Source organism: Sulfitobacter sp. BSw21498 (genome assembly GCF_006064855.1).
GTDB lineage: Bacteria > Pseudomonadota > Alphaproteobacteria > Rhodobacterales > Rhodobacteraceae > Sulfitobacter.
In genome coordinates this window covers 109734-332446 of sequence record NZ_CP040753.1, presented here as the reverse complement: position 1 = coordinate 332446, position 222713 = coordinate 109734, and the positions used below count along the sequence as shown (strand labels likewise).

Annotated in this window: 227 protein-coding genes, 3 tRNA genes, 1 other RNA gene and 1 riboswitch (2 of these 232 cut by a window edge); of the genes, 103 read left to right on the top strand and 128 right to left on the bottom strand. The window is 59.6% G+C overall.

The window, feature by feature from the left end:
- Positions 1-576, top strand: partial view of a cation:proton antiporter domain-containing protein gene (locus tag E5180_RS01780; protein WP_138922885.1) — the end only. 1359 nt of this gene lie to the left of the window's left edge; only the last 576 of its 1935 coding nucleotides appear in the window; its start codon lies beyond the left edge, outside the window; it ends in the stop codon at positions 574-576.
- Between the two features lie 85 nt (positions 577-661).
- Here E5180_RS01780 and E5180_RS01775 read toward each other — a convergent pair whose 3' ends face one another.
- The 5 genes from E5180_RS01775 to E5180_RS01755 form a co-directional block, all read right to left on the bottom strand.
- Complete coding sequence (locus E5180_RS01775) at positions 662-1177, bottom strand: CarD family transcriptional regulator (RefSeq protein WP_138922884.1); 516 nt, start codon at positions 1175-1177, stop codon at positions 662-664.
- A gap of 303 nt (positions 1178-1480) precedes the next feature.
- A complete protein-coding gene (gene fdxA / locus E5180_RS01770; RefSeq protein ID WP_093732442.1) occupies positions 1481-1819 on the bottom strand; it encodes a ferredoxin FdxA in 339 nt (112 codons plus the stop codon).
- A gap of 52 nt (positions 1820-1871) precedes the next feature.
- Entirely contained in the window at positions 1872-2258 is a 387-nt protein-coding gene (locus tag E5180_RS01765) for an RNA-binding S4 domain-containing protein (protein ID WP_138922883.1), read from the bottom strand.
- Positions 2259-5186 carry a helicase-related protein gene (locus E5180_RS01760; RefSeq protein ID WP_171048882.1) on the bottom strand — a complete coding sequence of 976 codons (2928 nt, stop codon included), beginning with the start codon at positions 5184-5186 and terminating at the stop codon, positions 2259-2261.
- Between the two features lie 18 nt (positions 5187-5204).
- The gene (locus E5180_RS01755) at positions 5205-5771 is read right to left on the bottom strand and encodes a tetratricopeptide repeat protein (protein WP_138925084.1); all 567 of its coding nucleotides are present in this window, start codon (positions 5769-5771) and stop codon (positions 5205-5207) included.
- A gap of 75 nt (positions 5772-5846) precedes the next feature.
- Here E5180_RS01755 and E5180_RS01750 point away from each other — a divergent pair, with 75 nt between their 5' ends.
- From E5180_RS01750 to E5180_RS01730, 5 genes are all read left to right on the top strand, one after another.
- Positions 5847-6137, top strand: a complete 291-nt coding sequence (locus E5180_RS01750) for an SCP2 sterol-binding domain-containing protein (RefSeq protein WP_138925083.1) — start codon at positions 5847-5849, stop codon at positions 6135-6137.
- Position 6138: 1 nt separating this feature from the next.
- Complete coding sequence (locus E5180_RS01745) at positions 6139-7083, top strand: alpha/beta fold hydrolase (RefSeq protein WP_138922882.1); 945 nt, start codon at positions 6139-6141, stop codon at positions 7081-7083.
- 115 nt (positions 7084-7198) lie between these two features.
- Complete coding sequence (locus E5180_RS01740; protein ID WP_138922881.1) at positions 7199-8218, top strand: ligase-associated DNA damage response exonuclease; 1020 nt, start codon at positions 7199-7201, stop codon at positions 8216-8218.
- Entirely contained in the window at positions 8215-9813 is a 1599-nt protein-coding gene (locus E5180_RS01735) for an ATP-dependent DNA ligase (RefSeq protein ID WP_138922880.1), read from the top strand. Before E5180_RS01740 ends, E5180_RS01735 begins: the two co-directional genes overlap by 4 nt.
- A 72-nt stretch (positions 9814-9885) precedes the next feature.
- Positions 9886-11706 carry a M3 family oligoendopeptidase gene (locus tag E5180_RS01730; RefSeq protein ID WP_138922879.1) on the top strand — a complete coding sequence of 607 codons (1821 nt, stop codon included), beginning with the start codon at positions 9886-9888 and terminating at the stop codon, positions 11704-11706.
- 98 nt (positions 11707-11804) lie between these two features.
- Here E5180_RS01730 and E5180_RS01725 read toward each other — a convergent pair whose 3' ends face one another.
- The 3 genes from E5180_RS01725 to E5180_RS01715 form a co-directional block, all read right to left on the bottom strand.
- Complete coding sequence (locus E5180_RS01725; RefSeq protein ID WP_138922878.1) at positions 11805-12074, bottom strand: DksA/TraR family C4-type zinc finger protein; 270 nt, start codon at positions 12072-12074, stop codon at positions 11805-11807.
- 176 nt (positions 12075-12250) lie between these two features.
- Positions 12251-13147: an RNA polymerase sigma factor RpoH gene (rpoH, locus tag E5180_RS01720; protein ID WP_138922877.1), complete on the bottom strand. Its 897-nt coding sequence runs from the start codon at positions 13145-13147 to the stop codon at positions 12251-12253.
- A 166-nt stretch (positions 13148-13313) separates the two neighbouring features.
- Complete coding sequence (locus E5180_RS01715) at positions 13314-14348, bottom strand: RluA family pseudouridine synthase (RefSeq protein ID WP_138922876.1); 1035 nt, start codon at positions 14346-14348, stop codon at positions 13314-13316.
- Here E5180_RS01715 and E5180_RS01710 point away from each other — a divergent pair.
- Positions 14347-14631 (top strand): DUF6476 family protein, encoded by a 285-nt coding sequence (locus tag E5180_RS01710; RefSeq protein ID WP_138922875.1) that lies wholly within the window; start codon positions 14347-14349, stop codon positions 14629-14631. The two genes, E5180_RS01715 and E5180_RS01710, sit on opposite strands and share 2 nt — an antisense overlap.
- A 107-nt stretch (positions 14632-14738) precedes the next feature.
- Here E5180_RS01710 and E5180_RS01705 read toward each other — a convergent pair.
- Positions 14739-14815: transfer RNA gene (locus E5180_RS01705), tRNA-His, on the bottom strand.
- Positions 14816-14963: 148 nt separating this feature from the next.
- Here E5180_RS01705 and E5180_RS01700 point away from each other — a divergent pair.
- Positions 14964-15164, top strand: a complete 201-nt coding sequence (locus E5180_RS01700) for a DUF6324 family protein (protein WP_138922874.1) — start codon at positions 14964-14966, stop codon at positions 15162-15164.
- 90 nt (positions 15165-15254) lie between these two features.
- Here the strand turns inward: E5180_RS01700 and E5180_RS01695 are convergent, their stop codons facing one another.
- A complete protein-coding gene (locus E5180_RS01695) occupies positions 15255-15722 on the bottom strand; it encodes an MmcB family DNA repair protein (protein WP_138922873.1) in 468 nt (155 codons plus the stop codon).
- 93 nt (positions 15723-15815) lie between these two features.
- Here E5180_RS01695 and E5180_RS01690 point away from each other — a divergent pair, with 93 nt between their 5' ends.
- The 3 genes from E5180_RS01690 to ssrS all read left to right on the top strand — a co-directional run bounded on the left by E5180_RS01690 (position 15816) and on the right by ssrS (position 18118).
- On the top strand, positions 15816-17153 hold the full coding sequence (locus tag E5180_RS01690) for a hypothetical protein (protein WP_254700506.1): 1338 nt from the start codon (positions 15816-15818) through the stop codon (positions 17151-17153).
- Positions 17150-17917, top strand: a complete 768-nt coding sequence (locus tag E5180_RS01685; RefSeq protein ID WP_138922872.1) for a hypothetical protein — start codon at positions 17150-17152, stop codon at positions 17915-17917. Before E5180_RS01690 ends, E5180_RS01685 begins: the two co-directional genes overlap by 4 nt.
- A 47-nt stretch (positions 17918-17964) precedes the next feature.
- A non-coding RNA gene (gene ssrS / locus E5180_RS16080) (6S RNA) lies at positions 17965-18118 on the top strand.
- A 63-nt stretch (positions 18119-18181) separates the two neighbouring features.
- Here ssrS and nusB read toward each other — a convergent pair.
- From nusB to E5180_RS01665, 4 genes are all read right to left on the bottom strand, one after another.
- Complete coding sequence (gene nusB, locus E5180_RS01680) at positions 18182-18661, bottom strand: transcription antitermination factor NusB (RefSeq protein WP_093732428.1); 480 nt, start codon at positions 18659-18661, stop codon at positions 18182-18184.
- The gene (locus E5180_RS01675; protein WP_138922871.1) at positions 18658-19206 is read right to left on the bottom strand and encodes a 6,7-dimethyl-8-ribityllumazine synthase; all 549 of its coding nucleotides are present in this window, start codon (positions 19204-19206) and stop codon (positions 18658-18660) included. Before E5180_RS01675 ends, nusB begins: the two co-directional genes overlap by 4 nt.
- A 5-nt stretch (positions 19207-19211) precedes the next feature.
- The gene (gene ribB / locus E5180_RS01670) at positions 19212-20336 is read right to left on the bottom strand and encodes a 3,4-dihydroxy-2-butanone-4-phosphate synthase (protein WP_138922870.1); all 1125 of its coding nucleotides are present in this window, start codon (positions 20334-20336) and stop codon (positions 19212-19214) included.
- 276 nt (positions 20337-20612) lie between these two features.
- On the bottom strand, positions 20613-21200 hold the full coding sequence (locus E5180_RS01665; protein ID WP_138922869.1) for a riboflavin synthase: 588 nt from the start codon (positions 21198-21200) through the stop codon (positions 20613-20615).
- A 135-nt stretch (positions 21201-21335) separates the two neighbouring features.
- Here E5180_RS01665 and E5180_RS01660 point away from each other — a divergent pair, with 135 nt between their 5' ends.
- From E5180_RS01660 to E5180_RS01650, 3 genes are all read left to right on the top strand, one after another.
- Positions 21336-22628, top strand: a complete 1293-nt coding sequence (locus E5180_RS01660) for a capsule biosynthesis protein (protein ID WP_138922868.1) — start codon at positions 21336-21338, stop codon at positions 22626-22628.
- A gap of 167 nt (positions 22629-22795) precedes the next feature.
- On the top strand, positions 22796-23881 hold the full coding sequence (locus E5180_RS01655; RefSeq protein ID WP_138925082.1) for a polysaccharide biosynthesis/export family protein: 1086 nt from the start codon (positions 22796-22798) through the stop codon (positions 23879-23881).
- Positions 23882-23890: 9 nt separating this feature from the next.
- Positions 23891-25927, top strand: coding sequence for a capsular polysaccharide biosynthesis protein (locus tag E5180_RS01650; protein ID WP_138922867.1), 2037 nt, complete (start codon positions 23891-23893; stop codon positions 25925-25927).
- 54 nt (positions 25928-25981) lie between these two features.
- On the opposite strand, the gene ribD is transcribed toward E5180_RS01650, so the two are convergent.
- Both ribD and nrdR read right to left on the bottom strand, forming a co-directional pair.
- A complete protein-coding gene (ribD, locus tag E5180_RS01645; protein ID WP_138922866.1) occupies positions 25982-27085 on the bottom strand; it encodes a bifunctional diaminohydroxyphosphoribosylaminopyrimidine deaminase/5-amino-6-(5-phosphoribosylamino)uracil reductase RibD in 1104 nt (367 codons plus the stop codon).
- Between the two features lie 2 nt (positions 27086-27087).
- Positions 27088-27555 (bottom strand): transcriptional regulator NrdR, encoded by a 468-nt coding sequence (nrdR, locus tag E5180_RS01640; RefSeq protein ID WP_005849229.1) that lies wholly within the window; start codon positions 27553-27555, stop codon positions 27088-27090.
- Positions 27556-27749: 194 nt separating this feature from the next.
- On the opposite strand from nrdR, the gene E5180_RS01635 reads away from it, so the two are divergent.
- Positions 27750-28421 carry an SDR family oxidoreductase gene (locus E5180_RS01635; protein ID WP_138922865.1) on the top strand — a complete coding sequence of 224 codons (672 nt, stop codon included), beginning with the start codon at positions 27750-27752 and terminating at the stop codon, positions 28419-28421.
- A gap of 2 nt (positions 28422-28423) precedes the next feature.
- Here the strand turns inward: E5180_RS01635 and E5180_RS01630 are convergent, their stop codons facing one another.
- The 7 genes from E5180_RS01630 to E5180_RS01600 form a co-directional block, all read right to left on the bottom strand.
- On the bottom strand, positions 28424-28837 hold the full coding sequence (locus tag E5180_RS01630) for a secondary thiamine-phosphate synthase enzyme YjbQ (RefSeq protein WP_138922864.1): 414 nt from the start codon (positions 28835-28837) through the stop codon (positions 28424-28426).
- Between the two features lie 46 nt (positions 28838-28883).
- Positions 28884-29282, bottom strand: a complete 399-nt coding sequence (locus tag E5180_RS01625; RefSeq protein WP_138922863.1) for a hypothetical protein — start codon at positions 29280-29282, stop codon at positions 28884-28886.
- 16 nt (positions 29283-29298) lie between these two features.
- Positions 29299-29709 (bottom strand): hypothetical protein, encoded by a 411-nt coding sequence (locus E5180_RS01620; protein WP_138922862.1) that lies wholly within the window; start codon positions 29707-29709, stop codon positions 29299-29301.
- 142 nt (positions 29710-29851) lie between these two features.
- Complete coding sequence (rpoD, locus tag E5180_RS01615; protein WP_138922861.1) at positions 29852-31834, bottom strand: RNA polymerase sigma factor RpoD; 1983 nt, start codon at positions 31832-31834, stop codon at positions 29852-29854.
- A 134-nt stretch (positions 31835-31968) separates the two neighbouring features.
- Entirely contained in the window at positions 31969-33942 is a 1974-nt protein-coding gene (gene dnaG / locus E5180_RS01610) for a DNA primase (protein WP_138922860.1), read from the bottom strand.
- A gap of 170 nt (positions 33943-34112) precedes the next feature.
- A complete protein-coding gene (locus tag E5180_RS01605; RefSeq protein ID WP_138925081.1) occupies positions 34113-34421 on the bottom strand; it encodes a hypothetical protein in 309 nt (102 codons plus the stop codon).
- A 250-nt stretch (positions 34422-34671) separates the two neighbouring features.
- Positions 34672-36102 carry a Glu/Leu/Phe/Val family dehydrogenase gene (locus E5180_RS01600; RefSeq protein ID WP_138922859.1) on the bottom strand — a complete coding sequence of 477 codons (1431 nt, stop codon included), beginning with the start codon at positions 36100-36102 and terminating at the stop codon, positions 34672-34674.
- A 374-nt stretch (positions 36103-36476) separates the two neighbouring features.
- On the opposite strand from E5180_RS01600, the gene E5180_RS01595 reads away from it, so the two are divergent.
- Genes E5180_RS01595 through E5180_RS01585 form a run of 3 tightly spaced genes read left to right on the top strand, consistent with a single transcriptional unit; the run spans position 36477 to position 38988 of the window.
- Complete coding sequence (locus tag E5180_RS01595) at positions 36477-37892, top strand: TadE/TadG family type IV pilus assembly protein (RefSeq protein WP_138922858.1); 1416 nt, start codon at positions 36477-36479, stop codon at positions 37890-37892.
- Positions 37889-38428, top strand: a complete 540-nt coding sequence (locus E5180_RS01590) for a TadE/TadG family type IV pilus assembly protein (RefSeq protein ID WP_138922857.1) — start codon at positions 37889-37891, stop codon at positions 38426-38428. The genes E5180_RS01595 and E5180_RS01590 overlap by 4 nt, the downstream gene beginning before the upstream one ends.
- On the top strand, positions 38428-38988 hold the full coding sequence (locus tag E5180_RS01585; protein WP_138922856.1) for a TadE/TadG family type IV pilus assembly protein: 561 nt from the start codon (positions 38428-38430) through the stop codon (positions 38986-38988). The genes E5180_RS01590 and E5180_RS01585 overlap by 1 nt, the downstream gene beginning before the upstream one ends.
- 61 nt (positions 38989-39049) lie before the next feature.
- Here the strand turns inward: E5180_RS01585 and E5180_RS01580 are convergent, their stop codons facing one another.
- The 5 genes from E5180_RS01580 to E5180_RS01560 form a co-directional block, all read right to left on the bottom strand.
- On the bottom strand, positions 39050-39544 hold the full coding sequence (locus tag E5180_RS01580) for a hypothetical protein (protein WP_138922855.1): 495 nt from the start codon (positions 39542-39544) through the stop codon (positions 39050-39052).
- A 113-nt stretch (positions 39545-39657) separates the two neighbouring features.
- Entirely contained in the window at positions 39658-40167 is a 510-nt protein-coding gene (locus E5180_RS01575) for a periplasmic heavy metal sensor (RefSeq protein WP_138922854.1), read from the bottom strand.
- 3 nt (positions 40168-40170) lie between these two features.
- Complete coding sequence (locus E5180_RS01570) at positions 40171-40518, bottom strand: hypothetical protein (protein ID WP_254700505.1); 348 nt, start codon at positions 40516-40518, stop codon at positions 40171-40173.
- A gap of 1 nt (position 40519) precedes the next feature.
- A complete protein-coding gene (locus E5180_RS01565; RefSeq protein WP_254700504.1) occupies positions 40520-41122 on the bottom strand; it encodes an RNA polymerase sigma factor in 603 nt (200 codons plus the stop codon).
- A 55-nt stretch (positions 41123-41177) separates the two neighbouring features.
- Positions 41178-41834 (bottom strand): EF-hand domain-containing protein, encoded by a 657-nt coding sequence (locus E5180_RS01560; RefSeq protein WP_138922851.1) that lies wholly within the window; start codon positions 41832-41834, stop codon positions 41178-41180.
- A gap of 217 nt (positions 41835-42051) precedes the next feature.
- Here E5180_RS01560 and E5180_RS01555 point away from each other — a divergent pair, with 217 nt between their 5' ends.
- On the top strand, positions 42052-42456 hold the full coding sequence (locus tag E5180_RS01555) for a DUF983 domain-containing protein (RefSeq protein WP_138922850.1): 405 nt from the start codon (positions 42052-42054) through the stop codon (positions 42454-42456).
- A gap of 48 nt (positions 42457-42504) precedes the next feature.
- The gene (locus E5180_RS01550; RefSeq protein ID WP_138922849.1) at positions 42505-43200 is read left to right on the top strand and encodes an NUDIX hydrolase; all 696 of its coding nucleotides are present in this window, start codon (positions 42505-42507) and stop codon (positions 43198-43200) included.
- Between the two features lie 21 nt (positions 43201-43221).
- Here E5180_RS01550 and E5180_RS01545 read toward each other — a convergent pair whose 3' ends face one another.
- The 3 genes from E5180_RS01545 to E5180_RS01535 all read right to left on the bottom strand — a co-directional run bounded on the left by E5180_RS01545 (position 43222) and on the right by E5180_RS01535 (position 45902).
- The gene (locus E5180_RS01545; protein ID WP_138922848.1) at positions 43222-44139 is read right to left on the bottom strand and encodes a DMT family transporter; all 918 of its coding nucleotides are present in this window, start codon (positions 44137-44139) and stop codon (positions 43222-43224) included.
- Between the two features lie 78 nt (positions 44140-44217).
- Positions 44218-44715: a lipocalin family protein gene (locus E5180_RS01540; RefSeq protein WP_138922847.1), complete on the bottom strand. Its 498-nt coding sequence runs from the start codon at positions 44713-44715 to the stop codon at positions 44218-44220.
- Positions 44716-44864: 149 nt separating this feature from the next.
- A complete protein-coding gene (locus E5180_RS01535; protein WP_138922846.1) occupies positions 44865-45902 on the bottom strand; it encodes an aldo/keto reductase in 1038 nt (345 codons plus the stop codon).
- Positions 45903-46068: 166 nt separating this feature from the next.
- Between E5180_RS01535 and E5180_RS01530 the strand changes: the two genes are divergently transcribed.
- A complete protein-coding gene (locus E5180_RS01530; protein WP_138922845.1) occupies positions 46069-47298 on the top strand; it encodes an MFS transporter in 1230 nt (409 codons plus the stop codon).
- 55 nt (positions 47299-47353) lie between these two features.
- Positions 47354-49066, top strand: coding sequence for a methionine--tRNA ligase (gene metG, locus E5180_RS01525; protein WP_138922844.1), 1713 nt, complete (start codon positions 47354-47356; stop codon positions 49064-49066).
- A gap of 92 nt (positions 49067-49158) precedes the next feature.
- On the opposite strand, the gene E5180_RS01520 is transcribed toward metG, so the two are convergent.
- The 3 genes from E5180_RS01520 to E5180_RS01510 form a co-directional block, all read right to left on the bottom strand.
- Positions 49159-50394 (bottom strand): GAF domain-containing sensor histidine kinase, encoded by a 1236-nt coding sequence (locus E5180_RS01520; RefSeq protein WP_138922843.1) that lies wholly within the window; start codon positions 50392-50394, stop codon positions 49159-49161.
- A gap of 148 nt (positions 50395-50542) precedes the next feature.
- Positions 50543-50629 (bottom strand) — tRNA-Leu (locus tag E5180_RS01515).
- 95 nt (positions 50630-50724) lie between these two features.
- The gene (locus tag E5180_RS01510) at positions 50725-51180 is read right to left on the bottom strand and encodes an Lrp/AsnC family transcriptional regulator (RefSeq protein WP_138925080.1); all 456 of its coding nucleotides are present in this window, start codon (positions 51178-51180) and stop codon (positions 50725-50727) included.
- 128 nt (positions 51181-51308) lie between these two features.
- Here E5180_RS01510 and putA point away from each other — a divergent pair, with 128 nt between their 5' ends.
- From putA to E5180_RS01495, 3 genes are all read left to right on the top strand, one after another.
- Entirely contained in the window at positions 51309-54728 is a 3420-nt protein-coding gene (gene putA, locus E5180_RS01505; protein WP_138922842.1) for a bifunctional proline dehydrogenase/L-glutamate gamma-semialdehyde dehydrogenase PutA, read from the top strand.
- A gap of 68 nt (positions 54729-54796) precedes the next feature.
- Complete coding sequence (locus tag E5180_RS01500) at positions 54797-55540, top strand: rhomboid family intramembrane serine protease (RefSeq protein ID WP_138922841.1); 744 nt, start codon at positions 54797-54799, stop codon at positions 55538-55540.
- The gene (locus E5180_RS01495) at positions 55537-55908 is read left to right on the top strand and encodes a GFA family protein (RefSeq protein ID WP_138922840.1); all 372 of its coding nucleotides are present in this window, start codon (positions 55537-55539) and stop codon (positions 55906-55908) included. Before E5180_RS01500 ends, E5180_RS01495 begins: the two co-directional genes overlap by 4 nt.
- 62 nt (positions 55909-55970) lie before the next feature.
- On the opposite strand, the gene E5180_RS01490 is transcribed toward E5180_RS01495, so the two are convergent.
- Positions 55971-56756: an inositol monophosphatase family protein gene (locus E5180_RS01490; protein WP_138922839.1), complete on the bottom strand. Its 786-nt coding sequence runs from the start codon at positions 56754-56756 to the stop codon at positions 55971-55973.
- A 160-nt stretch (positions 56757-56916) separates the two neighbouring features.
- Between E5180_RS01490 and E5180_RS01485 the strand changes: the two genes are divergently transcribed.
- The 3 genes from E5180_RS01485 (at position 56917) to E5180_RS01475 (ending at position 59087) form a co-directional block, all read left to right on the top strand.
- The gene (locus E5180_RS01485; protein WP_138922838.1) at positions 56917-57957 is read left to right on the top strand and encodes an NADP-dependent oxidoreductase; all 1041 of its coding nucleotides are present in this window, start codon (positions 56917-56919) and stop codon (positions 57955-57957) included.
- Positions 57958-58086: 129 nt separating this feature from the next.
- Positions 58087-58593 (top strand): type II RES/Xre toxin-antitoxin system antitoxin, encoded by a 507-nt coding sequence (gene parS / locus E5180_RS01480; RefSeq protein WP_138922837.1) that lies wholly within the window; start codon positions 58087-58089, stop codon positions 58591-58593.
- Complete coding sequence (locus E5180_RS01475) at positions 58590-59087, top strand: RES family NAD+ phosphorylase (protein WP_138922836.1); 498 nt, start codon at positions 58590-58592, stop codon at positions 59085-59087. The genes parS and E5180_RS01475 overlap by 4 nt, the downstream gene beginning before the upstream one ends.
- Before the next feature lie 18 nt (positions 59088-59105).
- Here E5180_RS01475 and E5180_RS01470 read toward each other — a convergent pair whose 3' ends face one another.
- Positions 59106-60011 (bottom strand): LysR family transcriptional regulator, encoded by a 906-nt coding sequence (locus tag E5180_RS01470; RefSeq protein ID WP_138922835.1) that lies wholly within the window; start codon positions 60009-60011, stop codon positions 59106-59108.
- A gap of 96 nt (positions 60012-60107) precedes the next feature.
- Here E5180_RS01470 and metF point away from each other — a divergent pair, with 96 nt between their 5' ends.
- On the top strand, positions 60108-60974 hold the full coding sequence (gene metF, locus E5180_RS01465; protein WP_138922834.1) for a methylenetetrahydrofolate reductase [NAD(P)H]: 867 nt from the start codon (positions 60108-60110) through the stop codon (positions 60972-60974).
- A 75-nt stretch (positions 60975-61049) separates the two neighbouring features.
- Positions 61050-61535, top strand: coding sequence for a PaaI family thioesterase (locus E5180_RS01460; RefSeq protein WP_093732389.1), 486 nt, complete (start codon positions 61050-61052; stop codon positions 61533-61535).
- 44 nt (positions 61536-61579) lie between these two features.
- On the opposite strand, the gene E5180_RS01455 is transcribed toward E5180_RS01460, so the two are convergent.
- A complete protein-coding gene (locus E5180_RS01455; RefSeq protein ID WP_171048963.1) occupies positions 61580-63877 on the bottom strand; it encodes a xanthine dehydrogenase family protein molybdopterin-binding subunit in 2298 nt (765 codons plus the stop codon).
- 194 nt (positions 63878-64071) lie between these two features.
- On the opposite strand from E5180_RS01455, the gene E5180_RS01450 reads away from it, so the two are divergent.
- Positions 64072-67008, top strand: a complete 2937-nt coding sequence (locus E5180_RS01450) for a valine--tRNA ligase (RefSeq protein ID WP_138922832.1) — start codon at positions 64072-64074, stop codon at positions 67006-67008.
- A 205-nt stretch (positions 67009-67213) separates the two neighbouring features.
- Here E5180_RS01450 and E5180_RS01445 read toward each other — a convergent pair whose 3' ends face one another.
- Positions 67214-68005, bottom strand: coding sequence for a crotonase/enoyl-CoA hydratase family protein (locus tag E5180_RS01445; protein ID WP_138922831.1), 792 nt, complete (start codon positions 68003-68005; stop codon positions 67214-67216).
- Positions 68006-68142: 137 nt separating this feature from the next.
- On the opposite strand from E5180_RS01445, the gene E5180_RS01440 reads away from it, so the two are divergent.
- Complete coding sequence (locus tag E5180_RS01440; RefSeq protein WP_138922830.1) at positions 68143-69246, top strand: pyridoxal phosphate-dependent aminotransferase; 1104 nt, start codon at positions 68143-68145, stop codon at positions 69244-69246.
- 16 nt (positions 69247-69262) lie between these two features.
- Here E5180_RS01440 and E5180_RS01435 read toward each other — a convergent pair whose 3' ends face one another.
- The gene (locus E5180_RS01435; protein WP_138922829.1) at positions 69263-70471 is read right to left on the bottom strand and encodes a pyridoxal-phosphate-dependent aminotransferase family protein; all 1209 of its coding nucleotides are present in this window, start codon (positions 70469-70471) and stop codon (positions 69263-69265) included.
- Between the two features lie 151 nt (positions 70472-70622).
- Here E5180_RS01435 and E5180_RS01430 point away from each other — a divergent pair, with 151 nt between their 5' ends.
- Complete coding sequence (locus tag E5180_RS01430; RefSeq protein WP_138922828.1) at positions 70623-72482, top strand: ABC transporter ATP-binding protein; 1860 nt, start codon at positions 70623-70625, stop codon at positions 72480-72482.
- An 18-nt stretch (positions 72483-72500) separates the two neighbouring features.
- Here E5180_RS01430 and E5180_RS01425 read toward each other — a convergent pair whose 3' ends face one another.
- Positions 72501-73175, bottom strand: a complete 675-nt coding sequence (locus E5180_RS01425) for a TIGR04283 family arsenosugar biosynthesis glycosyltransferase (RefSeq protein ID WP_138922827.1) — start codon at positions 73173-73175, stop codon at positions 72501-72503.
- A gap of 66 nt (positions 73176-73241) precedes the next feature.
- On the opposite strand from E5180_RS01425, the gene ygfZ reads away from it, so the two are divergent.
- On the top strand, positions 73242-73985 hold the full coding sequence (ygfZ, locus tag E5180_RS01420; RefSeq protein ID WP_138922826.1) for a CAF17-like 4Fe-4S cluster assembly/insertion protein YgfZ: 744 nt from the start codon (positions 73242-73244) through the stop codon (positions 73983-73985).
- A gap of 228 nt (positions 73986-74213) precedes the next feature.
- Here ygfZ and efp read toward each other — a convergent pair whose 3' ends face one another.
- Positions 74214-74777 carry an elongation factor P gene (efp, locus tag E5180_RS01415; RefSeq protein WP_093732381.1) on the bottom strand — a complete coding sequence of 188 codons (564 nt, stop codon included), beginning with the start codon at positions 74775-74777 and terminating at the stop codon, positions 74214-74216.
- Positions 74778-74998: 221 nt separating this feature from the next.
- On the opposite strand from efp, the gene E5180_RS01410 reads away from it, so the two are divergent.
- Positions 74999-75319: a DUF6280 family protein gene (locus E5180_RS01410; RefSeq protein WP_093732380.1), complete on the top strand. Its 321-nt coding sequence runs from the start codon at positions 74999-75001 to the stop codon at positions 75317-75319.
- Positions 75320-75500: 181 nt separating this feature from the next.
- On the opposite strand, the gene E5180_RS01405 is transcribed toward E5180_RS01410, so the two are convergent.
- The 5 genes from E5180_RS01405 to hppD form a co-directional block, all read right to left on the bottom strand.
- Positions 75501-76532, bottom strand: coding sequence for a hypothetical protein (locus E5180_RS01405; RefSeq protein ID WP_138922825.1), 1032 nt, complete (start codon positions 76530-76532; stop codon positions 75501-75503).
- Positions 76533-76606: 74 nt separating this feature from the next.
- On the bottom strand, positions 76607-78046 hold the full coding sequence (locus tag E5180_RS01400; protein WP_138922824.1) for a TolC family outer membrane protein: 1440 nt from the start codon (positions 78044-78046) through the stop codon (positions 76607-76609).
- Between the two features lie 57 nt (positions 78047-78103).
- On the bottom strand, positions 78104-78757 hold the full coding sequence (locus tag E5180_RS01395; protein WP_138922823.1) for a protein-L-isoaspartate O-methyltransferase family protein: 654 nt from the start codon (positions 78755-78757) through the stop codon (positions 78104-78106).
- A 229-nt stretch (positions 78758-78986) separates the two neighbouring features.
- Positions 78987-79343, bottom strand: a complete 357-nt coding sequence (locus E5180_RS01390) for a Rieske (2Fe-2S) protein (RefSeq protein WP_138922822.1) — start codon at positions 79341-79343, stop codon at positions 78987-78989.
- Positions 79340-80452: a 4-hydroxyphenylpyruvate dioxygenase gene (gene hppD, locus E5180_RS01385; RefSeq protein WP_138922821.1), complete on the bottom strand. Its 1113-nt coding sequence runs from the start codon at positions 80450-80452 to the stop codon at positions 79340-79342. The genes E5180_RS01390 and hppD overlap by 4 nt, the downstream gene beginning before the upstream one ends.
- A gap of 183 nt (positions 80453-80635) precedes the next feature.
- Between hppD and E5180_RS01380 the strand changes: the two genes are divergently transcribed.
- Entirely contained in the window at positions 80636-81118 is a 483-nt protein-coding gene (locus tag E5180_RS01380; RefSeq protein WP_138922820.1) for an Lrp/AsnC family transcriptional regulator, read from the top strand.
- A gap of 116 nt (positions 81119-81234) precedes the next feature.
- On the opposite strand, the gene E5180_RS01375 is transcribed toward E5180_RS01380, so the two are convergent.
- The 8 genes from E5180_RS01375 to E5180_RS01340 form a co-directional block, all read right to left on the bottom strand.
- Positions 81235-81308 (bottom strand) — tRNA-Cys (locus E5180_RS01375).
- A 138-nt stretch (positions 81309-81446) separates the two neighbouring features.
- Positions 81447-82607 (bottom strand): glutamate 5-kinase, encoded by a 1161-nt coding sequence (gene proB, locus E5180_RS01370; RefSeq protein WP_138922819.1) that lies wholly within the window; start codon positions 82605-82607, stop codon positions 81447-81449.
- A 157-nt stretch (positions 82608-82764) separates the two neighbouring features.
- The gene (locus tag E5180_RS01365; RefSeq protein WP_138922818.1) at positions 82765-83208 is read right to left on the bottom strand and encodes an acyl-CoA thioesterase; all 444 of its coding nucleotides are present in this window, start codon (positions 83206-83208) and stop codon (positions 82765-82767) included.
- Positions 83208-84368 (bottom strand): iron-containing alcohol dehydrogenase, encoded by a 1161-nt coding sequence (locus E5180_RS01360; protein ID WP_138922817.1) that lies wholly within the window; start codon positions 84366-84368, stop codon positions 83208-83210. The genes E5180_RS01365 and E5180_RS01360 overlap by 1 nt, the downstream gene beginning before the upstream one ends.
- 259 nt (positions 84369-84627) lie before the next feature.
- Positions 84628-86889, bottom strand: coding sequence for a phosphoenolpyruvate--protein phosphotransferase (gene ptsP, locus E5180_RS01355; protein ID WP_138922816.1), 2262 nt, complete (start codon positions 86887-86889; stop codon positions 84628-84630).
- Positions 86890-87050: 161 nt separating this feature from the next.
- On the bottom strand, positions 87051-88289 hold the full coding sequence (locus E5180_RS01350) for an aspartate kinase (protein WP_138922815.1): 1239 nt from the start codon (positions 88287-88289) through the stop codon (positions 87051-87053).
- Positions 88290-88407: 118 nt separating this feature from the next.
- Positions 88408-88866, bottom strand: a complete 459-nt coding sequence (locus tag E5180_RS01345) for a DUF1178 family protein (protein ID WP_171048881.1) — start codon at positions 88864-88866, stop codon at positions 88408-88410.
- 70 nt (positions 88867-88936) lie between these two features.
- Complete coding sequence (locus E5180_RS01340) at positions 88937-89395, bottom strand: NUDIX hydrolase (protein WP_254700503.1); 459 nt, start codon at positions 89393-89395, stop codon at positions 88937-88939.
- 109 nt (positions 89396-89504) lie between these two features.
- Between E5180_RS01340 and modA the strand changes: the two genes are divergently transcribed.
- From modA to modC, 3 genes are read left to right on the top strand one after another with little or no spacing between them, the layout of a single operon-like run.
- On the top strand, positions 89505-90233 hold the full coding sequence (gene modA, locus E5180_RS01335) for a molybdate ABC transporter substrate-binding protein (RefSeq protein ID WP_138922812.1): 729 nt from the start codon (positions 89505-89507) through the stop codon (positions 90231-90233).
- Positions 90230-90919, top strand: coding sequence for a molybdate ABC transporter permease subunit (gene modB, locus E5180_RS01330; protein WP_138922811.1), 690 nt, complete (start codon positions 90230-90232; stop codon positions 90917-90919). The genes modA and modB overlap by 4 nt, the downstream gene beginning before the upstream one ends.
- Positions 90916-92004, top strand: a complete 1089-nt coding sequence (gene modC, locus E5180_RS01325) for a molybdenum ABC transporter ATP-binding protein (protein ID WP_138922810.1) — start codon at positions 90916-90918, stop codon at positions 92002-92004. Before modB ends, modC begins: the two co-directional genes overlap by 4 nt.
- On the opposite strand, the gene E5180_RS01320 is transcribed toward modC, so the two are convergent.
- Positions 92001-92765, bottom strand: coding sequence for an EcsC family protein (locus E5180_RS01320; RefSeq protein ID WP_138922809.1), 765 nt, complete (start codon positions 92763-92765; stop codon positions 92001-92003). The genes modC and E5180_RS01320 overlap by 4 nt on opposite strands.
- A gap of 53 nt (positions 92766-92818) precedes the next feature.
- Positions 92819-93307: a GNAT family N-acetyltransferase gene (locus E5180_RS01315; RefSeq protein WP_138922808.1), complete on the bottom strand. Its 489-nt coding sequence runs from the start codon at positions 93305-93307 to the stop codon at positions 92819-92821.
- An 81-nt stretch (positions 93308-93388) separates the two neighbouring features.
- Here E5180_RS01315 and E5180_RS01310 point away from each other — a divergent pair, with 81 nt between their 5' ends.
- Complete coding sequence (locus tag E5180_RS01310) at positions 93389-93994, top strand: flavin reductase family protein (protein WP_138922807.1); 606 nt, start codon at positions 93389-93391, stop codon at positions 93992-93994.
- Between the two features lie 80 nt (positions 93995-94074).
- Here the strand turns inward: E5180_RS01310 and E5180_RS01305 are convergent, their stop codons facing one another.
- Positions 94075-95736 (bottom strand): SulP family inorganic anion transporter, encoded by a 1662-nt coding sequence (locus tag E5180_RS01305; RefSeq protein ID WP_138922806.1) that lies wholly within the window; start codon positions 95734-95736, stop codon positions 94075-94077.
- A gap of 169 nt (positions 95737-95905) precedes the next feature.
- On the opposite strand from E5180_RS01305, the gene E5180_RS01300 reads away from it, so the two are divergent.
- Positions 95906-96778: an S-methyl-5'-thioadenosine phosphorylase gene (locus E5180_RS01300; RefSeq protein ID WP_138922805.1), complete on the top strand. Its 873-nt coding sequence runs from the start codon at positions 95906-95908 to the stop codon at positions 96776-96778.
- 215 nt (positions 96779-96993) lie between these two features.
- Positions 96994-97524 (top strand): adenine phosphoribosyltransferase, encoded by a 531-nt coding sequence (locus E5180_RS01295; protein WP_138922804.1) that lies wholly within the window; start codon positions 96994-96996, stop codon positions 97522-97524.
- An 18-nt stretch (positions 97525-97542) separates the two neighbouring features.
- On the opposite strand, the gene E5180_RS01290 is transcribed toward E5180_RS01295, so the two are convergent.
- Genes E5180_RS01290 through E5180_RS01280 form a run of 3 tightly spaced genes read right to left on the bottom strand, consistent with a single transcriptional unit; the run spans position 97543 to position 100385 of the window.
- Complete coding sequence (locus E5180_RS01290; protein ID WP_138922803.1) at positions 97543-98964, bottom strand: FAD-binding oxidoreductase; 1422 nt, start codon at positions 98962-98964, stop codon at positions 97543-97545.
- Between the two features lie 55 nt (positions 98965-99019).
- The gene (locus E5180_RS01285; protein ID WP_138922802.1) at positions 99020-99805 is read right to left on the bottom strand and encodes an SseB family protein; all 786 of its coding nucleotides are present in this window, start codon (positions 99803-99805) and stop codon (positions 99020-99022) included.
- Positions 99798-100385, bottom strand: a complete 588-nt coding sequence (locus E5180_RS01280; protein WP_138922801.1) for a uracil-DNA glycosylase family protein — start codon at positions 100383-100385, stop codon at positions 99798-99800. The genes E5180_RS01285 and E5180_RS01280 overlap by 8 nt, the downstream gene beginning before the upstream one ends.
- A 251-nt stretch (positions 100386-100636) precedes the next feature.
- On the opposite strand from E5180_RS01280, the gene E5180_RS01275 reads away from it, so the two are divergent.
- The 3 genes from E5180_RS01275 to kdsA are packed head-to-tail and all read left to right on the top strand — an operon-like array spanning position 100637 to position 103804.
- On the top strand, positions 100637-101296 hold the full coding sequence (locus E5180_RS01275) for an ABC transporter ATP-binding protein (RefSeq protein WP_093733574.1): 660 nt from the start codon (positions 100637-100639) through the stop codon (positions 101294-101296).
- Positions 101274-102974: a capsule biosynthesis protein gene (locus tag E5180_RS01270; protein ID WP_138922800.1), complete on the top strand. Its 1701-nt coding sequence runs from the start codon at positions 101274-101276 to the stop codon at positions 102972-102974. The genes E5180_RS01275 and E5180_RS01270 overlap by 23 nt, the downstream gene beginning before the upstream one ends.
- Complete coding sequence (kdsA, locus tag E5180_RS01265) at positions 102971-103804, top strand: 3-deoxy-8-phosphooctulonate synthase (protein WP_138922799.1); 834 nt, start codon at positions 102971-102973, stop codon at positions 103802-103804. Before E5180_RS01270 ends, kdsA begins: the two co-directional genes overlap by 4 nt.
- A 19-nt stretch (positions 103805-103823) precedes the next feature.
- Here the strand turns inward: kdsA and E5180_RS01260 are convergent, their stop codons facing one another.
- The 16 genes from E5180_RS01260 to miaB all read right to left on the bottom strand — a co-directional run bounded on the left by E5180_RS01260 (position 103824) and on the right by miaB (position 118741).
- A complete protein-coding gene (locus E5180_RS01260; RefSeq protein WP_138922798.1) occupies positions 103824-104468 on the bottom strand; it encodes a phosphoribosylanthranilate isomerase in 645 nt (214 codons plus the stop codon).
- Between the two features lie 34 nt (positions 104469-104502).
- Positions 104503-104853 (bottom strand): LapA family protein, encoded by a 351-nt coding sequence (locus tag E5180_RS01255; RefSeq protein WP_093733570.1) that lies wholly within the window; start codon positions 104851-104853, stop codon positions 104503-104505.
- Positions 104853-105137 carry an integration host factor subunit beta gene (gene ihfB, locus E5180_RS01250; RefSeq protein ID WP_093733569.1) on the bottom strand — a complete coding sequence of 95 codons (285 nt, stop codon included), beginning with the start codon at positions 105135-105137 and terminating at the stop codon, positions 104853-104855. The genes E5180_RS01255 and ihfB overlap by 1 nt, the downstream gene beginning before the upstream one ends.
- 277 nt (positions 105138-105414) lie before the next feature.
- On the bottom strand, positions 105415-107091 hold the full coding sequence (rpsA, locus tag E5180_RS01245) for a 30S ribosomal protein S1 (RefSeq protein ID WP_237271345.1): 1677 nt from the start codon (positions 107089-107091) through the stop codon (positions 105415-105417).
- A gap of 304 nt (positions 107092-107395) precedes the next feature.
- On the bottom strand, positions 107396-107773 hold the full coding sequence (locus tag E5180_RS01240; RefSeq protein WP_138922797.1) for a rhodanese-like domain-containing protein: 378 nt from the start codon (positions 107771-107773) through the stop codon (positions 107396-107398).
- 92 nt (positions 107774-107865) lie between these two features.
- Positions 107866-108480, bottom strand: coding sequence for a (d)CMP kinase (locus tag E5180_RS01235; RefSeq protein ID WP_138922796.1), 615 nt, complete (start codon positions 108478-108480; stop codon positions 107866-107868).
- Positions 108480-109832, bottom strand: coding sequence for a 3-phosphoshikimate 1-carboxyvinyltransferase (gene aroA / locus E5180_RS01230; protein WP_138922795.1), 1353 nt, complete (start codon positions 109830-109832; stop codon positions 108480-108482). The genes E5180_RS01235 and aroA overlap by 1 nt, the downstream gene beginning before the upstream one ends.
- A gap of 90 nt (positions 109833-109922) precedes the next feature.
- Positions 109923-110624, bottom strand: a complete 702-nt coding sequence (gene trmB / locus E5180_RS01225) for a tRNA (guanosine(46)-N7)-methyltransferase TrmB (protein WP_138922794.1) — start codon at positions 110622-110624, stop codon at positions 109923-109925.
- Between the two features lie 248 nt (positions 110625-110872).
- The gene (metK, locus tag E5180_RS01220; protein ID WP_138922793.1) at positions 110873-112057 is read right to left on the bottom strand and encodes a methionine adenosyltransferase; all 1185 of its coding nucleotides are present in this window, start codon (positions 112055-112057) and stop codon (positions 110873-110875) included.
- Positions 112058-112061: 4 nt separating this feature from the next.
- Positions 112062-112109, bottom strand: a riboswitch (SAM-SAH riboswitch).
- Positions 112110-112117: 8 nt separating this feature from the next.
- On the bottom strand, positions 112118-113635 hold the full coding sequence (gene lnt, locus E5180_RS01215) for an apolipoprotein N-acyltransferase (protein ID WP_138922792.1): 1518 nt from the start codon (positions 113633-113635) through the stop codon (positions 112118-112120).
- Positions 113635-114543 (bottom strand): hemolysin family protein, encoded by a 909-nt coding sequence (locus tag E5180_RS01210; RefSeq protein WP_138922791.1) that lies wholly within the window; start codon positions 114541-114543, stop codon positions 113635-113637. Before E5180_RS01210 ends, lnt begins: the two co-directional genes overlap by 1 nt.
- Positions 114544-114563: 20 nt before the next feature.
- Positions 114564-115088, bottom strand: a complete 525-nt coding sequence (gene ybeY / locus E5180_RS01205; RefSeq protein WP_138922790.1) for an rRNA maturation RNase YbeY — start codon at positions 115086-115088, stop codon at positions 114564-114566.
- Positions 115089-115155: 67 nt separating this feature from the next.
- Positions 115156-116145 carry a PhoH family protein gene (locus tag E5180_RS01200; RefSeq protein ID WP_138922789.1) on the bottom strand — a complete coding sequence of 330 codons (990 nt, stop codon included), beginning with the start codon at positions 116143-116145 and terminating at the stop codon, positions 115156-115158.
- A gap of 154 nt (positions 116146-116299) precedes the next feature.
- Positions 116300-116611, bottom strand: a complete 312-nt coding sequence (locus E5180_RS01195) for a hypothetical protein (protein WP_093733558.1) — start codon at positions 116609-116611, stop codon at positions 116300-116302.
- Between the two features lie 15 nt (positions 116612-116626).
- Complete coding sequence (locus E5180_RS01190) at positions 116627-117157, bottom strand: OmpA family protein (protein WP_441351454.1); 531 nt, start codon at positions 117155-117157, stop codon at positions 116627-116629.
- Positions 117158-117421: 264 nt separating this feature from the next.
- On the bottom strand, positions 117422-118741 hold the full coding sequence (gene miaB / locus E5180_RS01185) for a tRNA (N6-isopentenyl adenosine(37)-C2)-methylthiotransferase MiaB (protein WP_138922787.1): 1320 nt from the start codon (positions 118739-118741) through the stop codon (positions 117422-117424).
- Between the two features lie 114 nt (positions 118742-118855).
- On the opposite strand from miaB, the gene E5180_RS01180 reads away from it, so the two are divergent.
- Complete coding sequence (locus E5180_RS01180; RefSeq protein ID WP_138922786.1) at positions 118856-119728, top strand: glycosyltransferase family 2 protein; 873 nt, start codon at positions 118856-118858, stop codon at positions 119726-119728.
- A 48-nt stretch (positions 119729-119776) separates the two neighbouring features.
- Here E5180_RS01180 and irrA read toward each other — a convergent pair whose 3' ends face one another.
- Positions 119777-120196, bottom strand: coding sequence for an iron response transcriptional regulator IrrA (gene irrA, locus E5180_RS01175; protein WP_093733554.1), 420 nt, complete (start codon positions 120194-120196; stop codon positions 119777-119779).
- Between the two features lie 193 nt (positions 120197-120389).
- Between irrA and fabA the strand changes: the two genes are divergently transcribed.
- From fabA to E5180_RS01160, 3 genes are all read left to right on the top strand, one after another.
- Positions 120390-120899, top strand: a complete 510-nt coding sequence (fabA, locus tag E5180_RS01170) for a bifunctional 3-hydroxydecanoyl-ACP dehydratase/trans-2-decenoyl-ACP isomerase (RefSeq protein ID WP_093733553.1) — start codon at positions 120390-120392, stop codon at positions 120897-120899.
- Positions 120900-121060: 161 nt separating this feature from the next.
- Positions 121061-122290 carry a beta-ketoacyl-ACP synthase I gene (gene fabB, locus E5180_RS01165; RefSeq protein WP_138922785.1) on the top strand — a complete coding sequence of 410 codons (1230 nt, stop codon included), beginning with the start codon at positions 121061-121063 and terminating at the stop codon, positions 122288-122290.
- A 9-nt stretch (positions 122291-122299) separates the two neighbouring features.
- Positions 122300-123091 (top strand): enoyl-ACP reductase FabI, encoded by a 792-nt coding sequence (locus E5180_RS01160; RefSeq protein ID WP_138922784.1) that lies wholly within the window; start codon positions 122300-122302, stop codon positions 123089-123091.
- A 112-nt stretch (positions 123092-123203) separates the two neighbouring features.
- Here the strand turns inward: E5180_RS01160 and E5180_RS01155 are convergent, their stop codons facing one another.
- Positions 123204-124316, bottom strand: a complete 1113-nt coding sequence (locus tag E5180_RS01155; RefSeq protein ID WP_138922783.1) for a THUMP domain-containing class I SAM-dependent RNA methyltransferase — start codon at positions 124314-124316, stop codon at positions 123204-123206.
- A gap of 95 nt (positions 124317-124411) precedes the next feature.
- The gene (locus E5180_RS01150; protein WP_138922782.1) at positions 124412-124840 is read right to left on the bottom strand and encodes an FKBP-type peptidyl-prolyl cis-trans isomerase; all 429 of its coding nucleotides are present in this window, start codon (positions 124838-124840) and stop codon (positions 124412-124414) included.
- Between the two features lie 183 nt (positions 124841-125023).
- Between E5180_RS01150 and E5180_RS01145 the strand changes: the two genes are divergently transcribed.
- The 6 genes from E5180_RS01145 to E5180_RS01120 are packed head-to-tail and all read left to right on the top strand — an operon-like array spanning position 125024 to position 130345.
- Entirely contained in the window at positions 125024-125710 is a 687-nt protein-coding gene (locus E5180_RS01145) for a haloacid dehalogenase type II (protein ID WP_138922781.1), read from the top strand.
- Positions 125710-126534 carry an alpha/beta fold hydrolase gene (locus E5180_RS01140; RefSeq protein WP_138922780.1) on the top strand — a complete coding sequence of 275 codons (825 nt, stop codon included), beginning with the start codon at positions 125710-125712 and terminating at the stop codon, positions 126532-126534. The genes E5180_RS01145 and E5180_RS01140 overlap by 1 nt, the downstream gene beginning before the upstream one ends.
- Positions 126531-127502 carry a threonine ammonia-lyase gene (locus E5180_RS01135; RefSeq protein ID WP_138925079.1) on the top strand — a complete coding sequence of 324 codons (972 nt, stop codon included), beginning with the start codon at positions 126531-126533 and terminating at the stop codon, positions 127500-127502. Before E5180_RS01140 ends, E5180_RS01135 begins: the two co-directional genes overlap by 4 nt.
- Positions 127503-127524: 22 nt before the next feature.
- Positions 127525-128313: a 3-oxoadipate enol-lactonase gene (pcaD, locus tag E5180_RS01130; RefSeq protein WP_138922779.1), complete on the top strand. Its 789-nt coding sequence runs from the start codon at positions 127525-127527 to the stop codon at positions 128311-128313.
- On the top strand, positions 128306-129016 hold the full coding sequence (locus E5180_RS01125; RefSeq protein ID WP_138922778.1) for an alpha/beta fold hydrolase: 711 nt from the start codon (positions 128306-128308) through the stop codon (positions 129014-129016). The genes pcaD and E5180_RS01125 overlap by 8 nt, the downstream gene beginning before the upstream one ends.
- A 3-nt stretch (positions 129017-129019) precedes the next feature.
- The gene (locus tag E5180_RS01120; protein ID WP_138922777.1) at positions 129020-130345 is read left to right on the top strand and encodes a lyase family protein; all 1326 of its coding nucleotides are present in this window, start codon (positions 129020-129022) and stop codon (positions 130343-130345) included.
- A 163-nt stretch (positions 130346-130508) separates the two neighbouring features.
- Here E5180_RS01120 and E5180_RS01115 read toward each other — a convergent pair whose 3' ends face one another.
- Entirely contained in the window at positions 130509-131732 is a 1224-nt protein-coding gene (locus tag E5180_RS01115) for an acyl-CoA dehydrogenase (RefSeq protein ID WP_138922776.1), read from the bottom strand.
- 98 nt (positions 131733-131830) lie between these two features.
- Between E5180_RS01115 and E5180_RS01110 the strand changes: the two genes are divergently transcribed.
- Both E5180_RS01110 and E5180_RS01105 read left to right on the top strand, forming a co-directional pair.
- The gene (locus E5180_RS01110; protein ID WP_138922775.1) at positions 131831-132724 is read left to right on the top strand and encodes a LysR substrate-binding domain-containing protein; all 894 of its coding nucleotides are present in this window, start codon (positions 131831-131833) and stop codon (positions 132722-132724) included.
- A 105-nt stretch (positions 132725-132829) separates the two neighbouring features.
- Positions 132830-133186 carry a hypothetical protein gene (locus tag E5180_RS01105; protein WP_138922774.1) on the top strand — a complete coding sequence of 119 codons (357 nt, stop codon included), beginning with the start codon at positions 132830-132832 and terminating at the stop codon, positions 133184-133186.
- A 96-nt stretch (positions 133187-133282) separates the two neighbouring features.
- On the opposite strand, the gene E5180_RS01100 is transcribed toward E5180_RS01105, so the two are convergent.
- The gene (locus E5180_RS01100; RefSeq protein WP_138922773.1) at positions 133283-134839 is read right to left on the bottom strand and encodes a bifunctional metallophosphatase/5'-nucleotidase; all 1557 of its coding nucleotides are present in this window, start codon (positions 134837-134839) and stop codon (positions 133283-133285) included.
- Between the two features lie 166 nt (positions 134840-135005).
- On the opposite strand from E5180_RS01100, the gene E5180_RS01095 reads away from it, so the two are divergent.
- The 3 genes from E5180_RS01095 to E5180_RS01085 are packed head-to-tail and all read left to right on the top strand — an operon-like array spanning position 135006 to position 136824.
- On the top strand, positions 135006-135353 hold the full coding sequence (locus E5180_RS01095) for a DUF952 domain-containing protein (RefSeq protein ID WP_138922772.1): 348 nt from the start codon (positions 135006-135008) through the stop codon (positions 135351-135353).
- Complete coding sequence (locus E5180_RS01090; RefSeq protein ID WP_138922771.1) at positions 135353-135784, top strand: DUF1330 domain-containing protein; 432 nt, start codon at positions 135353-135355, stop codon at positions 135782-135784. Before E5180_RS01095 ends, E5180_RS01090 begins: the two co-directional genes overlap by 1 nt.
- Positions 135781-136824 (top strand): quinone-dependent dihydroorotate dehydrogenase, encoded by a 1044-nt coding sequence (locus E5180_RS01085; protein WP_138922770.1) that lies wholly within the window; start codon positions 135781-135783, stop codon positions 136822-136824. The genes E5180_RS01090 and E5180_RS01085 overlap by 4 nt, the downstream gene beginning before the upstream one ends.
- Positions 136825-136891: 67 nt before the next feature.
- Here E5180_RS01085 and E5180_RS01080 read toward each other — a convergent pair whose 3' ends face one another.
- The 3 genes from E5180_RS01080 to E5180_RS01070 are packed head-to-tail and all read right to left on the bottom strand — an operon-like array spanning position 136892 to position 139180.
- The gene (locus E5180_RS01080) at positions 136892-138256 is read right to left on the bottom strand and encodes an MATE family efflux transporter (RefSeq protein ID WP_138922769.1); all 1365 of its coding nucleotides are present in this window, start codon (positions 138254-138256) and stop codon (positions 136892-136894) included.
- Positions 138249-138761 (bottom strand): PaaI family thioesterase, encoded by a 513-nt coding sequence (locus E5180_RS01075; RefSeq protein WP_138922768.1) that lies wholly within the window; start codon positions 138759-138761, stop codon positions 138249-138251. Before E5180_RS01075 ends, E5180_RS01080 begins: the two co-directional genes overlap by 8 nt.
- Complete coding sequence (locus E5180_RS01070; protein ID WP_093733534.1) at positions 138758-139180, bottom strand: PaaI family thioesterase; 423 nt, start codon at positions 139178-139180, stop codon at positions 138758-138760. The genes E5180_RS01075 and E5180_RS01070 overlap by 4 nt, the downstream gene beginning before the upstream one ends.
- 113 nt (positions 139181-139293) lie before the next feature.
- Here E5180_RS01070 and E5180_RS01065 point away from each other — a divergent pair, with 113 nt between their 5' ends.
- The gene (locus E5180_RS01065) at positions 139294-139692 is read left to right on the top strand and encodes a MerR family transcriptional regulator (RefSeq protein ID WP_138922767.1); all 399 of its coding nucleotides are present in this window, start codon (positions 139294-139296) and stop codon (positions 139690-139692) included.
- A gap of 17 nt (positions 139693-139709) precedes the next feature.
- On the opposite strand, the gene E5180_RS01060 is transcribed toward E5180_RS01065, so the two are convergent.
- Positions 139710-139955, bottom strand: a complete 246-nt coding sequence (locus E5180_RS01060; RefSeq protein ID WP_138922766.1) for a hypothetical protein — start codon at positions 139953-139955, stop codon at positions 139710-139712.
- Positions 139956-140048: 93 nt separating this feature from the next.
- Positions 140049-140795: a helix-turn-helix transcriptional regulator gene (locus tag E5180_RS01055; protein WP_138922765.1), complete on the bottom strand. Its 747-nt coding sequence runs from the start codon at positions 140793-140795 to the stop codon at positions 140049-140051.
- Between the two features lie 233 nt (positions 140796-141028).
- Here E5180_RS01055 and E5180_RS01050 point away from each other — a divergent pair, with 233 nt between their 5' ends.
- The 7 genes from E5180_RS01050 to E5180_RS01020 all read left to right on the top strand — a co-directional run bounded on the left by E5180_RS01050 (position 141029) and on the right by E5180_RS01020 (position 148265).
- A complete protein-coding gene (locus tag E5180_RS01050; RefSeq protein WP_093733530.1) occupies positions 141029-141430 on the top strand; it encodes a MerR family transcriptional regulator in 402 nt (133 codons plus the stop codon).
- An 87-nt stretch (positions 141431-141517) separates the two neighbouring features.
- Complete coding sequence (locus E5180_RS01045) at positions 141518-143299, top strand: acyl-CoA dehydrogenase C-terminal domain-containing protein (RefSeq protein WP_138922764.1); 1782 nt, start codon at positions 141518-141520, stop codon at positions 143297-143299.
- Positions 143300-143353: 54 nt separating this feature from the next.
- Entirely contained in the window at positions 143354-143566 is a 213-nt protein-coding gene (locus E5180_RS01040; RefSeq protein ID WP_005849464.1) for a hypothetical protein, read from the top strand.
- Between the two features lie 302 nt (positions 143567-143868).
- Positions 143869-144507, top strand: coding sequence for a glutathione S-transferase family protein (locus tag E5180_RS01035; RefSeq protein ID WP_138922763.1), 639 nt, complete (start codon positions 143869-143871; stop codon positions 144505-144507).
- Positions 144508-144525: 18 nt separating this feature from the next.
- A complete protein-coding gene (locus E5180_RS01030; protein WP_093733528.1) occupies positions 144526-145737 on the top strand; it encodes an acetyl-CoA C-acetyltransferase in 1212 nt (403 codons plus the stop codon).
- Positions 145737-146036 (top strand): acetyl-CoA acetyltransferase, encoded by a 300-nt coding sequence (locus E5180_RS01025; RefSeq protein WP_138922762.1) that lies wholly within the window; start codon positions 145737-145739, stop codon positions 146034-146036. Before E5180_RS01030 ends, E5180_RS01025 begins: the two co-directional genes overlap by 1 nt.
- A gap of 27 nt (positions 146037-146063) precedes the next feature.
- Positions 146064-148265, top strand: a complete 2202-nt coding sequence (locus tag E5180_RS01020) for a 3-hydroxyacyl-CoA dehydrogenase NAD-binding domain-containing protein (protein WP_138922761.1) — start codon at positions 146064-146066, stop codon at positions 148263-148265.
- An 86-nt stretch (positions 148266-148351) separates the two neighbouring features.
- Here the strand turns inward: E5180_RS01020 and E5180_RS01015 are convergent, their stop codons facing one another.
- On the bottom strand, positions 148352-149002 hold the full coding sequence (locus E5180_RS01015; protein WP_138922760.1) for a sulfotransferase family 2 domain-containing protein: 651 nt from the start codon (positions 149000-149002) through the stop codon (positions 148352-148354).
- A 140-nt stretch (positions 149003-149142) separates the two neighbouring features.
- Here E5180_RS01015 and E5180_RS01010 point away from each other — a divergent pair, with 140 nt between their 5' ends.
- On the top strand, positions 149143-150762 hold the full coding sequence (locus E5180_RS01010) for an AMP-binding protein (protein WP_138922759.1): 1620 nt from the start codon (positions 149143-149145) through the stop codon (positions 150760-150762).
- Between the two features lie 6 nt (positions 150763-150768).
- Here the strand turns inward: E5180_RS01010 and E5180_RS01005 are convergent, their stop codons facing one another.
- A complete protein-coding gene (locus tag E5180_RS01005) occupies positions 150769-151293 on the bottom strand; it encodes a GNAT family N-acetyltransferase (protein WP_138922758.1) in 525 nt (174 codons plus the stop codon).
- Between the two features lie 106 nt (positions 151294-151399).
- Between E5180_RS01005 and E5180_RS01000 the strand changes: the two genes are divergently transcribed.
- A complete protein-coding gene (locus E5180_RS01000) occupies positions 151400-152413 on the top strand; it encodes a hypothetical protein (RefSeq protein ID WP_138922757.1) in 1014 nt (337 codons plus the stop codon).
- 85 nt (positions 152414-152498) lie between these two features.
- On the opposite strand, the gene E5180_RS00995 is transcribed toward E5180_RS01000, so the two are convergent.
- The 5 genes from E5180_RS00995 to E5180_RS00975 form a co-directional block, all read right to left on the bottom strand.
- Positions 152499-153824, bottom strand: coding sequence for an SPOR domain-containing protein (locus tag E5180_RS00995; protein WP_254700502.1), 1326 nt, complete (start codon positions 153822-153824; stop codon positions 152499-152501).
- Between the two features lie 89 nt (positions 153825-153913).
- A complete protein-coding gene (upp, locus tag E5180_RS00990; protein ID WP_093733593.1) occupies positions 153914-154546 on the bottom strand; it encodes a uracil phosphoribosyltransferase in 633 nt (210 codons plus the stop codon).
- 180 nt (positions 154547-154726) lie between these two features.
- A complete protein-coding gene (locus E5180_RS00985; RefSeq protein ID WP_138922756.1) occupies positions 154727-155920 on the bottom strand; it encodes a phosphopentomutase in 1194 nt (397 codons plus the stop codon).
- Positions 155920-157224, bottom strand: a complete 1305-nt coding sequence (locus tag E5180_RS00980; RefSeq protein ID WP_138922755.1) for a thymidine phosphorylase — start codon at positions 157222-157224, stop codon at positions 155920-155922. The genes E5180_RS00985 and E5180_RS00980 overlap by 1 nt, the downstream gene beginning before the upstream one ends.
- 3 nt (positions 157225-157227) lie before the next feature.
- Positions 157228-157623, bottom strand: a complete 396-nt coding sequence (locus E5180_RS00975) for a cytidine deaminase (protein WP_138922754.1) — start codon at positions 157621-157623, stop codon at positions 157228-157230.
- 254 nt (positions 157624-157877) lie between these two features.
- On the opposite strand from E5180_RS00975, the gene E5180_RS00970 reads away from it, so the two are divergent.
- Positions 157878-160151, top strand: coding sequence for an NADP-dependent malic enzyme (locus E5180_RS00970; RefSeq protein WP_138922753.1), 2274 nt, complete (start codon positions 157878-157880; stop codon positions 160149-160151).
- A gap of 60 nt (positions 160152-160211) precedes the next feature.
- Here the strand turns inward: E5180_RS00970 and E5180_RS00965 are convergent, their stop codons facing one another.
- Positions 160212-160340 carry a malic enzyme gene (locus tag E5180_RS00965; protein ID WP_093733516.1) on the bottom strand — a complete coding sequence of 43 codons (129 nt, stop codon included), beginning with the start codon at positions 160338-160340 and terminating at the stop codon, positions 160212-160214.
- 307 nt (positions 160341-160647) lie between these two features.
- Here E5180_RS00965 and E5180_RS00960 point away from each other — a divergent pair, with 307 nt between their 5' ends.
- Positions 160648-162543 (top strand): propionyl-CoA synthetase, encoded by a 1896-nt coding sequence (locus E5180_RS00960; protein ID WP_138922752.1) that lies wholly within the window; start codon positions 160648-160650, stop codon positions 162541-162543.
- A 71-nt stretch (positions 162544-162614) separates the two neighbouring features.
- On the opposite strand, the gene E5180_RS00955 is transcribed toward E5180_RS00960, so the two are convergent.
- The gene (locus E5180_RS00955; protein WP_093733514.1) at positions 162615-162812 is read right to left on the bottom strand and encodes a CsbD family protein; all 198 of its coding nucleotides are present in this window, start codon (positions 162810-162812) and stop codon (positions 162615-162617) included.
- A gap of 111 nt (positions 162813-162923) precedes the next feature.
- Positions 162924-163679, bottom strand: a complete 756-nt coding sequence (locus E5180_RS00950) for an NAD kinase (protein ID WP_138922751.1) — start codon at positions 163677-163679, stop codon at positions 162924-162926.
- Between the two features lie 171 nt (positions 163680-163850).
- Here E5180_RS00950 and glyA point away from each other — a divergent pair, with 171 nt between their 5' ends.
- Positions 163851-165128 (top strand): serine hydroxymethyltransferase, encoded by a 1278-nt coding sequence (glyA, locus tag E5180_RS00945; RefSeq protein WP_093733512.1) that lies wholly within the window; start codon positions 163851-163853, stop codon positions 165126-165128.
- A gap of 149 nt (positions 165129-165277) precedes the next feature.
- Here glyA and E5180_RS00940 read toward each other — a convergent pair whose 3' ends face one another.
- Positions 165278-165652: a hypothetical protein gene (locus E5180_RS00940; RefSeq protein WP_138922750.1), complete on the bottom strand. Its 375-nt coding sequence runs from the start codon at positions 165650-165652 to the stop codon at positions 165278-165280.
- Between the two features lie 55 nt (positions 165653-165707).
- On the opposite strand from E5180_RS00940, the gene E5180_RS00935 reads away from it, so the two are divergent.
- The 4 genes from E5180_RS00935 (at position 165708) to E5180_RS00920 (ending at position 171972) form a co-directional block, all read left to right on the top strand.
- A complete protein-coding gene (locus tag E5180_RS00935; RefSeq protein WP_138922749.1) occupies positions 165708-166472 on the top strand; it encodes an alpha/beta fold hydrolase in 765 nt (254 codons plus the stop codon).
- A 148-nt stretch (positions 166473-166620) separates the two neighbouring features.
- Positions 166621-169980 (top strand): carbamoyl-phosphate synthase large subunit, encoded by a 3360-nt coding sequence (gene carB, locus E5180_RS00930; protein ID WP_138922748.1) that lies wholly within the window; start codon positions 166621-166623, stop codon positions 169978-169980.
- A 155-nt stretch (positions 169981-170135) separates the two neighbouring features.
- Positions 170136-171260 (top strand): beta-ketoacyl-ACP synthase III, encoded by a 1125-nt coding sequence (locus tag E5180_RS00925; RefSeq protein ID WP_138922747.1) that lies wholly within the window; start codon positions 170136-170138, stop codon positions 171258-171260.
- Positions 171261-171393: 133 nt separating this feature from the next.
- Positions 171394-171972, top strand: a complete 579-nt coding sequence (locus E5180_RS00920; RefSeq protein ID WP_138922746.1) for a thymidine kinase — start codon at positions 171394-171396, stop codon at positions 171970-171972.
- Here E5180_RS00920 and E5180_RS00915 read toward each other — a convergent pair.
- From E5180_RS00915 to E5180_RS00895, 5 genes are all read right to left on the bottom strand, one after another.
- A complete protein-coding gene (locus E5180_RS00915) occupies positions 171969-172919 on the bottom strand; it encodes a 2-hydroxyacid dehydrogenase (RefSeq protein ID WP_138922745.1) in 951 nt (316 codons plus the stop codon). The genes E5180_RS00920 and E5180_RS00915 overlap by 4 nt on opposite strands.
- On the bottom strand, positions 172916-173254 hold the full coding sequence (locus E5180_RS00910) for a tRNA-binding protein (protein ID WP_138922744.1): 339 nt from the start codon (positions 173252-173254) through the stop codon (positions 172916-172918). Before E5180_RS00910 ends, E5180_RS00915 begins: the two co-directional genes overlap by 4 nt.
- Positions 173247-174062, bottom strand: a complete 816-nt coding sequence (proC, locus tag E5180_RS00905) for a pyrroline-5-carboxylate reductase (protein WP_138922743.1) — start codon at positions 174060-174062, stop codon at positions 173247-173249. Before proC ends, E5180_RS00910 begins: the two co-directional genes overlap by 8 nt.
- Before the next feature lie 35 nt (positions 174063-174097).
- Positions 174098-174598, bottom strand: a complete 501-nt coding sequence (locus E5180_RS00900; RefSeq protein WP_093731921.1) for a YbjN domain-containing protein — start codon at positions 174596-174598, stop codon at positions 174098-174100.
- 333 nt (positions 174599-174931) lie between these two features.
- A complete protein-coding gene (locus E5180_RS00895) occupies positions 174932-175174 on the bottom strand; it encodes an accessory factor UbiK family protein (protein ID WP_093731947.1) in 243 nt (80 codons plus the stop codon).
- Between the two features lie 96 nt (positions 175175-175270).
- Here E5180_RS00895 and lgt point away from each other — a divergent pair, with 96 nt between their 5' ends.
- The 5 genes from lgt to E5180_RS00875 all read left to right on the top strand — a co-directional run bounded on the left by lgt (position 175271) and on the right by E5180_RS00875 (position 179327).
- Entirely contained in the window at positions 175271-176155 is an 885-nt protein-coding gene (lgt, locus tag E5180_RS00890) for a prolipoprotein diacylglyceryl transferase (protein ID WP_138922742.1), read from the top strand.
- Complete coding sequence (locus E5180_RS00885) at positions 176152-177216, top strand: class I SAM-dependent methyltransferase (RefSeq protein WP_138922741.1); 1065 nt, start codon at positions 176152-176154, stop codon at positions 177214-177216. Before lgt ends, E5180_RS00885 begins: the two co-directional genes overlap by 4 nt.
- Entirely contained in the window at positions 177213-177968 is a 756-nt protein-coding gene (gene pgeF, locus E5180_RS00880; RefSeq protein WP_138922740.1) for a peptidoglycan editing factor PgeF, read from the top strand. The genes E5180_RS00885 and pgeF overlap by 4 nt, the downstream gene beginning before the upstream one ends.
- 265 nt (positions 177969-178233) lie before the next feature.
- Positions 178234-178377: a hypothetical protein gene (locus tag E5180_RS15660; RefSeq protein ID WP_171048880.1), complete on the top strand. Its 144-nt coding sequence runs from the start codon at positions 178234-178236 to the stop codon at positions 178375-178377.
- A gap of 197 nt (positions 178378-178574) precedes the next feature.
- The gene (locus E5180_RS00875; protein WP_138922739.1) at positions 178575-179327 is read left to right on the top strand and encodes a Hint domain-containing protein; all 753 of its coding nucleotides are present in this window, start codon (positions 178575-178577) and stop codon (positions 179325-179327) included.
- A 36-nt stretch (positions 179328-179363) separates the two neighbouring features.
- Here E5180_RS00875 and E5180_RS00870 read toward each other — a convergent pair whose 3' ends face one another.
- Positions 179364-179864, bottom strand: a complete 501-nt coding sequence (locus E5180_RS00870; protein ID WP_138922738.1) for an Lrp/AsnC family transcriptional regulator — start codon at positions 179862-179864, stop codon at positions 179364-179366.
- Positions 179865-180083: 219 nt separating this feature from the next.
- On the opposite strand from E5180_RS00870, the gene trxB reads away from it, so the two are divergent.
- Entirely contained in the window at positions 180084-181088 is a 1005-nt protein-coding gene (gene trxB / locus E5180_RS00865) for a thioredoxin-disulfide reductase (RefSeq protein ID WP_093731915.1), read from the top strand.
- 167 nt (positions 181089-181255) lie between these two features.
- On the top strand, positions 181256-182968 hold the full coding sequence (locus E5180_RS00860) for a bifunctional sulfate adenylyltransferase/adenylylsulfate kinase (RefSeq protein ID WP_138922737.1): 1713 nt from the start codon (positions 181256-181258) through the stop codon (positions 182966-182968).
- 130 nt (positions 182969-183098) lie between these two features.
- On the opposite strand, the gene E5180_RS00855 is transcribed toward E5180_RS00860, so the two are convergent.
- A complete protein-coding gene (locus tag E5180_RS00855; protein ID WP_009825186.1) occupies positions 183099-183317 on the bottom strand; it encodes a DUF1150 family protein in 219 nt (72 codons plus the stop codon).
- 1 nt (position 183318) lies between these two features.
- Complete coding sequence (locus E5180_RS00850) at positions 183319-183735, bottom strand: Hsp20 family protein (RefSeq protein ID WP_093731913.1); 417 nt, start codon at positions 183733-183735, stop codon at positions 183319-183321.
- Between the two features lie 161 nt (positions 183736-183896).
- On the opposite strand from E5180_RS00850, the gene E5180_RS00845 reads away from it, so the two are divergent.
- The 3 genes from E5180_RS00845 (at position 183897) to E5180_RS00835 (ending at position 185757) form a co-directional block, all read left to right on the top strand.
- On the top strand, positions 183897-184121 hold the full coding sequence (locus tag E5180_RS00845; protein ID WP_138922736.1) for a YdcH family protein: 225 nt from the start codon (positions 183897-183899) through the stop codon (positions 184119-184121).
- Between the two features lie 81 nt (positions 184122-184202).
- Entirely contained in the window at positions 184203-184691 is a 489-nt protein-coding gene (gene purE / locus E5180_RS00840; RefSeq protein WP_171048879.1) for a 5-(carboxyamino)imidazole ribonucleotide mutase, read from the top strand.
- Positions 184684-185757, top strand: coding sequence for a 5-(carboxyamino)imidazole ribonucleotide synthase (locus tag E5180_RS00835; protein ID WP_138922735.1), 1074 nt, complete (start codon positions 184684-184686; stop codon positions 185755-185757). The genes purE and E5180_RS00835 overlap by 8 nt, the downstream gene beginning before the upstream one ends.
- A gap of 8 nt (positions 185758-185765) precedes the next feature.
- Here E5180_RS00835 and E5180_RS00830 read toward each other — a convergent pair whose 3' ends face one another.
- On the bottom strand, positions 185766-186908 hold the full coding sequence (locus tag E5180_RS00830) for an alpha-D-ribose 1-methylphosphonate 5-triphosphate diphosphatase (RefSeq protein ID WP_138922734.1): 1143 nt from the start codon (positions 186906-186908) through the stop codon (positions 185766-185768).
- A complete protein-coding gene (locus E5180_RS00825; protein WP_138922733.1) occupies positions 186895-187704 on the bottom strand; it encodes an esterase/lipase family protein in 810 nt (269 codons plus the stop codon). Before E5180_RS00825 ends, E5180_RS00830 begins: the two co-directional genes overlap by 14 nt.
- Before the next feature lie 49 nt (positions 187705-187753).
- Between E5180_RS00825 and E5180_RS00820 the strand changes: the two genes are divergently transcribed.
- Positions 187754-188230 carry an NUDIX domain-containing protein gene (locus E5180_RS00820; RefSeq protein WP_138922732.1) on the top strand — a complete coding sequence of 159 codons (477 nt, stop codon included), beginning with the start codon at positions 187754-187756 and terminating at the stop codon, positions 188228-188230.
- On the opposite strand, the gene E5180_RS00815 is transcribed toward E5180_RS00820, so the two are convergent.
- The 4 genes from E5180_RS00815 to E5180_RS00800 all read right to left on the bottom strand — a co-directional run bounded on the left by E5180_RS00815 (position 188196) and on the right by E5180_RS00800 (position 192021).
- A complete protein-coding gene (locus E5180_RS00815; protein WP_138922731.1) occupies positions 188196-189044 on the bottom strand; it encodes a DMT family transporter in 849 nt (282 codons plus the stop codon). The two genes, E5180_RS00820 and E5180_RS00815, sit on opposite strands and share 35 nt — an antisense overlap.
- A 110-nt stretch (positions 189045-189154) precedes the next feature.
- On the bottom strand, positions 189155-190801 hold the full coding sequence (groL, locus tag E5180_RS00810) for a chaperonin GroEL (RefSeq protein ID WP_138922730.1): 1647 nt from the start codon (positions 190799-190801) through the stop codon (positions 189155-189157).
- Between the two features lie 74 nt (positions 190802-190875).
- Complete coding sequence (locus tag E5180_RS00805) at positions 190876-191163, bottom strand: co-chaperone GroES (protein WP_138922729.1); 288 nt, start codon at positions 191161-191163, stop codon at positions 190876-190878.
- A gap of 177 nt (positions 191164-191340) precedes the next feature.
- On the bottom strand, positions 191341-192021 hold the full coding sequence (locus E5180_RS00800; RefSeq protein WP_138922728.1) for a DUF2161 domain-containing phosphodiesterase: 681 nt from the start codon (positions 192019-192021) through the stop codon (positions 191341-191343).
- Positions 192022-192154: 133 nt separating this feature from the next.
- Here E5180_RS00800 and E5180_RS00795 point away from each other — a divergent pair, with 133 nt between their 5' ends.
- Positions 192155-193075 (top strand): manganese-dependent inorganic pyrophosphatase, encoded by a 921-nt coding sequence (locus E5180_RS00795; RefSeq protein WP_138922727.1) that lies wholly within the window; start codon positions 192155-192157, stop codon positions 193073-193075.
- Positions 193076-193182: 107 nt separating this feature from the next.
- On the opposite strand, the gene E5180_RS00790 is transcribed toward E5180_RS00795, so the two are convergent.
- On the bottom strand, positions 193183-193749 hold the full coding sequence (locus E5180_RS00790; RefSeq protein WP_009825196.1) for a carboxymuconolactone decarboxylase family protein: 567 nt from the start codon (positions 193747-193749) through the stop codon (positions 193183-193185).
- 99 nt (positions 193750-193848) lie between these two features.
- Between E5180_RS00790 and E5180_RS00785 the strand changes: the two genes are divergently transcribed.
- From E5180_RS00785 to E5180_RS00760, 6 genes are all read left to right on the top strand, one after another.
- Positions 193849-194421 (top strand): TetR/AcrR family transcriptional regulator, encoded by a 573-nt coding sequence (locus tag E5180_RS00785; RefSeq protein WP_138922726.1) that lies wholly within the window; start codon positions 193849-193851, stop codon positions 194419-194421.
- 101 nt (positions 194422-194522) lie between these two features.
- Positions 194523-195395: a TIGR01459 family HAD-type hydrolase gene (locus tag E5180_RS00780; protein ID WP_138922725.1), complete on the top strand. Its 873-nt coding sequence runs from the start codon at positions 194523-194525 to the stop codon at positions 195393-195395.
- A gap of 90 nt (positions 195396-195485) precedes the next feature.
- Entirely contained in the window at positions 195486-195929 is a 444-nt protein-coding gene (locus tag E5180_RS00775) for a MaoC family dehydratase (protein ID WP_093731901.1), read from the top strand.
- 105 nt (positions 195930-196034) lie between these two features.
- Positions 196035-196967, top strand: a complete 933-nt coding sequence (locus tag E5180_RS00770; RefSeq protein ID WP_138922724.1) for a bifunctional riboflavin kinase/FAD synthetase — start codon at positions 196035-196037, stop codon at positions 196965-196967.
- The gene (locus tag E5180_RS00765; protein WP_138922723.1) at positions 196964-197434 is read left to right on the top strand and encodes a YcgN family cysteine cluster protein; all 471 of its coding nucleotides are present in this window, start codon (positions 196964-196966) and stop codon (positions 197432-197434) included. The genes E5180_RS00770 and E5180_RS00765 overlap by 4 nt, the downstream gene beginning before the upstream one ends.
- Positions 197434-198471 (top strand): threonine aldolase family protein, encoded by a 1038-nt coding sequence (locus tag E5180_RS00760; RefSeq protein WP_138922722.1) that lies wholly within the window; start codon positions 197434-197436, stop codon positions 198469-198471. Before E5180_RS00765 ends, E5180_RS00760 begins: the two co-directional genes overlap by 1 nt.
- A 3-nt stretch (positions 198472-198474) precedes the next feature.
- On the opposite strand, the gene E5180_RS00755 is transcribed toward E5180_RS00760, so the two are convergent.
- Entirely contained in the window at positions 198475-199263 is a 789-nt protein-coding gene (locus E5180_RS00755; RefSeq protein ID WP_138922721.1) for an alpha/beta fold hydrolase, read from the bottom strand.
- The gene (locus E5180_RS00750; RefSeq protein WP_138922720.1) at positions 199260-199856 is read right to left on the bottom strand and encodes a 2-hydroxychromene-2-carboxylate isomerase; all 597 of its coding nucleotides are present in this window, start codon (positions 199854-199856) and stop codon (positions 199260-199262) included. The genes E5180_RS00755 and E5180_RS00750 overlap by 4 nt, the downstream gene beginning before the upstream one ends.
- Positions 199857-199965: 109 nt before the next feature.
- Between E5180_RS00750 and E5180_RS00745 the strand changes: the two genes are divergently transcribed.
- The gene (locus E5180_RS00745; protein WP_138922719.1) at positions 199966-200985 is read left to right on the top strand and encodes a ribose-phosphate pyrophosphokinase; all 1020 of its coding nucleotides are present in this window, start codon (positions 199966-199968) and stop codon (positions 200983-200985) included.
- A gap of 31 nt (positions 200986-201016) precedes the next feature.
- Here E5180_RS00745 and E5180_RS00740 read toward each other — a convergent pair whose 3' ends face one another.
- The 7 genes from E5180_RS00740 to E5180_RS00710 all read right to left on the bottom strand — a co-directional run bounded on the left by E5180_RS00740 (position 201017) and on the right by E5180_RS00710 (position 207418).
- Entirely contained in the window at positions 201017-201355 is a 339-nt protein-coding gene (locus E5180_RS00740) for an H-type lectin domain-containing protein (RefSeq protein WP_138922718.1), read from the bottom strand.
- A 127-nt stretch (positions 201356-201482) separates the two neighbouring features.
- On the bottom strand, positions 201483-201920 hold the full coding sequence (locus E5180_RS00735; protein ID WP_138922717.1) for a F0F1 ATP synthase subunit epsilon: 438 nt from the start codon (positions 201918-201920) through the stop codon (positions 201483-201485).
- Between the two features lie 12 nt (positions 201921-201932).
- Positions 201933-203357 carry a F0F1 ATP synthase subunit beta gene (atpD, locus tag E5180_RS00730; RefSeq protein ID WP_138922716.1) on the bottom strand — a complete coding sequence of 475 codons (1425 nt, stop codon included), beginning with the start codon at positions 203355-203357 and terminating at the stop codon, positions 201933-201935.
- 19 nt (positions 203358-203376) lie between these two features.
- Positions 203377-204255 carry a F0F1 ATP synthase subunit gamma gene (locus tag E5180_RS00725; protein ID WP_138922715.1) on the bottom strand — a complete coding sequence of 293 codons (879 nt, stop codon included), beginning with the start codon at positions 204253-204255 and terminating at the stop codon, positions 203377-203379.
- A gap of 14 nt (positions 204256-204269) precedes the next feature.
- On the bottom strand, positions 204270-205808 hold the full coding sequence (gene atpA / locus E5180_RS00720) for a F0F1 ATP synthase subunit alpha (RefSeq protein WP_138922714.1): 1539 nt from the start codon (positions 205806-205808) through the stop codon (positions 204270-204272).
- Positions 205809-206369, bottom strand: a complete 561-nt coding sequence (locus tag E5180_RS00715; RefSeq protein ID WP_171048962.1) for a F0F1 ATP synthase subunit delta — start codon at positions 206367-206369, stop codon at positions 205809-205811.
- A 302-nt stretch (positions 206370-206671) separates the two neighbouring features.
- A complete protein-coding gene (locus E5180_RS00710) occupies positions 206672-207418 on the bottom strand; it encodes a methyltransferase domain-containing protein (RefSeq protein ID WP_138922712.1) in 747 nt (248 codons plus the stop codon).
- Between the two features lie 152 nt (positions 207419-207570).
- Here E5180_RS00710 and gloB point away from each other — a divergent pair, with 152 nt between their 5' ends.
- The 3 genes from gloB to E5180_RS00695 all read left to right on the top strand — a co-directional run bounded on the left by gloB (position 207571) and on the right by E5180_RS00695 (position 211800).
- Positions 207571-208338 carry a hydroxyacylglutathione hydrolase gene (gene gloB / locus E5180_RS00705; RefSeq protein WP_138922711.1) on the top strand — a complete coding sequence of 256 codons (768 nt, stop codon included), beginning with the start codon at positions 207571-207573 and terminating at the stop codon, positions 208336-208338.
- A 175-nt stretch (positions 208339-208513) separates the two neighbouring features.
- Entirely contained in the window at positions 208514-210835 is a 2322-nt protein-coding gene (clpA, locus tag E5180_RS00700) for an ATP-dependent Clp protease ATP-binding subunit ClpA (protein WP_138922710.1), read from the top strand.
- Positions 210832-211800: a M23 family metallopeptidase gene (locus E5180_RS00695; protein ID WP_138922709.1), complete on the top strand. Its 969-nt coding sequence runs from the start codon at positions 210832-210834 to the stop codon at positions 211798-211800. The genes clpA and E5180_RS00695 overlap by 4 nt, the downstream gene beginning before the upstream one ends.
- Positions 211801-211802: 2 nt before the next feature.
- Here E5180_RS00695 and E5180_RS00690 read toward each other — a convergent pair whose 3' ends face one another.
- From E5180_RS00690 to E5180_RS00680, 3 genes are all read right to left on the bottom strand, one after another.
- Positions 211803-213551, bottom strand: a complete 1749-nt coding sequence (locus E5180_RS00690; RefSeq protein WP_138922708.1) for a peptidoglycan -binding protein — start codon at positions 213549-213551, stop codon at positions 211803-211805.
- A 2-nt stretch (positions 213552-213553) separates the two neighbouring features.
- Positions 213554-214756, bottom strand: coding sequence for a biopolymer transporter ExbB (locus tag E5180_RS00685; RefSeq protein ID WP_138922707.1), 1203 nt, complete (start codon positions 214754-214756; stop codon positions 213554-213556).
- Positions 214757-214830: 74 nt separating this feature from the next.
- A complete protein-coding gene (locus tag E5180_RS00680) occupies positions 214831-215361 on the bottom strand; it encodes a gamma-glutamylcyclotransferase (protein WP_093731883.1) in 531 nt (176 codons plus the stop codon).
- A gap of 70 nt (positions 215362-215431) precedes the next feature.
- Between E5180_RS00680 and E5180_RS00675 the strand changes: the two genes are divergently transcribed.
- Positions 215432-216454: a DUF2125 domain-containing protein gene (locus E5180_RS00675; protein ID WP_138922706.1), complete on the top strand. Its 1023-nt coding sequence runs from the start codon at positions 215432-215434 to the stop codon at positions 216452-216454.
- A gap of 33 nt (positions 216455-216487) precedes the next feature.
- Here E5180_RS00675 and E5180_RS00670 read toward each other — a convergent pair whose 3' ends face one another.
- From E5180_RS00670 to rpsD, 3 genes are all read right to left on the bottom strand, one after another.
- Entirely contained in the window at positions 216488-217408 is a 921-nt protein-coding gene (locus tag E5180_RS00670; protein ID WP_093731881.1) for a prephenate/arogenate dehydrogenase family protein, read from the bottom strand.
- A gap of 1 nt (position 217409) precedes the next feature.
- Complete coding sequence (gene hisC / locus E5180_RS00665; RefSeq protein ID WP_138922705.1) at positions 217410-218492, bottom strand: histidinol-phosphate transaminase; 1083 nt, start codon at positions 218490-218492, stop codon at positions 217410-217412.
- A 167-nt stretch (positions 218493-218659) separates the two neighbouring features.
- The gene (rpsD, locus tag E5180_RS00660) at positions 218660-219280 is read right to left on the bottom strand and encodes a 30S ribosomal protein S4 (RefSeq protein ID WP_093731879.1); all 621 of its coding nucleotides are present in this window, start codon (positions 219278-219280) and stop codon (positions 218660-218662) included.
- Positions 219281-219758: 478 nt separating this feature from the next.
- Here rpsD and E5180_RS00655 point away from each other — a divergent pair, with 478 nt between their 5' ends.
- A complete protein-coding gene (locus tag E5180_RS00655; protein ID WP_138922704.1) occupies positions 219759-220682 on the top strand; it encodes a response regulator in 924 nt (307 codons plus the stop codon).
- A gap of 30 nt (positions 220683-220712) precedes the next feature.
- Here E5180_RS00655 and E5180_RS00650 read toward each other — a convergent pair whose 3' ends face one another.
- A complete protein-coding gene (locus E5180_RS00650; protein WP_138922703.1) occupies positions 220713-221300 on the bottom strand; it encodes a DNA-3-methyladenine glycosylase I in 588 nt (195 codons plus the stop codon).
- Positions 221301-221433: 133 nt separating this feature from the next.
- Here E5180_RS00650 and E5180_RS00645 point away from each other — a divergent pair, with 133 nt between their 5' ends.
- Complete coding sequence (locus E5180_RS00645; RefSeq protein ID WP_441351431.1) at positions 221434-222267, top strand: EAL domain-containing protein; 834 nt, start codon at positions 221434-221436, stop codon at positions 222265-222267.
- Between the two features lie 120 nt (positions 222268-222387).
- Positions 222388-222713 carry the beginning of an acetyl-CoA C-acetyltransferase gene (locus tag E5180_RS00640; protein ID WP_093731875.1) on the top strand. The gene runs 850 nt beyond the window's last position, so 326 of the gene's 1176 nt are visible here — the first part of the coding sequence; its start codon is at positions 222388-222390; its stop codon lies off the right edge, out of view.

Sequence of the window (222713 nt, the reverse complement as noted above, 5' to 3'; positions counted from 1 at the left end):
GGCCAGATCGTGAACCGGCTCGTGCAGGCCAGCGGATTTCGCACCGTCGTCTTGGACCATAACCCTGAAACCATCGCCGTTATGCGACGCTTTGGCTTCAAGGCGTTTCTGGGCGACCCCACCCGTGCGGATATCCTGCGCAAGGCCGGCTTGCGCGACGCCAAGGTTCTTGTCGTCGCATTGGACGACCCCAAATCGGCGCTCCAACTGATCGCGTATGCCCGTAAGGAATGCCCCGACTTGCACATTGTGACCCGTGCCCATGACCGGACGGACGTCTACCAACAGTACCAGGCCGGCGCGAATGACATCGTCCGCGAGATGTTCGACAGCTCGCTGCGTGCGGGGCGCTATGTGCTCGAAAATCTCGGCCTGTCCGACTACGAGGCTGCTGAAGCGCAGCGGATGTTCTATTCGCACGACCGTGCCTCTGTGCGCGAGCTCGCCGCGCTATGGCGCCCTGACGTCCCGCCAAGCGAGAACAAGGCCTACGTCGCGCGCGCTAAAGAGCTGCAAAAGGATCTGGAAACCGCATTCCTGAAGCGCATCGATCAAGAGGATAAGCGCAACTCGTAACACCCGCCTACCGCCTGTTCATGACATAAAAAAACCGCGCCCGATATCGCATCAGGCGCGGCTAAATTGATACTAGTGTCGTAGATCAAGCCGCGGCGACACGGCTTTCCAGAACGTCACCAACCTGCTTGGACGCGGCCAGCTCATCGCCACCGGCAACAGCAGCAACTTCGCGGGTCAGACGCTCTAGCGCTGCTTCATACAGCTGGCGCTCGGAATAGCTTTGCTCGCGTTGATCATCGGTGCGGTGCAGGTCGCGCACCACCTCGGCAATCGCGATCAGATCGCCAGAGTTGATTTTTTGCTCATATTCCTGAGCACGCCGCGACCACATGGCCCGCTTGACCTTTGCCTTACCCTTAAGCGTTTTCATCGCGTGGCTGATCACATCGGGGCTGCTAAGGGCGCGCATACCGATTTCAGTCGCTTTGTGCGTAGGCACCCGCAGCGTCATCTTGTCTTTCTCGAAGACGATCACAAACAGCTCCAGCGAGATGCCTGCAACTTCCTGCTCTTCGACCGAAACGATCTGGCCAACGCCATGTGCCGGATACACAACGAATTCATTCGGACGGAAATCTAGCTTCTTCGACTTGCTCATAAAGTGGCTCCTTGGGCGCGGGGACGGCCCGCATGGGTAAATATACAGTCACGACGACAAAAACCGACCGGCCCAAAGAGCCGTCAGCCTCATTTCATAACTTCAGATGTCCTGATTCAACCTGTGCAAAACGGTTGGTAATTGGCGCGCGGGTATCATCATTTGAGATAACGTATATCACAAATTTCGACGCCCCGAAAGCGGTGGCGAAGCGTATTCGATCAAATACACGTTAATCCAGCGTTTATTGGGGGCTGCCTACAGATTTCACCGCCCGCAGCCAGTGGCCAAAGGCCGAATCGCTTAGCCGCCTTCTCCGGGTGCCTCAGAGAAGTATTTCTCCAGCTTGCCCTCTTCACCGTCGCGTTCCTCTGCCTCGGGCAGCGGGTCTTTCTTGGTGATGATTACTGGCCAAAGTTCGGAGTATTTGCGGTTGAATTCAACCCACTTTTCCATGTCCGGCTCTGTGTCGGGGCGGATCGCATCCGCAGGGCATTCAGGCTCGCAAACGCCGCAATCGATACATTCATCGGGATGAATGACCAGCATGTTCTCGCCTTCATAAAAGCAATCCACCGGACATACTTCAACGCAGTCAGTGTATTTGCAGGAGATACAGGCATCGTTAACGATATAGGTCATAACATCATCTTTTATGGCAGCTTTAGCCCACGAGATACGTCAGCATAGCGTATCATTCAAGGTGGCGCGCCCGAGAAAGATCAAGCACACGGCGATCGCGCTTACTGGGGCGTCCTTTTCCCTCAAATGCCGGATTTTCAGGTTGTTTTTTCTCGGAGCGGGGAACCGGCGGGGACAGATCTGTGTAAAGCGTCTGCGCCTCGGGGGCTGGACCGCGCCGAATACCGATCGCGTCGATCTGGATGACCCGCACGTCGTCGCCGATGGGAAAGGTCAGCACGTCTCCGACGACGATCAGCGTCGCGCGTTTCTGCGCAATGCTGCCGTTGACCCTGACGGCCCCCGCTTGAACGCGAGAGGCCGCCAGAGAGCGCGTTTTATAGAACCGCGCATGCCACAGCCATTTATCAAGCCGCAGCTTTGTCGCCGCCTGCGACAATTACTTGTTGTCTTTCAGTCCCATCAGCGCAGCGGCGAATGGGTTGTCAGGATCAATCGGCTTTTCGGCGCGTGCGGGCTTGCTGCTGAACTTTTGCGGCTTCCCGCCCTTGTCACCGCGCGGCGCACCCTTTTTGCCACGGGGTCCGGGTTTCCCCTTGCCCTGCGGACGATCACCGCCACCGCGTCGCTGCCCCTGCGCATTCCCACGCGGAGCACGGCCCCAGGTGAAGACATAGAATGTCTCGAGCTCGGCACCGGCGATCTCCGCATCAGGCGCAGTGCCTTGTGGGGTCTCTTCGGCAGGTACATCGGGGATGTGGTCGTCGACTTCGGGCGTCTCGGCCAGCTCTTCGACCAACGGGGCGATGCCGTCGTCGGGCATGTCTGCAGTCGCGGGTACGATATCATCCGCTTGCGCCACGGCAGGGTCTTCGATGATCCCACCGGCGGGCTGTTCGGCAGCCACATCCATCACAGGCGTATCTGCATCGGCACCTTTGTCGGCGGCCATTGGCGCGCCGTCATGCGGCACGACTGTGTCGACGGCCTTGACCTTTGTCCGTTCGGATTTCTCGGCCTTGTATCCAAGCCCTTCCATCAGCGTGGCGAACTGTTCGAGCGTCATGCCGGTGATCGACAGCATATCGGCCTTGGCCTCAAACCCGCCACGCGAATCTTCCGACCGCAACATGTCAGCAAGTCGTTCCAGCATATCGATACGGATCGCGCGTTCACCGGCGTTGCGGTACCCTGCCATCGTCGCGGCCCCTTCGGGCGTACTGGTGTCAACAGGGATCGTCACCAGACCGGGAGGAGGCGATTCCGGGAATTCGTTCAACCCTTTAGTGATCGACCAAAGCACCAGACGCAGGCGCGTCGGAGCAGGCTTGAGCAGCAAAGGCATAAAGATGGTGAACTGACCGAAACGAAGGCCATGCTTGCGCAATGCGCCACGTGCATCTTGATCCAGCGCTTTAACCTCGTCGCCCACATCAGCGCGCGGCAGAATGCCAAAGTTCTCGACCATACGGAAGGCAAAGCCCCGCGCCAAACCGGTCAACGCCTCGTCCTTGGAGATGGCGATCAGCGGCTCGAACAACGCTGCGACTTTGCGGTCTATGAAGTGCTGCAAACGGCGCTGCACTTTTTGCGCGACCTCGGGGCCCGCGACGTCGTCGACGAACACCTCGACACCGGGCTTTAGCGGATCAGAGCCCGAAACTAGCTTGCCCACCGCGGAACTGCCCCACATAAGGCCGCCCTGCTCTGTGAAATCAATTTCTGTGTCGGGGGCGTTATAGAAACGATCCGCCCGCAAATGGAACTGAGGAGCCAGCGCCTGCAACGATGCAGTTTTGATCGTTTTATCTTCGGCAACGCCTGCGCCTTTGTCTTGGCGAAAGCGGAACCCGTCCAACTTGCCAACAAATTCGCCTTCAACGGTTACTTCACCGGTCTCGTTTACTTCGGCCACCATGGCTTCCTTCTGTCCTAGCCGGCGCAAAAGCACGGATGTGCGCCGATCTACAAATCTTTGGGTCAGACGCTCGTGCAGCGCGTCCGACAGTCTGTCTTCTACGACACGTGCTTCGTGTCGCCAATGACTTTCGTCACCTGTCCAACCTTTGCGCTGTGTTACGTAGGTCCACGTTCGAATAAACGCCAATCGTTTGGATAACGCATCAATGTCCCCATCGGTTCGATCAATGCGTTTAATTTGTCGCGCAAGCCAGTCGTCGGGGATGGTGTCACGCTGATGCAGGTAGTTGAAAATCTGCTCAAGTAGGTTGGCGTGCTCTGCATGGCCTATACCACGAAAATCGGGAACCCGGCAAACATCCCACAGCAATCGGACCGAAGGGCCGTCGGTGCAGCGCGCCGCGATTTCGGCATCAACGGCCATGTTCTTCAGCGCTTGCAGGTCGTCGGCCTCGCGTGCCTTGAACAGCCGTTCATTGTCAGGCGACACCTCGAGCGTCTGGATCAAGCGGTCAATCGACCCAAATTGCAGCGCCGGGTTTCGCCAGTTCAGCTTTTTCTGGGGCGTAAAGCTGTGGTCCATAATCGCACGTGCAACACCATCGTCCAATGGGGGCGCATCGCCGGTCACGCCAAAGGTCCCGCTTTTGAATCCGCGCCCCGCACGCCCTGCGATCTGCGCGAGCTCGTTAGGGGCTAATGGACGCATACGCCGCCCGTCAAACTTGCTCAGCGCAGAAAAAGCAACGTGGTCCACATCAAGGTTCAGCCCCATCCCGATGGCATCTGTGGCCACCAGATAGTCGACTTCGCCGTTTTGATACATCGCGACCTGAGCATTGCGCGTACGGGGGCTGAGCGCCCCCATCACCACCGCTGCACCGCCTTTTTGACGGCGGATCAGCTCTGCGATGGCATATACATTCTCAACCGAAAACCCGACAATCGCACTGCGTGGACGCATTCGACTTATCTTTTTCTGACCAGAATAGATTAATTCCGACATTCTCTCGCGCCGAATGAATTGCGCCTCTGGCACCAGGGCAGCAATGGACCCGCGCATGGTATCGGACCCCATAAACAACGTCTCGTGCAGACCTCGTGCACGCAAAAGCCGGTCGGTAAAAACATGCCCCCGTTCAGGATCGGCACACAGTTGGATTTCATCGATCGCCACCAAATCAGCGCCCAAGCCTTCGGGCATCGCCTCGACCGTACAGACCCAATACTGGGTGCGCGGCGGCACGATCCGTTCTTCGCCCGTGACCAGCGCCACGACGGACGGCCCCCTTAGGGCGACGATGCGGTCATAGACTTCGCGCGCGAGCAGCCGCAGGGGAAGTCCGATGACCCCTGTGCGATGCGCCAACATCCGTTCGATTGCATAGGTCGTCTTGCCTGTATTGGTCGGGCCTAAAACGGCCACGACCCTGCTGTCACCTGCCACCAGAAATTCCTTAGATCGTTAAAGCCTGCGCCCAATGCCGTCGCGCCGCAGCCCGTCCAGCGCCCTTTGCGCGTTATCATGGTGAGGGTTAATGCTTAACACTCGGCGATAGAGATCGGCAGCCGCACGTAGGTCGCCAAACTCCTGCAGGATCGCTCCCAGACCGAAAATGGCGTTATACTGCTGCGGATTCAAGGCAAGCGTGGTTTCTAGGTCATCAATGGCCGGACCATATAGGCCCGCGGCGAAATACGCCTGTGCACGGGCATGAAAGCCTTCGGCAAATTCGGGCGCGTGATCCGTCAACGCCGTCAGATGCGCGATGGCAAGCGTCGTATCCCCCTGAAACATCGCGTCCTTACCCCGAGAATACAGCAGATCCATTGCAGGCGATCCCGACTGCGCCCAGACCGTCAGCACGTCACGTTCGATTCGTGCGGCCTCGGATGCGGGGGCATTGCGCAAATCCTGCAACAATTCAGCCGCCATTGGGGGCGACACTTGTGCGAAACTTATACCCCCGAGCAACACCCAAAGACCAAGTGCCGCGACGGTATGTTTGAGGTTGACGATGCAGTTGCCCATAACAACAGTGAATGTAACAGGCTGCCGCCACAATTCCAGACGTGTCGGCACCATTTGCCAAGAAAAGGGCCTATGATGAGCGATATCGTGAACCAAGCTGTAACAGTACTGAATGAAAAACTGGCAGGCGCTGACTTTGACGGGACCGCCAAGTTCGACATTGAAGGCGAAGGCGCTGTCATGATGGATTCAACCGGCGCACGCAAAGGAGATGAGGAAGCCGACGTAACCCTCTCTGCAGACGCTGAAACTTTCGAGGCAATCCTGTCCGGCGACACCAACCCGACCGGTGCCTTCATGAGCGGCAAGCTCAAGATTGACGGCGACATGGGTATGGCAATGAAGCTGGCGGCTGTTCTGTCCTAATATGTTGGAAACCGCGCCCTTTTTCACCGACATCGCGCCCCTCCCCGAAACGGGTCAGGCGCATTGGGCCGAGACATCGGACGGTAAGAAGCTGCGCGTCGCGCATTGGCCGCTGGACGGGGCAAAGGGCACAGTGCTGCTTTTCCCCGGCCGCACAGAATACGTGGAAAAATATGCGATGACCGCAAGCGCTCTTGCCGAAAAAGGGCTGGCGGTCATTGCGATTGATTGGCGAGGGCAAGGTCTGTCGGATCGACTGATCCCCGACCGTAATATCGGCCACGTCGATGTTTTCTCTGATTATCAAAAAGATGTGGCAGCGATGATGCGGACCGCCCGCGCTTTGCAGCTGCCGCGCCCGTTTTTCCTGCTGGCGCATTCCATGGGTGGGGCCATCGGTCTGCGCGCCTGTATGGAGGGGCTGTCGGTGCAAGCCGCAGCCTTTACCGCGCCGATGTGGGGCATTCATATTGCACCGCATATGCGTCTTGTCGCCGCGGGACTAAGCCAGCTGATGCCGCGTATTGGTCAGGGGTATCGTTTGCCGATGGGAACGCAGGCGGCGCCCTACGTCTCGACCGCGCCGTTTGAAGGCAACATGCTGACGACCGACCCCGAGATGTACGAAATGATGCGCACTCAGATCAACGCGCACCCCGAGCTATCGCTGGGCGGACCCAGCTTTATCTGGCTGCGCGAAGCTTTGACCGAAACCAAACATCTGTCGCTGCGCGCTGCCCCTAGCCTGCCTTGCGCCACGTTCCTCGGGTCGAACGAGCGTATCGTCCATAAGGATCGCATCCATGCGCGGATGGAGACTTGGAAAGGCGGCAACCTGCATATCATTGACGGCGCAGAGCACGAAGTCTTGATGGAAACCGCCGCCACCCGCAACAACGCAATAGAGGAAATGGCAGCGCTATTCTTCGGCACCGCCAAGAAATAGCGTTGCGCCTGACTTTAACCTCCCTCGGTAAATATTTACAAACAAACGACATATATCGAAAATCTGTCGAGATTTCTGTATTCCCCCTGTTCAAACCGCTTCGCTCCGCTAGCTTATGCGCATGGCCAAGCAACCTGTCCTCACGTTCAACGAAAACGGCATCTACTGCCCCTCGGGTGATTTCTATATCGACCCGTGGCGCCCCGTTGACCGCGCGTTAATTACCCACGGACATTCAGATCACGCCCGCTGGGGCATGAGCCGCTACCTTGCCACTGACATCGCCCTGCCCGTCATGCGGCACCGCTTGGGCGACATTACCGCCGACGCAATCGCGTATGGCGAAGTGCGGCAGATTGGCGGTGCGCAGGTGTCGTTTCATCCAGCGGGCCACGTCCCCGGTTCCGCCCAGATCCGCGTCGAAGTAGACGGCGAGGTCTGGGTTGCCTCGGGCGACTACAAGGTTGTAGACGACGGGCTGTCTGATCCGTTCGAGCCGATCAAGTGTCATCATTTTATCACCGAAAGCACCTTTGGCCTGCCGGTGTTTCGCTGGGCCGATCAATCCACCATCGCGGCAGAGATCAACGCCTGGTGGGCGGGATGCGCGGCGCAGGGCAAGACGGCGTTTCTGGGGGCCTACGCCTTGGGCAAAGCGCAACGTCTGTTGTCGATGCTCGACCCCGAAATCGGCCCTATCCTGACCCATACCGCAACCGAAAACACCAACCGCGTGCTGCGCGATCAAGGGATCACCCTGCCCGACACGATCCTCGCGGATGCGGATTTGAACCCCAAGGACCACCCCGGCGCAATTGTGCTGGCCCCACCCGGTGCTTTGGGCAGTGCATGGTCCAAGAAGTTCGGCCTGCAGGAGACCGCTTTCGCCAGCGGATGGATGGCCGTGCGGGGTGTACGTCGACGCCGTGCGGGCGATCGCGGCTTTATCATCTCGGACCATGCGGACTGGGATGGACTGCTGTCGGCGATCAAGGCGACCGAAGCAGAAAATATATATGTCACACACGGTTATACGGATGTCTTCAGCCGCTATCTGGCGGACAGTGGCTGGCAGGCGCAGGTGGTGCCTACCCAGTTCGAAGGCGAGTCCCTTGATAAGGACGCGTACGAATGAAACGTTTTGCTGCCCTGTTCAACGCCATCGACCAAAGCACCAAGACGACGGTCAAAGTGGCCGCTCTTGCCGATTACTTTAGCGCCGCGCCGGATGATGACCGCCTATGGACCATTGCGCTGTTTTCCGGCCGCCGCCCCAAACGCGCCGTCACTACAACCAAGCTGCGCGAATGGGCCGCTGAACGTGCGGGGATTCCACTGTGGTTGTTCGAGGAAAGCTATAGCATCGTCGGCGATCTGGCCGAGACGATCGCGCTGGTGCTGCCCCCCAACCCGACGCAAGACGACCAATCGCTGTCTACCTGGATCGCGGCCCTGCGCGAAATTTACACGCAGGACGAAGAGGCGCGCAAAGCCTTTGTGCTGGACGCATGGACAATCCTGGGCGGAACCGAACGCTTTATCTTTAACAAGCTCATCACCGGTGGTTTTCGTGTGGGCGTCAGCCAAAAGCTGATGACCCGCGCCCTTGCCCGCGCCACAGACAAACCCGAACCCGAGCTGGCGCATCGGCTCATGGGGAACTGGCATCCCGACGACACAACCTGGCACACGCTGGTCGAGGCCGAAGATGCCTCTGCAGACGCGTCACGGCCCTATCCCTTCTATCTGGCCTACGGGCTGGAAGCCGAGCCGCAAGAGCTGGGTAATCCGCAAGACTGGCGCGCAGAATGGAAGTGGGACGGTATCCGCGGCCAATTGATCCTGCGCGACGGCGAATATTTCGTGTGGTCGCGCGGCGAAGAGCTGATGACTGACCGTTTTCCGGAACTTGCCCGCGCGGTGGATTTCATGCCCGATTGCACGGTTCTAGATGGCGAATTGCTCGTCTGGCCCAATGGTCAGCCTGCACCGTCATCCTTCAACGCACTGCAAGCCCGTATTGGGCGCAAGACCGTGCCGAAGAAGCTACTGGCCGAAGCCCCCGTCGTGCTGCACGCCTATGATCTGCTGGAATGGCAAGGCGAGGATATCCGAGACCGCCCCTTTGCCGAACGTCGTGCGCTGCTTGAACAAGCCTGCGCCGCCTTGCCCGACGACGCACCGATCCGCCTGTCGCCGCAGCTGAGCTTTGCCACATGGGATGCGCTGGCCGATCAACGCGGCACTGCACGCGATGCCCAAGCCGAAGGGGTCATGCTGAAGCGTGCCGATAGCCCCTATCTGGCGGGGCGCAAGAAGGGCGATTGGTGGAAATGGAAGCTGGACCCGCTGACCATCGACGCAGTGATGATCTATGCCCAGTCGGGGTCAGGCCGACGCGCCAACCTGTTCACTGACTTCACCTTTGCGGTCTGGAACGGCAATGATCTGGTGCCCTTTACCAAAGCCTATAGCGGCCTGACGGATGCCGAGTTTCGCAAGATCACGGCTTGGGTCCGCAAGAATACCCTCGAGCGGTTTGGCCCTGTGCGCAAAGTCACCCCGCACCACGTGTTCGAAATCGCGTTCGAGGGTATCCAGCGCAGCACACGGCATAAATCCGGCGTCGCCCTGCGCTTTCCACGGATGCTGCGGTGGCGGCAGGATAAGCCGCTTCAAGAGGCCAACACCTTGGCCGATCTTGAAGAAATGCTGCGGATTTACGGTTGATCCACCCTGCCATCGCCTTGCTTTGCCGCGGACCCGTGCTTAGGTAGAATTAACGTCAAAAAGAGGTTTCTCATGTTTCAACTGCCCGTCCCCGTCCTTGATGCTAACGCCGGTTCCGGGGCCTCTGCCTTCGGCAAGCTGCCCGAATGGAATCTTGACGATCTTTACACCGGTGAAGACGCCCCCGAGCTCAAGCGTGATCTGGACTGGCTGGAAGAAGCCTGCCGCAGTTTTGCCGAAGATTACGAAGGCAAGCTGGCGGATTTGGACGCGAACGAACTGCTGGATTGCGTGCTGCGCAACGAGAAAATCAACCAGATCGCCGGGCGTATCATGTCCTATGCCGGCCTGCGCTACTACCAGATGACCACAGATTCCGGTCGTGCCAAGTTCATGTCGGACGCGCAGGAGAAGATCACCAACTTCACCACGCCGCTGGTGTTTTTCACGTTGGAACTGAACCGGCTGCAAGACGATCACCTTGCCAACCTGCTGAGCCAAAAGGCCGATCTTGCCCGCTATAAACCCGTGTTTGACCGTATCCGCGCCATGAAAGATTACCAGCTTTCGGACGAGATGGAGAAATTCCTCCATGATCTGGGCGTCGTCGGCGACGCGTGGGAACGGTTGTTCGACGAAACCATCGCCGGGCTTGAGTTCGAGGTAAACGACGAGCCGCTGAACATCGAAGGCGTGCTGAACCTGCTGACCGACCCATCGCGTGACCTACGCGAAGCGGCGGCGCGCGAACTGGCGGATGTGTTTCAGGCCAATATCCGCACCTTTGCCCGCGTGCATAACACGCAAGCCAAAGAGAAAGAGGTCATCGACCGCTGGCGTGGCATGCCCACACCGCAAACCGGTCGCCACCTGTCGAACCACGTCGAACCCGAGGTGGTCGAGGCGCTGCGCAATGCCGTCGTCAACGCCTACCCCAAGCTCAGCCACCGTTACTACGAGCTAAAGCGCAAGTGGCTTGGCCTTGACACCATGCAGGTCTGGGACCGCAACGCGCCGCTGCCGATGGACGACCCTAAAACCGTCAGCTGGGAGCAGGCTGAAAAGACGGTCATGGATGCCTACAATGCGTTTGATCCCCGTATGGGCGAAATCGCGGCCCCCTTCTTCTCTGAGGGTTGGATCGATGCGGGCGTGAAACCGGGTAAGGCGCCCGGTGCTTTCGCGCACCCCACCGTGACTGATGTGCACCCTTATGTGATGCTCAACTATCTGGGCAAACCTCGCGACGTGATGACACTGGCACACGAACTGGGTCACGGAGTTCACCAAGTGTTGGCCGCCGGTCAGGGTGAAATGTTATCCTCCACGCCGCTGACCTTGGCTGAAACGGCGTCGGTGTTCGGCGAAATGCTGACCTTCCGCAAGATGCTGGACGGGGCTAAAACCAACGCAGAACGCAAAATACTGCTGGCCGGCAAAGTCGAAGACATGATCAACACGGTCGTGCGCCAGATTGCGTTCTATGATTTCGAATGCAAACTGCATGACGCCCGTCGTGGCGGAGAGCTGACGCCAGATGATATCAATGCCCTGTGGATGTCGGTTCAGGCCGAAAGCCTTGGGCCGGTGTTCGAGTATATGGACGGCTATGAAACCTTCTGGGCATATATCCCCCACTTCGTGCACTCGCCCTTCTACGTCTATGCCTACGCCTTTGGCGACGGCTTGGTGAACGCGCTTTATGCTGTGTATGAAGAAGGCGAGCCCGGGTTCGAGGACAAGTATTTCGACATGTTGAAAGCCGGTGGGTCGAAGCATCACAAGGAGCTTCTGGCCCCCTTCGGGTTGGACGCCTCTGACCCCGCGTTCTGGGATAAGGGCCTGTCGATGATTTCGGGCTTTATCGATGAATTGGAAGCAATGGAGGACTGATCCAACGGACCGGCACAAGAGTTTAGTGCCTTCGGCGAGGATTTAAGACCATCTGGAAAGCGGGGCGGTGCAGATGCAGCGTCCCGTTTTTTCATGGCTTACTTCAGTTGGCTGTCCTTGCTGCCGCGCCGGTTGATGCCGCCACGTGCTTGCGCAATTCCGTCGCGTTCGCGCACACAATCAATGCAAAGCTTGACGCCCGGTAGCGCTTGGCGGCGCGCCTCGGGGATTGGTTCTTCGCATTCGGCACAATGGGTGCGGCTTTCGCCTTGGTGTGATTTTCGTGATTTCAGGCGGGCCAGCTCGTCATTGATCGACGCTTCGATCTGTTCGCTGACAGCACCGTCTTTTGCCCAACCTCCGGCCATGATCATCCCCTTCTAGATTACCTCTTATAGGTAGGTCAGTGGAGAAACGGTGCAACCCCCGATAGCGAATGCCACGGTTACGGGCTTTTGACACGGGAGGGAACGGCGATGAATAAACAAAAAATCCCCGCAAAGCGAACGCTTTGCGGGGATCGACAAATCACGTGTATTACGGATCAAGCTGTCGCCATGAGACCTTTTTCGCGGGCAAGGTCACGCATACGTTTTTGCAACTTTTCAAATGCGCGCACCTCGATCTGGCGGATACGCTCGCGGCTGACGTCATACTGGCCACTCAGGTCTTCCAGCGTGACCGTCTTGTCGGACAGACGCCGTTGGGTCAGAATGTCCTTTTCGCGGTCATTCAAAACATCCAGCGCCTCGGCCAGCATTTCACGGCGGGTTTCCAGCTCGTCACGTTCTTCGTAATCGGTGGCCTGGTCAGCATCTTCATCCTCCAACCAGTCCTGCCACTGCATCGTCCCTTCACCTTCCGACCCGACCGTGGCATTCAACGACGCGTCACCGCCGGACATACGCCGGTTCATAGAGATCACTTCGGTCTCGGTCACGCCGAGGTCAGTGGCAATGCGGGTGACGTTGTCGGGGTGCAAATCACCCTCCTCCAACGCGCCGATGCGGTTCTTGGCCTTACGCAGGTTAAAGAACAATTTCTTTTGGCCCGACGTAGTGCCCAGTTTGACCAAAGACCACGAGCGCAGAATATATTCCTGAATAGACGCACGGATCCACCACATCGCATAGGTCGCGAGACGAAAGCCCTTTTCAGGGTCAAACCGTTTAACAGCCTGCATTAAACCGACGTTCGCTTCTGAAATCACTTCGGCCTGAGGCAGGCCGTAGCCGCGATACCCCATGGCGATTTTCGCCGCGAGCCTTAGGTGGGAGGTGACCATACGGTGTGCAGCTTTGGTATCTTGCTCTTCCACCCAGCGTTTGGCGAGCATGTATTCTTCTTCTGGTTCCAACAGGGGAAACTTGCGGATTTCCTGCATGTAGCGGTTTAATCCGCCTTCCGGTGTTGGTGCTGGCAGATTTGCATAATTAGCCATCTTTGTCCCTTTCCCCAATTTCCGGGGCCCATGTTATTTGGATTAACATAGATATGGAGAGCGCCCCGCTCTGTTTCAAGTGTACAGCCTAACGCGTGAAAGGGCGTATTGGGCCCAAAAAACCTTAAATTACCGTTATGCTACAGGTCGTTCACACAACTGTGCATCAAGTTGTGCTGTAGCCCACGGCCGCTAGCAGGTTGGTCAGGTCAGCCGGCAGCGGGGCTTCGAACCGAACGTAGTCCCCTGTCACGGGGTGATCGAACCCCAGAACAGCCGCGTGCAGCGCTTGTCGAGGAAAGCTGCGGATGGCATCGGCTGCAGAGTCAGAAACCGCGCCTTTGGCCAGCTTGCGTTTGCCGCCATAGGTCGGATCACCCACCAGCGCATGACCGGCATGGGCCATATGAACCCGGATTTGGTGCGTGCGCCCCGTCTCTAGCCAGCACTCCATTAACGCTAATACCTCAGGTGATCCGAGGCGGGCCACGGTGCGTGCGCGGGTAACGGCGTGACGCCCCCCTTGGAAAAACACCGCCTGCCGTTGCCGGTCGGTGCGGTGACGGGCCAACTGCGTCGTGAGCTTAAGGATATTGCCGGGCTCAAAACTGGTCCCCTTCACGCCGCGCAGGCGAGGGTCGTTGGCATCGGGAACGCCGTAGACCAACGCTTGATAGTAGCGCTCAACCGTGTGTTTTTCGAACTGTTTGGCCAGCCCGTGGTGCGCCGCGTCGGATTTGGCGACGACCAACAGGCCAGAGGTGTCCTTGTCGATCCGGTGCACAATGCCGGGGCGCTTCATGCCCCCCACCCCTGAAAGATCATCACCGCAATGGGCCAGCAGCGCATTGACCAGCGTGCCGGAGGGGCTGCCCGGTGCGGGGTGCACAACCATGCCAGCGGGCTTGTTGATCACAATCAGGTCGGCATCTTCGAAGACCACATTTAACGGGATCTCTTCGGCAAGGATATGGCTGTCTTCGGCCTCTTCCACATCCACGGTAATTTCTTGGCCTTCGTCGGCGCGGCTGCGCGGATCGGTTACGACCTGCCCATTCACCCGCACGGAACCTTGCTCAAGCAAACGGCCAAGCCGTGTGCGCGACAGGTTCGCATCCTCTGGCACATCCCGCGCAAGCGCCTTATCAAGGCGGGGTGGCGGGTTGTCCGTGATGGTAAACTTAATTTGACGGTGCGACATGACTGATCCTTCCGAGCCTCCGAACATCAAATTCCTGCGGCGGCTGGTGACGGTACTTACCGCCACAATGATTTTCGGCCTTCTAATCGTGATCGGGCTACTTGTCATCCGCTTCTCGAACAAGAGCCCCGATTTACCGACGTCTGTTACCCTGCCCGATGGCGCAAAAGCAGTGACATTCACCCAAGGTCCCGACTGGTATGCCGTTGTGACGAAAGACGATGTGATTCTGATCTTTGACAGAATGACTGGCGAACTGCGTCAAAGCGTGAAGATTAAATAATCTCCGAACCACTAGGAAACCGCAATGCATCAGAGCGTCAGGCTCAGCAAATAAGCTGACACGCGTGCCAAAGGCGATATGGGATTATTTTTTTTGGGGGGGGGTAATGGTACCACCTCCTGGTCTCGAACCAGGGACCTCCTGATCCACAATCAGGCGCTCTAACCAACTGAGCTAAGGCGGCACTGCGGTCGATCTAGCGCCCATGAAAAAGGAATGCAAGCCCCTAAGTGCCGCAAAATCAGAATTGTCCGCCCATAGCAGAAAACGCAGAAACTTGCCATTTGCATCGTCGCGCGGTACGGGATCTGACACAGTTTCGGAGAAACCTCATGGGCATTGACACAGAACGCGACATTGAAGCCAACCTGCAGATCGGTCCGACCGATAAGGGCATGGTACGGCTGTTCATCGAAGCAGAAGGCGGGATTGAAATTCCGATGGATTTCACCCCGGATGAAGCCGTCGAAATCGCAGAAGAGATCATGGCCGCAGCGCATCGCGCGGGCAAGGCAGCCAAAAGCAAGCGCTAAGCTAAGCTTCACCTTCCGGCGGGGGCCAGCCCCCACCGCGCTTGGGCGCGGTTCCCCCGGGATATTTTCCATTTGGAACGCTAGAACGCGCTATCCCCATTGCGGCATCGCATGGGGGTCGCGCAACAAATGCAACCGCCGTGCGGCGTGCGTGGCAAAGAGATGCGTCATTTTCTTACGGCGCGCCGCCGCAAGTCGATTTTCAGGGCCCATGCGCACCAGCTCTGCACCGTAGCTGTCGCCGATAAACAGACCGGTATCATCGGGTAGAAGGTCAATGTCGAAATCGGCATCCACAGCCCAAAAAAACCTGTCTGACCATTCCAGATAGCCATCCCATTTGCTGTCCGACATGAAATCGGCGCGGCTGGATTTACATTCTACGATCCAGATTTCCCCTTTGGGCCCAAGTGCCATAACATCCACGCGCAGCCCCCGTGTCGGCACCAGTTCTTCAACGCTGGCAAAGCCAAGCGCCGCAAGCTGGCGCGTCACGCCACGGGCGATGAGCTGTCCGGGTTGCAAGGATGGGGCGGTCATCAGGTTGGTCTGGGTCATGCCCGCAATATGAACAATTCATGAACATCAAGCAAGCGCTTGGTAATCGTCAGTCTGCAACCTATCTAGTTCAAAAGAAAACAGGGTGGCTATATGGCGCGCGACGGCGAAAATTCGACACATCAGCAGCGTGGCATTCGCTACGCACGCGAGCTTGAGGCACATCTGGGCTGGCTTGACACGTTTTCGGGCACAGCGCTTGGGGTGTTGGCTGTGGCATCGGGCATCTACACCTATCTTGGGGTGTCCTCTTTGCTGGATGACAACGGCGCGATGTCAGCATTTGCAGCGATCGCATATTCTGCGGCAGTGTCCGTCGGCATTTTTGTATTCTGGTCCTATATGATGCGCTTGTTTCCAGCGGTGCGCAGCGCCCGGGCACGGGTTGGTCTGCTGGGGGCGATGTCGTTGGGGGCCGTGGCCATTATCGCCATGTCGAGCTGGCTGAACGCGGCCGCTCTTGCTGGCTCAGCTGCGGTGGAACAACATCTGGCCGAGACCGTACAGGATTACCAAGGGTCGCTGGAGCGCGCACATGAAATCACCCTCTCGGCCCAAGGGCTCGAGCGGGATGTGGCCCGCGTGCGGCAAAGTTTCGAGGATCTAAGCGAACAAGAGGCCACCGGCGGGCTGTCAGGGCTGGCCGGTCGGGGCGCTGTGTTTCGCGTGCTGCGCCAGAAATCGGCAGAGCTGTCGGGGCTGGAGGCCCAGATCGCCACCCAGACGCCACTGGTGAGCGACGCCTTTGTCGAGGGCAACCAGATCCTAAGCCGGATGCGTGCCCTTACTGTCGAACCCGGACCGGTTGAAGCGCGATCGGTTGAGTTTTCGGAACAGGCCGTACGGCTTGCGGGGCTGATCACGCGGTTGCGCCAACTTTCTGTAGCCCCGCTTGTCGAACGTGCCGCGCAGGATTTGTCAGCCTCGGTCGTTCTGCCCGAACTGGACGGCAGCAGCGTCGAAGTCCGCGGCAATCAGGCCTCTACCATCACCGCCGTGCTAGAGGTGCTGGCTCAACGTGCAGCTACGCTAGAACGCGCAGCCCAGGACGTGCTTGCCATGGCCCCACCGACAGAGACGACCTACACGCCGATTTCCAGCGCGGATGCCGTTATCAAATATGCGCGTAACTTTATCCCGTCCTGGGCCGGCGCCATCGCGATTGATCTACTGCCAGCGGTGTTGGTTTTTATCCTTGCGATCACCCAAGGAGCGATTCGCGAAGGCCGCGAGGGTGCCGCCATCGAAGAAACGCTGACGTTGGCCGAACTGCGGGCCGCCGTGCTGGCAATGCGTGACATGGATGCGGCGATGAAGGGTGTGCCAATGGTGGACACCCCCACGCCGGATGCCAATGCGCGCGATGCCACTCTAACGCCAGATATCGCAGCGGACACCACGGTCACGTCGACGCCGTCCAAGACCACATGAAACCGCTGCGCGATTCTCCAAAACGTCCACCCGCCGCCCGAGTCCTTGGCGGCGTCCTGATGCTTCAGCTTGGACTGGCCGGTATGTTGTTCTGGGGCGATCTTGGCGACGGGTTACGCTTGCCCGGCTTCTCCCCCCGCGCACCCGGCCTGACAGAGCCGACACGCCCTGGCGACCAGACCCGCCGCTTTCAGCCCGACCGCGCCCGTCCCGGCGGCCGCCCCATGCCTGACACTCCCCTGCCCAAGCGTCTGACCCTCACGGTCGTCGAAGGTGGGGCGCGGGTGTTGCTGGAAGGCGGCATTATGGCGGGCGATGCCGAACGGATCGAAAAACAGATCACCGCGCTCGAGCCCCAACCCGACGGGGTTATCCTGAATTCCCCCGGTGGGTCGGTCAGCGATGCGCTGCGTCTGGGGCGTTATATTCGCGATACCGATCTGACAACGGCACTGCGCAGCGGCGATATCTGCTATTCCGCTTGCCCGTATATGTTGGCGGCCGGCACCCGCCGCGATGTGCCAGACGATGCCTCTGTCGGGGTGCATCAACACTTTTTCGGCGAAAGCACCCTGCTGCCCGCCTTTGTGGCCGTCGAAGACATCCAGCGCGGACAGGGAGAGGTCATGACCTATCTGAATCAGATGGGAATCGACCCGTTGGTCATGCAGCACGCATTGGTTACCCCCCCCGATGAGATCTATCTGCTGCTGCCCGAAGAGCTGACCCGCTATCGCTTTGTGGAAAACGCCGACGCAAGCTAAGATACCCCTTGTCGCAAGTCATCGTCGCGCCTACTTAAGTGGGGTGACGGGTTCTGCCCTGTTTGTAAAAGTTACATTCCAGTGGCCTTAAGCAAATCCGAGGGAGCTGGCTCTGTTCGAGCCCTGGTTCGTTTATCTGGCGCCCACCTGTACATACAGGTCCTCGGGAATATACAACAGAACGGCAGCGGTGGTCCCGTCACACTTTCTTACAGTTAAACGTCGCAGGCTGCCGGTTCGCACCGGTCAGACGGTGCGACCAGATCAGAATGCTTCCGGGCGTGCCTCTCGGGCCATGTGATCCAGAACGGCGTTCACGAACTTTGGCTCGTCGCCGCCCTCAAAGAAGGCGCGGGCCACGTCGACATATTCATTGATTACAACCTTGGGCGGGGTTTCCTGCTCGCGCAGCTCTGCGCCGGCGGCGCGAAAGAGCGCACGCAAAGTAGGGTCAATGCGCGCGATGGCCCATTTGGCAACCAAGGCACGGTCCGTCATCTGGTCAATCGCCGCCTGATAGTTCACGGCAGTCTCAAGCAATTCCGCAAAATGCCGAATGTCGCCGTCAATCATTTCCTGACCGTCATAGGTCGCGCCAAAGCGGTGCTCGAGGAACTCTTTGCGTACGGTGTCAAAGCTCTGCGAGGAATGTTCCATCTGGAACAAGGCCTGCACGGCATAAAGCCGCGAAGCTGATTTCATCTTGCGTTTTTGATTGCCCGAAAGGCCGGCGGAGGATGTCATGCTGTCTTGGGTCCGTCATTGTTGCCCGCCATCAGAAATTCATCCGAGCGGGGCTTGAAACCGATATCTTTACGAATGTCGCCCCACTTACGGCTCAGCGCGATCAGATGCAAGGCCGCAGCTGCAGCGCCACCGCCCTTGTTTTGCCCATCAGGATCGGCGCGCACGGCGGCCTGTTCATGGTTTTCGACCGTCAGGATACCATTGCCGATGCAGATGCCCTGCAAACCCATCAACTGCAACGCGCGGCTGCTGTCGTTGCACACGGTCTCGTAATGCGTCGTCTCGCCACGGATCACGCAACCGAGGGCAACATAACCGTCAAAATTGCTCTTGCGGTCAGAGATGCCGATGGCGGTCGGTATCTCAAGCGCGCCGGGCATTTCCACCACGTCCCACTCTGCCCCTGCAGCGTCAAGTTCAGCTTTGGCCCCTTTCATCAGCCCTTCGGCGATATCCGAGTAATAGGGCGAAATGACGATCAAAACCTTAACAGGCGTCTCGAATCTCGGGGTCGTCAGCGTGGTGTGATTTCCAGCAGCCATTGCACTTACTCCTGCGTGATCGGGCGCGTGCCCACGATGCTAAGGTCATATGCGTCCAGCCCCAGATAACGGGTATCGGGGTTGTCGGTCAGCAAGATCAGCTTGTGCAGGCCAAGGCTCGCCATGATCTGCGACCCCAGACCGGTCCGTTTGACGGTACGGGGACGGTCGTCCTCTTCGTCTTCGAAACGCAAACGCGGATCGGGGTCGCGGAACAGCAATACCGCACCGCGGCCTTCGTCAGCGATAATCTGCATTGCACGGGGCAATTCGTCAGCGGGGCTTGGGCCAAGGCCCAAGATATCTTCAAGCGCATTGATCGCGTGGGTCCGAACCAGAACAGGCTCATCCGTGGTGATATCGCCCTTTGACAGCGCAACGTGATCGGTGCCGCTGATCTCGTCGGTGAAAATCTGCATCTTCCAGTCGCCGCCATAAGCGGAGGTCACAATCCGGCTGTCACGTTCAACCAGCAGGTTATCATGTTTGTGGCGATAGGCGATCAGATCGCTGATCGTCCCGATTTTCATATTGTGTTGCTGGCAGAAGGCGACGAGATCAGGCAGGCGCGCCATTGTGCCATCTTCTTTCATAATCTCGCAAATTACGCCCGACGGATGCAGACCCGCCAGACGCGAGATATCGACAGCCGCCTCGGTATGTCCGGCCCGCACCAAGACCCCGCCGTCGCGTGCCCGCAACGGAAACACATGCCCCGGTGTGGCGATATCAACGGCGGCTTTGTCTTCGTCGATGGCGACTTTGACGGTCAGCGCCCGATCCGCAGCCGAGATTCCGGTGGTCACGCCCTCACGCGCCTCGATCGACACGGTAAAAGCCGTCTCGTGGCGGGCAGAGTTATTCACCGCCATCATTGGCAGACCCAAAGTATTGACGCGTTCTTCAGTCATTGGCAGGCAGATCAACCCGCGCCCATGTGTGGCCATAAAGTTGATCGCATCAGCGTCCGCAAACTGCGCAGGGATCACCAGATCGCCTTCGTTCTCGCGGTCCTCGTGATCGACCAGCACGAACATACGCCCCTGACGGGCTTCTTCGATGATCTCTTCGATGGGCGCGATGGTATTCGCCAATTCAGCCTCGACAGGTCCGGGCGTTTCAAATTGCATGGGCTCACCTCACTCTTTGTTGCCAAGGCACATACCCCAACCCACGCGCCTTTGCCAGAGCGGGGCAGCCCCCGCCCGTGCTTCATTTTGCCAAATAAACTCAAATCCACACCATCAGCCGGCGCTGTGCCCTGCGTTCACCCCTGTAAGAGCAACCCGCCTCGCCAGAGCCCCTGCCCTGCACGCGCAGCCCTATCAGCTACACAGCGCGGTTTGATCTCCTGCCGGGCAAAGGGATTCGCTTGCCTCTGGGGCGTGCAAGCACAACAGCGGCAATCAGGACATCTCCGCCAACCGCGCCACATAGCGGGCCAATGTGTCGATCTCGAGGTTGATCCGGTCCCCCACGGCGACATCGCCCCAGGTCGTGACCTCTTTGGTGTGGGGGATGAAGTTGATCCCGAAATCACAGCCGTCGACCTCGTTCACGGTCAGCGACGTGCCATTCAACGCGACCGATCCTTTGGGCGCAATGAACCGAGCAAGATCTTCGGGCGCGCGCAGGGTCACACGGGTGCTGTCGCCCTCGTCGCGCAGCGCCACCACCTCGGCGACGCCGTCGACATGGCCCGACACAATATGCCCGCCCAATTCGTCACCGACCTTGAGCGCGCGTTCAAGGTTTAGCCGCCGCCCGACCTCCCATGCGCCCAGATTGGTCTTGTCCACGGTTTCAGCGCTGATCTGCACCTCGTACCAGTCGGGACCCAGATCGACGACCGTCAGACAGACGCCGTCGCTCGCGATCGACGCGCCCATGTCTATACCGCTGGTGTCATAGCCCGTTTCAATCCGTGCACGCAGATCCCCTTGCTGTTCGAGCTTGGTGATCTTTCCGATGTCCGTGATAATACCTGTAAACATGCGCGTGCCTCTTCTATAGTGATCGCTACCGAAGTAGACCTCTGCCATCAGCATGACAAGTCCACAGACACGCCACATTTTCGCCGGTATCAGGTGTTTGTCTGTGTGATGAACAAGGTAAACTGAAAGCTAACCATGAACGCCGCAGCCCCCCGTGACCGGGTCTTCCTCTTCCTGCAAGGGCCGCATGGCCCCTTCTTCAACCGACTGGGCAAGATGCTTCGTCTGGCGGGTGCGCAGGTCTGGCGTGTGGGGTTCAACGCAGGCGATCGGGCCTTCTGGTTCCACCCGCGCAGCTATATTCCGTTTCGCGGTACGGCTGACACGTGGAAAGACACCTTTGTTGCGCTGCTCGCCGACAAAGGTGTCACAGATATCGTGTTATACGGCGACACACGTCCGATCCACGCCCAAGCCGTGGCCGAAGCCAAGGCGCGGGGGCTCACCGTGCATGTCTTTGAAGAAGGTTATATGCGCCCCTATTGGGTCACCTATGAGCGCGGCGGATCGAACGGCAATTCTCGGTTAATGGAGATGTCGATCGAACAGATGCAGCTCGCGCTGGCCAATTCGGACATGGAGGCCCCCCTCCCCCCCGGCCACTGGGGCGATATGCGCCAACATGTTTTTTACGGGGCGCTGTATCACTGGTTTGTGCTGTTTCGAAACGGCGCGTATCGCAACTTCCGCCCGCACCGCAGCTTGCCAGTGATCAAGGAGTTCCAGCTTTACCTCAAACGGTTGCTGTTGATGCCCGCGCTGGCACTGGATCGGCTGCTCGCGACGCTGCGCATCCGGCTTGGCGGGTTTCCTTATCATCTGGCGCTTTTGCAACTGGAACATGACAGCTCGTTTCAGGAACATTCCCCGTTCGAGACGATGACCGATTTTCTGACCGTCGTGCTCGAGGGCTTTGCCAAAGGCGCACCACGCCACCACCATCTTGTCGTTAAAGCCCATCCGTTGGAAGACGGCCGCGCCCCCTTGCGCCGTGTGGTAAAGCGCGTCGCACGTGATCTGGGCGTAGCCGACCGCGTGCATTTCGTGCGGGGCGGCAAACTGGCACAGCTTCTGAATGATGCGCGCACGGCGATCACCGTGAACTCGACCGCGGGGCAACAGGTGCTCTGGCGTGGTATACCTCTCAAGGTATTTGGCAGCGCCGTCTATGCAAAGCCCGAATTCGTATCCAACCAGCCCTTGACCGATTTCTTTGCCGCCGCATCCCGCCCGGACAACAAGGCCTACAAGGACTATCGCCGGTATTTGCTAGAAACCTCGCAGGTGCCTGGCGGGTTTTACGCCGCGCGCGCGCGTACCCAGCTTCTGCGTCAGGTCGTTGATATGATGCTCGCCCCCGAAGACCCTTATGACGCGTTGGAACTGGGGACCGCGGCACCACGGCAACAGTTGCGAGCCGTCACCTGACAGATTTTTGCCGCGACAGTAGCTTTTCGATCCAAACTGCGCTAAGCCAATGATAATTACGTCGAAATAATCGGCGATTTCGAGGCAGAGTAAGAATAGGTCGAGGAGACCGGGCAGTGAAATCCGTACCCTTCCGGTGGGCGCGTCCCATCGCATTATTGGCGGCTATGGCCGTGGTATCTTCGTGTGGTCTTCCGCAGGTTGGTCCGAACAAACGTCAAATCTTTGCAGGATCGGTCCAAAAGCAAGGTGACGCTTTTGTCGTTGCCGTTAATGACCGTGTGACCCGTGCAACGGCTGTCGCACCGGCGCTTGGGTTTAATTCGGGGTTTATTCACGCAGGCCAGCTTGGGTCGGACACGATTAATCCGGGTGATACGCTGGGACTGACAATCTGGGAAAACGTCGACGACGGCTTGCTGGCGGCACAGGGCACAAACGCCACCGTGCTGGAAGAAGTGCAGGTTGACGGCTCTGGCTTTATCTTCGTGCCCTACGCGGGTCGGATCAAGGCCGCTGGCAACTCTCCCGAAGCGATCCGCCGTATCATCACCAACAAACTGTCAGAGCAGACTCCGGACCCGCAGGTACAGGTGCGCCGTCTGGCCGGTGACGGGGCGACCGTGTCGCTTGTGGGGTCTGTCGGCGCGCAGGGCGTTTATGCCATTGAACGCCCGACCCGCACCCTTGCCACCATGCTGGCACGTGCCGGCGGTGTGACGATCACGCCGCAAATCGCTCAGGTGACGGTACTGCGGGGCAACCAAAAGGGCAAAATCTGGCTGGAAGACCTGTACAACCACCCCGAGCTCGACATTGCACTGCGCGGCGGTGACCGCATCCTGATCGAGGAAGACACGCGGTCCTTTGTGGCGCTTGGTGCCACAGGTACACAACAAAAAGTCCCCTTTGAAACCAAGAACATGTCGGCCCTTGAAGGCATCGCCCAAGTCGGCGGCCTGAACGCAGGCACCGCAGACCCGACGGGTGTCTTCGTCTTCCGCAACGAACCCGAACCTGTCGTGGCTCAGGTCTTGGGCCGCGACGATCTGCAAGGCGCACAGCGCATGATTTATGTGCTGGACCTGACCAAACCCAACGGCATGTTCATGGCACGTGACTTTGTGATCCGCGACGGCGACACGCTCTACGTCACCGAAGCGCCCTTCACACAATGGAGCAAAGTTATCTCTTCGATCACGGGGTCGGCCAGTTCGGTCAACAGCCTCTCGTCGCTCGCGTCGAGCAACTGATCTGCAAAGATGGCTTTAGGGCCTGAAACATATGATACCCCCGCCGCCGGCCCTGCAAAGGACCGGCGGCTTTTTGTGTTTAATGGCGGGTTCATCACCAACCGCAGGGTACGGCGCATTTTGCAGCTGTCGGGCTATAGCCTGCATCTGGGGCTGCCGCGCGCGGGTGATAAAGTTGCGGTTTGGGGCAACGCGGGCACCGCTCACCGTGGGCTGGCCGTGGCCGCAAAGCGTGATCTGCCTGTGGTGCGCGTCGAAGACGCATTGCTCCGGTCGCTGTTTCCCGGCCGGGCGGGCGAGCCGCCACTGGGGTTACTGGTAGACCATAAAGGGTTGCATTTTGACCCTAAACAGCCCTCTGACCTCGAAGACATCCTGACCACGCACCCGCTCAATGATACAGCTTTGCTCGACCGCGCCCGCGGTGCCATCCACCGGATAACCGAAGCGCATCTGACCAAATACAGCGGCTTTGATCCAACCCACCCCGCCCCCGATCCGGGGTATGTGCTGGTGATCGACCAAACTCTTGGCGACGCCTCAATCGCGGCGTCGGGGGCGGACCGGTCGCGGTTTCTTGAAATGCTCGTCTTTGCACAGCAGGAAAACCCCGGCGCGCGGATCATCATCAAGACCCACCCCGAAACCGCGGCGGGCTTTCGCTCTGGCCACTTTGGCCCCGAAGACGCCAATGACCGCATCACCCTGCTGACCGCCCCGATCAGCCCTTGGGCGCTGTTCGAAGGAGCCGTGCGCGTTTATACTGTCTCCTCCCAAATGGGGTTCGAGGCGATTTTCGCCGGCCACAAACCACGGGTGTTCGGGCAACCCTTCTATGCAGGCTGGGGCCTGACCGAGGACGAATTTCCCGTTCAGCGCCGCCAACGGGTGCTGACCCGTGCGCAGCTGTTTGCGGGGGCGATGATCCTGTATCCCAAGTGGTATGATCCGCACCGCGATTGCCTGTGTGACATTGAAACCGCAATAGAAGCGATGGCAGCGCAGACCCGCGCTTGGCGCGAAGATCATCGCGGCTGGGTCGCCTCGGATATGAGGTTGTGGAAACGCCAGCCGCTCCAGCGTTTCTTTGGCCGCTGGTCGCCTGTCACCTATCGAAACAATCCCGACGCGGCGCGTGCGGCGGGCAAGCCATGGATGGTCTGGGCCTCCAAAGCGACAAAGGATCACGCTGGTGCGGTCCGCGTAGAGGACGGGTTCTTGCGGTCACGGGGCTTGGGGGCGGATCTGGTGCCACCGCTGTCGCTGGTCTGTGACGATTTGGGTATCTACTATGACCCCCGTACCCCCAGCCGGTTGGAAAATCACATTGCCGCCCGCGCCAAATTGCGCCCTGACCAGTCCCGCCGCGCCGTGCGGCTGATCGCTGCGCTGCGCGACGCGGGACTCAGCAAGTACAACCTTGGCGGCGATATCACGCCCAACGACCTGCCCGCCGGACGGCGCATTCTGGTGCCCGGACAAGTCGAGAACGATGCCTCTATCCTGACCGGCACGGGTGACGTGGCGACGAATTTGGCGCTGCTCACCTGCGCACGTGCAGCACATCCTGACGCGGTGATCCTGTATAAGCCCCACCCCGACGTAGAGGCCGGTCTGCGTCCCGGTGCCATCGATGCCGAAGGGCTGGCCGACCGCGTATTGACCCACGCTGATCCCGTGGCCTTGCTGGCGCAGGTGGATGAGATCTGGACCATGACGTCCCTGCTGGGGTTCGAGGCCCTGTTGCGCGGCATCAAAGTGGTGACCCTCGGGGCCCCTTTCTATGCCGGGTGGGGCCTGACCGAGGACCGTGGCGCGATCCCCACCCGACGGGGGACCGATGTCCCCCTCGAGGGGTTGGTGCATGCAGCGCTCATTGATTATCCGCGCTATTTTGATCCGCGCACCGGCACAGCCTGCCCCGCCGAGGTCGTGGTAGAGCGGCTGGCAGCGGGCGACGTGCCACGGCGCGGGGTGCCGAACCGTCTGCTGGCCAAGCTGCAAGGGGTGTTTGCCACAAAGGCGCATCTGTGGCGGCGCGGGTAGCGCTACGGGGGCCAGCCCCCGCACCCCCGGGATTTTGAACCATTTGGAAGCGGTCTAGGCCGGCGCGTCGGCGCGGGCCCAGATGTGGAGGAGGTCGGGGCCGATGCGCGCCGTTTCCGTCAGGGTGAACCGCGGGGCTTGTGCAAGGTGTCGCAGCTGTAGCGCCGCGATGGCCGGCAGCCCGTCAGACCCAAGCGTGAGCCCTGCTGTGAACCCGATCAACTGATCCACCAAACCAGCCTGCAACAGCGTTGCGGCGAGCCCACCGCCGCCTTCGCAAAAGATGCGTGTCAGACCGTGCTGACCGAGTTGCTGGAGCAAATCCTCGGCATCGATCTGGCCCATCCTGCTAGTACAGGCGATCAACGTTGCGCCTAGGCTTTTCCAGGCCTCGATCAGCTCTGTCGGCGCTTTGGAGCCGTGGCAAAGGATCAACGGGATATCGCCTGCAGTTTTCGCCAATGTGCCGCCAAGGGGGATGTCCAGGCCATTGGACACAACGATCCGTGTTGGCTGTCGGGTGACGCCGAGGTCGCGCACGGTCAGGCTGGGATCATCCTGTCGCGCCGTGCCGCCGCCCACCATGACCGCGTCATGCCGGCTGCGCATCGCATGTACCGCACGGCGTGCGGGCGGGGCTGTAATCCACTGGCTTTCACCTGTCGCGGTGGCGATACGACCATCAAAGCTGCTGGCGAGTTTAAGCGATACCATCGGACGGCCTGCATCGATACGCAGGAAAAAACCCATGTGATCGGTGCGGGCTTCATGCGCGAGCACACCCACGTCAACCGCGATGCCCGCCGCCTGCAAGATGGCGATGCCCTTGCCGCTGACGCGCGGGTCGCTGTCTGTGCAGGCAATCACAACGCGCGCGACCTTTGCTGCCACAAGGGCATCGGCGCAGGGCGGGGTCTTGCCGGTATGGGCGCAGGGTTCGAGCGTGACATAGGCCGTCGCGCCCTTGGCCGCCGGCCCCGCTTGACGCAGGGCTTCGGGTTCAGCGTGAGGTCTCCCGCCCGGCTGGGTCCACCCCCGTCCGACGATGCGATCCTGTTGCACGATGACGCAGCCCACGGCCGGATTGGGCCAGACAGCCCCCTGCCCGCGCCGGCCCAAGGATAGGGCCAGCGCCATAAAGCGCACGTCGTCAGACATGGTTATTCGTCCGCAGGGGTGTCTGGGCGTAGTTCCTGGACAAACTTATCGAAGTCGTCTGCCGCCTGAAAGTTCTTATAGACGCTGGCAAACCGCACATAGGCGACGGTATCGATGCGGGCCAAAGCCTCCATCACGATCTCACCGATCTGTTTCGACCCGACATCTGTTTCGCCCATGCTTTCAAGACGGCGCACAATGCCGCTGATCATCTGATCGATACGTTCAGGATCAATCGGGCGTTTCTGCATGGAGATGCGGATGGAACGTTCCAGCTTGTCGCGGTCGAAATCCTCGCGCTTGCCAGAGGTTTTAACGACCACCAAATCGCGCAGCTGCACCCGTTCATAGGTTGTAAACCGGCCCCCGCAGGCGGGACAGAAACGGCGGCGGCGGATTGATACGTGGTCCTCGGCCGGGCGGCTGTCTTTTACTTGGGTGTCGATATTTCCGCAAAACGGGCAGCGCATGGCCGGTCCCCTTTATCTTAAACCTGCTCAATAGGGGTCTAAACGACCCCACTCCCCAAAACTATAGGGCCAACGCGAGGTTTTGGGTAGGGGCGAAATGGCCGTCTATATGTTGTATTGAGCGAAACTGCCGTGAACTTCGACGTCGCCGATGCGTTAGGCCCGGAACACGATAAATCTGAAGGGAAAGCGACATGACCAAGACGCTGTTTATCACAGGAGCCTCTAGCGGGATCGGCGCAGCAACCGCACGCGCCGCAGCCAAGGCAGGATGGAACGTAGGACTGTTTGCCCGCAGCGAGGACAAGCTCAAAGACCTCGCACGTGACATCGGGGATCAGGCGCTGGTCCTGACGGGAGATGCCACAAGCTATGACGATCAGGAACAGGCCATGAGCCGCCTTGCGCAGAAGTTCGGCCAGATTGACGCGGCGTTCGCAAATGCGGGACGCGGCACCTCACCCGGCGGGACCGAGAAAGGCGACCCCGATGATTGGAAAGCGATGGTCGACCTGAACGTGATGGGTGCGCTTTATACCGCCCATGCTGCGATGCCCTACCTGCGCAAAACGACAGGGCAATATGTTGTAACCGGATCAGCCGCGGGACGACGCCACATCAAGGGGTCAATCTATGGCGCGACAAAATTCTTTATCCACGGTTTCGCTGGCAACCTTGCCGACGAAATGGCCGAATGGGGCGGGCGCTGCATGGTCGTGTCTCCGGGTATGGTCGACACGCCGTTCTTTGACGAGGCCAAGCCCGATAAACTCAAACCCGAGGATGTCGCATCTGCCGTATTGCACGCGCTGGAGGCACCGGCCCATGCGGCGGTCCGCGAAATCCATCTGATGCCAGTGGGCTAAGCTCAAGCGAAATGTACCGCGACGCGCCTGCTATGGGGCGCGTCGCGGTGTTCGAACAGATAGATGCCCTGCCATGTTCCAAGCACCATGCGCCCTGCGACCACAGGGATGCTAAGCGTGACAGACATCACTGCCGCTTTGATATGCGCGGGCATGTCATCTGGCCCTTCAATTGTATGGCGCAAATAGGACATCGAAGGATCATTCGCAGGCGGCACCAGCCGTGCAAAATAAGCCAATAGGTCGCGCTGCACGTCGGGATCTGCATTTTCCTGGATCAGCAGCGAGGCAGAGGTATGTCGCACGAACAATGTCAGCAACCCGTCGGACCGCTGACCCGAAAGCGCCTGCATCACATCGCTGGTAACCTCATACAGCCCCTGCCCGCGTGTGTGGACCGTAAGTTCGGTGTTCATCCTTCTTGCCTTCCGCTTGGGCTATTGCTTTGGCGTCAGGCTAGCCTTACCTGCCGGGCGATTGCAAACCACCACACAACGTAATGCCGTGGCTGATGGTCATCGCCGATCCGGCCTTGGTCAGCGATCCGCCAAGTATCACCACAGGCGACGGTGTCAGCCCTGTCGGATCGAGCGTAAAGGTCACGCCACCATCGCCGCCAAAGCCACGCGCGCGCGGTTCGCTGACATACAACGTCTGACGATCCGCGGCTCCCATCTGGTCCACAGCGTAACCCGCTGCCGCACACCAGTGCCCCCGCGCGCCAAAGCCCGTGCTACCGCTGATACGCACGCCATTTTCCGTCGGCGTGTAGGTCAGCCGTTCATTTGGCACATAGCCCTGCGCAAGGGCAGGCCCCGCGGCCAAAGCGGCCAGCAAAAGTGCCGTTTTGAAAGTTTTCATCATGTCATTCCCGTTATTAGAAGTCTTTCAGCTCAAGGATGTAGTCCTTGCAGAACTGGATTGCGTGGCCAACCGGCAGGGTCTGCCCCGCGTTGCGGACCGACACTGAATAAGATTTGAATGCGGCCTCGGATAACTCGGCGTCATTCAGTGTAAAGACGGCACCGACGCGGCCAACCCCGCTGGCCGAGGGACCACGCGGCGACTTGAGGTAGATCTGGTCTGCTGTCCGTGCACCCAGCTGGTCTTCGGCATATTCGGCAGCGGCACACCACAGGCCGCGCGCGCCTTCTCCGCGATCCTCGATCACCTCAAAGGTCGTGCCCGACAGCGAAATAACCTGCAACCGGTTCACCGCCGTAAAGGGCTGCGCGACGGCGGCCATTGGCATAGTGGACAAAATGGCGACGAGGGCGAGACGTTTCATGGCGGTTCCTGTTTGGCGGCTAGGACACAGATAGGGTGCGCGGCGTGGATTTAAATTCACAGGTTTGAGAGTGCGGCCCAACCGCATGAAAAAAGGCGGATGCCGAAGCACCCGCCTTTTATATTGTTTGCGATTGAACAGCTTACTGATCGAGGAACGACCGTAGCTTGCGCGACCGGCTTGGGTGCTTGAGCTTGCGCAGTGCCTTTGCCTCGATCTGACGGATACGTTCGCGCGTCACGCTGAACTGCTGACCGACCTCTTCGAGCGTATGGTCGGTATTCATACCGATGCCGAAACGCATCCGCAAAACACGTTCCTCGCGCGGGGTCAGCGATGCCAGGACCCGTGTCGTGGTTTCCTTGAGGTTTTCCTGAATGGCGCTGTCCAATGGCAGCACGGCATTCTTATCTTCGATGAAGTCGCCAAGCTGGCTGTCTTCCTCATCGCCGATTGGCGTTTCAAGGGAGATAGGCTCCTTGGCGATTTTCATCACCTTGCGAACCTTTTCCAAGGGCATCTGCAGCTTTTCTGCCAGCTCTTCCGGCGTCGGCTCGCGGCCGATTTCGTGCAGCATCTGGCGACCGGTCCGAACCAGCTTGTTGATCGTTTCGATCATATGCACTGGGATACGGATGGTACGGGCCTGATCCGCGATGGACCGCGTGATCGCTTGCCGGATCCACCATGTCGCATAGGTGCTGAACTTATAACCGCGACGGTATTCGAACTTGTCCACGGCCTTCATGAGACCGATGTTACCTTCCTGAATAAGATCAAGGAACTGCAAGCCGCGGTTAGTATATTTTTTAGCAATCGAAATAACGAGGCGCAGGTTTGCCTCGACCATTTCTTTCTTGGCCTGACGGGCCTCTTTTTCGCCCTTCTGAACCTGCTGCACAATGCGGCGGAATTCAGAGATATCAAGACCGACATATTGACCAACCTGCGCCATATCGGTGCGCAGCTCGTCAACCTTTTCAGATGAGCGTTCGATGAACATCTGCCAACCGCGACCGGATTTTTCGGCCATCCGCTCCATCCAGTTGGGATCCAGTTCGTAGCCACGATAGCTGTCGACGAACTCCTTGCGGTTGATCCGCGCTTGGTCAGCGAGCTTCACCATCGCGCTGTCGATCTGCATGATACGACGGTTAATGCCGTACAACTGGTCAATCAGGGCTTCGATACGGTTGTTGTGCAGATGTAGGTCGTTGACCAGCAGCACGATCTCGGAACGGACGCGCTGGTATTCTTCCTCATCGGCCTTCGAAAAGGTGCCGTCCTCGTTCAGGGTCGCCGAAATCCGGCTGTCCTGAATCTGGCTCAGCTTGACGTAATCGTCGGCTATGATGTCCAACGCCTCAAGCACCTGTGGCTTGAGCGCGGCTTCCATCGCGGCCAGCGACATGTTTGCCTGTTCGTCTTCATCCTCGTCGTCGTCATCATTCGAGATCGGATTGCCATCGGCATCGACGTCGCTGGTGCTTTCGGCAGGCTTTGTTTCGGTCCCGCCGACGGGCACGACCGGAGTCGTTTCTTCTTCGTCGCCCATCTGGGTGCCGAATGTCGCCTCAAGGTCGATCACGTCGCGCAGCAGAATGTCTTCGGACAAAAGTTCGTCGCGCCAGATCGTGATCGCCTGGAAGGTCAGCGGGCTTTCACACAGCCCCGCGATCATTGTATTGCGGCCTGCCTCGATCCGCTTGGCGATGGCGATCTCGCCCTCACGGCTTAGCAGTTCGACGGACCCCATTTCCCGCAGGTACATGCGTACGGGGTCGTCCGTGCGGTCCAGCTTTTCGGACGTGCCAGCGGACAGCGCCACATCACGCGTGCTTTCCGTGGTGGCAACTTCGGTGCCACCCTTGGCGTCTTCTTCTTCGGCTTCTTCGTCTTCGATCACGTTGATGCCCATTTCGGACAACATCGACATCACGTCCTCGATCTGCTCCGAACTTACTTGATCGGGCGGCAGAACGGTGTTGAGCTGATCGTAGGTGATATAGCCTTTTTCACGGGCTTCGCCGATCATCTTTTTGACGGCGGCTTGGCTCATATCAAGCGAATGGCCGGCATCCTGGTCGTCAGACTTCGCGTCTTCGTTCGTGTCTTTGGCGGCCATGAAATTTCCTCCAGCGAATGGGTGCGAATCACGTGACGTGATTCGGTTATTCGAATCATGCGGGGTTCTGGGTGATTCTTAAACCCGTTACCCTGTATTTTGTTAGACATCCCGGCGAAAAAGCCACGCCGGGTTCATTTTTTCTCTTTCGTGCCACCCTTCAGGATCGACCCCAGCAAAGCATCAAATGCGCTGCGTTCGTCCCGGCTGATGTGGGCACCGTTTTCAGCGATGTCGTATTCAGCGGTATCTTCCTGCCCGCTACGTTGCGCACGATCGGCATTGCGCGCCGCTTCGCCCAACCGCCATGTCAGACCCTCGTCGGCCATGCCGGTCATATCCTCGACCGCATCGGCGATCTCTTCATCCAGTCCACGCACGGCCTCCAGCTTCCCCAGTTCCTCAGCGACGGTCATACGCGTCTTCTCAAGGTTGCCAGGGCTTCGGATGCAAGGCGTGATGGCTACGTGGCGCTGCGCCAGCATATTTTCAAGTGTGTACTCGCCAAGGGCGTCGTAAATCTTTTCGCGCAACACCGCAGGGTCCTGATGCACATGGCGCAGCATCAAGTCCCGAATACGCCCGTGATCGTAGTCCTGACAGCGCATTGTGGCCAAGCCGTTTTCAAATTCTTCAACCAATTGCGGGCAGTTTAGCAAAGCCATCAAAATCACCGCTTCGCGCAGATGCTCTGTCGCGCCCAGACCTGCTGCAGTCACCAGAATAGAGGATTTCGCACTTGGCGACGGGCCTTGCGGTGGTGGTGCCCACTTGCCCCCACCGGACGCACGCGCCACAGGGCTAAAGTCTTTCTTGGCCTTTTGCGGGCGGAACAGCTGCCAGCGCAAATCCTTGATCTCCTGGCCATAGTGGCTGCGGATCGAAGGGTCTTTGATCATCATGATTTTTTCGCGCAACGCCTTGTCCAGGCCGGCCTTGCGTTCAGGGCTGTCAAAAACGCGGCCATCGGTCTCGCGCTGCCACAACAGCCGCACCATCGGCATCGCGTTATCCAGCAGCTTTTGCAACGCGGGAGCCCCGTGGGCCCGCAGCAGATCGTCGGGATCCTGCCCGTCTGGCATCACGGCAAAGCGCAAGGATTGGCCCGCCTCCAACAACGGCAGCGCCAGATCGATCAACCGCATCGCCGCCCGCTGGCCCGCCGTGTCACCATCCAGCGTGATGATGGGCTCGGGCGAGATGCGCCACAACATCTGCAACTGGCTTTCCGTGATTGCCGTTCCCAAGGGGGCCACGGCCGCACCAAATCCGGCCTGCACCAGCGCAATCACGTCCATATACCCTTCGGCGACGATCAAAGGTTTGCCCTGCCCCGCAGCAGTCCGCGCGTCACGGACATTGTAGAGACTGCGGCCCTTGTCAAAAAGCTCCGTCTCCGGGGAGTTCAGGTATTTAGCATTGTCATTGGGGTCCATGGCCCGCCCGCCAAAAGCAATCGCCCGCCCCCGCGCATCGCGAATAGGGTAGATGATCCGGCCCCGGAACGTATCATAGGGCCGCCCGCCTTTGGACGAAGGCTTGGCCAGCCCTGCCCCCATGATCAGCGCGTCCTCGACATTCTTGGCCTTCAGATGATCCCAAAGTCCCTGCCACTGATCCGGCGCAAATCCGATTTCCCACTGCTCCAGCGCCTGCGGTGTCAGACCGCGGCCTGCCAGATAATCGCGCGCAGCACTAGCCGCCCCCGTGCGCAACTGCAGCCGGAAATACTGCACGGCCAGCTCCATTACCTCGGCCAGCTGGGTCCGCTTGTCGGCTTTTTCCTGCGCGCGGGGGTCCTGCTTGGGCATGGGCATCCCTGCCTCACGCGCCAAAATCTCGACCGCCTCCATAAAGCTTACATTCTCGGTCTCGCGCACAAAAGAGATCGCATCCCCTTTGGCATGGCATCCGAAGCAATAGTAGAATCCCTTGCGGTCATCGACATGGAAGCTGGCCGATTTTTCCTGATGAAACGGGCACGGAGCCCACATATCGCCCTTGCCCTGATTGGACTTGCGCGCATCCCACATCACTTTGCGCCCTACCACCTGTGACAGGCTGGCACGGCTGCGCAGTTCATCCAAAAATCCAGGGGGCAGGCTCATACGGTTTTATATTGGGTCGCGATGGTCAAAGTCCAGCACCCAAAGTCCCCAAAGGCGGCTTCATTTTGCCAAAAAACTCCGGGGGGATCGTCCGTCAGGGCGATGGGGGCTGGCCCCCATATCACCGCCCCGACAGATGCTTCAGCGCTACGGATAGCGCGTCGGCACCGTCATTGGCCCAGGCACATCTCGTTCCAAGCAGCAGACAGATCGTTCTTTTTTACGTCACGCATTTTCATTTCATACACCCAAGGCGCAACCAGCGGCACAACGGCATCGTAGCGATCCGGCCACTGCGGGTTCTGAGACGCAATGTGGTCCGGTACCTCGCGTTCTTTCACGCGGTCGATGCGCGCCTGACGCACGGCCTGGACGACATCCGCCTGATACTGACAATCGGTATCGGCGCTAGTTGCGGCAAAGACTGGTGCACTGGAAGCGGCCAGCGCCGCGGCGATCATAAGTTTACCAAATTTCATCATCACATCTCCTAAGTGTTGTCGGCGATACCACCGCAGTCCCCTTGCGTACAACCGACAAAAAGGGCGCTCTCGAGGGGGTGGCGGGGTGCCCATTGCGTAAAAACCTAGCCAGCCCCGGGTGGAATACAAGTGACAGAGCGGTTTTCCGCAGCGCGCCCCCGCACGGTCTGGCGCGTCTTTGCCGAAGGCCACCCTCACAGCGGCCCTCGGGGAACTTTTTGTGGCGCAGCACCTGGCTGCGCGTGGCTTACAGCCCCTTGGCGCGGTAGCTGGCAGCGACTTTGCCGATGCTGACCAGATAAGCGGCGGTGCGCAGGTCCTCGACATCATCACGGCTGTGCCAGATTTCGGCCATCGACCGGTAGGCAGCGCTCATTGTGTCATCCAGACCAGAGCGGACCAGCTCAAGCTCCCCTGCTCCTCGCAGGTACTTGTCCTTAAAGTTCGGGCTCAACTGCCAGCCGACACCGCTGTCGGCGCTCAGACGTTCCAGCTCGTCCACCAGCAACTGGTGGCGGCTTTCCTCGTTGCGGCGTTGCATCCGGCCAAAGCGGATGTGGCTCAGGTTCTTGACCCATTCGAAATAGGATACCGTCACACCGCCAGCGTTGGCGTACATGTCAGGAATAATAACCACGCCTTTTCCGCGCAGGATATCGTCGGCACCGGCGGTCACGGGACCGTTTGCGGCCTCGACAATCAGCGGTGCCTTGATGTTATGCGCGTTGCTGAGGTTAATTACCCCTTCCAGCGCGGCAGGGATCAAGATATCGCATTCGGCCTCCAGCAGCTTGGCCCCGTCTTCCTCAAACGGCGCGTCAGGGAAGCCCTTGATGGTGCCGTGCATCGAAATCCAGCGATGGACCTCCTCCACGTCGAGCCCGCGGTCGTCAAACAACGCACCGTCGCGTTCAATAATGGCGGTGATCTTGCAGCCGTCCTCCTCGCTCAGGAACTTAGCGGCATGATAGCCTACGTTGCCCAAGCCCTGCACAACGACGCGCTTGCCGTCCAGCTCGCCGCCCAAGCCCGCTTTTGCCATTCCCTGCGGATCACGGAAGAACGCGTGCAGCGCGTATTGCACACCGCGACCGGTGGCCTCGGTCCGGCCATGGATACCGCCCGCATTGATCGGCTTGCCAGTCACACAGGCCACCCCGTTGATATCGGTGGTGTTCATGCGTTTGTACTGGTCCGCGATCCAGGCCATCTCGCGCTCGCCGGTGCCCATATCGGGGGCGGGCACGTTTTGCGCCGGGTTGATCATGTCGCGTTTGATCAGCTCATAGGCGAAACGACGGGTAATCAGCTCAAGCTCGTGTTCATCGTAGTCGCGTGGATCGATGCACAGCCCGCCCTTTGAGCCGCCGAAAGGCGCATCGACCAACGCACATTTATAGGTCATCAGCGCCGCCAGCGCTTCCACTTCATTCTGGTTCACGCCGGGGCTGTAGCGGATGCCGCCCTTGACCGGTTCCATATGCTCCGAGTGAACAGAGCGGTAGCCGGTGAAGGTCTGGATACCGCCACGCAACCGCACCCCGAAACGTACCGTATAGGTCGCGTTACAAACGCGAATCTTTTCCTCAAGACCCGGCGAAAGGTCCATCAGGGCAACCGCCCGGTTAAACATGATGTCGACACTATCGCGAAAGCTCGGTTCGGTTCCGGGGTTCATTCTACGCTCCTAATTTAGCTCTGCGACCCTGATCCGGGCCAGTTCATCGCCTTGCCTATTGAACATAGCACCTGCGCCAAGCAAAGCCGCAAATCACCATATTTCAAAGTTTTTGCACATATTTTAATCAGTTTGAAAACTTTTTATCCGCGGCGTCTTAGCCTCATTGACCGCGGATCATTTCAGCCAAGAGGCTCGACCATTGCATCCGGCTGGCCCGTCGTGCCGGAATGTGCCCTCAAAACGGCTTCAGTATACACTTTTTTAAACGTATTTCGCCCTATTTCAGCCACCTTCAGCCCGCATATCTGTCGTCAACGCCGATCCGCCCGAACGCCTCTTGTCGCAGGGATCGCACCAAAAAGGACGTGGACATGACGGTCAAAAACACCGTGAATACTTGGGTCGCCATCCCCTTGCGCAACCGCGTGTCGCAGTTTGCCCGTGAAGACGATGGGCTGGTCACCATTCTCGCACTTTTCATGATCATGATGATGATCGCCGTGGGCGGCATCCAACTTGATTTCATGCGCCACGAGATGGAGCGCTCGCGCCTGCAGGCCGTCTCTGACCGTGCCGTTCTAGCCGCCGCCGATCTCGACCAGATGCGCGACCCCAAAACCGTGGTTGCAGACTATTTTGCAAAATCCGGTATGACTGATTTTCTATCAAATGTCGTGGTCGACGACGGGTTGAACTATCGCACCGTGACCATTGACGCGTCCAAGGAGATGGATACGCAGTTCATCGGTCGCTTCGGCTTCCCGACACTCACTGTGCCCGCGCATAGTCAGGCCGAAGAACGCGTCGCCAAAGTCGAAATCTCTCTCGTGCTCGATATCTCGGGGTCGATGGCTCTCAACAACCGCCTGAGCGAGCTGAAAAACGCCGCCGGAGTTTTCTTGGACACGGTGCTGAAAACAGAGAACGAAGACCTGATCTCTGTTTCGATGATCCCCTACTCCGAACAGGTCAACGCAGGTCCTATGATCCTGGATCGCATGCGTGTGAACAAGAAACACGATTACTCTCACTGCTTGGAATTCGCCGACGATGAATTCAACTCGGCCGCGCTGAATACCAGCACGACGCACGACCAGATGCAGCATTTCCAGTGGAACTATGACGGTCGCAACAACTACCGCGACGACACGATCTGTCCACGCTACAGCTATGAACGCATCGCCCCTTTCTCGCAAAACAGCCTTACACTAAAGAGCCAGATCAACCAACTTGTACCACGCGCGGGTACGTCGATTTTCCTCGGGATGAAATGGGCGGCGACGATGCTGGATCCATCGTTCCGTGACATCAACAACTCGCTGGTGAACGCTGGCCATGTGGATGGCCAATTTTACAACCGACCTGCCAGCTATGATGACCCAGAGACGCTCAAGACCGTCATTCTGATGACCGACGGTGCGAATGATAATTCCTTCCGCATCCGCAGCAACTATTACGACAGCGAAAGCGAATATGTTCACTGGAATAAATACAATCTGTGGTGGTACCTCCGCAATGAGGTAGACTATCGCTATTGGAGTTACTTCTATTCTCAAAAGTACAACAAATCGCTGGGCAATACCTTGCTGTCGAACATCTGTGATGCAGCCAAAGCAAAGCGTATTGTGATCTGGACCATCGGCTTTGAGGTAGACACCGAGGACGTTCCCGCGATGCAGGATTGCGCCTCGTCGCCCAGCCACTTCTTTCGGGTTGAAGGGGTCGAGCTTTCCGAAGCGTTCCGCGCGATTGCGCGACAGATCAACCAGCTGAGGCTGACCCAATGATCGCCCGCATATCCCAGGCGGTGCGCCGGTTCCGCCGGGGCGAGGAAGGCGCGGTTGTTCTGATCGAATTCGTCATTCTCTTTCCGCTGATCTTTGGCATGTTCCTCGCCTCGGTCGAGGTTAGCCTTTATTCGCTGCGCCAGTTCCACCTGAACCGTGGGCTCGAGACAGCGGTGCGGTATATCCGGCTGAACACCCGCGCGACGGTCACCCACGACATGATCAAGACGATGATCTGCGACAGCGTAGGCTATATCGGCGACTGCAAAGATACGTTGCGCCTTGAGATGGTACTGGTCGATCCGCGCAACTTTGCGGCTATGAATGCAGCGCCCGACTGCGTCGACAAATCGCTGCCCGTCGAGCCCGAGCGTGGCTTTAGCCTTGGGGCGCAGCACCAGCTGATGCTGCTGCGGGCCTGCGTAAAATTCGACCCGATGCTGCCGGGCTCTGCCATGGGTTTCAAGTTCGAGACCGACGGCGCGGGTCAAGGCAGCATGTACGCCGTATCCTCCTTTGTTCAGGAGCCAAGCTAATGGTTACCTCTTTTCTCAAACGCCGTGTATTGGCGCGTTTTCTGCGCGACCAAGACGGTAGCGCCTCGATCGAGGCCGTTATCATCATGCCCATGGTCTTTTGGGTCTATCTGGCGATGTTCACCTTTTTCCAGACCTATCAGGAATACTACACCAACCAAAAAGCGGCCTATACCATCGGCGATATGATCTCGCGCGAGACACTGCCAGTGGACACCGCATATATGGACGGTGTTCGGGATCTGCTGGATTATATGACCCGCTCTTCCGGGCCGGCGACGGTGCGGATCACCTCGGCAAAATATGACCAAGCGAACAAGCGTTTCTTGCTGCACTGGTCCCGCTCCCGGGGCAATCTGACAGATGCGACCCAAGCAGATGTGACCGGCTGGACAAACCGCATCCCCGAGCTCGAAGATGGGGAATATATCACCATCACCGAAACCTGGACGTCGTTTTCACCGCCCTTCAACATCGGACTACCGGTGCAAGAGGTAAAGAACTTCGTCTTTACCCGCCCGCGCTATGCCCCTTGGGTGCTCTATTCAGACGGGGCGTAAATTTCGGCAGCACAGCAAAGAAAAAGGCCCGCGGCGATCTGCCTACGGGCCTTTTTCTATCTCAAGAACGCTCTGCCATCATCGCGGAAATGATCTCGGACATGAACTTGGTCTGATTGCCGGGGGTCATGCCGCCAATGCCAACGCGACGACCGATGCGCCACCATAGACCAGGACGCCAGACCCGGTCGCCGCCAGTGCCTGCCTTGGTCCGCAGCAAAAAGCCGTTGGAAGGCTTGAATGCAAACACGCCGCGATCCAGCCCGATAATATCCTCGACCCGCGCGATCACTGTACCGTCGGTGTCGCGCAATTCGGTCGGGGTCAGCTCGATTGCACCAGCGGTGGCGCGGCGCATTTTGTCGGCCATCCAAAGGGCCAGCCCCCCCATCGCCAGCAAAAACACCTGCCACCCGAAACCGGGCGACGATGTAAATGCGACGTAGATCAGGAACAGCCCCAAGACCCCGAGTGCGGCCAGCCCGATGCCACGCCGCCCAGAGGAGGCACGCGCGGTGGCAAGAACTTCGTTTGGGTCGGTGAAATCAGAGAGCATGGGCCACGACTTTCGTTAGGGTCGCCTTGCCTACCGCGCCGGACGCGCGTTTGGCAAGCCTGACTGACACAGCCACGGGCCGCCCCCCCTACCGGCTTAGGGCAAGCCACAGATTATTTATTGCCCTGGACCGGCTTCACCCCGTCCTTATTGCCCTTCTTGCCGTGTTTCAGCATCTCTTCGACACGTATGGCATAGGCCGCACGCTCTGCTGCTGGCATCTTGGCAAGTTCGGCCAGCCATGCGTCCTGCACGGTCTGCTGCACTGTTAGGGTGGCATCCCGTTGCAGGTCCAGCACACGGCGCGCCTCTGCGACGTCAAAAGGGTCGGCGCGAATAGCGGTCAGCGCCTCTTGATACAAGGCACGGCGGGCCGTGCGGCTAACGGATTTATCGTCTCGGCCCTTGCGTGCATCCATGAAAACCGCGTGCCTACGTTCCTTGGGCAATGCCATGACATAAGGCGTGCCGTAATCGCGCATGTGCCGCATTGGACCGCCATGGGGCCCATCAAAGCGGTAAGCCGCCCCGACGACAAGCCCGACCACCGCAAGGTTCAGCCCAAGTGACAGGCCCAAGGCCCATCGCAATGTTTTCGTGCTTTTGAATGCAAACCCTGCCATTTTCTATCCCTCGTCCAAATCCCAGCCGAACGCCGTCAGCTCTGAGGCGTAGGTGTCCAGCGACGTCATATCGGCAACGATGTAAGCGTCGCCGCCGGTGATGATCTGCGTCGCGACATCCGGCAGGCCGCTTGGCGGGGCGACCCCGATCCAGAACCCGACAGCCGTCGCCGCGACCAACCCGCCCAAAGCCGGAGCCCCGCCAATCGCGCGCCAGACCCCGCGCCATCCGCCCATTACGGGCGCGGGCTGCGCGGCCAGCGCATCGGCGATCAACCGGTCCATCATGCCCGCGGGCATCTGCGGCGGGGTGGCCCGCGCCGCCTCGAAATGCGCCTCTAGCGTATTCATACTACGTTTTATCATCATCGTATCCCAAGGCATCACGTCTCGCGCCCAAAAGTTTCGCCAACGCCCGTTTGCCCCGTGCGGTCAGGCTTTCTACCGCTTCGACCCCTATATCCAGAATGGTCGCGATCTCAGGGTTCGCCAAGCCGTCTATGTGGCGCAGCACAACCGCTTGCCGCTGCCGGTCTGGCAATGTGTCCAGCGCCTCTTGCAAGGCATCTTCGCGCGCGGCGCGCTGCAGGCGCGCCTCTGCGCTTTCGCTCGGGTCGGCGGGTTCGGCGATAGCCTCGAGCGGGACACCGCGGCCGCGTTTGCGCAGACGGTCGGTGCACAGGTTGGCCGTCACGCGGTATAACCACGTGGTCACCTTCGCCTCGCCGTCGCGCCAGTCCGGTGCGATCTTCCATAGGCGCATCAGCGCGTCTTGGGTCACGTCTTCGGCCTCTGCCGCGTTGCCCAACATACGAAAGGCGTGACCAAAGATGCGCGGAGTCAACTGTACCGTCAACAAACGCGCCGCCGCCGCATCCCCGCCCACATAGCGAAGCAGCAAGGCGCGTTCGGGGTCGTCTGCCCTGTCAGCGTCAGAAGTATCGAGCATATCCATCGAACCGGAGGTAGCGTCTGCGGGCGCGCCATTCAAGCGCGCCCGCAAGCTTGCCTTATTCCGTTGCAGGCGCGTCGCCGTCATCGGACTTGTCGTGCTTCATGTGTTTGCCGGGCTTGCCGTGCCCGTCTTTGCCGTCTTTGCCGTCATGGCCGCCGCGCTTGCCGTGATGTTTGCCACCCATACGGGCTTTGGCAAATTCCTCGGCGCTCAGCGAACCGTTCTTGTCGGTGTCCAGCTTTTCGATCATCTTCTCGGGGTTGTGACGTCCGCCCATTTCTTCCATCGACAGCTTGCCGTCTTTGTCGGTGTCCATGCGCTCCATCATCTTGCCCTGATGCTTGGCCATCCGGTCGCCTTTGCCTTTGCCCATGGCCTCAAGCTCGGTCGCAGAAAGCGAGCCGTTGCCGTCGGTGTCTAGCTTCTCCAACAGGCGCTGGCTGCGCTCGGCATGGCGCGCCTTGGCCGCAACGGCCATCTCGTCTTGGGTCAGAAAGCCGTCACCATCTGCGTCAGCAGCCGAAAAACGTGCCGCGGCATGTGCCTTCATTTCGTCAGCGGTGACTTCGCCATCCATGTTGGTATCCAACTGGACAAAATGGCTTTGCTTGGCACCTTCAGCCTTATCCGCATTCTGCGCGACTAAGGTCGTGCCACCCAATGCGATCAACCCGCTCAGCAGTGCGATCTGGAAATTTGCTCGTTTTGTCATCTGTTTCTTCCTTTGGTGAACCGTCTAACACCCGCTGTTTTCAGCGTGGCGATACCGGTTCAAACGACGGCCCCTCGGCTTTCCGTCGCAACAAAAGCGAAAAACTTTCACACTCCCCGACGCACCGGGCTTTGCGACATGGCGACGCAACTCGATCTTGCTCCCTTTATCTTGGGGTGATTTGACCGCATGTAGGGTAGGAACAAGGATAGCCCAGATGACTGACCAGACCTTAAAGATGCCACACGTAGACGCCCCCGATCGCAGCATGAAGAAATCCCTGCTGCGCGGCTGGCGGCGCAAATGCCCCAACTGCGGGGCCGGTCCGATGCTGAAAAGTTATCTGAAGGTGAACGACACCTGCACTGTTTGCGGCCAAGAACTGTTTCACCACCGCGCCGATGATGGACCAGCCTATCTGACGATCCTCGTGGTCGGGCACCTGATGGCGCCGGGGCTGCATATCGCCTTTGTGGCCTGGCGACCTGAACCTCTGACCCTGTTTACAATCTTTTCGGTTGGCTGCGTTGGATTGTCCCTCTACCTTCTGCCTAGAATGAAAGGGGCCATGATCGGCTTCCAATGGGCAAAGCGCATGGGCGGGTTCGGCAGCACCAACTGACCGACACACCACAAGCCCTGCTAGAAAAACAAGATTTGGGGCAAGGCGATGACCATCGACAAAAGCAAAATCCGAAACGCAGCCACGGTAATCGTGATCCGCGACCGACATACGGCACCGCGGATTCTGATGGGGCAACGCGGCGCGACCGCGGCCTTTATGCCGAACAAATTCGTCTTTCCGGGCGGCGCGGTTGATCTGGGCGATGCGCAGGTGCCGCTGGCCAGCATGGTCGATGAAACCTGCCAAAGCCGTCTTGCCGATGATGCCGATGGCAGCCTTGCACATGCTTTGGTGGTCGCTGCCATCCGCGAGCTTTGGGAAGAAACCGGTTTGATCCTCGGTCAGGAAGGCACGTGGGAGGGCACGCCCCCCGCCGATTGGCTTACCTTTGCTCAGCGCGGCTATCTGCCCCACGCGTCCCCGCTGCAATTCGTATTCCGCGCCCTGACGCCTCCGGGCCGCCCACGCCGTTTTGACGCGCGGTTCTTTCTGGTCGATGCCGACGATATTGCCACCGATCTGGATAACTTCGACGACGCCTGCGACGAGCTTTCGCATCTGCAATGGGTCGCCCTGTCGGACGCCCGCAAATTCGATATGCCCTTCATCACAGAGGTCGTTCTGGCCGAAGTGGAGGCCCGCGCGCGGCAACTCGAGCCGCCCGCGTCCGTGCCGTATTTCAAGAACAACGACGAAGAGAGCCTGTTCCTGCGGCTGCGCGGCCGCCCGTTGCCAAGCTAAACAGCGACCCCTGCGCTTCCCCTAGGCCACCACAACCAGCATCAGGATCGACGCAATCAGCACAGCCATGCCCGCAGCTTCGCGGGTGCTGATCTTTTCGCGGAAGAACAGCGTAGAGGCCGCGACACTCAGGATGAGCTCCACCTGCCCGAGTGCTTTGACATAGGCCGCGTTCTGCAGCGTGAAGGCGATGAACCAGCACAGCGATCCGCCCATCGACGTGAGGCCGATCCAGACCGCGACACGGCGCGCGCGCCAGACATCGCGGATTTGCCCCGGCTCGCGCAGGCGCAGGTAAACGGCCATGATGACCGATTGCATCATAACCACCGCCGCAAGGGTCACCCCCGCGCGCAGCACAGGCTGCTCTGTCATCACCGCCAGCGACGCCCCGCGATAGGACACAGCGGAAACGGCGAACAACGCGCCCGACGCAACCCCCAGCCCCGCCGCGCGGTTGCGCAAGTCGCGCAGGTGAAAGCCTTTTGCCTCGGCCCCGCCGGACAGCAGCAGCAACCCCACTACGCCTAGGGCAATCGCGGCAAAGCCGGTGGCGCTGACGCCCTCGCCCAGAATGACCCATCCGACCAGCACGGTCAGGATAACTTCGGTTTTCTTGAACGTGATCCCGACGGCAAAGTTCCGCTGTTTGAACAACAGCACGACGCAAACGGTCGCCAATATCTGCGCCGTACCACCCATCAGCCCGTGCGCCCAGAACCCCGGGCCAAGGGCTGGCAGAGGCGTCGCGCTGAGCATCAGATAGGCCCCAAGGCCCAACACGATAAATGGCGCGGAATACAGGAACCTTGAGAACGTCGCCCCAGCCGCCGACAATGTCGCGGTGGCCAGATATTTCTGCAGCATAAAACGCCCGGTCTGGAACACCGCAGCGGCGAGCGTCACGAGGACCCACAGCTCCGGGCCCGTATCACCCATGCGCGTGATCCAGCATTGCCGTGGTGCGCGGACAAAGTGACACCGCGCCACACTCCTGTCCCCGCCAACCTATCGGGGTCATCGCGGCATCCCAAGCTGACCCGTGTCATAGCCGTTAAAGTCCAGTATCTCGCGGGCCGCCGCGATCCGGTCTGCGCCGCCCGTGGCACTGCGGTCAAGAATCCAGCCGAAGTCTCCAGCCGGGTTCCCGACCACCGCCGTGCGGAACCCTTCGTCGACCCAAAGCACCCAGAGCCCACGCGTGGTGCCGTCAGGAAGGGACAGCGCATACCGCCCCTGCCCTTGTTGCTGCGCCAGCCAAAGGGTGCCACCATCACTGCACCCTGTCTGCGGGCACAGTTGGAACGCCGGCCCTTTGGTTGTTTCGACCAAGGCGACCTGCGCGACACCGTCGCCAAAGCTATCGCGCACCAACCAAGCCCCCTTGAAACGGGCCGCATCATAGCGGCTGGTGGCCCCGATCAGCGCCTTGGTGTCGCGCAGACCTTTCGCCGTTTCGGGCGCAGGAGCAGAGCACCCGGCAAGCAGGGCCAACGCCAAAAACGCCCGCTTCATGTAGCGGGCCTTTTCGTCGGGCCGAGGCTTTCAAGCCCGACAAACAGACCGCCCCCAGACCCCGATACGCCACACGGGATGAATACGTCCTTGTTCATGGTAGGCGGCATCGAAATCTCCTGTGGTATCGGGGCTGGGGCTGCGTTGGTTCAGAAGGGCATCGGATGGGCTTTGTGGGCGGCATCCAGATCGGCCATCACCTCGTCATCAAGATGCAAGTCGATGGCCCCCAGAATAACTTCTAGCTGGTCAAGCGACGTCGCGCCAAAGATCACCGAAGCCATGAAGGGCCGTTGCCGCGCGAACGCCATCGACATCTGAACCGGGTCCAGCCCGTGTTTCTGCGCAATCTGCAAATAATCCTCTACGGCAACAAACACCCGGTCTGTCTTGCGCCCGCCCAAATCCCCGTTGAGCGCCATCCGCGACCCTTCGGGAATCGCGCCGTTCTGGTACTTGCCGGTCAACAGACCTGCCCCCAGTGGAGAGTAGGACAGCATGCCAATCTCTTCGTTGTGGCATGTCTCTGCCACGTCGCTATCGGCAATGCGGTTCAACAGCGAATATTCATTCTGCACAGAGACCGGACGCGGGCCGCCTGTCCGCTCGGCAGCATTCACCCATTGCGTCAGACCCCAAGCGGTTTCGTTGCTCAGCCCGAAGGCGCGGATGGTGCCGCGGGTCACTTCGTCTTGCAGCGCGCCCATGCAGTCTTCCATATGGGCCATCGTCTCTGCGCGGTTCTGCGACGAGGGGTCATAGTCCCAGTTCTTGCGGAACATATAGCTGCCACGGTTGGGCCAGTGAAATTGATAAAGGTCGACGTAATCGGTGTTCATCCGCGTCAATGACGCCTCAAGCGTGCTGCGGATCGTGTCGGATGAAATCCCCGCGCCGTCGCGCACCGGTGCCCCCGCGCCTGAGTGTTTCGTCGCCAGCACAAAATCGCGACGCCCGGTCTTTGCGATCCACTCGCCGATGATCTCTTCGGTGCGGCCAATGGTTTCGGCTTTGACCGGATTGACCGGGTACATCTCGGCGGTGTCAATAAAGTTGATCCCCGCATCAAGCGCGCGTTCGATCTGGGCATGACCTTCGTCAGAGGTGTTCTGCGTCCCCCAAGTCATTGAGCCCAGACAGAAATCTGTCACTTCGATACCAGTGTGGCCAAGTATGTTCTTTTGCATCGGAATTCCTCGTTTAGATTTGCGCCTAACCTTTCTGTTCCGCACTGCCACCGCAAGCGCATTTTAGAGGCACCGAAGCCGCGCAAATGCCCGATGGCGAAAATTGTCGCACAGACGTCGTTTTGGCCGTTGGTTTCGCCCGAAAAAGAGCACAGAGTATCACGATATGCGCCTGCTCATTTCCTTCGCCGCTCTCTTTTTATCTGTCATTTTGCTACAGTTGTCGTCGGGCGGTGTGGGGCCATTGGACGTGCTGTCGGGCATCCAGTTGGGCTTTACCAACCAGCAGATCGGCCTGTTGGGGTCGGCGCATTTCGTGGGGTTCTTTCTGGGCTGCTGGGGCGCGCCGCGTCTTTTGGGCAGCGTCGGCCACAGCCGCGCCTTTGCAGCCTTTACTGCGACAGGGGCGATTGGGCTGCTGTCGCATATGATGGTGCTGGACCCCTATGCCTGGGCACTGATGCGGGTCGCCTCGGGGTTCTGCGTTGCAGGGTGTTACACGGTCGTAGAGGCATGGTTGCAAGCCAAGGTCACCAACGAGACCCGCGGCCGGACCATGGGGGCGTACCGCGTTGTCGACACCAGCGGGTCGTTGGCGGCGCAGATGATCATCGGCGTGCTCGCACCTGCATCCTATGTGTCTTACAACCTGTTGGCGATCTTGTGTTGTGCCGCGCTGATCCCGCTGGTGCTGACCCGCCTGCCCCAGCCCGAAACCCCTGAAAAGGGACGGTTGCGCCCCAAGCTGGCCATCCAGCGGTCCCCCTTGGCGGTTGCTGCGGTGGTCGTCGCAGCCTTGTCGAGCGCATCCTTCCGGATGGTCGGGCCGATCTACGGGCAAGAGGTCGGGCTTACCGCCGGTCAGATCGCGTGGTTTCTGTCGGCCTTCGTGCTCGGGGGCGCGATGGCGCAATTCCCAGTTGGCTGGCTAGCCGATAAATTCGACCGCCGCTGGGTGCTGATCTGGCTGTCGGCGGCGTCGATGGTTAGTTGCGCGGTAACTGTTATGTCGGCTGGCATGGGCACGCAGGCGGTGTTCCTCGCGGCGAGCTTCTTTGGCCTCACGACCTTTCCGATCTATTCCGTCGCGGCGTCCCACGCCCATGACTTTGCCAACAGCTCCGAACGGGTAGAGCTGTCAGCAGCCTTGATGTTCTGGTTTGCCGTGGGGGCAATCTTTGCACCCTATCTGGCATCGGTGTTGATCGAAGGCTTTGGTCCCGCGGCGCTGTTCACCATGATCTCGGTCGGGCATGGGGGGCTGGTTCTGTTCGGGCTGACCCGCATGCGCGCGCGCCCCACAGCGACAAAACGCACCCCCTATGTCTATGCGCCGCGCACGTCTTTCACCATTGGCCGCCTGATGCGCCGCAGTCGCGAACGCGACGCCCCCTAGCCCTTGCCCCGCCGCTGCGCTAGAGACGTGCAAAAGCAGTTTCGGGGTCCAAGTCATGACGCGCCACCTTATCACCTCCGCCATTCCGTATATCAACGGGATCAAACATTTGGGTAATCTTGTGGGCAGCCAACTGCCTGCGGACCTCTATGCCCGCTATCTGCGCGGGCGCGGCCACGAAGTGCTGTTCCTGTGCGCCACGGATGAACACGGCACGCCGGCTGAACTGGCCGCGGCCAAGGCGGGGAAACCTGTTGCCGAATATTGCGCGGAAATGCACGAGGTGCAGGCCCGCATCGCCGACGGGTTCGGCTTGTCATTCGATCACTTTGGCCGGTCGTCCAGCACGCAAAACAAGGTGCTGACCCAGCATTTCGCCGCAGCCCTGTATGACCAAGGCCTGATCGAAGAAGTCGAACAGCGGCAGATCTATTCCGAAACAGACGGGCGTTTCCTGCCCGACCGCTATGTCGAAGGCACCTGCCCTAATTGCGGTTTTGAAGACGCGCGCGGCGACCAGTGTGACAACTGTACCAAACAGCTCGACCCCGAAGACCTGATCAACCCGCGTTCCACCGTGTCCGGTGCCACCGACCTCGAGATGCGCGCGACCAAGCATCTGTTCCTGCGCCAGTCGCAGATGAAGGACAAGTTGAATACATGGATCAACAGCAAGGCCGACTGGCCCGTGCTGACCACCTCTATTGCCAAGAAATGGCTGCATGATGGCGACGGTCTTCAGGACCGTGGCATCACCCGCGACCTGAACTGGGGTGTGCCCGTCAAACGCGGCGATACCGATTGGCCGGGCATGGAGGGCAAGGTGTTCTACGTCTGGTTCGACGCGCCCATCGAATACATCGCCTGCGCGCAGGAATGGGTCGACGCTGGAAAAGGCACCGATTGGGAACGCTGGTGGCGTACCGACAAGGGCGCGGACGACGTGCGCTATACCCAGTTCATGGGCAAGGACAACGTCCCCTTCCACACGCTCGGCTTTCCGGCGACGATTATGGGGTCGCAAGAGCCGTGGAAGCTTGTGGATTACATCAAATCCTTCAACTACCTCAATTATGACGGTGGCCAGTTCTCTACCTCGCGCGGGCGCGGTGTGTTCATGGACCAGGCGCTTGAAATCCTGCCGGCGGACTACTGGCGCTGGTGGCTGCTGTCCCACGCGCCCGAAACCTCGGACGCCGAATTCACATGGGAGAATTTCCAGTCTTCCGTGAACAAGGATCTGGCGGATGTATTAGGCAACTTTATCAGTCGCATCACCAAATTCTGCCGCTCGAAGTTCAGCGAAGACGTCCCCTCAGCGGGCGAGTACGGCCCCGAAGAACATGCGCTGATCGCGGATCTGACCGAACGTGTTGCCCGCTATCAAACCGCGATGGAGGCGATGGAGGTCCGCAAATCCGCCGCCGAATTGCGCGCGATCTGGGCCGCGGGCAACGAATACCTGCAGGCGCAGGCCCCTTGGACGACCTTTAAGACGGACCCTGACAAAGCAGCCGCGCAGGTACGTCTGGCGCTGAACCTGATCCCGCTCTATGCCGTTCTCTCTGCCCCCTTCATCCCCACCGCCGCGGCGAGCATGCTAGAGAGCATGAAGGTTGAAAACGCAGCTTGGCCCGACGATGTGCCCGCCGCATTGGCACAGTTGGCCCCCGGTCACGCCTTTGAAGTGCCAGAAGTCCTGTTCGCAAAAATCACGGACGAACAGCGCGATGAATGGGCGGAAAAATTCGCCGGTGTGCGCAGCTGAGCCTACGCACCACGCTTTGAAAATGACAAAGGCCAGCGCAGTGCGCTGGCCTTTTTTCGTATGTCCCCAAGCGGCCCCGACCCGCGCCCTATTTAAGCGGCGAGCAACGGCAGGCGAAAAATAAATGTCGTGACGCCATTTTCACAGGTCACATCAACCTGTCCGCTATGCGCTATCGCAATCGACGACGCGATATGAAGGCCAAGGCCCAGCCCCTCTCCGGCGGGATCGTCGCCGCGCTGATAGGGCTGGAACAGCTTCTGTCTCAGTCCGTCAGGGATCGGCCGGCCATGATTTGACACTGTAACCTCTGCCTGTGCATCACTGACGCGCCCGCAAACTGCGATTTCAGTCCCGGGATCAGCATGGCGCACGGCATTGGACAGCAGGTTCGACACCGCCTGCGCAACACGCGGGGCGTCACAGCTGACAGGTCGATCAAACTGCAAATCTATCGTCACTTTGTGGTTAGGGACGGTTGCGCACACCTCTTCGACGATCTGGTGCAATGCGTCACTTAAGGGCGCATCAGGCGTGGCCGAGATACGGATGCCACCGCCAAGCCGTGCCTTTGCGTGTAGCATGATATTTTCGATCAGCTCGCTCATGCGGTGGATCGAAGAGCCCATCAACGGCAGAATTTTGCGCGCTTTATCCGACAATGGCTCGCGGTCAAGCTGACGCACGCCGGCGTTCATCGCTGCGACTGAATTGCGCAGGTCATGTCCCAGAACCGCGACAAATTCTTCTTGCATTTTGGCCATCTGGCGCTCGTGCTCGACCAGCTGTTCTTGCGCCTCAAGACGTTCTTCGGTCTCGAGACTGCGGCCGATGGTGTCCGCGAAAAGTTCAAGCATCGCAACCACACGCGGGTTCTTTACATCGCGAGGTTCGGTGTCGATCGCACATAGCGTGCCAAAGAAAGTCCCATCGCTGCGTTTGATAGGAATAGAGGCATAGCTGACAATGCCGAACCGCGCTGCAATCGGGTGGTTGCGATACACATCATCCGTCGCAACGTCGTTAAACAGGACCTTTTCCGAGGTTTCGTGCACAGATTGGCAAAAGGTATGATCGATCCCGATCTCGTCCCCAGCCGAGAGGCCAAAATTCACCTCGTCCACCGTGCGACAGGCCACCCATCGGTCCGCCGTCACACGTGCCACAGCGGCAAAGCGCATGTTGGTGGCCAACATCACCGTTTCCAGCAGCGTCCCAACCGTTTCACTGCCTGCGAGCACATCAATGTCATATTGGAAATCATGCGAGCCCAACAAATAGGCGGCATGGTCCTGAATAGTCGCGCGTAGCTGCGTTTCGTCGCCCAATGGGACCTCCCCGTTAACTTTCGCCGCTTACCATAATTCTTGGGCGTACGGCAACAATGGCCCACATCATACTCGAAATACCGCTTTAATCGGCTACGGTGTGAATATAGTTCGCCGTGCAAGCAAGTAAAATATATAATTTACAGGGTGGTGCGGGCGGTGGGACTCGAACCCACACGGGCACAAGGCCCAACAGATTTTAAGTCTGGTATGTCTACCATTCCATCACGCCCGCATCGACGCGCACAATAGCCAGCTTGCGGGCGGTGTAAATGGTCAGATGCGGTCTTGGCGGTTCAAACGTCAGATCGCCTCATGAAAGAGGATGGTTCAGGTCTTATCCGCAAGCATGATTTCTTTGACCGCTTCCATCGCGACATAGGTCGACGTGTTGGCGACATAGGGCAGCGTGGTGACGGTTTCGCCCAAGAACCGACGGTAGGCCGCCATGTCACGCGTGCGCACCTTCAGCAGATAATCGAAATTGCCCGCAATCATATGCGCCTGTTCGATTTCAGGCACACGGCACACGGCCTCGTTGAAGGCCCGCAGGGCGACTTCGCGTGTGTCCTCCAGACGGACCTCGACAAATGCGACATGATCCAGCCCCAGACGTATCGGGTCTAACAGGGCGCGATAGCCCAGAATTATGCCGCTGTCTTCCAGCCGTCTTAGCCGCGCTTGGGTGGGGGATTTAGACAGGCCGATCCGCTTTGCAAGATCGGTGATACTGATGCGACCGTCTTCGGCCAGAACCGAGAGAATCGCAGCATCGAAGCGGTCCATTTTGAAGTCGTCGTTTGTCACGTAGGAGGCCCAATAATAAAGCGGTTTACCCACCAATCTGGCCGGAATCAGGAACTAATACTACTATTCACGCGCTATTCTACAGCAATTGTTAATTGGAGTACCTAATGGCACGCGATTCGTCCCCTATTTTGCGCCACCAGATCGACGCAGGCACCTACACCGACCAAGACAACGTCTTGCGTGAACTGGCGCGCAACGCGCATCTGTCGCCAGAGGAACGGGTCAAGATCACCAAAGACGCCGCACAGATCGTGCGCGACATCCGAGGCCACACCTCCCCCGGTATCATGGAAGTGTTTCTCGCCGAATATGGCCTGTCCACCGACGAAGGTGTCGCGCTCATGTGTCTGGCCGAAGCGCTGCTGCGCGTGCCTGATGCCGAAACCATCGACGCGCTGATCGAGGACAAGATCGCACCGTCCGATTGGGGGCGCCACATGGGGCACTCCACCTCGCCGCTGGTGAATGCGTCGACATGGGCGTTGATGCTGACTGGCCGCGTGCTGGACGATGACCAACCTGGCCCCGTGCGCCACCTGCGCGCCGCCATCAAACGTCTGGGTGAGCCGGTGATCCGCACTGCCGTCAGCCGCGCGATGAAGGAAATGGGCCGCCAGTTCGTTCTGGGCGAAAACATCAACGCCGCGATGGAACGCGCCAAGGGCATGGAAAAGAAGGGCTATACCTATAGCTACGATATGCTGGGCGAAGCCGCCCGCACCGAAAGCGACGCCAAACGCTACCACCTGAGCTATAGCCGCGCGATCTCTGCCATCGCGACCGCCTGCATTCACAAGGACAGCCGCAAGAACCCCGGCATCTCGGTCAAACTCTCGGCGCTGCATCCGCGGTACGAGGTGGCGCAAGAGACCTCTGTCATGCGCGATCTGGTCCCGCGCCTGCGGGCCCTTGCCCTGCTGGCGAAATCCGCCAACATGGGCCTGAACGTCGATGCCGAGGAAGCCGACCGTCTGGGTCTGTCGCTGGATGTGATCGAAAAAGTCCTGTCCGAACCTGCCCTGTCCGGCTGGGACGGCTTTGGCATCGTGGTACAAGCCTACGGTCCCCGCGCCGGCGTGGTGATCGATGCGCTATACGATATGGCGATCCGCCATGACCGCAAGCTTATGGTCCGCCTTGTCAAAGGGGCCTATTGGGACACTGAAATCAAACGCGCGCAGGTCAAAGGCGTCGAAGGTTTCCCCGTCTTCACCCAAAAAGCCGCAACCGATGTGTCCTATATCGCCAACGCCCGCAAACTGCTGAACATGACAGACCGGATCTATCCGCAGTTTGCCACGCACAACGCCCATACGGTCGCTGCTGTACTGCACATGGCCGAAGACAAAGAGAAGTTCGAATTCCAACGTCTGCATGGCATGGGCGAGACCCTGCATAACATCGTGATGGAGAAACACTGCACCCATTGCCGCGTCTATGCCCCCGTCGGTGCCCATGCCGATCTGCTGGCCTATCTCGTACGTCGCTTGCTGGAAAACGGCGCAAACTCGAGCTTTGTGAACCAGATCGTCGATGAAGACGTGGCCCCCGAAGTCGTCGCCGCTGACCCGTTCGACAATCTTACCGAAAGCGGCCTTCACATCCCGACAGGCCCCGAACTTTATGCCCCTGCGCGTGTGAATTCGATGGGGTTCGATCTGATGCACACGCCGACACTGGATGTCATCGAATCTGCCCGTGCCCCGTGGAAGGCACACCGCTGGGCCGCCGTGCCCCTGCTGCACGGAGAGGCAAAGCCCAAGAAAGCCGTGCGCTTGATCAACCCCGCTGCCTCTGGTCGCAGCCCCGGCACGGTGCGCAATGCCTCCGAGGCAGACGTGACCAAAGCACTCGACAACGCCGCCGTGTGGGACGCCCCGCTGGAAGAACGCCGCGAGGTATTGTTACGCGCGGCAGATATGCTGGAATCCCACTACGGCGAGATCTTTGCCCTGTTGTCACGCGAAGCCGGCAAGGGCCTGCCCGACTGCGTGGCAGAATTGCGCGAAGCGGTGGATTTCCTGCGCTATTACGCACAACAGGCGACCAACACGCCCCCTGCTGGCATCTTTACCTGCATCTCGCCTTGGAACTTCCCGCTGGCGATCTTCTGCGGGCAGGTCAGCGCGGCACTCGCAGCGGGCAACGCGGTGCTGGCAAAACCGGCGGAACAGACCCCGCTGATTGCCTTTCTTGCCGTGACCCTGCTGCATGACGCTGGCGTCCCCCGTCACGCGTTGCAACTGCTGCCCGGTGGCGGCGACGTCGGCGCGGCACTGACCTCGGACAAGCGGATCAACGGGGTGGCCTTTACCGGCTCGACCAACACGGCGCTACGCATCCGCTCCGCTATGGCCGAACATTGCGATCCCGGCGCGATCCTGATTGCGGAAACCGGCGGCCTGAACGCCATGATCGTCGACAGCACTGCCCTGCCCGAACAGGCTGTGCAATCAATCGTCGAAAGTGCGTTCCAGTCGGCGGGGCAACGCTGCTCTGCCCTGCGCTGCCTCTATGTTCAGGAAGACATCGCCGAAGACGTGATCGAAATGCTCGAAGGGGCAATGGACGCATTGGTTATGGGCAACCCTTGGGAGATCTCGACCGATGTCGGGCCGGTGATCGATGACACCGCGCAGCAAGGCATTGCCGACCACATCGACGCCGCCCGCGCTGACGGTCGGGTTATCGCCGAGCTCACAGCGCCGACTGCCGGCACCTTTATCGCGCCGACAATGATCCGCGTGAAGGGCATCGCCGATCTGGAGCGCGAGATCTTCGGCCCCGTTCTGCATATCGCCACCTTCAAGGCAACCGAGCTGAACAAGGTCGTCGATGCCATCAATGCGACCGGCTATGGGCTGACCTTTGGCCTGCACACACGGATCGACGACCGTGTGCAACATATCTCTGAACGGATCGAGGCGGGTAACATCTACGTCAACCGCAACCAGATCGGCGCGATCGTCGGCAGCCAGCCCTTTGGCGGCGAAGGTCTTTCAGGCACGGGGCCAAAAGCAGGTGGGCCGAACTACCTGCCCCGCTTCAGCGCGCCCGACCTCAAGGTGGTAGAGGAAGCATGGGACAGCACACAAAGCGACCTGCCCCGTCTGCCGGGTCACAGCGGAGCCTTCCTCGAAACCATCACCCTGCCGGGGCCCACGGGCGAATCCAACCGGCTCAGCACCCTGCCGCGTCCGGCGCTGCTGTGCATGGGCCCGGGAAAAGACACCGCGGCAGAGCAAGCCCGCGCCGTCACGGCCCTTGGCGGCAATGCGGTCGCACTTTCGGGCAGCATCGATGCGACGGCGCTGACCAATGGCCCGGCCTATGGTGGTGTCCTATGGTGGGGCGACGAGGCTACCGCACGCAAACTGGAGCAAGCCCTGTCTGAACGCGACGGGCCGATCATCCCTTTGCTGCGCGGGCTGCCTGACACCGCCCGTGTCCGCGCAGAACGTCACGTCTGCGTCGACACCACCGCCTCCGGCGGGAACGCGCAGCTTCTGGGGGCTGCCGGCTGATCTGACCAAGGGCGGGCGTTCCGACGCCCGCCCTTGACCACGCCCGCGCAATGGCTAAGGGTCAGCCCATGTTCCCCATTCGCGATCACAACCCGTCCGGCCGCACGCCCTATGTCACCTACCTGCTGATGGCGGTGAATATTGGCGTTTTCCTCAGTTATGTCGGGCTGTTCAGCGACGACCGCGCGCTCAACATCTTCTTTTTCGACTGGGCGCTCATCCCCGGCCGCGTCACTACGGGGGACGGCTATACCGGCATCTTCACCTCAATGTTCCTGCACGGCGGATGGATGCATCTGGCCGGTAACATGCTGTTTCTCTACATTTTCGGTGACAACATAGAAGACGAGATGGGCCACGGCAGCTATTTGCTGTTCTACCTCGCCTGCGGCCTGCTGTCGGCACTGGCCCATGTAATCTCGGCCCCCTATTCGCCAGTTCCTACGGTTGGCGCCTCTGGGGCGATCGCAGGTGTGATGGGCGGCTACCTCTTGCTGTACCCCAAAGCCAAAGTCGACATCCTGATTATCTTTATTGTGTTCTTCCGTATCTTCCCGATCCCCGCATGGATCATGCTGGGCCTGTGGCTGGGAATGCAGTTTATCGGCGGCGTCGGGGCGGACCCCACTGTCGGCGGCGTGGCCTATTGGGCCCATGCTGGCGGGTTTATCGTGGGGATGGTTCTCACCATTCCGCTTTGGCTACGGTTGGGTGGGCCAAAGTTCTGGTCGACCACCGATGGGCACCCGCCGCATCCGCAAGCGACCTATCCCGCAAGTGCCAGCCGCATCCCAAAGGTAAGACGCAAATGACCGCCAGCACCCACACCGCGGCCTGTCACTGCGGCAGTGTCACCCTCACCGCCACCCTACCAGACGGGCTGGCCTCTGCCACGCGCTGCACCTGTTCCTTCTGCCGCCGCCGCGCGGCACCGGCCGTCACGGCAATCACCAGTGCGCTCAAGGTAACCAAAGGCGCAGAGCATCTGACGCTCTACACCTGGGGCTCCCATACGGCGAAGCATTATTTCTGTAAGATTTGCGGCATCTATATGTACCACCAGCGACGATCCGACCCGGCGCAATGCGGGGTCAATCTGGGGTGTATCGAAGGGGCCACGCCCTGGACGCAGGAACCGATCCCCTACAGCGACGGCATAAACCACCCGTCAGATAAATAGCCGACGGGTGCTTCCAAATGGTATAAATCCTCGCCGAAGGCATCCCGCCCCCGGCAACCGGATCAACCGCGTGCGATTTTCGCAAATCCGCTGAACAGCGCCTCATTCGCGCAGACGATTTCACCATCGTCCAGAATGTTGCCTTCAGGATTCAGTGGCTCGACCATGCCACCGGCTTCACGCACGATCAACAGGCCCGCTGCCACATCCCATTTGTTCAACCGGCGCTCCCAATAGCCATCGTAGCGACCGGCGGCCACATAGGCCAGATCCAGCGCGGCAGAGCCCCAACGGCGCACACCGGCGCAGACCGGCAGGATGCGGCCCAGATCACGCAAGGTATCTGGCAAATCTGCGCGACCGGCGAAAGGCAGTCCGGTGGCAAAAATCGATTCAATCATACGCGAACGGCCCGAGACGCGCAGACGTCCTTCGTTCATCCACGCACCGGCACCCTTTTCAGCAAAGAACATCTCGTCCTTGGCGGGGTCGAATACAACGCCAGCAACGATCTGGCCTTTATGCTCTAGCGCGATGGAGACCGCCCAATGCGGCAGCCCGTGCAAAAAGTTGGTGGTGCCGTCCAACGGGTCGACGATCCAGCGCCGTGTGGGGTCTTGCCCCTCTTCGCCGCCGCCTTCCTCGGCCAACCAGCCATAGGTCGGGCGCGCGCTCATCAGTTCGGCTTTCAGCGTCTGTTCGGCCTGAATATCAGCGCGGCTGACAAAGTCGCCGGCACCTTTCATGGACACCTGAAGGTTCTCGACCTCACGGAAATCCTTGACCAGTCCGCGCCCCGCACGGCGGGCCGCCTTGATCATGATGTTTAGATTTGCACTGCCAACCATATTTCCGTGTCCTTTGATGGATCAGGCCGTGCGTATAAGCCCCCATACGGCATTTGCCAAGGGGGCAGCATCATCTGACGCAACGTGGCGCGCACGGTTCCCTTGCCTGCCTTCGATTAACATATAACGTCCCAGAAACATTGCTAAGGAGGAAAGCAAAATGTCCGACCAGATGAAACGAATTGTGCTTGCATCGCGCCCTGACGGGGCCCCGACGGCCGATAACTTCCGCCTCGAAGAGGGCCCTGTGCCCACGCCTGCCGACGGCGAAGTGCTTGTCCGCATCAAATACATGTCGCTTGACCCCTACATGCGCGGCCGCATGGATGACGCGAAATCCTATGCTGCACCGGTGCCGGTCGGCGGCACAATGGAGGGCGGTTCGGTCGGAGAGGTCATCGCCTCTAACAGCCCCGATTTCAAACCGGGCGACCATGCGTTCGGTATGCTGGGCTGGGCCACGCACGGCGTACTGCCCGCCAACCAGCTGCGCAAAGTCGATCCTGATCAGGTGTCGATCACCACGTCGCTTGGCGTTTTGGGCATGCCCGGATTTACCGGATGGCAAGGTTTGATGGAATATGGTCGCCCAAAGGAGGGTGAAACACTTGTCGTCGCCGCTGCAACCGGCCCCGTCGGGTCTATGGTTGGCCAGATCGCCAAGTCGCACGGGCTGCGCGTTGTGGGCATCGCGGGCGGCGCGGACAAATGCGCCATGGCCAAAGACCACTTCGGTTTTGATGAATGCATTGACCACCGCGCCTATGATGACGCGAAATCGCTGCGCGCCGCGCTTAAAGACGCCTGCCCCAAAGGCATCGACATCTACTTTGAAAACGTCGGCGGCAAAGTGCTCGAGGCCGTTATCCCGATGATGAACCCGCACGGGCGTATCCCGATCTGCGGCATGATCGCATGGTATAACGCCGGTGGGTTGGGCGCGAATGCTGCCGAAGAGTCGCTGACCGCGCCGAAACTGTGGCGCACGATCCTCGTGAACTTCCTCAGCGTGAATGGCTTCATCATTTCAAACCACTGGAACAACTTCCCCAATTTCCTCAAGGAAGTAGCCCCCAAAGTGGCAGATGGCTCCATCGCGGTGAAAGAGGACATCACCGAGGGCCTCGAAAACGCGCCACAAGCCTTCATGGACCTGTTGACCGGCGGCAACCAAGGCAAGGCCATCGTTAAGGTCGGCTAATACCACATAGGCGGGGGCGCACGCGCCCCTGCCCCATACCCACCCGAGCGAACAGCCCCCCGCACCCCTTGAAAAAAACGGCGTCACGTGTCATATATTTTACGACACATGACGAAAAGGAGTGCAGCCATGGGTGCGACGGCCTTTCAATCCGACAAAAGTGCAATTCCCTTGATCGACGTGGATGCAGATGGTGCCCTGCGCGCGTTTCACCTGCTGGGCGGGCGCAAGGTGATCAACCAGACGGTGCGCAACTCGCTTGAGGCGCATGATGTGATTGTCAAAGGCATCTCGTCCAAGGCGCTACTGCATCTGGTCGATACCGTGTCGGTGCTGTCCTCGGGCGACGCGCTGAACAAAGCGATCGGGATGAGCCTGCGCACCCTGCAACGCAAGAAGGCCGACAAGGGCAAGGATCGTCTGTCCATCGAGCAAAGCAGCCGTGCGTGGCGCTTTGCCGAGCTACTAGCGCAGGCGACCGATGTTCTAGGCGATCAAGAGGCCGCCGAGGCGTGGATGCTGGCCCCTGCCATCAGCTTGGACAACCGCCGTCCGATTGACCTGCTGTCATCGGCCGCGGGGGCCGAAGCCGTCGAAAACGCCCTCACCCGGATGGAGTACGGGGTCTACGCTTGACGCCTTTGCCGCCGCCCCTCGGGTCAGGCGCACTGCGTTTTTGGCGGCTGGATCAACGGCAGCATGCACCCACCTGGCATAGCGGCGAAGGCGCGTACCGTGTGGGCGGGCGCTGGAACAGCCGCGGCGTGCGGGCCGTCTATACCGCACTAGACCCTGCCACCGCGATCCTTGAAGTTGCTGTGCACAAGGGGTTCAAGGCGCTGGACACCGCGCATCATGTGCTGACATCCGGCCGTGTGATCGACCCGACCGCGGTTCATGTAGTGCAAAGCACGGATGTCCCGAACCCCAACTGGCTGGTGCCAGGCGCACATGGCGCAGGGCAGAAAAGCTTTGGCGATGCGCTGCTGCGCGATCATCTGTTCGTGCTGATCCCGTCCACCGTTTCGCGCCACAGCTGGAACCTGATCTTTGACGCGCATAAGGCCGCAGCGCAGTATGACGATGTGATGCAGGAAGACTTCGCGCTCGACCCGCGGCTGCACCTCTGACGGCGCAGCCGTGTGATGTCAGGCCCGTTGCAGCTTTCGCGCCTCTTCGCCTGCCAGACCAAGCAGCTTGGACATGAACGGCTTGTCCAGATCATCCTCGCGCACGGCAGCATACAGCCTGCGGGTGATGCCGTGTTCGGTCAGCGGACGCGTGACGTAATCATTGCTGTATTTCACTTCGCGCACGACCCAATCGGGCAGCACCGACACGCCTCTATTTGATGCCACAAGCAGCAGGATCACCGCCGTCAGTTCTACCTGCCGGATCGCCAGCGGTTCGACCTTGGCGGGGATCAGCAACTGGCTGAACACATCAAGACGTGTGCGTTCCACCGGATAGGTGATGAGCGTCTCGCCCCGAAAATCCGCCGCCTCGACAAAGGGTTTCTTTGCCAACGGGTGCGTGCTCGCGGCGACGAACACGGCCTTATAGTCAAACAGCTCAACAAACTTCACGCCCGGCAGATTTTCGGGATCGGAGGACACCACCAGATCCACCTCTTCGCGCAGCAAGGCAGGCAAAGCGTCAAAGGCCAGACCGGGGCGGATATCGACATCCACATCGGGCCAGCTTTTGCGGAATTGTTCGAGCACAGGGAATAGCCATTCGAAACAGGCGTGACATTCAATGGCGATATGCATCCGGCCTGTGCTGCCCGCCCGCAACCCCATGAATTCCGCCTGTGCGGCTTCTAGCTGCGGCAAGACCTGCTGCGCCAACTTGAGCAACCGCAACCCCGCAGGCGACAGCTTTAGCGGTTTGGAACGGCGCACGAAAAGTTCAACGCCAGCCTGATCTTCCAAGCCCTTTACCTGATGCGACAAGGCTGATTGGGTGATGTTCATTGTCTCTGCTGCGCGGGCCAGCCCGCCGGCCTCGTGAATCGCCTGAATGGTGCGCAGGTGACGGAACTCAATATGCATATGAGGCGTTCCTCATGTTGAAGATGAAAGTTATGAGTTTGTTTCACAACCACATCTGTGCGACAAGAGTTGAAAGCTAAAAACAGGATCGTAAAAATGACCAGCCCCGCCGTTTCATTCGAAGTCTTCCCGCCCAAGTCCGTGGACGCGTCGTTCCGTCTTTGGGATACGGCGCAGGCCTTGGCACCGCTGGCCCCGCGTTTCTTTTCCGTCACCTACGGTGCGGGCGGATCTACCCGTGACCTGACCCATGATTCGGCCCATGTTTTGCGCCGCACGTCCGGGCTGCCCGTCGCCGCCCACCTGACGTGCGTGGGTGCCAGCAAGGCCGAGACGCTGGAAGTCGCCAATAGTTTTGCCGAGATCGGCGTGACCGATATTGTCGCCCTGCGCGGTGATCCCGAAAACGGTGCCGCGACCTTTACCCCCCACGCCGACGGCTTTGCAGATAGTGTCGAGCTGATCGAGGCGCTTGCCAATACCGGCAAGTTCACCCTGCGCGTCGGTGCCTACCCCGAACCGCACCCCGAATCCCCGGATCAGGCGCAAAACGTCGAATGGCTAAAGCGCAAGTTCGACGCGGGCGCGGACGAGGCGATCACTCAGTTCTTTTTCGAGACCGAAACATTCCTGCGGTTCCGCGATGCCTGCGCGGCAGCAGGCATCACCAAACCGATCACGCCGGGCATCATGCCTGTGACCAACTGGAAATCGGCACGCAACTTTGCCACCCGTTGCGGGGCAAGCGTGCCCGTCGCACTGGACGAAGCCTATGCCGCTGCGATCCGGGATGACCGTCATGACCTGCTGTCCACCGCGCTTTGCACCGAAATGTGCAGTGAACTGGTGTCGGAAGGCGTCGAGAACCTGCACTTCTACACGCTCAACCGGCCGGAACTGACCCGCGCCGTGTGTCGCGCCCTTGGCGTGACGGCGCAAACATCGCTGTCCGACGTGGCGTAAGACCACCTCACAACTTGCCCTTGGGTCAAGAACAACGGCACTCTTCTCCGGCACGCAACTGCCGGAGATTTTTTTATGCCACGCCTTGCCGAAACACCCCAAGATTTACTGAGCCAGTCCGAAGCGCTTGCGCTTAGCGGGCTGGAGTTCATGCAGAAAATTCTGGACGGTACCAACCCCGGCCCGCCCATCGGTGCGACTATGGGCTATATGCTGCACGACATTTCGGACGGGCGCGCGGTGTTTCGCGGCACGCCCGAGTTCAACGTGACCAACCCCATGGGGACAGTGCACGGCGGCTGGTACGGTACCTTGCTTGATTCCGCGATGGCCTGCGCTGTGATGACAAAAGTCCCGCGCGGGTCGGTTTATACGACGCTGGAATACAAGATTAACATTCTGCGTTCGATCCCCTTGGGCATGCAGGTTGATTGCATCGGGACGACGGATCACGTCGGCCGCTCTACCGGTGTGGCGCATGGGGAAATTCGCGGGGTCGAGGATGGCAAGCTTTACGCAACCGGTTCGACCACCTGCATCGTGATGAAGATCGCCACCTAAGACGAAGGCATCGGGGCGTCTGGCCCGCCCCGATGCAACCAAGCTTATTCTGCTGCGATTGCGCTGTCGTTCAGCAAGGTCCACACTTTATGCGGCGTGAACGGCATATCGGCCTGACGCACGCCACGGTCCCACAACGCATCTTGTACCGCGTTCGACACGGCCGCCAACGCGCCGACGGTTCCCGCCTCGCCGCAGCCCTTCATCCCCATCAGGTTTGCCGTCGACGGCACGGGTTCAGAGTTGAAGGACACAAACGGCACATCCGCCGCGCGAGGGATCGCATAATCCATAAAAGAGGCTGTCAGCAGCTGGCCGTCTTCATCATAGACGACATGTTCCTGAATGGCTTGGCCAATGCCCTGCGCCACACCGCCATGGACCTGACCTTCAGCCAGCATCGGGTTGATCAAATTGCCGAAATCATCGACGACGGTATAGCGTTCGACGGTCACAACCCCTGTTTCGGGGTCAATCACCACCTCGGATACATGCGCCCCGTTGGGATAGCTACGCCCCGGCAGGGTCGCGCGTTCGTGATGCATCAACAGATCGTCGCGGCCCTTCTGGCGGGCCATCTCGGCGACCTCCAGCATGGTGGGCGTCATGTTCGACCCGTCTGCGCGAAAGCGTTCATCGTCAAAGCTGATCTGCGCCGCGGGCACACCCATTTCCTCGGACAGGAAGGCGGTAAAAGCATCGGTCATCTTGGCCACTGTGGCCAGCGTCGCCGTGCTTTGCGTGGTGACAGACCGCGAGCCGCCAGTGCCGCCGCCCTGTTTGATCAGATCGCTATCGCCCTGAATGACGTGGATCAGCTCTGCCGGAATGCCCGTCTGGTCCGACAGGAATTGCGCATAGACGGTTTCATGCCCCTGCCCGTTAGACTGGGTGCCGACATAGATAAACACGGTGCCATCGGCATTAAACTCGACCTTGGCCCCCTCTGCCGGATCGCCAAGGATGCTTTCGATATAATAGCACAGCCCCTGCCCGCGCAGCAGCCCCTTGGCTGCGTCCGCCGCCTTACGCGCGGCAAAACCGTCGTGATCCGCCTCGACCGCAACACGGGTCAGCAGACGGTTGAATTCACCCACGTCGTAAAGCTCGCCCGTGGCCGAGGTATAGGGAAACTGTTCGGGTTTGATAAAGTTGATCCGCCGCAGCTCCCACGGGTCGACACCCAATTCGCGCGCCGCACGGTCCATCAACCGCTCCAGCACATAAATCGCTTCGGGCCGGCCAGCACCGCGATAGGCGTCGGTCTGGACAGTGTTGGTGTAATATCCTTCGACCTGGAGCCACGTGGTCTGCACGTCATAGACGCCCATCAAAACCTTGCTGAACAGCAGCGCCTGAATGGGCTGGCCGAACTGGCTGTTATAGGCACCGAGGTTACATTTGGTGCTGACGCGGTACGCGGTGATCTTGTTGTTTTCGTCAAAGGCAAATTCCGCCAGTGACGTCAGATCGCGCCCGCCATTGTCGCTGAGCATGGCTTCGGTCCGGTCGGACATCCAGCGCACCGGACGCCCCAGGGCCCGCGCCGCCTGCGCAACCGAGAAGTATTCGGGATAAGCCGCGGCCTTCATGCCGAAACCACCGCCCGTATCGGGGTTGGTCACTTGCACATGATCGTCATCCAGCCCGAACACGCGCTTGAGGTTGCCCTTATGCACCCAAACGCCCTGCCCGTTGTTGGAAACATGCACCTTGCCGTCGGTCCATTCAGCATAACAGCCGCGCGGCTCCATCGCGTTGACGATGATACGGTTATCTCCGACGTTCAGGCTGACCGTTTTTGCCGCCGCGTCGAATGCCTTTTGCGTGGCCTCTTCATCCCCCATACCCCAGTCGAATGCCATATTGTCCGGCGCTTCGGCGTGCAGCGGCTCGCCGCCACGATCCAGCGTCATATGGGTGGGCAGATCGTCCACGTCGAACATGATCAGCTCTGCCGCGTCACGCGCCTGGTTCATCGTCTCGGCGATCACCACCGCAACAGGTTCCCCAACGAAACGCACACGGTCCTTGGCAAGCATGGGGCGCAACGGCTTGGCCCCTTGGCTGCCATTGCGGTTCTGCAACACCGTCGCGGCCATAGAGATATCCATGCCGGCAGCTTCCAGATCCTTGATTGTCAGGACAGCGTGGACGCCGTCTGCCTCAGCCGCATCAGAGACATCGAGCGTCGTGATCACCCCATGCGCGACAGGAGACCGGAAGAAATAGGCATGCAGCGCGTCGGCAGGCGCGATGTCATCCACATAGCGCCCCTCGCCGGTCAGAAACCGCACATCCTCAACCCGTTTGACCGGTTGGCTTTTCCCGAACTTTTCCATCTGGCGGCATCCTTTGATCATCTTCGTGGCTTTGCGCCCGACCTTAAGCGCGAAACCGGCGATGTCCATACGATGCGCGGCGAAAGCTGGCACCGCGACGCCAAGTTTTCAACGCCCCAGCCTTCCCCTTTACGCCCCGCTCGGCTAGATCATCCCAAAGCTTAAAGCGCTACGCTAAAAGAAGGACGCTGATCATGGCCCTCGACAAGAATTTTGACGCCGCCCAGGCCGAAGCCCGCCTCTATGCCGCATGGGAAGACGCCGGTGCCTTCAAGGCCGGTGCCAATGCCTCGCGCAAGGAAACCTTCTCGGTCATGATCCCGCCGCCCAACGTGACAGGGTCGCTGCACATGGGCCACGCGTTCAACAATACGTTGCAGGACATTCTGGTGCGCTGGCACCGCATGCGCGGGTTCGACACGCTGTGGCAGCCCGGTCAGGACCACGCGGGTATTGCGACCCAGATGGTGGTGGAACGCGAGCTTGCCAAAGACGGCAAGCGCCGGACCGATTTCACCCGCGAAGAATTCACCGCCAAAGTCTGGGAGCAAAAGCAAAAGTCCGGGGGCACGATCATCGGCCAGCTTAAACGTCTTGGCACCTCGCTTGATTGGTCGCGCAACGCGTTCACTATGTCTGGTGCCCCCGGTGCCCCTGCGGGCGAAGAAGGTAATTTCCACGATGCCGTGATCAAAGTGTTCGTGGATATGTACAACAAGGGCCTGATCTATCGCGGCAAACGTCTGGTTAACTGGGACCCGCATTTTGAGACCGCGATTTCTGACCTCGAGGTCGAATCCACCGAAGTCGACGGTCACATGTGGCACTTCAAATACCCGTTGGCAGATGGCGCGACCTACACCTATGTCGAAAAAGACGAAGACGGTAATGTCACCCTGACCGAAGAGCGCGACTATATCTCGATCGCGACAACCCGCCCCGAAACCATGCTGGGCGATGGCGCGGTCGCGGTGCACACATCCGACGAACGCTATGCCCCCATCGTCGGCAAACTCTGCGAAATCCCCGTCGGCCCCAAGGCACAGCGCCGCCGCATCCCGATCATCACCGACGAATATCCCGACAAGAACTTTGGCTCTGGCGCGGTCAAGATCACCGGCGCGCATGACTTCAACGACTACGGCGTCGCGAAACGCAACAACATCCCGCTGTACGCGCTGATGGACACCCGCGGTGCCATGCGCGCCGATGGTCTGCCCTATGACGAAGCCGCCGCCCGCGCACAGGCCATCGCCGAAGGCCGCGAAGACGCCCCTACGGACGCGACAGAGATAAACCTCGTGCCCGAAGAATACCGCGGCCTCGACCGGTTCGAGGCGCGCACAAAGGTCATCGCCGACATCACCGCCGAAGGCTTGGCCGTCATGGTGCCACCGACCGATCCGCGCTTGGGCAAGCCCGTCAAAGCCCCCCTCGCCCCCGAAGAAGGCGGCGAAGAACGCAACGAGGCGCTGGTCGCGCTGGTCGAGCCCAAAAAGATCATGCAGCCGTTTGGTGACCGGTCGAAAGTAGTGATCGAACCCATGCTGACCGACCAGTGGTTCGTTGAAACCTCGAAAATCGTACAGCCCGCCATCGACGCCGTGCGCAACGGCGAAGTGCAGATCCTGCCCGAGCAAGACAAAAAAGTGTATTTCCATTGGCTTGAGAACATCGAACCCTGGTGCATCTCGCGTCAGCTGTGGTGGGGGCACCAGATTCCGGTTTGGTTCGACGACGAGGGCAAGGAATACTGCGCCGCGACCGAAGCCGAAGCGCAAGCAATGGCACCTGGTAAAACCCTGACCCGCGACCCCGATGTGCTCGACACGTGGTTCTCTTCCGGTCTTTGGCCGATCGGCACGCTTGGCTGGCCCGAGCAAACGGACGAGCTGGCGAAATACTTCCCCACCTCGGTGCTGATCACCGGTTTCGACATTATCTTTTTCTGGGTCGCCCGAATGATGATGATGCAGTACGCCGTGGTCGATCAAAAGCCGTTCGACACCGTCTATGTCCATGCACTGGTGCGCGACGAGAAGGGCAAGAAGATGTCCAAATCGCTCGGCAACGTGCTGGACCCGCTGGACCTGATTGACGAATACGGCGCGGATGCGGTCCGCTTCACTCTGACGGCGATGGCCGCCATGGGGCGCGATCTAAAACTGTCGACCGCACGCATTGCCGGCTACCGCAACTTTGGCACCAAACTGTGGAACGCCCACCGTTTCGCCGAGATGAACGGCGTGTTTGAAGATAACGTCGAGACGGTGAACTACACCAGCCACACCCAAGTCGACCACACGCTGAACAAATGGATCATCGGCGAAACCGCCCGCGTCCGCGAAGAGGTCGACGCCGCACTGGATAACTATCGCTTCAATGACGCGGCCAATGCGCTTTATGCCTTTGTCTGGGGCAAGGTTTGCGACTGGTATGTAGAGCTGTCCAAACCCCTGCTGCAAGACGACGCGCCAGAAGCCGCCGAGACACGCCAGACGTTGAAATGGGTGCTGGATCAGTGCCTTGTTCTGCTGCACCCGATCATGCCCTACATCACTGAAGAGCTGTGGCAGACCACCGCAACCCGTTCCAAAATGTTGGTGCATGGCGACTGGCCGACCTACAGCACGGTCGACATGCTGGACGCCGATGCCGACCGCGAGCTGAACTGGGTGATCGGCCTGATCGAATCCATTCGTTCAGCGCGTGCGCAGATGCACGTGCCTGCCGGACTAAAAGTGCCTATGCTTTATACCGACATGGACGCCGCTGGCCAAACCGCATGGGACGGCAACGAGGCGATGATCAAACGTCTGGCACGGGTCGAAACCTTGGATAAGGCAGAGACTTTCCCCAAAGGCACCGTCTCTATCGCGGCACCAGGGGCCAGCTTTGGCTTGCCGCTGGCCGGCTTGATCGACATCGACGCTGAAAAAGCACGTCTGCAAAAGTCGCTCGACAAGCTAGGCAAGGAAATCGGCGGGCTGAAAGGACGTTTGAACAACCCAAAATTCGCGGCCTCCGCCCCTGCCGAAGTTGTCGCCGAAGCCCAAGGCAATCTGGATGCACGGCAAGAAGAAGCAGACCAGCTTCAGGCCGCGCTGAACCGCTTGGCGGAACTGGGATAATCCGGGCTGCTTCCAAATGGCCTCAAATCCTCGCCGAAGGCATGAAACTCTTTTGATGCACCAAAAGAGGCCTTCGGCGAGGATTTTTTACCATTTGGAAACGGATGTCTGCACAAGATGATCTGCGGTCCTCGCTGGGAAGCAACGATCGTCCATTTGGAAGGCCCCGTCTGAGCAATCAGGCGGGGCTGACTTTTTCGCGGCGTTAGTCTTTGAAAACCGCGGGACGTTTGCCGAACTCTGCGGCGATAACCTCCATCTGGTGCGGGCGTCCTAGCAGCGCGGCCTGTTCGCGGGATTCCGCCAGCAATACGGCATCCGCATCGCCTACCTCGGCAAAGGCGGTGAGACGTTTAGCGGCTTTTATCGCGCTCGGGCTTTTGCCGGCGATTGTGGTGGCGAGCGCCATCGCGGCGGCCAGCGGATCTTCGGTGATTTGGGTGATCAGCCCCCAGCGTTCGGCCTGTTCTGCCCCGATGGGTTGTGCGGTATAGGTCAACAGCCGCAACACATCGCCACGCACCAGTTTGGGCAGCAACACCATGCCGCCCATATCCGGCACGATGCCCCATTTCATTTCCATCACGGCCATTTCGGTATCGGGGGCAGCGATGCGGATATCGGCCCCAAGGGCCAGCTGCAGGCCCGCGCCATAGGTCTTGCCGTGCAGTGCCGCGATCACGGGCACGCCGACGCGGGTCCAGACCATTGCCACCTCTTGCCACTGGTTCGTGGTCCCGTCGCCGTGGGTACGCGTCATCATCCGTTCGGTCGGGTCACCGTCGGCGAGCGCGCCCATGCCACCGATGTCGATGCCTGCGCAGAACGCCTTGCCCTCGCCCGAAATGACCACCGCCCGCGCATTTGACGCAGCCACCTCGTTTCCGGCAGCGATCACAGCGTCAATCATGTCTTGGTCAACGGCATTCATTTTGTCGGCGCGGGTCAGGCGCACATGGGCGATGTGGTTGTCATAGGTGACGGAAACGCGGCTCATAGGATCCTCCTTGAATTTTGGCTAGTTTGGCCACGAAGTCTGCGTGTTGCAAAGCGAAACGCTACGGCACCCAACACCGCGCGCGCTGGTGCGGATGTGGCTTGCCCGAAGGAGGTCAGATGCAGTAACTGGAACGCATGACACAGTATCGCCTCACCCCGCTTGCCGACGCCCTGCCCTCTACCGTGCCGTTTGTCGGTCCTGAAACACAGGAACGCGCCATGGGCCGCGCCTTTGACGCGCGGCTGGGGGCGAACGAGAACGTCTTTGGCCCGTCCCCCCGCGCGATTGATGCGATGGCTAAAACCGAACAGTGGATGTATGGCGATCCCGAAAGCCATGATCTACGCGCGGCCCTTGCAGCGCATCATGGCATCACGCCCGAGAACATCATCGTTGGCGAAGGCATCGACGGGTTGCTGAGCTATCTTGTACGCCTCATGGTGGCAGACGGCGACGCGGTCGTGACGTCTGACGGGGCCTATCCGACATTTAACTATCACGTGGCGGGCTTTGGTGGGGTGCTTCACAAAGTGCCCTATGCAGACGATCACGAGGATCCGGCGGCGCTGTTTGCCAAGGCCGCCGAGGTAGACGCCAAGCTGGTCTATCTGGCCAATCCAGACAACCCCATGGGCAGCTGGCACGACGGACACGTCATCACCCGCGCGCTAGAGGCTTTGCCGCAAGGATGTCTGCTGGTGCTCGACGAGGCCTATGTCGATTGCGCCCCCGATGGGACCGCCCCCGACCTGTCTGCCGATGATCCGCGCCTGATCCGCATGCGCACCTTTTCCAAGGCGCATGGATTGGCAGGGGCGCGGGTCGGCTATGCCATCGCTGCGCCGGATCTGATTACGGCCTTTGGCAAGGTGCGAAACCACTTTGGGATGAACCGTGCTGCCCAAGCAGGCGCCCTCGCTGCGCTGCAAGACAGCAACTGGCTGGCGCATATTCAAGCCCAGATTGCCAGCGCACGCGACCGGATCTCGCAGATCGCATCTGACAACGGGCTGACGTCCCTGCCCTCTGCCGCGAATTTCGTCGCAATCGACTGCGGTGCTGACGGCAGCTTTGCCAAGGCGGTGCTGGACGGGCTGGTGGCGCGCGGTGTCTTTGTGCGCATGCCGTTTGCCGCGCCGCAAAACCGCTGCATCCGCGTCAGCTGTGGCACGCCGGAAAACCTTGATGCTTTTGCCGCGGCCTTGTCCGCGGCACTTGCGGATGCGCGAAAAACCTGATGCGGCGAGGGCGGGGTTAGGCCCCGCCGATCACTTTCGCTGCGGCCTCTAGGGCACCCGTGCCGCGTTTGATATCAAGCGCGGACATGCCGGCCTCTATCCCGCCAAGCATCCCCATGACCATTTGCCCGTTCACATGCCCCATGTGACCCAAGCGGAAGAACCCGTGGCTTTCGGGGCTGTCTTTGGGGGCCATGCCCAGACCGATGCCCAACGTAAGACCGATGTTCCCCTCGACCCAGTCGCGCAACTCTGTGGCCTGTGGTGCCTTTAGCCGCAGCGCCGTGACAGCGTGGCTGCGCAGGGCGGGATCGGCGATGTTTAGCGCCAGATCACCCGCCCGCCCCCAGGCATCGCAGGCGGCCCATACCGCCCGCGCCAGCGTTTCGTGCCGGCCCCAGACGGCCTCGATGCCCTCGTCGTGGATCATATCCAGCGCGGCCCGCAGTCCATAGATGTGATGCGTAGGGGCCGTGCCACAGTGGTACTGGAAGAACTCTTGCGGGTTGGCGCGCGGGGTCCAGTCCCAGAACCGGCTGACCCGTGGCAGTGCCTCGCGCACGGCGGCGGCGCGGTCGTTAAAGAATACAAAGCTGACACCGGGCGGGACCATCAGCCCCTTTTGACAGGCGGTGACCATGACATCGACGCCCCAGTTATCCATCTCGAACCGGTCGCACGCGAAGGAGGCGATGCAATCCACCATTAGCAACGCGGGGTGATCTGCAGCATCCAGCGCAGCGCGCAGTCCGGCGATATCATTGACCACCGAGGTCGAGGTATCCACATGCACCGCGAGCACGACCTTGATCTCGTGGGCTGTGTCCGCCTCTAGCCGCTCTGCGATCTGATCGATATCCATGGCGGATTGCAGGCCGAAATCCATGACCTCCACTTCTGCGCCAAGCCCTGTGGCGGCATCGCCCCAACCGATTCCAAATCGCCCGGTTGCCGGCACCAGCACCTTGTCGCCGGGGGCCACGACATTGCTCAGCGAGGCCTCCCAAGCGGCGTGGCCGTTGCCAATATACATCGCTACGTGATGCTGCGTGCCCGCGATACGCCGCAGATCTTCCATCAGGGGTGGCATCATATCAACCAACTCTCCGGCATAGATATTGGGGGCCGGACGGTGCATCGCGTTCAACACAGCCTCGGGCATCACCGACGGACCGGGGATCGCGAGATAACCGCGCCCTTGCGACAGATTGCGGAATTTGGTCATGGCACCAGCCCTCATATGCAGGAAGAATTTCATGCAACTTATCCGCAAGCAGCGCGGCGTCAATCACACAAACCACGCGGCGCTGCTTGCCCTGCCCCTTAGGGCTGCGTAAACTCGTAGGCATATATGCCCAAAGGAACCCGGCCTTTATATGAGTGATGTGACCTATTCCTCGCGCGAGCTGCTGACTTGGCTCTGGCGCGACTACCTCAAGAAACACATGTGGGTATTGATCGTGGCGATCATCTTCATGTCGATCGAGGCCTCGACCATGGGCGGGCTCGCCAAGCTGATGCAGCCGATGTTCGACCAGGTATTTGTCGCCGGCGACAGCGGCGCATTGCTATGGGTCGGTCTGGTGCTGGTGGGCATCTTTGTGCTGCGGGCTGTGTCCGGGGTGGTGCAAAAGGTGCTGCTGACACGCATAAAACAAAAGTCCGCCGCTGATATGCGGATTGATCTGCTGGACCGGATGATGGTGCAGGACGGCGCGTTTCACCAAGAGCATCCACCGGGGTTTCTGATCCAGCGGGTGCAATCGGATGTGAATGCCATCGGGTCGGTCTGGCAGGCCGTGATCACCGGTGCGGGGCGCGACCTGATCGGGTTGATCGTTCTGCTTGGTGTTGCGATCTCTATTGATCCGGTCTGGGCGCTGCTCGCCTGTATCGGTCTGCCACTGATGGTCATGCCCGCCGCATTGGCGCAACGCTTTGTGCGGGCGCGGTCGCGCGAGGCACGCGATCTTGGCGCAACCCTGTCGACCCGTTTGGACGAAGTGTTCCACGGTATCGTGCAGATCAAGCTTAACGCGCTAGAGAAGTATCAGGCCAAGCAATACCGCGACCTGACTAGGACCTATATCCGCACCGAGGTGCGCGCCTCTTTCGGGAACTCGGCCATTCCGGGGATGATCGACATTATTTCGGGCATCGGGTTCATGGCCGTGATCCTGTATGGCGGCAACGAAATCATCGAAGGCGACAAGACCATCGGTCAATTCATGACCTTTTTCACTGCCATGGGCTTTACCTTTAACCCGCTGCGCCGTCTGGGCGCGATCAGCGGGCTGTGGCAGACCGCTGCCGCAGCGCTTGAACGGCTCAAAGAGCTGATGGACGAGCCGGTGCATCTCAAGTCGCCAGCCAATCCGGTGCCTGTGCCCACAACGCCCCCCCATATCGCGCTGGAAGGCGTGAGCCTGTCTTACGGCGAAGCCAAGGTTCTGGACGATCTGACATTGCATGCTGCTGCAGGCGAGACGACGGCGCTTGTCGGGGCATCGGGGGCGGGCAAGTCGACCATCTTTAACCTGTTGACCCGCTTGATCGACCCGCAAGAGGGGAGCGTGACAATCGCAGGCGTGCCTCTGGCTGACATGGACATTCCCGACCTGCGCGGCTTGTTCTCTGTCGTGACGCAAGAGGCACTGTTGTTTGATGAAACCCTGCGCGAAAACATCGTTTTGGGCCGCGAGAACGTCACCGAGAAAGAGCTGCAACAGGCGCTGGACGCCGCCCATGTCTCTGACTTCCTGCCCAAGCTGGAGCACGGTCTGGAAACCCGCGTCGGGCCGCGCGGCTCTGCGCTGTCGGGCGGGCAACGTCAGCGCGTCGTGATCGCGCGAGCACTGCTGCGCAACACGCCGATCTTGCTGCTGGACGAAGCGACCAGCGCGCTGGACGCGCAGTCTGAAAAGGTTGTGCAGCAAGCGCTGGACCGGCTGTCACAAGGGCGGACAACCTTGGTCATTGCGCACCGTTTGTCCACCATCCGCGGCGCGGACAAGATCGTAGTCATGGATCGTGGTCGGGTGATGGACGAGGGCAAACACGAAGACCTGCTGGCGCGTGGCGGCATCTATGCCGATCTCTACCGGTTGCAATTCGAGGACGGCAAAACCGTCACCGACGGGCGCAACCTGGCAGCGATGCGGCGTATGGAGCGCGGCCTAAAACCCATTGAACCGAACCTGCTGCAACGCATCGGGCTTCGGCTGTTCGGCACCTAGCCTAGGCGGCGACGCTGACTACTTAGCATATCCCTCGGCCAGTCTGGCCGGGGCGACCCCTGCGAAATAACGGATCAACGTCCAAAGGTTCCGCGACCCGCGCCGTAGCCAACCTTGGCGCATATATTTATCCGCCGACGTCACCGCTGTGACCTCTAGCCCCACCAGCTGCCCGCGCAAGGCGCGCACAAGGGCCACATCCTCCATCAGCGGCTGATCGGGATAGCCCCCCACGGACTGGTACAAACGTCGCGGCAGCAACAGCCCCTGATCTCCGTAGGGCAGCCCCAGACGGCTGCGCAGGTTGGCCCAAGCCGCCACCGCCTTGCCCGCAAGCCCGCCCTGATCGAACTGAAGCTGGAACCAGCCTGCCTTTTCACCACGCAGATGTGCAATGACTGGCCCCGTCCACCCCGGTGCAAGCCGGGTATCAGCGTGGAGCACCAACAACCATTCCGCTTTCGCCTTGGCACAGCCGCGCTGCAATTGCCCGCCGCGCGACGGCGTACCAGCCACGATCTCTGCGCCCCAAGCTTCCGCCAATGTCAGGGTCATGTCATCCGAGCCCCCGTCGCTGATGATCAGCTCGCGGATAAGACCCGCGTCCAACCCCTCCATCAGGGCGGTGAGGCAATCGGTCAGGGGCGCTTCGGCATTCAAGGTGGGAATGACAACAGATATAGGCGCGCGCATGGTTGCCCCTTTCAGCTTCGAATTGCGCTGTTATATGTCATGTTAATCATTGAAAGGACAAGCGATATGACCAGCCGCCGCATCCTGAGACTATCAGGCCCCGACACCCGCGACTTTCTGCAAGGCCTCGTTACCAACGATATCCGCAAGCTGGATCAGGGCCCGATCTACGCCGCGATCCTGACGCCACAGGGCAAATTCGTCACCGATTTCTTTCTTTCGGCGGACGGCGATGCCGTGCTGTTGGACGTTGCCGAGGCCGATGCCGACGCGCTGGTGCAGCGTCTGACGCTGTACAAGCTGCGCGCCGACGTCACCATCGACGCGACCGGCCTGTATCTGCACCGTGGCCGAGAAGACGCGCCCGAGGGGTCCTATACCGACCCCCGCGACGCCCGCATGGGCTGGCGCGCCTACCGCGACATGCCGCAAGAGGATGATACGACCGACTGGGATGCCCTGCGCGTCACCTATATGATCCCCGAGTGCGGCGCAGAGCTGACCCCGGACAGCTTTATCCTCGAGATGGGGTTCGAGCGACTGAATGGCGTCGATTTCCGCAAGGGCTGCTATGTCGGGCAAGAGGTCACCGCCCGCATGAAGCACAAAACCGAATTGCGCAAAGGGCTGGCCCAAGTCGAGATTAGCGCCCCCGTTGAAAAAGGCACCGCCATCACTGCGGACGGCAAGCCCGCCGGGACGATCTTTACCCGCACCGGCACGCACGCACTGGCGTACCTACGCTATGACCGTGCCACAGCCGCGATGCAGGCCGGCGACGCCACCGTGACGATGGTGACCGACGGCTAGGGCGGCGGATGCCACACCGGCCGACCGCTTTGCGCAAATTTCAGGCAGTCTAAAGCAAGGGCGTAGGCACACCGTCTATTTAGTTGCAAATTAGCAACAAACACCCGTTTCGCAAACGTTTCACCCCATGTCGGTCGGCATTCACGCCGCTTGCACAACGCAAAAGAGCCCCGGCATCACCGGGGCTCTGCAGTGCAGCGAAGCTATGACGTAGCGTCACATCAAAGCTTAGGCGCGTTCGGAATATTCCATCGTTTCGGTGTTCACGATGATATCTTCGTCCTGACCGACGAAGGGCGGGACCATCACTTTGACGCCGTTATCCAGGATCGCTGGCTTGAAAGAATTCGCCGCAGTCTGGCCTTTGACGACCGGCTCTGTCTCGACAATTTTGCAGGTCACTTTCTGGGGCAAGGAAGCGTTAAGCGCTTCTTCCTCGTGATACTCCACGACAACCATCATACCGTCTTGAAGGAAGGGACGGCGTTCGCCCAAAAGCTCTGCAGAAAGCTGCACTTGCTCGTATGTTTCGGTGTCCATCAGAACCAGCATACCTGCGTCTTCATACAGGAATTGTTGGTCTTTTTGCTCTAGGCGGACCTTTTCAACCTTATCAGCGCTGCGGAAGCGTTCGTTCAATTTCGACCCGTTCCGAAGGTTGCGCATTTCGACCTGAGCAAAGGCACCACCCTTGCCCGGTTTGACGTGATCGACCTTGACCGCCGCCCACAGACCACCGTTATGCTCAAGCACATTTCCTGGCCGAATTTCGTTCCCGTTAATCTTTGGCATGTATCAGCACCGTAGCCTTAAAGTTGAAGAGTGATTGGCCCGACCTATATATATCAACGTCGACCCCCGCAAGACAGCGCACCCGATGCTGCAACAGCGAAAAGCTATGCGAAAGACGCATGCGTGCTATGCAATAAAGGTGTATCCGAATCGAGCTCTTTCGGTCATAAGGAGGCCTACGCCTAAATGACAAGAGCAAGAATAATAGAAAGGACGACGAGATGAAAGATTTCGTTGATGGCACTGCCTTTAACAATGAACAAGGCAACCGTGCCCGCAAACTTTTCGCAGCTGTGGTACTGGCTGCATTGGACGACGCGATTGCCGATGACAAGAAATACGGCAACGGTCCAGAACAGATTGCCCGTTGGGCCCGCTCCCGCGATGGCCGCGAAGTATTGAGCTGCGCCGGCATTGACCCCAACGAGCGTGTTGTCGAAGGTCTGATGGACTTTGTTGGCAAAGGCATTCGGACATCCGTTGCCCTGTCCCGCGAAGAGTCAGAGCGTCGCCACGCCGCGCAACAGGCCGAAGCTGCCTGAAGACTGCCTAAAGTTTGAACAAAAAGACGCGGCCCACGGGCCGCGTTTTTTTATGTCTGCCATTTATATCGACGGATTGAGTAGCACCGACCTCCCTGCCCCACAAACGAAAAAGGGCAAGGCGCACTGCCCTGCCCATTCTAAGCCCAAGCCCAAGCGCTGTGAGGCGCGTGCAGAGTTGTTACTCAAGGTCCTGCGAGGTCAGTGCCCGGTGAATCTCGCGCCGTACCAGCTTGCGAACGTTGCGCGTGATCCGTTCACCCAAAGCACCCTGAAGCTCGCTGCGCACGATTTCTGACACCAAGTCGCGCAGCATCTTTTCATCCAGATATTCATCTGCGGCAAAACCAGATGTCGCATCATCGTCCTGCGCTGCAGCCGCCGGTTCATCAGTGGTATCCTCGACGGCAGCATCCGCCGCCGTTACCCGCGCGGCAAAAGGGCTATCGACAACGCGCTCGTCGGGTTCGGTGGACGACCCAGCTGTATCGACCCAGCCGATGCTGTCGTTTTGCAGTGCGTCATAGTCAGGCTCTTTCACGGTATCCGAAACCAGGGCACCAGTTGCGTCGAACTCCAAGTCGTCTTCCCACGCCATCGCCGGATCTTCGCTGCCGGAATAGTCGCTCTTGCCCGGCTCGTCAGGCTCCCAATTTTCCGGAATGCGGCTGATTGCCGTTTCAAGCGCGGCGATCTTGGCGCTGAGCCGGTCCGGCGTGGGAGGTACGTCTTCCACCAGCTCGGACGTCCCGAGGTTGAGCATGTCGGCAGAATAGGCCGCAGCGCGTGGCGCACTAAAGGCCAGCTTGCGCGATGGTTCCGAGGTATCCTGCAGATGATCATCACCCGTGGGGGTCGAAAACTGCGCCCGAAAGCGCGGCTCGCGTCCGGAAATAAACTTAAAATCTTCTGCAACTTGATTGCGATCAGAGGCGGAGGGCTCTTCTTCCTCGCCTGACTCGATCTCTTGCATGGCCTCTTGATAGGAGGCAGACCGCTGCTGGACCACTTCGTGCACCTGAGGGGGCGCGGCCTTTGGCTGCGCCGCCACTGGCGTATCGTTCGAGACGCGCAATGACGGCGTGAGCACCAATTTCTCTTCAATAGCAGGCTTTTCGGGCGCTTTTTGCGCCGGCTTGCGATCCTCGGAGACCAGACGGCGGATCGAAGACAGGACGTCTTCGACCTCTGCGTTTGTGACGGTTTCGGACATAATCAATCACCACTCGTTCTTTGCAAATAGTCTAACCCGAAGGTTGTCTTGTCACAATGGGGGTGGTGAAAATGTCAGTCTTTTTGCAGCGCCCGCAAGACACGGTCCAACTGCTTACCCTCTTTCGAGAGTTTCGTTGGACCATCCTTGACTAGATTGTAGTACGCCGAGGGGTCATAGATCTGTACGGGCAGCTTGAGGTCCTGCGCGGTCAACTGTCCGGTTGCCGCCAGCACGGAATAGGCGGCAACATAGAGCTGTGACTGCGCCGAAACGCGGGCAGAGCGTGCATCAAGCAAGGATTGCTCAGCGTCCAGCACATCCAGCGTCGTGCGTGCGCCCAAGCTTGCTTCTTCGCGGATACCGTCGAAAGCGATCTGTGCCGCGCTAACCTGCCGCTGCGATGCTTCGATCTGTGCCCGCGCCGAGGCGAGCCCCGCATAGGCATCGCTTACCGCACGTTCAACATCCTTGGCCACCACATGCAGGTTGCCGCGTTGCGCGTCACGTTGCGCTTGGCTTTTGCGCACACCGGCGGACAAGGCCCCGCCCTGATAGATCGTCTGCCCGACCTGAACCCCCACCGATCCACTGCGCGTAGAAGCTTCGGAGCTGAAGGTTTCGGTCAAGCCATAGGCCCCTTGCAGCGACACCCGTGGCTTCAAGCTGGATTCATTGCTGCGCACCAGCAAATCAGCGGCAGCGACCTGGTGTTGCACGGACAAGATATCGGGGTGTTGCCGCACAGCCAGTGCCTTGGCTGTCGCGATACTATTAGACACGCTTGGCAAGCGTGGCGGCGGGCTAAGACGACCGGGGTTCGTGCCCACGGCCACTTTGTAATAGGCCTTGGCACTGATGAAATCGCCCTGCGCACCCGCAAGATTGCTGCGTGCGGCTGCCAGCTCTGCCTCTGCGAGAGAGACGTCGGTACGCGTTACTTCACCCACTTCAAAACGATCCCGCGCGGCGCGCAATTCCTGCGTCAGGACGCGCACGTTGTTTTCCCGAAGCGACACAAGCTGTTGCGTCTGGATCACGCTCATATAGGCGTCGACAGCGCGCAGCAGGATCTGTTGTTCGGCACTGACCAATGTTTCGCGGGTGGCCAGCACGGTTTCTTTGGCCGCTTCGATCGAATAGCGCGATGCGCCAAAGTCATAGACAAGCAGCGATGCCACGAGGTTGACCGACGTGGTGAGGGAATTGGTGGAGTTTCTGAAACCCGTTGAAAGAGTGCTGGTGCCCCCGCTGACCGACCGGTTATACGATTTCGTCAGGTTTCCCGTCCATTGCAGCACCGGCTTGAGCACGGATTTGGCGATGGCCACGTCTTCGTCGGCAGCACGCAGCACGGCGCGGTTCTGGTCCAGCAGACCGGAGTTGTTATAGGCCCCGACCAGCGCATCAGCCAGTGTTTCCGACTGTGCCGCCATCGGAGCCATCAACCCCAACCCAACGCAGGACGCCACCATTATACTGCGGACGGACCGCATCTTGCCTGTATTCATCATATTTCACACTCCATCGGTGTCACTGCTTCTGCCGTCATGCGCGGCAGTTATATTATCTTATAGCTGAAATTCTTTCGCGCGGGTAAACCCATTCAGCAGCGGGGCTGCGGCATTAAAGCTTTTGCGCCAGCTGATGCCATGATCACTTTTATATCCCAGGCGTACCTCGCCCAAGGGGCCCTCCATGAACAGGCAGGCAATCCGCCCACCGTTCTTAAGCTGCGCCAACAGCGCCTCTGGCACTTCTGCAACGCCGCCCTGCACGATCATCACATCATAGGGCCCATGCTGCTGTGCACCGTCTGCAAGCGCGCCGGTGTGCACAATAACGTTGTCGATGTCGGCGTTGATCAGCGTTTCCTGCGCTTCTTTCGCCATCTGCTCGTCCGCTTCCACGGCGACCACAGCTTCGGCCATATGCGCGATCACCGCAGAGGAATAGCCGTAGCCACAACCGATATCGAGCACCAGTTCGTCATTCTCGATCCCGAGCCCGTCCAGCATTTTGGCCAATGTGCGCGGCTCTAGCACGACACGTCCCTCGCCCAAGCTGATGTTTTCCCCCAGATAGGCGGCCTCGCGACGGGCGGCGGGCACATAATCTTCGCGCGCCACTTTCAACATCGCATCAATGATCGGGAACTTGGTAACATCCGAAGGGCGCACCTGAGTATCAACCATCATGGTGCGGCGGGCTGTGAAATCTGTCATCAGCTAAACTCTTTCGTTCGGTTATATGTCTTATGGAATGCCATATACCCGCCTGTCGGGCAACGGTCAGTGCGTTTAAGGGGTGCAATTTTCCCTGCTGGGCGAACAATAGGGTCAAAACAGGGCGGATGCCATAGCTGGTCCGCACAGCGCCGTTATCCCTCGCACACGAAGACTGGGGGCGATTGCCCCTCGCCAGCGGTCTCGAAAGCGCGGACAATAGCTCAGATCACCCAATCACGATCTGGCCAGACGCCTGCGACACCGGAACTGGTATCAAGCGGCAGCCAAGGCCTTCGCCCCCGATACCTTCGCCGGTTCCAGCGTCAAACATCGCACCATGGGCGCTGCACATCAGCTTTTGGCCATCTGCGGACAGTATCTGCCTTGCGCGATAATCGAGAGGCAAGAACTGATGCGGGCACATGTTAACAAAGGCAATCACCTGATCGCCTCGCCGTACCAGCAACAGGGGGAAATCCCCTGCTGCTGTCGTAAGCGTCATTGCGGCAACCCCGGTCACATCCGCCGCGCGCGCGACGCAGGTGCCGAGGGTCGGGGCCGTGGATAGATCCGTCCAGATCATTCCACCGGGGCAGCTTGCAAGACCCCACGACGAACCTGATCTTCTTCGATAGATTCAAACAAAGCGCGGAAGTTGCCCTCGCCGAACCCGTCATCCCCCTTACGCTGGATAAATTCGAAGAAAATCGGGCCAATCACGGTTTTAGAGAAAATCTGCAGCAGCACGCGGGTTTCGCCCCCGCCCACAACCCCTTCGCCATCAATCAAAATACCGCGTTTCTGCATCTGATCGATCGGCTCTTGGTGGCCTTTCACGCGGGCGCGGCTCATTTCGTAGTAGGTCGCGGGCGGCCCTGGCATGAACCCCAGCCCTGCATCCGCGATCTTTTCAGTGCCGCCGTAGATGTCATCAGAAGCAATTGCGATATGCTGGATGCCCTCGCCTTTATATTCGCGCAGGTATTCCTCGATCTGGCTGTTATCATCCGCACTTTCGTTAATGGGGATGCGGATTTTACCATCCGGCGAGGTCAGCGCGCGGCTGGTCAAACCCGTCTGCTTTCCCTTGATGTCAAAAAACCGGATTTCCTTGAAATTGAAGGTATCGGCATAAAACCGGTACCACGTGTCCATATTGCCGCGGATCACATTGTGGGTCAGATGGTCGAGATAGTAGAACCCAAACCCTTCGGGGCGCGGATCAACTTCACCAAGCCAATCGTAGTCAGCATGAAAGGCACTGCCATCTTCACCATATGTGTCGATGAAATACAGCAGCGATCCGCCAATACCGTAAACGGCAGGTGCCTCTATCGCCTTACCGTCACCGGTGTATTCCTTCGCCCCCAGATCGACAGCACGTTTAAGCGCATGTTGCGCGTCCACGACACGCCAGCCCATGGCGGGGGCACAGGGGCCATGTTCTTCTACAAACTCGGCAGCGTGTCCGGTTTTCTCTGCGTTCAGCAAATAGGTAATATCGCCTTGGCGGTAGATCGTGATGTCCTTGGATTTATGCTTGGCCACTGGAACAAAGCCCATCTGGCGAAACAGCTTGTCTAGAACGTCCGGATCGCGGTGCGCAAACTCGACGAATGAAAACCCATCAGTCCCTGCAGGGTTCTGATCGGAAATAGTGGCCTTTGGCGCGTCGTGTGGGAACGGTCCCATGGTGCAAACTCCTCCAAGTATTAGTTGAATCCATTGTGCATCAGCGTCCGCGCATGGTGCGTGCATACTAGGCGTGAATTGCAGGAGACTTTACACAAAAATTGCATCAAAGTGGGCATTAGCGTACCTTAGCAATATATCTTATGTTCAAGCTGCACGAAGCAGGCAAAAAGATAGGCTATTATGTCGCTAGACGGATTCGATATCGCAATACTCAGGGCGCTCCAGCAGGACGGAGCGCTGACCAACACCGCTCTTTCAGAAATGGTGAACCTTTCCCCGTCGCAATGCTCGCGGCGACGTGCGGCGCTCGAGGCGGCGCAGCTTATTTCCGGATACTCTGCACGGTTAAATGCGGACCGGCTGGGCTTTGGACTACGCGCGATCGTGCGCGTCAATTTGCGCAGCCACGGTGGCAATAACGAAAGTGGCTTTGCCAGCTTTATCGCCCGCCACCCTGAAGTCCGCGCCGCCTTCTCCGTCTCTGGGGATGCGGACTATATCCTCGATCTGCGCACCCCGGACCTAGAGAGCTTTGCACGCTTCATACACGAACATTTGCTGCCGCATGAACTTGTAGCGCAGGTAAGGTCGGAGATTGTGCTTAGAACGCTCAAAGACGCCCCGGGCGTTGATCTTGCACAGCTTCCCGCATCAGCGCGCTAGCACTGGAGTGCTACCGCAGCCCTCGCGCCCGAAAAGATCACCCAGACGCAACAATAGATTGCCCTGCCAATACTGGCACCCAACTGAGGTTTTTAACTTAAGTGTTTGAAAATAAATGGAGGCGAGTAGGAGAATCGAACTCCTGTACACGGATTTGCAATCCGCTGCGTAACCACTCCGCCAACTCGCCTCGGCCGCCTTGGTGGCGGCGATCATTCGGACCGTGGGCCCGAATGCGTTTGGCGCTTATCCCGATTTTTGTGGGAAATGTCTAGCCCAGTTTAGAGCAAAACGGCGGGAAAAATATCTCCCGCCGTCCAAGGGTCAGTTAAACCGAGATGACCGGCTTATCGCCTTCTTCCGGTGCGTCGATTTGCAAGTGGTGATCCTCAAGGATCAGAATGTTTTCCACACCGACAATCGCGCTTTTGGTCTTGTAGCCGATGACGTCCTCGATCTCCATTTCGGGGTTCCGCGCCATCAAGATCGTCTCTTCGGAGGAGAAGTTGGTCAGACCACGTGCGAACTCGTTGCCCTGCTCGTCATAGACGTGCAGCACGTCCCCTTTCGAAAACTCGCCTTGGATCGACACCAGGTCATCACGTTGCAAGCCGCGCTCCTTGGCGGTGATCGCACGGACAGCATCGTCGGATACAACAAGTGTACCGGCGACCTGCAAACGGTTGCTGAGCCAGATCATCAAAGGCGAAGCACCCCTCCCCGAGGCCAGACAGCGCGTATGGCGGCGTTCGCGGTTCAGAACGGACGAAATCGGACGTTCGATGATGCCGTCGGCGATGATCGTCTCGACCCCGGCGTTTTGCGCCATATTGGCCGCCAGCATTTTGGTCAACATGCCGCCGCTGCCCAATTCGCTGATGCTCTTGGTGGATTCGAGGTGCTCGGACACGTCCTCGATTTCTTCGATGAACTGCGCGCCGGGTTCCGACGGATCGCGGTCATACAGGCCTTCGACGCTGGTCAGAATGATCAGGTGATCCGCTTCGACCATCTGGGCGACCTTGGCCGAGAGACGGTCGTTGTCCCCCACTTTCAGATCGCGCGTGGCGATGGAGTCGTTTTCGTTGATGATGGGAAGGATCTGGTTTTCAAACAGCCGCAGCATGGTGTTCTTGATGTTCAAAAAGCGGCGGCGTTCTTCCATGTCTTCGACGGTCACCAGCATCTGTGCCACGTCAAAGTTATATTCATTCGCAACCTGACGATAGGCATTCATCAGCAGCGGCTGGCCACAGGCGGCAGCGGCTTGCTTGTCCAGAATACCGGCTTCCTCGGGGCGTTTGCCGATCATGTTCAGGCCAAGCGCGACCGACCCTGAAGAGGTCAGGATGATCTCGTAGCCCTGGTCCTGAAGGTCCCCCAAATCCGCCATGAGACCGTTCATGAAAGCATAGCGCAATGTCAGCTTTTCTTCATTGGCCAGTAAGCTGGATCCGATTTTAACGACGATACGTTTCTTCTTGGACACGAGGAGATTTCTCCGGTTTATTGTTAAATTTCAATGCGTCATCGCACGCGGCACGAAATGCCGCGATGCAGAAAGACACTGTGATTCGGTGATGTATAACATGTGGACACCAAGCACTTGCAACCGCCAAGCCTGAACGCGCGGGATTACGCCACGCTTAAGAGGTGGTTTGCAGCCCCTCTAGCGCGCTACGGGTCAGGCTGGGAATTTCAGTCGGACGATGGTCTTCGCGCCCCACGTAGACATGCACAAAGAACCCTTCGGCAGAGGCCGTGTCGTCGTCATTTTTAAACAACCCCAGCTCCATCCGCACAGAACTTTTGCCAAGCTGCGCCACCCGTAAACCTGCGGTTACACGGTCAGGGAATTTCATTTCCCCAAAGTATCGACAGCCGGTTTCAACCACGAGCCCGAACACAGGGCTGGTCTGCGGATCCAACAGTCCGCGTTCGATCAACCAGCCATTCACGGCCGTATCAAACAGCGCGTAGTGGACGACGTTGTTCATATGCCCATAAGCGTCATTGTCGTTCCAGCGGGTCTGCAGCGGATAGAAATCAGCATAATCAGCCCGGGTTGCGGCAGGTGCGCGAGGGGCCATTACCAAGCCGCCTCATAGATCGCATGAGCGTCGGCCTGCGTGACGTCGCGCGGATTATTGACCAGCAAACGCGCCTGCACCATCGCATCTTCGGCCATCTTTGGGATCGCACTTTGTGGAATATCCACGTCGCGCAGACGCTGGGGAAGCCCGAGCTTGGCCGAAAGCTCTGAGAGCGCATTGATAAAGGCTTCTGTGCGGGCCTGACTGCCCTCCACCTCTGCCAGTGCGGGGAAAGCATCTGCGGCGATCTCGGCGTAGACGCTGCCGGCGTGTGGCGCGTTAAAGCGCAGTACATGAGGCAGCACCAGCGCATTGGAAAGTCCGTGCGGGATGTGAAAGGTGCCGCCGATGGGATAGGCCAGCGCATGCACCGCCGCGACCGGCGAATTGGCAAAGGCCTGACCCGCCAGCATGGACCCCAACAACATTGCACCGCGGGCGTCGACATTGCTGCCGTCGGCCACCACGGCTTCGATATTGGCCCCAAGCAAACGCAAGGCTTCGCGGGCGAGCAGCTTGGACACGGGGTTGTTGTTCGCATTGACCGACGCATAGGATTCAATCGCGTGGACCATCGCATCAACCCCCGTTGCCGCCGTAATCGGCGCAGGCAGTCCAACCGTCAGGGACGCGTCCAGAATGGCCATGTCAGGCAGGATCACAGGCGACGACACGCCGCGCTTTTCCTCTGCGCCGACGGTGATGATCGACACGGGCGTGACCTCTGATCCGGTACCAGCGGTTGTGGGGATCAACACCAGTGGCAAGCGCGGCCCCTTGGCCTGCCCTACCCCCCAAGCGGCATCCAGATCCTCGTCAGAGCCAAGCAGAAGCGCCACAAGCTTGGCCACGTCTTGCGATGATCCGCCGCCAAAGCCGATCACACCCGTGGCCCCTGCTGACCGCCCTGCCTCGACTGCGCGCATCAATGTCTCGCGCGAGGGGTCCGCCTCTACCTTGTCAAAGATGGTGACCTGATGACCCGCTTTTTCCAGCGCGTCGATGCAAGGCTCACATAGACCAAGCTGGCGCAAACCGGGGTCCGTGATCAGCAGGCAGGCCTTGCCCAGCAGACTGCCTGCCAACTCCGCGATACGCACGGCGGCTCCGTTTTCGAATACGACGGATTTGGTGGTGTTGAATACAAAAGGGTTCATATGCCCGCGCTTCTCCCATAGCTGCCCGCAGCTTTCCTCCGCGCTGCGATTTAAAGGCATTAAAGGGAATAAAGCCGCACGCGCATAGCCACTATTTCGGTTTCTTTTTTCGCTCTGCGAAACTGGGGCTGCGATATATGGCCGCCCGTGTCACCTTTGCAGAAATCTACGTCAGGGGTGCGCCTGTCGATGCACATCCTTGCAGCCCAATGGATAAATCCGGCCTTATTGCTGCTTTAGACCCTACCGGCGCAGACCGCTACGGCAGGCGGCGCACGTCGTTGGTTTGGCTGCGCAGATATTCCATCACCGCGGGGCGGACCGACTGGTCTCCACGATCCCGCGCGGCATAGATGACCTCGCGGATTTCGCTCAGATCAGACCGCAGCAACATGCTTTTGACCGGCCCGATAGAGGCAGGGCGCATGGAGAGCGTGGTTATCCCGATCGCGGCAAAACACAGTGCCTCCACCGGACGGCCCGCATCCTCGCCGCAAAACGACAACGGTGTTCCGGTTTCACGGCAGCGGCCAACGATGATTTCGAGAAAGGTCAGGAAGCTGACGTTCAACGTGTCATAGCGGCGGCGCACGAGTTCATTCTCGCGGTCGGCAGCGAAAAAGAACTGCTTGAGATCGTTGCCACCGATCGACAGGAACTCGACCTCTTCGAAGAACTTGGTCGGGGCAAAGGCGAGCGATGGAGTTTCCAGCATCGCCCCCACTTCGATCTGCGAGGGCAGCACGTGACCCAAACGGGCCTCGCGGGCAAGCGTCTTGTCCATCTCGGCGCGGGCGGCGCGGTATTCTTCGAACTGCGCGACAAAGGGAAACATCACCGACAGCGGGCGTCCGTTTGCGGCCCGGATCAACGCTTGCAACTGCATCCGCATCATACCCGGTTTGTCTAGCCCCACGCGGATCGCACGCCACCCCAGCGCGGGGTTCGGTTCGTCGTTGGGCTTCATATAGGGCAGCACTTTGTCCGACCCGATGTCCAGCGTCCGGAAAACCACGCGCTTGCCAGTCGCAGCATCCAGCACACGGCTGTACAACGCCGACAGCTCGGACCGTTTGGGCATCTTGCTGCGTACAAGGAACTGCAGCTCGGTGCGGAACAGCCCCACCCCTTCGGCCCCCGACCCCTCCAGCGAGGGCAAGTCAGCCATCAGCCCCGCATTCATATGTAGACCGACCGTGGTGCCGCATTTGGTAATCGCTGCTTTGTCGCGGATCGAGGCATAGCGTTCCTGCGCCTCGGCCTGCATCGCAATCTTGTCACGAAACGCAGAGGCGACGGTTTCATCGGGGCGCAGGTGCACCACGCCTTGTTCACCATCGACCATGATCCGGTCACCGTTTAGCGCGTCATTGGTCACGCGCGCGGCATGAACGATCAGCGGAATCGCCAGCGCCCGCGCGACAATCGCGGCATGGCTGCCGACCGATCCACCTTCCAACACGATACCGCGCAGAGAGCGACCATATTCCAGCAGTTCCGCCGGTCCGATATTACGCGCCACCAAAATTGGGTCGGCAGGCATCTCTGCGCCGGTGTTTGACCCCTGCCCGGTCAAAATACGCAGCAAACGGTTGCTCAGGTCATCCAGATCGGACAGCCGTTCGCGCAGGTAGGCGTCGCTCGCTTGCCCCATACGGGCCCGTGCCAAGGATTGTTCTTTTTCGACAGCCGCCTCGGCGGACAGACCGCGGCCGATGTCTTCCTCCATCCGACGCAACCAACCTTTGGAGTTGGCGAACATGCGGTAGGCTTCAAGCACTTGCTGCTGGTCCTTGTCGCCCCCCGCCATCGCCATCATCTGATCGACGCTGACGCGTAGATCGTCGACGGCTTCGTTCAGGCGGGCGGTTTCAATCACGGGGTCATCCGCCACCAACTTTGACACAACGACGCGTGGTTCGTGCAGCCAGACGTGGCCTTCGGCGACGCCTTCTTGGGCAACGGTGCCGCGCAGCAGGACCGGCTGACTGTGGCGCGCCGACATCGCGGCCCCCTCGCCGACAAAGGCCCCCAGTTCGGTCATCTCGGCCAGCACCATGGCGACCACTTCCAGCGCGTAAACTTCGTCGGCTGAAAATTCGCGGGCAGCTTTGGATTGGACAACCAGAACGCCCAGCATTTCACCCAAGCGCTGCACCGGTATACCCAGAAAGCTCGAATACAGCTCTTCGCCGGTTTCAGGCATGAACCGGAAACCGGGGGCCTGGGGCGCGTTAGGTGTGTTTATGATACGTTTGCGCTTGGCGACGCGACCGACCAGGCCTTCGCCCATCTTCATGCGCGTTTCGTGAACCGCGTCGGCTTTCAGCCCTTCGGTCGCGCAGAGTTCCAGCGTGTCTTCGTCGCGGAAAAGGTAGATAGAGCAGACTTCGCAGCCCATCGAAGACGCAATCAGATGCGTGATCTTATCCAGCCGCGCCTGCCCTGCGTCATCACTGGCCATGGCATCGCGCAGACGCCCCAGCAGCTTGCGGCTTTCTGTCTCTATCCCATCAGCCATGCGATCATTTCCCCCCGGCGATGCCAGCTTAGATCACAGGCGCGTCGAAAATGAAACGCCTGTTATCATAGACATCTATCATCTGCTTTTTGGGGCAGGAAGATGCGTTTTCCCCCGAGGCGGGAAAACGCAGCGATCCACACGGGCGATACGCCTGCGATTTAAGCAGCTTTGTCGAGTTCGAACGCGTCATGCAGCGCCTGAACGGCCAGCTCCATGTATTTGCGGTCGATCAGCACAGAGATTTTGATCTCGGAAGTTGTGATGACCTTGATGTTCACGCCCTCGTTCGACAGCACTTGGAACATCTTGGCCGCAACGCCGGTGTGGCTGCGCATGCCGATGCCCACGACCGACACTTTGGCAACATCTGTGTCCGCGATCAGATCGTCAAAGTTGAGCTCACCCGAGGCTTTTGCGGTATCTATCGCCGCCTGCGCACGCTTGATCTGGTCGACAGGGCAGGACCACGTCATATCCGTGCGCCCCTCTTCCGATATATTCTGAACGATCATATCGACGTTCACGCCACCTTCGCTGAGCGCGGTAAAGATCGCGGCGGCAATGCCGGGGCGATCCGCCACCGAAACCAGCGTCATCTTTGCTTCGTCACGCGAAAACGCGATACCGGATACTACATTGCTTTCCATAATTTCCTCCTCGGCGCAGACCAGCGTTCCAGCCTCGTCTGATTGTTCTTCAAAACTGCTTAATACACGCAGCTTGACCTTGTAACGCATAGCCAGTTCAACCGACCGGGTTTGCAGGACCTTAGCCCCCAGCGACGCCAGTTCCAGCATCTCTTCAAAGGCGATCTTGTCCAGTTTACGCGCCTTGGCACTGACCCGCGGGTCGGTGGTGTAAACCCCGTCCACATCCGTATAGATGTCACAACGCTCTGCATCAAAGGCAGCGGCAAAGGCGACCGCGGTGGTGTCTGATCCGCCACGCCCCAGCGTGGTGATCCGTCCTTCGGGGCTGACACCCTGAAAGCCCGCGACAACCGCAACGCGCATGCCCTCGCCAAATTTGGTCATGATATTTGCAGGCGGAATGTCTTCGATCCGCGCAGACGAATGGGCCGAGGTCGTCTTGACCGGCACTTGCCAGCCCTGCCAGCTGCGCGCCGGCACGTCCATTTCCTGCAACGTCAACGCCATCAGGCCTGCGGTCACGTTCTCGCCGGACGACACGACAGCGTCATATTCACGCGCATCATACATCGGAGAGGTCTCGTTTACCCAGCCGACCAGCTCGTTCGTCTTTCCCGACATGGCAGAAACGATGACGATCACGTCATAGCCCTTGGCCACTTCGACGCCCACGCGTTTGGCCGCGCGGCGGATACGGTCCAAGGTGGCCACCGACGTGCCACCAAACTTCATCACCAGAACAGGCATATGTCCCCCGTTGCAAAACTCCGGCGCGGTGTACGCGCAAGCGCCGCCCTTAGCAAGCCCGCAGGCCGCTGGGATTGCACAGGCATACAACACGGGGCGCGCCTCTGTTCAGCCGGTCCTAAGAGGTGGAGCGTTTGGCCCGGAACGGCAGCGGCGTCAGCGGGATACCCTCTTCGATCAGGGCGACAGCTTCGTCCAGACGGGCTTCGCCATAGATCGACCGGTCAGGTGCATCGCCAAGATGCATGGCGCGGGCTTCTTTGACGAAATTGTTGCCGACATATTCCGACGAAGATTCGACCTCCTTGCGCAGGGCTTTCAACGCCTTTTCCAGTTCGGTTTGCGGTTTGGAGAGGACTGGCACCGCCGTGTCCGGCTTCGTGTCATCCTTAGGGCTGTTTGTGCGGGCGTCGCCGGTCGAGACACGCGGGGCCATCATGCCTTTGGTCACCTCGGGCGACCCGCAAACGGCACATGCCAAATGCCCCGCCTGCGCCAGCGCATCAAAGGCGGCGGCAGATTTGAACCAGCTTTCGAACTGGTGGTCGCGTTCACACTTCAGCGAAAACTTGATCATCGCGCCCGCAGGCATCCTCTCGTCGTTAAGGTATCTAAAATGGGGGTGCGATCTGGCCCCGTCAAGCGACTTAGCTCCGCCCACGCGGATCAAAATCGCGGATCATCCGCGCCAGCTCGGGCTCGGACACCAGTTTGGCAGCCTTCTTGCGCGACATCCATTTACGTCGCCGCTGGCCGGCTTCGGGGTATTTATCGGCCAACATCTGAACCTCGATGGGGTAGAGCATGGCGATGACAGGCAGCTGCGCAGTGTCGTCCACCGCCTTGATGTATGAGTAAACGCCCAGACAGCCCCCCGTGACGCGCCCCCTGACGCCTGCCTCTTCCCACGCCTCGCGTGCGGCGGCTGCACCGGGGGTTTTGGCATCCATCGGCCAGCCCTTCGGCACGATCCAGCGTTTCGCCCCCCGCGAGGTAATCAGCAACACCTGCACCTTACCCTGCCTGACGCGATAGCACAGCGCCGCGAACTGGGTTCTTACCTCTCCCTTGCGGGCACCTTGCAGGGATATGGGCAACTGTTTCATGCGAGGCATTCTGTCTCCGAAGATGGTGCATCAACAAAAGCCTACCCGTGCCAAGTTGACAAGACCCGTCGCCCTTGCACGCCCCAACCGCTTGACTGATACTGCGCGGATGAAACGTTTTTTGCCTCATGTTATTGCAGTGTTACTGCCCACCCTCGCGATGGCCGAGCAGCCTTCGGTGACGGTCTTCGCCGCCGCTAGCCTGCGCGGCGCGCTGGACGAGGTCGCGCGCGGCTATGACGGTGATGTGGCGCTATCCTTTGGCGGATCGGGCACCATGGCGCGGCAGGTTGATGCGGGGGCCCCTGCCGATGTGGTCCTGCTGGCCGCGCCGGTCTGGATGGACTGGCTGCGCGATCGCGGCGCGGTTGATCCCGACGCTGTGGTTGATCTGCTGGGCAATGCGTTGGTGTTGATCGCCCCCGCCGACAGCGACATCGCACCCGACCCTGCCGATCTGGCAGGTGCCCTTGGCGATGCACGGCTGGCTATGGGGCAGCGCGACGCTGTGCCCGCTGGTATCTATGCGCGTGAATGGTTCGAGAAAACCGGACAATGGGAAGCCATCTCTGCGCATCTGGCAGAGACAGATAACGTGCGCAGCGCCCTTGCCCTTGTTGCACGGGCAGAGACGCCGCTTGGTGTGGTCTACCGCACCGACGCCATGGCAGAGCCGCAGGTCCGCATCGTCTATGACATCCCAAAGGATACACACAGCCCGATCACCTACCCTGCCGCGGCTTTGACGGACAGCGGGGCCGCCTTCATGGCGCATCTGCGCTCGGAGGGGGCACGTGCGGTCTTTGCCCGCTACGGCTTCGAGCCGCGGCCCGAATGACGGTAGACGCCGCCGCATGGGACGCGCTGCGCCTGTCGCTTTGGGTGGCCTGTTGGGCGACACTGCTGGCAATACCGCTTGCGCTTTGGGTGGCGTGGTTGCTGGCGCGACGTGAGTTCTGGGGCAAGGCGCTGCTGAATGCCGCCGTGCACCTGCCGCTGGTTTTGCCGCCTGTGGTGACGGGCTATCTGTTGCTGATGGCGTTCGGGCGGAACGCGCCCTTGGGCCGTGCGCTGGACGCAATCGGGCTGCAACTGGCGTTCCATTGGTCCGGCGCGGTGCTGGCCGCGATCATCATGGGGTTCCCGCTGATGGTCCGTGCCATGCGGCTGGCGATAGAGGCGGTCGACCCCAAGCTCGAGGACGCTGCCGCAACCTTGGGTGCCCCCCGCGCCGCCGTCTTTGCCCGCGTCACCCTGCCGCTTATCTTGCCCGGTGTGCTGGCGGGGACAGTCATGGGCTTTGCCAAAGCCATGGGCGAGTTCGGGGCCACGATCACCTTTGTCGCCAATATCCCCGGCCAGACCCAGACCCTGCCAAGCGCCATCTGGGCTGCGCTGCAAATTCCCGGTGGTGAGGGTCAGGCCGTGGTGATGGTGCTCATGTCATCAGTCATCGCCGTAGGCGCCGTGCTTTTGTCCGAGGTGCTGGCCCGCCGCGTTGCAAAACGGATTGCAGGCGCATGACGCTCTCGCTGTCCCTGTCGCACCGCTTTGACGGCTTTGCGCTGGACCTCGCGCTTGAAGCCGGGCCGGGCATCACTGCGCTGTTTGGCCGGTCGGGGGCCGGAAAATCCACCGTGATCAACGCGGTTGGGGGGCTTTTGCAGCCTGACCGCGGGCGCGTCCTTATCGACGGCGAGGTGCTGCTGGACACCGAACGCGGCATCTACGTGCCGCCGCACAAACGCCGCCTTGGTACCGTGTTTCAAGATGCGCGGCTGTTTCCGCATCTGACCGTGGCGCAGAACCTGATGTTTGGGGCCCGCTATGCGCCGCGCGGCAGCACCGGCCCCGCCCAAAAGGATGTGGTCGCCCTGTTGGGGCTAGAGACCCTGCTGGACCGCGCCCCCGCCACCCTGTCGGGCGGCCAGAAACAGCGGGTCGCCTTGGGCCGTGCCTTGCTAAGCCACCCGCGGATGCTGCTGATGGATGAACCGCTGGCCAGTCTTGATGGGCCACGCAAGCAAGAGATTTTGCCCTTTCTCGAACGTCTGCGCGACGGGCCCTTGGGGCTGCCGATCCTCTATGTCAGCCACGCGGTCGATGAAATTGCGCGGCTGGCCGATACGCTGGTGCTGATCCAGAACGGGACAGTGCAGGCGCAAGGCCCGCTGTTCGATGTCATGTCTGATCCCGCCGCTGTGCCCCTGCTTGGTGTCCGCGAGGCCGGCGCAGTGATCGAGGCGGATGTTGTTGAACATGGGAATGACGGGATCACGACCCTGCGGATCAGCGCCGGAGAGCTGGAACTGCCGGGTGTTCACGCCGAGGCAGGCGCGCGCGTGCGACTGCGGGTGCTGGCTCAGGATGTGATCCTTTCCCTGACCCGCCCCGCGGGGCTGAGTTCGGTCAATGTGCTGCCCGTGACGATAGAGGCGATCCACCCCGGCGACGGCCCGGGGGCCGCGATTGCCCTACGGGCGGGGCGCGACCGGTTGCTCAGCCGCGTGACGGCCCGCGCCGTCACCGAATTGGGGCTGTCACCGGGCATGACCTGCTTTGCGATCCTCAAGGCCACAACGGTCGCGCCGGGCAGCATCGGACGCTAGGCGATCTTGCGCAGTCCAACCTTGGCGCGCAGCCGCTCGACCAGCTCTTCGTGGGGGACATCAGCATCAATCGCCAGCTTGCGCAGCCCGAAATGCACATGGGCCATGTCTTCGTAGTAGCTGGTATAAGCATAGTTGGTCGCCGCACCGGCCACCGCCCCCAGCACTGGCACCGCTTGCGCGGCCAGCTTTTGCCCCAACACCAGCGCCAGACGCGGGGCGACCTTGGCTATCACCGCCTGCATTGCCCGCCCGCTCAACGCGACCCGTGCCGACAGAAACGCCAGATCTGCCCCGTCATCCTCTGACAACGGCCCCGCCGCGCTGAACACCTGTATGCAATCGAATTGCACGTTTTCCGCATGGGCATCGAACCCGTGCTCTACGGCAACGCCCTGAATGACGCGCAGCAGCAGCGTAGTCGTCACCGGCAGCTCTGCCAGCGCGGTAGGCAAACCACCTGCACCGCCCGCCGCCCCCATTGCCGCGCTCACTGCAATGTTCAACCAGCTTTTCTGATCCGGCACCATCGACCGTGTCGTGGTCGCAGCCTTCATCGCCTGGCCCAGCGCCTTGACGGTTGCACTTTCAAGATTGCGCCGTATCGGCGACGGTAGTTTGTCGATCAGGCCTTCGGCGCTGCCGCCTATGACATTCAACACGTTGATCCCCACCCCGCCCGCACTTTTGTAGCGCTTGGCGATCTGGTCCAGCCGCGCCTCTACATCAATGGTGCTGGGTAGGTTGCTTTCGATTTGCATTTTCCGGAGCCTCTGCCTGTTTGGCTAGAATGTGGGCTAATGCCTCGCCACTTTCAATGTGGCCAAGCAGTGACATCCCCTGAAATGCCCTCCCATGCGCGCTCTACCAGCGCACGGCCAAGTACCCGTTCAGGATTTGTCGGCGGCGGCATCACCACCTCGGACAGCAAAGTAAACCCGAACCGGTTGTAGTAAGGCGCATCCCCCACAAGCATCACCCGCGACCACCCCAGCGGGACCGCTTGCGCGAGGCTCCCTTCGATCAGCAACGCGCCGAGCCCTTCGCCCTGCCGCGTGGGGTGCACAGCAACCGGCCCCAACAACAGCGTGGGATGGGTGCCAATACAGACCGGCCAATAGCGGATAGCCCCGGCAAGAATACCACCTGCATCGCGGGCTACATGGTTCAGCCCTGCCACCGGCGGCACACCATCGCGCAAACGATAGGACGACAGCGCCTCGCGCCCGGGCGCAAAACAGGTGTCGTATAATGCTTCGACTTCCCAGCGATCTGCGGCCGTCTCGGGGGTGATGTGATACAAGGCGTGGCCCTCTGGAGGTTTTCCTGTGGCGCTGCCTTTATCATGGCGCTAGCCATAGGTGCAAACCATGAGGAGATTTTGATGTTCTATCGCCCGCAAGACGGCCACCCGCTGCCCCATAATCCGTTCAACGCGATTGTCACACCGCGCCCCATCGGATGGATTTCAACCCGCGATGCGGACGGGAACGACAATCTGGCCCCCTACTCCTTTTTCAATGGTGTTGCCTATACGCCGCCACAGGTGATGTTTGCGTCAACCGGCACCAAAGCCGATGTGGACGGGACAAAGGACAGCATGGCGAATATCCGTGAAACCGGCGTCTTTTGTGTGAACATTGTCGAATATGCGATGCGCGATGCGATGAACGCTTCTTCGGCCACGCTGCCCCATGGTGCCGATGAATTCGGCCATGCGGGGATCGAAAAGGCGGACTGCGACCAGATCAGCTGCGCACGTGTCGCACTGGCCCCGGCCAGTCTGGAATGCCGCATGACCCAGATGGTCAAGATTGAAGGAGAGAACAACTTTGCCGTCTTCGGCGAAGTTGTGGGCGTGCATATGCGCGACGATTGCATCAAGGACGGGCGGTTCGATGTGACGACCTACCAACCCCTCTCGCGCTTGGGCTATCGCGATTACGCCCGCGTGACCGAAATCTTCGAGATCATCCGCCCCGACGATTGATCCGACCATTTCAGCACAAAGACAAAAGCCCCCGATGCGGTCTGCATCGGGGGCTTTTTCATGTCATGGTGTCGGGCGGGCTAGTGACCGCCAAAAACGCCGGTGCGCACCTGATAGTTCACGGCGACCTGATACTCGGGATCATCATCGCTATCGATCATCAGGTGGCCCGCTTTCTTCAGCAGACGGTGACAGTCGCGGCTCAGGTGGCGCAATTGGATACGCTTGCCCGCGCCTTCGTATTTCGCGGCAATCGTCTCGATCGCCTGGAGGGCAGATTGATCCACCACGCGGCTGTCTTCGAAATCGACGATCACTTCGCTCGGGTCGCCCTTGACGTTGAACAGCTCCGCGAACCCCTCAGAAGACCCAAAGAACAAAGGCCCCTGAATTTGATAGACCTTGGCCCCGTCGGGCGTGGTGTAGGTCTTGGCGTGGATGCGGCGGGCGTTGTTCCAGGCATAGGCCAGCGCAGACACGATCACGCCGACGACCACCGCAACGGCAAGGTCTTCGTAGACCGTGACAAACGTCACCAGCAGGATCACAAAGGCATCGGTCAGCGGCACTTTGCGCAGAATACCAAAGGAGTTCCACGCGAAGGTGCCGATCACGACCATGAACATCACACCGACCAGCGCTGCCAGCGGGATCTGTTCAATCAAAGGTGCGCCCACAAGGATAAAGAGCAGCAGGGACACCGCCGCAGCGATCCCCGCAACCCGTGTGCGCCCGCCTGATTTGACGTTGATCATCGACTGGCCGATCATCGCACAACCGCCCATACCGCCAAAGAAGCCTGTCACGGTATTCGCCACACCTTGTGCGATACATTCCTGACTGGCACCGCCGCGGGTGTTGGTCATATCGCTGACCAGGTTCAACGTCAGCAGTGATTCAATAAGGCCGATCGCCGCGAGAATAACGGCATAGGGCAGAATGATATAAAGCGTCTCAAGGTTGAACGGGGCCAAAGCGGTGCCATAAAGGCCAAGCCCGTCGCCAAACGGCATGTGAAACATCGGGAAGCCACCTTCGATAGAGGCCAGATCCCCCACCCGCGGCACGTCCATGCCGGTCGCGATCACCAGAATGGCGATGATGCCGATACCTGCAAGCGGCGCGGGGATAAGCTTGGTCAGGCGTGGCATAATCCAGATGATCGCCATGGTCGCGGCAACCAGCGCCAGCATCAGATACAACGGGCTGCCCGATAGCCATTCGCCGCCCGACATGCCGTGCCCTGTATCAACCATCGTGCCCGGCACTTTGAACTGGCCCATCTGGGCAAGGAAAATAACAATCGCCAGACCGTTTACAAAGCCCAGCATCACAGGATGCGGCACAAGCCGCATAAACTTGCCCCATTGCATGACGCCCGCGAAAATCTGGATCAGCCCCATGAGCACCACCGTGGCGAACAGGTATTCAACACCGTGCTGCGCAACCAAGGCCACCATCACCACGGCCAAGGCCCCTGTCGCGCCAGAGATCATCCCCGGACGCCCCCCAATCAACGCGGTGATCAGACCGACCAGAAACGCCGCATACAGCCCCACCAACGGGTTCACACCCGCGACAAAGGCAAAGGCCACCGCTTCGGGCACGAGGGCCAGAGCGACGGTCAGACCCGACAAAAGTTCAATGCGCAGACGCGAGGGAGAGAACCCCTCTCCCGGCATCCATCGCAGATCGGTCACATCAAGATTTTTGGTAAAACTACGGAACGTGGTACGCGCCATCGGGCATCCTTCGGGTCAAATCGCATCTATAAGTTGGAAAGGTCGTTGCCGCCTCCTAGCTGAAACGTGAACAAAATGAAAGGCACGGGAGGGTCCGACCCCGGATTTGAGGCTTTCCCTAAGGGCCAAGCTTGATACTCTGCCGCCAACTCAATCCAAAGGCACCTTCATGACACAGACTAAAATCGCCGTGATCGGCGGCTCCGGCATCTATGATATCAACGGGTTGGAGGGGGCCGAGTGGTTGACCGTCGAGAGCCCGTGGGGGCCGCCTTCGGATGCAATCCTGACCGGCAGGCTCGACGGGGTAGAAATGGCCTTTCTGCCGCGGCACGGTCGTGGACATGTGCATGCGCCCTCCACCGTGCCTTACCGCGCCAATATCGACGCGCTGAAACGGCTGGGCTGCACGGATGTGATCAGTGTGTCTGCCTGCGGGTCGTTCCGCGATGAAATGGCACCGGGTGATTTTGTCATCGTGGACCAGTTCATCGACCGGACCATTGCGCGGGAAAAGTCGTTCTTTGGCACCGGCTGCGTCGCTCATGTCAGCGTGGCACACCCCACTTGCCCGCGCTTGGGTGACGCGTGCGAAACCGCTGCGCGCGACGCTGGCATCAATGTGCACCGTGGCGGTACCTATCTGGCGATGGAAGGCCCGCAGTTCAGCACGCTGGCCGAATCCAAGATGTACCGCGAAAGCTGGGGCGCGGATGTGATCGGCATGACCAATATGCCCGAAGCTAAATTGGCCCGCGAAGCAGAGCTTTGCTATGCGTCGGTCGCAATGATCACCGATTATGACAGCTGGCATCCGGATCATGGCGAGGTTGACGTGACCAAGATCATCGAGACGCTGACGGGCAATGCCGACAAGGGCCGCCAACTCGTTGCGCGTCTACCCAAGCTGCTTGGGGCTGACCGCGCGCCCTGCCCGCATGGCTGCGACCGCGCGCTGGAGTATGCGATCATGACCCAGCCTGAAATGCGCGACGCAGCACTGGTGGCCAAACTGGATGCAGTAGCAGGTCGGGTGCTCTAGGCCGCGCTGCAAACGCTGTCGCAGCGCCCGTGGAGGGTGCTGTGGCAGGTGAGTTTATTTGGAAAAACGAAGACAGGCCGTGCGGTCTTGACGCGATGTCCTGCTTTGACGCGCTGTGGAAGACGCTTGCTGACAGGGGGCGGGTCGCTTAACGCTGTGGCGCGGTTGCTGCGCTGGTGCAGGGACCTACCAAAGCCCAACGACCGGAGCACTGCATGAAACAGGTTCAAGATTACATCCGTACCATTGTCGACTTCCCCCATGAAGGGATCATGTTTCGCGATGTGACCACGCTTTTCGCCGACCCGCGCGGGTTTCGTATGGCGATTGACCAGATGCTGCACCCCTACGCCGGTATCGATATCGACAAAGTGGTCGGGCTTGAGGCACGCGGGTTTATTCTGGGCGGCGCAATTGCGCACCAGCTGTCGGTGGGGTTCGTGCCGATCCGCAAAAAGGGCAAGCTGCCCGGTCGCACCATCTCTCAGGATTATAAGCTTGAATACGGCGAGGCGATTGTCGAATTGCACGAGGACGCGATCAAACCCGGTGAGAAGGTTCTGGTCGTCGATGATCTGCTCGCCACTGGCGGCACCGCCGAGGCGGGGATCAAGCTGATCCAGCGTTTGGGCGGCGAGATCGTGTCCTGCGCCTTTATCATCGACCTGCCAGAACTTGGCGGGCGTAAGCGGCTGGAAGCCATGGGGATGGAAGTCAACGCGCTTTGCGCATTCGACGGGGCCTGAACGGCCCTGCCTAAAGGTTTACGCCGGCGCGGGGAACATCGCGCCGGGGTTCATGATCCCTTTGGGGTCTAAGGCCGCCTTGATCGCGTGCAGCGCCGACAGCTTCGCGGGATCGCTATAGCGTTCGAGGTCTTTGACCTTGAGCCGCCCGATGCCGTGTTCCGCACTGATAGAGCCGCCCAATTCATGCACCAGATCGTGGATCGCCGTCTTGATCGCGCCACGGTCGTCCAGATGGTCCTCGCGGCTGCGCCCCTGCACGGGGAAGACATTATAGTGCAGGTTGCCGTCGCCCACATGACCGAAACAGTTGATCCTGAAGTCCCCAAGTGCCGTGACTTTTTCGCCCGCCCGAATGATAAACTCAGGCAGCGCCCCCAAGGGCACCGAGATATCGTGGCTGGAGATCGACCCGATCTGGCGGTTGGCGTGGGGCATCATCTCGCGGACGGCCCAGAAATCTTCGGCCTGCTGCTGGCTTTGCGCGATCAGCCCGTCGGTGACCAGATCCGCCTCAAAGGCGGCGGCGAACAGCGTTTCAAGCGATGCCATCGGGTCCAGTTCACCGCTGAGCCCCAATTCGATCAGCACGCTCCATTCAGGGGGTGTGTCGAAGGGCTGGCGCAGCTCGGGCATCTTTTCGGTCAGGAAATCCAGCCCGACGCCATTCATGATTTCAAATGCACTGATCATCTCGCCCAACTGGCTGCGCGCCAACGACAGCAGCTTCAGCGCGGCCGCCGGAGAGTTCACGACCAGCAGCGCCGTTCCCGTCTTGGCCGGACGCGGAAAGAGTTTCAGCGCGGCGGCTGTGATGACGCCAAGCGTGCCCTCGGCCCCGACCAGCAAATGACGCAAGTCGTAGCCGGTGTTGTTCTTGCGCAGTCGGGTCAGCCCGTTCCAGATTTGACCATCGGGCAGCACCGCCTCGAGGCCCAGACACAGATCGCGGGCGTTGCCATAGCGCAGCACGCCGGTACCTCCTGCGTTTGTCGCCAGATTGCCCCCGATGCGGGCAGAACCCTGCGCTGCGAGCGTCAAGGGGAACAGGCGGTCGGCGGCTTCGGCGGCGGCTTGCACGTCTGACAGGATCATCCCCGCTTCGGCCACCAGCACGTTCTCATCAGGGTACACCGCGCGGAGTTTATTCATGCGCTCCAGCGAAAGGATCAGCGGTGCGGGGCCGGTTTCGGCCACCTGCCCCCCGACCAATCCGGTGCCCCCGCCGTACGGGATCACACCAACCCGCGCCACATTGGCATGGCGGATCAGGGTTGCGACCTCTTCGACAGTGCGCGGCAGCGCTAGCACTGCGGATTTCCCCGCATAGAGCCCGCGTGGTTCTTCCAGATACCGAGGTTCGACCTCGCGGAACACGTCGGGCGACAGATCGGCACGCAACGCGGCCTCGAATGCGGGATCAGCGGGGTTCAATGTCATGCCCTATTGATCGCGCCAAGCGAGGCGAGATGCAAGCGGCTTTGGCGGGGACCGATTAATGCAAGATTGGCGGCTTTGACGGATCAGAACCAGGAGCCTCCATCCGCGGGGTTTTTTCCAGCGGGTCCATCTGCGGCAGATCAAAGCGCAGCCCGACTTTTGACAGTTTTTCGACCGTCGGATCAGACGGCGCAAAGAACCCCACGTCCATTGCCCCTGCGTCGATCCCCGAAAACGTCAGCGCCTCGGATGCGGCACGCACCAGCGCGTCTTGGGCCCGCGGGATTGCCCCGACAAAGCCCAGCAAATGCCCATGCCCGCCGCCGGTATATTCGACCCCGACCAACCAAGCCCCTGCGGCCATGCCCGTGGCGGTCGCCAGCTTGGCATCAATCGCGGCGATCAGCGTTTCGGGCAAGCCGGTCGGCGGCAAGACGCGATCAATGCGGGCCTCGACCTCTCCGGCTTGGTGGGCGAGCGTTTCGCGCAGCCATGCCACCGCGCTGTCGGGCAACAGGATCGCCGACGGGGCCACATCAAGGTTGACCGCCATGCCAAGCGGCTGCCCGTCCAGCATCCCTGCTATCGCACGCCCCGACAGCGCCACATAGGGCGCGGGCTGGCCCACATGGGCCGCCAGACGTTCGATCCGATCAAAGACCAACACATAGGCGTCATCCAGCAGAACGGGGCTGATCTGATCGGCCGCGGGTTCGTCTTCGAGCAGCAGGAACAGTTCCACGTCGGCCATGCGTTCATAGAACCGCAGGCGGGCGGCGTCATCGCTTTCGTCGGCCATCATGGCGGCATGGGCGATATCCAGCGGAGTCGCGTCAGTCATCCAGTACATTCCTTACAGCAGCGCGGAGCCGGGGAAGCACCTCTTCCTCGAACCACGGATTTTTCTTGAGCCAACCGGTATTGCGCCACGACGGATGAGGCAAGGCAAAGACGCCGTTTCGGTGGTTTTGCCATTCGGCGACCGCGCGGGTGACGGTGGTGAACCCGGGCAAGTGATAGCGCATGGCATAGGCCCCGATCAACACGGTCAGCCGCACATCGGGCACGGTGGCCAGCGCCCCTGCCCGCCACGTTTTCGCGCAGACGGGGGGCGGCGGCAGGTCGCTGCCTTTGGCATCATAGCCCGGAAAGCAGAATGCCATCGGGATGATCGCCACGCGGCTGCGGTCATAAAACGTCGCCTCGTCCACGCCCAGCCAATCGCGCAAGCGTTTGCCAGAGGCGTCCCAGAACGGGGTATTCGCCTCGTGGACCCGCAACCCCGGTGCCTGCGAGGCAATCAACATCCGCGCGCCAGGCTGGAACCACACGACCGGATTGGGCCGATGCGCCGTCGCCGTCGCGGCAAAGCGGTCGGCGCACAGGGTACATTGGCTCAGTTGCGGGCGGATATCTGTCATGCGCCTAGACCTAAGGGGTGGGTCGCCGGTTTCAACCGGGGCCTCGCACGGACGGTTGCGGCGCGCGCAGGCGGCAGCGTTCACGGCGCCTTGTCGACAATGGCCTACCTTTGCGGCGTGCCCTTTGCTTTGGCTCCTTGTAAATATGGTCTCATCTACGACATAATATAGTCAAAATAGTGGGCTAGACACCGCACAAGCCTCGGGAAACAGGGCGCGATATACCCACAACAGCACCAATCGGAGCAGGCATGCTGGAATTTGACAACGTATCCAAGTCCTTTTGGACTGGCACGCAACACAAGGTCATTCTGGACCATGTGTCCTTTCGTGTGGATTTGGGTCATTCCCTTGGCATCCTCGCCCCCAATGGCACCGGTAAGACGACCCTTATCAATATGATGGCGGGGCTGGAAAAACCGGACGAAGGCGAAATCAGACGGGGCTGCAACATCAGCTTTCCATTGGGGTTTATGGGCGGCGTCATCAACAAGATCTCTGCCATGGAAAACGCCCGCTATATTGCGCGGCTCTATGGCTTGGACCCTGATTACGTCGAAAGTTTTTGCCGCTGGCTGTGCGGTTTGGGTGAATATTTTGACCAGCCGGTCGGGACATATTCCGCCGGTATGAAATCACGGTTTTCGTTTTCACTGCTGCTTGCGCTTGATTTCGACATCTATTTGATCGACGAAGGCATGCCGAGCACCACAGATGTTGAATTCAACCGCAAGGCGGGCGAAATTCTGCAAGAGCGTCTGCAAACGACGACGATCATCATCGTGTCGCACCAAGCCGAGACGTTGGAACAATTCGCGCGGTCCGCTGCTGTACTACTTGGCGGAAAGCTTCATATCTTCGACACCTTGGAAGAGGCCAAACAGCTTTATGACTACGAAACCCAAGGCTAGAAAATTCCGCATCAAACGCGCGGCCCCTGCGGCAGCCCCGCAAGGCACCGAAACGCCCAAGGCGACTTCGGCCACGTCTTCTGACGTTCCGCCTGCGGCGGGCGCTGCGCAGGACAACGCCTCAGAACCTGTCAACAGCGCCCGAGCGACGGCGGCCTCCCCCGCGTCTGCGCCACCACGTTCCACCCCGTCGCCGGCTCCGCGCAGCGGAGAGGTTGCTTCCGCAGACGAAGTCAGCGGCGAGCAGGACATTGACGCGATCCGTCGCGAAGGGCTGACCGGCCGCCAGTTGCGGATGGCACGGCGCGTGGCCCAGAAACACGGGCTTGCGCCGACCTCGGATTTTGATGCGGTACGTCTATTGCGCGATCAGGGTATTGATCCGTTCCAACGTTCCAACATGCTGGAGCTCGTCGTCCCGCAAGATCAGAAATCCACGGGTACGGCCCTGTCCAAGAACCGAATTCAACTGCCGCAAACGGTACCTGCAGGGGGGCGTAATGTTCCCTCGACCGACGTTAATCCGATGGAACGCCGGATGCGCGAAATTTCGGATATCCAGCGCGACATTACCAAACGCCGCCGCCGCAAGATGGCGCTTTTGGCGGTGCGGCTGGCGTTTTTCGTCGGGCTACCCACACTGATGGGAGGCTATTATTTCTATAAAATCGCCACGCCAATGTATGCGACCGACAGCCAGTTCCTGATCATTCAGAACGAGGGCACCGGCGGGCTTGGCCCGCTTGGCGGGCTGTTGCCGACGCAATTCGCCAACTCTGCCGACAGTATCGCGACGCAAAGCTACCTGCAGTCCAAAGACGCTATGCTGCGCCTGGACCGCGACGTCGGCTTTATGCAGCATTTCTCTGATCCCGAGATTGACCCGATCCAGCGGATGCACCCCGACGCGTCAAACGAGGAAGCCTATAAATTCTACAAGGACAACGTTAAAATCGGCTACGACCCTACCGAAGGGATGATCCGGATGGAGGTCATCGCCGCCGATCCGGCAGTCGCCACTGATTTCTCTCAGCACCTGCTCGACTACGCCGAGGAACGCGTGAACGCCCTGTCGCAACAAAAGCGCGAAGACGGTATGCGCGACGCGCGCGAGGCCTATGAACAGACTGTCGCCAAACGCCGCGAGGCGCAGGAGGCGCTGATCAAGCTGCAAGTTGAAAATGGCGTCGATCCGCAGGCTGTTATTGCGTCGCTCCGCGGGCAGATCACCAACTACGAAACACTGCTGTTGGAAAAAGAGCTTGAGCTTGCTGCCCTGCTCGACAACCCGCGCCCCAACCGCGCCAAGGTGGACGGTGCCCAAGGCGACGTGCGCCGGCTTGGCGCCCAGCTGGACCGCTTGAACCAGCGTATGAACAGCGCCACAGAGGGTACGAACTCTCTTGCGCAACAGGCCGTCAGCTTGCAACTGGCGCAGGCCGATTTGGCCGCCGCAGACGCAGCACTTCAGGCATCGCTCACACAGATGGAACAAGCCCGCACCGAAGCCAGCCGTCAGGTGCGCTATCTGACTGTTGCGGTGCGCCCTGTCGCATCGCAATCCGCCACATATCCGCGCAAGTTCGAGAACACGATTTTGACATTTCTGATCTTTGCGGGCATCTACCTCATGCTGTCGCTGACCTCCTCTATTCTGAAAGAACAGGTAACAAAATGACCCAAGTCACCGTTGGAAATGTCGTTATCGGGAATGATCGCCCGCTGACGGTGATCGCAGGCCCTTGCCAGTTGGAAAGCGAAACCCACGCCCAGATGATTGCCGGCCAGATGAAAGAGGCCTGCGACGCCGTCGGCGCGCAGTTCGTGTTCAAGGCCAGCTATGACAAGGCCAACCGGACCTCGCTTGGCGGCAAACGCGGGCTTGGCATCGACGAAGGTCTGGCCGTGTTGCAGTCTGTGGGCAAGTCCATCGGCGTGCCGGTTCTGACGGATGTTCACACCGAAGCCCAATGTGCCATCGCCGCCGAAGCAGTGGACATCCTGCAAATCCCCGCCTTCCTGTGCCGCCAAACCGATATGCTGCTAGCCGCTGGCAATACGGGCAAGGTCGTCAATGTGAAGAAAGGCCAGTTTCTGGCCCCGTGGGACATGCCCAATGTCGTCGCCAAGATTGAATCTACCGGCAACAAGCGCATCTTGCTCACAGAACGCGGCACCTCTTTTGGGTACAACACGCTGGTCGCCGACATGCGCAGCCTGCCCCAAATGGCGCAGACCGGATACCCTGTCGTGATGGATGCGACGCATTCGGTCCAGCAACCCGGTGGGCAAGGCGGTTCGAGCGGCGGACAACGCGAATTTGCACCAGTCATGGCACGCGCTGCTGTGGCGATTGGTGTAGGTGCGGTGTTCATCGAGACCCACGAAGACCCCGACAATGCGCCGTCGGACGGGCCCAACATGATCTATCTGGATCAGATGCCAGCCCTTATCGCATCGCTGATGAAATTCGACGCGCTCGCCAAGGAATACCCCCTAAACTTCTAAGGGGGCATCCTGCCAATACTCAGACTTTCGCGGCGTTTCCGAATGCCGCGATCAGCCCCGCGTCCTTGACCCCCGGCGCGCTTTCCACACCGGACGACACATCGACTTGCCGCGCGCCGGTCATACGCGCCGCCTCTGCCACGTTGTCGGGCGTCAGGCCACCTGCCAGCATCCACGGCTTATCCCATGTGCGGTCCGCGACCAGACGCCAGTCAAACGACAGCCCGTTGCCACCGGGCAATGCAGCCCCTTTGGGCGGTTTGGCATCAATCAAGATCTGGTCCGCGACAGCCATATAGACATCGATCTGCGGCAGGTCATCGGCATCCGCGACCCCTACAGCTTTCATCACCGGCAGCCCATAGCGCGCCTTGACCTCGGCCACGCGTTCAGGCGATTCCTTGCCATGCAGCTGTAGCATGTCGATGGGGACAGAGGCGGTCAACGCATCGAGAAAGGCATCATCCGCATTCACCGTCAGCGCGACCTTGCACAGCCTCATAGGGACCTCTACTGCCAGCACCGCGGCTTGTTCGATCGTGACGTGGCGCGGGGATTTTTCGAAAAAGACGAACCCGGCATAACGCGCACCGGCGGCAGCCGCCGCGGCAATATCCTGCGTGCTGCGTAAGCCGCAGAATTTCACATGCAAATTTTGGGTCATCGAATGGTTCCTGCGCTAAGGGGCATAGGCCCGCTTAGCTTGCTTGATCCAGCAACGCCAGAACCTCGTCTTGGTCCTGATACTTCTCGCCCTTCAACCGTGCGACTTCACGCTCCAACCGGCGCATTTCGCGGGCCTGACGGGCGGCTTCAGCACGTTGGCCGTATTCACGAATCCATTCCCAGACAAAACCGACAAGAAGGCCGGCGATGATGCTGCCCAGAATAACAATGAACAGCGGCACCTGGATTTCAGGGTTCATTGCGAACCAGCCCGAAACCTCGGTCGGCAGCAATTTCAGCGACACCATAGACCGGTTGGCCAAGGCGACCGCGATCAGTGCAATGGCGAAGACTGCGATGCAGAGGTAGCGAACATAGCGCATTAGGAATTCCCGTTTAAACGATCTCTAAGCAGTTTACCGGTCTTGAAGAACGGCACGTGCTTTTCTTCTACATGAACCGTTTCCCCAGTACGAGGGTTCCGTCCCACGCGCGCGTCACGTTTTTTGACCGAAAAAGCACCAAAGCCGCGCAGCTCGACACGGTCCCCGGCGGCCATCGCGCCGGTGATCTCTTCAAAGATGGTATTCACGATCCGCTCAACGTCGCGCTGATAGAGATGGGGATTGTCATCGGCAATCTTCTGGATCAGTTCTGACCGGATCATTTAACGTCCTCCGAGGTGCGCAATTTATGTCTTAACTAGAGGGGACTATAGCAAACCAAACGCGTTCGTGAAGTCATCCAAATTTCTATTATCGTGATTAAACGGCGGGAAGTCGCTGTTTTGCAGTCATTTTTTGGCCATAATTCACACCGGCACCCGGAATGGCGCGGCCAGCCGCCCTCGCCCGCCCCAATGCACCCCCTTGCGATTCGGAACGAAAAAGGGCCCCGCAGTCTGCACTGCGAGGCCCGAGATTGTGTGCGATAAGCGCTAAGGCTTATTCGTCGCCCTTCAGAGCGGCACCCAGGATATCACCCAAGGATGCGCCGGAGTCAGAGGAGCCATACTGCTCGACTGCTTCTTTCTCTTCTGCGATTTCGCGTGCTTTGATCGAGACGCCCAGACGGTGCGCTTTCGCGTCCACGTTGGTGATGCGTACGTCGACCTTGTCACCAACCGAGAAACGCTCGGGGCGTTGTTCGGCACGGTCACGCGACAGATCGGAGCGACGGATGAAGGCTTTCATACCTTCGTATTCGACTTCGATGCCACCTTCTTCGATGGAGGTCACGGACACAGTCACAACGGAACCGCGCTTCACGCCGCCCACTGCTTCTGCGAACTTGTCGCCGCCCACACCTTTGATCGACAGGCTGATGCGTTCTTTTTCAACGTCGACTTCGGAAACAACGGCCTGAACCGTGTCACCTTTACGGTAGTCTTGGATCGCTTCTTCGCCGCGCTGGTCCCAGCTCAGGTCGGACAGGTGAACCATACCGTCGATGTCGCCTGGCAAGCCAACAAACAGACCGAATTCGGTGATGTTTTTGACTTCGCCTTCGACTTCGGTGCCTTCTGGGTGTGTTTCAGCGAACACTTCCCATGGGTTGCGCATGGTCTGTTTCAAACCAAGGGAAACGCGACGCTTGGCGCCATCGATTTCCAGAACCATGACTTCGACTTCTTGGCTGGTGGAAACGATCTTGCCGGGGTGTACGTTCTTTTTGGTCCAAGACATTTCGGACACGTGAACCAGACCTTCAACGCCTGGCTCCAGCTCAACAAATGCACCGTAATCGGTGATGTTGGTGACGCGGCCAGTGTGCGTGGATTCCAGCGGGTACTTGGCTTGAACCAGATCCCATGGATCTTCTTGCAGCTGTTTCATACCCAAGGAGATGCGGTGCGTCTCTTTGTTGATCTTGATGACCTGAACCTTGATGGTTTCGCCGATCGCCAGGATCTCGGATGGGTGGTTCACACGACGCCATGCCATGTCTGTGACGTGCAGCAAGCCGTCAACGCCGCCCAGATCAACGAACGCACCGTATTCGGTGATGTTCTTGACCACACCATCAACTTCCTGACCTTCGGTCAGGTTGCCGATCACTTCGGCACGCTGTTCGGCACGGGATTCTTCAAGGATTGCACGACGCGATACAACGATGTTGCCACGACGACGGTCCATTTTCAGAACTTGGAACGGCTGCTTCAGACCCATCAGAGGGCCGGCATCACGCACGGGGCGCACGTCAACTTGGGAACCGGGAAGGAAGGCAACAGCGCCGCCCAGATCAACGGTAAAGCCACCTTTAACACGGCCAAAGATCGCGCCTTCAACGCGCTCTTCTGCGGCATAGGCTTTTTCCAGACGGTCCCAAGCTTCTTCGCGACGCGCCATCTCACGGGAGATAACAGCTTCGCCGCGCGAGTTTTCAACCTGACGCAGGAACACTTCGACTTCGTCGCCGACTTCCACTTTCGGAGCTTCGCCAGGCTCGGCAAATTCTTTCAGCTCGACGCGGCCTTCCATCTTGTAGCCGACGTCGATAATGGCTTGGCCCGCTTCGATCGCGATAACCTTGCCTTTGACAACTGAGCCCTCTGCGGGCGTGTCCATTTCAAAGCTTTCTTCCAAAAGTGCTTCGAAGTCTTCCATTGAGTTCATAGCCATGTAGCTTGATTTTCCTTTAGCATTTGGTTTCTGGCCGCGCGGTTGTCTCCGCCGGTCTGTGGTTAAAGTTGTCATCCACGATGGGATTCGATCCGCAAAACAAAGAGGGCCGGATGAAATCGACCCTGCCTGATATACTGCGCCCGAAACGTGTATCCGCCCCTTAGACAGTCGCGCGTATAGTCCCGTTTTTTAGCAAACGCAAGGGCTGGCACCCTTTATAGCCTGCGTATGCGGGGGGATATGACGTGCGAAAAGGCAGACCGCAGCCTGCCCTCTCGTGATCCGTCATGCGCCGTGACGCTTAGGCTTCGGTCGGGCCGCCCGCGTCTTTCCAGCCGGGGAAACCACCAATGTTGGTGACATTGCTAAAGCCCATGTCGTGTAGGGTCTTGCCCGACAACGCGGCTTGGCCGCCCGCCCCGCAAATCAAATAGATTTCCGCGTCTTTCTTGAAGATCGGGTTATACATCTCTTCTTTGTTCGCATCGGCGCGGAATTCGATCATGCCACGCGGCACGCGGTGTGCGCCCTTGATTGTGCCGCTTTTGGCGATGTCACCAGAGTCGCGCACATCAATGAAGATGCCTTCGCCCTTGGCGTGTTTCGCAATCGCATCTTTAGCGTCCATCTTGGGGACAACGGCATTGGCAGCGTCGAGATAATCTTGAGCGGTCTTCATAATCAGCACCTCTTGTTAATTCATGTCGCGCCGAGCTTAGCGCTAAGCACGTCTTGGACCAACGTTAAACGCCGCCATTCGTTCCAGCGCGCTCAAACACCCTGCCGCGCTGCCACCAGTGCAATTGCGCGCGCCACGGCCGTTTCGATATCCATTGTCGACGTGTCCATCAGTTCGGCATCCTCGGCGGGCTTTAATGGTGCCTCGGCGCGGGTGCTGTCGCGCGCGTCGCGGGCCTGAACATCGGCCAAAACCCCTTCGAGTGTGACCTCTGCCCCTTTGGCGCTTAGCTCGACAAAGCGGCGCTGCGCGCGCACCTCTGGTGTGGCGGTGATGAACAGCTTTACCGGCGCATCGGGGCAGATCACGGTGCCGATGTCACGCCCGTCCAGAACCGCGCCCCCTGCCCGCATGGCAAAGCTGCGCTGGAAATCGACCAAGGCGGCACGCACAGCGGGAATTGCAGCGGCGAGGCTTGCAGCCTCTGCCACAGCGTTGGTGCGCAGCTGGTCATTCTCGAGGTCATCGGCCTGCAAGGTCAGCGCGGCCTCTTCGGCGGTCATGCCGTCCAGCACCTTGGCCCCGACGGCACGGTACAGCAGGCCGGTATCCAGATGCGCAAAGCCGAAATGTGCAGCGACGGCGCGCCCTACGGTGCCCTTGCCCGCCGCAGCTGGCCCGTCAATCGCAACGGTAAATCCCAGCATTATGCCTCCCCCTGTGTCACATTCGCACCAAGACGTTTCATCAGCGGCTCGAAGATCGGGAAGGACGTGGTGATGGGTGCCCCGTCATCCACACTGACGGGCGACGCCGCGGCCATGCCAAGGATCATGAAAGACATTGCAATCCGGTGGTCCAGCTGGCTGGCACAGGTCGCACCGCCCGGCACGTTCCCGTGCCCCCGTCCGGTTACCGCCCACCAATCAGGGCCCTCGTCCACTTCGATCCCGTTGGCGCGCAGCCCCTTGGCCATCGCATCGATCCGGTCGCTTTCCTTGACGCGCAGCTCTTTGACGCCGCGCATCATCGTTTGGCCCTGCGCAAAGGAGGCGACGACAGACAGCACCGGATATTCGTCAATCATCGACGCTGCGCGGGCTGGTGGCACCTCGATGCCTTTCAGATCGGGCGAAAACTTTGCCCGCAGATCAGCAACAGGCTCACCGCCCTCGGTCCGTTCATTCTCATAGGTCAGGTCGGCCCCCATTTCGCGCAATGTGGTGAACAGCCCTGCCCGCGTCGGGTTCAACCCGATGCCTGGCACCAGCACATCCGACCCCGGCACAATCAACGCGGCACAGACAGGAAACGCAGCCGAGGACGGATCGCGCGGGACATCGACATGCTGCGCTTGCAGTTCTGGCTGGCCGGTCAGAGTGATCACACGGCCCTCGTCGGTGTCTTCGACTGTGATTTCAGCGCCAAAGCCCGCCAACATGCGCTCGGTATGGTCGCGCGTGGCCTCGGCCTCGATCACGACAGTCTTGCCTGGGGCGTTCAGGCCCGCCAGCAACACGGCAGATTTTACCTGCGCCGACGGGACCGGAACAGTGTAACGTACAGGCACCGGGTCAGCGGCCCCCACGATGGTCATCGGCAAACGCCCGCCTTTGCGGCCCACGGCTTGCGTGCCAAACAGCGCTAGCGGGTCCGTGACCCGCGCCATGGGGCGACCGTTCAGGCTTGCGTCGCCGGTAAATGTCGCGCTGATCGGGGATGTTGCCATCGACCCCATGATCAACCGTACCCCCGTGCCGGAGTTGCCGCAGTCGATCACCCCGTCAGGTTCAGCAAAACCGCCAACGCCGACGCCGCGCACCGACCAGTTGCCGCCGCCCATATTGGTGACTTCTGCGCCGAAGGCCTGCATCGCCTTGGCTGTGTCCAGCACGTCATCACCTTCAAGCAGACCGCTGATGGTGGTTTCCCCCACACACATCGCGCCCAAAATCAGGGAACGGTGCGAGATCGACTTGTCGCCGGGCACCTCGGCCACGCCGGACAGCGGGCCGCAAGCGGTAGAGGTCATCGGGACGGGCGTGGCTTGGCTGGACATGGAGAACCCTCAAAAAACTTCCTGAAAGTCCGTCTTAAACCAGCGATCCCGTGCCGTCCATTGCCCGCGTCGGGGCAGCCTGCCTGCCGCTTAGATCTTGCGGAAGGTCAGGTAATGCGGCACGCGTCCCTCGCGCAGGGCTTTTTGTTCGTAGCGCGTGGAAATCCAATCGCCCCACGGTTCTTTCCAGTCGCCGGGGCGTTCGGCCAGCCATTCGAACCCGTGGCGCGGCACCTGTTCAAGCGTCTGGCGCACATAGTCCTCAATATCCGTCGCGACACGGAAAATCGCACCGGGCTTGAGCACCTTCACCAGCGGTTCAAGGTGTTCAGGCGTCACGAACCGGCGCCGGTGATGGCGGGTCTTGGGCCAAGGATCGGGATAGAGCAGAAAAGCGCGGTCAATCGACGCCTCGGGCAGCACGTCAAAGATATCGCGCGCATCGCCGGGGTGGATCGCCACATTGTCGACCCCCGCGCGGCGGATCTTGCCCAACAGCATCGCGACCCCGTTGATATAGGGTTCGCAGCCGATGATACCCACGTCGGGGTTTTGGGCGGCCTGATGCACCATATGTTCACCACCGCCAAAGCCGATCTCGAGCCAGACAGGTTTGCCATCAAACAAAGTCGGCAGATCCAGCGGTGTGCGGTCAGGGTTCGCATCCCAATCGACGGGACCGGGGGACAGCGCCTCTAGGTCCTCTTCGATATAGCCTTTCTGGCTTGGCTTAAGCGATTTGCCTTTAAGGCGACCGTAGAAATTGCGGCGGGGGCGTTCTGGATGTGTCATGGCGCTGGCTTTAGCCTGCGATGGCTACGGGCGCAACATTCCGCGTGATCCCCCGACGCAAAAGCCCGTCTTGCTGACGGCTTTGCGATGATCCCGACACGGATCAAAGGGTTCCTGACCAAGAGCATCAGCCATATCTCTATCGGCAAGCGCCCCGGCTTGGGCGCGCCGCACCCCCTTTGGGCGCACCCCGCCAAAGCGAAAGGGCAGCCCACGGGCTGCCCTTTCGCGTCCAATACCGCGCTTGCTTACAGTGCGGCTTTCAGTGCATCGACCAGATCGGTCTTTTCCCAGCTGAACCCGCCGTCCGCTTCGGGCGCGCGGCCAAAGTGGCCATAGGCAGCTGTGCGTTCATAGATCGGCTTGTTCAGCTCCAGATGCTCGCGGATGCCCCGTGGGGTCAGGTCGATGATCTGGCGGATCGCTTTTTCAATCGCGGCATCCGACACATCGGCGTCGCCGCCATAGGTGTCGCAATAGATCGACAAGGGCTTTGATACGCCGATCGCATAGCTCAGCTGGATCGTGCATTTCTCTGCCAGACCCGCGGCGACGACGTTCTTGGCCAGATAGCGCGCGACATAGGCAGCAGAGCGGTCAACCTTTGTCGGATCTTTGCCCGAGAACGCGCCGCCCCCGTGCGGTGCCGCACCGCCATAGGTATCCACGATGATCTTGCGACCGGTCAGGCCGGCATCACCGTCAGGACCGCCAATCACGAATGTCCCCGTCGGGTTCACCCACCATTCGGTGTCCGGTGTGATCCAGCCTTCGGGCAGGACTTGGGTGATATAAGGTTCGACAATATCGCGAATATCGGCGCTGGTCTGGCCCGCGTCGGCGTGCTGCGTCGACAGCACGATAGAGGACACGCCAACAGGTTTGCCGTCTTCATAGCGCACGGAAAGCTGGCTTTTCGCGTCAGGGCGCAGCGTCGGCTCGGTGCCGTCTTTGCGCACCTCGGCCAGACGGCGCAGGATCGCATGGGCATAGTGTATCGGCGCCGGCATCAGCTCTGGCGTTTCAGTGGTGGCGAAACCGAACATGATGCCCTGATCGCCTGCCCCTTCTTCCTTGTCGCCCGACGCGTCCACACCCTGCGCAATATGCGCCGACTGGGGGTGCAGCAGGTTGGTGATCTCGCAGGTGGCGTGGTGGAATTCGTCCTGCTCGTACCCGATATCCTTGATGCACTTACGGGCGATGCCGTCGATCTTGCCAAGGTATTCGTCCAATTTGGACTTGTTTGACAGGCCCACTTCGCCGCCGATGATCACCCGATTGGTTGTGGCAAAAGTCTCGGCTGCCACCCGCGCTTCGGGCTCTTCGGTGAGAAAGGCGTCAAGTACTGCGTCGGAAATCCGGTCGCAGACCTTATCCGGGTGGCCCTCGGAAACGGATTCCGAAGTGAACGTATAATTCTTGCGGGACATTTAGTGCTCCAATAGGTTTCATAGCCACGTCAGGAAGCCGTTGTGGCCGATTAGCGGGGCTTAGCTATGCCTGCCCCTGTGGTCAAACTTTAAGTTGCGACGTTTGCGCAGGATAACAAGGGCAAATCCTGCCAAAGTGATGAAAAGAAACGGCCATTCGCCCCACCTGCTATAGGGTGTCGCAGGGCGTGGGCCGGGCAAACGTGCATCCAGAAAGCCGGCTTGGTTCAAGGCAAGGCTTTTCGTGATGCGGCCCCATGGATCAATCATCGCCGACACGCCGGTATTGGCGACGCGCGCCATGGGCAGACCCTGCTCTATCGCGCGCATCCGCGCTTGGGCCAAGTGCTGCAATGGCCCCTGCCCCTTGCCAAACCACGCATCATTGGTCAGCTGCATCAGAAACGCCGGACGCGCCGGTGCCGCGTTGACGTCGCGGGCGAACACGGCCTCGTAGCAGATCAACGGCAGCGCGGCACCCAGATCCCCCAGATCCATTAGCTCTGCGCCCGGACCAGAGGAAAAGCCGCTGCCAAACTGTGCCGCCATGCCGCGCAGTCCTATCCGACCCAGAATGTCGCCAAAGGGGATGTATTCGCCAAAGGGCACCAGATGGTGTTTGTCATAGATCTGAACCACCTCTGCATCGGGGCCAAGCAGCACAGCCGAGTTGTAATAGGCCATGTCGTCGCGCCGCTGCACCCCCAGCACCACGGGCGTACCGGCTGCGGCTTCGCTGATATAGGTCAACGCGCCATGGGCCAGATCCAACGGCCACGCGATGGCGGTTTCGGACCAAAGGATCAGATCAGGGGCCGCATCCCCTTGCGCCGGAGCGGCGCTGGTCAAAGCGAGCTGACGATCAAAGAACTCCGGAATCTTGGCGGGATCCCACTTGTCTTTCTGCGCCGCGTTGGGCTGCACCATGCGGATCATATGCTGGGTCAAAACGGCATCTGGACCGCCGAACGGGACGGTCAAAGCCAGCACAGTGCATACGCGCGCGCCCCAGACAGCAGCCTGACGCAGCACGGATCCACCGGCGCGCTGCACCACGGCCACGGCTAGCGCGACAACCGCAAGTGTCATCCCGTAGGGGCCGATCAGTGCCAGCCCCTGCCCCGGCCATACGTTAACCAAGGATTGCGAGAACATGCCCCAAGGGAAGCCAGTAAACAGATACCCGCGCAGCATTTCTGCGGCGGGCAGCACGAAGATCAGCGGCCAAACCTGCGCGGACAACCTGCGCGCGCCATAGAACGCCGCTGCCCAGAACAGCGCCAAGCCGCCGGTCAGCCCGACTACGGCAAACGGGGCCATCCAGGCGTAGCGTTCGGGATCAACCATGAAGGGCGACACCAGCCATGACCAGCCGTGGATGAAATACCCAAAGCCAAAACCCCAGCCGATCGCAGCCGCTTGGCGCGACGTTGCAATGCGGCGGTAGATCAGCAGCACCGCTGCGAGGGCGGCCAGCAAAACCAGCGGCAGATCATACGGGGCCTGCCCAAAGGCCGCGGCAACGCCGGCAAGCACCGCTGCCCCGAACCGCATCCAAGCGGCACTGCGCAGTGTCATCAGTGAGATCCGGCCATACGCACACGCAACCGCTTGATCCGGCGGGGATCCGCATCGATGACCTCGAATTCGGGGCCGTCGGGGTGCACAACCACTTCGCCGCGCGCCGGTACCCGACCCGACAGCATAAAGACCAACCCGCCAAGCGTATCGATTTCCTCTTCGTCCACATCGTCGTGGTCGGTCAACGAACGTCCGATCTCTGCCTCGAAATCATCCAGCGGCGTTTTGGCCAGCGCAAGGTAGCAGCCCGGTTTTTCAACGGTCCAGTATTTCCCTTCGTCGACGTCATGTTCGTCTTCGATCTCGCCGATCACCTGTTCGATGAGGTCTTCGATCGTGACCAGCCCGTCGACGCCGCCATATTCGTCAATCACCAACGCCATGTGACGCCGTTCCGCCTGCATCTTGGTCAGCAGCACGCCAATGGTCATTGATGGCGGTACAAACAACAAGGGACGGAGCATCGCCTTCAGATCAAACTCGGCGGATCTGCCATTAAAACCGTGGGTCAGCGCCAGGTCCTTGAGGTGGGCCATACCAACGGGCGTATCGAGCGTCCCGTCGTAAACCGGCAACCGCGTCAGGCCGCTCTCTTTGAACACGCCCACCAATTCATCCAGCGTCGAGCCGACGGGTATGGCGGTGATATCCGCCTTGGGCACCGCAACGTCTTCGACCCGCATCCGGCGCAGGTTCATCATGCCGCGCGTGGAAAGCCGGTCGGTCTGAGCCGCAGTCATTTCCTCCTCTTCCTCGGGGTCTGACGCGCTGAGTGCACCCATGACCCGGGAAAAGAAGCCACCGGATTTAGGGGTATCTTCGGTTTCTTCAGCCTCGGAGGCCAGTTTTATGTCTTCCAACTGCGCGCTTTGCGCCGCCTCAGATGATCCGTCTGTATCGCCCATCGGGTCCTGTCTTTATGTGGTTAGGCAGGCAGTTGCGCTGCGTCGTCTCTATATGGGTCATCCAACCCTAATTTACCAAGTATTTCTACCTCTAACCGTTCCATCAGGGCCGCATCCCCGTCCCGTTCGTGGTCATAGCCCAACAAATGGAGCACTCCGTGAACGATCAAATGGGTCACATGATCAACCATCGGCTTGCCTGCGGCCTCTGCCTCGGCGTGGCAGGTATCATATGAAATCGCGATATCGCCGAGTTCCAGCATATTGTCGAACCCCGGCGTGACCGGCAGCGGTATATCGCCATCCTGCGCGGCACCGCGTTCTTCCGCGGGCCAGCTCAGTACATTGGTCGGCGTGGGTTTGTCGCGGAAATCAGCATTCAGCGTGGCAATATGCGCGTCGTCACAGGCCAGCACAGTGACCTCGGCGGCGCTGGCCTCCAGCGACAGATGCGCCAGCGTGGCCGATATCGCACGCGGGCACAGCGTCTCTAGGTCCAAATCGGCCCAACGCGGATCTTCCTCGATTACGTCCAGCGCCTGCATCAGCGCCGCACCGGGGGCCAGCCCCCGGCCCCCCGGAGTTTATTTGGCAAAATGAAGCAGCCGGGCATTACGCGTGGCCCGTATCTGCTTCGTAGGCTTCGATGATCGCGGCAACTAGCGGGTGACGCACCACGTCTTTGGACGTGAAGTAATTAAAGCTGATCTTGGGGATCGTCTTGAGCAGCCGTTCCGCGTCTTGCAGCCCCGACGGCACGCCGCGTGGCAAGTCGATCTGGGTCCGGTCGCCTGTAATCACCATACGCGACCCTTCGCCCAAACGGGTCAGGAACATCTTCATCTGCATAGAGGTCGCGTTCTGCGCCTCGTCCAATACAACAAAAGCATTCGAAAGGGTCCGCCCGCGCATAAAGGCCAGCGGTGCGATCTCGATCTTTTTCTCTTCGATCAGCTTTGCCAGCTGTTTGCCGGGCAAGAAATCGTTCAGCGCATCATAGAGCGGCTGCATGTAGGGATCGACCTTGTCCTTCATATCGCCCGGCAGATAGCCAAGTTTTTCGCCTGCTTCGACCGCGGGGCGCGACAGGATAATGCGATCAACATGGCCGCCAATGAACATCGACACGCCCACAGCCACGGCCAGATAGGTTTTGCCCGTGCCGGCGGGCCCGATGCCAAAGGCTAGTTCATTGTCAAACAGCGATTGCACATAGGCCTTTTGTGCCGCGGTGCGGGGTTCGACCCGTTTCTTGCGGGTCTGGATTTCGACGCCGCCAAGATTGGGCATCTCGATCTGGTCGCCCGGACGTACGCCTGTCCCTGCCGCGGAATCACCCATGCGCAACAGGCTGGTGACATCCGCAGGTTCGACGCTGCGTCCGCCTTCAAGCCGGGCATATAGCCCGTTCAGCACCGCCACGGCACGCGTTGTCGCATCATCTTCGCCGATCACCGACAGCTGGTTGCCTCGGCGCACAATCTGCACCTCGAGCGCCGTTTCCACGGCGGTCAGATTGGCGTCATAAGGGCCGCACAGGTCGATCAGCAGCCGGTTATCCGGAAATTCAAGCTGCTGCGCGTTAGAGGCGGGAGGTGTCATTGTATCACTAGATGGCAAAGCGTTTTCCTAATTGGAGATGTCTTTGGATTAATATGGGACCCGTTTTCAAACTGTGTACCCCTTGGCACCGACAAAAAAGGGCCGGAGCGTAAAACGCGCCGGCCCGATCCTATGTGCAGGAGTTGTCTCAAGATCAGTTTGGATCTCGGACGCGCGAACCGCCTTTGAAATCACCCGCCGTATAGGTCGGCTGCGCCACACCAGAGCAAACCGGCTTGCCGTATTTGTCCAAGCGCTGGCTCAGGTAGCCTTCGACGCCATCGTCGATGATCCAGTGGTCGCAGCCATTGGGGTCGACCCAGATACCGGCCTGAAGCTGGCTCAGGTGCTTTTTGTCGAAACCGCGGTCAACGGATTTATCGGCGGGGTAGCCCCGGCCTTCGTAGTCAGCGCAAGCACCCAGTGTCAGGGCGCAGGCGGTGACCATCATAATCTTAGCTTTCATCACGTTACTGTCCCCTTAGCGAATGCAGATGATTTCGACGCGGCGGTTCTTGGCCATACCGCCCGATGTGCCGTTGGACGCTGCTGGCATCCGCTCGCCGTAGCCGCGAACATCCGCGATGCGGGCCCCCGACTGCTGTGCGATACTGGCGACAGCATTGGCACGGTTCAGCGACAGCTTCATGTTATAGGCATCCGACGCACGGCTGTCGGTGTGACCGCTGACGATATAGGACACTGCACCTGTCGACTTGAAGAATTCAGCCAGACGCGCGCGGCCCTGCGGGTGCACGCGGTAGCTGTCAGTCTTGAAAAACTGGTCCGTATCCATCACGCCGCAGACGTTCCCCCGGCGGCAGACCGGAATACCCTGACGTGTGACATGCGGTGTCATGTAGCCTTCGGCACCGTCATCCATGACCCAGTGTTCGCACCCGTCGGGATCAACCCAGATCGTTGGAATATACTGGCCCTTGTCGCGGCCCTGTTGAGATCTTGTTTGTGCATCGGCAGCAGATGCCTGAAGCACGAATGTCGCGGCGATCATGGTGCCCGCAAACAGCCGTAGCCCCTTGGAAATTGTATTGAACACAGCCCTCGTCCTTTTCTTCTGTCCCCCAGTCGGAAAACCCAGAGATACCCCAGGCACCACGGTCGTCCGCTATATGTTGTAAGATTAGGAGGTAAACGAGGCTCTGTGAAGCGCGAATGCGGCCATATTTACTATATTACTGCCACACTTACGCCATTTACCCGAGATTGCAGCCGTTTTGGTCTACAATCTTTGCGGGCAAAGCGCGGCTTGCGACACTTAAATCTGCCGTGCGGTCAGTGAATTGGTTTTGGCATCAACGATTCTGACGCGGACCACATCGCCGATATTGGCCTGCGCATCGTCAATATGCACAGAATGGAGGTATTCTGATTTACCCACCATTTGCCCTACCTCGCGGCCGGTTTTTTCCACCAGTACAGACAGGTCACGGCCGACCATGCTGTTCTGGATCTCGCGCTGTTGGCCGGTGATCAACCCTTGCAGACGTTGCAGGCGCGCGTCGGCGATGGCGGCCTCTACCTGCGGGCGTTCAGCGGCGGGGGTGCCCGGGCGGGTCGAGTATTTGAACGAATAAGCATATCCGTATTTGACCTCGCGGACGAGCTGCATCGTGGCCTCGAAATCCGCGTCTGTCTCTTCGGGGAAGCCGACGATGAAATCGCCCGACATCACGATATCGGGCCGTGCGGCACGGATGCGTTCGATCAGCCGCAGATAGCTTTCGGCGGTGTGGCTGCGGTTCATCCGCTTGAGGATACGATCGGACCCCGATTGAACGGGCAGGTGCAAATAGGGCATCAGCTTGTCGATCTCGCCATGTGCCGCGATCAGCGCGTCGTCCATGTCGTTGGGGTGGCTGGTGGTATAGCGGATCCGTTCCAGCCCGTCGATCTTGGCCAACTCTTGGATCAGGCGGGCAAGCGTGTAATCCGCGCCCTCTGCGCCCACGCCGTGATAGGCGTTGACGTTCTGACCCAGCAAAGTGACTTCGCGCACGCCGCGTTCTACCAGTTCGCGCGCTTCGGTCAGCACACGGGTTGCAGGGCGCGAGACTTCGGCACCGCGGGTATAGGGCACCACGCAGAAGGCGCAGAACTTGTCGCACCCTTCTTGCACGGTCAGAAATGCAGAGGGTGCGCGTTTCGCCTTGCCGCGGCCCTTGAGCTTTTCGAATTTGTCTTCTTCGGGGAAATCCGTATCTAGCGCAGTCTTGCCGGACCGCACGCGGGCTTCCATGGCGGGGAGCCGGTGATAGGATTGCGGCCCGACGACCAGATCAACAGCCGGTTGACGGCGCATGATCTCTGCCCCTTCGGCCTGCGCCACGCAACCGGTCACGCCGATTTTCAGATTGGGGTTCAGCTCTTTCAGCGGCTTCAGGCGGCCCAGCTCGGAATAGACTTTTTCAGCCGCTTTTTCCCGGATGTGACAGGTGTTCAGCAGGATCATATCCGCATCGGCAGCGGTCTTTGTCTCGACGTAAGTATCGCCCAGAGACTCGGCCATACGTTCACTGTCGTAGACGTTCATCTGGCAACCGTAGGTCTTGATGAACAGCTTTTTTGGCGCGGTCATGGCAGGGTCCGTTGATCAAAGGTGCAAAAGCGCGGTCTAACAGTGCCAGCGTTCTCTTGCAATGCGTCCCGATTTGACAGATTTAGGACAAAGCGCAGTTTCCACCGGGGTGTCATGCAATATCGTAGTCTTGACCATTTCATCAGCGACAGCAAAACCGTGCTGAGCAAGGGCCCCATCGCCTTGATCATGGTCGAAGACGCCATAGAGATCGAGACAACGCTGCGCCATCACCAGCAGCTTGGGTTCGGCACGTTGGTTGCCTTTATGCCCCCCAGCTTTGCACTGGCCCGCGATGTGGCCGAAAGCAAAGGCGTGCTGCGGGTAGATTACGACATGGACCGCGAAGGCGCGATCGAAGATGCGGTGAACGCCGTGATCGAGGCCGCGCCGGGGCAATGGCTGTATGTCTGCTATAACGCGGAATACCTGTTCTACCCCTTCTGCGAGACGCGCACCGTGGGCGAGATGCTGGCGTTTCACACCGAAGAGCGCCGCGATGCGATGTTGGCCTATGTTGTCGACCTCTACGCAGATGATCTTGAGGCGGCACCCAACGCCGTGTCCTTGGACAATGCCCTTATGGATCGGTCCGGCTATTACGCGCTGGCCCGTCAAGAGACGCCTGACACCGCCCCCAAAGAGCGGCAGTTGGATTTCTTTGGCGGATTACGGTGGCGCTTTGAGGAACACGTGCCAGCGGCGCGGCGCAAGATCGACCGCATTTCCCTGTTCCGCGCCAAACCCGGCTTGCAGATGCTTGGCGATCACACGTTCTCGGATCAGGAATACAACACCTACGCCTGCCCGTGGCATCACAATATCACAGCCTCCGTTTGCTCGTTCCGCACGGCCAAGGCGCTCAAGTCCAATCCGGGCAGCACGGGCAGCATTGCAACCTTCAAATGGCACAACTCTGCGCCGTTTGAATGGCATTCACGGCAGCTGCTGGATCTGGGTCTGATGGAACCGGGACAATGGTTCTAGCGCGGTGCAGTTGGTGAAATACGCCCGCGCCCGATTGGCAGCCGCGGCCTAAACCTTGCGGCGCAGACGGATCACCACATCGACCGATGCGATCTCGGCCCCTTCGGGGGCGTCAGGCAGCTGCGCGATCACAAGCTGATCAGAGGGGGCATCGGACAGACGCGCCTCGTCCTCCCAGAAGAAATGGGGGTGATCATGGGTGTTGGTATCGAAATAGCTTTTGGACCCGTCAACCGTGACTTCCTGCATCAGCCCCGCATCGCAAAAGGCGCGCAGGGTATTGTAGACGGTTGCCAGCGACACGGCATCGCCCTGCCCCTTGGCTGCGTCAAACAGGCTTTCGGCGGTGACATGGCGGTGCTGACCGTCGCCCACCAACAGATGCGCCAGCGTCATGCGCTGCCGCGTGGGGCGCAGGCCCGCTTTGGCAAGCCACTCAGAACTGATCTGCTGTGTTGTTTGGGTCATTGGCTATAGGTACCTCTCATGTCCTATATATAAAGGGCAAAGCCTGCGGTTTTCAAACGGAAATCCCGAAACACCTGCCAACGCCGCCCTGCGCCGTGGCGTAAATGCGATCTGCCTGCGCCCTTGCGGGCCTGCGGTGCGCAATGCTAAACCTGCCGGGACTTGAAATTCAGCCCTCAGGAGCCGCGATATTATGGCCGACTACCCCACCAGCTTTGACAAAGAAGCCCTGCTCAAATGCGCCCGTGGCGAGCTTTTCGGCGAAGGCAACGCACAGCTGCCCGCCCCGCCGATGCTGATGATGGACCGTATTACAGACGTATCCGCTGATGGCGGTGCCCACGGCAAAGGGCACATCACGGCCGAATTCGACATCACGCCTGACCTGTGGTTCTTTGACTGCCACTTCCCCGGCAACCCGATCATGCCCGGCTGTCTTGGCCTTGATGGCCTGTGGCAGCTGACCGGCTTTAACCTTGGCTGGCGCGGCTGGCAGGGGCGCGGCTATGCGCTTGGCGTCGGCGAAGTGAAACTGACCGGTATGGTACGCCCTGACCGCAAGTTGCTGACCTACAAGATCGACTTTACCAAAGCGATCCAGACCCGTCGCCTGACCATGGGCGTTGCCGATGGCATCGTCGAAGCTGACGGCGAAGTGATCTATCAGGTCAAAGACATGAAGGTCGCGCTGAGCGAGAGCTGAGCGGACTTCCGAGCATCTTGCTGATCATCCAGACAGACTGATGACTTGATTTGTCGCCCCATAGGCGGCAAACGGGAAACGAACGTGCGGCCCCGCAACACGCGCGGGCCGCGCAGCATCAAGAGGGCACCCGCCCCACACAGATCAAGGGAGTGCAGCCCATGCGCCGCGTCGTTGTCACAGGATTGGGAATTGTCTCGTCCATCGGAAACAATGCAGAAGAAGTTCTGGCATCGCTTAAAGACGGGACCAGCGGCATCGTCGCCAGCCCCGAAATGACAGAGCACGGCTTTCGCAGCCGCGTTGCAGGGACGCTCAAGATTGATGTGGCCGACCACATCGACAAACGCGCGCTGCGCTTCATGGGCGGCGGCGCGGCCTATGCCTATATCGCGATGCAGCAAGCGATCGCGGACGCCGGCCTGAGCGAAGACCAGGTCAGCAACCCGCGCACCGGCCTTGTGGCGGGCTCCGGCGGGCCGTCGACCTCGGCGCTGTTCACCGCGCATAATGTCGTGCGCGACACCGGCGCGACCAAGCGTATCGGGCCGTTCGCCGTGCCAAAATGCATGTCGTCCACCGTCAGCGCGAACCTGTCGACTGCTTTCAAGATCAAAGGCATCAACTATTCGATCACCTCGGCCTGCTCTACTTCGCTGCATTGCATCGGTAACGCGGCCGAACAGATCATGTTGGGCAAGCAAGACGTGATGTTCGCAGGCGGCGGCGAAGAACTGGACTGGACGCTGTCGTGCCTGTTCGACGCCATGGGCGCGATGAGCAGCAAATATAACGACGCCCCCGAAACCGCGAGCCGCGCCTTTGACGCCAACCGCGACGGGTTCGTGATTTCGGGCGGCGGCGGCATGCTGGTGCTCGAAGAGCTTGAGCACGCCAAGGCCCGTGGTGCCACCATCTATGCCGAAGTTACCGGCTATGCGGCGACATCCGATGGGCACGACATGGTAGCCCCCTCTGGCGAGGGTGGCGAACGCGCCATGCGTCTGGCGCTGGAAACCCTGCCCGAGGGCCGCAAGGTCGGCTATATCAACGCGCATGGCACATCCACACCCGTCGGCGATGTCGGCGAAATCGAAGCGGTCCGCCGCGTCTTTGGCCAAGGCAGCACGCCACCCGTCAGCTCGACCAAATCGATGACCGGCCACGCCCAAGGGGCCGCCGGCGCACTAGAGGCAGTGTTCTGCCTGTTGATGCTGAAACATGACTTTATCACGAAATCCATCAACGTCGTTGATCTGGACCCGAAACTGGACCCCTCCGAAATCGCGCTGGAGCGCGTGGACAATGCCGGTCTAGATTCGGTGATGACCAACTCCTTTGGGTTCGGCGGCACCAACGGATCAATGATCCTTTCCAAGTTCCAAGAGTAAGGGCAGCAAATGTCAGAAATGCTTAAAGGAAAACGCGGCCTGATCATGGGTGTCGCGAATGAACGTTCCATCGCTTGGGGCATTGCCAAGGCGATGGCCGGGGCCGGTGCGGAACTGGCGTTCACCTATCAGGGGGAAGCCTTTGGCTCGCGTCTTAAACCGCTGGCTGAAAGCGTCGGGTCTGACTTTATGGTCGATGTCGATGTGACCGACGATGTCTCGCTTGATGCCGCGTTTGACCAACTGGGCGCGCGTTGGCCCACGATCGATTTCGTCGTCCACGCCATCGCGTTTTCCGACAAGTCAGAGCTGACGGGCCGTTTCCTGAACACCAGCCGCGAGAACTTTAAAAACTCGATGGATATCTCGGCCTATTCCTTCATCGAGGTCGCACGGCGGGCGCATCCGCTGATGGTCGAGAATGGCGGCACGCTGCTGACGCTGACCTACATGGGGTCAAATCGTGTAACGCCCAACTACAACGTAATGGGCGTAGCCAAAGCCGCACTGGAAAGCGCCACGCGCTATCTGGCGAATGATCTGGGGCCCGAAGGCATCCGCGTCAACGCAATCAGCCCCGGCCCGATGAAAACGCTCGCTGGTGCCGCGATTGGCGGGGCGCGCAAGACCTATAAGCACACCGACATGAACGCCCCCTTGCGGTCCAACGCGACGCTGGAAGCCGTTGGCGGGACAGCGGTCTATCTGGCCTCTGATGCCGGTGCCTGCACCACGGGCGAGATCATCCGCGTTGATGGTGGGTTCCATGTACTGGGAATGCCGCAGGCGGATAACCTGTAAGCACACTGCAGATACGATACTGGCGATCCGGGGCTCTGCCACAAAGTTCTATTTCCGGGGCTCTGCCCCGGGACCCCGGGATTTTTCCCCATTTGGAAATGGTGCGGCGTGTTTAGCGCAACGGGGGGGTTTGGTAGAGCCAGACCTTCATGCCGCCGTGGGCGATGGCGGGGCCTTGGGGTTTCCACGGCAGACCGGTGGCTTTGGCCAAGGGCGGTTCTGACGTGACGAGGCCGACGCGCCAGCCTTTGAAGCGGGTTAGCAGCGTTTGTCCAAGCGTCCCGTAGAGCGGATAAAGCAGTTTCTTGTTACCGATGCGGCCGCCGTAGGGCGGGTTCACCATAACAAGGCCGGGTGGTCCGTCTGGCGGGGTCAGCTCCCCCGCGGCATGGTTTTCGAACTGCACTGCCTCTGATACCCCTGCCCGTTCAGCGTTCATCCCGCTCATCCGGACAGCACCGGCGTCGCGGTCGGAACCATAGAACCGCAGCGGCGTCGACGTGGCGGTATTGTCACGCATAGCGGCCCATTGATCGGGATCAAAGCTAGCGAGGTCCTCGAAAGCGAAATGGCGCGAGCGGCCGGGGTTCAGGCCCATGGCGATCTCGGCGGCCTCGATCACGAACGTACCTGAGCCGCACATCGGGTCGACCACAGTCTCGGTGCCGGTGTACCCCGCCTGACGCAGCATCAAATAGGCCAGATTCTCGCGCATGGGGGCTTTGCCTACGGCCTCTTTGTGGCCGCGCTTGTGCAGCGACTCGCCCGATGTGTCGAGGCTGATGGTCACCACATTATCGTCGATCCGCACCTTGAGCACCAGCGCCGCTTCGGGCGAGATCGTCACCCCGAGACTTTCGCGCAGGGCGGTCTCGATCCGCTGTGTTGCGGCACCGGCGTGGTAAATCTTGGAGGCTTTCGTGGTCACCTGCACCCGCAGCGGCACATCGGCGCGCAGCACATCGCCCCACGGGAACTTGCGTGCACGTTTATCAAGTTGCGCCAGGTGGAACGCCATGAATGACCCAATCCGCGCCAGCACGCGCGAGGCACCGCGCAGTTGCAGGTTGGCGCGCCAGACCTCGGGCCAGCCGCCCTGCACCGTAATCCCGCCGGGCGTGGTGACGGGATTGGCAAAGCCTTTTTCCGTCACCTCGGCCAGAAGCATGTCTTCCAGACCGGGGGTGGCCACGATAAAAATGTCGAAGGTGTTTTGACTGTCCATAACCGCTGCTTACTGCGCGGCGCGCGAGGTTTCGAGCGGTTTCTTGGGACAAGCCAGTCCGGCGCGATCAAAAGCGCCGGACTGTATGCGCCTGATCAGGCGATTTTCACCAGTTCGATGTCGAACTGCAGGTCTTTGCCAGCCAGCGGGTGGTTGGCATCAAGTGTGACAGTGGATTCGTCCACTTCAACAACCATCACCGGCATCGCTTGACCGTCGGGTGTTTGCATCTGCAGCTGCGTGCCGATTTCCAGCGGGATGTCCGCAGGGATGCCTTCGCGCGGTACAGCTTGGCGCATTTCAGGGTTCACATCGCCGTATGCTTCGGCGCTGTCGATTTTGACGGTCTTGGTATCGCCGACTTCCATGCCGGGAATCGCGGTATCGAGGCCGGGGATAATCTGGCCGGACCCGACCGTGAATTCCAAAGGCTCGCGTCCGTCCGAGCTGTCGAAGGTGCTGCCGTCAAGCAACGTACCAGTATAGTGAATAGCAACGGTATCGCCGGATTTAACCTGCGTCATAGAAAGCTCCAGTCTATAGGGGAAAATACAGGAGGCCACGTATCTGCGCGGGTGCTCCGGGTTCGGCACGCAGTGTTTCAAGCCTGCGCCCTGTCGTAAACCCCCATGCGGCCAGTTTTTCGGCCTTTTCTGTTCGGGCAGCGCGTGACAGTCTTGCGGCAGGATAATTCAGGGGGGGAAATCATGGCGATAACAACATGCGTGTTCGATGCATATGGTACCTTGTTCGATGTGGCCGCGGCCGCACGGCAAGCCGCATCAGAGCCGGACTTTGCAGCGATAAAGGACAGCTGGCCACAAGTCGCGGAACACTGGCGGCAAAAGCAGTTAAGCTACTCTTGGCTGCGCGCTGTCACCGGTGCCCATGATGACTTCTGGCAGGTCACCCAAGAGGGCCTGGACTGGGCACTGGAAAAGACCGGACACGACGACAACCCTGCCCTGCGCGCACGTTTGCTGGCGCTGTACTGGGAGCTTCAGGCATTTACCGAAGTGCCTAGGATGCTGAAAACATTGAAGAATGCGGGATTGAACACGGCGATCCTATCGAACGGGTCGCCGGCAATGCTTGAAGGGGCGGTGTCATCCGCCGGTCTGGCCGACACGCTGGATGCCGTTTTGTCGGTCGAAAGCGTAGGGATCTTCAAGCCTGATGCGCGTGTCTATGAACTGGTCGGCCAAAAGTTCGGCTGCACGCCATCGCAAGTGCTGTTTGTATCGTCCAATGGCTGGGATGCAGCGGCGGCAACCGGCTTTGGCTTCACGACCGCCTGGGTCAACCGTGCGGGCGAACCGATGGACCGTTTGCCGTGGAAACCCGTTCATGTGCTGCAGGACCTGAACGGCATCCCAGAACTGGCAGGCGTATAATGGCTCATTTCACCACATCCGACGGGCTATCGCTCTATTTTGCCGACGAAGGTCAGGGGCTACCGATTCTCTGCCTGGCGGGATTAACGCGGACCACGGCGGATTTCGACTATGTCACTCCGCATCTGGAAAACGTGCGTCTGATCAAGATGGATTATCGCGGGCGGGGGCAATCCGACTTTGATCCCGACTGGTCGCATTATTCCCCACCCGTTGAATGCCGCGACGCGTTGGAGCTGCTGGACCATCTCGGAATCGACAAGGTCGCCGTGCTTGGGACGTCACGCGGGGGGCTGAACGCATTGGGGTTGGCCAAGGCAGCCAAGAACCGGTTGCTGGGCGTCGCCTTTAACGATGTCGGCCCACATATCGACCCGCAGGGGCTGGATTTCATCATGGAATTCATTGGCCGGAACCCCGCCACCAAGACCCACGCCGAAGCCGCGGCTGCCATGCCGCGTGTGTTCCCCGAATTTGACGACGTACCCGACAGCCGCTGGCTGGAGGAAGCGCAAAAGCACTACACCCAGACCGAAAACGGGCTGCAGATCACCTATGACAGGCATTTGCGCGATGCGGTGGCCAAAGCGTTTTCGGCCCCCTCGCCCGATCTTTGGCCGTTCTTTGAAGCGCTTGACGGGCTGCCGATTGCCTGCATCCGTGGCATGGCGTCCAATCTGCTGAGCGAGGAAACCTTGCAAGAGATGGAACGCCGCCGTCCCGACATGGTGGTCGCGCGGGTGCCGGGGCGCGGGCATATTCCGTTTCTGGACGAACCCGAGGCGGTTGAGGCCTTGAAGAAATGGATCGGCATGATCCAATGAATATCGACATGATCCGCGCCGCGGCGGGGCGGCTGGAAGGCCATGTGCGGCGCACGCCTTTGCTGAACTCTCCGTTTCTGGATGACATCGCGGGTCGGCGCATCTGGATTAAGCCCGAGTGTTTGCAACACACCGGCAGCTTCAAGTTTCGCGGTGGCTGGTCGGCGGTATCGGCGCTGGAATCGTCGGTACGGGCCAAGGGGGTCATCGCCTTTTCCAGCGGCAATCATGCCCAAGGGGTTGCCTATGCAGCCAAACTGCACGGCGTGCCTGCGGTGATTATCATGCCTGCCGATGCGCCGCGCCTGAAGATCGCCAACACCCGTGCCCTTGGGGCCGAAGTTGTGCTGTATGACCGCATGACCGAGGACCGCAACGCGATTGGCGCTACTATGGCGCAGGAACGGGAACTAACGCTGATCAAACCGTTCGACGATCCGCTTGTCATTGCGGGTCAGGGGACCACCGGGCTTGAGATCGCGCAGCAGGCCGCCGAGGCGGGGATCACCCGCGCGGATGTCATTGTCTGCTGTGGCGGCGGGGGGCTGACCTCTGGCATTGCGCTGGCGCTCGAGGCGGACGCGCCGGGGCTGCGCGCCCGCACCGCCGAGCCCGCAGGGTTTGACGATGCCGCGCGCTCGCTGGCCGCAGGGCAGATCAAGCGCAATGCGGCGCTTGGCGGGTCGATCTGCGATGCCATCGTTACGCCGCAACCGGGCGACCTGACTTTTCCAATCCTCAAACGATTGTGTGGCCCCGGTCTTGTCGTCACTGATGACGAGGCGCTGCAGGCGATTGGCCATGCGTTCAACCGGCTGAAACTTGTGGCAGAACCCGGCGGTGCCGTCGCCCTCGCCGCCGCTCTGTTTCGCAGGGACGAGATCGAAGGCGATGATGTGATCGTCACCATCTCGGGCGGGAATGTGGATACGGATGTTTTTACCCGCGCGCTCGCCACCCTTGATTGATACCCCCTGAGGAGGTTCTGACATGAATATTTTCGATACCGGCGATGTGCGCCTGCACTACCGCGTGGATGGGCCTGACGATGGCGCGCCTGTCGTGTTTGCCAATTCACTGGGCACCGATCTGCGCCTTTGGGACCCGATCCTGCCGCTGCTGCCCAAGGGACTGCGTATCATCCGATTTGACAAACGCGGTCATGGACTGTCGTCTTGTCCGCCTGCGCCCTATGCGATGGGTGCGCTGATCGGCGATACGGAAAAGCTGCTGGATCATTTGGGCGTGAAGGGCTGCGTCTTTGTCGGCCTGTCGATTGGCGGGATGATCGCCCAAGGGCTCGCGACCAAGCGGCTGGACCTGATCCGCGCGATGGTGCTGTCTAATACCGCCGCCAAGATCGGCACCAAGGATATGTGGGCCGACCGCGTGCGCGCCGTGCAGGACAGCGGGATTGAACCGATGGCCGACACGATCATGGAACGCTGGTTCGCCGCTCCCTTCCGCGCCACGCCTGAAATTGAGCTTTGGCGCAACATGGTCGTGCGTCAACCGGCGGAAGGCTACGCGGGATGCTCTGCCGCGATATCGGGCACGGACTTTTATACGACCACGGCGGCACTGCGCCTGCCTGTTCTGGGGATCGCGGGCTCCGATGACGGATCAACACCGCCTGATCTGGTGCGCGAAACAATCGATCTCATCCCCGGGGCGAAGTTCAAGATCATCCGCAAGGCCGGCCACCTGCCCTGTGTCGAACACCCGCAGGAATACGCGGATCTGCTGACCGAATTTTTAGAAAGCGTAGGACATGTCTGATATTCTATTGGTTCATGGATCATGTCACGGCGCATGGTGCTGGCGCGATCTGATCCCGGCGCTGCGTGCGCTTGGGCACAGCCCGCGCGCCATCGACTTGCCAAGCCACGGCGACGACACCACCCCCGTCAACGCGGTAACGCTGGACGGCTATGCCAACGCGGTGCTTGCGGCCTCTACGCCCGAAACGGTGGTGGTCGGCCATTCGATGGGTGGCTTCGCCATCGGTGCTGCGGCGCAAAAAGATCCAAGCGCAATGGCGCGGCTGATCTATCTATGCGCCTATGTCCCCGCTGCGGGGCGATCGCTGGCAGAAATGCGCAAACAGGCCCCGAGCCAACCTTTAATGCCCGCCGTACGTCTGGCACCGGATGGTAAAAGCTTTACCCTTGATACCGCCATGACCGAGACGCTTTTCTATCACGATTGCCCACCGGACGTCGCGGGCTTTGCGGCTGCTCGGCTCTGCGCACAAGCTGTTGCCCCGACGATCAAACCCCTGCCCGATACCGCGCGCGCCGATGCCATGCCGCGCAGCTATATCCGCTGTATGGACGACCGCACCATCCCGCCGGCCTATCAGATCACGATGACGAAAGACTGGCCAAGCGCGGATGTTCATGAGATGGCCTGCGGGCATTCACCCTTCTTTACCGATCCCGCCGGTCTGGCGCGGATCATCGACGATATCATTCCGAGGTAACCCATGGCCGCCAGCGTCTTTGACAGCCCCCTGTTCGCACAGCTTTTCAACACCGGTGACGCGGGGCGGCTGTTTTCCGACACCGCTGCGATCCGCGCGATGCTGCTGGTCGAAGGCGCGTTGGCCAAAGTACAGGGCAGCCTTGGTGTGATCCCCGAACTGAGCGCCGCCGCCATCCACCGTGCAGCGCTGGAAATTCAGGTCGATCCCGGCGCGATTGCGGCCTCTACGGGGGAAAACGGCGTGTCTGTGCCGGGACTGCTAGCCCAGTTCCGCGCCGAAATGCAGGCGCCGGAATTTGCCCAGCATGTGCATTGGGGGGCCACCAGTCAGGATATCATCGACACCGCGCTGATGCTGCGCCTGCGTCAGGCGCTCAAGCTGGCCGAGACGGACTTGCGTGAAATCATCGCGAGCCTCGCGGCGGCTGCAGAGCAGCACCAGTCCCTGCCGATGCCCGCCCGCACCTACGGTCAACACGCCACCCCCACCAGCTGGGGCGCGGTTTTGGCTGAATGGGGCATGCCGCTGTGCGATGCGCTGGACCAGCTTGAGGCGCTCCGCGACGGATCGCTGTTCGTGTCCTTGTCGGGGGCCGCTGGCACGGGGTCGGCGCTTGGCCCGAAAGCCAGCGAGACGCGTGCGCAACTGGCCAAAGCGCTTGGCCTGAGGGATCCAGGGCGCAGCTGGCATGTGGACCGTGGCCCCGTGCTGCGCATCGCCGATTGGCAGGGCCGCGTGATGGCTGCCCTATCGCATATCGCACAAAGCACGCTGGCGCTGACCATGACCGAAACCGCCGAACTTGCCCTTGGTGCCGCTGGTGCCTCGTCCACCATGCCGCAAAAGCAGAACCCCGTATCGCCCTCAGTGATTGTCGCCTTGGGGCATCAGTTCACCGGCCAGCGTGCCACGCTTCAGGCCGCTGCCGCGCACCAGCACCAGCGCGACGGCGGTGCGTGGTTTGCCGAATGGATGGCCGTACCGCAATTGACGCTGAGCCTTGCCGCAGCGCTGACCCATGCCAAAACGCTTGTCGCGGGGCTGACGCCGCATCCTGTCAAAATGCACAGCGCGCTGGCCGATGGTTTGGGGTTGATCCACGCCGAAGCGCTGAGCTTTGCACTGGCCGAAACCATGCCACGCCCCCAAGCTCAGAATATCACAAAACAGCTGTGTCAGGACGTAATGGCCAAGCAGGTGCCGCTGGCCGATCTGGTGCGGGCAGATTATCCCGACGTGGCCGAAGACCTGTTCGACGCCGCCACCCAAATGGGACAGGCCCCCGCAGACGCCGCGGCTTTCGTCGCCCGGGCGCGCGCACTCTAGCCACAGCGATTGGCGCATAGCGGCCACGGGGGCCAGCCCCCGGTCCCCCGGGATTTAAAACCATTTGGAAATGTTATGAGGGGTGGGGCACGATCCTACGGCAGCTGATTCAGCCATGTGCAGGATGGCGTGAGAGGGGACCAAAGCCCCCTCTGTCCTCGCTTTAGAAGAACGCCTGCAGGCCGGTCTGGGCGCGGCCCAGGATCAGCGCGTGCACGTCGTGCGTGCCTTCGTAGGTGTTCACTGTTTCGAGGTTCATCATGTGGCGGATGACCTGAAATTCACCGCTGATGCCGTTGCCGCCGTGCATGTCGCGCGACATGCGGGCGATGTCCAGCGCCTTGCCGCAGTTGTTGCGCTTGACGATAGAGATCATCTCGGGCGCGGCGTTGGCGTTGTCCATCAAGCGACCCACCTGCAACGAGGCCTGAAGGCCAAGCGCGATTTCAGTCTGCATGTCAGCAAGTTTCTTTTGGAACAGCTGTGTCTGCGCCAGCGGTTTGTTGAACTGCTTGCGGTCCAGACCGTACTGGCGCGAGGCGTGCCAGCAGAATTCAGCGGCCCCCAATGCGCCCCAGCTGATGCCATAGCGGGCGCGGTTGAGACAGCCGAACGGGCCTTTCAGGCCTTCGACATGGGGCAGCAACGCATCTTCGCCGACTTCGACGTTGTCCATCACGATCTCGCCTGTGATCGATGCGCGCAGCGACAGCTTGTTGCCGATTTTTGGCGCGGACAGACCCTTCATGCCTTTATCAAGAATAAAGCCGCGGATCTTGCCGCCGTGCTCTTCCGACTTGGCCCAAACAACGAATACATCCGCGATTGGCGCGTTCGAGATCCACATTTTGGAACCGGTCAGCTTGTAGCCGTTGGCCGTTTTCACGGCGCGGGTTTTCATGCCTGCAGGGTCAGAGCCCGCATCGGGTTCGGTCAGACCAAAGCAACCGATGAATTCACCGCTGGACAGTTTGGGCAGGTACTTCATGCGCTGCTCTTCCGAGCCATACGCATAGATCGGGTACATCACGAGGCTGGATTGCACCGACATCATCGACCGGTAGCCGCTGTCCACACGTTCAACTTCGCGGGCGACCAGACCGTAGGAAACATAGTTGCCGCCCAGACCGCCGTATTGTTCGGGCACCGTGACGCCCAACAGGCCCATGTCGCCCATTTCCTTGAAGATACCTTCATCTGTGGTTTCGTTCGCAAAGGCGTCAATGATGCGGGGCTGCAGTTTTTCCTGTGCGTAGGCGCGCGCACTTTCCTGGATCATGCGCTCGTCTTCGGTCAGCTGTTCGCTCAGGCGGAAGGCATCCGCCCAATCAAAGCTGCCCATGTCTGGGGCGTCTTTGGCTTTCAATACGGGCAATTCGGTGCTCATCTTATATCCTCCTCGGGGTTCAGATTTGGCCACAGTATTGCAAAGCATGCGGCGAAAGACTATCGCTGGTTACTCCTGAACCTATGAGTTTAAGTCATATGATCGCCCCGCGTCGGTTCCTTCCCTCGGTCAACGCCCTGCTCGCCTTCGAAGCTGTGGCGCGGTTGGGCAGCGCCACGCTCGCGGCGCAGGAACTGTCGCTGACGCAAAGCGCGATCAGTCGGCAGCTCAAGACGTTAGAGGCGCAGTTGAACGTCGCCTTGTTGGACCGGATGGGGCGGCAACTGGTTCTGACAGAGGCCGGTAAAAGCTATGTAATTCAGGTACGTGATGTGTTGAACAGGCTGGCACAGGCGTCGATCACAGCGCGTACGAACCCGATTGCAGGCGCACTGAACCTCGCGATCTTGCCCGGCTTCGGAATGCACTGGCTGGCCCCGCGGTTGCGCGACTTTGCTCAGGCTCATCCAGAGGTGACGGTGAACCTTAGCACGCGACTGCACCCGTTTTCGTTTCAGAACAGCCCCTTTGACGCTGCAATACATTTTGGCAAGGAAGACTGGCCCGGCGTGCGCTATCTGTCGCTGATGCCGGAAACCGTTGTGCCTGTCTGTGCGCCCGACCTGCTGACCGAACCGCTGGACGACCCCAGCCAGATCCTGCGGTTTCCCCTACTGCATCTGGATACCCGCCCGCGCGGCTGGTCGCGCTGGCTGAGCGCCCTTGGTGTCACGCAAGAGCCACCCGCGGGCATGATGTTCGACCAGTTTTCGACAATGGCGCAGGCGGCGGTGCACGGGTTGGGGGTGGCGCTGCTCCCTACGTTTTCAGCCGAGCCCTATTTGCGTGACGCGCAGCTGGTGTTGGCGTCAACCCAGACAACGCAGAGCATCGGAAACTACTATCTTGTCTGGCCAGAAGATCGCGCTGAAACCGCGGCCCTGCAATCGTTCATGACATGGCTGGACGGGCAGACGGGCCAAGTTCTTTAACATATCGGCAAGGTTTAGCAGCACAGACGCCCTATTTCCGCCGTAATGGCGCGATACCTCCCACGTATCAATTTAGGGGGGGCCCCTTTGAAAGGGAGCATTGGAATGCCAATTTCTTTTACCAAATTCGCCGCGGTCGGTGCCACTGTTATGACGCTTGCGACGGCCAACGCGGCCACGGCACAGACGCATGACATTATCATCTTTGACGAGGCTTTTTTTCCGGCCGTGATTTACGTTAAAGCCGGGGATGATCTGAGCTTTGTCAATAGAGCGAATGCCGCTCGAACCGTTAGCGGCAGCGACGGTTCGTGGACGTCGGGAACGCTGCAAAACGGCGGCACCTATCGCCAGACCGTTGAAGCAGGCGCCCAAGTCACCTTTATCGGCGCGTCCGAGGGGGACGACCCGATAAGCTACAGCGGTGAAGTCAGCTTTGATCCGGCACCACTAAGCAACTGATATATCGGACAGCCTGCGGCTTACGCAGAGCCGAGACATGAAAACAGCGCGCCCCCTATTCTCGGAGGCGCGCCGTTTCTATTTACGGCAGGCTGCTTACTTCACCGTGATGCGGCCATCTGTATACGGCGTGTAGGCCCCGTTGGCGGCGATAAACTCAGCCGTCACATCTGCCAGATCAGGACCGTAGTCATAGGCGTTTTGCGCGGTCTTGAACGGTTCATAGCCGTCGCCGCCGTTGCGCACGTAGTTATTGGACACGACGCCATAGGTCTTTTCCGGGTCAAGCGGCATGCCCGAAACGGTGACATCGCTGATGCGGCTGCCCGCGTCGGCGCTTGGGTCAACGGTAAAGGTCATGCCCGCGACCTGGGGGAAACGACCGGCGACCTCGTCGATCTGGCTCACGCCGTTTTCCAACGCCTCAACCAGCGCAGCACCGGTGACCTGAAATGTAGACAGCGTGTTCTGAAACGGCAGTACGGCCAGCACTTCGCCCATCGTGACCTCGCCCGCATCGATAGAGGACCGCAGACCGCCGCTGTTCTGGATCGCGACCTCGATACCCTGATCTGCCACACGGGCAAGCATTGCGTCGGCGACCAGATTGCCCATCTGACATTCCTGCACGCGGCAAACCGACCGGTCACCCTCAATCGCATCGGTAGTTTCGGCGACGACTTTGCTGCGCAGCTCTTCAAGGGGTTGGGCCAACTCGCTGATACGCGCGACGGTGGTTTCATCTTCGGCAACGCCCGCATCGATCAGGATCGGCTCGCCCGAGGCTTCCTTGATGTTGCCTTCGTCGTCAAAGGTGACATTCAGCTCGCCCAGAAATTTGCCGTAGGCATAGGCTTGCACGATCGCCGTTTCCTTAACCATCGTGGGGTACGCCCCTTCGGCGCGTTCTTGGGTATTGCTCAGCAGTGTGTTGCTGTGCCCGCCAACGATCACATCGACACCCGTGGTGTTTTCCGCAACCATCTGGTCCACGTTGTAGCCCGAGTGGCTCAGCACGATGATCTTGTTCACTCCCTGCGCGGTCAACAGGTCGACCTCGCCCTGCACGGCGGCCACTGAATCAGAGAACACGACGTTATCGCCGGGGCTTGCCAAATCAGGTGTATCTTCGGTGGTCAGGCCGATCAGGCCGATTTTTTCGCCGCCGCGTTCGATGACGGTCGATTTGGCCAGCTTGTCGGCCAGCAGCGGTTCGGCGGATACATCTGCATTCGACATCAGAATGGGAAAGTTGATCGCCTCCATGAAGCCGGCCAGCACTTCGGGGCCGTCGTCGAATTCATGGTTGCCCACGGTCATGCCGTCATAGCCCAGCATGTTCATCATCTCGGCCGCCATCTTGCCCTTGTAGTGGGTGTAGAACAGCGAGCCCTGAAACTGGTCCCCGCCGTCGACCAGTACATAATTGTTAGTGCGCACCTTGGCGTCCTTGATCGCGTTGACCAGACGCGCGGTCCCGCCAAAGCATTCGCCTGCGGTGTTGCCCTCGGCGGAGCACGGTCCGTCGTATTTGCTGATCGGTTCGAACCGCGCGTGAAAGTCGTTGGTGTGCAGGATGGTCAGGCTGTAGTCCGCCGCCGCCATACCCGATGTCAGCGCAAGCGCCGCCGTCGCTGTCAGGAATCGTTTCATGATGGTCCCCCCTTGGGTTGAATATGGGCGTATGGTGACCCCCAGTTTGCCCCCTTGTCAAAGACCATCTGAGCGCAAAGCCGCGCTTCCCCAAGGTCAGGGGCATTCGCAGTCCCAATCTGCTGCGCCCTTGACCGCTTGCACCGACCAAGGCATCACAGCAGCTATGTTGATTTACAAAATTTTCCGCTCCGATGAATGGCAGGCCCTGCGCCGCGACGGCTCTACAGCCGGTGCGCCGATTGATGTGGCCGATGGCTATGTGCATTTCTCGACCTCTGAGCAGGCCGCTGAAACTGCTGCGAAACATTTTGCGGGCAAGGCGGACCTGTTTCTGCTGGCCGTAGAAACCGACCGCCTTGGCGATGCACTGAAATGGGAGGTGTCGCGGGGCGGTGCCAAATTCCCGCATCTGTACCGCGCACTGGCGCTAGAAGACGTTGTTTGGGCGCAGCCGCTGCCGTTGGTGGACGGGGCGCATGACTTTCCCGCTGGCTTTAAGGAGGCCGAATAATGACAGGATATATTGACCCGGATCGCGCCCAGTTTGATGCCTTTAAGGGGCTGGACCGCGACACGCCGCTGAACATGGTGAACCTTGTTAAACTGCGCGACAAGGCCGCCTACCCCGACGATCACGCATTGGCGGCCAAAGCGCTGACAGGGGTGCAAGCCTACAAGAATTACGGCGCGGAAAGTGGGCCGGTGCTGGCAGATGTCGGCGGGTCGATCCTGTGGCGCGGCCAGTTCGAGACGACCTTGATCGGCCCGTCGGACGAGGCTTGGGATGTGATGTTCATCGCGCAATACCCCAACGCACACGCGTTCTTGCAGATGATCTCGGACCCGCGCTACAAAAGGGCGGTCGTGCACCGTCAGGCTGCGGTTGTGACATCGCGCCTTATCCGCAGCGCGCCGCTGCCCCTAACGGATGAATTTGCATGAGGCGTATGGTCGAGCAGCTGGGGCTGCGCGCCCTGCATAAGGTAGACCCTGAAACTGCGCATGGTCTGGCGATCACCGCGCTGCGGCTTGGCCTTGCGCCCGCGCCCGGTCCGGTCACGTCAAAGCGGCTAAAGACCTCGCTGGCGGGGATGAGCCTGCCGAACCCCGTCGGGCTTGCCGCAGGGTTTGACAAAAACGCCACCGCCGTCGCCCCCCTGTCCAACGCGGGCTTCGGTTTCATCGAAGTCGGGGCCGCCACGCCCCTGCCCCAGCCCGGCAATGACAAACCCCGTCTGTTCCGCCTGACCGACGACCGCGCCGCGATCAACCGGTTCGGCTTCAACAACGAAGGCATGCAGGCGATCTGCACCCGCCTGGCACGACGCGGCGCGGGTGTGCCCGTGGGGCTCAACCTTGGGGCCAACAAGACCAGCACCGACCGCGCCGCCGATTTCGCCCGCGTGATGGAGCTGGCCCGCGATCACGTGGATTTCGCCACGGTCAATGTATCATCGCCCAACACCGAAAAGCTGCGCGACCTGCAGGGCAAGGCTGCACTGGCCGCCCTTCTGGCCGGTGTGATGGAGGTGCGCGGCAACACGCCTGTCTTCCTCAAGATCGCCCCTGACCTGACCGAGGCAGAGATCGCCGATGTGGCCGAGGTTGCAAATGACGCAGATGTCGCAGCGATCATTGCCACCAACACAACGCTGGACCGCGCCGGCCTGAAAGACGCGCAGCGCGACCAGATGGGCGGGCTGTCAGGCGCGCCCTTGTTCGAAAAATCCACCCGCGTGCTGGCGCGGCTGTCTACCCTCACGGATATTCCACTGGTGGGCGTCGGGGGCATCAGCTCGGCTGAAGATGCCTATGCCAAGATTTGCGCTGGTGCATCGGCGGTGCAGCTTTATACCGCGCTGGTCTATGGCGGTCTGTCGCTGGCATCGGACATCGCCAAAGGGATCGACAAGCTATTGAAGCAAGACGGATTTGACACCGTCGCGGATGCCGTCGGCTGTAACCGCAGCGCCTGGCTTTGATGAAATTCGGGGCGCCGTTTAAGCAACGCCGCCCCGACACCCGGCACTAGACCCGGCACGGTGCCCCCTAACCCGCGGCGCGTTCCAGTGCAGGGTAGCGCAGCCCGAGCGTCACGCCGCGTGCGACAAAGGACACCAGCAGCGAGATCCACAGCCCGTGATTGCCCAGCCACGGCACCAGCAAAGCCGCACACGCACAGTAAATTACAAAAGACACCGCCATCATATTGCGCATGTCCCGCGACCGTGTGGCCCCGATGAAAATCCCGTCCAGCATCCACGACGCCCACCCCAGCAGCGGGGCCGCGACCATGTAGGGCAAGAACACCCGCGCCTCTGCCCGCACCAGCGGCGCGGTGGTCATCAGATCAATGATCATGCCGCCGCCCCATGCGAACGCGATCGCCATCAGCGCGCAGGCCAGCAGGCCCCAGCCGCTGGTCAGCACCGCACCGCGCCGCAAGATATCACGTTGTTTGCCGCCCATGGCACGCCCGACCAAGGCCTCGGCGGCAAAGGCGAACCCGTCCAGCGCAAAGGCCGTGATCATCAAAAATTGCAAAAGCACCTGATTGGCCGCGAGCTTTACGTCCCCCAAGCCCGACCCCAGAAACAGGAACGACACGAATATCGTCTGTAGCAATAGGGACCGCACAAGGATGTCGCCGTTGACCTTCATCATGTTGATCCAGCGCGGTCTGTCGAAAACCTGCACCCAGTCTCGCCACGCGGGCACGGCAAAAGCGGCGCGGCAGAACCACAGCCCAAGCGCCGCCCCCGTCCATTCGGCCAGAAACGTCGCGATGGCGACACCTTCGATGCCCCAATCCAGCCCCAGCACAAACCACAGGTCCAGCAGGATGTTCATGCCGTTCATCCACAGCTGTACCACCAGCACGGCACGGGTACGCTCTTGGGCGATCAGCCAGCCGGTGATCGCATAGAGTGCAATCGCCGCCGGCGCGGACCAGATGCGGATACCCATGTAGGACCGCGCGAGCGTTTCAACCTCTGCGCTGGCCGGAGACGCCTGGAACGCCGCCCAGAACAGCGGCAGTTGCAGCAAAACCAGTGCCAAGCCCGCCAGCCCGCCGATCAGCAGCCCGCGCGTCAGCAGGGCTGCGACCTCTGCGTCGTCGTTATTTCCTGCCGCCTGCGCCGTTAGCCCAACAGTGCCCATGCGCAGAAAGCCGAACACCCAGTAGAGCGAGGACAGGATGATCGCGCCAATGCCCACAGCCCCGATGGGGGCCGCCAACCCGATCTGCCCCACCACGCCCGTATCGACCGCCCCCAAGATGGGCACGGTGGCGTTTGAGATCACAATGGGGATGGCGATGTTCAGCACACGGCGGTGCGTGACGACTTCTTTTGCAGAAAGCTTGCCAAGGGCAACGGCGCTGACCTCGCCCTTGGGGATCGCGTCAGTCACGGCTTTGCGGCATCAGAAAATGCCCCGTGGCCTGCGCGAAAAGCTTCGAGCGGTTGTCTTGCCACGCCTCTACATGCACCGATGCATAACGCCGCCCCGACCGGTTGATCCGCGCCCGTGCATAGGCGTCACGCGGCAAGCCAGACCGCAGATAATCAACTGTAAAATCAATCGTTTTAGGCAAACGTGGCAGATGCGTCGCATCCATTTTGTCCACGGCAAGCGCACCGGATTCCAGATCGGCCCACAGGTGTTCCCAGCTTAGCGTAATGATCGACGTGACCTCGAGAAACGACGCCGTCGCCCCACCGTGCAATGCCTGCAGCATCGGGTTGCCGATCAGCTTGTCTGAATAGGGCAAGATGCCGGTCAGCTCGTCCCCGCGACGATCGAACTGAATGCCTAGAAAGTTGATATAGGGCACGCCGTCCACCAGTGCACGCAAGGCCGCATCACGGCGCTTTTTGACGACCTGTACGGTTTCGGGTTTGCTACGTGTGCTCATCGTTTGCCCTCCACGGTGAAACTGCCGGTGGCGGTGGCGACCGGGCTGCCGTCTTCTTCGTCTCGCGCTGTGGCACGCACAAAAGCGACCGACCGCGTCACGTGATAACATTCCGCGCGCGCGGTAATGCGCTGCCCCGGCACAGCCGCCCGCAGGTATTCTATCCGCAGGTCGATGGTTGCCGTGCCGCCGGGGTTGCTAGGGTGGCTCATCACGGCCGCGCCACAGCAGGTGTCCATCAGGGCCGAAACCGCGCCGCCATGCAGCACGCCGGTTCGCGGGTCCCCGACCAGTCTTTCATCATACGGCATGTCGATCACAGAGACCCCGCCATCCAGCTCTTGCAGCTCCATCCCCAAAGCCCCACTGTAGGGCAGCGCCGAGATGAACTGCTTGGCAATGCGAAGTTTGTCTGACATTTTTTGCTTCCTTGGCGTTATTCCCCCATATCAACCGAGCGACCAAGCAAGAGCAACCCCAGTGTTGCGCTTGGAAAGTGAACCGCATAGTTTCCGAAACTGAGGAGACCATGATGACTGACAAACGCCTGAACTTTAAAGAAATGTGTGCGGAGTTTGACGTCACGCCGCGCACGCTGCGCTACTACGAGTATATAGAACTGCTCCACCCCGAGCGTGAGGGACGGTCACGCAGCTATGGTGCCCGGGAAATCGCGCGCATGAAGCTGATCATGCGGGGGCGCAAATTCGGGTATTCGCTAGAAGGCATCCGACAGTGGTTGCTGATCTATGAAAACGAAGGCACCGAAGCGCAAATGCGGGCTTGGGTGATCAGCGCGAACCGCCAACTGGGAGAGTTGGCAGAGCAGCGCAAGCAATTGGACGAAGCCATAGAAGAGCTGCAAAAGTCGCGCGACGACACCGAAGCTGCATTGGCCAAGTGCACACCAAATGGCGGGTCAGCTCAATAGCGTCCTACCCCTAGTGCTCAGACCTGACGCGCTGCCATACGGCGTAACACATCGGACAGACGTGTCAGGTCAGCCGCAGCGACAATTAATTCTGAAAGCGAATCCGCGTCCAGATTGGCAGCGAATTCATAGGCCACGTCCTCGGCCAGCTTTGCAGCGTCCAAAAGCCCCTTCGACGCCGAAGAGGCTGAAATCCCCGTGCATTGCGTCAGATCAAATGCAGTCGGGATCACCGAAGGGATCGAAGTCTTATTCTGGGCCACGGGGCTGTCCACGCTTATTTACGAAGCAGCCATACCTATGCTGCAACCAGACCGGGCGCATGTCCCGTAGCTACGCGACATGCACGGGTGCCCTCATGCCAAATTGTCGAGGGATTGATCTATCAGGCCAAAAGCCAACCCCCTCACTGCAGCGCGCGTCCGGTCGGTCACGTCCAGTTTGCCGAACAAACGCCGCATGATCGTGTCGACCGTATGCCTTGATACGCCCATAATCTGCGCGATTGACGTATTGCTTTTCCCCCGCGCGATCCAGCGCAGCAGCTCTAGCTCGCGCGGGGAGAGTCGGCGGTAAGACGCCCCCGGCCCCTCGACCAATGCACAAAAGCGCAGATGGGCAAGCTGGCTCGCCATTTGCAGAGCCGTCACCTCGGCCTGAGACGGGCGTGGCCTGCCCTCGTGAAAACCGATGCTCACCAATGCGTTGCGCGCCTGAGGGCCGAAGACCTGACAGACGAGCCCATCACCGAAACCGTGCTCTCTGGCTATGCACATATAGGCCTCTTGTTTGTCGGTCAGCGTGGTCATCTGCGATAGGTCCTGCCAGAAAAACGGGCTGATCCGCGACGCCGCGAAGGCGGGAAACGGATCATCAAGATACAGGCGCTCGGCAGTGTACATCCGCTGGAACGCGGGCGGAATCCCGATCGCGACAGCCCCGAAATTAGATTCCCCCAAGGATTGCACATCAATACTATGGTAGGTCACCGTGCGAAAATCCTGTGCTTTGGCAAAACGGTGCACCAGCAACCACAGCGCCGAAACACGACGCACCTCGCCGAGGCGGTCCATAAATGTATGTGGCTCCAACTCCTTGGACATGTCAGCTCCCCCGTCGCCATTGGCGTTCCCACCAAACAACCTAGGCGGCAACACGCCCTGATCAACAAAAGTGCCCGAAAAACCTATGGGCTCGGGTTACGTGAGATTACCCAACGTAAAGCAATTGTTTGACGTGACGTCTGGATTACGTAAGCTTGCTTCTAGGTTATATCGCTCCTCATATAGGCGCAGTTGACCGTTCTACTAATGTGATAGAATAGCGAGTACCCCATATGTCGACCACTACGATGACCATTCGCGAGATGTGTACAGCCTTTGACGTAACCCCGCGCACCCTGCGGTTCTACGAGGCGAAAGAACTGCTTTTCCCTGAACGTCAGGGCCAAAAGCGATTGTTCACAAAGCGCGACCGTGCGCGGCTGAAACTGATACTGCGCGGCAAGCGCTTTGGGTTCAGCCTCGAAGAAATCCGTCAGTTGCTGGACCTGTATCATATGGGTGACCAGCAGCAGACCCAGTTGGCGCGCACCTATGACATCGCGCGCGAACGTCTGGCCGACCTCGAGGCGCAACGCGACGACCTCAACAACGCCATAGACGACCTGCAAAACCAGTTGAAATGGGGGGAAAAAATGATCGCCTCCATCAACAGCGCCCGAAACGCGGCAGAATAGGCCACGGTCCGGCGCACCCGATCACCTTATACACCGACCAATTTATACTGACCAAACGACGGCCAGATGGCCAAGGGAGAACACCACATGCCGAGCTACACCGCCCCGATCAAAGATCTGCAATTTGTACTGCACGACGTGCTGAACGTCACCGCGTCCTCGACCCCCGGCTATGACGAACTTGAAGCGGATTTCACCTCTGCCATTCTCGAAGAAGCCGGCAAGCTGACCTCCGAAGTGCTGGCACCGCTGAACGCAGTCGGTGATCGGGAGGGCTGCCGTCTGGAGAATGGCGTCGTTTACACCCCAAAAGGTTTTAAAGAAGCGTTTGAAAAGGTCAAAGAAGGCGGCTGGACCGGTCTGGATATGCCAGAGCAGTACGGCGGCCAGAACATGCCCTACGTTCTGGGCACCGCTGTCGGCGAGATGTTCTCGGCCTCCAACCAAGCGTTCACCATGTATCAAGGTCTGACCCATGGTGCAGCATCCGCAATTCTGGCGCACGGGTCCGACGCGCAAAAAGATACGTATCTGCCGAACATGGTGTCCTGCGAATGGACCGGCACCATGAACCTCACAGAGCCCCACTGCGGCACCGATCTGGGTCTGATGCGTACCAAGGCAGCCCCACAAGAAGACGGCAGCTATAAAATCACCGGCCAAAAAATCTTTATCTCGTCCGGCGAACACGACATGGCGGACAACATCATCCACTTGGTGCTGGCCAAAATCGACGGCGGCCCCGAAGGCATCAAGGGCGTGTCGCTGTTCATCGTCCCCAAGTTCATGGTCAAAGAAGACGGCTCCCTTGGGGACCGCAACGCAGTTTCCGTCGGTTCCATCGAAGAAAAGATGGGCATCCACGGCAATTCCACCTGTGTGATGAACTATGACGGTGCTGTCGGATACCTGCTGGGTGACGAACACAAAGGCATGCGCGCCATGTTCACCATGATGAACGAAGCCCGCGTCGGCGTCGGCATGCAAGGTCTGGCGCAGGCCGATGTCGCCTATCAGAACGCGTTGATCTACGCCAACGACCGCCTGCAAGGCCGTGCGGTAACCGGCACCGAACACCCCGACAAGCCCGCCGATCCGCTGATCGTACACCCCGATATCCGCCGCAGCCTGATGGAACAGAAATCCTTTGTCGAAGGCGCGCGGGCATTTATCCTTTGGGGGGCCAGCCTGATCGACGCGGCACACCGTGCGGATGACAAAGACGCAGACGGCCTCGTGTCGCTGATGACCCCGGTCATCAAAGGCTTCTTGACCGATGTCGGCTATGACATGACCGTCAAGGCGCAACAGGTCTATGGCGGCCACGGCTATATCGAGGAATGGGGCATGTCCCAGTTCACCCGCGATGCCCGTATTGCCATGATCTATGAAGGGGCCAACGGCGTACAGGCGCTGGACCTCGTGGGCCGCAAGCTGGCGCAGGATGGCGGCAAACACGTCATGGCGTTCTTTGATCTGGTCAAAAACTTCATCAAGGAAAACACCGGCCAGGACGCCGAATTCGACGCCAACTTTATGGAGCCGCTTAAGGCTGCAAGCAAAGACCTGCAGTCTGCCGGCATGTATTTCATGCAAAACGGCATGAAAAACCCGAACAATGCGCTCTCGGGGTCGAACGACTTCATGCATATGTTCGGGCATGTCTGCCTTGGCCTGATGTGGGCAAAAATGGGGCTGGCCGCAAACAAAGCGCTTAAGGACGGCACCGGCGACGCGGCCTTCTACGAGACCAAGCTGGCGACGGGCCGTTTCTACATGGCCCGCCAACTGCCCGCGACGGCGCTGCACCTCAAGCGGATCGAGACCGGCGCGGATACTGTGATGGCGCTCGACGCGGCAAACTTCTAGGCTGCATCGGGGTGGGGACATGCCCCGCCCCGATGCTGACTGAAAGGACGCCCCTTGCCCAAACGTTTCCGCCTGACCCGCCGCTTTCCTGTTGCCATGACCGAAGACGGCTATCGCCGCCTCAAGAAATTCGCGGCAGAGGCCGGATTGGACGAAGGTGAAGCGCTGTCATTTCTCTTCGAGAACTTCAACAGCGTGATTGACGAGGAAAACCTGACCGCAAGACTGCGGCTTTTTAATGCGGAACTGGACGGACGAAAGAGGTAGCACACCACCACACCCCAAGTGCCCTGCCGAACCCGACCCTTCGGGGAGAGTTTAAGGGGCAAAATGAAGCGAAAACACCCTGCCCTGATCACGCGATCAGCACGACCAAAGCAGGGCTTCACTTTGCACGCGGCCCGGCTCTCCAGCCTGCCGCGCGGGGGTTGAATACGACAAGATGATTAGTAACTGATTAACACAGACCCGCGCATCTTCATTTTGCCGGATAAACTCCACGGGGGTGTGGGGGTGTGAAACCCCCACGTGCTGACGGATCAACATACAGGACTTGAGGGAGGGTTCAGATGACCATCAAACTGCATTGCTTTGGCGAAAGCGGGAACGCTTATAAGGCGGCGCTTGCGTTGCAATTGTCGGGGCTAGATTGGGAGCCGGTGAAGGTCGATTTCTTTGGCGGCCAGACCCGCACACCGGATTACCGCACCACCATCAACAACATGGGCGAAGCCCCTGTGCTGATCGACGGTGACATCCGGCTGACGCAATCCGGTGTGATCCAGGACTATGTATCGGAACAATCGGGCAAATTCGGCGGCCGCACCAACGAAGAGCGCCGCGAGATCCTGCGGTGGGTATTGTGGGACAACCACAAGCTCAGCTCGAACGCCGGTATGACGCGGTTCTTGATAAACTTTCTCCCCGAGGACAAGCAGCCCAAAGAAGTCATCGGCTTTATGCAGGGGCGTCTGTCTGCCGCCTATGCCGTGTTGAACGACCACCTTGAGGGCCGCGACTGGATCGTCGGCGACGGTATCACCAACGCCGATCTCAGCTGCTGCGGCTATCTCTATTACCCCGAGTCTTTCGGATTTGTCCGCGAGGATTGGCCCCATGTCGACGCGTGGCTTACGCGTCTGAGCGAAACACCGGGCTGGAAAGCCCCCTACGACCTGATGCCCGGCAGCCCCGCTGACCGCGCCTGACCCAAAGGGAGACACCACATGACCGAAGCATATATCTACGACGCCCTGCGCACCCCGCGTGGCAAGGGCCGCAAAGACGGTGCCCTGCACGAGCTCACCTCGCTGCGCCTATCCGCGCTGACGCTCAACGCCGTCAAAGAGCGTAACAACCTTGAAGGCCACGCCGTCGAAGACGTGATCTGGGGCAACGTGACCCAAGTGATGGAGCAAGGCGGCTGTCTGGCGCGCTCTGCCGTTCTGGCATCCGATCTGGACGAACGCATTCCCGGCCTCGCGATCAACCGGTTCTGCGCCTCGGGCATGGAAGCCGTGAATCTGGCCGCCAACCAGATCAAAGGCGGCGCGGGCATGGCCTATATCGCCGGCGGCGTAGAGATGATGGGCCGCGTGGCCATGGGCAGCGACGGGGCAGCGATTGCCGTCGATCCGTCGCTCGCGATGGACCGTTATTTTGTGCCACAGGGCATCTCGGCTGATATTATCGCGACGGAATACGGCTTTACCCGGGACGAGGCCGACAAACTGGCCGTGCAATCCCAACAACGTGCAAAGAAAGCATGGGACGAAGGCCGCTTTGCAAAATCCGTGATCGACATCAAAGACCAGAACGGTTTGTCGATCCTCAGCCATGACGAATACATGCGCCCGCAGACCGATATGCAATCGCTCGGCGCGCTGAACCCGGCCTTCCAGCAGATGGGCGAGGTCATGCCGGGCTTTGATAAGGTCGCGCTGATGAAATATCCGCACCTCGAAAAAATCAACCACATTCACCACGCCGGGAACTCCTCGGGTATCGTGGATGGTGCCGCGGCTGTGCTGATCGGCAACAAGGAATTTGGCGAGAAATACGGCCTTAAGCCACGCGCGCGCATTCGGGCGACGGCCAAGATCGGCACCGACCCGACCATCATGCTCACCGGCCCCGTTCCCGTGACCGAAAAAATTCTTGCCGACAATGGCATGAACATCAACGACATCGATCTGTTCGAGGTCAACGAGGCCTTCGCGGCCGTGGTCATGCGCTTTATGCAGGCGTTCGATGTTGATGAGAGCAAGGTCAACGTTAACGGAGGATCGATCGCTATGGGTCACCCCTTGGGCGCGACCGGCGCGATGATCATCGGCACACTGCTGGACGAGCTGGAGCGGTCGGATAAAGAAGTTGGCATGGCCACACTGTGCATTGCCTCCGGCATGGGTGCCGCAACCATCATCGAGCGCGTCTAATGGTACATGAATCCCACCCGTTTCTTGCCGTTGCTGAAATGGCCCCCAAAAAGGGCCTGAAAGATCTTAAGGTCAAAGTCGAGCGGGGCGGTACCTATGTGCGTCTGTACCAGAATGACCCGCCGCTGTTCTTTAAGCACCGCAATGATCCAAGCGACAGTTTCGACCGCGAGAATTTCAATGACTTCAAGCGGGTCTTGCTGAGCGAAGAAGATTGCGACGCAGGCCCCAAAGCGACAATCGAGTTGATCAGATCGCTGCTTGAAAAATTCGCTGATTACACGCCTCAGCGCTCGTAACACACTCCAAATCAGGGAGAGATATAAATGACCGATTTCACCATGAAGACAGACGCCGACGGCGTCGCCATCATCACCTGGGACGTACCCGGAAAATCCATGAACGTCATGTCGATCGAGGGGCTGTCGGAACTGGACAGCATCATCGACACGGTACTTTCAGACGACACCATTAAGGGTGCCGTGATCACTTCTGGCAAAGACGGGTCCTTTGCCGGCGGGATGGACCTGAACCTACTGGCCAAGATGCGCGAAGATGCGGGCGACGACCCCGCACAGGGGCTGTTCGACGGCACAATGAAAATGCACGCCCTGCTGCGCAAGATCGAACGCGCCGGCATGGATGCCAAGACCAACAAGGGCGGTAAGCCTATCGCGTCTGCCCTGCCCGGCACCGCCGCTGGCATCGGGCTTGAACTGCCGCTGGCCACACACCGCATCTTTGTCGCCGACAACCCCAAGGCCCGTATCGGCCTGCCCGAGATCATGGTCGGCATCTTTCCCGGCGCGGGCGGCACAACCCGTCTGACACGCAAACTGGGCGCGATGGCGGCGTCACCTTTCCTGCTGGAAGGCAAGATGGTCGCTCCTGCTGCTGCGAAATCTGCCGGCTTGATTGACGAAGTCGTCGCCGATCCGGTGGCCGCGGCAAAGGAATGGGTGCTGAACGCCAAGGATGCGGACATTCTGAAGCCCTGGGATGCCAAAGGCTATAAGATGCCCGGCGGCGCGCCCTATCACCCTGCGGGTTTCATGACCTTTGTCGGTGCCAACGCGATGGTCAACGGCAAGACCCAAGGCGCATTCCCTGCGGCCAAAGCCTTGCTGAGCGCCGTCTACGAAGGGTCGCTTGTGCCGTTCGATACCGCGCTCAAGATCGAGGCGCGCTGGTTCACCAATATCCTGTTGAACCCGTCGTCCTCTGCCATGATCCGGTCGCTGTTCCTGAACAAGGAAGCCTTGGAAAAAGGCGCAGTGCGGCCCGAAGGTGTCGCCGATCAGCGCGTCAAGAAGCTGGGCGTGTTGGGCGCTGGCATGATGGGTGCGGGCATCACGCTTGTGTCCGTACAGGCCGGCATCGAGGTCGTGTTGATCGACCAGACGCAAGAAGCAGCGGACAAGGGCAAAGCCTATTCCGCGAGCTTCTTTGATAAGGGCATCGCGCGCAAGAAATCCACCGAAGAAAAGAAAACCGCTGCGCTGGACCTGATCACTGCGACCACCGATCTGGATGCGCTGAAAGGCTGCGATCTGATCATCGAAGCCGTATTCGAAGACCCTACCGTCAAGGCCGAGATGACCAAACGCGTCGAAGCCGTGATCCCCGAGGATTGCATCTTTGCCTCCAACACCTCGACCCTGCCGATCACCGAGCTGGCCAAAGCGTCGTCGCGTGCGGAACAGTTCATCGGCATCCACTTCTTCTCGCCTGTCGAGAAAATGGCACTGGTCGAGATCATCAAGGGTGCCGAAACAGGCGACCGTGCGGTTGCCAAATCGCTCGATTATGTGCGCCAGATCCGCAAAACGCCCATCGTGGTAAATGACGCGCGGTTCTTCTATGCCAACCGCTGCATCATCCCCTACGCCAACGAAGGCGCGCGGATGATCACCGAGGGTACAGCACCGCAGCTGGTAGATCACGCGGCACAGCTGTTGGGCTTCCCTGTGGGGCCGGTGCAGCTGACCGATGAAACCTCTATCGATCTGGGGGCCAAGATTGCTCGCGCGACCAAGGCCGCTATGGGCAATGCCTATCCTGCGTCCCAAGCCGATGACCTGATCTTTTGGATGGAAGATCTGGGCCGTCTGGGTCGCAAGGCAAACGCGGGCTTTTTCGACTATGATGAAAAGGGCAAGCGTCAGGGCTATTGGAAGGGCATGCACGACAAGTTCCCGCTGGCCGACGAACAGCCAGACCTGCGCGATGTGCAGGACCGTCTGATGTTCGTTCAAGTGCTGGAAGCTGTGCGCGCGTTGGAAGAAGGCGTGCTGGAAGACATCCGCGAAGGCGACGTGGGCGCGATCCTTGGCTGGGGCTTTGCGCCTTGGTCCGGTGGCCCGTTCAGCTGGCTCGACATCATCGGCACACCCTATGCGGCAGAACGCTGTGACCAGCTTGAAGCGCAATTCGGCGCACGTTTCAAATGCCCCGACTTGCTGCGTGAAATGGCAGAGAAGAACCAGAGCTTCTATGGTCGCTTCGGCCCCGACGCCAAAGCCGCCTGAGTTTCAGGCGACACCATATAAAATGGAAACGGCCAGCATTTTGTGCTGGCCGTTTTGCGTTGCGGTGATCGATGGGGTGCCTGATCTCAGCCGTCGAAACGATACCCGAAACGTGTGATATCCTCGGCGCAGGCCGCAGCAATCAGGTCGCGTGTCTTTGCGGTATAATACCCTTGATAGCCCGCAGCGCGGTCAGAGGTGTTTTCGCGGGGCAATGTCAGATCGAACCCCAGATGATCGAACAATGGCTGCGCATCCTGCGAGAAATGCTCGATCCGGACGAACAGGTTGCTTTGATCTACACCTGCACCGTCGCGCAGATAGGACCCATAAGGGGACGCAGCAAGACTACCCTGCACGGTAGGTGACTGAACGAACGCGCAGAACTCCAGCGACTTGGCCAGCCCCACTGCCGGATGATCGAACCCTTGTTCGCGCAGCCAGTGGTAATAGCTAACCATCCGGTCCCACGGGTTTCTGACCAGCGCAAAGGTGAACATCTGTGACATCTCCTCGCGGGTCACTACGCCTTCGATATCGGCAAGCGTCGAATGTTTCCATAGCCGCCCCGCCGCCGTGACCCCCTGCAGACGCTTGCGCCGTTTGCTGGCTTTGGGCGTATCCCCCAACAGCAAATCATCTTTCATCGCCCGCGCCTCAAGCGCCAATGCCAGCGATGTGCCCCCCGTCTTTGGAATATGCACAAAGATATAGCTGCGCCCGCGGCTGACAATCATTGCCGCCTGCCTCTACGCGCGGTCGGTCGTTTTGCGCTTTGGCCCATAATTCTCCCCTAGCCTGCTTTGATCATCCTTCCCAAAACGGGGGATGCTGCGCAATAGTAACCGGAACCAGGAAACGAACGACTAGGTGCGCCATGGGCTGGATGACAAACGAAGACGGGTTGGACAAATGCGCGGCGAACTATGTGCCGCTGACACCGCTGTCGCATCTGAAGCGTGCGGCGCATGTCTTTGCCGATGCGACGGCGGTGATCTACGGCGCGCACCGTGTGACCTACGCGCAGTATCACGCGCGCTGCTCTCAGCTGGCCTCTGCCCTATCGGGGGCGGGGATCGAGGCGGGCCAGGTGGTTGCTACCCTGCTCCCCAACATTCCCGCGCAGGCCGAAGCGCATTTCGGCGTGCCCGCTTGCGGTGCCGTGCTCAACACCATTAACACGCGGCTGGATGTGGCGACCGTGCGCTATATCCTGACCCACGGCGAAGCGCGGGTGCTTCTGGCGGATACACAGTTCATCGATCTGGCCGAAGCCGCCTGTGCCGAACTGGACGGGCCTGCGCCCTTGCTCATCGAAGTGCCCGATGCCGGTTTTGCCGCGACAGGGCGTCATCCGACCTATGAAGATTTCATCGCGCAAGGCGACCCTGCCTTCGTATGGCATATGCCAAGCGACGAATGGGAAAGCCTTGCGCTGAACTATACCTCTGGCACCACGGGGCGGCCCAAAGGCGTGGTCTATCATCATCGCGGGGCCTATCTGATGACTATGGGCACAGTGGTGAGCTGGCGCATGGTGATGCGGCCTGTGTTCATGCAGATCGTGCCGCTGTTTCACTGCAACGGCTGGAACCATACGTGGATGATGCCGCTGCTCGGCGGCACGCTGGTCTGCTGCCGCGACATTACCGCAGCCGCAATCTATGACGCCATCGCAGACGAAGGCGTGACCCACTTCGGCGGTGCGCCTATTGTCCTGAACATGATGGTGAACGCCCCCGAAGCAGAACGCCGCACGTTCAACCATCAGGTAGAGGTGTTCACCGCTGGTGCACCCCCTGCCCCCGCCACCCTGTCCAAAATCGAAGCCCTGGGGTTCAACGTCACGCAGGTCTACGGGCTGACCGAAACCTATGGCCATGTGACAGAATGCCTGTGGGACCCCGCGTGGGACAACGCTCAAGGGGCCGAACGCGCTGCGATCAAAGCCCGCCAAGGCGTCGCCATGCCCATGATGGAGGATATCACCGTGATGGGCAGCCAAATGTCCCAAGTCCCGCTGGACGGCACCACCCAAGGCGAGATCATGATCCGCGGCAATTCGGTGATGAAGGGCTATTTTAAGAACCCCGCCGCCACGTATGAGGCGTTTGCGGGCGGGTATTTCCATTCCGGCGATCTGGCGGTGCAACACCCCAATGGCCACATGCAGATTGCGGACCGCGCCAAGGACATCATTATTTCGGGCGGGGAGAACATTTCTTCCATCGAGGTAGAGGGCGTGTTGATGGGCCACCCCGATGTGAACCTTGCTGCAGTGGTGGCGCAGCCGGATGATAAATGGGGCGAAGTGCCCTGCGCCTTTATCGAGCTTAAACCCGGTGCAACGAGCGACGAAGCCAGCATGATCGCCTTTGCCCGCCAAACCCTTGCAGGGTTCAAAACGCCCAAACGGGTTATCTTTCAGGAGCTGCCAAAAACCTCGACCGGCAAGGTACAAAAATTCGAACTGCGCGCCGAGGCTGCGAAGTCATAGGTAATGCTACATCACGTTTTGAGAGATGATCGGATCGGCAACGATCATCGTCTCTGCCTGATTGACCGGCCCGAGCCGTTTTTCATACCGCCAGACGTCGATTTGTAGCGGCCCTTCGCCGGTTTCGACCTCGTAGGGGATTGCGCCCGCCTGCACCCAACCGCAGGCCTCGTAAAACCGCGCGGCGCGCGTATTGCCGACCGTACAGGCCAGCCATTTCAGCCCATGGCCCAGCTCGGCCTCTGTCGCCGCCATCATTTGCTGCGCCAGACCAGAGCCTTGAAAGGCGGCGTTGATGTAGAACTGATAGATCTCGTCATGATCCACCATAAAAAAGCCCGCGATCTGCCCGTCAACCCAAGCCACCTTAGTATGTTTGAGATGCACGCGCATCCGCATCGTGAATTCCTCGGGTGTGCGCAGGGTCGTCAATGCTGTAGGGACAACGCTGGCATGAGCCTGATGCCATCCTTGATACCACATCTCGGCCAGTCTGGCGGCATCATCTGGATGTGCGGGCTTGATCTGCATGGGGACACTCCTTTAGAATTCTCCTATGCTGTCGTAAGTCCACCCATTGCTCAACCCGTGTCAGGTGGTAAACTATCCAAAACAGTTAGGCACTATACTTCAGGATATGACAGCCCTTTCCAAATACGCTCGGTTGGAAGCAACCGGACTCTGGCGTTCGGCCCCGGATGCGCAACGTCGCGAGGTCATCGTGTCGATCGGCGATGCGACGCTGGTAATCTCTGACCTTAGGGATCAGGCGTTGGCCCATTGGTCCTTGGCGGCTTTGGCACGGTCGAACCCCGGCATCCGTCCTGCTATTTACCACCCCGATGGCGACCCCAGTGAAACGCTGGAAATCTCCGACAACGAGGGAGAGATGATCGACGCCATCGAAACATTGCGCCGTGTCGTCGAACGCCACCGCCCCCGTCCCGGCCGGTTGCGCTTTGCCGGGGTGCTGACCTCTGCGCTGGTGGTGGCGGCCGTGGCGCTGTTCTGGCTGCCCGGTGCCTTACAGGATCACACCCTCAAGGTCGTCCCCAAGGTCAAACGCACCTCTATCGGGACGTCGTTATTGAAAAAGATCGAACGGGTGTCGGGTGGCACCTGCACCAATGCGCGGGGTCGGACTGCGCTGGCAAAACTCGGGGTGCGCCTGTCGTCGGAACCGATGGTTGTGCTGCCGGCCATGACCCGTCCCAGCCTGCACCTGCCAGGCGGTCTGATTGTGCTGAACAAAACCCTGTTCGAAGACTACGAATCCCCCGATATCGCGGGCGGCTATATTCTGGCAGAGCAAGCCAAACGCGCGATCACAGATCCGCTGCAACATATGCTGGCGACCATCAGTATCCGCGAAAACTTTCGGTTGCTGACGACCGGCGATGTGTCTGACGCGGCCCTGTCGCGGTATGCGGAGCACCTGATGGCCGAACCGTCCCCCGAACCTCCGGTGGAGGCCTTGCTTGCACGGTTCGAAAAGCAGCGGCTGCACAGCACTCCCTATGCGCAGGCGCGCGACATCACCGGCGAAACGGTCCTAGCCCTGATCGATAGCGATCCGATGAACGGCAAGGAAACCGACCCGCTGCTCAGCGACGCGGACTGGCTGCGGTTGCAAAACATCTGCGGCGGGTAACGCGTACTCGCGTTTCGGGCTGAAACGAAAAAGGCCCGCCGGATCGCTCCGGCTGGCCTTTTGTCTGTGTGATCGCATTTGACTGTCAGCGGATATAAGCATCGCCATAGCCAGCACCGCGCAGCTTGCCCAATGCCGCAGGGGCCGAGGACGCGCCAAAAGGTCCGGCCTGCACCGACAGATAGGTCTTACCGCCGCGGGTGGATTTACCGATCCGCGCCCCCATCCCCATACGAGCGATACGTTGCGCGGCGCGTTGTGCGTTTGCACTATCGCCATAGACGCCGATTTGCACATAACTATTGTCTGACGCACGCGGGGTCGCGGGTGCAGTTGCCACCGGCTTGGGCGCAGAGCGGCTGGAATAGACCGGCTTGCGTTTAGCTGGGGCAGCGTTTTTGTTGCGTACAATGCGCTTGACCAGTTGGCCATTGCGCTTGGCAAAGGTCACGTCGCCCAACTCGCGGCGCTGCTGTTCAACCGATGTATAAGGATAAACCAGCGGCAGACGCGCCGTAACATCCTGACCGGTATTCTGGTTGATCAAACGGCGCGGCACGGTGTTGGTCCAGATCAACAGCATCTGGGACCGCCCAGCTAGGTTCTGCTCTGCCCGTTTCGGGTTCAGACGGTCGTCTTCCCACACGGGACGATAGCCTTTTGGCACGGCCACATTGGCATAGGTATTCTGGCGGTTGATCGCGACGTGTTTTGGCACAATGCGGGTATACGCATGTGCAGGCGCGGGTTTCGCAGGGGCGGTCACACGGCGCGTCGTGCCAACGCGGGACGGCGCGGTTCCCGTCACAGCAGCCTGCGCTGTGGATGGCAGGATTGGCGCGGATTGCGGACCGCAACGCACAACAACCCCTTTGGTCCGCGAACCGGAATATTGCTGGCTGATCGCCGACCGCCCTGCACACGTGCTGGGGACCTGCGCAACAGCAACCGGAGCCTGCGTTATAGGGGCTGATGGCACATCGACAGAGCGCGGCACCGGCTGGCGCACGACTTTGGGTGCTTTCTGGCGTACAACAACCGGCTTGGCCTTGCGCTGTGGCAAGGGCCGTGCCGCAACCGTGGGCTGCTTGGCCGCGACGGGCGCGCTGTTCACGGTGATCTGTACCGGCGCGTCAGCAGCACCGGCAGGTGCGCTGGCAGCTGTCTGCACATTGGTCGGTTTGAACCCGCACACCCCCTGACGCTTGCGCGAGACGCGCGGCACCCAGGTCACATTGCCGTCGATACCGGCCCGAATGTACACACAGCCTTTGCTGTCGACATATTGCTTGCCTTTATACGACGCCGACGGGAATTCCGCCGGCTGGTCGCGAAAGCTTTGCGCTTGTGCGATTCCTGCTCCAAGTGCGCTCATCAACGCCGCTACAGCCACAATACTAGTAAATTTCATCTGCGCCCCCACACAATGTAGTAAACAAACCATGCGCGATCCCGGTTTCAGAGTAAAGCACCCTGATCACCGGATCGCCCATTTGCGCCTTATTTGGTCCCGAACATCCGGTCACCGGCGTCACCTAGCCCGGGAATGATATATCCCAGCTCGTTCAGCTTCTCATCGACAGCCGCGGTCACAATCGGCACATCGGGATGGGCCTCTTTCATGCGCGCCACACCTTCGGGGGCGGCCAGCAGACACAGGAACCGGATATTGGTCGCGCCCGCCTTCTTCAGCATGTCGATCGCCGCCACAGACGAATTGCCCGTTGCCAGCATCGGGTCCACGGCAATGACCAGACGGTCATCCAGCCCCTCTGGCACCTTAAAGTAGTATTCGACGGGCTGCAGGGTTTCCTCGTCGCGGTAAAGGCCGACAAAACCGACCCGCGCCGACGGGATCAGCTCTAGCACCCCATCCATCAACCCGTTGCCCGCGCGCAGGATCGAAATCAGCGCCAGTTTCTTGCCATCCAGCGTCGGCGCGTCCATCGGCTGCATTGGCGTGTCGATCCGCTTGGTCGTCATCGGCAGGCCGCGCGTCACCTCGTATGCCAAAAGCTGGCTGATCTCGCGCAGCAACTGGCGGAACGCCGCGGTGGACGTCGATTTATCCCGCATGATTGTCAGCTTGTGCTGCACCAGTGGATGATTAACGACGGTCAGGTGGTCAATGATATCGGACATCGGGGCGCTCTCCATATTACTTGGCTGAACTCATGCCCCGAAAAGCGGCTCCCCGCAACCACCGCGTCCGGGCAGGCTTCATTTTGCCAAGCAAAACTCCGGGGGGATCGCGGCGTTGCCGCGGTGGGGGCTGGCCCCCTCGCCCTCTCGCCCCCTCGCATCATCCGGGGCTCAATCAGGAACAACGACCCGTAGATGCGCCGCAATCATCGACGCCACATCGCGAAAGCCGATCTGGCCCAACGTGCCCGAACCCTGCCCCGCCACCAGTACCGGCACCCGCTCGCGCGTGTGGTCGGTGCCGACCCATGTCGGGTCATTGCCATGATCTGCGGTTAGAACCAGCATATCGCCCGCCCGCAGTCGCCCTAGCAGTTTACCGATTTCGTCATCGAACCATTCAAGCGCACGGGCATAGCCCGACACATCGCGCCGGTGCCCGTAAAGACTGTCAAATTCGACGAAATTCGCAAAGGTCAGGCTGCCGTCTTCGGCGGTGTCGATCAAATCGCCAAGATGTCCCATCAGCGCCGCGTCCGACCCTTTACGCACCTCGTCAAAACCGGCCATCGAAAAGATGTCACCGATCTTGCCCACCGCATACACATGCGCACCACTGTCCTGCACCCAGTTGCTGAGCACCGGCGCAGGCGGCTTGATTGCAAAATCGCGGCGGTTGGTGGTGCGGGTAAACCCGCTTTGTGCATCCCCGACAAAGGGGCGTGCGATCACACGACCGACTTTCATCTCATGCGCAATCGGAGCCATCTTGTCGCACAACTCAAGCAACCGTTGCAGGCCAAAGCTTTCCTCGTGGGCGGCAATCTGCAGCACACTGTCAGCCGACGTATAGCAGATCGGAAAACCAGTCTTGATATGTTGCGCGCCAAACTCCTCGATAATGGCGGTGCCGGGGGCGTGGCAGTTGCCCAAAATCTCGTCCGTCCCCGCAAAGGCCGCAAGCTGCGCCACCAGTTCGGGCGGAAACGACCGCGACACCTCGGGAAAGTAATGCCAGTCCCACGGCACGGGCAAACCCGCCAACTCCCAGTGCCCCGACGGCGTATCCTTGCCCCGCGACACTTCCGTCGCTGCCCCCCATGTGCCGCTGGGGACGCAATCCAGACTGTCGATATGAAGCCCGCTGGCCAGTTCAATGGCGCGGCCCAGACCCAGCGACGCCAGATGCGGTACCGTCAAGGGGCCGCTGCGTCCGTCTTCGGCCCGTCCCTCGGCGCAAGCCTGCGCGATATGGCCCAAGGTATTCGCACCGGTATCTGGCACCGCACCGTTAAAGAACGTATCCGCGTCCGGTGCACCGCCGATGCCAACTGAATCCATTACAACCAGAAAAGCACGCGCCATCAGCCGACCCTCTCTACAATCAAATCAGGGATAGGGACCGGCTTCGGGCCAATCGTAATCGCGCCCCGCACCGCCTGCGCTGCACGTTCGGCATCATCGGCACGGGCGGCATGAACGACTGCCAGCGGGCCTTTGGACGATACCTTGCCCCCAAGCCGCACTACGTCGGAAATCCCCACGGCGGGGTTGATCTGATCCGTTTCGACCGCGCGACCGCCGCCCAAGGCGACCACGGCAAGGCCCAACGCCTCGCCGTCAATCGCCGTCACATAACCGGCTTTGGCTGCGGGCACTTCGCGGATGATTGGCGCCTCGGGCAGGAACCGCGTCCAGTTTTCGACGAACCTCGCTGGCCCCCCCATGGCGGCGATCATCACGCCAAACCGTTCCGCCGCGCGGCCCGACCGGATCGCTTGTACGATCATATCCGCGCCGACCTGCACGTCGCCGGCCAGCCCGGCATTGGCCAGCAAAACACCCCCAAGGGCCGCACAGACCGATACGATCGGCCCCTTGCTGTGCCCCGTCAGCACACGCATCACCTCTGCCACCTCAAGCGCATTGCCAAGGCTCGGCACCAAAGGTTGGCTCATGTCGCTAATCACCGCCGTTGTACGGCATCCACTGGCATTCGCAGTCTTGGTCAACGCTGTGGCAAGCGCCTGCGCTTGCGCCAGATCCTTCATAAAGGCACCGCTGCCGACCTTGACGTCCAATACCAAGCCGTCCAGCCCCGCCGCGAGCTTTTTCGACAGGATCGACGCGGTGATCAAATCCAGACTGTCCACGGTCGAAGAGACATCGCGCACCGCATAAAGCCGTTTGTCCGCAGGCGCGATACCGTCGGTCGCACTGACAATCGCGCAGCCAGCTCTCGCCACCACCGCGCGAAACTGCGCCTCGTCCAACGTGGTATTCACCCCTGGGATCGATTCGAGCTTGTCGAGCGTCCCGCCGGTATGCCCCAGCCCGCGTCCCGAGATCATCGGCACAAAGGCCCCGCAAGCCGCCAAGGCCGGTGCCAGCACAAGGCTTACACAATCGCCCACGCCGCCAGTGGAATGCTTATCCAACACCGGCCCGTTCAGGTCCCAGTCAAACACACGTCCGCTGTCGCGCATGGCCAGCGTCAGGGCGACGCGCCCCACATCGCTCAGGCCGACCTGACAGACACCCATCGCAAACGCCCCGGCCTGTGCATCACTGACCCGACCATCCGCTAAGGCCATCGCGAACCAGACCAGCTCTTCGCGGTTCAATGACCGCCGGTGTCGCAGTTTGGACAGGATCGCGCGGGCATCCATGGCCTAGCGCTCCATATGGGCGCGGCCAAAGGCACCGGGCAGCAGCTCGGCCATCGTCATCACCTCTTCAACGCCAGAAACGGTCGCCATGGTCACGCGCGCCTCGCCCTGCCCGAACTCTGCCAGTTTCTGACGGCAGCCGCCGCAGGGCGTGACGGGCATGGGGCTTCCGGCAATCACATAGGCCTCTACAAAGGCAGTTTCGCCCGCCGCAATCATCGCCGCAATCGCCCCCGCTTCGGCACAGGTGCCCTCGGGGTAGGCCACGTTCTCTACGTTGCAGCCGACAAAAATCGCCCCCGACGCCGTGCGCAGCGCCGCCCCCACCTTGAAGTTGGAATAGGGCGCATAGGCATTTTCTTGCACGGCGCTGGCGTGCTGGCGCAAATCGTTGGTCATAAATCCCCCAAGGTTTCATAAAACTATAAAAACCTTTCGCCAAAGTTGCGATGCCAAAAGCGGAAAAATGCGCAGCTTCATTTTGCCAGACAAACTCCGGGGGGATCGCGGCCTGCCGCGATGGGGGCTGGCCCCCTCTCACCCGCACGATCACCCCTGGCCTGCGCGGTGCAGCGCCCCTTTCCAAAAGTCGTATTGGCGCGGCTTGAAATTTAGTTTAACGCTAAACTACTCTCTTAAAGGACCGCCAAAACATGACCGATGCGCCAAATCTGCGCCAAGCCGCGCTTGACTATCACGCCTTTCCCAAGCCCGGAAAACTCGAAGTGCGTGCGACGAAACCGCTGGCAAATGGCCGTGATCTGGCGCGGGCCTATTCCCCCGGCGTCGCCGAAGCCTGCCTTGAAATCAAGGCTGATCCCACGACGGCTGCCCTTTATACCACCCGCGCGAATCTGGTGGGCGTTGTCACCAACGGCACCGCAGTCTTGGGGCTTGGCAACATCGGCGCGCTTGCGTCCAAGCCGGTGATGGAGGGCAAAGCCGTCCTGTTCAAAAAGTTCGCCAATATCGACTGTTTCGATATCGAACTTGACCAAACCGATCCTGAAAAGCTCGCCGATCTGGTCTGCGCGCTGGAACCGACCTTTGGCGCGATCAACCTCGAAGACATCAAGGCCCCCGACTGCTTTACCGTGGAACGCATCTGCCGCGAGCGGATGAATATACCGGTTTTCCACGATGACCAGCACGGCACGGCAATTGTCGTTGGTGCCGCCGTGAAGAACGCGCTTTTTGTAGCGGGCAAGAAATTCGAGGACATCAAGATCGTGTCGACCGGCGGTGGCGCGGCGGGCATCGCTTGCCTGAACATGCTGCTGAAACTCGGTGTCAAACGCGAGAACGTCTGGCTGTGCGATATTCACGGGCTGGTCTACGAGGGCCGCGAGATCGACATGAACCCGATCAAATCGGAATATGCGCAAAAGACAGATCTGCGCACCTTGGCCGATGTGATCCCTGATGCCGATCTTTTCCTCGGCCTGTCCGGCCCCGGCGTGCTGAGCCCTGAAATGGTGCAGAAAATGACGCCGCAGCCGATCATCTTTGCGTTGGCCAACCCCACGCCCGAGATCATGCCCGACCTTGCCCGCGCCGTGGCCCCTGACGCGATTATCGCGACGGGCCGGTCGGATTTTCCCAATCAGGTCAATAACGTGCTGTGCTTCCCCTTTATCTTTCGGGGGGCACTGGACGTCGGCGCAACGACCATCAACGATGAGATGAAGATCGCTTGTATCGACGGCATTGCAGCCCTCGCCCGCGCCACCACGTCGGCCGAGGCGGCAGCGGCCTATCAGGGCGAGCAGCTGACATTCGGCCCCGACTACCTGATCCCCAAACCCTTTGATCCACGCTTGATCGGCGTCGTCTCGACCGCCGTGGCGAAGGCCGCGATGGAGACAGGCGTCGCCACCCGCCCGATCGAGGATCTAGCCGCCTACCGTCACAAACTGGACAGTTCGGTTTTCAAGTCCTCCATGTTGATGCGCCCCGTTTTCGAAGCCGCCCGCATTGCGCCCCGCCGGATCGTCTTTGCCGAGGGCGAAGACGAACGCGTATTGCGCGCCGCGCAGGCGATGGTCGAGGAAACCAACGAGCGGCCCATCCTCATCGGCCGCCCGGATGTCATCGAACGCCGCATCGAAAAGGCGGGCCTCACCATCAAACTGGGCGAGACTGTGGATCTGGTTAACCCCGAAAATGACCCGCGCTACCGCGACTATTGGGAGACCTATCACAACCTGATGGCGCGCCGTGGCGTGTCGCCCGACATCGCCCGCGCGATCATGCGCACCAACACCACTGCCATCGGTGCTGTCATGGTCCACCGCGAAGAGGCCGACAGCCTGATTTGCGGTACCTTCGGGGAATTCCGCTGGCACATGAACTATATCGAACAGGTTTTGGGCCGCGACGGGCGTCGCCCCCACGGGGCCCTGTCGCTGATGATCCTTGAGGACGGGCCTTTGTTCATCGCGGACACGCAGGTTCATCTGCACCCCACCCCCGAACAGATCGCCGAAATCGCCATAGGGGCCGCGCGCCACGTGCAGCGCTTTGGCATCGAACCCAAGATCGCGCTGTGTTCGCAAAGCCAGTTCGGCAATCAGGGGGAAGGGTCGGGCAAACGCTTGCGTGCCGCGCTGCGATTACTGGACGCGGGCAACCACGACTTTTGCTATGAAGGCGAGATGAACATCGACGCCGCGCTTGATCCCGAGCTGCGCAAACGCCTGCTGCCCTCGAACCGGATGGAAGGAGCCGCCAACGTGCTGGTCTTTGCCCATGCAGATGCCGCATCGGGCGTGCGCAACATCCTGAAAATGAAGGGGGGCGGGCTTGAGGTCGGACCGATCCTGATGGGGATGGGCAACCGCGCCCACATCGTGTCGCCATCCATTACCGCACGCGGGCTGCTGAACGTCGGGGCTATCGCGGGCACGCCCGTCGCCGAATACGGCTAAGCCCCATGTGAAAACGCCGCCCTCACGCGGGGGCGGCGTTCGACCGGAACCGGCGCGGGATTACTTGGCGGGCTTGATGCCTTTTGCGGCAAACGGTGCCTTGATATCGGACACGTTGCTTGGCGTCGGCTTGGCAGGCCGCGCGTCGGCTTTGGACTTTTTCTTCTTGTTGGCGAGCTTATCACCCATTGTCTTGGACCTTTGTTCAAAGACGCAAGGGGCAGCGACATGCGGCCCCTGAACCCGACGCTGCGCCCCTTACCGCCCCCGGTCTGATCCAAATTCGACGCAATGGTCTGAATTCGACATTCTGCATCCAGTCGTTGGCGGAATGCTGTGCATCGGCCAGAACGCGCTTGTCAATTTCCACACAGACAGCGCAGGGGCCTGTGTAAAATTTATTGCTGGATGGCACGTGTTTTAGGCGCAAGCTCTTGCTCTTGCCCGCGGCTCTGGCCTACCAAATATGATACGCGTTCACGGGAGGGAGCCGCTTATGGGGTATCACGACATTTACAAAAGCTGTCAGGACGATCCTGAAGCCTACTGGCTAGAGCAATCCAAAGCCATCGACTGGGAGGACGCTCCGCGTCAGGCGCTGTTCGACAAAGGCAATGATCTGTACGAATGGTTCGCGGATGCCAAGGTAAATGCGTGTTACAACGCCGTGGACCGGCACGTCGAAAACGGTCGCGCCGATCAGGTGGCGATTATCCACGACAGCCCGATCACCGGCACCCAGACCAAGATTACTTTTGCCGACCTGCAAACTCGCGTCGCCGCCGTCGCCGGTGTGCTACAAGCGAATGGCGTGGGCAAAGGCGACCGCGTGATCATCTATATGCCAATGGTCCCCGAAGCGCTTGAGGCCATGCTGGCCTGTGCGCGCATCGGGGCAGTGCACTCGGTCGTGTTCGGCGGCTTTGCGGCGAACGAGCTGGCCGTGCGGATCAACGACTGCACCCCCAAGGCCATCATCGCCGCGTCCTGCGGGTTGGAACCTTCGCGCGTGGTGGCCTACAAGCCGCTGCTGGACGGGGCCATTGAACAGGCCGACCATAAACCCGATTTCTGCCTGATCTTGCAGCGCGAACAAGCCCCCTGCGATCTGATACCGGGGCGCGACCTGGATTGGCACGACGCGCAAGAAGGCACGCCCCCTGCCCCCTGCATTGCCGTCGAGGGCAACCACCCTGCCTATATTCTTTATACCTCCGGCACGACTGGCGCACCCAAGGGGGTCGTCCGCCAGACCGCTGGCCATCTGGTTGCACTGAACTGGACGATGAAGAACATCTATAATGTCGATCCCGGCGACGTGTTCTGGGCCGCATCCGATGTGGGCTGGGTCGTGGGCCACAGCTATATCTGCTATGGCCCGCTGGTGCATGGCAACACGACCGTCGTGTTCGAAGGCAAGCCCGTGGGCACGCCTGATGCGGGCACCTTCTGGCGCGTTATCTCTGAACACAATGTGCGCAGCTTCTTTACCGCCCCCACCGCGATCCGCGCCGTCAAACGCGAAGACCCCAAGGGCGAAGAGATCGGGAAATACGACATTTCGTGCCTGCGTGCGCTTTATCTAGCAGGGGAACGGGCTGACCCCGATACGGTGATCTGGGCGCAAGAAAAGCTGGGCAAACCTGTCTATGACCATTGGTGGCAGACTGAAACCGGCTACACCATCGTCGGCAACCCAGCGGGGCTCGAGGCGCTACCGGTCAAGGTCGGATCGCCCACCGTGCCGATGCCCGGCTATGACGTGCAAATCCTGAACGAAGCAGGCGAACAACAACCTGCAGGCACGCTCGGGTCTATCGCGATCAAGCTGCCCCTGCCCCCCGGCACGCTGCCGACCCTGTGGAATGCCGAGGACCGGTTTCGCAAAAGTTACCTCACCACGTATCCGGGGTATTACGAAACAGGCGATGCGGGGAAAATCGATGAGGACGGATATCTTTACATCATGTCGCGCACCGATGACGTGATTAACGTCGCGGGCCACCGCCTATCGACCGGCGCGATGGAGGAAGTTCTAGCAAGCCACCCTGATGTTGCCGAATGTGCCGTGATCGGCGTCAGCGATCAGCTGAAGGGACAGGCCCCGATGGGGTTTGTCTGCCTGTCCAAAGGCGTCAACCGCCCTCATGCAGAGATCGAAGCCGAATGCGTAAAGCTGGTACGCGACCAGATCGGGCCTGTTGCGGCCTATAAAATGACGTTGGTGGTGGACCGCCTCCCTAAAACCCGTTCGGGCAAGATCCTGCGGGCCACGATGGTCAGACTCGCGGATTCGGAGCCTTTCAAGCTGCCTGCCACGATCGATGATCCCGCCATTCTGGACGAGATCAAGGCAGCGCTGCAAACCATCGGATATGCCAAGGGTGCCTAAACACCGCAGTGTCCCCAAACGTAAAGAAGGCGGCTCATTGAGCCGCCTTCTTTATTCAATCACTGGGCAGGTTAATGCTTGGCGACGAAACCGTCGACTTGTCGCTCAGCCTCGTCCTTGGCCACACCGTAGCGGGCCTGGATCTTGCCGACCAGCTGGTCGCGCTCACCGGCGGCCTCTGTCAGGTCATCGTCGGTCAGATCGCCCCATTCTTCTTTAACCTTACCGGTCATCTGGCTCCAGTTACCTTTGATTGTATCCCAATTCATGTCAGGTCTCCTTTTGCTATAATTCCAAACGATGAAAGCACCATATCGGCCCCTCATGCGTCTCGGAATATCAACGCGCAAAAGCCAATGCGGTTCCGCCTGTCGCGCGGATTAGTTGAACTGTTCACTGATCAGCCGTTCTTCCAACCCATGACCCGGGTCGAACAGAATACGGTGTTCAATCAGCGGGTCTGACGCAATTTCGACGACCACGACATCCCGGTACGAATTACCGTCCGCATCAGCCATCACCGGGCGCTTGGCGGGTTCCAGCACATCAAAGCGCACGGTCACGGTTTTCGGCAGTAAAGCCCCGCGCCAGCGGCGTGGCCGAAACGCCGCCATCGCCGTCAGGGCCAACACGTCAGCACCAATTGGGAGGATCGGGCCGTGTGCGGAATAGTTATAGGCGGTCGACCCGGCGGGCGTCGCCACAAGCGCGCCGTCGCAGACCAGTTCTTCCATTCGAACGCGCCCATCGACGCTGATCCGTAGCTTGGCCGCCTGCGGACCCTCGCGCAGCAGGGCGACCTCGTTCAGGGCCAGCGCTTTGGACGTGGCACCATTCGCATGGGTCGCGACCATCACCAACGGGTTAATCACCGCTTCCTCGGCGGCACGCAGCCGCTCAACCAGATCTTCTTCGGCATAGGTGTTCATCAAGAACCCGATGGTGCCTCGGTTCATCCCATAGACCGGCGTCGACAATTCTTGCGAGTCGTGCAGTGCCTGCAGCATGAACCCGTCGCCCCCAAGGGCCACGATCACCTCGGCCTCTTCGCGCGTGGCATTGCCATATCGGGTGCCTAGCGCGGTCAGCGCAGCCTGGGCAACATCAGAGCGGCTGGCGATAAAAGCGATCTTCATGGGCGGATGTTTCCAATGAGGGATATTTACAGTCAAAAGAACCACATATTGCGCTGACCTACCAGCTTTGCCGCATATGACGGTGCGACCGGCGTAATACGACCTTCACCCCCGTACCGGATTAAGCTAGACCACCTGCAACCCGTATCTGCAGTCAAAGGAACCATGCCCATGACCGGTTTTTTCACCACCCCCCTGTCCGAAGCCGATCCCGAAATCTTTGGGTCCATCACAGACGAGCTGGGCCGCCAGCGTAACGAGATCGAACTGATCGCCTCCGAGAACATCGTCTCTGCGGCTGTTATGGCGGCGCAAGGGTCGGTGATGACCAACAAATACGCCGAAGGGTACCCGGGCCGTCGCTATTATGGCGGGTGTGAATTTGTCGACGTCGCAGAAAATTTGGCAATTGAACGCGCCTGCAAACTGTTCAACTGCGACTTCGCCAACGTGCAGCCGAACTCTGGCTCGCAGGCAAACCAGGGCGTGTTCACCGCGCTGCTGCAACCCGGCGACACAATTTTGGGCATGAGCCTGGACGCTGGCGGCCACCTGACCCACGGGGCCAAGCCAAACCAATCCGGCAAATGGTTCAACGCCATCCAGTACGGCGTGCGCAAGGAAGACAATCTGCTCGACTATGATCAGGTCGAAGCGCTCGCAAAAGAGCACCAGCCAAAAATGATCATCGCAGGGGGCTCCGCCATCCCGCGCCAGATCGATTTCAAACGCATGCGCGAAATCGCCGATATGGTCGGTGCCTACCTGCACGTAGACATGGCGCATTTTGCCGGTCTGGTTGCAGCGGGCGAACACCCCTCGCCCTTCCCCCATGCACATGTGGCCACAACCACAACACACAAAACCCTGCGCGGCCCGCGCGGCGGCATGATCCTGACCAACGACGAAGCGCTGGCCAAAAAGTTCAACTCGGCCATCTTCCCCGGCATTCAGGGTGGCCCGCTGATGCATGTCATCGCTGCCAAAGCCGTGGCCTTTGGCGAAGCGCTGAAGCCCGAGTTCAAGACCTACATCCAGCAGGTCGTCAAAAACGCCCAGGCTCTCAGCGACCAGCTGATCAAAGGCGGGCTCGACACGATCACCCACGGCACTGACACGCACCTGTTGCTGGTCGACCTGCGTCCAAAAGGCGTCAAAGGCAACGACACCGAAAAGGCACTGGGTCGTGCACATATCACCTGCAACAAGAACGGCGTGCCGTTTGACCCTGAAAAGCCCATGGTCACCTCCGGTATCCGTCTTGGCTCGCCCGCTGCAACCACCCGCGGGTTTGGTGAGGATGAATTCCGCCAGATCGCCGACTGGATCATCGAAGTCGTCGACGGGCTGGCCGCCAACGGGGCCGACGGCAACGCCGACGTCGAAGCAAAAGTCAAAGCCGAAGTCGAAGCGCTTTGCGCCCGCTTCCCGATCTACCCCGACCTCTAAGGTAACGCGTCCCTTGCCCTTCCAAATGGCCTAAAATCCCGGGGGGCCCGCAAGGGCGGGGCAGCGCCCCACCAACGCCTTACGCAAAAGCCCCGCCTGCATTTCTGCGGCGGGGCTTTTGTTATTGTGCAGCTTCTCTACCTGTCGCGTCAGATGTACCCGCGCCACCATAGAAAGGTGATAAGGGCGACCGCGACGAACAACAGGTTGAACGCCACGCTGGCGGTAAGGTGCAGCAACCGGTCCTTGCGCCGCTCGACCACGTCGATGCCTTCGATGTGGGTCATCACCTCGGCATAGGCGGCCTGCGTCGTCGCACCGTCAAGCTGTCGTGCCACCTTGGGGTTGCGCGACATAAAGACCGCCTGCGCAAAGACTTTGCCCTGGCGCTGCACCCGCGCTGGCAAGCGGCGTCCGGCACGGGCCAGCGCATGAGAGACATCGCGCCCCTGCACGCCCAATTTATCCTGCAACCCGCGCTGCAATTCCTGTGCTTTGTTATCTAGGTCTTTTTGATCCAACATGGGCCGACCTTAAACGCTCTGGCACATTGGCCGCAATGGTCCTACATCTTTGGGCATGTTGAATTATACCGAATATGGCACCGCTACCGACGCCCCCGCCCTGTTGATCGTGCATGGCCTGTTCGGGTCTGGGCGCAACTGGGGTGTGATTGCCAAACGTCTGTCCGACCAGCGCCACGTGATCACGGTCGACATGCGCAACCACGGGGACAGCCCGCGTGCGCAAAGCCAAAGCTACCCCGAGATGGCGACTGATCTGGCCGAGGTAATACAACACCTTGGCGCGCCGATGGATGTCTGCGGGCATTCGATGGGCGGCAAGGCCGCGATGATGCTGGCCTTGAACCACCCCGAACTGGTGCACCGACTGGTGGTGGCCGATATCGCCCCCGTCACCTATGGCCACAGCCAGCAGGAATTTATCGACGCGATGCGCAGCGTTGATCTGGCCACGCTCACCCGCCGCTCTGACGCGGCTGAGCAACTGGCCGTTGCTGGTGTTGAGCCCGCGCTACAAAGCTTTTTCACCCAGTCACTGGATGTGCCCAACAAGACGTGGAAGCTCAATCTTGATGTGCTTGAAGCCGATATGTCCAAAATCGTCGGCTGGCCCAACGGGGTGGACGGGCAATATGAGGGGGCGACGCTGTTTTTGTCCGGCGGTGCCTCGGCCTATGTCAAATCCGAAGATCGCCCCGTCATCAAGGGGCTGTTCCCGCAGGCCCGCTTTGCCAAACTGCCGGGCGCAGGCCACTGGCTACATGCGGAAAAGCCGCGCGACTTCGAGGCCTCTTTGCGGGCATTTCTGACGCTTAGTTAAGGGAAACTGGCGGTGCGCGGCGTGACGCTGCGTACCTGCTACGCGGGTGTTGCCTGAAAACACGCCCCCTATCCCGATATGCCCTCTTGCACCTCTGTCCCCAAGGCCTATAACGCGGAGAATTTGCAAACATCCGGGGGCCTGAGCCATGCCAAAAAGAACCGATATCCAGTCGATCATGATCATTGGAGCGGGGCCCATTGTCATCGGTCAGGCGTGCGAGTTCGACTACTCCGGCGCGCAGGCCTGTAAGGCCCTGAAAGAGGAAGGCTACCGTGTCATCCTCGTGAACTCCAACCCTGCGACGATCATGACCGATCCGGGGCTGGCAGATGCCACCTACATCGAACCGATTACCCCGGAAATCGTCGCCAAGATCATCGAAAAAGAGCGCCCCGACGCGCTGCTACCCACAATGGGGGGCCAGACTGGGCTGAATACTTCGCTTGCACTCGAAGAGATGGGTGTGCTGAAAAAATTCAACGTCGAGATGATCGGCGCAAAGCGCGAAGCCATTGAAATGGCAGAAGATCGCAAACTTTTCCGCGAGGCGATGGACCGGTTGGGCATCGAAAATCCCAAGGCAACCATCGTCACAGCGCCGGTTGCGGCGAGCGGCAAAAAGGACCTTGCAGCAGGGGTTCAGCTGGCGCTGGACGCGCTGGACTATGTCGGCCTGCCCGCGATCATCCGACCTGCCTTTACCATGGGCGGCACCGGCGGTGGCGTGGCCTATAACCGCGACGATTACGAATTCTACTGCCGCTCGGGCATGGACGCGTCGCCAATGGGGCAAATCCTGATCGACGAAAGCCTGCTTGGCTGGAAAGAGTTCGAAATGGAGGTGGTGCGCGACACCGCTGACAATGCGATCATCGTTTGCTCGATCGAGAACATCGATCCGATGGGTGTACACACAGGCGATTCGATCACCGTGGCCCCTGCCCTGACGCTGACCGACAAAGAATACCAGATCATGCGCAACCACTCGATCGCCGTGCTGCGCGAGATCGGCGTAGAGACCGGCGGCTCGAACGTACAATGGGCCGTGAACCCCGCTGACGGGCGCATGGTTGTGATCGAAATGAACCCCCGCGTGTCGCGGTCCTCGGCGTTGGCCTCCAAGGCGACAGGTTTCCCGATTGCCAAGATCGCAGCCAAGCTGGCTGTCGGCTTTACACTCGATGAACTCGACAACGACATCACCGGTGTGACGCCTGCCTCGTTCGAGCCGACAATCGACTATGTCGTCACCAAAATTCCGAAGTTCGCGTTTGAAAAATTCCCCGGTTCCGAACCCCAACTAACAACGGCGATGAAATCTGTGGGCGAAGCGATGGCCATTGGCCGCACGATCCACGAGTCGCTGCAAAAGGCGCTGGCGTCGATGGAATCCGGGCTGACCGGCTTTGACGAGGTCGACATTCCCGGGCTCGACAGCGATCTGCCCGCCGATGCGGCGCAGAACGAAGCCGCCCTGATTGCCGCCATCAGCAAGCAAACTCCGGACCGGATGCGCACCATTGCGCAGGCGATGCGTCACGGTATGTCCGATGTGGATATCCACGGCGTCACCATGTTCGATCCGTGGTTCCTTGCCCGCATCCGCGAGATCGTCGACGCCGAAGCCGAGGTCCGCAAGGATGGTCTGCCGCTGACTGAATACGGCATGCGCAAGCTCAAGATGATGGGCTTTACCGATGCACGTCTTGGCACGCTGACAGGTCGCGAAGAAGACAACGTGCGCCGTGCCCGTCTGAACCTTGGCGTCAAGGCCGTGTTCAAACGCATCGACACCTGCGCTGCCGAATTCGAAGCGCAAACACCCTATATGTATTCCACCTACGAGGCACCGGCCTTTGGCGAGGTCGAATGCGAAGCCCGCCCTAGCGATCGTAAGAAAGTCGTCATTCTGGGCGGTGGTCCGAACCGGATCGGCCAAGGGATCGAGTTTGACTATTGCTGTTGTCACGCCTGCTATGCGCTGACCGACGCGGGCTATGAAACCATCATGGTCAACTGTAACCCTGAAACCGTGTCGACCGACTATGACACGTCGGACCGGCTGTATTTCGAACCCGTCACCTTTGAACATGTGATGGAAATTCTGCGGGTCGAACAGGAAAACGGCACGCTACACGGCGTCATCGTCCAGTTTGGTGGCCAGACGCCGCTGAAAATCGCGCAAGCGCTGCAAGAGGCCGGCATCCCGATCCTTGGCACCACGCCCGACATGATCGACCTTGCCGAAGACCGCGAGCGCTTCCAGCAGCTGGTACAATCGCTAGGCCTGAAACAGCCGCATAACGGGATCGCCCACTCGGACGCCCAAGCGCTTGAGATTGCAGCCGACATCGGCTTCCCGCTGGTGATCCGCCCGTCGTATGTTCTGGGTGGCCGCGCAATGGAAATCGTCCGCGATCAGGCCAGCCTTGAACGGTATATCCGCGAAGCCGTTGTCGTATCAGGCAAAAGCCCCGTGTTGCTGGACCACTACCTGTCCGGTGCGGTCGAACTTGATGTAGATGCGCTGTCAGACGGCACCGACGTCCATGTCGCGGGCATCATGCAGCACATCGAAGAGGCCGGTGTGCACTCGGGCGATAGCGCCTGTTCGCTGCCGCCCTATTCACTGAGCCGCGACATCATCGCAGAGGTCGAAAAACAGACCAAGGCGTTGGCGCTGGCGCTGAACGTTGTCGGCCTGATGAACATCCAGTTTGCGGTTAAGGACGGCGAAATCTACCTAATCGAAGTCAACCCGCGTGCCTCGCGCACCGTCCCGTTTGTTGCCAAGGCGACGGACAGCGCGATTGCGTCAATCGCGGCGCGGATCATGGCTGGTGAAAAGCTGTCGGCCTTCCCATTGCGTGCGCCCTACCGCGATGATGCCGCTTATGACGATGTACTGCCCTTGGGCGATCCAATGACGCTGGCCGATCCTAACATGCCTTGGTTCTCGGTCAAAGAAGCGGTGCTTCCCTTTGCACGTTTCCCCGGTGTCGACACGCTGCTAGGGCCAGAAATGCGGTCCACTGGCGAAGTCATGGGCTGGGACCGCGACTTCCCGCGTGCCTTCCTGAAGGCCCAGATGGGTGCCGGCAACCCGCTGCCGCGGTCGGGCTGTGTGTTCTTCTCGGTCAAGGATATGGACAAGTCAGAAGAGATGCTGACCGCCGCCCGCATCTTGCTGGACCAAGGGTTCACACTGCGCGCCACCCGCGGCACTGCGGCTTGGCTGACAGAGCATAACATCGCCTGCGAGATCGTGAACAAGGTCTATGAGGGCCGTCCGAACATCACCGATATGATGAAGGACGACGCGATCCATCTGGTGCTGAATACCACCGAAGGCACGCAAGCGGTTGAGGATAGCAAATCCATCCGCTCTATCGCGCTGTATGACAAGATCCCGTATTTCACCACGGCTGCCGGTGCCTATGCCGCTGCGTTGGCCATCAAGGCGCAAGCCGAAGACGAAATCGGCGTTAAATCGCTTCAGGGCTAAACGCCCTCCTGGACCTGCGCCGCGCCGGATCGCTTGGCGCAGGTCTCCCCTTTCCTCCCCCTCATTGTCCCCTGCCCTTGTCTGCCAGCCCCCGCTGGTCTTGACCCGGCAGCCGTTCTTTGGCCTACTCGGACAACGCTGAAAAAGGTTTACCCATGTACACACCCGCCATTACTGGTAGCGGCATTTTTACGCCGGAACAGGTCATCACCAACGCCGAGCTGGTCAAGGCGTTCAACGCCTATGCCGATCTGTACAACCTCGAGCATGCCGCCGAGATCGAGGCAGGAGAGCTGCCTGCGAAAGAACATTCCTCGGAGGAGTTCATCGTCAAGGCATCTGGCATCGAGCAGCGCTATGTCATGGATAAAACGGGTATTCTTGACCCCAAAGTGATGCACCCGCTGCTGCGTCAGCGATCAGATCACGAACCCGGCCTGATGGCCGAGATGGCGCTGGATGCGGCGCAAAAGGCACTAAAACAGGCAGGCAAGACTGCCGCTGATGTGGATGCCGTAATCTGCGCCGCGTCGAACCTTGAACGGGCTTATCCGGCCGTCGCGATCGAAATCCAGCAGTTGCTGGGCATCAACGGCTTTGCCTTTGACATGAACGTTGCCTGTTCGTCGGCGACGTTTGGCGTCCAGGCCGCCGCTGACATGGTCCGGTCGGGATCGATCCGGTCGGCTTTAGTGGTCTGCCCTGAAATCTGTTCTGCCCACTTGGAATGGCGCGACCGGGACTGCCACTTTATCTTTGGCGACGTGGCAACGGCTGTGTTGATCGAACGCGCCGAGGATGCGGCTGGCCCCTATTTTGAAATCAAATCAACCCGTTGCGCGACCGAGTTTTCGAACAACATCCGCAACAACAACGGCTTTTTGCGTCGCTCGCGCCCCGATGGCGTGGCAGACCGGCGTGACATGCAGTTCATGCAAAACGGACGTAAAGTGTTCAAAGAAGTGCTGCCCATGGTCGCCGAACACATCGCCGGCCACATGGCCCACGAAGGGGTCGAAGCCGCGGACCTGAAGCGTCTCTGGCTGCATCAGGCGAACAAATCGATGAACGACTTTATCGGTCGCAAAGTGCTTGGGCGTGAGCCCGAAGCAGGCGAGCAGCCGAATATCCTGCAAGATTACGCCAACACATCTTCTGCCGGATCCATTATCGCGTTTTCAAAATATTCTGACGATCTGGTCGATGGTGATACCGGCCTGATCTGTTCGTTCGGGGCTGGCTATTCGGTAGGCTCCGTTCTGGTCCAGCGTCGCGGCTAGATTAGATGCGGCCCACCGTTCGTCGCCGCGACGGTGGGTCATTTCTGCAGCGGTCTGGACGGTTTCTTGATGGTTGCGCCAACTGGTACATCCCGATCTTGAACGCGGCGGCTGCCTGACGCTAAAGAGGGCCATGGCAAAGCTTTATTTTCATTATTCGACCATGAACGCGGGCAAATCGACCGTGCTGTTGCAGGCGGCGCATAACTATGTCGAACGCGGCATGGTGCCCTATCTGATGACCGCGAAATTCGACAATCGCGCGGGCGACGGGCGCATCGCGTCTCGCATCGGCATCGGGCATGAGGCCGACACCTTCGAGACAGGCGAAGATTTGCTGGCCAAGATTGAACAGCGTCTCGCCTCCGGCCCTTGCGCCTGCATCTTTATCGACGAGGCACAGTTTCTAAGCCCCGATCAGGTCTGGCAACTGGCGCGTGCGGTGGATGATCTGGGCGTGCCGATCATGTGCTATGGTCTACGCGTGGATTTCCGCGGTCTGCTGTTCCCCGGGTCTGCGACCTTGCTGGCACTGGCAGATGAAATGCGCGAGGTCCGCACAATTTGCCACTGCGGTAAGAAGGCGACGATGGTGGTGCGGCAAGATGCGCAGGGTGGCGCGATCAAGGAAGGCGCACAGGTGCAGATCGGCGGCAACGAGACCTATATCTCTCTGTGCCGCCGTCATTGGCGCGAGGCCGTGGGCCGTTAAACGAGGTTCGGAGGCGTTTCGCCCGCGACGCCAGCTTTCAAATTCTCAACCGCCATCATCCACATATCCACACGTACCTCCCGCGAGGACGTGCCCAAATGCGGCAATAGCACCACGTTATCCAGATCCCGCAACGCCTGCGGCACCTTGGGTTCAAATTCGTAAACATCTAGCCCTGCGCCACCGATGGTGCCGGCCTGAAGTGCCTTGATTAGGGCGGGTTCGTCCACGATATTGCCCCGTGCGATATTGATCAGATACGCATGGGGCTGCATCGCCGCCAGAACATCCGCGTTGATCAGGTGCTGGGTGTCGTCCCCACCAGGTACCGCGATGACGACAACATCAACCGCGGCCACCAAGCGTTTGAGGTCGTTAACGTGTTCAGCCGGATAGGCGACGCTTTTGGCACTGCGGCTAAAGTATTTCACGTCCATCGAGAAGCCGTAGTGACAGCGTCGCGCAACCGCTTGGCCAATCCGCCCCATCCCGACGATCCCGACGGTTTTGCCTGTCAGATGCATCCCGAGTAGCTGCGACGGCTCCCAGCCGGACCATTCGCCTGACCGCACCAGCCGTTCGCCTTCCCCCGCACGCCGCGCTGCCATCAGCATCAACGTCATCGCGATATCGGCCGTGGCATCTGTGACGGCACCGGGCGTGTTCGAGACCTGAAGCCCCGCCGCTTTCGCCGCATCCACATCAATGTGGTTATACCCTACCCCAAAATTGGCGAGCATTTTACAGCGCGGCATCCCCACCTTGCGAAAGACATCGGACGAAAACCGATCGCCCAAGGTGGCCAGCACCCCGTCATAGTCGCGCAGCGCGTCCTGCATCTCGGCGGCTGTCAGCGGGGCGCTGTCGTCACGGTAGGTCACATCAAAATCCGACAGGGCAGCATGTACTTCTGGCGGGGCGGGGCGGGCGATCAAGAGCTTGGTCAATGCAGGCGTCCTCCGTTCGGGGTGATTTGCGTGGGGCGCATCAACACGATCGCCCCGTTCTCATCTGGCACCCCAAGCACCAGCACTTCGGACATGAACGGCCCGATCTGGCGCGGGGGGAAGTTAACCACCCCCATCACCTGCGTACCGATCAAAGCGTCGGGCGTGTAATGCACCGTGATCTGAGCCGAGGTTTTGCGCTCTCCGATCTCGGGGCCGAAGTCGATCCACATCTTGATCGCGGGCTTGCGGGCCTCGGGAAAGGTTTCGGCACGGGTGACCGTCCCGACCCTAATGTCGACTTTCATAAAGTCGTCAAAGCTGATCTCAGCCATTCGAGAGCTCGCGCGAGCGATCAGCAGCAGCTGCCACCGCGCGCTTGAGCAAGACAGGGAAGCCGTCTGTCTCGTTCATCAACACGTCCAGCGCCGCCTGCGTGGTGCCGTTGGGGCTGGTGACGTTTACGCGCAGCTCGTCGGGGCCTTCGTCGGCGGATTTGGCCAGCGCCCCTGCCCCTGCGACCGTGGCCGTGGCGAGCTTCAGCGCCAGTTCGGGGCTGAGCCCTTGTGCGACGCCGCCTGCGGCCATTGCCTCGATCATGTGGAAAACATACGCCGGACCCGAGCCGCTGACCCCTGTCACCGCATCAATCTGCGCCTCTTCGTCCAACCGGACAACATCGCCCACGGCCGACAGCAGCTCTTCGGCCTCGTCCATGCCTTTGGCGTCTACATGGGCATTGCCGACGATCGCGGTGATGCCTTGGCTGATGGCAGCCGGTGTGTTGGGCATGGCGCGCACGATGGGCGTTTGTTCACCCAGCGTTTTCTCGAATGTCGCGATGGTGGTGCCGGCTGCAACGCTGACGAACACTGTCTTGCCGTTGCCCATGGCCTGCAACGTGGGCAGTGCGTCGCCCATCATCTGCGGCTTGACGGCGACAAGCACAACCGCCGGTTCTTTGGGCAGATCGACGTTCAACTGCACGCCCTGCTCTTTCAACCAATCAGAGGGTTTCGGATCGATAACATAAACCGAAGATGTCGGAAGCCCGCGTGCCAGCCAGCCAGCCAGCATCGCAGACCCCATCTTGCCACAGCCCAGTAGAACCAAACCGTCTTTGGCGATGCGCGTATCTTTCATATCGGTACCCCTAAATTAACGTTTCGGGGATACACCTATGCGTGGCCGTACGCCTCTGCAATGGCAACCTGAAGGGCTTGTCGGGGCGTCTGATCGCCCCAAACCGCCAGTTGCACCGCGGGATAATACCGTTCTGCGTTGGTCACAGCGGCGTTAATCATGGTATCAATCTGCTGCGCAGAGGCGTCCTGACCACCAGCAAGAACCAGCCCATAGCGGTACACCATCAGCTTTTGTTCCGGCCAATATGTGAATGCGCCGGTCCAGCACTGGTCGTTCATATCGTTCAACAGGTGGTACAGCACGGGCAGCTTTTCGGCAGGCGGGTCCATTTCAAACGTGCAAACAAGGCGCAGTGTTTCATCGTATGCCGACCACGCGAGGGTGATGGAATAGGTACGCCACTGCCCTTCGACAGCCATAGCGATCTGTTCATCCGAGATACGGTCGAAATCCCAATCATGGAACGCCGCAAGATTCTCTACGATGTCGATGGGGTGAATGTCTTCTTCAAGATACTGCTCTGTCAGGGCCATGTGGTCACCTCTTTCGATCCGGGTATTCATATGCGCAGGCACATCAATACATGGGTGCATCTACCATAATTCGCTGAAGTCATCAGCGACCTATACCAAATATGGTGCGCGTTACGCGACTATGAGGCAAGTCTTTTTCTGGGGGTAACCACGAAAGGTAGGGGATAACCTCAGTATCTTGTGGATAAATGCAGGATAAACCGCAATCTGTAGCGCCTGCCGCCCGAATGGCAGCAATCACGACAGAATCGCCACCCCAAAAACAAAGACACCCGCCGGAAGGGCGGGTGTGGGTCACATTTCTTACAAAGGCCGAAAAATCGGCGCAGGGCGTTACCCCTTGTTTTCCATCGCATCGAGCCGCGATTTCAGGGCTTCGTTCTCTTCGCGGGCCTTTTGGGCCATCGCACGGACCGCATCGAATTCTTCGCGGGTGACGAAATCACGGTCTGCCAGCCAACGGTCCAGCATCCCCTTCATCGCGGTCTCTGCTTCGGTTTTTGCCCCTTGGGCCACGCCCATGGCATTTGTCATCATCTGCGAGATGTCGTCGAAAATCTTGTTGCGCGTTTGCATGGTCATTCTCTCCTGATCGGCTGTTGGTCACTATATGGTGTGCAATGTGGCTTCTCGCAAGGTTGACTTCCGTTTGCGGTCAGGCTCAATCAGCGCATGAATGCAATGCTCCCCTTCCCCGACCTGTCACCCGAGATATTCTCGTTTACCTTATTTGGCATGACCGTCGCCCTGCGCTGGTATGCGCTGGCCTATATTGCCGGCATCCTGATCGGCTGGCGTATCGTTGTACGCGCCGTTGAGCGGCCTTCGCTTTGGGCGGGCAACACCCCCGTTATAACCAAGCAGCAAGTCGAGGATTTGCTGTTCTGGGTCATACTCGGCGTCATTCTGGGCGGACGTCTGGGGTATGTGCTGTTCTATCAACCGGGCTATTACCTTAGCAATCCGGCACAGATTTTGCGTATCTGGGAAGGCGGGATGTCGTTCCACGGCGGCGCGCTTGGGGTGATTTTTGCAGCCATCGCGTTTACCAAACGGCATGGCATCAGCACAATCTCCACCGGCGATGTCGTCGCTCTGGGCCTCGCGCCCGGCCTGTTTCTGGGGCGTCTGGCAAATTTCATCAACGCAGAGCTTTGGGGCCGCCCGACTGACCTGCCGTGGGGCGTGGCCTTTCCGACCGTGGCGGCGCAGGACTGTCCCAATATCGCGACGATCTGCGCGCGGCACCCTTCGCAATTGTACGAAGCGCTGCTTGAGGGGCTGATCCTTGGTGCGCTGCTGATCTATCTGGCATGGCGGCGCGGCGGGTTGAAATCCGAAGGGTTGATCGGGGGCGTCTTTCTGGCTGGATACGGGGCCGCGCGGTTTGCCGTTGAATTTGTGCGCCAACCCGATGCGCAATTCGTCAGCGCCGATAATCCGCTGGGACTGGCCTGGCATGTCGGCGGCTGGGGCCTGACCATGGGCCAACTGCTGAGCCTGCCGATGATCGCGATTGGACTGTTTTTCATTCTGCGGGCAAAGCGCAACGCATGACGACCCTGCGCGACACGATTCAGACCCGCATCGCGTCCAATGGACCGATGCGGATCGACGAATACATGGCCACCTGCTTGCTGCACCCAACGCAGGGGTATTACACTACCCGTGACCCCTTTGGCGCACAGGGCGATTTCACCACCGCCCCCGAAATCAGTCAGATGTTCGGAGAGCTGTTGGGCCTGTGTCTGGCGCAATGCTGGATCGCCCAAGGTGCACCCAAAGCCTTTACTCTGGCAGAGCTAGGCCCCGGTCGTGGCACCCTGATGGCAGATATGCTGCGGGCCGCGCGTAAAGTCCCCGGCTTTGCGGATGCCGCACAGATCACCTTGATCGAGGCATCACCGACGCTGCGCGATGTACAGGCCAAGACGCTTGCCGGACATCAGGTGACCTGGGCTGATGGCACTGCCGACCTGCCCGACCAGCCCCTGTATTTGGTGGCAAATGAATTCTTCGACGCGCTGCCTATCCGCCAGTTTGTCCGCGGGGAAACATCGTGGCGCGAACGGCAGATTGGGCTGGCCGACGGGGCACTGACCTTTGGCTTGGGTCCAGAATTGCCGCAGCCAGCATTAGCCGACCGGCTGGCGGATACCACGCCCGGTGATCTGGTAGAGGATTGCACCCAGCTTGCCCCACTGCTGCACCCTGTGTCTGACCGGATCGCAGCCCATGGCGGGGCCGCGCTAATCGTCGACTATGGCGATTGGCACAGTCTGGGCGACACGTTGCAAGCTTTGCAGGGGCACGAAAAGACCGATCCGCTGACAGCACCGGGTCAGGCCGATTTGACAGCGCACGTCGATTTTGAAAAGCTTGCCCTAGCAGCGGCTCCGGCCAAGCACACACGTATCACCCCGCAAGGTGTTTTTCTTGAGCGCCTCGGGATCACGCAACGCGCACAAACCCTTGCCAAGGGCATGACAGACGACGCGCTGAACAGCCATATCGCCGCACATAAACGCTTGACGCATCCGTCAGAAATGGGAAATTTGTTTAAAGTGATGGGGATTTACCCGCCGCACCAGAACCCGCCCCCAGGATTGGAACCATGACGCTGGAAATACTCACCTCCGATAGTCTGGGCGATGTGCGCCACGGATTCTTCACCCGTCGCGGGGGCGCGTCGTCTGGTGTGTTTGCGGGGCTGAACTGCGGAGTTGGCAGTTCGGATCAGCGCGAGATCGTAGAGATTAACCGCGCCCGCGTCGCTGACGCGATGGAGGTCGCGCCGGATCATCTGGTCGGCGTGCACCAGATTCATTCAGCGACTGTGGTCAGCGTCACTGTCCCCTTGAATGAAAAGCCCCGCGCCGATGCCTTGGTCACGGCAACACCGGGCTTGGCGCTGTCGATCCTGACCGCCGATTGCCAGCCTGTTCTATTCCACGACAGCGAAGCCGGCGTCATCGGGGCCGCACATGCAGGATGGCGCGGCGCGCTGGACGGTGTGTTGACCGCAACCGTCGATGCGATGGAAGACCTAGGGGCGACACGCGAAAATATCACTGCTGTAATCGGCCCCTGCATCAGCCAGCGCGCCTATGAAGTCGGTCCAGAGTTCATCGATGCCTTTTTGGCCGAAGACCCGACATACGCCCGCTATTTCGCCAACGGCACAGACGGCCGCATGCAATTTGACCTTGCTGGCTTTGGCCTGAACCGTCTGCGTGCGGCGGGCGTGGGCCATGCGGAATGGACGCGGCACTGCACCTATAGCGACGCGGATCGTTTTTATTCCTATCGTCGCAGCACGCACGCGAAAGAAGCCGATTATGGCCGCCTGATCGCAGCGATCGTGCTCTAGCACTCTGAAATTGGGCGGCAATGTGACAAACACCTGCCCAATTTTCGCCGCACAAACGGCTTGTCCCCACGCCAGACCACGCCATTTTTCTACCTGAGGTCCTAATTTTAAGGGCCCGCAGCGTTTTCAGCCGCGTGTCGCAAAGCTGCTCAAATCCGCTACAAATTTTCGGCTTTTTTTCCTTAAACGCCCCATCCATGCCCAAAATCATTTGCATATTGATCCTAACGAACGGGCACTGCCCATAGACAGTAGGATACAGAGCATGAAAACCAACGCACGCTTCATCAAATCGGTTATCGACGCTTCCAACAAAGAAGGCGTCGCCCTGCCTTGGTCCCGTGGCACACGCCGCGCTGCTTTCATCGCAAAGCGCGCTGCCACGCAATCGCACCAAAAGGCCGCCTGAGCTTCACAGGGCTGGCAAGACGTATCGCGCCCTGCAGCGGCTCGACCGGCGCGACAGCCTTTTCTGTCGACCTAGGCGGCGCACCCACTGGTCTGGCCACACGCCTTACGCGCAGGGTGCCACGCGCCCATTCATCTGGATCGCACATGCTTCAGCGGGGGTGAGAAACATGGAATCGATCATCTAGAGGCCATATCATGACATTACACACTGCCCCTGATTTCATCCCCTCCAATACACACACGCCGTATTCGCAGACGGCCTCTCGTTCGGTTCTGCGCGATGCCCGTGCGCGATCGGGTGGCCGCACCCGGGCCTATGAAATCGCGGCATTGCGACCGGACGGAACTGTCATTGTCACCGAAGGCTACGCCCCTGCAACCCCGCTGTTCGAAGAACCGTTTTCGGCTTTTGCCCGCGGCACATTGATCCGTACGCCCCAAGGCGAAACCCCTGTCGAAGACCTATGCCCCGGCGACCGGATCGTACGCGCCGACGGAACCGAGGCCCCCCTGCTGTGGATCGGATCAAGCAAATTTGTTCCCGCCGATACTGGTCATCGCACCCCTTGGGTGCGGGTGATGGCGGATAGTCTGGGGCTGTCACGTCCGTCCAGTTTCCTGACCTTCGGTCCTGCCGCACGCATTCTACACACGCCACAAAACTTGCGCGGCGCGGCAACAGGACACAAAGTCTTTACCCTGATGCGCGATCTCGTGGACGGCGTAAATATCATCGAGATCCAGCCCCCCACCCCCGTCCGGCTGTATCATCTGGGTTTGGCGCGCCATGCAGCCATCAGCGTGAGCGGCCTCGAGATGGAAACATTCCACCCCGGCCCCGCCACGATCGCGGCCCTGCCGCTGCATCAACGCGATGCATTTCTGTCGATGTTTCCACATATCGGCGCGGCAACGGGTTTTGGCCCGCTGTGTTACCCGCGGGCGTAAGGCCGAAGTTGGGCGTTCTATCTTGGGCGAAACGCCTTAGGGCGCGTTTTTCAGACGGCTTTCCAGCACATCAAAGGGCACACCCGGTTCGTCCTTGGCCGGCCGGATCACAAGGCTGGTCTTGACGCTTTCGACATTTGGGGTGGTCAGCAGTTGGCCCGTTAGAAAGCTCTGAAAGCTAGACAGGTCCGGTGCAACGCATTTCAGCAGGAAATCCACCTCGCCGTTCAACATATGGCATTCGCGGACAAGCGGCCAGTTGCGGCATTTTTCCTCAAAAGCGGTTAGATCAGTTTCAGCCTGGCTGGCCAGTCCGACCATCGCAAACACCTGTACCTCGAACCCGAGTTCGCGCGCATTTACGTTGGCATGATAGCCTCGGATATAGCCGCTTTCCTCGAGGGTTCGGACCCGACGCAAGCACGGCGGTGCAGAGATGCCGACGCGTTTCGCCAACTCGACGTTGGTCATGCGTCCATCTGCCTGCAATTCGGCTAAAATTTTCCGATCAATCGGATCAAGCCGCGTCCCTGCCATAATACCCCCATAGGATTTTCAATTGTTATAGCACCAACAACGTTGGACGCAATAATCTTTCGCCGGTGCGCAATGTTCTGAATTCAAGCAAAAATCAACCGCATTTTCGATGACGGTGATCTTTGCATGGCGGATATGCAAACTTGGGGTTTAAGGCAACACGAGCGGCGTCTATATCGGTTGGAACGCAACATATTATATACCCTGGGGTTCTTTATCATGGCCGAAACACGCGAAACCAAGCTCTTGATCATCGGCTCCGGCCCTGCGGGATACACTGCGGGCGTTTATGCCAGCCGCGCAATGTTGAACCCGATCCTTGTGCAAGGCATCGAACCGGGCGGGCAGTTGACCACCACAACCGAGGTCGAAAACTGGCCCGGTGACAGCGAGGTTCAAGGCCCTGACCTGATGATCCGCATGCAGGACCACGCCAAGGCGATGGGAACCGAAATCATCGGCGATATCATCACCGATCTGGACCTGTCCAGCCGCCCCTTCCACGCCAAAGGCGACAGCGGCACAACCTATGTTGCCGATGCGGTGATCCTTGCGACGGGTGCGCGTGCGAAATGGCTGGGACTGGAAACCGAAGAGAAGTTTAAAGGCTTTGGCGTTTCGGCCTGTGCCACCTGTGACGGCTTTTTCTATCGCAATCAGGAAATTGTGGTTATCGGCGGCGGTAACACCGCCGTAGAAGAAGCGCTGTTCCTGACCAACTTTGCGTCCAAGGTCACGCTGATCCACCGTCGCGACGAGTTGCGCGCCGAGAAGATCCTGATCGACCGTCTGATGAAAAACCCCAAGATCGAACCGCTGTGGTTCCACCAGCTGGACGAAGTCTATGGCACCGACGCGCCGCTTGGCGTTGAAGGTGTGAAGGTCAAACATGTGGAAACTGGCGAGATTACCGACATCCCCTGTAAAGGTGTGTTCGTCGCCATCGGCCACGCGCCCGCGAACGAATTGGTCAAGGATACGCTGGAAACGCATATGGGCGGCTATGTCGTCACCAAGCCTGACAGCACTGAAACCTCTGTGCCGGGCGTTTTCGCCGCTGGCGATCTGACCGACCATAAATACCGTCAGGCTGTGACCAGCGCTGGCATGGGCTGCATGGCCGCGCTCGAGGCTGAACGATTCCTCGCAGAGGTCGGCGACGACTCCGGCAAGGACACATCTCTGCCGCTTGGCTATGGGGCCGAGGTAAAAGACGACGCATAACGTTCGCCCTGAATGGCATTTGCTGGGATAAGATTGGCTTTTCCCAGCAAAAAACACGTCACTGTCCGTAATTCGCCATAAACCGGCGGCAAAGGTTGCCTAGCCTAAGCTGGGCGGTCTATCAGCCCGAATATCCGAATTTGAACCCAAAATATTGCGAGACGCCCATGCAAACGCCCAACCTTGCTCCGATCCCTGAACTTTATGTCTCTTACGATTCGGCGCAAAAGCTGAAGGTGGAAGCTGGCGATCTAGTCAGCCATGACCTGACGCCGCGCCAGATCTGCGATCTAGAGCTGCTGATGAACGGTGGCTTTAACCCTCTTAAGGGTTTCTTGACCGAAGAAGACTATGACGGTGTTGTCGAAAACATGCGTCTGGCGGACGGGTCGCTTTGGCCGATGCCGATCAACCTTGATGTGTCGGAAAAATTCGCTGAAGGGCTCGAGCTTGGGCAGGACATCGCGCTGCGCGATCAGGAAGGCGTGATCTTGGCGGTGATGACCGTCACCGACCGTTGGGTCCCGAATAAGGCCCGCGAGGCAGAGAACGTGTTTGGCGCGGACGATAGCGCGCATCCGGCGGTGAACTATCTGCACAACACCGCGGGCAGCGTCTATCTGGGCGGTCCCGTGACCGGCATCCAGCAGCCGGTACACTATGATTTCAAGGCGCGTCGCGACACGCCGAACGAGCTGCGCACCTATTTCCGCAAGATGGGCTGGCGCAAGGTTGTGGCCTTCCAGACCCGCAACCCCCTGCACCGTGCCCACCAGGAACTGACCTTCCGCGCCGCACGCGAAGCACAGGCGAACCTGTTGATCCACCCCGTTGTCGGCCTGACCAAGCCCGGCGATGTAGACCACTTTACCCGCGTGCGCTGCTACGAGGCAGTGTTGAACAAATACCCTGCCGCCACTACTGCGATGAGCCTTCTGAACCTTGCGATGCGCATGGCCGGCCCGCGCGAGGCCGTGTGGCACGGTCTGATCCGCAAGAACCACGGCTGCACCCATTTCATCGTGGGCCGCGACCACGCGGGCCCCGGCAAGAACTCTGCCGGTGACGATTTCTATGGTGCCTATGACGCTCAGGACCTGTTCCGTACCCATGAGGAAGAAATGGGCATTGAAATGGTCGACTTCAAACATATGGTTTGGGTGGCCGAGCGCGCGCAATACGAGGCGATTGACGAGATCGATGACAAGGATGACATCACCATCCTCAACATCTCGGGCACAGAGCTGCGCCGCCGTCTGCAGGAAGGGCTGGAAATCCCCGAGTGGTTCTCCTTCCCCGAGGTGGTCGAAGAGCTGCGCCGCACCAAGCCCCCGCGCAACAAGCAGGGCTTTACGGTCTTCTTCACCGGCTTCTCCGGTTCGGGGAAATCGACGATCGCCAACGCTTTGATGGTCAAACTGATGGAGATGGGCGGCCGTCCCGTCACGCTGCTGGATGGTGATATCGTCCGTAAGAACCTGTCGTCGGAACTGGGCTTTAGCAAAGAACACCGCGATCTGAACATCCGCCGCATCGGCTATGTCGCGTCCGAGATCACCAAGAACGGCGGCATCGCCATCTGCGCGCCCATTGCGCCTTACGCCACCACCCGCCGCGCCGTGCGCGAAGACGTGGAAAGCTTTGGTGCCTTCGTCGAGGTGCATGTCGCCACCTCCATCGAGGAATGCGAACGCCGCGACCGCAAGGGTCTGTACAAGCTGGCCCGCGAAGGCAAGATCAAGGAATTCACAGGGATTTCAGACCCCTATGACGTCCCTGCCGACCCCGAGCTGCGCGTCGAGACAGAAAATGTCGACGTCGACAACTGCGCGCATCAGGTGCTGCTCAAGCTGGAAAGCATGGGGCTGATCAAGGGGTAAACCTTCGTCGCACCGATCCTACAAAGGCCAGCCTCGACGGGCTGGCCTTTTTCGTTGGTGCCGGTGAACTTTGCGCACAAAAAAGGCCGCGAACTCGCGACCCTTTTCGTCAAAATTTAACTGTTACTGCTTAATGCACCATCACGGGCGCATAGTCGTGATCGCGCGCAAGGCTAAACGCAAGCTTGCGGTCACCGACCAGCGCCAGCTGCTGCCCTTCGGCGTCATGCACGGCGTAAAGCTGTTTCAGCCCTTCCGCCTGCTCGCGCACCTCTAGGGGAAGGTCGGACACAGCGATCATCTTGACGTAGACGGTGCGATCTTGGACATGCGTTTCTTCGTTATGCATTTTATTCCCCTTTTCTGATCTTGATGGTCTGAACGACCTTTTCGGGTTTGGCGCGGGTCAGATCTACATGAAGCAGACCATTCTCAATCAGCGCTTCACCGACGTCTACGCCATCTGCCAGCACGAAAGACCGCTGGAACTGTCGCGCCGCAATACCGCGGTGCAGAAAGATACGCTCGTCTTGCGCGTCGACCTGCCGGCCACGGATCACAAGCTGTCTATCCTCAACGGTTATCGACAGATCTTGTTCCGCAAAACCTGCAACCGCAAGCGTGATGCGATAACTATAATCGGAAGTTTGTTCGATATTGAACGGTGGATAGCCTTCGTTTCCGGCCTTTGCCGTACGTTCCATCACCCGTTCCAACTGTTCAAAACCCAGCATATGCGGGTATGAAGCCAGCGTTAATTTGGTCATAAGACACGTCCTTTAGGATAAGCGACAGTCAGTCATCTGGCCCCGCAATCGGCGACCTGTTTCAAATATGGGGGGCAAGGGGGCAGGACGCAAGGGCTATGCCTTTGATTTGCAAACGCCTATATTCACAAGCCTAGATATAGCAAGAATCAGCCAGCCTTATGAATCCTCCCTCCGATCTGTCGATGAAGAATGACGATGTCCTGCGTGTCGAGCTTGAGGTTTTCCGCCGCGAGCATCGCGATTTGGACGACGCCATTCACGCGCTGATCGACAAAGGCACCGGGGATCAACTGACGCTGCAGAGGCTGAAAAAACGCAAGCTGCGGATGAAAGACCTGATTGCGCAGATCGAAGACCGGCTGACCCCCGATATTACCGCATGACAGCGCCCGCCAGCGGATTGCCACGCGGGCGATCATGGCTATAGTGCGCGCTTCTTATACGCTCTAGCAAAGGCCCTTTTCATGGAAAATCCACCTGTCGGCATCATCATGGGCTCGCAGTCCGATTGGGCAACCATGCGCGAGGCAGCGACGCTGCTGGATGAACTTGGCATCGTTTACGAGACCAAGATCGTATCGGCACATCGCACGCCTGACCGGTTGTGGAGCTATGGCAAGACTGCCGCTGATCGTGGCCTGCAGGTCATCATCGCTGGTGCAGGCGGTGCGGCGCATTTGCCCGGCATGATGGCGTCCAAGACCCGCGTGCCCGTGATCGGCGTTCCGGTCCAGACAAAGGCGCTGTCGGGCGTCGATTCGCTTTATTCGATTGTACAGATGCCGCGCGGTTTTCCGGTCGCGACCATGGCAATCGGTGCGGCCGGTGCCGCCAACGCCGCGCTGATGGCGGCGGGTATTCTGGCGCTGCAGGACCCCGCACTTGCCGCCCGTCTTGATGCCTGGCGCGATGCGCTGAGCGCGTCCATCCCAGAGGAGCCGTCGAATGACTGAAGCATTGCAAACAGGCGCGACCATCGGGATTTTGGGCGGCGGACAATTGGGCCGTATGCTTGCCGTTGCAGCGGCGCGTCTCGGGTTTCGCACTCATATCTTTGAACCCGGTGCCAACCCGCCTGCGGGCGATGTCGCCCATGCGCTGACCACCGCCGGATATGATGATGTCGACGCGCTGACCGCCTTTGCCAAATCGGTTGATATTGTCACGTTCGAGTTCGAGAACATCCCAACTGACGCGCTGGACGTGATTGAAAATATTACCCCCATCCGTCCCAACCGCGAGGCCCTGCGGACCAGTCAGGACCGTTTGGTTGAAAAGCAGTTCCTTGAAGGCTTGGGGCTGACCGTTGCCCCCTTTGCCGATATCGCCAATGCGGCCGATCTGGATGCTGCGATGACGACCATCGGCGCGCCGTCGATTCTGAAGACCCGCCGATTTGGCTATGACGGCAAGGGCCAGTCGCGTCTGCGCAGCACGGATGATGCGGCGGGTGCGTTGGCAGATATGGCGGGTAATCCCGCCGTGCTCGAAGGGTTCGTGAACTTCACCGCCGAAGTGTCGGTCATTGCCGCGCGCAGCCCCTCGGGCGAGGTGGCCTGTTTCGATCCCGGTGAGAATGTGCACCGCGACGGCATCCTGCACACCACCACGGTCCCTGCCCGCCTGACCGCAGCGCAGCGCATGGACGCGGTACTTCTTGCCGCCAAGATACTGAATGCGCTCGATTATGTCGGTGTTCTTGGGGTCGAACTTTTCGTCACGCGACAGGGTTTCATCGTGAACGAGATCGCGCCACGGGTCCATAACTCGGGCCACTGGACGCAGAACGGCTGTGCGGTGGACCAGTTTGAACAGCATATCCGTGCCGTGGCCGGATGGCCGTTGGGCGATGGCAGTCGCTATGCCGATGTGGTGATGGAGAACCTGATTGGCGATGACATGGACCGCGTGCCCGAGCTGGCCAAACAGCGCGAAACGGCGCTGCATCTTTACGGTAAGGCGGATGTTAAACCGGGGCGGAAGATGGGCCATGTGAACATTGTCAAACGGCCAAGCTGACCCAGAACTTACCTGACAAACCGCGCCGCGATATCACCGGTCATATAGCTCACGCGCCCGCCCGCCATGGTCATGGCGACGCGGCGTGTTTGCGCATCCAACACCAGTAGATCGGCGCGTTTGCCTGTGGCGATTTCACCGCGATCCGACAGCCCCAGCACCGCCGCGGGACCGCCAGAGACCAGATGCCATGCCTGCGCCAAAGACAACACACCGCTGTCGGCCAGCATGAACGCCGCACGTCGTGGCGAGGGGTAGTGATAGTCGGACGCCAGGGCCGCGCCTACGCCCATCGTGATCAAATCCACCGCCGAGACATTGCCGTTATGTGATCCGCCGCGCACCACGTTGGGCGACCCCAGCACGACGTGATCCCCGCCCGCCGCTGCGGCTTCCGCAGCCTCCAGTGTTTCGGGGAACTCGGCGACGCGAACCCCGCGTTTGCGCCAGACTGCGCGGCCGTCGGCGGTAGTGTCATCGTGGCTGCCCATCTGGATGCCACGCCCTGCCAAAACTTTGCACAGCCAGTCCAGCGCACCGGGCACGTCCGCGCTTTGGGCATGTAAATCCTGCATCATTCGCAGGTGGTCATCGGGGTTACGCCCCGCCTTGAGCGCTTGGCCGACCATACGTTTGGGGACCTGCCCTTTCGCCAACCTGTCGTGAGGCAGATGGTCGTTGAACACGATATAGGACAGTCCCCAATCGGCCATACGCTCGGGTAGATCGGCGAAAAGGTCCAGTAGATGCGTTTCTAGCCGAAGTTGTCCGCGTAGATCGGTCACCAGCGTATCAGATACACTTTGGATCGCGCCGAACACTTGATCGGCAAACTCATATCCGCGCAAGCCGCCTTCCCAGCTGATGAATTGCGCAAGAACGGCGGTGGTGATCCCGTTGGCCGCCAGTTCTGCCTCGGCTGCGACCAGCCCTTCATGCATGGTTTTCATCGCACCGCGACGGGGGGCCAGATGCCGTTCGAACCCGTCACCGTGTACGTCTACGATTCCCGGCATGATGATATAGCCGCGCAGATCGACGCTGGCGGGTTGCGGGGTTTCGGTGATGCGCCCTTCGGAAACAGCCAGCGGACGGGCCTCTAGCGTTTGCGCACCCAAGACCTGTGCGCCGGTAAATTCAACGTTCAGCATCGTCAGCCTCTTGTCCCGGCAGGCAAGCCCCGTCGGGGCATCCAAATGAATCGAGCACGGCGTCCACGAACCCCAGCGACCGGTCGAATTTGCCCTTGTCCAGATAGGTCATCGTCTGGGCGATCACCGTGGGGTTCATCATCATGAAAGTATGCGTGACCGGCAGCATCAGAAAATCCCGCATGCCGTCGACCCGCGCGGATTGCACCGACACCTTGCCATCATCCCGCCCCGGCAGCAGCGACGAGAAATAGGGGTTCAGCGATTGCGTCCCCGCGATCACGCCCAGATCAAAGGTGACGGGCGGCAGGCGCAGCGGGAGCGAATTGTCGCCTGTGCCCATCTGCGCCCCTGCCGGACCGTTCATCCAGTCGAATGCCGCCAGATCGCCGAGCGTGTCCACAACTTCGCTGCCATGGTTGGGCGGGGCCAGCATGACCACACGGCCAACGCGGGCATCGCCCGTTTCGGCCACCCACTGCCGCAAGAGGATGCCGCCCATGGAATGGGTCACGAAATCGACCGATGCCGTACCGCAGGCAGCAACCGCATCGGGCAAGGTGCGGCGGGTCAGCTCTTCGACGGGGGCAGTGGTTGACGGGTAGCCGGGGCGCACGACGGTGTAGCCTTCGGTTTCCAGCGCGGCTTCCATCAAAGCGAATGACGTTTCTGTTCGGGCGAGCCCGTGCAAGAGCACCACGCAACGCCCCTCACCCGCCGTAGAAAGCGTTGACTGCGCCTGCGCCATGCCCGACAGCACAGCGAGCGAGAAAGTGATTGTGACCAGTGTTTTCATAGCTAGGGTCAAATAGACTGAAAACGCCGCATGTGAAATACTTTGACGCATGCGGCGCAAGATTGAGGGTAAGATGGCGGAAACTAGCCCGCGTTTGGCGGTACGGGCCGTGTTGGTCCATGACGGGCGGTTGCTGCTGGTCAACGCCTATCCTGACGGGAAAAGCGACCTCATGTGTGCGCCGGGCGGCGGGGTAGAAAAAGGCAGTTCTCTCCCCGATAATCTGATCCGCGAAGTCTATGAAGAAACCGGCCTGCGCATCCATGTGGGGACTCCCTGTATGGTCAATGAATTTCACGATCCTGCTGGCGACTTTCACCAAGTGGATATCTACTTTCGCTGCACGGTGATCGGCTCTGCTGGTGTGGACCCCGCGTGGCAGGATGCCGAAAAAATCGTGACCGACCGCCGCTGGGTTACGCATGACGACATGCACGCCCTTCGGGTCAAGCCGGACAGTCTCGCAAAGGTCGCATTTGACAGCGATCCGATCACTTACGACCCGTTGGAGCCGATCGTGCGCTGACCGCCAGCGCGATCCCACCAAGCACCAATGCGGTGGCGACAACAACCTTTGCCCCGAGCGGTTCGCCCAAGATCAAAGCGCCGGCAATGATCGCGATCACGGGCACCGACAGTTGCACCACCGCCGCCGTCGCCTGCGCCAGCTTTGGCAACACAGCATACCACAGCGCGTATCCCAGCCCAGAGGTCACCGCCCCGCACACCACGCCAAGCGCAATCCCTGCGGGTGTGTAGAAGGTTGGCTGCACAAGCAGCAGCACCGCAACCAGCGGGGTGCACATCACAAAGTTACCCGCGCTACCTGCCAGCGGGTCGGATGCGCCCCTGCCGATGATCGTGTAGGCCGCCCACCCTAGCCCCGCCGCGATCATCAGGGCTGCACCCAGCGGATCGACTGAAACTTCTTGAGATGGCCAGAGCACCAGCACCAATCCTGCAAAGGCCACCGCAGCCCCCAGCAACTTGCGCGGTGTCGGGGTCACGCCGAACAGCGCGCCATGGGTGAACATGGCGATTTGCACCACGCCGAAAAGGATCAGCGCACCCAGCCCTGCGTCCAGCGTGAGATAGGCGAGGGAAAAGCCGATGATATAGATCGCAAGCGTGATCGCCCCAAGCCCCTGCTGACGTCGTATCAGCGGCACCCGCCCGCCGCGTATCAGCACCAGCATGGCAAGCAGCACCGCGCCGGACAGCACCCGCACGACGGCAAAACCAGTGGGGTCTATATGCCCCCCTGCAATGGCAAAACGGGTCAGAATGGAATTGGCCGCAAAGGCGACCATCACAAGGGCGGTGAGGGAAAGAATACGCATGGCGTTTGCTTAGGCTACCGTTGCACGACGCACCACGAAAAAGGGGCGCATCTGGTGATGCGCCCCTTAATTCTGCTAGCACAAGGGCGTGAACGCCCCCGCAGCGTGATTTACATCATGCCGCCCATGCCGCCCATGCCACCCATATCGGGCATGCCGCCTGCACCGCCGTCTTTCGACGGTTTGTCGGCAACCATGGCTTCGGTTGTGATCAGCAGACCGGCAACGGATGCCGCGTCTTGCAGAGCTGTACGCACAACTTTGGCAGGGTCGATAACACCAAACTTGAACATGTCGCCATATTCTTCGGTCTGAGCGTTAAAGCCGAACTTCAGGTCGTCGCTTTCGCGGATTTTGCCGGCCACTACGGAACCGTCAACACCAGCGTTTTCAGCAATCTGACGCAGAGGCGCTTCGAGCGCTTTGCGAACGATGCTGATACCAACGTTTTGGTCTGCGTTGTCGCCTGTCAGTCCTTCGAGCTTTTTGCCCGCTTGAACCAGTGCAACACCACCACCAACAACGATACCTTCTTGAACAGCGGCACGTGTCGCGTTCAGGGCATCGTCAACGCGGTCTTTGCGCTCTTTTACTTCAACTTCGGACATGCCGCCGACGCGGATAACAGCAACACCGCCTGCCAGTTTGGCAACGCGTTCTTGCAGTTTTTCTTTGTCGTAGTCGGATGTGGTTTCTTCGATCTGGTTACGGATCTGAGCAACGCGTGCTTCGATCTCGGCCTTCTCGCCAGCGCCATCAATGATCGTTGTGAGATCTTTGGTGATGGTGACTTTCTTGGCAGAACCCAGCATGTCCATGGTCACGGACTCAAGCTTCATGCCCAGATCTTCGGAGATCACTTGACCGCCTGTCAGGATGGCAAGGTCTTGCAGCATGGCTTTGCGGCGATCGCCGAAACCAGGTGCTTTGACCGCTGCGATTTTCAGGCCGCCGCGCAGTTTGTTAACAACCAAAGTTGCCAGCGCTTCGCCTTCAACATCTTCTGAGATGATCAGCAGTGGTTTTTGCGACTGGATCACTTGCTCCAGCAGGGGAACCATTGGCTGCAGCGAGGAGAGTTTTTTCTCGTGCAGCAGGATGATCGCGTCTTCCAGTTCGACAGTCATTTTGTCGGAGTTGGTGACGAAGTAAGGGGACAGGTAACCGCGGTCGAACTGCATGCCTTCAACAACATCGGTTTCTGTTTCCAGACCTTTGTTTTCTTCGACGGTGATCACACCTTCGTTGCCGACTTTCTGCATCGCGTCTGCGATCTGACGGCCGATTTCTTTCTCGCCGTTTGCAGAGATGGTGCCGACTTGGGCCACTTCGTCGCTGTCGTTGACAGGGCGCGCCGCTGCTTTAATCGCTTCGACGACTTTCAACGTGGCCAAATCGATGCCGCGCTTCAGGTCCATCGGGTTCATGCCAGCGGCAACCGATTTCATGCCTTCTTTAACGATGGCTTGGGCCAGAACGGTTGCGGTTGTTGTACCGTCACCCGCTTCGTCGTTGGTCCGGGAAGCAACTTCCTTAACCATCTGTGCGCCCATGTTTTCGAACTTGTCTTCCAGTTCGATCTCTTTGGCTACGGATACACCGTCTTTGGTGATGCGTGGTGCGCCAAAGGATTTGTCGAGCACAACGTTGCGGCCTTTGGGGCCCAGTGTGACTTTGACGGCATCAGCAAGGATGTTCACACCCTTAAGCATCTTGTTTCGGGCGTCGGTCCCGAATTTTACGTCCTTAGCAGACATAGTGTCTTCTCCTAAATTCTTGTTTTGATGTCAGCGTGTCGTGGGTGGGGCGCATGGCCCCGTCTGTCCTGAAATCAGGACAAGATCCCCATGATGTCGCTTTCTTTCATCATCAGAAGCTCTTCGTCGTCGAGCGTGACTTCTGTACCGGACCACTTGCCGAACAATACTTTGTCACCGACTTTTACAGCCATTTCGATCAACTCACCGCTGTCCTTGCGTGCGCCTTCGCCACAAGCAACGATTTCGCCCTCGGCGGGCTTTTCTTTTGCGGAATCAGGGATGATCAAGCCACCCTTGGTTTTTTCTTCGCTTTCGGTGCGACGCACCAACACGCGGTCGTGTAGCGGTTTTAATGCCATCTTTCAGCTCCTTAAGGCTCAAAGTTATTCTCCCAAGCCGTCCCTCCGGTCGAGGGATCTGGCTATTAGCACTCAGGCCCGCCGAGTGCTAACGAGGGATAGCTAAGCGCGTCATCGACACTAGTCAACCACGGTAATTTGAAAAATTTTAAGCAACCCGCGCCTTGCAAAGCAACGCTAGTCAGCGCCCAACACACGGCCTGCAGCTGAAACGGCGTCGGCACCTGTTGGGGTCAGGCCGTATACGCCTGTCTCGATCTTTTCAAACCACCCATAATGATTGTCGCGCATCATGGCGGTTGCCCGCTGAACCCCGGCTTCGCGGGCGACATGCGCGCCCTTGCTGGCCCCTGCCTCGAACAGATACATCGCGAGCTTCAGCGCATCTTGGCGGTAGGCGGTGACCAGCCCTGCCCGCGTTTGCCCCCCGTCATTCGGGTCGCCCTGCCGGCGCGCGAATTCGCGTAGCAGCCGTGCCTGCTGTTTCGCGTTCTTGCGCGGCGCATAAGGCCCCGGATCGCAGTGCACTTCGACCAACCCGTCGTTCAGCCGCACGGTGATCAGCCCTAACCCCAAACGCCGCGCCAGCGCCGTGTTGTCCTTTGTCGCCTTCGCAAACCGTTTACCGGGCTGACGCGCGACAGCCAGATAGACGTCATCACTGACGGACAGGCGCGCGATACATTGATGAAACAGCGTCAGGCTAAAGCCGAGCTTCAGTTCTACCACCACCGGCGGCTCTGCCCCCCGTACGGCCACGACATCCGCCGCGCCCACCTCGGATTTAACGACATAACCCTGATCCTCCAGAAAGGATTTGATCGGCGGGTAAAGGTCGGTTTCGCGCGGTTTTGTCATAAACGCAGTGCTACCAGCTTTGCCCCGCCGCTGAGAACCCCAAAGCTGCGCGTATCAGGCAGGTGGTGACAAGTGCTACAACCAGCCATATAAGGCGCGCAAATCAACACTCTCCCACTGCAGGATATCCCCTATGACAACGCTTGTTTTTGGCCATAAATCCCCCGACACCGATAGCACCGGCAGCCCGATCATCTGGGCATGGTACCTGAACGAAATCAAAGGCGTCGCCGCCTCCCCCGCCCTGCTGGGCGAACCCAACACCGAAGCGCTGTTCATGTTGGACCACTGGAAACTGGACAAGCCACAGATCATTGACGACGTGCAAGCCGACCAGCCCGTCGTGATCGTTGACACCAACAACCCTGCGGAACTGCCTGCCAGCATCAATGACGCGAACATCACCGCGATCATCGACCACCACCGTCTGGTAGGCGGGCTTGAAACCAAAGGCCCCGTCAACATCGTGATGGAAACGCTCGCCTGCACGGCGACGATCATGTACAAAATGATCGGTGATGACATGGCGCAGATGCCCGAGAACATCAAAGGCGCGATGCTGACCTGCATCCTGTCCGACACGCTGGAATTCCGCAGCCCGACCACCACGCAAGAAGACACCGCCATCGCCCACGCGCTGGCCAAAGATCTGGGCGTCGACATTCCCGCATATGCGGCACAGATGTTTGCTGCCAAATCCGACGTGTCCTCTTTCTCCGAAGCGGAACTGCTGCGGATGGACAGCAAGGAATACGAAGTCGACGGCAAGAAATTCCGCGTCTCTGTTCTGGAAACCACGTCGCCTGCCACGGTGCTGAACCGCAAGGATGCGCTGATGGCTGCGATGCCCGGCGTTGCCACAGAAGACGGTGCCGATCAGGTGCTGCTGTTCGTTGTCGACATCCTGAACGAAGAAGCCACCATGCTGATCCCCAACGAATTTACCAAGTCCGTAGCCGAGAAAAGCTTTGGCGCAACGGTTACCGGTGATAGCGTTGTTCTACCCGGCGTGATGAGCCGCAAAAAGCAGATTATTCCGAACATCAAAGTTTAATCTGACCTAAATCGCCATCCCCCGCCAAGGGGTCACAGACGCAAAAAAGGCCCCCTGAAACTCAGGGGGCCTTTTGTCATTTCAGCCCTACGCCGTAGCGTAGAGACTTATACCTTCAAAGGCGTGTCGCCACGCTCCCATGCCAGCGGCTTGAACACGTCGTCGACGGGCGTTTGTGCGACGTGGTTCACGTAGTTGGACATGGTTTTCTGCGCCATCCCAAGGATCACATCCAGCACGGCACGGTGGCCATAGCCCGCGTCAAAGAACGCTTTCATCTGATCGTCAGAGACGTTGCCACGCTGGCGGAACATCTGAACGGTGAATGTACGCAGTGCCTCCAGCTTGGGTGTCGGCAGCGCGGTTTCGTTGCGCAGAGCATCGGAAATTTCGTCCGATACCTTCATCATTTTGGCAATACCGGTGTGTGCGGGCACACAGTAGTGGCATTCGTTTTCAACGTTGATCGCCTGCCAGACAACCGTCAGCTCTTCTGCGTCGAAATCGGTTTCGGTGAACAATTTGTGCAGCACCTGATAGCCTTCATAGGCCTGCGGGCTCTCGGCCAGAACCTTGTGCAGACCGGGCAAACGGCCAAAGGCTTTCTGCGACTGCTCAAGCAACGGCTTGGAGGCTTCGGGGGCGGTATCAAGATCGTGGGACGGGAAGGACATGGAAAAGCTCCTGTAAATGTTTCGCTGAGGTACATTTAGGGTTTATTGAGCGATCACTCAAGTATATAATTGAGCAATCATTCAAGAAAAGGTGATCCCATGCCCCGCAAGCCCAACTATGACCGTGACGATCTTATCGAACGCGCCCGCGATCTGTTCTGGCAGCGCGGTTGGGCTGGCACCTCGCTTAAGGATCTGGAAGCGAGCCTGCAGATGAAGCCGGGCAGTTTTTACGCCGCCTTCGGGTCTAAGGACGCGTTGTTCGAGCTTGCACTGGATAGATACGCCGCCGACGGGACAGAGCGGATGAAGACGCTTGCCCGCAACGAAGGGCCCCTCCCCGCGCTGCAAAAATTCCCATGTATGGTCATTTCAAACGACACCGCCCCCGCCAAGGCCTGCATGTTGTCGAAGACTCTGCTGGAACTTCAGGCCCACCGTCATCCGCTGGCGCAGAAGGCAAACACGCACTTGCTAAAGATGGAGCAGATGTTCGCGGAGCTGTTTGCCCAAGCCCAAGCCGCGGGCGATATCAGCGCCGGTCACAACCCGCGCAGTCTGGCGCGGCGCTATCAGTCTGACGTGTTGGGGTTGCGCGTTTCTGCGGAACGTGAGGGCGTGGATGCGGCAGCCATCGCAGGTGAAATCGCGGACGGACTGGCGCGGCTCTGACATTTGGCGCGGGTGTGTTTGCGTATTTCGCTGCCCAGTTGCCCCGCGGGGGGATGTGTGCTTTCTGCGGTGCAAAGCTCTTGCAGATTGGAAAGCGGCTCATGACCCAAATTATCAGTAACCTTTTCGAAATCTCTGACCGCTATGACGCGTTATTCGTCGACCTTTGGGGCTGTGTCCATGACGGCGTCAAGGCGCTGCCAGACGCGGTGACCGCACTGCAAGCCTACCGCAACGGCGGGGGCAAGGTGGTACTCGTCACAAACTCCCCCCGCCCCCGCGACGGCGTGATCAAACAACTGGCGCATTTTGGCGTACCGGACGACGCATGGGACGACATTGCCACCTCGGGCGACTCTGCGCGCACGGCGATGTATAGCGGCATGGTGGGTACACAGGTCTGGCACCTTGGCCCGCCCAGCGACAAACATTTCTTTGATCCTAGCGATGTGCTCGACGCCCCCGCCGACATCCAGCGTGTCGCGCTGGAGGACGCCGAAGGCATCGTGTGCACCGGTCCCTTCGACCCGTCCGAAGACCCCTCTGTGCTGCGCCCGCAACTGCTTTATGCCAAGCAAAAGGGGCTCAAGCTGCTGTGCGCGAACCCTGATATCGTGGTGGACCGTGGCGATGTGCGCGAATGGTGCGCGGGGGCTGTGGCGGCGCTTTATACCGAAATGGGCGGTGAAAGCCTGTATTTCGGCAAGCCGCACCCACCGATCTATGATCTGGCCCGCCGCAAGCTTTATGCGTTGGACAAAGACATCTCTGACAGTGGCATTCTGGCAATCGGTGACGGTATTCATACCGACATCAAAGGAGCCATGGGCGAAGATATCGATTCGCTTTTCATCTCCGGCGGGCTTGCCGCGCGGGAAACGGAAACCGAAACCCAACCCGATCCCGATGCGCTGACCCGCTATCTGGAAAAGGAAACATCGGCCCCGACTTACACGATTGGGCACCTACGCTGACCCACTTTTTCCTTGCGTTTCTGCGCCTGCAAAGTAATTAAGTTTCACACCACCTATAAATAGCGTCACTTTATTACTGAAAGGGCTGGCATGTTGGATAATCTGCCCCGCGGAACGATCTGTATCGAAGATATCGAAATCGGCATGACGCGCTATCTGCGTAAGGTCGTCACCGACGAAGACATCGAGATGTTCGCCCAGGTGTCCACCGACCGTAATCCGGTGCACCTGGACGACGCCTATGCGCAGGACACCATATTTGAAGGGCGGATTGCCCATGGGATGCTGACCGCCGGCCTGATTTCTGCTGTAATCGGAGAGCAACTGCCCGGGCATGGTACCGTTTATATGGCACAGTCTCTCAAGTTTCTGGCCCCCGTGCGCCCCGGCGATCTGGTCTATGCAGAGGTGAAGGTCACCAATATCGAATTCGACAAACGCCGTGTGAAACTGGATTGTCACTGTGCGATTGACGGCAAAAAGGTCCTGATTGGCGAGGCAACTGTTCTGGCCCCGTCACGCAAGTTCGACTGACCCCGCATCTGTGATACCTGCGCTACCGGCGACGCTGTGGTTTTTCAGCATCCTGTGCCGCCCCGCTGCTTGTAAGCGGGGGCAGACGGGGCTACCACCTAGCGCATGGAAATCATTCGCGACTATCAATTTGTAACGGCTTCCGATCAGGGGGCAACTGCCGCTATTGGCAACTTTGACGGCGTACATCTGGGGCATCTGTCGGTCATCGACATGGCCCGTGCTGCCCTGCCCGAAGCACCTTTGGGTGTGGTCACATTCGAGCCGCACCCGCGTGAATATTTCGCCCCAGACGCCCCCCCTTTCCGCCTGATGGGGGCAGAGGCCCGCGCACACCAGCTGCAAAAGATCGGCGTCGACAGGCTGTATGAGCTGGGGTTCGATGCCACCTTGTCCAGCCTGAGCCCCCGCGCCTTTGCACAAGAGGTGATCGTCGACGGGTTGGGCCTGCGCCATGTGGTCGTGGGCGCTGACTTTCGCTTTGGCAAGGCGCGCGCTGGCACGGCTGAACACCTGCAGGCCTTCGGTGTCGAGATGGGGTTCGGCGTGACGATTGCCCCGCTGATGGCGAAGGGCCCCGATACGGTATCCTCGACCGCGATCCGCAACGCGTTGACCCAAGCCCGTCCCCGCGACGCTGCTGCGATGCTGGGCCACTGGCACCGCGTCGAAGGCCCCATTCTACACGGCGAAAAGCGCGGCCGTGAACTCGGGTATCCCACTGCGAATATGTCAATCGACGGGCTGCACCCGCCGGCTTTTGGCGTCTACGCTGTGCTGGTTGATGTGCTTGAGGGGCCGCAAGCTGGTCGGTACCACGGGGTCGCCAGCCTTGGCGTGCGCCCGATGTTCGGCGAGAACAAAGCCAACCTCGAGACGTTCATTTTTGACTTCAAGGGCGATTTATACGGCAAGCATGTCTCGGTCGCGCTTGTCGATCACCTGCGCGGCGAAGAGAGATTTGACAGCCTCGAAGCGCTGATCACCCAAATGGATGCTGACAGCGCGCAAGCCCGCAGCATATTGGCAACGCTATGACTGATCCGATTGCAACCAAAGGCCTCGCCAAACGGTTTTGGGAAAAGAAACCGCTGACCAAGATGTCAAAAGACGAATGGGAAGCCTTGTGTGACGGCTGCGGTAAATGCTGCCTGAACAAGCTCGAAGACGAGGACACAGAGGAGGTCGCCCTGACCCGTGTGGCGTGTCGTTTGCTGGATGACGCGACCTGCCGCTGCAGCCACTACGAAAACCGGCACCAGTTCGTGCCTGACTGCATCGTGCTCAAGCCCGAAAACCTTGATACCCACGCCTATTGGATGCCCCTGACCTGCGCCTACCGGCTGCTGTGGCAGGGTAAACCACTGTATGATTGGCACCCGTTGATCAGCGGTGATCCCGACAGTGTGCATCGCGCCGGTATTTCTGTGCAAAACAAGACTGTCTCGGAATTCGACACCCCGTTCGAAGAATGGGAAGACCACATCATCGAGGAGCCCACCTGATGTTTTTTGCCTCTGACAACGCGGGCCCTGTCCATCCCCACATCATGAACCGTCTGGCGCAGGCGAACAGCGGCCACGCGATGCCCTATGGCAATGATGCGATCATGGACGAGGTTCGCGACGCGATCCGCACGGCATTCGAGGCCCCCGAAGCTGCCGTCTATCTGGTCGCCACCGGTACCGCTGCCAACGCCTTGGCTCTAGCCTGCTATACCCAGCCGTGGCAGACAATCTTTTGCTCTGTGACCTCGCATATCCACGAAGACGAATGTAACGCGCCCGAATTCTATGCCGGCGCTGCAAAACTGACCGTGGTTGAAACAGACGATAAGATGACCCCCGAGGCGCTGATACGGGCCATCGAAAAGCACCCAAACGGCAATGTGCATGGCGCGCAGCGCGGCCCGGTGTCGATCACCCAAGTGACAGAACGCGGTTCCGTTCATTCGCTAGAGGAGTTGAACGCGTTGACCGCCGTTGCCAAACGCTATGACCTGCCGGTGCATCTGGACGGGGCGCGGTTTGCCAATGCGCTGGTTGCCTTGGGCTGCACCCCGGCAGAGATGACGTGGAAAGCGGGCGTCGATGTCGTCAGCTTTGGCGGCACCAAGAACGGCTGCATGGGTGTCGAGGCAGTGATCTTCTTTGACCCCGCCAAAGCGTGGGAATTCGAGCTGCGGCGCAAACGCGGTGCGCATCTGTTTTCCAAGCACCGTTTCCTGTCAGCACAGATGGCGGGCTATCTGCAGGACGATCTGTGGAGGGCGACCGCCACGCAAGCCAATGACAATGCGCGCTATCTGGCGGACGGACTGCGCGCTGCGGGCGCGACAATGTTGCATGAACCCGACGCCAACATGATCTTTGCCAAATGGCCTCGCCGCATTCACCAAAAGTTGCAAGCTGCGGGAGCCAAATACTATGTCATGGACGGCCCGCTGGACAGTGGTGATCCAGACGCGCCTTTGTCTGCGCGGCTGGTCTGTGACTGGTCGATCGGCACAAAGGCCATCGACCAGTTTCTATCGCATTTCTAAGCCCTAAACAGTCGCCAAAAAGCGACGGATTTCAGATGAAACAGCCTGCGGGTGGGTGATCGGGGCCATGTGCCCTGCCCCGTCAATCGCCTTGCGTGTCACATTCGGCAGACGTCGTGCAATGGATGTGCTGATCGCGTCAACCATATCGCCCGACGCACCGCCGTCGATCAACAGCACCGGCATCGTGGCGCGTGCGAACCTGCCAGGCTGAAGCAGCCCGGCATTGTCATCACGCAAGAACGGCTGGCTGGCGGGCACATAGTGGATACGGTCCGCCATATACTGACGCAGCTTTTCGGGCGTCTTTTCCCATCCGCTGCCGTCACCCCAGCCGGTGTTAAAGATGCGCGCCGCCTCCATCCGGTCGCCTGCGTCAAACGCTGCGTCGAACCCGCCGGAGTTACGATCCCCCGCGGCCACCCGCGCCGGATCATCGGCAAGTGCTGCGGCGAAATAAACCGGTTCGATCATCGTCAGGCTGCGCACCAGTTCAGGGTTTTCGATCGCAATCCGCAGACCGATCGTCGCACCGAAGGAATGGCCAATGATGTCAGTAGGTTCGGTCAGCGAATCCCGCACCATATCGGTCGAGCGTTGATGTATGTCGCCCTGCCCGTCCCAGTCATCGGATTTACCGTGTGACGGTAGATCGCAGCACAAAAGTGTCAGATCGTCTGCCAGCGCTTCGCCCACGCCGCGCCAAGCGCCGGAATGGGCCAATGTGCAATGGATCGCCAGCGCCTGACGTGGGCCATGACCGAAACGGCGGGTAAACAAGGCTGAACTCACAGTTTGCCCGCCATCACGAGGTCAAGGTCGTCCAACCGGTCCTGCCCCCAGAACTTGTGGGTGTCATCGAGGATATAGAAAGGCGCACCAAAGACGCCCTTTTCGACGGCTTCCTCCAGATTTCGGGCATAGGTATCGGCGCCTTGTAGCAACCCTTTGTCGGCCAGCGCGGGATCAAAGCCCGCCTTTTCAAGGCAATCGCGGACGACTTCGTCTTCGGCAATATCACGTTCCTCGGCCCAAACGGCGGTCATGAAGAGCTGGCACAGCTTACCCACATCGCCGCCTTCGTTCTGTGCAGCGATGATCGCATAGGATGAAGGCGCGCCGTTGGTTGGCCAATGCGCGGGCTTGAGGTTGAACGGCAATCCCAGTTTCTTGGCCTGACGCGGCAGTTCAATCGCGCGGTATTCCTGCCGCGACGGGTGCCGGTCCTTGGGCGGTTGCCCACCAGTCCGCCCAAAAGCGGTAATCAAATCGAAAGGTTTATAGGTAATCGTCGCCCCGTGTTTGGCGGCAATTTCTTCCAGCCGGTTTCCTGCCAAATAGGCATATGGTGAAAGTGTCGCAAAAAAATAGTCGATATGGGCCATTTGAGGTCTCCGATCAAGGCTGTGCAGCTTTGCCAGACCGTAAGGCCATGCTAAGCGGTGTCAACGTCACGATTCTGTCACATGTTCTGCATCCAGGGACCCTTTGCACATGGCTCAAACCACCGAACCCAAACTGATCTCAGGTAACGCGAACATGCCGTTGGCCAAAGCCATCGCACGGCGGATGTCGCTGCATCGGGGGGTCAACGTAGGGCTGGTCGACGCACGTGTCGAACGGTTCAATGACGGCGAAATCTTTGTCGAAGTTTACGAAAACGTCCGCGGCGAGGATATGTTCATCATCCAGCCGACGTCGAACCCCGCCAACGACAACCTGATGGAACTGCTGATCATGGCCGACGCGCTGCGCCGGTCATCCGCCGCGCGTGTCACAGCGGTTCTACCCTATTTCGGCTACGCTCGTCAGGACCGTCGCACCAAAGCGCGCACACCGATCACGGCCAAGATGGTCGCGAATATGATGGTAGGCAGTGGCATTGAACGCATCCTGACAATGGATCTGCACGCCGCACAGATTCAGGGATTTTTCGATATTCCCGTCGACAACCTTTATGCGTCGCCCGTGTTTGCGCTGGACATCCAGAACGAATTCAAGGGTCGCATGGATGACCTGATGGTCATTTCCCCCGATGTGGGCGGCGTTGCCCGCGCGCGTGAATTGGCCAAACGCATCAACTCCCCTCTCGCTATCGTGGACAAGCGCCGCGAGAAGGCAGGCGAGATTGCGGAAATGACCGTGATCGGCGATGTGACCGACAAGGTTTGCCTGATTGTGGACGATATTTGCGACACCGCCGGCACCCTGTGCAAAGCGGCCGAAGTATTGCTCGAGAATGGCGCGAAGGAAGTGCACTCCTACATCAGCCACGGCGTGATGTCCGGCCCTGCGGTTGAACGTATCAGCAATTCCGTGATGAAGTCGCTGGTCATCACTGACAGCATCGCCCCCACACCGGCGGTAAAGCAGGCCGCTAACATTCGGATCGTGCCCACGGCACCGATCTTTGCGCAAGCGATCCTGAATATCTGGAACGGCACGTCTGTCTCGTCGCTGTTCGACGCCGACACGCTCGAACCGATCTATGACGGCATGTACAAGCCGGGCTAAGCGCCCCTGAAACAGCGGCTGGGGGCTTGTATTACAGCTCCCAGTCGTCTTGCGGTGACAATGGCCCAATGGCCATCCAAGACGCCCTAACGCGCGCGATACGCGTATCGCCCCAGGTGCGGAACACCAGTTCAAATCCCTCGTTTGTCAAATTCTCTGCTCGTAGATCTGCGCGCATAACTGTCGCGTTATCCACGTCCCACAACGCGAGGGACGTGTGTACAGTTGGGATATCGCGGTACGGTGTAGAAAAGCTGATCGAGTTGCGCCGCTCGCGCTGGCCCTTCCCTGTCCACATTTCGCCGCCATCTTGAAAGTCGGAAAACAAAACAGCCTCTCCGCTGTCGACACCTACACTACTTGCATTCATTCGTTTCATCGAGATGATCTGCCCTACCCTGTCCTACCCAAACAATCCGACAACCTTATGTTAAGGTTCACAAATAGAAAAGGCCCCGCGAATGCAGGGCCTTCTCATCAAAACGGGCAAGGAAACGTCAGAGGCTGGGTTGCTTGCTCGACAAGCCGATTTCGTCCCCCATGGCAACCATATCAGACAGCAGTTTAGCTGCGTCATCTACGGGGCCAGGTTCATTCACGAAACCTTCTTTTGCCGTTGTGTACATGGCTTTTGCTTCGGCGATCATTTCGTCCAGATGCTCTTGGGTCATGTCACCCTTAGGCACGGCGCGTTCGGCCAGAACCGACACCCCATCAAACGAAATTTCAGCGAAGCCGCCGGTTACCACATACTCAGCAGTGCCTTCCGGGCCATCAACACGCAGCACACCGGGGCGCAGCGTGGTGATGGTGGGGGCATGATCAGGCATTGCTGTCATATCCCCGTCCGCACCCGGAATCTGAACGGCCGTCACCTGCATCGAGGCCAGCCGCCGCTCGGGCGAAACGAGGTCGAATTGCATTGTGTCTGCCATTTTCAGCGCTCCTTAAGCGGCGTCAGCCGCCATTTTTTCAGCTTTCGCTTTAACGTCTTCGATGCCACCAACCATATAGAAGGCACCTTCAGGCAAGTGATCATACTCACCAGCGACAACCGCCTTGAACGATTGAATGGTTTCTTCCAATGGAACCTGCTTACCGTCAGCACCGGTGAACACCTTGGCTACGTCGAAAGGCTGGCTAAGGAAACGTTCGATTTTACGCGCACGGGTCACGGTCATTTTGTCGTCTTCTGACAATTCGTCCATACCCAAGATCGCGATGATATCCTGAAGCGACTTATACCGCTGAAGGATACCCTGAACGTCACGTGCAACGTTATAGTGCTCTTCGCCAACGATGGACGGGTCCATCAAACGCGATGTGGAGCCGAGCGGATCAACGGCAGGGTAAATACCCTTTTCCGAGATCGCACGATCCAGCACGGTTGTCGCATCGAGGTGCGCAAACGATGTTGCAGGCGCAGGGTCGGTAAGGTCATCCGCAGGAACGTAAACGGCCTGAACCGACGTAATAGAACCCGCTTTTGTCGAAGCAATACGCTCTTGCATCGCACCCATGTCGGTTGCGAGTGTTGGCTGGTAGCCAACAGCAGAAGGGATACGGCCAAGCAAAGCCGAAACCTCGGAGCCCGCTTGCGTGAAGCGGAAGATGTTATCGACAAAGAACAAAACGTCGCTGCCGGATTCATCGCGGAATTGTTCGGCCAGTGTCAGGCCGGACAAAGCAACACGCATACGCGCACCGGGAGGTTCGTTCATCTGGCCGTAGACCAGCGCAATTTTGGATTTTTCCAGATCGTCCGGAACAATAACGCCGGATTCGATCATCTCGTGATAAAGATCGTTACCCTCACGCGTACGTTCGCCCACGCCCGCGAAAACGGACAGACCAGAGTGCACTTTGGCGATGTTGTTGATCAGTTCCATGATCAGAACCGTTTTGCCAACACCAGCACCGCCGAACAGGCCGATCTTGCCGCCCTTAGTGTATGGTGCCATCAGGTCGATAACCTTGATGCCTGTCACAAGAATTTCCGTCGCGGTTGATTGCTCGGAAAAGCTAGGCGCTTGGCCGTGGATCGCACGGGTTTCTGACGTGGCAACGGGGCCCTTTTCGTCAACGGCATCGCCGGTAACATTCATAATACGGCCAAGTGTGGCCGTGCCAACGGGAACGCGGATTTGGTCGCCCGTGTCTGTTACTTTTTGACCGCGAACAAGACCTTCGGTCGCATCCATCGCGATGGTACGCACGGTGTTCTCGCCAAGGTGCTGAGCCACTTCGAGGATCAGTTTCTTGCCGTGGTTTTCAGTTACAACAGCGTTGAGGATCTCTGGCAGGTGATCCTCGAACTGCACATCGACGACGGCGCCGATGACTTGTGTGATTTTGCCGACTGCATTTGCCATGTCGTTTCTCCGATTTGTTCTACAGCGCTTCCGCGCCGGAAATGATTTCGATCAGCTCGTTGGTGATGACGGCCTGACGCGAACGGTTATACTCGATGGTCAGATCATCGATCATCTCACCCGCGTTCCGTGTCGCGTTGTCCATTGCCGACATCCGGGCCCCCTGTTCAGAGGCCGCGTTTTCCAGCAGAGCCGAGAAGATCGCCGTTGCAACGCCGCGCGGCAGCAGGTCGGCCAAAATGGCTTCTTCGCTGGGCTCGTAGTCGAACAGTGTCGCCGCCTCGTCCGCGCCTTCGGTCTCTTCGAAGGTCGCCGGGATGATCTGCTGTGCCGTCGGGATCTGGCTGACAACGTTCACGAACTTTGAATAGAAGATCGTGGCGATGTCATATTCACCCGCGTCAAAACGGCCAAGTACGTCCTTGGCGATCCCCTGCGCATCGGCATAGCCAAGGCGCTTGACGTCGCTGAGGTCAACGTGACCGACCAATAGGCCTGCAAAGTCACGACGGATGCTGTCGCGGCCCTTCTTGCCAACGGTCAAGATTTTGACCTCCTTACCCTTGGCGATCAGGCCACGGGCATGGGCTTTGGCAAGCTTGGCGATGTTGGCGTTAAAGCCACCGCACAGGCCACGTTCAGCGGTCATGACAACCAACAGATGAACCTGATCCGACCCCGTGCCGCTCAGCAGCTTGGGGGCGGTGTCAGACCCACCTACCGAAGCAGCCAACCGCGACATCACAGCGTTAAAACGCTCTGTGTAGGGGCGGGACTGCTCGGCAGCGTCCTGCGCGCGGCGAAGTTTCGCCGCGGCAACCATTTGCATGGCTTTCGTGATCTTGCGGGTCGATTTGACCGACGCGATCCGGTTTTTTAGATCCTTGAGGTTTGGCATCTGCCCTCCCTCCCTTAAGCGAAGTCAGCGGCGAAAGAATCGATGGCAGCTTTGATCTTGTCTTCCAGCTCACCCTTCACCTTGCGGTCGTTGTTGGTGATGTCATCCATCAGGTCAGCGTGCTTGCTGCGCAGATGTGCCAGCAGGCCTGCTTCGAAACGGCCAACTTCCTTGACGGCAACTTTGTCAAGGTAGCCGTTTGTACCCGCATAGATCACGCAGACGATTTCCGCGTTGGTCAGTGGGGAATACTGAGGCTGCTTCATCAGCTCTGTCAGGCGCGCACCACGGTTCAGCAACTGCTGTGTGGAGGCGTCAAGGTCGGAACCGAACTGAGCAAAGGCCGCCATTTCGCGGTACTGAGCCAAGGACAGTTTAACCGGACCAGCAACAGACGACATCGCTTTGGTCTGAGCAGACGAACCAACCCGCGAAACCGACAGACCGGTGTTCACAGCAGGACGGATACCTTGGTAGAACAATTCGGTTTCCAAGAAGATCTGACCATCGGTGATCGAGATCACGTTGGTTGGAATAAACGCGGAAACGTCGCCACCTTGGGTTTCGATGATCGGCAGAGCTGTCAAAGAGCCGTTGCCTGCAGCATCGCCCAATTTCGCCGAACGCTCGAGCAGACGGGAGTGGAGATAGAAAACGTCACCTGGGTACGCTTCACGCCCGGGCGGACGACGCAGCAGCAGGGACATCTGGCGGTAGGACACGGCTTGCTTGGAAAGGTCATCATAGATGATCAGCGCGTGACGGCCGTTGTCGCGGAAGAATTCGGCCATAGCTGTTGCGGAATATGGTGCGAGGTACTGCATAGGCGCAGGCTCGGACGCAGTCGCAGCAACAACGATGGAATAGTCGATCGCGCCTGTTTCTTCGAGCTTTTTAACCAGCTGAGCAACAGTCGAACGCTTTTGGCCGATCGCAACGTACACGCAGTACATTTTCTTGCTCTCGTCGTCGCCTGCGGCGTCGTTGATCTGCTGTTGGTTCAGGATCGCGTCCAGAGCAACGGCAGTTTTACCAGTTTGACGGTCACCAATAATCAATTCGCGCTGGCCACGGCCGACGGGGATCATCGCATCAACGGATTTCAGACCAGTCGCCATTGGCTCGTGAACCGATTTCCGCGGGATAATGCCGGGGGCTTTGACGTCCGCAAGGCCACGCTCTGTGGACTCGATGGGGCCTTTGCCGTCGATGGGGTTACCCAGACCGTCAACAACACGACCCAGCAGGCCGTTGCCGATTGGCACGTCCACGATGGAGTTCGTGCGCTTGACCGTGTCGCCTTCTTTGATGTCACGGTCGGAACCGAAGATAACAACACCGACGTTGTCTGTCTCGAGGTTCAAGGCCATGCCCATGATGCCGCCGGGGAATTCGACCATCTCGCCGGCTTGGACGTTGTCCAGACCATACACGCGAGCGATACCATCACCAACGGACAGAACGCGGCCAACTTCGGCAACTTCTGCTTCTTGACCAAAGTTCTTGATCTGGTCTTTCAGGATCGCAGAAATCTCTGCAGCTTGGATACCCATTTATCCGACCTCTTTCATTACATTCTGGAGGGAATTGAGCTTTGCGCGGATCGACGTGTCGATCATCTTAGAGCCCACTTTTACGATAAGACCGCCAATGAGGGAGTCATCAACGGTCGCATTCAACGTTACTTTTTTGCCTGTGGTCGCGGCGAGCGACTTGGACAATTTTTCGGACTGCGCCTTGGTCAGCGCCTTGGCCGAAATCACATCAGCAGTTACTTCGCCCTTTTCGACGGCGATGATGTCGCGCAGGTTCTGGACCAGCTGCGGCAGGACGAACAGACGGCGCTTGTTGGCCATCAGTTCCAGCGTGCTTGCCAGCGTTTGGGACAGGTCCATCTTTTTGGCGATGGCACTGATCGACGCAGCTTGCTGTTCGCGCGTGTAGATCGGCGAATGGATCAGATCGCGGAAATCTTCGCTTTCGGCCAATGCGGCTTGCAGCGCATCAAGATCTTTCTCGATCTGGGGAAGGGCTTTGGCCTCTTGGGCCAGCTCGTACACGGCGGTCGCATAGCGTTTTGCGATACCTGTAGAGATTGATGCTGTTTCGGACACGTCCATCCTCTCATACGTCAGGGCCGGATAAGCGAATACATCGCGTCACCGGGGTGTTGGCGCGACTTGAAATTACCCAAGACGTCTAAATCAGGGCGGATGTAGCAGACGGACCCGCATCCCGCAACACAGTATAGTGTGCTTGCCTCACGAAAGCGCCCCTTATTCTTAACGTAAAGCACCGCTGCGACGCTTTGACCTGATCGACGTGCCTAAAAATCAATGGACATCCGGCTTTCTCGGGCAAGATAGCGATTCTTGGCACCGTGGCACGGCGATCACATCGGCTGCGACAGCAGCGCTCAAACCATTGCGGGCGTTACCGCGCCGACCCCCTCAAGAACGCGGATAGACCGGCGCGCAGGCGTCCGCGCGACCTTGCCCTTGGGCGGATACACAAGCTTGGTCACCTCGACCATAAAGACGCCCCCCGCCATGATCGTCGGCATGTGCCGTCCGACCTTTTCAAACAGCGGGCCAGAGCGGCGAAAGGCCCGCCGCGTCGAGGGCATCAGATAAAGCGCACCCAACTGGCGTTCTGGCAAAAACTGGTGTTTGCGCAGCTGCGTTTCCAACTGCCCCAGCGAATAGGGCCGCCCATAGCCGAACGGCGTGATATCACTGCGCGCCCAAAAGCCAGCGCGATTGGGCACGATAAACAGCGCCCTGCCACCCGGCCCCAACACGCGCCAGCATTCCTCAAGCAGATCACCCTGCCGGTCCGAGGTCTCTAACCCGTGCATCAGCACCAGCCGGTCAACGTGTCCCGTTTCAATCGGCCACAGCGTTTCCTCGGTCAGGACAGAAGTATTGGGCATCCCGGCGGGCCACGGCATCACCCCTTGCGGCCCCGGCATCAACGTCATCACCCGCCGCGCATCCGCAAGATAGGGACGCAGCAAGGGGGCGGCGAAACCGAAACCCACGACGGTCTGCCCCTTGGCCTCGGGCCAAAGCTCTAGCATGCGGGTCCGCAGGGAATGCTGCGCCGCGCGACCAAGGGCGCTGCGGTAGTAAAAATTGCGCAGGTCTTGGACATCAAGGTGCATGAGGTATCGGCCCTGTTGGCTGGATTGCCCACGATCCTAGCCCAAAGCACCGCGCCGCAAAAGAGCGGACTGCGCGAAACCCAATTGCAGCACCGCCCTGCCCGCGCTAGCGTGGTGATCCGCATCCAGAAACCCCGACCGGAGCCGCTGCCATGCCCTTTGATCTTGTGACCATCCCCTGCCTGTCCGACAACTATGCCTACTTGCTGCGCGACCAGACCAGCGGCAAGGTCGCCCTGATCGACGTGCCCGAAGCCGCGCCGATTGCGGCCAAGCTGGATGAATTGGGCTGGACGCTGACAGAAATCTGGCTGACCCACCACCACCCGGACCACATTCAAGGCGTGCCCGAGCTGATCGCTGACCATCCCGCCCGCGTGATTGGGGCCAAAGCTGATGAACAGCGTTTGCCGCCGCTGGACGAGGCGTATGACGACGGGCAGTCCTTTACCTTCGGCGACCATACTGTCGATGTGATCGACGTGTCGGGCCATACCGTAGGCCATATCGCTTTTCACGTGCCCGCTGCCAAATGCGTCTTTACCGCGGACAGCCTGATGGCTCTTGGCTGTGGCCGCCTGTTTGAAGGGTCACCGGCGCAGATGTGGGACAGCCTGCAAAAGCTGATGCAACTTCCAGCCGACACCACCGTATGTTCGGGCCACGAATACACCCAGTCGAACGCAAAATTTGCCCTGACGGTTGATCCCGAAAACGCCGCGCTTATATCTCGTACAAGAGAGATCGATCAGGCCCGTGCAGATGGCGTGCCGACAGTTCCCTCGACGCTTTCAACGGAACTTGAAACCAACCCGTTTTTGCGCCCGTCCGATCCGGGCATTCGCGCGCAACTGGGGATGGTCAACGCCACCGACACCGATGTGTTTGCCGAAATTCGCGCGCGCAAAGACCGTTTCTGACCGCCGCAATCATGGTTAAAAATCGACGTTCACGATAAATGTGACAATGATATTGCAGAAAAACCTTGAAGCTGCGCCGTGATCAACCAAACTCTAATACTATGAGGCCATGCTTGGTTGTGGCGCGTCTTGTTTCTGACGCCCCTTCCGACACAGATCGAAAAGGAGCACGCCTGTGCCTTCATTCTCGTCTACCCTAGAACAAGCTATCCACTCGGCGTTGGCGCTTGCGAATGCTCGCAAGCACGAATTCGCCACGCTTGAGCATCTTTTACTGGCCCTGATCGACGAACCCGACGCCGTGCAGGTGATGAAAGCCTGCTCTGTCGATATGACCGAACTGCGCGAGACGCTGGTCGAATTCGTTGATGAAGACCTGAATAATCTGGTCACCGACGTTGACGGTTCCGAAGCGGTGCCCACGGCAGCCTTCCAGCGGGTGATCCAGCGCGCGGCGATCCACGTGCAATCGTCGGGCCGGACCGAGGTGACGGGTGCCAATGTGCTGGTCGCCATCTTTGCCGAACGCGAAAGCAACGCGGCCTATTTCCTGCAAGAGCAGGATATGACGCGTTATGATGCGGTGAACTATATCGCGCATGGCGTCGCCAAGGACCCTGCTTTTGGCGAACCACGCTCTGTCTCAGGTGCCCCCGACCACGAGGAAGAAGCCCAAGGCGTCACGGACGGCGACAAAAAAGAATCCGCGCTGGCAAAGTACACTGTCGATCTGAATGCCAAATCCCGCGAGGGTGATGTCGATCCGCTGATCGGCCGCTCGGACGAGGTGGAACGTTGCATTCAGGTGCTGTGCCGCCGGCGTAAGAACAACCCCCTGCTGGTGGGTGATCCCGGTGTTGGTAAAACCGCCATCGCCGAAGGGCTGGCACGCAAAATCGTCGCCGGTGAAACACCCGAAGTACTGGCCAATACCACCATCTATTCGCTCGACATGGGCGCGTTGCTGGCCGGCACCCGCTACCGCGGCGACTTCGAAGAGCGCCTCAAGGCCGTCGTGACGGAGCTGGAAGCCCATAAAGACGCCGTGTTGTTCATCGACGAGATTCACACCGTCATCGGTGCGGGTGCAACTTCCGGTGGGGCCATGGATGCGTCCAACCTGCTGAAACCTGCGTTGGCCGGGGGCAAGCTGCGGACAATGGGGTCTACGACTTACAAAGAATTCCGCCAGCACTTTGAAAAAGACCGTGCCCTTGCCCGTCGTTTCCAAAAGATCGACGTTAACGAACCTTCGGTCGAAGATGCGGTGAAAATTCTGCGCGGGATCAAACCGTATTTCGAGGATCACCACTCGGTCAAATACACGGCCGACGCGATCCGCACCTCGGTTGAACTGGCGCACCGCTATATCAACGACCGCAAGCTGCCGGATTCGGCGATCGACGTGATCGATGAAGCCGGTGCTGCACAGCATCTGCTGTCTGCGTCCAAGCGGCGCAAGACCATCGGCACCAAAGAAGTCGAAGCCGTGGTCGCCAAAATCGCGCGCATCCCGCCCAAGAACGTGTCGAAGGACGATGTGATTGTGCTCAAGGATCTTGAGGCGTCGTTGAAACGTGTGGTCTTTGGTCAGGACAAAGCAATCGAGGCGCTGTCCTCGGCGATCAAACTGGCCCGTGCCGGTCTGCGTGAACCTGAAAAACCCATCGGCAACTACCTGTTCGCAGGGCCGACAGGTGTGGGTAAGACCGAGGTGGCGAAACAGCTGGCGGATACGCTTGGCGTGGAACTGCTGCGCTTTGATATGTCGGAGTATATGGAGAAGCACGCCGTTTCCCGCCTGATTGGCGCCCCTCCCGGCTATGTCGGGTTTGACCAAGGCGGCATGCTGACCGACGGCGTGGACCAGCATCCGCACTGTGTTCTGCTGCTCGACGAGATGGAGAAAGCGCACCCAGACGTCTACAACATTCTGTTGCAGGTTATGGACCACGGCAAGCTGACCGATCACAATGGCCGCACGGTGGATTTCCGCAATGTCGTGCTGATCATGACCTCGAACGCAGGCGCGTCCGAGCAAGCGAAAGAGGCAATCGGCTTTGGTCGTGACCGTCGCACCGGCGAAGACACAGCAGCGATTGAACGGACATTCACGCCCGAATTCCGCAACCGTCTTGATGCGGTGATCAGCTTTGCACCGCTGCCGAAAGAAGTGATCCTGCGCGTGGTCGAAAAGTTTGTACTGCAACTCGAAGCGCAACTTATGGACCGCAACGTGACCATCGAATTGTCGACAAAAGCCGCCGAATGGCTGGGTGAAAAGGGCTATGATGCGCGGATGGGTGCACGACCTCTTGGCCGTGTTATTCAAGAGCACATCAAAAAGCCCCTCGCCGAGGAACTGTTGTTCGGCAAGCTTGCCAAGGGTGGCGTGGTCAAGATCGACGTTAAGAAGGGCGAACTGGATCTGACGATCCTCAGCTCGGAAAACCCTAAACTGACGGGCAACAAGCCACCGTTGCTGACAGCTGAATGATACCACGCAGCGCCGTATTTGCGCTTACCCTGCCCTTTGCCAGCCCCGTGCTGGCAGAGGGTTTTCTTATTTCCCCACCCCTTAAATGTGACCTCGCAACAGACTGCTATATCCAACAGTATGTCGATAGCGACCCGTCATCCAATGCGATGGATTTTACCTGCGGCGCGCTTAGCTATGACGGTCACAAGGGCACCGACTTCGCGCTCCCCGACCGTGCGCGCATCAACGACAATATCCCCGTGCTTGCCAGTGCCGCGGGCCGCGTCAGCGGTATGCGCGACGGCATGCCCGATAGCGGCTATAGCAGCGCAACTGCCGACGATATCGACGGCAAAGAATGCGGCAATGGCGTCGTGCTGGACCACGGGAACGGCTGGGAAACGCAGTATTGCCACCTGAAACAGGGCTCCATCAGCGTTAAGACGGGACAAGAAGTGGCATTGGGAGAAACGCTTGGCTTTGTCGGGCAGTCGGGCAAGGCCGCTTTCCCCCATGTTCATCTGTCCGTGCGCAAAGACGGGGCGGTCATCGACCCCTTTGATCCAGACGGTGCCCCCACCTGCGACACCCCGGGTGACAGCAGCCTATGGTCGCAGCGCCCTGAATATCGCGGTGGCGGGTTGATCAGCATCGGTTTCTCGGATGCCGTGCCCGCCTATGACGCGATCAAGCACGGCGAAGCCGCAGCGCCCTCTTTGTCGGTGGAGGCCGATGCGCTGGTGATCTGGGGCCATATGTTCGGCACGCGGGCCGATGATATTATCAACCTGTCGATCACCGGCCCTGACGGCATGGTGATCTCTGATGATGTGACACTGACGAAAACCCAGGCGCAGGCCTTTCGCGCAATCGGCAAACGGGGCCGCGTGGACTGGCCAGCGGGCACCTATACCGGCACTGTGACGATGATCCGCGGTTTGCAGATCATCAGCCAGCGCAGCACAGACATTGAAATAAAATAGCGTTACTTTTCGGTCAGCTTCAGCTCGATCCGGCGGTTCTGGGCACGGGCCGTTTCTGTGTTCCCGTTGGCGACAGGCTGGTACTGGCCAAACCCATTCGCCGCCAGACGCTCTGGCGCGATGCCAAGGAAGTTGATCATATACTTGACCACTGACAATGCCCGCGCTTGGCTCAGCTCCCAATTGTCGGCGAACGCGCCCAAGCCCGACAAAGGCTGGTTGTCCGTATGCCCGTCAACGCGAATGACCCAGTCGATTTCAGGCGGGATGTCGGCGGCAATATTGCGTAGAATACCGGCGACTTTCGCGATCTCTTTACGACCATCCGTTGAAAGCGTCGCGGCACCGGGTGGGAAGAGCACTTCGGAAGAGAAGACAAACCGGTCGCCCTCGATGCGGACCCCTTCTTGATTCCCCAAAAGCTCTCTCAACCGGCCAAAGAACTCGGAACGGTATTGTTCAAGGTTCTTGGTCTCCGCCTCAAGCCGCGCACGCTCTGCCGCTTCCAACTCGGCGCGACGGCGTTCTTCGGCGGCGACCCGCGCAAGCGCGGTGTTCAGATCGGACCCAAGCGATTGCAGCTGCACCTCTTTCACGGCATCCTGTGCGACGGCATCATCCAGCAAGGACTGGAGTTCCCCTAGCTGGCCGCGCAGCGCTGCAATCTGCTGGTTCAATAGCTCTGTCTGACGCTGTGCCGCAGCGGTGGCGGCCTCCTCCTGCGCCAGATCGGCACGCGCCGCATCCAGCAAGGCTGCTCGTTTTTCCGCATCCGAACGCGTGTCGTCAGCGCGGCTTTCTGCCGCCAGCTTTGCTGCAAGCGCGTTGGCTAGCTTGGCACGCAGCGCGGCACCGTCTGCCTGCGCGGCCTCAAGGGTTTCTGTCTCTGTAAGGGCGGCAGCGAGTTCAGCATCCAAGGTTTCCTTGGCGGCACGTGCGGCAGCCAGCAAGGTCAGCGTATCCTCTGCGTCTTGGCGCTGCGTCTCAAGCGCAAGGGTCATCGCTGTCAGTTCTGCATCCGCGTTTTGCAGCTTTTCACGCAACTGCTCTGCCGCGGCGGCTTCGGCCAGTCGGGCAGCTTCGGCGTCCGAAAGCGCCGCAGCATTTGCGTCGGCAGCGCTTTGCAATGCGGCCTGGGTTTCCTGGTTCTTGGCGCGTAGATCATCGACAAGTGCCGTCAACGCATCGCGACGGGCTGCCGCGAGCCGCGCAGCTTCGACCTGTGCATCCGTTTCGGATCGGGCCTGCGTCAACGCGAGGTTCAACGCGTCTTGTGCGCTCAACAGTTCATTTTGCCGTGCCACAAGCGTTTCACCACGCGCGACGGCTGCATCGCGTTGGGACAACAGATTGGCGACCTGCGTCTCGAAACCGGTTATCTTGGCCTCGGCTGCGTTCAACTGCACGGCTTGCGCATCGCGTGTGGCCGACAATGACGCAATCATCGCCGCCTGTTCTGCCGCCTTATCACGTGCCGCCGTCAACGACGTGGTGATTGACCCCAGTTGGGTTTCAAGATCTGCAGTGTTTTGCCGTTCCATCCCAAGCGCTTGCGCCAATGCAGCAACTTCGCCAGACAGGGAATTCAGCTCGCTTTCCTGCCCATTGATCCGTTGCGTCTGCACCGCTTGCAGCACCATGAAGATGGTCAGTACGAACATCAGAACCAGCAACAGGCCCGTCATCGCATCCACGAACCCTGGCCAGATAGAGCCCTGAAAGCGTGACCCTGTACGTCGGGAAAGCGCCATCGTCAGCTTTCCTCGGTGTCGGAACGGTCAGGGGTGCGCAAACGGCGGGGTTCGGCACCGCGTGGCGCGGAAAGCGCCTTTGCCAGCAACGAAATATCCTTGCGAATTTCGGCCATGGTTTCCTGCCGCCCTGCAGAGATTTCCTCGAGGATACGCAGCATCTGTACATCGATCGACCGCAGGCGCATCCGGCTTTCCGCATCCGCCCGTTCATGGTCGCCCTGCCCTTCGAGTACGGCGACCATGCGTTCTTGCCCCTTGGCGATCCGGTCCAGACTTTCCGCAGCTGTATCGGTTTGGGCGGCCCGTGCAGACAGCTCCTCCATCGTGGTGGCAAGCGCACCGATCTCGCGGTTTAGCACAGTCTGGCTCTCGGTGGATTGCCCGATCAACTGGCGCAGGCTGTCCATTTGTTCGGCCATATGATCCAGCACGCCCGCCACAGCAGCCTGCTCCGACGCGCCGTCCTCGCCCGAGGAAAAGCCAACGCGGGTGATCGAGCTGAGCCAGTCTTCCAATTCTTGATAAAAGCGGTTTTGGCCATGGCCTGCAAAGAGTTCAAGCAGCCCCACAACCAGCGACCCCGCCAGCCCCAAGAGGGAGGACCCAAAGGCCACACCCATGCCGCCAAGCTGCGATTCCAGTCCGGTCATCAACCGCGCGAACATATCGGTGCTGCCGTCGCCTTCTTGTGGCGCGAGGCTGCGGATCGTTTCGACAACCGCCGGAACAGTCGTGGCAAGCCCATAGAAAGTGCCCAAAAGTCCAAGGAAAATCAGCATGTTGACGATATAACGCGTAATCTCGCGTGCTTCGTCGATGCGGGTTGCGACGGAATCCAGAATAGAGCGGGTCGAGGTCGCGTTCACCTGCATGCGCGCCCCGCGTGTGCGCAACAACGATGCAAGCGGTGCCAAAAGCTGCGGTGCTACGGCATCGGCATTCGGCTCGTCGGAGGCAAAGTTTTCGATCCACCGGACAGAGCCGATCAGCTGCAACACCTGATAAAAACAGGCGATAACGCCGATAAAGAAGACGAAAATAATCACGCCATTCAGATAGGGATTTGCCGCAAAAATAGGCAATACGCTCGGCAGCGCCAGAAAAGCCCCGATGCCGGTAAGCGCAAGGGCGATCAGCATCAGCGTGATCTGCCGCACCGGCTGGGAAAACTGTGGTTTGGATTCGCGGTCTGACTGCGCCATGCCTCGTGGCTCCCGACACTTTTGTGCTTCTATCGCCGCAGCCTACACTTAATCCCGACTGTTATGCCACGGGTTTATGCGCCAAGAGACTTCACACGGTCATGAAGCCATGCAAGCGACGGATCATGCAGCCCAATCTGGGTCAAATGGGATGCCGTGTTAAACAGATATTCGGTGTTCGGCCCCATCCCGCCTACCGCGCCCGAGATGATCTGCGCCTGCTCTTCCAGCGGCAAGCCGCCGCAATATTGCTCGTGGGCGGCGTCGATCACATAGACCAATGCCTCGACGGTGCGGCCATCCTCTAGCTGCACCTCAAGCGTCTTTTCAACATAGGCCGATGACACCAGCTCGCGTTCGCGCAAATAGGTTAGCGTGGCGTCTTCGGTTCCCGGCGCAACACGCAGCGCCATACCATCGCAGGCCGTGCCTGTATCGGCATCAAGTGCCAGCACCAGCCCCGGACGATCAACCGATCCGCGATGGTGGATCGACCGCATACAGAACGACCGCGCGTAACCGGGCAACCGCCCGATCACACTTTCCGCGACGTCAAACCCCGGTTTCCACAATAAGCTGCCGTAGCCGAACACCCACATCGCCATGTCTCTGGTCCTTTATCGTTGGCTTGTTTAAAGCTGCGCTATCGCAGGCGTTAATAAGGTTTTAAGAAAAATGGGCAAGCTCGTGTTGATTATCGTCGTCCTAGCGGCGGTTTGGTGCGGATGGTGGTTCGCCGCGTCTTCGGGGTTGCAGCGGGGCATCGCCAAACTGATCGAAACGCGCCGTGCCGCCGGATGGCAGGCCGACGTGGGCGAGATGAAAAAACAAGGCTTCCCTGTGCGGCTGCAAACCCGCCTGACAGATGTGTCCCTGACACCGCCTGCCGCAAGTGCGCAGCAGGGCGTCGCCAGCGCCGTGGCTGCCAAGCGTATCGATATCTCCACCCCCGCCTATTGGCCGGGCTATATGACCGTATCCACCCCCTATGTTGAACTCGGCCTGTCCGGCCCCAACCTGCGTGCCGTGCTGACCGCAGAGGACGTCACCACCAATTTGCGCCTGCGGCCAAGCGTTTCTGGCCAACTGGACCGGCTGACGTTAGACGGTGGCGCTTGGGTGCTTGACCTTCCGGCAACAGGCCCCGTCGAAGGGCGCAGCCTGAACGTCAGCGCCGTGCAGCAGACCGTAGGGCAACCGATTTATGATCTGGCGCTCGATGCGCAGAACGTCACCCCTAGTACGGCGCTGCGTAGCATGTTCGGCCTGCCTGACGACTGGACGGATGCCTTTGAAACGGTAACGGCCAAGGCGACCATCACCTTCGACCGCCTGTGGGACCGCAGCGCGCTTGGCCGGACCCGCCCACAGCCGCGCGTCATCGACCTGCGCCATGCGGAACTGGCGTGGGGGGATGTGGCGCTGACGCTAAAAGGGACGATGGCCGTTGCCGAGGACGGGCTGGCGACAGGGACGCTGTCGGTAAAAGCGCAAGATTGGCCAATGATGCTGACCATGGCGGAAAACGCCGGTTTTATCCCGCCCAACTTTCGCCCCCAAGCGGAACAAATGCTCAAGGGGCTGGCTCAAATGTCTGGCAACACGAATGGGCTGGATCTGGACATCAGCGTGAAGGACGGGAAAATGTCGATGGGGTTCATCCCCTTAGGCCGTGCGCCCAAGATTATCTTGCGCTGAGGCGAGACAGCGCCACAAGCCGCGCGGCCCGGATTATTTGTTGCCCGGTTGGCGCCCAAAGTTCGGCGCATCCGTGTCCTGACCCGCCTCGATAATACCACGGCGGATGGCACGGGTGCGGGTAAAGTAATCATGAAGATGATCGCCGTCCCCCATGCGGATCGCCCGCTGCAACGCAAAAAGTTCCTCGGTGAAGCGACCCAGTATCTCGAGTGTGGCGTCCTTGTTGGTCAGGAAAACATCCCGCCACATGGTCGGATCGCTGGCAGCGATACGGGTGAAGTCACGAAAGCCGGCGGCCGAGTATTTGATGACTTCGCTGTCGGTCACGCGGCGCAAATCATCGGCCACCCCGACCATCGTATAGGCGATCAGGTGGGGGGCATGGCTGGTCACCGCAAGCACCAGATCGTGATGCTCCGCGTCCATTTCCTCGACGTTGGCCCCCATGCCGTCCCACAGGTTGCGCAACCGTGAAATCGCATTGGCGTTGGTGTCGGGCACGGGCACCAGCAGGCACCAGCGGTTGTCGAACAGCTCTGCGAAACCGCTGCGTGGGCCGGAATGTTCGGTCCCCGCCAACGGATGCGCAGGAATAAAATGGACGCCCTCGGGTAGGAGCGGTCCAACCTGCGCGATCACATCTGCCTTAACCGACCCCACATCCGTGACCGTGCAGCCCGGCTTCAGATATCCGGCCATTTCCGCAGCAACCGAGCCCATGACGCCCACGGGAACGCAAAGAACCACCAGATCCGCATCTTTCACGGTTTTGGCAATGGAATCGCAGACCTCGTCGCACAGGCCGATTTCGCGGGCGGTGTCGCGGGTGTCCGCACTGCGCGCGAAGCCCGACACATGACCCGCAAGCCCGCCGCGCTTCATCGCCCAGAACATCGAAGAGGCGATCAAGCCCAGCCCGATTAACGCTACTTTTTCATAAATTACGGGCATATTAGTCGCCTTTAAACTGTCGGACCGCATGAACCACGCGACGGCATGCGCTTTCATCGCCCACGGTAATGCGCAGGCAATTGGGCAGCTGGTATCCGGCAACGCGCCGCACGATCAAGCCTTGGGTCTTGAGGTGTTCATCACAAGCCTCGGCCTCGGCCTGCGACTTGAACCGCGCGAGAATAAAATTCGCGCAGGACACATCCGATGGAACGCCAATCTCGGCCAAGGCATCAGCCATCCAGGTGCGCCATTTCGCATTTTCGCTGCGGCAATGAGCAGCATACCCTGTGTCCTTGATCGCCGCTGTCGCCGCGTTCAATGCGGCTTGCGAGAGGTTAAACGGCCCCCGCACGCGGTTCAGGACGTCGATGATATGGGCCGGCGCATAGCCCCAGCCGATGCGCAAGCCACCCAGGCCATAGAGCTTTGAGAAGGTCCGCGTCATCACGATATTATCGTGACTATCGACCAAAGCAGCGCCGCCGTCATATCCTTCGACATATTCAGCATAGGCCCCGTCCAGAACCAGAATGGCCTTTTCGGGGATACCTGCGGCCAGCCGTTCAATTTCACTTAGCCCGATCATTGTGCCTGTGGGGTTATTCGGGTTCGCGATAAACACCAGCCGTGTCTTGTCGGTGCAGCCCGCAAGCAACGCGTCCACATCCGTCACCCGTTCATTTTCGGGCACCTCGACCGGGGTAGCCCCATTGGCCAGTGCGGAAATCCGGTACATGCCAAAGCCGTGCACCGTGTGCAGCACCTCGGTACCCTCGCCCGAAAACGCTTGGCACAGAAATGCAATAACCTCGTCTGAACCGGCCCCACAAATGATGCGATCGGCGTCGAGCCCGTGCACCTGCGCAATGGCTTGACGCAATGCTGTGTGATCGGATGACGGGTAACGATGCAGGTCATATGACGCATCCCGGAACGCTTTGATGGCGACGTCGGACGGGCCAAGCGGGTTCTCGTTCGAGCTAAGCTTGATCACATTTTCAAGCCCCGCCACATGGGATGCCCCGCCTTGATACAGCGCGATGTCCATAATGCCGGGTTGCGGGCGAATAGCGGTTGTCATCTGTCATATCTCCTGTCGGGCGGACCATAAACGCGCACCGGGTCCAACGCCACTACGATCTTGTCCCGGCGTCACTTTGCCCGACGCTAAAGTCGCGACACCAAACGCAAAAAGGGCCACGCCGGTCTTTCCAGCGTGGCCCCTTCGGCATTGATATGCGAGGAACCTTAGTTCTTCGCGTAGAATTCGACCACGAGGTTCGGTTCCATCATGACAGGGTATGGCACGTCGCCCAAAGCGGGGGTGCGCACGAAAGTCGCTGTCATCTTGGAGTGATCTGCTTCGATGTAGTCAGGCACGTCACGCTCTGCCAGCTGAGTGGCTTCCAGCAGGGCAACCATTTGCTTGGAACGATCACGCACTTCGATCACGTCGCCTTCTTTGACGCGGTAGGAAGGAATGTTAACCTTCTTGCCGTTCACTTTGACGTGGCCGTGGTTTACGAACTGGCGCGCAGCAAAAACGGTCGCGACGAACTTCGCGCGGTATACAACGGCGTCCAGACGACGCTCCAGCAGACCAATCAGGTTTTCACCTGTGTCGCCTTTTACACGCTCAGCTTCACCGTAGATGCGGCGGAATTGCTTCTCGGTCAGATCGCCGTAGTAGCCTTTCAGCTTTTGCTTTGCGCGCAGCTGGATACCAAAGTCGGACAGTTTGCCCTTGCGGCGCTGACCGTGCTGGCCGGGGCCGTATTCACGACGGTTCACTGGGGACTTTGGACGGCCCCAGATGTTTTCGCCCATACGGCGGTCAATTTTGTGCTTGGCAGCTGTACGCTTAGTCACGGCTGTTCTCCTTTTTGAAGCCCTGCAGAATTGCGGCGGGCGGTAAAGGGCGTTGTCCTTTGGCCGAAGCCTGACAGGGTTCCCCTTGCGGGGTCCACCAACACCAATCAAGCGGCGCTTATACGGCGCTGCGGCGCGGAGTCAATGATGGAACTCGGATGAATTTGCTACAAATCAAGACGCACACTTCCGCAGCCCCCCATTGCTGTGCAATTGGCCCGCTGATCAAATCTATTCACCCGCTTGGCATCCACACTTTTGAGAGTCGCAGCGCCTTAAAATCTCTTAATTCATTAACAAATGGTTAACGCGGCTAATTTTAAGTTGAAATCAGTAAATTTGTCGCTCACCATCAGCATGTTGATGAGTAAACAAGGGGGGCTAGTGTGATGGAAAACCTGCACGATCGCCGCAAGATCAATCTGCATTCAGTCCGCATCGCCCCGATAACGGAGACTAAAACTGCCGAGTATTTGGTATGAGGATACTTGCCGTTGAGGACAATCAAGATCTGCGCAGCTTGTTGGAAGAATATCTTCGGACGCAGGATCACGAGTATGTCCGGACGGCCGCGTCCGGTAAAGAAGCCCTTGAAGTCATTCACAGTGCACCGATTATATTCGACTGCTTGCTTCTAGACATCCAGATGCCGGAAATGACCGGCATAGAGCTGATCTCTCATATCCGCCAAATTAAGGGCTACGAATTTGTACCGATCATTATGCTGACCGGCGTTAAGAACAACGAAAGCATAGCGAAAGCTTTTGTTGCTGGCGCGTGGGACTATATCGTCAAACCGTTCGAGTTTTTCGATCTCGAAGCGCGCATCCACGGCGCAGAGATGCGAAATGCAGAATATGTTCGTCACCTCAGACGTCCCCATGAATCACCGAACCAAGAAAATTTTGACGTTCTGAAAGAACTCGCGCTCGACCGAGCAATGGCACCATCCGAGCTTTTGGCAAGCGGGCTTGTGCCCCAAGATGCGTTCGAGAATTACATTATGCGGATGCAATCCGAATTTGGCGGTGGCATGCAAGTTGCCGTTATCGTGCTGCAGGATTTTGCGAAGGTCCTGTCTAGCATACCCGAGGGCCAACGGGTCAATTTCTCTGTCAGCCTCGCCCGCAAACTGACCGATGCGCTCAGCAGCCTTAACCTGATCGTGACCTATCGGTCCAACGGGGCATTTGCCGCGCTGTCTCCCGCGCTCAAGACGCAAGCGAACTTGAACATCGCGGACGTAGCCACCGCAGCGGTTCAAACTGCGACAGAGGACCTTTCGTTATCCGGCATCACGGTCAAGGTTGACTATTGCCGCACCAAAGCGTTTTCGACCAGCAGCGACACGATCGTGATGCTGGACCAACTGGCAAGCTCCCTTGGCGCTGTCACCGCGTAAGGCGACCCAGGTCAACTAGGCACCGACCGGTTATCGCAGCGCCCAATCGTGCTTGGGCATCTGCGCGACGATGGTATGGCGGTGGCAGCAGGTTAAATGATCATTCACCATCCCGACCGCCTCCATAAACGCGTACACAATTGTCGGGCCGCAAAACTTAAATCCCTGTTTTTTCAAATCGGTGGATATTTGCTTTGAAAGCGGCGTCCAGGCCGGAACGTCCGCCTGACGCTCGAACCGGTTCTGCTGCGGTTCGAAATCCACATACTTCCATAGATATCTGTCGAACCCCTCCCTCTGCTCAATCTGCTGCCACACGCGGGCATTGGTGATCGCCGCCGCGATCTTTCCGCGGTGGCGGATTATACCGGGGTTGGCCAGCAGCCGTTCAACGTCTGGCTCACCCCACGTAGCGATGACGTTAGGGTCAAAACCGGCAAATGCCTCGCGAAAATTCTCTCGCTTTTTAAGTATCGTGATCCAGCTGAGCCCCGCCTGAAAGCCGTCAAGGATAAGCTTTTCCCAAAGAGCACGGCTGTCATACTCGGGCACACCCCAGTCAGTGTCATGATAATCCAGATAAATCTGCTCTGGTCCCGCCCAGTCACATCGGTGCATCGGCTCCCCTTCTCCGCGCTCATTGGCAGAATAGTTAAAATTTGTGCTGCATTGCCGCGTTAACCCCGCGTTATAAGTATTGGGGCCAAGGTGACACAAGAAACGCGATAGATGGAAGCACCCCTTGGAAGAGATGTCACAACACCCGCTCGCTGATCTGCCCGAAGGCACGCGAAATCCGCTGGATTATGCCGTTAACCAACGCGACAGCAGCACAATCGCGATTGTCAAAGACGCAGTCGCGCACAAGCAGACCTTGATGGCCTACCAGCCCGTCATGCGCGATGTAGAAGATCCGAAAGTTGCCTTTTACGAGGGCTTTATCCGGATTTTGGACCCAACGGGGCGGGCCCTCCCAGCTCGTGAATTTATGCACCTCATCGAAAAGACGCAGCTTGGCCGCGAGATAGACGTGCTGTCGCTTCAGGCGGGGCTAACGGCGCTGAGCGATAACAAGAACTTGCGGCTATCTGTCAACATGTCAGCCCGCTCTATCGGCTATGCGGGATGGACGAACGTGCTGAATCGTTGGCTCTCGCGCGACGGCACCATTGGCGAACGGCTGATTCTAGAAATCAGCGAAAAATCCGCGATGCAAATGCCAGAGCTTGTCAGCAGTTTTATGGACCAAATGCAGACACGGGGCGTTTGCTTTGCCCTCGATAACTTCGGGGCCGACTACATCGCTATCCGCTACCTTAAAGATATGTTTTTTGATATCTTGAAGATTGACGGGCAATTTTCGCGTGGTATCACCCTCCACCCCGACAACCGTGCGATTGTATCGATCATGGTCTCAATCGCGCGTAACTTTGATATGGTATGCGTTGCCGAACAGGTCGAAAATCAAGAGGATTCGTCGCTTCTGCATTCTCTTGGCGTCGACTGCCAACAGGGGTTTCTATACGGTGCACCAACCACTCAACCTTTTTGGCATAAATCGACCGAATTGCGTAAAAACGCGTAGGCCGACAGGGCGTGATTGCCGCATGTGTAGCTATAGGATATGTCCCAAAGCATAGAAGACTGGGGAGCGGGCAACCACCGCGTTAATACCCTACGTCAGCAGTTCAGGGGAAGAACACATATGACCAACGTCGTCATCGCATCCGCAGCCCGCACGGCCGTAGGCAGTTTCAGCGGATCTTTTGCAAACACGCCTGCACATGATCTAGGTGCCGCAGTCCTGAAAGAGATCGTCACACGCGCGGGTATTGACCCTTCCGAGGTGAACGAAACTATTTTGGGCCAAGTTTTGACCGCAGCCCAAGGGCAAAACCCTGCACGCCAAGCACATATCAACGCGGGCCTGCCCATCGAAAGCGCGGCATGGTCGATCAACCAAGTGTGCGGTTCGGGCTTGCGCGCCGTGGCGCTGGCGGCCCAGCATATCCAACTGGGCGATGCTGATAT

What these genes read in the sequence shown, in the direction of transcription:
- E5180_RS00935 (WP_138922749.1), top strand. Translation starts at nt 165,708, where the DNA reads ATGTTGAATTATACCGAATATGGCACCGCTACCGACGCCCCCGCCCTG.
- pgeF (WP_138922740.1), top strand. Translation starts at nt 177,213, where the DNA reads ATGACGCTGGAAATACTCACCTCCGATAGTCTGGGCGATGTGCGCCAC.
- E5180_RS01635 (WP_138922865.1), top strand. Translation starts at nt 27,750, where the DNA reads ATGACCAAGACGCTGTTTATCACAGGAGCCTCTAGCGGGATCGGCGCA.
- metK (WP_138922793.1), bottom strand. Translation starts at nt 112,057, where the DNA reads ATGTCCCGCAAGAATTATACGTTCACTTCGGAATCCGTTTCCGAGGGC.
- E5180_RS01280 (WP_138922801.1), bottom strand. Translation starts at nt 100,385, where the DNA reads ATGACAGATATCCGCCCGCAACTGAGCCAATGTACCCTGTGCGCCGAC.
- E5180_RS01020 (WP_138922761.1), top strand. Translation starts at nt 146,064, where the DNA reads ATGACCGATTTCACCATGAAGACAGACGCCGACGGCGTCGCCATCATC.
- nusB (WP_093732428.1), bottom strand. Translation starts at nt 18,661, where the DNA reads ATGACATCCTCCGCCGGCCTTTCGGGCAATCAAAAACGCAAGATGAAA.
- E5180_RS00995 (WP_254700502.1), bottom strand. Translation starts at nt 153,824, where the DNA reads ATGAAATTTACTAGTATTGTGGCTGTAGCGGCGTTGATGAGCGCACTT.
- E5180_RS01005 (WP_138922758.1), bottom strand. Translation starts at nt 151,293, where the DNA reads ATGCAGATCAAGCCCGCACATCCAGATGATGCCGCCAGACTGGCCGAG.
- E5180_RS01090 (WP_138922771.1), top strand. Translation starts at nt 135,353, where the DNA reads ATGACAGGATATATTGACCCGGATCGCGCCCAGTTTGATGCCTTTAAG.
- E5180_RS00885 (WP_138922741.1), top strand. Translation starts at nt 176,152, where the DNA reads ATGACGACCCTGCGCGACACGATTCAGACCCGCATCGCGTCCAATGGA.
- E5180_RS01145 (WP_138922781.1), top strand. Translation starts at nt 125,024, where the DNA reads ATGGCGATAACAACATGCGTGTTCGATGCATATGGTACCTTGTTCGAT.
- ihfB (WP_093733569.1), bottom strand. Translation starts at nt 105,137, where the DNA reads ATGATCCGGTCAGAACTGATCCAGAAGATTGCCGATGACAATCCCCAT.
- E5180_RS00900 (WP_093731921.1), bottom strand. Translation starts at nt 174,598, where the DNA reads ATGGCCCTGACAGAGCAGTATCTTGAAGAAGACATTCACCCCATCGAC.
- E5180_RS01675 (WP_138922871.1), bottom strand. Translation starts at nt 19,206, where the DNA reads ATGGCTGCTGGAAATCACACCACGCTGACGACCCCGAGATTCGAGACG.
- E5180_RS01015 (WP_138922760.1), bottom strand. Translation starts at nt 149,002, where the DNA reads ATGATTGTCAGCCGCGGGCGCAGCTATATCTTTGTGCATATTCCAAAG.
- E5180_RS00740 (WP_138922718.1), bottom strand. Translation starts at nt 201,355, where the DNA reads ATGAATGCAAGTAGTGTAGGTGTCGACAGCGGAGAGGCTGTTTTGTTT.
- ygfZ (WP_138922826.1), top strand. Translation starts at nt 73,242, where the DNA reads ATGACCAGCCGCCGCATCCTGAGACTATCAGGCCCCGACACCCGCGAC.
- E5180_RS01045 (WP_138922764.1), top strand. Translation starts at nt 141,518, where the DNA reads ATGCCGAGCTACACCGCCCCGATCAAAGATCTGCAATTTGTACTGCAC.
- E5180_RS00695 (WP_138922709.1), top strand. Translation starts at nt 210,832, where the DNA reads ATGATACCACGCAGCGCCGTATTTGCGCTTACCCTGCCCTTTGCCAGC.
- E5180_RS01345 (WP_171048881.1), bottom strand. Translation starts at nt 88,866, where the DNA reads ATGATCAAGTTTTCGCTGAAGTGTGAACGCGACCACCAGTTCGAAAGC.
- efp (WP_093732381.1), bottom strand. Translation starts at nt 74,777, where the DNA reads ATGCCAAAGATTAACGGGAACGAAATTCGGCCAGGAAATGTGCTTGAG.
- E5180_RS01275 (WP_093733574.1), top strand. Translation starts at nt 100,637, where the DNA reads ATGCTGGAATTTGACAACGTATCCAAGTCCTTTTGGACTGGCACGCAA.
- E5180_RS00860 (WP_138922737.1), top strand. Translation starts at nt 181,256, where the DNA reads ATGCAAACGCCCAACCTTGCTCCGATCCCTGAACTTTATGTCTCTTAC.
- parS (WP_138922837.1), top strand. Translation starts at nt 58,087, where the DNA reads ATGGGTGCGACGGCCTTTCAATCCGACAAAAGTGCAATTCCCTTGATC.
- E5180_RS00790 (WP_009825196.1), bottom strand. Translation starts at nt 193,749, where the DNA reads ATGTCCTTCCCGTCCCACGATCTTGATACCGCCCCCGAAGCCTCCAAG.
- E5180_RS00910 (WP_138922744.1), bottom strand. Translation starts at nt 173,254, where the DNA reads ATGGCTGAGATCAGCTTTGACGACTTTATGAAAGTCGACATTAGGGTC.
- dnaG (WP_138922860.1), bottom strand. Translation starts at nt 33,942, where the DNA reads ATGAGCCTGCCCCCTGGATTTTTGGATGAACTGCGCAGCCGTGCCAGC.
- E5180_RS01460 (WP_093732389.1), top strand. Translation starts at nt 61,050, where the DNA reads ATGCCACGCCTTGCCGAAACACCCCAAGATTTACTGAGCCAGTCCGAA.
- E5180_RS01120 (WP_138922777.1), top strand. Translation starts at nt 129,020, where the DNA reads ATGGCCGCCAGCGTCTTTGACAGCCCCCTGTTCGCACAGCTTTTCAAC.
- E5180_RS01430 (WP_138922828.1), top strand. Translation starts at nt 70,623, where the DNA reads ATGAGTGATGTGACCTATTCCTCGCGCGAGCTGCTGACTTGGCTCTGG.
- E5180_RS01260 (WP_138922798.1), bottom strand. Translation starts at nt 104,468, where the DNA reads ATGACCCAAAATTTGCATGTGAAATTCTGCGGCTTACGCAGCACGCAG.
- E5180_RS00670 (WP_093731881.1), bottom strand. Translation starts at nt 217,408, where the DNA reads ATGCCCGTAATTTATGAAAAAGTAGCGTTAATCGGGCTGGGCTTGATC.
- proC (WP_138922743.1), bottom strand. Translation starts at nt 174,062, where the DNA reads ATGAAAGATACGCGCATCGCCAAAGACGGTTTGGTTCTACTGGGCTGT.
- E5180_RS01010 (WP_138922759.1), top strand. Translation starts at nt 149,143, where the DNA reads ATGGGCTGGATGACAAACGAAGACGGGTTGGACAAATGCGCGGCGAAC.
- E5180_RS00765 (WP_138922723.1), top strand. Translation starts at nt 196,964, where the DNA reads ATGACTGATCCGATTGCAACCAAAGGCCTCGCCAAACGGTTTTGGGAA.
- miaB (WP_138922787.1), bottom strand. Translation starts at nt 118,741, where the DNA reads ATGACCGCGCCAAAAAAGCTGTTCATCAAGACCTACGGTTGCCAGATG.
- E5180_RS00855 (WP_009825186.1), bottom strand. Translation starts at nt 183,317, where the DNA reads ATGCATAACGAAGAAACGCATGTCCAAGATCGCACCGTCTACGTCAAG.
- E5180_RS01510 (WP_138925080.1), bottom strand. Translation starts at nt 51,180, where the DNA reads ATGGACCGCTTCGATGCTGCGATTCTCTCGGTTCTGGCCGAAGACGGT.
- E5180_RS01455 (WP_171048963.1), bottom strand. Translation starts at nt 63,877, where the DNA reads ATGGAAAAGTTCGGGAAAAGCCAACCGGTCAAACGGGTTGAGGATGTG.
- E5180_RS00845 (WP_138922736.1), top strand. Translation starts at nt 183,897, where the DNA reads ATGAATCCTCCCTCCGATCTGTCGATGAAGAATGACGATGTCCTGCGT.
- E5180_RS00680 (WP_093731883.1), bottom strand. Translation starts at nt 215,361, where the DNA reads ATGGCGATGTGGGTGTTCGGCTACGGCAGCTTATTGTGGAAACCGGGG.
- irrA (WP_093733554.1), bottom strand. Translation starts at nt 120,196, where the DNA reads ATGACCCAAACAACACAGCAGATCAGTTCTGAGTGGCTTGCCAAAGCG.
- E5180_RS00980 (WP_138922755.1), bottom strand. Translation starts at nt 157,224, where the DNA reads ATGGATGCCCGCGCGATCCTGTCCAAACTGCGACACCGGCGGTCATTG.
- E5180_RS01435 (WP_138922829.1), bottom strand. Translation starts at nt 70,471, where the DNA reads ATGACCAAATTCCGCAATCTGTCGCAAGGGCGCGGTTATCTCGCGATC.
- E5180_RS01750 (WP_138925083.1), top strand. Translation starts at nt 5,847, where the DNA reads ATGAGCGATATCGTGAACCAAGCTGTAACAGTACTGAATGAAAAACTG.
- E5180_RS01340 (WP_254700503.1), bottom strand. Translation starts at nt 89,395, where the DNA reads ATGAAACAGTTGCCCATATCCCTGCAAGGTGCCCGCAAGGGAGAGGTA.
- E5180_RS01155 (WP_138922783.1), bottom strand. Translation starts at nt 124,316, where the DNA reads ATGGACAGTCAAAACACCTTCGACATTTTTATCGTGGCCACCCCCGGT.
- E5180_RS00655 (WP_138922704.1), top strand. Translation starts at nt 219,759, where the DNA reads ATGAGGATACTTGCCGTTGAGGACAATCAAGATCTGCGCAGCTTGTTG.
- E5180_RS01025 (WP_138922762.1), top strand. Translation starts at nt 145,737, where the DNA reads ATGGTACATGAATCCCACCCGTTTCTTGCCGTTGCTGAAATGGCCCCC.
- E5180_RS00895 (WP_093731947.1), bottom strand. Translation starts at nt 175,174, where the DNA reads ATGCAAACGCGCAACAAGATTTTCGACGACATCTCGCAGATGATGACA.
- E5180_RS01550 (WP_138922849.1), top strand. Translation starts at nt 42,505, where the DNA reads ATGACCATCGACAAAAGCAAAATCCGAAACGCAGCCACGGTAATCGTG.
- E5180_RS01425 (WP_138922827.1), bottom strand. Translation starts at nt 73,175, where the DNA reads ATGCGCGCGCCTATATCTGTTGTCATTCCCACCTTGAATGCCGAAGCG.
- E5180_RS00775 (WP_093731901.1), top strand. Translation starts at nt 195,486, where the DNA reads ATGTTGGATAATCTGCCCCGCGGAACGATCTGTATCGAAGATATCGAA.
- E5180_RS00675 (WP_138922706.1), top strand. Translation starts at nt 215,432, where the DNA reads ATGGGCAAGCTCGTGTTGATTATCGTCGTCCTAGCGGCGGTTTGGTGC.
- E5180_RS01690 (WP_254700506.1), top strand. Translation starts at nt 15,816, where the DNA reads ATGGCGCGCGACGGCGAAAATTCGACACATCAGCAGCGTGGCATTCGC.
- E5180_RS01000 (WP_138922757.1), top strand. Translation starts at nt 151,400, where the DNA reads ATGACAGCCCTTTCCAAATACGCTCGGTTGGAAGCAACCGGACTCTGG.
- E5180_RS01580 (WP_138922855.1), bottom strand. Translation starts at nt 39,544, where the DNA reads ATGCTCTCTGATTTCACCGACCCAAACGAAGTTCTTGCCACCGCGCGT.
- E5180_RS01495 (WP_138922840.1), top strand. Translation starts at nt 55,537, where the DNA reads ATGACCGCCAGCACCCACACCGCGGCCTGTCACTGCGGCAGTGTCACC.
- metF (WP_138922834.1), top strand. Translation starts at nt 60,108, where the DNA reads ATGACCAGCCCCGCCGTTTCATTCGAAGTCTTCCCGCCCAAGTCCGTG.
- E5180_RS01775 (WP_138922884.1), bottom strand. Translation starts at nt 1,177, where the DNA reads ATGAGCAAGTCGAAGAAGCTAGATTTCCGTCCGAATGAATTCGTTGTG.
- E5180_RS01625 (WP_138922863.1), bottom strand. Translation starts at nt 29,282, where the DNA reads ATGAAAACTTTCAAAACGGCACTTTTGCTGGCCGCTTTGGCCGCGGGG.
- E5180_RS00940 (WP_138922750.1), bottom strand. Translation starts at nt 165,652, where the DNA reads ATGTTGGATCAAAAAGACCTAGATAACAAAGCACAGGAATTGCAGCGC.
- E5180_RS01115 (WP_138922776.1), bottom strand. Translation starts at nt 131,732, where the DNA reads ATGAGCACCGAATTGCCCGTATTGAAAGCCAAAGACGCCCCAGACATG.
- hisC (WP_138922705.1), bottom strand. Translation starts at nt 218,492, where the DNA reads ATGACAACCGCTATTCGCCCGCAACCCGGCATTATGGACATCGCGCTG.
- E5180_RS00750 (WP_138922720.1), bottom strand. Translation starts at nt 199,856, where the DNA reads ATGGCCCATATCGACTATTTTTTTGCGACACTTTCACCATATGCCTAT.
- E5180_RS00710 (WP_138922712.1), bottom strand. Translation starts at nt 207,418, where the DNA reads ATGCACCTTGATGTCCAAGACCTGCGCAATTTTTACTACCGCAGCGCC.
- modC (WP_138922810.1), top strand. Translation starts at nt 90,916, where the DNA reads ATGACGCTCTCGCTGTCCCTGTCGCACCGCTTTGACGGCTTTGCGCTG.
- E5180_RS01660 (WP_138922868.1), top strand. Translation starts at nt 21,336, where the DNA reads ATGAACGCCGCAGCCCCCCGTGACCGGGTCTTCCTCTTCCTGCAAGGG.
- E5180_RS00735 (WP_138922717.1), bottom strand. Translation starts at nt 201,920, where the DNA reads ATGGCAGACACAATGCAATTCGACCTCGTTTCGCCCGAGCGGCGGCTG.
- E5180_RS01745 (WP_138922882.1), top strand. Translation starts at nt 6,139, where the DNA reads ATGTTGGAAACCGCGCCCTTTTTCACCGACATCGCGCCCCTCCCCGAA.
- trmB (WP_138922794.1), bottom strand. Translation starts at nt 110,624, where the DNA reads ATGACACATCCAGAACGCCCCCGCCGCAATTTCTACGGTCGCCTTAAA.
- fdxA (WP_093732442.1), bottom strand. Translation starts at nt 1,819, where the DNA reads ATGACCTATATCGTTAACGATGCCTGTATCTCCTGCAAATACACTGAC.
- E5180_RS01095 (WP_138922772.1), top strand. Translation starts at nt 135,006, where the DNA reads ATGTTGATTTACAAAATTTTCCGCTCCGATGAATGGCAGGCCCTGCGC.
- E5180_RS00645 (WP_441351431.1), top strand. Translation starts at nt 221,434, where the DNA reads ATGTCACAACACCCGCTCGCTGATCTGCCCGAAGGCACGCGAAATCCG.
- E5180_RS00970 (WP_138922753.1), top strand. Translation starts at nt 157,878, where the DNA reads ATGACCGATGCGCCAAATCTGCGCCAAGCCGCGCTTGACTATCACGCC.
- E5180_RS01255 (WP_093733570.1), bottom strand. Translation starts at nt 104,853, where the DNA reads ATGCGCTATGTTCGCTACCTCTGCATCGCAGTCTTCGCCATTGCACTG.
- E5180_RS01500 (WP_138922841.1), top strand. Translation starts at nt 54,797, where the DNA reads ATGTTCCCCATTCGCGATCACAACCCGTCCGGCCGCACGCCCTATGTC.
- E5180_RS01035 (WP_138922763.1), top strand. Translation starts at nt 143,869, where the DNA reads ATGACCATCAAACTGCATTGCTTTGGCGAAAGCGGGAACGCTTATAAG.
- E5180_RS01655 (WP_138925082.1), top strand. Translation starts at nt 22,796, where the DNA reads ATGGCCGTGGTATCTTCGTGTGGTCTTCCGCAGGTTGGTCCGAACAAA.
- E5180_RS01140 (WP_138922780.1), top strand. Translation starts at nt 125,710, where the DNA reads ATGGCTCATTTCACCACATCCGACGGGCTATCGCTCTATTTTGCCGAC.
- E5180_RS01755 (WP_138925084.1), bottom strand. Translation starts at nt 5,771, where the DNA reads ATGGGCAACTGCATCGTCAACCTCAAACATACCGTCGCGGCACTTGGT.
- carB (WP_138922748.1), top strand. Translation starts at nt 166,621, where the DNA reads ATGCCAAAAAGAACCGATATCCAGTCGATCATGATCATTGGAGCGGGG.
- E5180_RS01545 (WP_138922848.1), bottom strand. Translation starts at nt 44,139, where the DNA reads ATGGGTGATACGGGCCCGGAGCTGTGGGTCCTCGTGACGCTCGCCGCT.
- E5180_RS01650 (WP_138922867.1), top strand. Translation starts at nt 23,891, where the DNA reads ATGGCTTTAGGGCCTGAAACATATGATACCCCCGCCGCCGGCCCTGCA.
- E5180_RS00950 (WP_138922751.1), bottom strand. Translation starts at nt 163,679, where the DNA reads ATGAAGATCGCTTTTATCGCCAGCCGCTCTGATGTTGCCCAGGCTGCG.
- trxB (WP_093731915.1), top strand. Translation starts at nt 180,084, where the DNA reads ATGGCCGAAACACGCGAAACCAAGCTCTTGATCATCGGCTCCGGCCCT.
- E5180_RS00725 (WP_138922715.1), bottom strand. Translation starts at nt 204,255, where the DNA reads ATGCCAAACCTCAAGGATCTAAAAAACCGGATCGCGTCGGTCAAATCG.
- hppD (WP_138922821.1), bottom strand. Translation starts at nt 80,452, where the DNA reads ATGGGACCGTTCCCACACGACGCGCCAAAGGCCACTATTTCCGATCAG.
- E5180_RS01210 (WP_138922791.1), bottom strand. Translation starts at nt 114,543, where the DNA reads ATGGGCGATACAGACGGATCATCTGAGGCGGCGCAAAGCGCGCAGTTG.
- E5180_RS01715 (WP_138922876.1), bottom strand. Translation starts at nt 14,348, where the DNA reads ATGTCGCACCGTCAAATTAAGTTTACCATCACGGACAACCCGCCACCC.
- E5180_RS01270 (WP_138922800.1), top strand. Translation starts at nt 101,274, where the DNA reads ATGACTACGAAACCCAAGGCTAGAAAATTCCGCATCAAACGCGCGGCC.
- E5180_RS01150 (WP_138922782.1), bottom strand. Translation starts at nt 124,840, where the DNA reads ATGACGCAGGTTAAATCCGGCGATACCGTTGCTATTCACTATACTGGT.
- E5180_RS01285 (WP_138922802.1), bottom strand. Translation starts at nt 99,805, where the DNA reads ATGACTGACGCGACTCCGCTGGATATCGCCCATGCCGCCATGATGGCC.
- groL (WP_138922730.1), bottom strand. Translation starts at nt 190,801, where the DNA reads ATGTCTGCTAAGGACGTAAAATTCGGGACCGACGCCCGAAACAAGATG.
- E5180_RS01620 (WP_138922862.1), bottom strand. Translation starts at nt 29,709, where the DNA reads ATGAAACGTCTCGCCCTCGTCGCCATTTTGTCCACTATGCCAATGGCC.
- E5180_RS01110 (WP_138922775.1), top strand. Translation starts at nt 131,831, where the DNA reads ATGATCGCCCCGCGTCGGTTCCTTCCCTCGGTCAACGCCCTGCTCGCC.
- kdsA (WP_138922799.1), top strand. Translation starts at nt 102,971, where the DNA reads ATGACCCAAGTCACCGTTGGAAATGTCGTTATCGGGAATGATCGCCCG.
- lnt (WP_138922792.1), bottom strand. Translation starts at nt 113,635, where the DNA reads ATGACACTGCGCAGTGCCGCTTGGATGCGGTTCGGGGCAGCGGTGCTT.
- E5180_RS01710 (WP_138922875.1), top strand. Translation starts at nt 14,347, where the DNA reads ATGACTGATCCTTCCGAGCCTCCGAACATCAAATTCCTGCGGCGGCTG.
- E5180_RS01235 (WP_138922796.1), bottom strand. Translation starts at nt 108,480, where the DNA reads ATGCTGGGATTTACCGTTGCGATTGACGGGCCAGCTGCGGCGGGCAAG.
- E5180_RS00685 (WP_138922707.1), bottom strand. Translation starts at nt 214,756, where the DNA reads ATGGCGCAGTCAGACCGCGAATCCAAACCACAGTTTTCCCAGCCGGTG.
- E5180_RS00925 (WP_138922747.1), top strand. Translation starts at nt 170,136, where the DNA reads ATGTACACACCCGCCATTACTGGTAGCGGCATTTTTACGCCGGAACAG.
- E5180_RS00805 (WP_138922729.1), bottom strand. Translation starts at nt 191,163, where the DNA reads ATGGCATTAAAACCGCTACACGACCGCGTGTTGGTGCGTCGCACCGAA.
- E5180_RS00820 (WP_138922732.1), top strand. Translation starts at nt 187,754, where the DNA reads ATGCGGCGCAAGATTGAGGGTAAGATGGCGGAAACTAGCCCGCGTTTG.
- E5180_RS01590 (WP_138922857.1), top strand. Translation starts at nt 37,889, where the DNA reads ATGATCGCCCGCATATCCCAGGCGGTGCGCCGGTTCCGCCGGGGCGAG.
- E5180_RS01075 (WP_138922768.1), bottom strand. Translation starts at nt 138,761, where the DNA reads ATGAGCACACGTAGCAAACCCGAAACCGTACAGGTCGTCAAAAAGCGC.
- modA (WP_138922812.1), top strand. Translation starts at nt 89,505, where the DNA reads ATGAAACGTTTTTTGCCTCATGTTATTGCAGTGTTACTGCCCACCCTC.
- E5180_RS01535 (WP_138922846.1), bottom strand. Translation starts at nt 45,902, where the DNA reads ATGCAAAAGAACATACTTGGCCACACTGGTATCGAAGTGACAGATTTC.
- E5180_RS01735 (WP_138922880.1), top strand. Translation starts at nt 8,215, where the DNA reads ATGAAACGTTTTGCTGCCCTGTTCAACGCCATCGACCAAAGCACCAAG.
- E5180_RS01530 (WP_138922845.1), top strand. Translation starts at nt 46,069, where the DNA reads ATGCGCCTGCTCATTTCCTTCGCCGCTCTCTTTTTATCTGTCATTTTG.
- E5180_RS01725 (WP_138922878.1), bottom strand. Translation starts at nt 12,074, where the DNA reads ATGGCCGGAGGTTGGGCAAAAGACGGTGCTGTCAGCGAACAGATCGAA.
- E5180_RS01485 (WP_138922838.1), top strand. Translation starts at nt 56,917, where the DNA reads ATGTCCGACCAGATGAAACGAATTGTGCTTGCATCGCGCCCTGACGGG.
- E5180_RS01490 (WP_138922839.1), bottom strand. Translation starts at nt 56,756, where the DNA reads ATGGTTGGCAGTGCAAATCTAAACATCATGATCAAGGCGGCCCGCCGT.
- E5180_RS01180 (WP_138922786.1), top strand. Translation starts at nt 118,856, where the DNA reads ATGCAATATCGTAGTCTTGACCATTTCATCAGCGACAGCAAAACCGTG.
- E5180_RS01125 (WP_138922778.1), top strand. Translation starts at nt 128,306, where the DNA reads ATGTCTGATATTCTATTGGTTCATGGATCATGTCACGGCGCATGGTGC.
- E5180_RS01380 (WP_138922820.1), top strand. Translation starts at nt 80,636, where the DNA reads ATGTCGCTAGACGGATTCGATATCGCAATACTCAGGGCGCTCCAGCAG.
- E5180_RS01030 (WP_093733528.1), top strand. Translation starts at nt 144,526, where the DNA reads ATGACCGAAGCATATATCTACGACGCCCTGCGCACCCCGCGTGGCAAG.
- E5180_RS00825 (WP_138922733.1), bottom strand. Translation starts at nt 187,704, where the DNA reads ATGAAAACACTGGTCACAATCACTTTCTCGCTCGCTGTGCTGTCGGGC.
- rpoD (WP_138922861.1), bottom strand. Translation starts at nt 31,834, where the DNA reads ATGGCCGCCAAAGACACGAACGAAGACGCGAAGTCTGACGACCAGGAT.
- atpA (WP_138922714.1), bottom strand. Translation starts at nt 205,808, where the DNA reads ATGGGTATCCAAGCTGCAGAGATTTCTGCGATCCTGAAAGACCAGATC.
- E5180_RS00815 (WP_138922731.1), bottom strand. Translation starts at nt 189,044, where the DNA reads ATGCGTATTCTTTCCCTCACCGCCCTTGTGATGGTCGCCTTTGCGGCC.
- E5180_RS01320 (WP_138922809.1), bottom strand. Translation starts at nt 92,765, where the DNA reads ATGCAAATCGAAAGCAACCTACCCAGCACCATTGATGTAGAGGCGCGG.
- E5180_RS01405 (WP_138922825.1), bottom strand. Translation starts at nt 76,532, where the DNA reads ATGTCCGAAACCGTCACAAACGCAGAGGTCGAAGACGTCCTGTCTTCG.
- E5180_RS01300 (WP_138922805.1), top strand. Translation starts at nt 95,906, where the DNA reads ATGACACAGACTAAAATCGCCGTGATCGGCGGCTCCGGCATCTATGAT.
- E5180_RS00800 (WP_138922728.1), bottom strand. Translation starts at nt 192,021, where the DNA reads ATGACAAAACCGCGCGAAACCGACCTTTACCCGCCGATCAAATCCTTT.
- E5180_RS00960 (WP_138922752.1), top strand. Translation starts at nt 160,648, where the DNA reads ATGGGGTATCACGACATTTACAAAAGCTGTCAGGACGATCCTGAAGCC.
- atpD (WP_138922716.1), bottom strand. Translation starts at nt 203,357, where the DNA reads ATGGCAAATGCAGTCGGCAAAATCACACAAGTCATCGGCGCCGTCGTC.
- E5180_RS00985 (WP_138922756.1), bottom strand. Translation starts at nt 155,920, where the DNA reads ATGGCGCGTGCTTTTCTGGTTGTAATGGATTCAGTTGGCATCGGCGGT.
- fabB (WP_138922785.1), top strand. Translation starts at nt 121,061, where the DNA reads ATGCGCCGCGTCGTTGTCACAGGATTGGGAATTGTCTCGTCCATCGGA.
- E5180_RS00835 (WP_138922735.1), top strand. Translation starts at nt 184,684, where the DNA reads ATGACTGAAGCATTGCAAACAGGCGCGACCATCGGGATTTTGGGCGGC.
- ribD (WP_138922866.1), bottom strand. Translation starts at nt 27,085, where the DNA reads ATGTCTGACGACGTGCGCTTTATGGCGCTGGCCCTATCCTTGGGCCGG.
- E5180_RS01470 (WP_138922835.1), bottom strand. Translation starts at nt 60,011, where the DNA reads ATGCATATTGAGTTCCGTCACCTGCGCACCATTCAGGCGATTCACGAG.
- ribB (WP_138922870.1), bottom strand. Translation starts at nt 20,336, where the DNA reads ATGCAATTTGAAACGCCCGGACCTGTCGAGGCTGAATTGGCGAATACC.
- E5180_RS01135 (WP_138925079.1), top strand. Translation starts at nt 126,531, where the DNA reads ATGAATATCGACATGATCCGCGCCGCGGCGGGGCGGCTGGAAGGCCAT.
- E5180_RS00920 (WP_138922746.1), top strand. Translation starts at nt 171,394, where the DNA reads ATGGCAAAGCTTTATTTTCATTATTCGACCATGAACGCGGGCAAATCG.
- rpsA (WP_237271345.1), bottom strand. Translation starts at nt 107,091, where the DNA reads ATGGCTATGAACTCAATGGAAGACTTCGAAGCACTTTTGGAAGAAAGC.
- E5180_RS01105 (WP_138922774.1), top strand. Translation starts at nt 132,830, where the DNA reads ATGCCAATTTCTTTTACCAAATTCGCCGCGGTCGGTGCCACTGTTATG.
- glyA (WP_093733512.1), top strand. Translation starts at nt 163,851, where the DNA reads ATGACCGGTTTTTTCACCACCCCCCTGTCCGAAGCCGATCCCGAAATC.
- E5180_RS01295 (WP_138922804.1), top strand. Translation starts at nt 96,994, where the DNA reads ATGAAACAGGTTCAAGATTACATCCGTACCATTGTCGACTTCCCCCAT.
- E5180_RS01555 (WP_138922850.1), top strand. Translation starts at nt 42,052, where the DNA reads ATGACTGACCAGACCTTAAAGATGCCACACGTAGACGCCCCCGATCGC.
- E5180_RS00780 (WP_138922725.1), top strand. Translation starts at nt 194,523, where the DNA reads ATGACCCAAATTATCAGTAACCTTTTCGAAATCTCTGACCGCTATGAC.
- purE (WP_171048879.1), top strand. Translation starts at nt 184,203, where the DNA reads ATGGAAAATCCACCTGTCGGCATCATCATGGGCTCGCAGTCCGATTGG.
- E5180_RS01575 (WP_138922854.1), bottom strand. Translation starts at nt 40,167, where the DNA reads ATGGCAGGGTTTGCATTCAAAAGCACGAAAACATTGCGATGGGCCTTG.
- modB (WP_138922811.1), top strand. Translation starts at nt 90,230, where the DNA reads ATGACGGTAGACGCCGCCGCATGGGACGCGCTGCGCCTGTCGCTTTGG.
- E5180_RS01665 (WP_138922869.1), bottom strand. Translation starts at nt 21,200, where the DNA reads ATGTTTACAGGTATTATCACGGACATCGGAAAGATCACCAAGCTCGAA.
- E5180_RS01560 (WP_138922851.1), bottom strand. Translation starts at nt 41,834, where the DNA reads ATGACAAAACGAGCAAATTTCCAGATCGCACTGCTGAGCGGGTTGATC.
- ptsP (WP_138922816.1), bottom strand. Translation starts at nt 86,889, where the DNA reads ATGGCTGATGGGATAGAGACAGAAAGCCGCAAGCTGCTGGGGCGTCTG.
- gloB (WP_138922711.1), top strand. Translation starts at nt 207,571, where the DNA reads ATGCCCTTTGATCTTGTGACCATCCCCTGCCTGTCCGACAACTATGCC.
- E5180_RS01395 (WP_138922823.1), bottom strand. Translation starts at nt 78,757, where the DNA reads ATGACAGATTTCACAGCCCGCCGCACCATGATGGTTGATACTCAGGTG.
- E5180_RS01445 (WP_138922831.1), bottom strand. Translation starts at nt 68,005, where the DNA reads ATGAGCCGCGTTTCCGTCACCTATGACAACCACATCGCCCATGTGCGC.
- E5180_RS01410 (WP_093732380.1), top strand. Translation starts at nt 74,999, where the DNA reads ATGAAAGATTTCGTTGATGGCACTGCCTTTAACAATGAACAAGGCAAC.
- E5180_RS01160 (WP_138922784.1), top strand. Translation starts at nt 122,300, where the DNA reads ATGTCAGAAATGCTTAAAGGAAAACGCGGCCTGATCATGGGTGTCGCG.
- putA (WP_138922842.1), top strand. Translation starts at nt 51,309, where the DNA reads ATGGCACGCGATTCGTCCCCTATTTTGCGCCACCAGATCGACGCAGGC.
- E5180_RS00785 (WP_138922726.1), top strand. Translation starts at nt 193,849, where the DNA reads ATGCCCCGCAAGCCCAACTATGACCGTGACGATCTTATCGAACGCGCC.
- fabA (WP_093733553.1), top strand. Translation starts at nt 120,390, where the DNA reads ATGGCCGACTACCCCACCAGCTTTGACAAAGAAGCCCTGCTCAAATGC.
- E5180_RS01200 (WP_138922789.1), bottom strand. Translation starts at nt 116,145, where the DNA reads ATGACACCTCCCGCCTCTAACGCGCAGCAGCTTGAATTTCCGGATAAC.
- E5180_RS01700 (WP_138922874.1), top strand. Translation starts at nt 14,964, where the DNA reads ATGGGCATTGACACAGAACGCGACATTGAAGCCAACCTGCAGATCGGT.
- E5180_RS01085 (WP_138922770.1), top strand. Translation starts at nt 135,781, where the DNA reads ATGAGGCGTATGGTCGAGCAGCTGGGGCTGCGCGCCCTGCATAAGGTA.
- E5180_RS01065 (WP_138922767.1), top strand. Translation starts at nt 139,294, where the DNA reads ATGACTGACAAACGCCTGAACTTTAAAGAAATGTGTGCGGAGTTTGAC.
- E5180_RS01450 (WP_138922832.1), top strand. Translation starts at nt 64,072, where the DNA reads ATGGCCCTCGACAAGAATTTTGACGCCGCCCAGGCCGAAGCCCGCCTC.
- E5180_RS01360 (WP_138922817.1), bottom strand. Translation starts at nt 84,368, where the DNA reads ATGAACCCTTTTGTATTCAACACCACCAAATCCGTCGTATTCGAAAAC.
- nrdR (WP_005849229.1), bottom strand. Translation starts at nt 27,555, where the DNA reads ATGCGCTGCCCGTTTTGCGGAAATATCGACACCCAAGTAAAAGACAGC.
- E5180_RS00770 (WP_138922724.1), top strand. Translation starts at nt 196,035, where the DNA reads ATGGAAATCATTCGCGACTATCAATTTGTAACGGCTTCCGATCAGGGG.
- E5180_RS01240 (WP_138922797.1), bottom strand. Translation starts at nt 107,773, where the DNA reads ATGAAGACCGCTCAAGATTATCTCGACGCTGCCAATGCCGTTGTCCCC.
- E5180_RS01740 (WP_138922881.1), top strand. Translation starts at nt 7,199, where the DNA reads ATGCGCATGGCCAAGCAACCTGTCCTCACGTTCAACGAAAACGGCATC.
- E5180_RS01350 (WP_138922815.1), bottom strand. Translation starts at nt 88,289, where the DNA reads ATGCCTGTTCTGGTGATGAAGTTTGGTGGCACGTCGGTGGCCACCTTG.
- E5180_RS00870 (WP_138922738.1), bottom strand. Translation starts at nt 179,864, where the DNA reads ATGGCAGGGACGCGGCTTGATCCGATTGATCGGAAAATTTTAGCCGAA.
- E5180_RS00795 (WP_138922727.1), top strand. Translation starts at nt 192,155, where the DNA reads ATGACAACGCTTGTTTTTGGCCATAAATCCCCCGACACCGATAGCACC.
- E5180_RS01400 (WP_138922824.1), bottom strand. Translation starts at nt 78,046, where the DNA reads ATGATGAATACAGGCAAGATGCGGTCCGTCCGCAGTATAATGGTGGCG.
- E5180_RS01305 (WP_138922806.1), bottom strand. Translation starts at nt 95,736, where the DNA reads ATGGCGCGTACCACGTTCCGTAGTTTTACCAAAAATCTTGATGTGACC.
- E5180_RS01050 (WP_093733530.1), top strand. Translation starts at nt 141,029, where the DNA reads ATGTCGACCACTACGATGACCATTCGCGAGATGTGTACAGCCTTTGAC.
- lgt (WP_138922742.1), top strand. Translation starts at nt 175,271, where the DNA reads ATGAATGCAATGCTCCCCTTCCCCGACCTGTCACCCGAGATATTCTCG.
- E5180_RS01600 (WP_138922859.1), bottom strand. Translation starts at nt 36,102, where the DNA reads ATGAACCCCGGAACCGAACCGAGCTTTCGCGATAGTGTCGACATCATG.
- ybeY (WP_138922790.1), bottom strand. Translation starts at nt 115,088, where the DNA reads ATGCAGGCGCTGGACGTAATCGAGGAAGATCCGCGTTGGGCCGATTTG.
- E5180_RS00965 (WP_093733516.1), bottom strand. Translation starts at nt 160,340, where the DNA reads ATGGGTGATAAGCTCGCCAACAAGAAGAAAAAGTCCAAAGCCGACGCG.
- E5180_RS00745 (WP_138922719.1), top strand. Translation starts at nt 199,966, where the DNA reads ATGGCTCAAACCACCGAACCCAAACTGATCTCAGGTAACGCGAACATG.
- E5180_RS00955 (WP_093733514.1), bottom strand. Translation starts at nt 162,812, where the DNA reads ATGAATTGGGATACAATCAAAGGTAACTGGAGCCAGATGACCGGTAAG.
- E5180_RS01195 (WP_093733558.1), bottom strand. Translation starts at nt 116,611, where the DNA reads ATGAAAGCTAAGATTATGATGGTCACCGCCTGCGCCCTGACACTGGGT.
- E5180_RS01390 (WP_138922822.1), bottom strand. Translation starts at nt 79,343, where the DNA reads ATGATCTGGACGGATCTATCCACGGCCCCGACCCTCGGCACCTGCGTC.
- E5180_RS00760 (WP_138922722.1), top strand. Translation starts at nt 197,434, where the DNA reads ATGTTTTTTGCCTCTGACAACGCGGGCCCTGTCCATCCCCACATCATG.
- E5180_RS01570 (WP_254700505.1), bottom strand. Translation starts at nt 40,518, where the DNA reads ATGAATACGCTAGAGGCGCATTTCGAGGCGGCGCGGGCCACCCCGCCG.
- E5180_RS15660 (WP_171048880.1), top strand. Translation starts at nt 178,234, where the DNA reads ATGAAAACCAACGCACGCTTCATCAAATCGGTTATCGACGCTTCCAAC.
- E5180_RS00975 (WP_138922754.1), bottom strand. Translation starts at nt 157,623, where the DNA reads ATGACCAACGATTTGCGCCAGCACGCCAGCGCCGTGCAAGAAAATGCC.
- rpoH (WP_138922877.1), bottom strand. Translation starts at nt 13,147, where the DNA reads ATGGCTAATTATGCAAATCTGCCAGCACCAACACCGGAAGGCGGATTA.
- E5180_RS01585 (WP_138922856.1), top strand. Translation starts at nt 38,428, where the DNA reads ATGGTTACCTCTTTTCTCAAACGCCGTGTATTGGCGCGTTTTCTGCGC.
- E5180_RS01685 (WP_138922872.1), top strand. Translation starts at nt 17,150, where the DNA reads ATGAAACCGCTGCGCGATTCTCCAAAACGTCCACCCGCCGCCCGAGTC.
- E5180_RS00690 (WP_138922708.1), bottom strand. Translation starts at nt 213,551, where the DNA reads ATGGCGCTTTCCCGACGTACAGGGTCACGCTTTCAGGGCTCTATCTGG.
- E5180_RS01190 (WP_441351454.1), bottom strand. Translation starts at nt 117,157, where the DNA reads ATGATCGCCGCGACATTCGTGCTTCAGGCATCTGCTGCCGATGCACAA.
- E5180_RS01730 (WP_138922879.1), top strand. Translation starts at nt 9,886, where the DNA reads ATGTTTCAACTGCCCGTCCCCGTCCTTGATGCTAACGCCGGTTCCGGG.
- E5180_RS01630 (WP_138922864.1), bottom strand. Translation starts at nt 28,837, where the DNA reads ATGAACACCGAACTTACGGTCCACACACGCGGGCAGGGGCTGTATGAG.
- pcaD (WP_138922779.1), top strand. Translation starts at nt 127,525, where the DNA reads ATGAATATTTTCGATACCGGCGATGTGCGCCTGCACTACCGCGTGGAT.
- E5180_RS01070 (WP_093733534.1), bottom strand. Translation starts at nt 139,180, where the DNA reads ATGTCAGACAAACTTCGCATTGCCAAGCAGTTCATCTCGGCGCTGCCC.
- E5180_RS01310 (WP_138922807.1), top strand. Translation starts at nt 93,389, where the DNA reads ATGTTCTATCGCCCGCAAGACGGCCACCCGCTGCCCCATAATCCGTTC.
- metG (WP_138922844.1), top strand. Translation starts at nt 47,354, where the DNA reads ATGACGCGCCACCTTATCACCTCCGCCATTCCGTATATCAACGGGATC.
- E5180_RS01565 (WP_254700504.1), bottom strand. Translation starts at nt 41,122, where the DNA reads ATGGATATGCTCGATACTTCTGACGCTGACAGGGCAGACGACCCCGAA.
- E5180_RS01540 (WP_138922847.1), bottom strand. Translation starts at nt 44,715, where the DNA reads ATGAAGCGGGCGTTTTTGGCGTTGGCCCTGCTTGCCGGGTGCTCTGCT.
- E5180_RS01100 (WP_138922773.1), bottom strand. Translation starts at nt 134,839, where the DNA reads ATGAAACGATTCCTGACAGCGACGGCGGCGCTTGCGCTGACATCGGGT.
- E5180_RS01055 (WP_138922765.1), bottom strand. Translation starts at nt 140,795, where the DNA reads ATGTCCAAGGAGTTGGAGCCACATACATTTATGGACCGCCTCGGCGAG.
- E5180_RS01595 (WP_138922858.1), top strand. Translation starts at nt 36,477, where the DNA reads ATGACGGTCAAAAACACCGTGAATACTTGGGTCGCCATCCCCTTGCGC.
- E5180_RS00830 (WP_138922734.1), bottom strand. Translation starts at nt 186,908, where the DNA reads ATGCTGAACGTTGAATTTACCGGCGCACAGGTCTTGGGTGCGCAAACG.
- E5180_RS00875 (WP_138922739.1), top strand. Translation starts at nt 178,575, where the DNA reads ATGACATTACACACTGCCCCTGATTTCATCCCCTCCAATACACACACG.
- aroA (WP_138922795.1), bottom strand. Translation starts at nt 109,832, where the DNA reads ATGTCCAGCCAAGCCACGCCCGTCCCGATGACCTCTACCGCTTGCGGC.
- E5180_RS01365 (WP_138922818.1), bottom strand. Translation starts at nt 83,208, where the DNA reads ATGGCCCCTCGCGCACCTGCCGCAACCCGGGCTGATTATGCTGATTTC.
- E5180_RS01695 (WP_138922873.1), bottom strand. Translation starts at nt 15,722, where the DNA reads ATGACCCAGACCAACCTGATGACCGCCCCATCCTTGCAACCCGGACAG.
- E5180_RS01290 (WP_138922803.1), bottom strand. Translation starts at nt 98,964, where the DNA reads ATGACATTGAACCCCGCTGATCCCGCATTCGAGGCCGCGTTGCGTGCC.
- E5180_RS00650 (WP_138922703.1), bottom strand. Translation starts at nt 221,300, where the DNA reads ATGCACCGATGTGACTGGGCGGGACCAGAGCAGATTTATCTGGATTAT.
- E5180_RS00850 (WP_093731913.1), bottom strand. Translation starts at nt 183,735, where the DNA reads ATGACCAAATTAACGCTGGCTTCATACCCGCATATGCTGGGTTTTGAA.
- E5180_RS01440 (WP_138922830.1), top strand. Translation starts at nt 68,143, where the DNA reads ATGACACAGTATCGCCTCACCCCGCTTGCCGACGCCCTGCCCTCTACC.
- E5180_RS01605 (WP_138925081.1), bottom strand. Translation starts at nt 34,421, where the DNA reads ATGAAATTTGGTAAACTTATGATCGCCGCGGCGCTGGCCGCTTCCAGT.